At 37.6% G+C, this 188,066-nt stretch carries 198 protein-coding genes, 1 pseudogene, 1 riboswitch and 2 other annotated features (1 of these 202 running past the window's edge); of the genes and pseudogenes, 49 read left to right on the top strand and 150 right to left on the bottom strand.

Features of this window, described 5'->3' with window-relative positions:
* Positions 1-686, top strand: the 3' portion of a protein-coding gene (locus tag TR08_RS28195) for an NAD(P)H-dependent flavin oxidoreductase (RefSeq protein WP_193747867.1). 295 nt of this gene lie to the left of the window's left edge; 686 of the gene's 981 nt are visible here — the last part of the coding sequence; its start codon lies off the left edge, out of view; the stop codon is at positions 684-686.
* A 47-nt stretch (positions 687-733) separates the two neighbouring features.
* On the opposite strand, the gene TR08_RS28200 is transcribed toward TR08_RS28195, so the two are convergent.
* Both TR08_RS28200 and TR08_RS28205 read right to left on the bottom strand, forming a co-directional pair.
* On the bottom strand, positions 734-1,219 hold the full coding sequence (locus tag TR08_RS28200; protein ID WP_045523916.1) for a nitroreductase family protein: 486 nt from the start codon (positions 1,217-1,219) through the stop codon (positions 734-736).
* 136 nt (positions 1,220-1,355) lie between these two features.
* Positions 1,356-2,084 (bottom strand): M50 family metallopeptidase, encoded by a 729-nt coding sequence (locus tag TR08_RS28205; protein ID WP_052427658.1) that lies wholly within the window; start codon positions 2,082-2,084, stop codon positions 1,356-1,358.
* A 199-nt stretch (positions 2,085-2,283) separates the two neighbouring features.
* Between TR08_RS28205 and TR08_RS28210 the strand changes: the two genes are divergently transcribed.
* Both TR08_RS28210 and TR08_RS28215 read left to right on the top strand, forming a co-directional pair.
* Positions 2,284-3,414 carry an ABC transporter ATP-binding protein gene (locus tag TR08_RS28210; RefSeq protein ID WP_238579265.1) on the top strand — a complete coding sequence of 377 codons (1,131 nt, stop codon included), beginning with the start codon at positions 2,284-2,286 and terminating at the stop codon, positions 3,412-3,414.
* Positions 3,414-4,970 carry an ABC transporter permease/substrate-binding protein gene (locus TR08_RS28215; RefSeq protein WP_045523924.1) on the top strand — a complete coding sequence of 519 codons (1,557 nt, stop codon included), beginning with the start codon at positions 3,414-3,416 and terminating at the stop codon, positions 4,968-4,970. Before TR08_RS28210 ends, TR08_RS28215 begins: the two co-directional genes overlap by 1 nt.
* 25 nt (positions 4,971-4,995) lie before the next feature.
* On the opposite strand, the gene TR08_RS28220 is transcribed toward TR08_RS28215, so the two are convergent.
* From TR08_RS28220 to TR08_RS28230, 3 genes are all read right to left on the bottom strand, one after another.
* The gene (locus TR08_RS28220) at positions 4,996-5,613 is read right to left on the bottom strand and encodes a TrkA C-terminal domain-containing protein (RefSeq protein ID WP_045523925.1); all 618 of its coding nucleotides are present in this window, start codon (positions 5,611-5,613) and stop codon (positions 4,996-4,998) included.
* Between the two features lie 131 nt (positions 5,614-5,744).
* Positions 5,745-6,341: a nucleotidyltransferase family protein gene (locus tag TR08_RS28225; RefSeq protein WP_045523927.1), complete on the bottom strand. Its 597-nt coding sequence runs from the start codon at positions 6,339-6,341 to the stop codon at positions 5,745-5,747.
* Positions 6,334-7,386, bottom strand: coding sequence for an XdhC family protein (locus TR08_RS28230; protein ID WP_045523928.1), 1,053 nt, complete (start codon positions 7,384-7,386; stop codon positions 6,334-6,336). Before TR08_RS28230 ends, TR08_RS28225 begins: the two co-directional genes overlap by 8 nt.
* A gap of 214 nt (positions 7,387-7,600) precedes the next feature.
* Here TR08_RS28230 and TR08_RS28235 point away from each other — a divergent pair, with 214 nt between their 5' ends.
* Positions 7,601-8,197 carry a hypothetical protein gene (locus tag TR08_RS28235; protein ID WP_045523930.1) on the top strand — a complete coding sequence of 199 codons (597 nt, stop codon included), beginning with the start codon at positions 7,601-7,603 and terminating at the stop codon, positions 8,195-8,197.
* Positions 8,198-8,359: 162 nt separating this feature from the next.
* Here TR08_RS28235 and TR08_RS28240 read toward each other — a convergent pair whose 3' ends face one another.
* From TR08_RS28240 to TR08_RS28315, 16 genes are all read right to left on the bottom strand, one after another.
* Complete coding sequence (locus TR08_RS28240; protein ID WP_045523932.1) at positions 8,360-9,721, bottom strand: aspartate kinase; 1,362 nt, start codon at positions 9,719-9,721, stop codon at positions 8,360-8,362.
* Between the two features lie 142 nt (positions 9,722-9,863).
* A complete protein-coding gene (locus TR08_RS28245) occupies positions 9,864-10,481 on the bottom strand; it encodes an NUDIX hydrolase (RefSeq protein WP_045523934.1) in 618 nt (205 codons plus the stop codon).
* A gap of 135 nt (positions 10,482-10,616) precedes the next feature.
* On the bottom strand, positions 10,617-11,774 hold the full coding sequence (locus tag TR08_RS28250; RefSeq protein ID WP_045523936.1) for a homogentisate 1,2-dioxygenase: 1,158 nt from the start codon (positions 11,772-11,774) through the stop codon (positions 10,617-10,619).
* 14 nt (positions 11,775-11,788) lie between these two features.
* Positions 11,789-12,712 (bottom strand): fumarylacetoacetate hydrolase family protein, encoded by a 924-nt coding sequence (locus TR08_RS28255; protein WP_045523938.1) that lies wholly within the window; start codon positions 12,710-12,712, stop codon positions 11,789-11,791.
* Positions 12,713-12,727: 15 nt separating this feature from the next.
* Positions 12,728-13,336: a flavin reductase family protein gene (locus TR08_RS28260; protein ID WP_045523939.1), complete on the bottom strand. Its 609-nt coding sequence runs from the start codon at positions 13,334-13,336 to the stop codon at positions 12,728-12,730.
* Positions 13,337-13,440: 104 nt separating this feature from the next.
* The gene (hppD, locus tag TR08_RS28265) at positions 13,441-14,556 is read right to left on the bottom strand and encodes a 4-hydroxyphenylpyruvate dioxygenase (protein WP_045523940.1); all 1,116 of its coding nucleotides are present in this window, start codon (positions 14,554-14,556) and stop codon (positions 13,441-13,443) included.
* Positions 14,557-14,723: 167 nt separating this feature from the next.
* Positions 14,724-15,518: an ABC transporter ATP-binding protein gene (locus tag TR08_RS28270; RefSeq protein WP_045523941.1), complete on the bottom strand. Its 795-nt coding sequence runs from the start codon at positions 15,516-15,518 to the stop codon at positions 14,724-14,726.
* Positions 15,493-16,524, bottom strand: coding sequence for an ABC transporter permease (locus TR08_RS28275; protein ID WP_045523945.1), 1,032 nt, complete (start codon positions 16,522-16,524; stop codon positions 15,493-15,495). The genes TR08_RS28270 and TR08_RS28275 overlap by 26 nt, the downstream gene beginning before the upstream one ends.
* Positions 16,525-16,627: 103 nt before the next feature.
* Entirely contained in the window at positions 16,628-17,623 is a 996-nt protein-coding gene (locus TR08_RS28280) for an ABC transporter substrate-binding protein (protein WP_045523948.1), read from the bottom strand.
* A gap of 805 nt (positions 17,624-18,428) precedes the next feature.
* A complete protein-coding gene (gene mnhG, locus TR08_RS28285) occupies positions 18,429-18,797 on the bottom strand; it encodes a monovalent cation/H(+) antiporter subunit G (protein WP_045523949.1) in 369 nt (122 codons plus the stop codon).
* Complete coding sequence (locus TR08_RS28290; RefSeq protein WP_370576428.1) at positions 18,781-19,017, bottom strand: Na(+)/H(+) antiporter subunit F1; 237 nt, start codon at positions 19,015-19,017, stop codon at positions 18,781-18,783. The genes mnhG and TR08_RS28290 overlap by 17 nt, the downstream gene beginning before the upstream one ends.
* 47 nt (positions 19,018-19,064) lie before the next feature.
* Positions 19,065-19,541, bottom strand: coding sequence for a Na+/H+ antiporter subunit E (locus TR08_RS28295; protein ID WP_045523952.1), 477 nt, complete (start codon positions 19,539-19,541; stop codon positions 19,065-19,067).
* A gap of 7 nt (positions 19,542-19,548) precedes the next feature.
* Entirely contained in the window at positions 19,549-21,036 is a 1,488-nt protein-coding gene (locus TR08_RS28300) for a Na+/H+ antiporter subunit D (protein WP_045523954.1), read from the bottom strand.
* A complete protein-coding gene (locus tag TR08_RS28305) occupies positions 21,029-21,370 on the bottom strand; it encodes a Na(+)/H(+) antiporter subunit C (protein ID WP_045523955.1) in 342 nt (113 codons plus the stop codon). The genes TR08_RS28300 and TR08_RS28305 overlap by 8 nt, the downstream gene beginning before the upstream one ends.
* A complete protein-coding gene (locus TR08_RS28310; RefSeq protein ID WP_045523956.1) occupies positions 21,370-21,795 on the bottom strand; it encodes a Na(+)/H(+) antiporter subunit B in 426 nt (141 codons plus the stop codon). Before TR08_RS28310 ends, TR08_RS28305 begins: the two co-directional genes overlap by 1 nt.
* On the bottom strand, positions 21,792-24,197 hold the full coding sequence (locus tag TR08_RS28315) for a Na+/H+ antiporter subunit A (protein WP_045523959.1): 2,406 nt from the start codon (positions 24,195-24,197) through the stop codon (positions 21,792-21,794). The genes TR08_RS28310 and TR08_RS28315 overlap by 4 nt, the downstream gene beginning before the upstream one ends.
* Positions 24,198-24,641: 444 nt before the next feature.
* Here TR08_RS28315 and TR08_RS28320 point away from each other — a divergent pair, with 444 nt between their 5' ends.
* Positions 24,642-25,118 (top strand): hypothetical protein, encoded by a 477-nt coding sequence (locus tag TR08_RS28320; protein ID WP_045523962.1) that lies wholly within the window; start codon positions 24,642-24,644, stop codon positions 25,116-25,118.
* Between the two features lie 43 nt (positions 25,119-25,161).
* On the opposite strand, the gene TR08_RS28325 is transcribed toward TR08_RS28320, so the two are convergent.
* Both TR08_RS28325 and TR08_RS28330 read right to left on the bottom strand, forming a co-directional pair.
* Complete coding sequence (locus TR08_RS28325) at positions 25,162-25,692, bottom strand: HD domain-containing protein (protein ID WP_045523964.1); 531 nt, start codon at positions 25,690-25,692, stop codon at positions 25,162-25,164.
* Positions 25,693-25,845: 153 nt separating this feature from the next.
* Entirely contained in the window at positions 25,846-27,894 is a 2,049-nt protein-coding gene (locus TR08_RS28330; RefSeq protein ID WP_081954683.1) for an LTA synthase family protein, read from the bottom strand.
* Between the two features lie 459 nt (positions 27,895-28,353).
* Here TR08_RS28330 and TR08_RS28335 point away from each other — a divergent pair, with 459 nt between their 5' ends.
* Positions 28,354-28,533, top strand: a complete 180-nt coding sequence (locus TR08_RS28335; protein ID WP_045523965.1) for an H-type small acid-soluble spore protein — start codon at positions 28,354-28,356, stop codon at positions 28,531-28,533.
* Between the two features lie 61 nt (positions 28,534-28,594).
* Here TR08_RS28335 and TR08_RS32900 read toward each other — a convergent pair whose 3' ends face one another.
* Both TR08_RS32900 and TR08_RS28340 read right to left on the bottom strand, forming a co-directional pair.
* Positions 28,595-28,747 (bottom strand): hypothetical protein, encoded by a 153-nt coding sequence (locus TR08_RS32900; RefSeq protein ID WP_193747869.1) that lies wholly within the window; start codon positions 28,745-28,747, stop codon positions 28,595-28,597.
* A 57-nt stretch (positions 28,748-28,804) separates the two neighbouring features.
* On the bottom strand, positions 28,805-29,965 hold the full coding sequence (locus TR08_RS28340; RefSeq protein ID WP_045523966.1) for an acyl-CoA dehydrogenase family protein: 1,161 nt from the start codon (positions 29,963-29,965) through the stop codon (positions 28,805-28,807).
* Positions 29,966-30,261: 296 nt separating this feature from the next.
* Here TR08_RS28340 and TR08_RS28345 point away from each other — a divergent pair, with 296 nt between their 5' ends.
* Together TR08_RS28345 and TR08_RS28350 are read left to right on the top strand one after the other, a co-directional pair.
* Positions 30,262-31,764, top strand: a complete 1,503-nt coding sequence (locus TR08_RS28345) for a nitrate/nitrite transporter (protein ID WP_045523968.1) — start codon at positions 30,262-30,264, stop codon at positions 31,762-31,764.
* Between the two features lie 214 nt (positions 31,765-31,978).
* Positions 31,979-33,280: an MFS transporter gene (locus tag TR08_RS28350; RefSeq protein ID WP_045523970.1), complete on the top strand. Its 1,302-nt coding sequence runs from the start codon at positions 31,979-31,981 to the stop codon at positions 33,278-33,280.
* A gap of 119 nt (positions 33,281-33,399) precedes the next feature.
* Here the strand turns inward: TR08_RS28350 and TR08_RS28355 are convergent, their stop codons facing one another.
* The 3 genes from TR08_RS28355 to TR08_RS31605 form a co-directional block, all read right to left on the bottom strand.
* Positions 33,400-34,188, bottom strand: coding sequence for a 3D domain-containing protein (locus tag TR08_RS28355; RefSeq protein WP_045523971.1), 789 nt, complete (start codon positions 34,186-34,188; stop codon positions 33,400-33,402).
* 192 nt (positions 34,189-34,380) lie between these two features.
* The gene (gene fdhF, locus TR08_RS28360) at positions 34,381-36,462 is read right to left on the bottom strand and encodes a formate dehydrogenase subunit alpha (RefSeq protein WP_238579266.1); all 2,082 of its coding nucleotides are present in this window, start codon (positions 36,460-36,462) and stop codon (positions 34,381-34,383) included.
* Between the two features lie 122 nt (positions 36,463-36,584).
* The gene (locus TR08_RS31605; protein WP_081954685.1) at positions 36,585-39,128 is read right to left on the bottom strand and encodes a PAS domain S-box protein; all 2,544 of its coding nucleotides are present in this window, start codon (positions 39,126-39,128) and stop codon (positions 36,585-36,587) included.
* Between the two features lie 304 nt (positions 39,129-39,432).
* Between TR08_RS31605 and yhfH (TR08_RS31610) the strand changes: the two genes are divergently transcribed.
* From yhfH (TR08_RS31610) to TR08_RS28380, 4 genes are all read left to right on the top strand, one after another.
* A complete protein-coding gene (gene yhfH / locus TR08_RS31610; protein ID WP_081954686.1) occupies positions 39,433-39,567 on the top strand; it encodes a protein YhfH in 135 nt (44 codons plus the stop codon).
* Between the two features lie 80 nt (positions 39,568-39,647).
* A complete protein-coding gene (yhfH, locus tag TR08_RS31615) occupies positions 39,648-39,782 on the top strand; it encodes a protein YhfH (protein ID WP_081954687.1) in 135 nt (44 codons plus the stop codon).
* Between the two features lie 109 nt (positions 39,783-39,891).
* Positions 39,892-40,062, top strand: a complete 171-nt coding sequence (locus TR08_RS32905; protein WP_193747871.1) for a hypothetical protein — start codon at positions 39,892-39,894, stop codon at positions 40,060-40,062.
* A gap of 13 nt (positions 40,063-40,075) precedes the next feature.
* Positions 40,076-40,333, top strand: coding sequence for a transcriptional regulator SplA domain-containing protein (locus tag TR08_RS28380; protein ID WP_370576421.1), 258 nt, complete (start codon positions 40,076-40,078; stop codon positions 40,331-40,333).
* Positions 40,334-40,376: 43 nt separating this feature from the next.
* On the opposite strand, the gene TR08_RS28385 is transcribed toward TR08_RS28380, so the two are convergent.
* Entirely contained in the window at positions 40,377-40,562 is a 186-nt protein-coding gene (locus TR08_RS28385; RefSeq protein WP_045523975.1) for a cold-inducible protein YdjO-related protein, read from the bottom strand.
* Positions 40,563-40,661: 99 nt separating this feature from the next.
* Between TR08_RS28385 and TR08_RS32910 the strand changes: the two genes are divergently transcribed.
* Positions 40,662-40,808, top strand: coding sequence for a hypothetical protein (locus TR08_RS32910; RefSeq protein WP_045523977.1), 147 nt, complete (start codon positions 40,662-40,664; stop codon positions 40,806-40,808).
* A 13-nt stretch (positions 40,809-40,821) separates the two neighbouring features.
* Here the strand turns inward: TR08_RS32910 and TR08_RS28395 are convergent, their stop codons facing one another.
* The gene (locus TR08_RS28395; protein ID WP_045523978.1) at positions 40,822-42,750 is read right to left on the bottom strand and encodes an endonuclease MutS2; all 1,929 of its coding nucleotides are present in this window, start codon (positions 42,748-42,750) and stop codon (positions 40,822-40,824) included.
* A 509-nt stretch (positions 42,751-43,259) separates the two neighbouring features.
* Here TR08_RS28395 and TR08_RS28400 point away from each other — a divergent pair.
* Together TR08_RS28400 and TR08_RS28405 are read left to right on the top strand one after the other, a co-directional pair.
* Positions 43,260-43,964 (top strand): Crp/Fnr family transcriptional regulator, encoded by a 705-nt coding sequence (locus tag TR08_RS28400; protein ID WP_045523979.1) that lies wholly within the window; start codon positions 43,260-43,262, stop codon positions 43,962-43,964.
* A gap of 94 nt (positions 43,965-44,058) precedes the next feature.
* Complete coding sequence (locus TR08_RS28405; RefSeq protein ID WP_045523981.1) at positions 44,059-44,658, top strand: SCO family protein; 600 nt, start codon at positions 44,059-44,061, stop codon at positions 44,656-44,658.
* Positions 44,659-44,900: 242 nt separating this feature from the next.
* Here TR08_RS28405 and TR08_RS33750 read toward each other — a convergent pair whose 3' ends face one another.
* The gene (locus TR08_RS33750; RefSeq protein WP_274521062.1) at positions 44,901-45,035 is read right to left on the bottom strand and encodes a hypothetical protein; all 135 of its coding nucleotides are present in this window, start codon (positions 45,033-45,035) and stop codon (positions 44,901-44,903) included.
* A 213-nt stretch (positions 45,036-45,248) separates the two neighbouring features.
* On the opposite strand from TR08_RS33750, the gene TR08_RS28410 reads away from it, so the two are divergent.
* A complete protein-coding gene (locus tag TR08_RS28410; protein ID WP_045523982.1) occupies positions 45,249-46,871 on the top strand; it encodes an ABC-F family ATP-binding cassette domain-containing protein in 1,623 nt (540 codons plus the stop codon).
* Positions 46,872-46,911: 40 nt separating this feature from the next.
* On the opposite strand, the gene TR08_RS31620 is transcribed toward TR08_RS28410, so the two are convergent.
* On the bottom strand, positions 46,912-47,043 hold the full coding sequence (locus TR08_RS31620; RefSeq protein WP_081954688.1) for a YuzL family protein: 132 nt from the start codon (positions 47,041-47,043) through the stop codon (positions 46,912-46,914).
* Positions 47,044-47,142: 99 nt separating this feature from the next.
* On the opposite strand from TR08_RS31620, the gene TR08_RS28415 reads away from it, so the two are divergent.
* Positions 47,143-47,385 (top strand): YkuS family protein, encoded by a 243-nt coding sequence (locus TR08_RS28415; RefSeq protein WP_045523984.1) that lies wholly within the window; start codon positions 47,143-47,145, stop codon positions 47,383-47,385.
* Positions 47,386-47,495: 110 nt separating this feature from the next.
* Here the strand turns inward: TR08_RS28415 and TR08_RS28420 are convergent, their stop codons facing one another.
* Together TR08_RS28420 and mprF are read right to left on the bottom strand one after the other, a co-directional pair.
* The gene (locus TR08_RS28420; protein WP_238579268.1) at positions 47,496-48,635 is read right to left on the bottom strand and encodes a D-alanyl-D-alanine carboxypeptidase family protein; all 1,140 of its coding nucleotides are present in this window, start codon (positions 48,633-48,635) and stop codon (positions 47,496-47,498) included.
* Between the two features lie 155 nt (positions 48,636-48,790).
* Positions 48,791-51,319 (bottom strand): bifunctional lysylphosphatidylglycerol flippase/synthetase MprF, encoded by a 2,529-nt coding sequence (mprF, locus tag TR08_RS28425; RefSeq protein ID WP_045523986.1) that lies wholly within the window; start codon positions 51,317-51,319, stop codon positions 48,791-48,793.
* Between the two features lie 186 nt (positions 51,320-51,505).
* On the opposite strand from mprF, the gene TR08_RS28430 reads away from it, so the two are divergent.
* From TR08_RS28430 to yidC, 4 genes are all read left to right on the top strand, one after another.
* The gene (locus TR08_RS28430; RefSeq protein ID WP_045523988.1) at positions 51,506-51,958 is read left to right on the top strand and encodes a cupredoxin domain-containing protein; all 453 of its coding nucleotides are present in this window, start codon (positions 51,506-51,508) and stop codon (positions 51,956-51,958) included.
* 327 nt (positions 51,959-52,285) lie between these two features.
* Positions 52,286-54,511, top strand: a complete 2,226-nt coding sequence (pflB, locus tag TR08_RS28435; protein ID WP_045523990.1) for a formate C-acetyltransferase — start codon at positions 52,286-52,288, stop codon at positions 54,509-54,511.
* 61 nt (positions 54,512-54,572) lie between these two features.
* A complete protein-coding gene (pflA, locus tag TR08_RS28440) occupies positions 54,573-55,313 on the top strand; it encodes a pyruvate formate-lyase-activating protein (protein ID WP_045523992.1) in 741 nt (246 codons plus the stop codon).
* Between the two features lie 445 nt (positions 55,314-55,758).
* Positions 55,759-56,541: a membrane protein insertase YidC gene (gene yidC, locus TR08_RS28450; RefSeq protein ID WP_045523997.1), complete on the top strand. Its 783-nt coding sequence runs from the start codon at positions 55,759-55,761 to the stop codon at positions 56,539-56,541.
* 150 nt (positions 56,542-56,691) lie between these two features.
* Here yidC and TR08_RS28455 read toward each other — a convergent pair whose 3' ends face one another.
* Positions 56,692-57,276: a GNAT family N-acetyltransferase gene (locus TR08_RS28455; RefSeq protein WP_045523998.1), complete on the bottom strand. Its 585-nt coding sequence runs from the start codon at positions 57,274-57,276 to the stop codon at positions 56,692-56,694.
* A gap of 59 nt (positions 57,277-57,335) precedes the next feature.
* On the bottom strand, positions 57,336-57,542 hold the full coding sequence (locus TR08_RS28460) for a DUF6501 family protein (RefSeq protein ID WP_045523999.1): 207 nt from the start codon (positions 57,540-57,542) through the stop codon (positions 57,336-57,338).
* 197 nt (positions 57,543-57,739) lie between these two features.
* Here TR08_RS28460 and sda point away from each other — a divergent pair, with 197 nt between their 5' ends.
* On the top strand, positions 57,740-57,865 hold the full coding sequence (gene sda, locus TR08_RS28465; protein ID WP_370576429.1) for a sporulation histidine kinase inhibitor Sda: 126 nt from the start codon (positions 57,740-57,742) through the stop codon (positions 57,863-57,865).
* Positions 57,866-57,955: 90 nt separating this feature from the next.
* On the opposite strand, the gene TR08_RS28470 is transcribed toward sda, so the two are convergent.
* The 10 genes from TR08_RS28470 to trpE all read right to left on the bottom strand — a co-directional run bounded on the left by TR08_RS28470 (position 57,956) and on the right by trpE (position 66,544).
* Positions 57,956-58,195, bottom strand: a complete 240-nt coding sequence (locus TR08_RS28470) for a hypothetical protein (RefSeq protein WP_045524009.1) — start codon at positions 58,193-58,195, stop codon at positions 57,956-57,958.
* Positions 58,196-58,330: 135 nt separating this feature from the next.
* On the bottom strand, positions 58,331-59,410 hold the full coding sequence (mnmH, locus tag TR08_RS28475) for a tRNA 2-selenouridine(34) synthase MnmH (RefSeq protein ID WP_045524013.1): 1,080 nt from the start codon (positions 59,408-59,410) through the stop codon (positions 58,331-58,333).
* A gap of 214 nt (positions 59,411-59,624) precedes the next feature.
* Positions 59,625-60,017: a hypothetical protein gene (locus tag TR08_RS28480; protein ID WP_052427659.1), complete on the bottom strand. Its 393-nt coding sequence runs from the start codon at positions 60,015-60,017 to the stop codon at positions 59,625-59,627.
* A gap of 145 nt (positions 60,018-60,162) precedes the next feature.
* The gene (gene trpA / locus TR08_RS28485) at positions 60,163-60,948 is read right to left on the bottom strand and encodes a tryptophan synthase subunit alpha (RefSeq protein WP_045524015.1); all 786 of its coding nucleotides are present in this window, start codon (positions 60,946-60,948) and stop codon (positions 60,163-60,165) included.
* Complete coding sequence (gene trpB / locus TR08_RS28490) at positions 60,941-62,149, bottom strand: tryptophan synthase subunit beta (protein WP_045524017.1); 1,209 nt, start codon at positions 62,147-62,149, stop codon at positions 60,941-60,943. Before trpB ends, trpA begins: the two co-directional genes overlap by 8 nt.
* Positions 62,124-62,771, bottom strand: coding sequence for a phosphoribosylanthranilate isomerase (locus TR08_RS28495; RefSeq protein ID WP_045524018.1), 648 nt, complete (start codon positions 62,769-62,771; stop codon positions 62,124-62,126). Before TR08_RS28495 ends, trpB begins: the two co-directional genes overlap by 26 nt.
* Positions 62,768-63,556 carry an indole-3-glycerol phosphate synthase TrpC gene (trpC, locus tag TR08_RS28500; RefSeq protein WP_045524020.1) on the bottom strand — a complete coding sequence of 263 codons (789 nt, stop codon included), beginning with the start codon at positions 63,554-63,556 and terminating at the stop codon, positions 62,768-62,770. Before trpC ends, TR08_RS28495 begins: the two co-directional genes overlap by 4 nt.
* Positions 63,557-64,582 (bottom strand): anthranilate phosphoribosyltransferase, encoded by a 1,026-nt coding sequence (trpD, locus tag TR08_RS28505; RefSeq protein WP_045524022.1) that lies wholly within the window; start codon positions 64,580-64,582, stop codon positions 63,557-63,559.
* Positions 64,554-65,165: an anthranilate synthase component II gene (locus tag TR08_RS28510; RefSeq protein WP_045524024.1), complete on the bottom strand. Its 612-nt coding sequence runs from the start codon at positions 65,163-65,165 to the stop codon at positions 64,554-64,556. Before TR08_RS28510 ends, trpD begins: the two co-directional genes overlap by 29 nt.
* On the bottom strand, positions 65,162-66,544 hold the full coding sequence (gene trpE, locus TR08_RS28515; protein ID WP_045524026.1) for an anthranilate synthase component I: 1,383 nt from the start codon (positions 66,542-66,544) through the stop codon (positions 65,162-65,164). The genes TR08_RS28510 and trpE overlap by 4 nt, the downstream gene beginning before the upstream one ends.
* A gap of 70 nt (positions 66,545-66,614) precedes the next feature.
* Positions 66,615-66,867, bottom strand: a binding site (T-box leader).
* Between the two features lie 186 nt (positions 66,868-67,053).
* Positions 67,054-67,306: a binding site (T-box leader), on the bottom strand.
* 170 nt (positions 67,307-67,476) lie between these two features.
* Between trpE and TR08_RS28520 the strand changes: the two genes are divergently transcribed.
* Positions 67,477-68,760 (top strand): MFS transporter, encoded by a 1,284-nt coding sequence (locus TR08_RS28520; protein WP_045524028.1) that lies wholly within the window; start codon positions 67,477-67,479, stop codon positions 68,758-68,760.
* A 51-nt stretch (positions 68,761-68,811) separates the two neighbouring features.
* Here TR08_RS28520 and TR08_RS28525 read toward each other — a convergent pair whose 3' ends face one another.
* Genes TR08_RS28525 through TR08_RS28535 form a run of 3 tightly spaced genes read right to left on the bottom strand, consistent with a single transcriptional unit; the run spans position 68,812 to position 72,729 of the window.
* Positions 68,812-69,711: a 4Fe-4S binding protein gene (locus TR08_RS28525; RefSeq protein ID WP_081954690.1), complete on the bottom strand. Its 900-nt coding sequence runs from the start codon at positions 69,709-69,711 to the stop codon at positions 68,812-68,814.
* A 30-nt stretch (positions 69,712-69,741) separates the two neighbouring features.
* The gene (locus TR08_RS32275) at positions 69,742-70,323 is read right to left on the bottom strand and encodes a 4Fe-4S dicluster domain-containing protein (protein ID WP_045524036.1); all 582 of its coding nucleotides are present in this window, start codon (positions 70,321-70,323) and stop codon (positions 69,742-69,744) included.
* A gap of 12 nt (positions 70,324-70,335) precedes the next feature.
* Positions 70,336-72,729 carry a DMSO/selenate family reductase complex A subunit gene (locus TR08_RS28535; protein ID WP_052427660.1) on the bottom strand — a complete coding sequence of 798 codons (2,394 nt, stop codon included), beginning with the start codon at positions 72,727-72,729 and terminating at the stop codon, positions 70,336-70,338.
* Positions 72,730-72,983: 254 nt separating this feature from the next.
* On the opposite strand from TR08_RS28535, the gene TR08_RS28540 reads away from it, so the two are divergent.
* A complete protein-coding gene (locus TR08_RS28540) occupies positions 72,984-73,277 on the top strand; it encodes a DUF6509 family protein (RefSeq protein ID WP_081954701.1) in 294 nt (97 codons plus the stop codon).
* 41 nt (positions 73,278-73,318) lie between these two features.
* On the opposite strand, the gene TR08_RS28545 is transcribed toward TR08_RS28540, so the two are convergent.
* The 4 genes from TR08_RS28545 to ku form a co-directional block, all read right to left on the bottom strand.
* Entirely contained in the window at positions 73,319-73,522 is a 204-nt protein-coding gene (locus TR08_RS28545; protein ID WP_193747872.1) for a cold-inducible protein YdjO-related protein, read from the bottom strand.
* A gap of 99 nt (positions 73,523-73,621) precedes the next feature.
* Positions 73,622-73,822 carry a cold-shock protein CspD gene (cspD, locus tag TR08_RS28550; RefSeq protein WP_045524040.1) on the bottom strand — a complete coding sequence of 67 codons (201 nt, stop codon included), beginning with the start codon at positions 73,820-73,822 and terminating at the stop codon, positions 73,622-73,624.
* Positions 73,823-74,144: 322 nt separating this feature from the next.
* Positions 74,145-74,426 (bottom strand): hypothetical protein, encoded by a 282-nt coding sequence (locus TR08_RS28555; protein ID WP_045524042.1) that lies wholly within the window; start codon positions 74,424-74,426, stop codon positions 74,145-74,147.
* A 132-nt stretch (positions 74,427-74,558) separates the two neighbouring features.
* Complete coding sequence (gene ku, locus TR08_RS28560) at positions 74,559-75,461, bottom strand: non-homologous end joining protein Ku (protein WP_045524044.1); 903 nt, start codon at positions 75,459-75,461, stop codon at positions 74,559-74,561.
* A 128-nt stretch (positions 75,462-75,589) separates the two neighbouring features.
* On the opposite strand from ku, the gene TR08_RS28565 reads away from it, so the two are divergent.
* Entirely contained in the window at positions 75,590-77,422 is a 1,833-nt protein-coding gene (locus TR08_RS28565) for a DNA ligase D (protein ID WP_045524046.1), read from the top strand.
* A 235-nt stretch (positions 77,423-77,657) separates the two neighbouring features.
* Here the strand turns inward: TR08_RS28565 and dapF are convergent, their stop codons facing one another.
* From dapF to TR08_RS28595, 6 genes are all read right to left on the bottom strand, one after another.
* A complete protein-coding gene (dapF, locus tag TR08_RS28570) occupies positions 77,658-78,638 on the bottom strand; it encodes a diaminopimelate epimerase (RefSeq protein ID WP_045524048.1) in 981 nt (326 codons plus the stop codon).
* 64 nt (positions 78,639-78,702) lie between these two features.
* Complete coding sequence (locus TR08_RS28575; protein WP_045524049.1) at positions 78,703-79,488, bottom strand: hypothetical protein; 786 nt, start codon at positions 79,486-79,488, stop codon at positions 78,703-78,705.
* A gap of 154 nt (positions 79,489-79,642) precedes the next feature.
* Positions 79,643-80,422 (bottom strand): ABC transporter permease, encoded by a 780-nt coding sequence (locus tag TR08_RS28580; protein ID WP_045524051.1) that lies wholly within the window; start codon positions 80,420-80,422, stop codon positions 79,643-79,645.
* Positions 80,419-81,327 carry an ABC transporter ATP-binding protein gene (locus TR08_RS28585; RefSeq protein WP_045524053.1) on the bottom strand — a complete coding sequence of 303 codons (909 nt, stop codon included), beginning with the start codon at positions 81,325-81,327 and terminating at the stop codon, positions 80,419-80,421. Before TR08_RS28585 ends, TR08_RS28580 begins: the two co-directional genes overlap by 4 nt.
* Complete coding sequence (locus TR08_RS28590; RefSeq protein WP_045524055.1) at positions 81,327-81,527, bottom strand: PLDc N-terminal domain-containing protein; 201 nt, start codon at positions 81,525-81,527, stop codon at positions 81,327-81,329. Before TR08_RS28590 ends, TR08_RS28585 begins: the two co-directional genes overlap by 1 nt.
* Before the next feature lie 103 nt (positions 81,528-81,630).
* Positions 81,631-81,954 carry a DUF4870 domain-containing protein gene (locus tag TR08_RS28595; protein WP_045524057.1) on the bottom strand — a complete coding sequence of 108 codons (324 nt, stop codon included), beginning with the start codon at positions 81,952-81,954 and terminating at the stop codon, positions 81,631-81,633.
* 169 nt (positions 81,955-82,123) lie between these two features.
* Between TR08_RS28595 and TR08_RS28600 the strand changes: the two genes are divergently transcribed.
* Both TR08_RS28600 and TR08_RS28605 read left to right on the top strand, forming a co-directional pair.
* Positions 82,124-83,251, top strand: a complete 1,128-nt coding sequence (locus TR08_RS28600; protein ID WP_045524059.1) for an amidohydrolase — start codon at positions 82,124-82,126, stop codon at positions 83,249-83,251.
* Between the two features lie 309 nt (positions 83,252-83,560).
* Complete coding sequence (locus TR08_RS28605; protein WP_045524061.1) at positions 83,561-84,124, top strand: GNAT family N-acetyltransferase; 564 nt, start codon at positions 83,561-83,563, stop codon at positions 84,122-84,124.
* Positions 84,125-84,177: 53 nt separating this feature from the next.
* On the opposite strand, the gene TR08_RS32915 is transcribed toward TR08_RS28605, so the two are convergent.
* Both TR08_RS32915 and TR08_RS28610 read right to left on the bottom strand, forming a co-directional pair.
* Positions 84,178-84,336, bottom strand: coding sequence for a hypothetical protein (locus TR08_RS32915; protein WP_193747873.1), 159 nt, complete (start codon positions 84,334-84,336; stop codon positions 84,178-84,180).
* Between the two features lie 138 nt (positions 84,337-84,474).
* Positions 84,475-85,239, bottom strand: a complete 765-nt coding sequence (locus TR08_RS28610) for an SDR family oxidoreductase (protein WP_045524310.1) — start codon at positions 85,237-85,239, stop codon at positions 84,475-84,477.
* Positions 85,240-85,402: 163 nt separating this feature from the next.
* Here TR08_RS28610 and TR08_RS28615 point away from each other — a divergent pair, with 163 nt between their 5' ends.
* A complete protein-coding gene (locus TR08_RS28615) occupies positions 85,403-85,870 on the top strand; it encodes an Hsp20/alpha crystallin family protein (protein ID WP_045524063.1) in 468 nt (155 codons plus the stop codon).
* Positions 85,871-85,988: 118 nt separating this feature from the next.
* On the opposite strand, the gene TR08_RS28620 is transcribed toward TR08_RS28615, so the two are convergent.
* Both TR08_RS28620 and TR08_RS28625 read right to left on the bottom strand, forming a co-directional pair.
* Positions 85,989-86,447 carry a FixH family protein gene (locus TR08_RS28620; protein WP_045524064.1) on the bottom strand — a complete coding sequence of 153 codons (459 nt, stop codon included), beginning with the start codon at positions 86,445-86,447 and terminating at the stop codon, positions 85,989-85,991.
* A gap of 2 nt (positions 86,448-86,449) precedes the next feature.
* Positions 86,450-86,737 (bottom strand): hypothetical protein, encoded by a 288-nt coding sequence (locus TR08_RS28625; RefSeq protein WP_238579269.1) that lies wholly within the window; start codon positions 86,735-86,737, stop codon positions 86,450-86,452.
* Between the two features lie 95 nt (positions 86,738-86,832).
* On the opposite strand from TR08_RS28625, the gene TR08_RS28630 reads away from it, so the two are divergent.
* The gene (locus TR08_RS28630) at positions 86,833-87,075 is read left to right on the top strand and encodes a hypothetical protein (RefSeq protein WP_045524068.1); all 243 of its coding nucleotides are present in this window, start codon (positions 86,833-86,835) and stop codon (positions 87,073-87,075) included.
* 43 nt (positions 87,076-87,118) lie between these two features.
* Here TR08_RS28630 and TR08_RS28635 read toward each other — a convergent pair whose 3' ends face one another.
* Together TR08_RS28635 and TR08_RS28640 are read right to left on the bottom strand one after the other, a co-directional pair.
* Positions 87,119-87,940 carry a hypothetical protein gene (locus TR08_RS28635; protein WP_045524069.1) on the bottom strand — a complete coding sequence of 274 codons (822 nt, stop codon included), beginning with the start codon at positions 87,938-87,940 and terminating at the stop codon, positions 87,119-87,121.
* 58 nt (positions 87,941-87,998) lie between these two features.
* Positions 87,999-88,943, bottom strand: a complete 945-nt coding sequence (locus tag TR08_RS28640) for a CobW family GTP-binding protein (protein WP_045524311.1) — start codon at positions 88,941-88,943, stop codon at positions 87,999-88,001.
* 117 nt (positions 88,944-89,060) lie between these two features.
* Here TR08_RS28640 and TR08_RS28645 point away from each other — a divergent pair, with 117 nt between their 5' ends.
* Entirely contained in the window at positions 89,061-89,771 is a 711-nt protein-coding gene (locus TR08_RS28645) for an AlbA family DNA-binding domain-containing protein (RefSeq protein WP_045524071.1), read from the top strand.
* A 52-nt stretch (positions 89,772-89,823) separates the two neighbouring features.
* Here the strand turns inward: TR08_RS28645 and TR08_RS28650 are convergent, their stop codons facing one another.
* The 3 genes from TR08_RS28650 to deoD form a co-directional block, all read right to left on the bottom strand.
* Positions 89,824-91,320 carry a S41 family peptidase gene (locus TR08_RS28650; RefSeq protein WP_045524072.1) on the bottom strand — a complete coding sequence of 499 codons (1,497 nt, stop codon included), beginning with the start codon at positions 91,318-91,320 and terminating at the stop codon, positions 89,824-89,826.
* Between the two features lie 132 nt (positions 91,321-91,452).
* Positions 91,453-92,256, bottom strand: a complete 804-nt coding sequence (locus tag TR08_RS28655) for a D-Ala-D-Ala carboxypeptidase VanY (RefSeq protein ID WP_045524074.1) — start codon at positions 92,254-92,256, stop codon at positions 91,453-91,455.
* A 103-nt stretch (positions 92,257-92,359) separates the two neighbouring features.
* On the bottom strand, positions 92,360-93,064 hold the full coding sequence (gene deoD / locus TR08_RS28660) for a purine-nucleoside phosphorylase (RefSeq protein ID WP_045524076.1): 705 nt from the start codon (positions 93,062-93,064) through the stop codon (positions 92,360-92,362).
* 158 nt (positions 93,065-93,222) lie between these two features.
* Between deoD and TR08_RS32920 the strand changes: the two genes are divergently transcribed.
* The gene (locus TR08_RS32920; RefSeq protein ID WP_193747874.1) at positions 93,223-93,360 is read left to right on the top strand and encodes a hypothetical protein; all 138 of its coding nucleotides are present in this window, start codon (positions 93,223-93,225) and stop codon (positions 93,358-93,360) included.
* Positions 93,361-93,404: 44 nt separating this feature from the next.
* Here TR08_RS32920 and TR08_RS28665 read toward each other — a convergent pair whose 3' ends face one another.
* From TR08_RS28665 to TR08_RS31625, 5 genes are all read right to left on the bottom strand, one after another.
* Positions 93,405-93,713, bottom strand: coding sequence for a YodL domain-containing protein (locus TR08_RS28665; RefSeq protein WP_045524078.1), 309 nt, complete (start codon positions 93,711-93,713; stop codon positions 93,405-93,407).
* A 99-nt stretch (positions 93,714-93,812) separates the two neighbouring features.
* Positions 93,813-94,583: a sporulation protein gene (locus tag TR08_RS28670; protein ID WP_045524080.1), complete on the bottom strand. Its 771-nt coding sequence runs from the start codon at positions 94,581-94,583 to the stop codon at positions 93,813-93,815.
* 20 nt (positions 94,584-94,603) lie between these two features.
* Positions 94,604-95,395 carry a serine/threonine protein kinase gene (locus tag TR08_RS28675; protein ID WP_045524081.1) on the bottom strand — a complete coding sequence of 264 codons (792 nt, stop codon included), beginning with the start codon at positions 95,393-95,395 and terminating at the stop codon, positions 94,604-94,606.
* Between the two features lie 8 nt (positions 95,396-95,403).
* Entirely contained in the window at positions 95,404-95,580 is a 177-nt protein-coding gene (locus tag TR08_RS32925) for a hypothetical protein (RefSeq protein WP_193747875.1), read from the bottom strand.
* 169 nt (positions 95,581-95,749) lie between these two features.
* Complete coding sequence (locus tag TR08_RS31625) at positions 95,750-95,923, bottom strand: YozD family protein (RefSeq protein WP_081954691.1); 174 nt, start codon at positions 95,921-95,923, stop codon at positions 95,750-95,752.
* A 180-nt stretch (positions 95,924-96,103) separates the two neighbouring features.
* On the opposite strand from TR08_RS31625, the gene TR08_RS32930 reads away from it, so the two are divergent.
* Positions 96,104-96,271: a hypothetical protein gene (locus tag TR08_RS32930; protein WP_193747876.1), complete on the top strand. Its 168-nt coding sequence runs from the start codon at positions 96,104-96,106 to the stop codon at positions 96,269-96,271.
* A 3-nt stretch (positions 96,272-96,274) separates the two neighbouring features.
* On the opposite strand, the gene TR08_RS28680 is transcribed toward TR08_RS32930, so the two are convergent.
* Together TR08_RS28680 and TR08_RS28685 are read right to left on the bottom strand one after the other, a co-directional pair.
* Complete coding sequence (locus TR08_RS28680) at positions 96,275-96,985, bottom strand: hypothetical protein (RefSeq protein ID WP_152597548.1); 711 nt, start codon at positions 96,983-96,985, stop codon at positions 96,275-96,277.
* Positions 96,986-97,114: 129 nt separating this feature from the next.
* Positions 97,115-97,333 carry a YozE family protein gene (locus TR08_RS28685; RefSeq protein ID WP_238579273.1) on the bottom strand — a complete coding sequence of 73 codons (219 nt, stop codon included), beginning with the start codon at positions 97,331-97,333 and terminating at the stop codon, positions 97,115-97,117.
* Positions 97,334-97,506: 173 nt separating this feature from the next.
* Between TR08_RS28685 and TR08_RS28690 the strand changes: the two genes are divergently transcribed.
* Positions 97,507-98,610, top strand: a complete 1,104-nt coding sequence (locus TR08_RS28690; RefSeq protein ID WP_045524087.1) for an AI-2E family transporter — start codon at positions 97,507-97,509, stop codon at positions 98,608-98,610.
* Positions 98,611-98,643: 33 nt separating this feature from the next.
* Here the strand turns inward: TR08_RS28690 and TR08_RS28695 are convergent, their stop codons facing one another.
* The 10 genes from TR08_RS28695 to TR08_RS28740 all read right to left on the bottom strand — a co-directional run bounded on the left by TR08_RS28695 (position 98,644) and on the right by TR08_RS28740 (position 112,540).
* The gene (locus TR08_RS28695; RefSeq protein WP_045524089.1) at positions 98,644-98,922 is read right to left on the bottom strand and encodes a YokU family protein; all 279 of its coding nucleotides are present in this window, start codon (positions 98,920-98,922) and stop codon (positions 98,644-98,646) included.
* A gap of 10 nt (positions 98,923-98,932) precedes the next feature.
* Entirely contained in the window at positions 98,933-100,366 is a 1,434-nt protein-coding gene (gene ablA, locus TR08_RS28700) for a lysine 2,3-aminomutase (protein WP_045524091.1), read from the bottom strand.
* A 132-nt stretch (positions 100,367-100,498) separates the two neighbouring features.
* Positions 100,499-101,884: a sigma-54 interaction domain-containing protein gene (locus TR08_RS28705; protein ID WP_045524093.1), complete on the bottom strand. Its 1,386-nt coding sequence runs from the start codon at positions 101,882-101,884 to the stop codon at positions 100,499-100,501.
* 54 nt (positions 101,885-101,938) lie between these two features.
* Complete coding sequence (gene ablB / locus TR08_RS28710; protein WP_045524313.1) at positions 101,939-102,790, bottom strand: putative beta-lysine N-acetyltransferase; 852 nt, start codon at positions 102,788-102,790, stop codon at positions 101,939-101,941.
* Between the two features lie 68 nt (positions 102,791-102,858).
* On the bottom strand, positions 102,859-104,280 hold the full coding sequence (locus tag TR08_RS28715; protein WP_045524095.1) for an aldehyde dehydrogenase family protein: 1,422 nt from the start codon (positions 104,278-104,280) through the stop codon (positions 102,859-102,861).
* Between the two features lie 53 nt (positions 104,281-104,333).
* Complete coding sequence (locus tag TR08_RS28720) at positions 104,334-105,623, bottom strand: peptidase (protein WP_045524097.1); 1,290 nt, start codon at positions 105,621-105,623, stop codon at positions 104,334-104,336.
* Positions 105,624-105,657: 34 nt separating this feature from the next.
* The gene (locus tag TR08_RS28725; protein ID WP_045524099.1) at positions 105,658-106,323 is read right to left on the bottom strand and encodes a 3-oxoacid CoA-transferase subunit B; all 666 of its coding nucleotides are present in this window, start codon (positions 106,321-106,323) and stop codon (positions 105,658-105,660) included.
* Positions 106,308-107,000: a CoA transferase subunit A gene (locus TR08_RS32280; protein ID WP_045524101.1), complete on the bottom strand. Its 693-nt coding sequence runs from the start codon at positions 106,998-107,000 to the stop codon at positions 106,308-106,310. The genes TR08_RS28725 and TR08_RS32280 overlap by 16 nt, the downstream gene beginning before the upstream one ends.
* Complete coding sequence (locus TR08_RS32285) at positions 107,001-108,347, bottom strand: aspartate aminotransferase family protein (RefSeq protein WP_045524103.1); 1,347 nt, start codon at positions 108,345-108,347, stop codon at positions 107,001-107,003. It lies immediately after the preceding gene.
* A 230-nt stretch (positions 108,348-108,577) separates the two neighbouring features.
* Complete coding sequence (locus TR08_RS28740; RefSeq protein ID WP_045524105.1) at positions 108,578-112,540, bottom strand: C39 family peptidase; 3,963 nt, start codon at positions 112,538-112,540, stop codon at positions 108,578-108,580.
* A 139-nt stretch (positions 112,541-112,679) separates the two neighbouring features.
* On the opposite strand from TR08_RS28740, the gene TR08_RS28745 reads away from it, so the two are divergent.
* Entirely contained in the window at positions 112,680-114,044 is a 1,365-nt protein-coding gene (locus TR08_RS28745) for a TrkH family potassium uptake protein (RefSeq protein WP_045524107.1), read from the top strand.
* A gap of 29 nt (positions 114,045-114,073) precedes the next feature.
* Here TR08_RS28745 and TR08_RS28750 read toward each other — a convergent pair whose 3' ends face one another.
* The gene (locus tag TR08_RS28750) at positions 114,074-115,048 is read right to left on the bottom strand and encodes a S66 family peptidase (RefSeq protein WP_045524109.1); all 975 of its coding nucleotides are present in this window, start codon (positions 115,046-115,048) and stop codon (positions 114,074-114,076) included.
* A 302-nt stretch (positions 115,049-115,350) separates the two neighbouring features.
* Here TR08_RS28750 and TR08_RS28755 point away from each other — a divergent pair, with 302 nt between their 5' ends.
* Positions 115,351-116,322: a nuclease-related domain-containing protein gene (locus tag TR08_RS28755; protein WP_045524111.1), complete on the top strand. Its 972-nt coding sequence runs from the start codon at positions 115,351-115,353 to the stop codon at positions 116,320-116,322.
* Positions 116,323-116,420: 98 nt separating this feature from the next.
* Here the strand turns inward: TR08_RS28755 and TR08_RS28760 are convergent, their stop codons facing one another.
* Positions 116,421-117,887, bottom strand: a complete 1,467-nt coding sequence (locus tag TR08_RS28760) for an NAD(P)/FAD-dependent oxidoreductase (protein ID WP_045524113.1) — start codon at positions 117,885-117,887, stop codon at positions 116,421-116,423.
* A 181-nt stretch (positions 117,888-118,068) separates the two neighbouring features.
* Entirely contained in the window at positions 118,069-118,230 is a 162-nt protein-coding gene (locus tag TR08_RS33755; RefSeq protein ID WP_081954694.1) for a YjcZ family sporulation protein, read from the bottom strand.
* A gap of 119 nt (positions 118,231-118,349) precedes the next feature.
* On the opposite strand from TR08_RS33755, the gene TR08_RS28765 reads away from it, so the two are divergent.
* Entirely contained in the window at positions 118,350-118,940 is a 591-nt protein-coding gene (locus TR08_RS28765; protein WP_045524115.1) for a DUF502 domain-containing protein, read from the top strand.
* A 25-nt stretch (positions 118,941-118,965) separates the two neighbouring features.
* Here TR08_RS28765 and msrB read toward each other — a convergent pair whose 3' ends face one another.
* From msrB to rsgA, 3 genes are all read right to left on the bottom strand, one after another.
* Entirely contained in the window at positions 118,966-119,400 is a 435-nt protein-coding gene (gene msrB, locus TR08_RS28770) for a peptide-methionine (R)-S-oxide reductase MsrB (protein ID WP_045524117.1), read from the bottom strand.
* Positions 119,397-119,933: a peptide-methionine (S)-S-oxide reductase MsrA gene (gene msrA, locus TR08_RS28775; protein WP_045524119.1), complete on the bottom strand. Its 537-nt coding sequence runs from the start codon at positions 119,931-119,933 to the stop codon at positions 119,397-119,399. Before msrA ends, msrB begins: the two co-directional genes overlap by 4 nt.
* A gap of 203 nt (positions 119,934-120,136) precedes the next feature.
* The gene (gene rsgA, locus TR08_RS28780) at positions 120,137-121,207 is read right to left on the bottom strand and encodes a ribosome small subunit-dependent GTPase A (RefSeq protein WP_045524121.1); all 1,071 of its coding nucleotides are present in this window, start codon (positions 121,205-121,207) and stop codon (positions 120,137-120,139) included.
* 306 nt (positions 121,208-121,513) lie between these two features.
* Between rsgA and TR08_RS28785 the strand changes: the two genes are divergently transcribed.
* Positions 121,514-122,260 (top strand): DUF4397 domain-containing protein, encoded by a 747-nt coding sequence (locus TR08_RS28785; RefSeq protein WP_045524123.1) that lies wholly within the window; start codon positions 121,514-121,516, stop codon positions 122,258-122,260.
* Positions 122,261-122,297: 37 nt separating this feature from the next.
* Here the strand turns inward: TR08_RS28785 and TR08_RS28790 are convergent, their stop codons facing one another.
* From TR08_RS28790 to TR08_RS28810, 5 genes are all read right to left on the bottom strand, one after another.
* Positions 122,298-122,876, bottom strand: a complete 579-nt coding sequence (locus TR08_RS28790) for a YpmS family protein (protein WP_045524125.1) — start codon at positions 122,874-122,876, stop codon at positions 122,298-122,300.
* A 6-nt stretch (positions 122,877-122,882) separates the two neighbouring features.
* Positions 122,883-123,707, bottom strand: coding sequence for an SGNH/GDSL hydrolase family protein (locus TR08_RS28795; RefSeq protein ID WP_045524127.1), 825 nt, complete (start codon positions 123,705-123,707; stop codon positions 122,883-122,885).
* Between the two features lie 108 nt (positions 123,708-123,815).
* Complete coding sequence (gene lptM / locus TR08_RS28800) at positions 123,816-124,394, bottom strand: LPS translocon maturation chaperone LptM (RefSeq protein WP_045524128.1); 579 nt, start codon at positions 124,392-124,394, stop codon at positions 123,816-123,818.
* A 75-nt stretch (positions 124,395-124,469) separates the two neighbouring features.
* Positions 124,470-124,763, bottom strand: a complete 294-nt coding sequence (locus tag TR08_RS28805; protein WP_238579275.1) for a Ger(x)C family spore germination C-terminal domain-containing protein — start codon at positions 124,761-124,763, stop codon at positions 124,470-124,472.
* Entirely contained in the window at positions 124,708-126,333 is a 1,626-nt protein-coding gene (locus tag TR08_RS28810; protein WP_045524132.1) for an ATP-binding protein, read from the bottom strand. The genes TR08_RS28805 and TR08_RS28810 overlap by 56 nt, the downstream gene beginning before the upstream one ends.
* 222 nt (positions 126,334-126,555) lie before the next feature.
* Between TR08_RS28810 and TR08_RS28815 the strand changes: the two genes are divergently transcribed.
* On the top strand, positions 126,556-127,443 hold the full coding sequence (locus TR08_RS28815; protein ID WP_045524315.1) for an MBL fold metallo-hydrolase: 888 nt from the start codon (positions 126,556-126,558) through the stop codon (positions 127,441-127,443).
* A gap of 29 nt (positions 127,444-127,472) precedes the next feature.
* On the opposite strand, the gene TR08_RS28820 is transcribed toward TR08_RS28815, so the two are convergent.
* From TR08_RS28820 to TR08_RS28835, 5 genes and pseudogenes are all read right to left on the bottom strand, one after another.
* A complete protein-coding gene (locus TR08_RS28820; protein ID WP_045524133.1) occupies positions 127,473-128,315 on the bottom strand; it encodes a DegV family protein in 843 nt (280 codons plus the stop codon).
* 461 nt (positions 128,316-128,776) lie between these two features.
* On the bottom strand, positions 128,777-129,028 hold the full coding sequence (locus TR08_RS28825; RefSeq protein WP_045524135.1) for a DUF2535 family protein: 252 nt from the start codon (positions 129,026-129,028) through the stop codon (positions 128,777-128,779).
* 205 nt (positions 129,029-129,233) lie between these two features.
* A pseudogene (locus tag TR08_RS31640) lies at positions 129,234-129,446 on the bottom strand (hydrogenase formation protein HypD); the annotation flags it as partial.
* A gap of 95 nt (positions 129,447-129,541) precedes the next feature.
* On the bottom strand, positions 129,542-130,285 hold the full coding sequence (tatC, locus tag TR08_RS28830) for a twin-arginine translocase subunit TatC (RefSeq protein WP_045524137.1): 744 nt from the start codon (positions 130,283-130,285) through the stop codon (positions 129,542-129,544).
* A gap of 120 nt (positions 130,286-130,405) precedes the next feature.
* Positions 130,406-130,600 (bottom strand): twin-arginine translocase TatA/TatE family subunit, encoded by a 195-nt coding sequence (locus TR08_RS28835; protein ID WP_045524138.1) that lies wholly within the window; start codon positions 130,598-130,600, stop codon positions 130,406-130,408.
* Positions 130,601-130,909: 309 nt separating this feature from the next.
* Between TR08_RS28835 and TR08_RS28840 the strand changes: the two genes are divergently transcribed.
* A complete protein-coding gene (locus tag TR08_RS28840; RefSeq protein ID WP_045524140.1) occupies positions 130,910-131,149 on the top strand; it encodes a hypothetical protein in 240 nt (79 codons plus the stop codon).
* Positions 131,150-131,187: 38 nt separating this feature from the next.
* Here TR08_RS28840 and TR08_RS28845 read toward each other — a convergent pair whose 3' ends face one another.
* The 31 genes from TR08_RS28845 to TR08_RS29005 all read right to left on the bottom strand — a co-directional run bounded on the left by TR08_RS28845 (position 131,188) and on the right by TR08_RS29005 (position 161,949).
* Complete coding sequence (locus tag TR08_RS28845; RefSeq protein ID WP_045524142.1) at positions 131,188-131,913, bottom strand: lysophospholipid acyltransferase family protein; 726 nt, start codon at positions 131,911-131,913, stop codon at positions 131,188-131,190.
* Between the two features lie 100 nt (positions 131,914-132,013).
* Positions 132,014-132,514: a dihydrofolate reductase gene (locus TR08_RS28850; RefSeq protein WP_045524143.1), complete on the bottom strand. Its 501-nt coding sequence runs from the start codon at positions 132,512-132,514 to the stop codon at positions 132,014-132,016.
* Positions 132,511-133,305 (bottom strand): thymidylate synthase, encoded by a 795-nt coding sequence (locus TR08_RS28855; protein ID WP_045524145.1) that lies wholly within the window; start codon positions 133,303-133,305, stop codon positions 132,511-132,513. The genes TR08_RS28850 and TR08_RS28855 overlap by 4 nt, the downstream gene beginning before the upstream one ends.
* Positions 133,306-133,344: 39 nt before the next feature.
* Positions 133,345-134,049 (bottom strand): anthrax toxin lethal factor-related metalloendopeptidase, encoded by a 705-nt coding sequence (locus tag TR08_RS28860; RefSeq protein ID WP_045524150.1) that lies wholly within the window; start codon positions 134,047-134,049, stop codon positions 133,345-133,347.
* Between the two features lie 272 nt (positions 134,050-134,321).
* Positions 134,322-134,900 (bottom strand): TerD family protein, encoded by a 579-nt coding sequence (locus TR08_RS28865; RefSeq protein WP_045524152.1) that lies wholly within the window; start codon positions 134,898-134,900, stop codon positions 134,322-134,324.
* Between the two features lie 65 nt (positions 134,901-134,965).
* Positions 134,966-135,592 (bottom strand): TerD family protein, encoded by a 627-nt coding sequence (locus TR08_RS28870; RefSeq protein ID WP_045524154.1) that lies wholly within the window; start codon positions 135,590-135,592, stop codon positions 134,966-134,968.
* A gap of 44 nt (positions 135,593-135,636) precedes the next feature.
* Positions 135,637-136,701 (bottom strand): toxic anion resistance protein, encoded by a 1,065-nt coding sequence (locus TR08_RS28875; protein WP_238579276.1) that lies wholly within the window; start codon positions 136,699-136,701, stop codon positions 135,637-135,639.
* A gap of 36 nt (positions 136,702-136,737) precedes the next feature.
* Positions 136,738-138,375: a YceG family protein gene (locus TR08_RS28880; RefSeq protein ID WP_052427661.1), complete on the bottom strand. Its 1,638-nt coding sequence runs from the start codon at positions 138,373-138,375 to the stop codon at positions 136,738-136,740.
* Between the two features lie 461 nt (positions 138,376-138,836).
* Positions 138,837-139,637, bottom strand: a complete 801-nt coding sequence (locus TR08_RS28890; protein WP_045524159.1) for an HAD family hydrolase — start codon at positions 139,635-139,637, stop codon at positions 138,837-138,839.
* On the bottom strand, positions 139,634-140,755 hold the full coding sequence (locus TR08_RS28895) for a cysteine protease StiP family protein (RefSeq protein WP_045524161.1): 1,122 nt from the start codon (positions 140,753-140,755) through the stop codon (positions 139,634-139,636). The genes TR08_RS28890 and TR08_RS28895 overlap by 4 nt, the downstream gene beginning before the upstream one ends.
* A gap of 10 nt (positions 140,756-140,765) precedes the next feature.
* A complete protein-coding gene (locus tag TR08_RS28900) occupies positions 140,766-142,106 on the bottom strand; it encodes a phosphoribosyltransferase family protein (protein WP_045524163.1) in 1,341 nt (446 codons plus the stop codon).
* Positions 142,048-143,244 (bottom strand): HpcH/HpaI aldolase/citrate lyase family protein, encoded by a 1,197-nt coding sequence (locus tag TR08_RS28905; protein WP_045524165.1) that lies wholly within the window; start codon positions 143,242-143,244, stop codon positions 142,048-142,050. The genes TR08_RS28900 and TR08_RS28905 overlap by 59 nt, the downstream gene beginning before the upstream one ends.
* Positions 143,245-143,320: 76 nt before the next feature.
* Positions 143,321-144,085 carry a TerC family protein gene (locus TR08_RS28910; protein ID WP_045524172.1) on the bottom strand — a complete coding sequence of 255 codons (765 nt, stop codon included), beginning with the start codon at positions 144,083-144,085 and terminating at the stop codon, positions 143,321-143,323.
* 74 nt (positions 144,086-144,159) lie between these two features.
* A complete protein-coding gene (locus TR08_RS28915) occupies positions 144,160-144,741 on the bottom strand; it encodes a TerD family protein (RefSeq protein ID WP_045524174.1) in 582 nt (193 codons plus the stop codon).
* 100 nt (positions 144,742-144,841) lie between these two features.
* On the bottom strand, positions 144,842-145,420 hold the full coding sequence (locus tag TR08_RS28920; protein WP_045524175.1) for a YpjP family protein: 579 nt from the start codon (positions 145,418-145,420) through the stop codon (positions 144,842-144,844).
* A 207-nt stretch (positions 145,421-145,627) separates the two neighbouring features.
* A complete protein-coding gene (locus TR08_RS28925; protein WP_045524177.1) occupies positions 145,628-146,062 on the bottom strand; it encodes a BrxA/BrxB family bacilliredoxin in 435 nt (144 codons plus the stop codon).
* Positions 146,063-146,125: 63 nt separating this feature from the next.
* Complete coding sequence (locus TR08_RS28930) at positions 146,126-147,262, bottom strand: conserved virulence factor C family protein (RefSeq protein WP_045524179.1); 1,137 nt, start codon at positions 147,260-147,262, stop codon at positions 146,126-146,128.
* A gap of 79 nt (positions 147,263-147,341) precedes the next feature.
* Positions 147,342-147,935: a CDP-alcohol phosphatidyltransferase family protein gene (locus TR08_RS28935; RefSeq protein ID WP_045524181.1), complete on the bottom strand. Its 594-nt coding sequence runs from the start codon at positions 147,933-147,935 to the stop codon at positions 147,342-147,344.
* A 35-nt stretch (positions 147,936-147,970) separates the two neighbouring features.
* Complete coding sequence (locus tag TR08_RS28940) at positions 147,971-148,981, bottom strand: ABC transporter ATP-binding protein (RefSeq protein WP_045524183.1); 1,011 nt, start codon at positions 148,979-148,981, stop codon at positions 147,971-147,973.
* Between the two features lie 5 nt (positions 148,982-148,986).
* A complete protein-coding gene (locus TR08_RS28945) occupies positions 148,987-149,790 on the bottom strand; it encodes an ABC transporter permease (protein ID WP_045524185.1) in 804 nt (267 codons plus the stop codon).
* Positions 149,784-150,686: an ABC transporter permease gene (locus TR08_RS28950; protein ID WP_045524186.1), complete on the bottom strand. Its 903-nt coding sequence runs from the start codon at positions 150,684-150,686 to the stop codon at positions 149,784-149,786. Before TR08_RS28950 ends, TR08_RS28945 begins: the two co-directional genes overlap by 7 nt.
* Complete coding sequence (locus tag TR08_RS28955; RefSeq protein WP_045524188.1) at positions 150,670-151,917, bottom strand: ABC transporter substrate-binding protein; 1,248 nt, start codon at positions 151,915-151,917, stop codon at positions 150,670-150,672. Before TR08_RS28955 ends, TR08_RS28950 begins: the two co-directional genes overlap by 17 nt.
* Positions 151,918-152,129: 212 nt before the next feature.
* Positions 152,130-152,885 carry a glycine/sarcosine/betaine reductase selenoprotein B family protein gene (locus tag TR08_RS33760; protein WP_274521063.1) on the bottom strand — a complete coding sequence of 252 codons (756 nt, stop codon included), beginning with the start codon at positions 152,883-152,885 and terminating at the stop codon, positions 152,130-152,132.
* Positions 152,882-153,856 (bottom strand): lysylphosphatidylglycerol synthase transmembrane domain-containing protein, encoded by a 975-nt coding sequence (locus TR08_RS28970; protein ID WP_045524191.1) that lies wholly within the window; start codon positions 153,854-153,856, stop codon positions 152,882-152,884. Before TR08_RS28970 ends, TR08_RS33760 begins: the two co-directional genes overlap by 4 nt.
* Positions 153,837-155,027: a TVP38/TMEM64 family protein gene (locus tag TR08_RS31645; protein ID WP_081954695.1), complete on the bottom strand. Its 1,191-nt coding sequence runs from the start codon at positions 155,025-155,027 to the stop codon at positions 153,837-153,839. The genes TR08_RS28970 and TR08_RS31645 overlap by 20 nt, the downstream gene beginning before the upstream one ends.
* Positions 155,028-155,040: 13 nt before the next feature.
* Entirely contained in the window at positions 155,041-155,472 is a 432-nt protein-coding gene (locus TR08_RS28980) for a YdjY domain-containing protein (RefSeq protein WP_238579270.1), read from the bottom strand.
* A 392-nt stretch (positions 155,473-155,864) separates the two neighbouring features.
* A complete protein-coding gene (locus TR08_RS28985; protein WP_045524192.1) occupies positions 155,865-157,754 on the bottom strand; it encodes an ABC-F family ATP-binding cassette domain-containing protein in 1,890 nt (629 codons plus the stop codon).
* Positions 157,751-158,401, bottom strand: a complete 651-nt coding sequence (locus TR08_RS28990) for an HD domain-containing protein (protein WP_045524193.1) — start codon at positions 158,399-158,401, stop codon at positions 157,751-157,753. Before TR08_RS28990 ends, TR08_RS28985 begins: the two co-directional genes overlap by 4 nt.
* A 333-nt stretch (positions 158,402-158,734) precedes the next feature.
* Positions 158,735-159,583, bottom strand: a complete 849-nt coding sequence (locus TR08_RS28995; RefSeq protein ID WP_045524194.1) for a DegV family protein — start codon at positions 159,581-159,583, stop codon at positions 158,735-158,737.
* Between the two features lie 132 nt (positions 159,584-159,715).
* A complete protein-coding gene (locus tag TR08_RS29000) occupies positions 159,716-160,252 on the bottom strand; it encodes a hypothetical protein (RefSeq protein ID WP_045524195.1) in 537 nt (178 codons plus the stop codon).
* 14 nt (positions 160,253-160,266) lie between these two features.
* Positions 160,267-161,949 carry a formate--tetrahydrofolate ligase gene (locus tag TR08_RS29005; RefSeq protein ID WP_370576430.1) on the bottom strand — a complete coding sequence of 561 codons (1,683 nt, stop codon included), beginning with the start codon at positions 161,947-161,949 and terminating at the stop codon, positions 160,267-160,269.
* 198 nt (positions 161,950-162,147) lie between these two features.
* On the opposite strand from TR08_RS29005, the gene metA reads away from it, so the two are divergent.
* Positions 162,148-163,056, top strand: coding sequence for a homoserine O-acetyltransferase MetA (gene metA, locus TR08_RS29010; RefSeq protein WP_045524198.1), 909 nt, complete (start codon positions 162,148-162,150; stop codon positions 163,054-163,056).
* A gap of 33 nt (positions 163,057-163,089) precedes the next feature.
* Here metA and TR08_RS29015 read toward each other — a convergent pair whose 3' ends face one another.
* On the bottom strand, positions 163,090-163,773 hold the full coding sequence (locus tag TR08_RS29015; protein WP_045524200.1) for a class I SAM-dependent methyltransferase: 684 nt from the start codon (positions 163,771-163,773) through the stop codon (positions 163,090-163,092).
* 110 nt (positions 163,774-163,883) lie between these two features.
* Between TR08_RS29015 and TR08_RS29020 the strand changes: the two genes are divergently transcribed.
* A complete protein-coding gene (locus TR08_RS29020) occupies positions 163,884-164,096 on the top strand; it encodes a hypothetical protein (protein WP_045524202.1) in 213 nt (70 codons plus the stop codon).
* A gap of 32 nt (positions 164,097-164,128) precedes the next feature.
* On the opposite strand, the gene mntR is transcribed toward TR08_RS29020, so the two are convergent.
* The 3 genes from mntR to TR08_RS29035 all read right to left on the bottom strand — a co-directional run bounded on the left by mntR (position 164,129) and on the right by TR08_RS29035 (position 167,519).
* Positions 164,129-164,551 carry a transcriptional regulator MntR gene (gene mntR, locus TR08_RS29025; protein ID WP_045524204.1) on the bottom strand — a complete coding sequence of 141 codons (423 nt, stop codon included), beginning with the start codon at positions 164,549-164,551 and terminating at the stop codon, positions 164,129-164,131.
* Positions 164,552-164,620: 69 nt separating this feature from the next.
* Complete coding sequence (locus tag TR08_RS29030) at positions 164,621-166,801, bottom strand: DNA topoisomerase III (RefSeq protein ID WP_045524206.1); 2,181 nt, start codon at positions 166,799-166,801, stop codon at positions 164,621-164,623.
* A 436-nt stretch (positions 166,802-167,237) separates the two neighbouring features.
* Positions 167,238-167,519 carry a hypothetical protein gene (locus tag TR08_RS29035; protein WP_045524208.1) on the bottom strand — a complete coding sequence of 94 codons (282 nt, stop codon included), beginning with the start codon at positions 167,517-167,519 and terminating at the stop codon, positions 167,238-167,240.
* Between the two features lie 273 nt (positions 167,520-167,792).
* Between TR08_RS29035 and cspD (TR08_RS29040) the strand changes: the two genes are divergently transcribed.
* Positions 167,793-167,993, top strand: a complete 201-nt coding sequence (gene cspD / locus TR08_RS29040) for a cold-shock protein CspD (RefSeq protein ID WP_045524210.1) — start codon at positions 167,793-167,795, stop codon at positions 167,991-167,993.
* Positions 167,994-168,108: 115 nt separating this feature from the next.
* Here the strand turns inward: cspD (TR08_RS29040) and TR08_RS31650 are convergent, their stop codons facing one another.
* A complete protein-coding gene (locus tag TR08_RS31650) occupies positions 168,109-168,294 on the bottom strand; it encodes a zinc-finger domain-containing protein (protein ID WP_081954696.1) in 186 nt (61 codons plus the stop codon).
* Between the two features lie 21 nt (positions 168,295-168,315).
* Positions 168,316-168,972 carry a reverse transcriptase-like protein gene (locus TR08_RS29045; protein WP_045524212.1) on the bottom strand — a complete coding sequence of 219 codons (657 nt, stop codon included), beginning with the start codon at positions 168,970-168,972 and terminating at the stop codon, positions 168,316-168,318.
* Between the two features lie 196 nt (positions 168,973-169,168).
* Here TR08_RS29045 and TR08_RS29050 point away from each other — a divergent pair, with 196 nt between their 5' ends.
* Together TR08_RS29050 and TR08_RS29055 are read left to right on the top strand one after the other, a co-directional pair.
* Positions 169,169-169,576 carry a reverse transcriptase-like protein gene (locus TR08_RS29050; protein WP_045524214.1) on the top strand — a complete coding sequence of 136 codons (408 nt, stop codon included), beginning with the start codon at positions 169,169-169,171 and terminating at the stop codon, positions 169,574-169,576.
* Positions 169,577-169,582: 6 nt separating this feature from the next.
* A complete protein-coding gene (locus tag TR08_RS29055) occupies positions 169,583-170,503 on the top strand; it encodes a DMT family transporter (protein ID WP_045524216.1) in 921 nt (306 codons plus the stop codon).
* A gap of 33 nt (positions 170,504-170,536) precedes the next feature.
* On the opposite strand, the gene TR08_RS29060 is transcribed toward TR08_RS29055, so the two are convergent.
* Positions 170,537-170,818 carry a DUF6123 family protein gene (locus tag TR08_RS29060; protein ID WP_218895556.1) on the bottom strand — a complete coding sequence of 94 codons (282 nt, stop codon included), beginning with the start codon at positions 170,816-170,818 and terminating at the stop codon, positions 170,537-170,539.
* A 15-nt stretch (positions 170,819-170,833) separates the two neighbouring features.
* On the bottom strand, positions 170,834-171,340 hold the full coding sequence (locus tag TR08_RS29065; protein ID WP_045524218.1) for a divergent PAP2 family protein: 507 nt from the start codon (positions 171,338-171,340) through the stop codon (positions 170,834-170,836).
* An 86-nt stretch (positions 171,341-171,426) separates the two neighbouring features.
* Here TR08_RS29065 and sspL point away from each other — a divergent pair, with 86 nt between their 5' ends.
* Positions 171,427-171,564 (top strand): small, acid-soluble spore protein L, encoded by a 138-nt coding sequence (gene sspL, locus TR08_RS29070; RefSeq protein WP_045524219.1) that lies wholly within the window; start codon positions 171,427-171,429, stop codon positions 171,562-171,564.
* A gap of 69 nt (positions 171,565-171,633) precedes the next feature.
* On the opposite strand, the gene TR08_RS29075 is transcribed toward sspL, so the two are convergent.
* The 8 genes from TR08_RS29075 to TR08_RS29110 form a co-directional block, all read right to left on the bottom strand.
* Positions 171,634-172,410, bottom strand: a complete 777-nt coding sequence (locus TR08_RS29075; RefSeq protein ID WP_045524222.1) for a TatD family hydrolase — start codon at positions 172,408-172,410, stop codon at positions 171,634-171,636.
* Positions 172,367-173,155, bottom strand: a complete 789-nt coding sequence (locus TR08_RS29080; RefSeq protein WP_045524223.1) for an ABC transporter ATP-binding protein — start codon at positions 173,153-173,155, stop codon at positions 172,367-172,369. Before TR08_RS29080 ends, TR08_RS29075 begins: the two co-directional genes overlap by 44 nt.
* Positions 173,152-173,919, bottom strand: a complete 768-nt coding sequence (locus tag TR08_RS29085; RefSeq protein WP_045524225.1) for an ABC transporter permease — start codon at positions 173,917-173,919, stop codon at positions 173,152-173,154. Before TR08_RS29085 ends, TR08_RS29080 begins: the two co-directional genes overlap by 4 nt.
* A complete protein-coding gene (locus TR08_RS29090; RefSeq protein ID WP_045524227.1) occupies positions 173,916-174,206 on the bottom strand; it encodes a thiamine-binding protein in 291 nt (96 codons plus the stop codon). The genes TR08_RS29085 and TR08_RS29090 overlap by 4 nt, the downstream gene beginning before the upstream one ends.
* 11 nt (positions 174,207-174,217) lie before the next feature.
* Complete coding sequence (locus TR08_RS29095) at positions 174,218-175,219, bottom strand: ABC transporter substrate-binding protein (protein WP_045524326.1); 1,002 nt, start codon at positions 175,217-175,219, stop codon at positions 174,218-174,220.
* A 135-nt stretch (positions 175,220-175,354) separates the two neighbouring features.
* A riboswitch (TPP riboswitch) is annotated at positions 175,355-175,466 on the bottom strand.
* Positions 175,467-175,708: 242 nt separating this feature from the next.
* Positions 175,709-176,602 carry a 5'-3' exonuclease gene (locus TR08_RS29100; protein ID WP_152597550.1) on the bottom strand — a complete coding sequence of 298 codons (894 nt, stop codon included), beginning with the start codon at positions 176,600-176,602 and terminating at the stop codon, positions 175,709-175,711.
* A 330-nt stretch (positions 176,603-176,932) separates the two neighbouring features.
* On the bottom strand, positions 176,933-177,760 hold the full coding sequence (locus TR08_RS29105; protein ID WP_045524229.1) for a sulfurtransferase: 828 nt from the start codon (positions 177,758-177,760) through the stop codon (positions 176,933-176,935).
* A gap of 17 nt (positions 177,761-177,777) precedes the next feature.
* Positions 177,778-181,446, bottom strand: coding sequence for a dynamin family protein (locus TR08_RS29110; protein WP_045524232.1), 3,669 nt, complete (start codon positions 181,444-181,446; stop codon positions 177,778-177,780).
* Between the two features lie 157 nt (positions 181,447-181,603).
* On the opposite strand from TR08_RS29110, the gene TR08_RS29115 reads away from it, so the two are divergent.
* A complete protein-coding gene (locus tag TR08_RS29115; RefSeq protein ID WP_045524234.1) occupies positions 181,604-182,521 on the top strand; it encodes a nuclease-related domain-containing protein in 918 nt (305 codons plus the stop codon).
* Positions 182,522-183,181: 660 nt separating this feature from the next.
* Here TR08_RS29115 and TR08_RS29120 read toward each other — a convergent pair.
* Positions 183,182-183,751 (bottom strand): isoprenylcysteine carboxyl methyltransferase family protein, encoded by a 570-nt coding sequence (locus TR08_RS29120; protein WP_045524330.1) that lies wholly within the window; start codon positions 183,749-183,751, stop codon positions 183,182-183,184.
* A gap of 2 nt (positions 183,752-183,753) precedes the next feature.
* Positions 183,754-184,845, bottom strand: a complete 1,092-nt coding sequence (locus TR08_RS29125) for a type III polyketide synthase (RefSeq protein ID WP_045524236.1) — start codon at positions 184,843-184,845, stop codon at positions 183,754-183,756.
* A gap of 672 nt (positions 184,846-185,517) precedes the next feature.
* On the opposite strand from TR08_RS29125, the gene TR08_RS29130 reads away from it, so the two are divergent.
* From TR08_RS29130 to TR08_RS29140, 3 genes are read left to right on the top strand one after another with little or no spacing between them, the layout of a single operon-like run.
* Positions 185,518-185,667: a cytochrome c oxidase subunit 2A gene (locus TR08_RS29130; protein WP_045524238.1), complete on the top strand. Its 150-nt coding sequence runs from the start codon at positions 185,518-185,520 to the stop codon at positions 185,665-185,667.
* A 21-nt stretch (positions 185,668-185,688) separates the two neighbouring features.
* Positions 185,689-186,165 (top strand): cytochrome c oxidase subunit II, encoded by a 477-nt coding sequence (locus TR08_RS29135; protein ID WP_045524240.1) that lies wholly within the window; start codon positions 185,689-185,691, stop codon positions 186,163-186,165.
* Positions 186,165-187,829 (top strand): b(o/a)3-type cytochrome-c oxidase subunit 1, encoded by a 1,665-nt coding sequence (locus TR08_RS29140; protein ID WP_045524241.1) that lies wholly within the window; start codon positions 186,165-186,167, stop codon positions 187,827-187,829. The genes TR08_RS29135 and TR08_RS29140 overlap by 1 nt, the downstream gene beginning before the upstream one ends.
* Positions 187,830-188,066: the final 237 nt, after the last annotated feature.

Below are 188,066 nucleotides of genomic sequence, written 5' to 3' on the forward strand. Positions count from 1 at the left end.
AAGTTGATTTTATTATTTCGGGGGCAGGAATCTCAAGGGATATGTATGCTTGGGGAAGACAGGCAGGCATACCCGTCATTTCCATTGTTTCTTCAGCCAAATTGGCCAGAATTTCAGAAAGGCTTGGTGCTGCAGCTGTTGTGGTTGAGGGCTTTGAAGCTGGTGGACATCTTGGCACGGACAGACCCATGTTTGATATTCTTCCGGAAGTTGTGGAAGCTGTATCGATTCCGGTTATTGCAGCAGGTGGAATCATGACTGGCAAGGATATTGCAAAAGCCATTGCAATGGGAGCTTCTGGGGTTCAGATGGGCACACGGTTTGTAGCGAGCGAGGAATGTGATGCACCACTTGCATTAAAACAGAAATATGTTGATGCACGTAAAGAAGATACGATCTTAGTAAAAACAACTGTGGGCTTACACGGAAGAGTAATTTCAAATAACTTTTCAAAATTAATTAGCGGGCCTGACAAATTGAAAATTGCAAAATGTCATGATTGTTTAAAAAATTGTTCTTATCGCTTCTGTACACTTGATTCCCTGCTTACAACAGTTGGAGGAGATGTCGAAAATGGACTTGTCTTTGCTGGTGCACGAGTAGATGAAATCAAAGATATTCTCCCAGTTCAACAAATCATAGATAATCTCACATTAGAGTATCAACATGCTGTGAACACTCAATAAGCTTGAAATAACAAAGAGACAACCACTTTTCGCGGTTGTCTTCTTTGTTAAGGCAAATTTTTAATTTTATTCATGATGGACGTTCTTGGTTTTGGGTCTGGTATAATCTCGGGATAACCAATTCCTAACACGCCAATAAGATCATAGTTAGATGGAACACCTAGAATTTCTCGATTTTTTGCCGTTATCCCGATAGACGACCAAAATGTTCCTACCCCTTCTGCCCATGCTGCTAAATTAAAGTTTTGTATAAAACATGCTGTCGCCATTGCATTTTCCTCTTTTTCAATCGCTGTTGCACCATGTTTAGATAATACAGCAATCAGTACTGGTGCATTTCCAAAATTCGTTTTATGATTCAGTTTTGCCCTTGTATCAGGCCCAACAAAATAAACTTCCCAAGGTTCTGTCATTCGGTGATTTGGAGCCATTTTTGCTGCTTCCAGCCAAGAATAAATTAAGTCAAGTTGAACAGCATCGGATTTGAACTTTTTAATATTCCTCCGGCTTTTAATGACATCAAGGATATCCATTTTATCCTCTCCTTTATCTGTTGAAAATCCAAGTGATTTTTTTCACATTAATCTATCTTATGTTCCGTTTTCTAAAATGTTTGCTGCCCAAAGATTCTCAATTTAAAGTAAGCTCGCCAATACACGAGCTTTTAAATTAGTATTCTTTTGTTCCTTCTAACTGATATTTTGGCTGTAATCCGCCCCCGCCTATGCTGAATAAACCCTTTTTGAAACCAAGCACAATGAAAAAAAGCGCTTGAACAAAGAAGAAAATTCCCCACGCTTGAGCTGGAATAAAAGCCGTTAATTGAGATAAGTTGGTTGCGTCCCCTGCAGCGTGTGGCTGAATCAAACTGATGATAAAAATATCATATGCTGTGCTAACCGATTCCACTAATAATACCGAAGCAATTAACAACACTAGGTTATGGATTACCTTTTGACTTCCTATAATAAGCAAAGCTAGAAATAAAACCCCGAAGGAAGCGAGCCAAAATAAACCATAGGGATTACGGACCCATAATATAATATTGATTACGATTAATCCTAATAGCATATCGATGAAAAGGGTATGCTTTTTCTTTTTAATTAACCAAAACGATACGTACGCCATGAAAGAAGAAATCATATAACCTGCTGCACAAGTAATAAAATCAATAATCCAAATCGATTGTGTTCCGTGTGTAACTCCGTCTGCATTCATGTACAATGAAATCGATTCAACATTGCCTCCAAATAAAGCCATAAATGCATGACTAGATTCATGGATCATGGTATTAATGATTCTAAAATAATCACCTATTATTGGAATTTGTATTAAAACGAATGCCAACCCAATGAAGAGGAAAAATTTAATACTAAACTTTTCTTTTAAATAATCCAAATTACATTCCCCTCTTTTCATTAAATTTGCCTATTTTATTTCCATCTTAACATTTTTCTTTATATTCTGAAAACTTTCATGTTCGATTATCTTTACTAAAAGTGATCTTCAAAAAAAGAAAGATATTCGACAAACTAACAACTTTTATGTTATTATCAAGTTGTTGCTAATTAATTAAAATGATTTTTCATAAGGAGGAATGACTTTGATAGAGTTTAAAAATATAGTAAAAAAATACCGAAATAAAACGATCATTAAGCCCTTCTCGATTGATATCGAAGCTGGCCAATTAGTTGTTTTTATTGGACCCAGCGGCTGTGGAAAAACTACATTACTAAAAATGATCAATAAATTAATTCAGCCATCTGCAGGAAAGATTTTTGTGAATGGTAAAGATATTTCAAATATGGATGCTATCGAACTAAGAAGAAATATTGGCTATGTCATTCAAAATACAGGTCTTTTCCCTCATATGTCGATTAGAGAGAATTTGGAATTAATCCCAAAACTTAAAGGCGAAGACCCAAATAAAATTTCTAAGAAAACAGAGGAACTTCTCCATGTAGTTGGATTAAATCCTACGGAATACTTAGACCGTTTTCCAAAGGAATTAAGTGGTGGTCAACAACAAAGGGTTGGAGTAGCAAGAGCCTTTTCAACAGATTCAGATATTATTTTAATGGATGAGCCCTTCAGTGCCTTAGATCCTGTAACAAGAAACTCCCTTCAGGATGAACTCGTTCAAATGCAAAAGGAGCTCAACAAAACCATCATTTTTGTCACCCATGATATGGATGAAGCGATAAAAATAGCCGATAAGATTTGTATATTAAAAGACGGCGATATTCTCCAGTTTGATACCCCTGAAAATATTCTAAAAAACCCAGCCAATGAATTTGTCGAAGGATTCATAGGGAAGAGAAGAGTTTGGAATAACCCTGAATTATTAATGGCTGAGGATATTATGATACCTAACCCTGTAAAGATTACTGCTAAGCGCACTGTATTACAGGCCATCGAGATAATGAAATTTAATAAGGTCGACAGCTTAATGGTAACCGACAGAAATAATATTTTAATAGGATTAGTGACTTTAAAAGGTATTCAATTACTAAACCGAAATTCCGAAATTGAAAGTGTAATGGAAAAAAATGTACTAGCTGTTACCGAGGATAGTAATTTAATTTCTATTTTAGCGACGATGAATGAACATAAAATTGGCTACGTCCCTGTTATCAATCATACGAAGCAATTAACTGGACTTATAACGAGAAGCAGTATTTTATCGGCTTTAAGCAGCCAACTTATTGATTTGGAGGTGACCTTTTAATGGCTGATTTTTTTAAATATTTAAGCTCTAACTATGAACAAATTCTAAATTTACTAGGTCAACACATTTATTTAAGTGTTATTTCTGTATTAATCGCAGTTATTATTGGGATTCCACTTGGCATTTTAATTTCAAGAGAACCAAAGTTATCAAAGCCAATAATCGGAACAACAAATGTCATTCAAGCTGTACCAAGTTTGGCACTACTTGGGTTTCTCATTCCATTCATTGGAATTGGCAGTGCTCCTGCCATCGTCATGGTTGTCTTGTATTCCCTTCTTCCAATCGTAAAGAACACGTATACAGGATTAACGAATATCGATTCTGATATTCTGGAAGCCGCCAAAGGTATCGGCCTGACCAAGAGTCAAACTATGAAAAAGGTTCAGCTGCCACTTGCTTTTCCGATGATTATGGCGGGGATCAGAATTTCTGCAGTAACGGCTGTCGGATTGATGACCATCGCAGCATTCGTGGGTGCAGGCGGCCTTGGTTATCTCGTTTTCTCTGGGGTTCAAACCGTTGATAACTACATGATTCTAGCCGGAGCAATCCCTGCATGTATACTTGCACTTCTTATTGACTTTATCGTTGGTAAACTCGAAACTTCATTTTCCTATACAAATAAGCAAAAATCAGCTTCAAAATCTAATAAAAAGGTAAAACGACTTGTCATTGGACTTGTTAGTGTTATAGTAGTGGCTGCAGGTGCTTTTACCTTTTATTCTAAGGCAATAGCAGAAGACAAAATTGTCATAGGATCAAAAAATTTCAGCGAACAGCTAATATTAGGGCATATGCTTGCTGATTTAGTAGAAAGTAAGACTGATATTGAAGTAGATAGAAAAATGAATCTCGGCGGCTCACAGGTAGCCTTTAGTGCCATAAAAAATGGGGATATTGATGTTTATGTAGAATACACAGGTACAGGACTTGTAAATATTCTCAATCAGAGCCCACAAAGTGACTCTGACAAGGTTTATGACCACGTAAAAAAAGAATTCCATGAGAAATTTGGTATCGAAATGTTAAAACCGCTTGGATTCAATAACACCTATGCTTTAGCCGTACGTCAAGATACGGCACAACAATATAATTTAGACACTATTTCTGACCTTGCTAAAGTAAGCGATGGAATGATTATGGGTCCAACCATTGAATTTCCCAATCGAGAAGATGGATTAATTGGACTATCAAAAACCTACAATTTAAACTTTAAAGAGGTAAAAGCAGTAGACGGAGGTTTGCGCTATACAGCCCTTGATAATCATAAAAGTGATGTGATAGATGCATTTTCTACTGATGGATTAATCGAGGAATTTGGTTTAAAGGTATTAGAAGACGATAAAAACTTCTTCCCTCCCTATTATGCTGTGCCAATTGTCAAAGAAGAAACATTAAAGGAACATCCTGAACTTGAAGAAGCACTTAATGCACTTGCAGGCAAACTAACAGACGATAAAATGCGTAAGCTCAATTACAAAGTTGACAGTCTGAAGGAATCACCAGCAAAAGTGGCAAAAGAGTTTTTACAAGAAGAAGGTTTAATAAAATAATGAAAGCCGGCGATGCCGGCTTTTTTTAATCTTCCAAAAAATGAACGACCCTTTCATAGGTTTCGTCATCACCTATAATAAGAAGTACATCCCCTTCAAGAATCAATGCATAAGGTCCTGGAGAGATAATCAATTCTCCCTTTCTCTTCATGCCTATCACTGTTCCCCCAGTATTTTGCCAAAATTTCACTTCAGAAATCGTCTTACCGATATGTACACACCCAGGAAAAACCTCTACCTCTATGGGTGCTAATGGGTTGGTATGTCGAAGCTTTGTAGAATAATCCATAATTTTTCTGACAGTATCAAAAAGCTGCTCATCTAACTTGTCTCTCTCGGTAATAAGTGTATTAATTTCTTTTTCTAGGTCCTTTATACTCGCCAAATTCGAAAAGCGATGAATATATTTATAGGCATTCTCTCGCGAAGAAATAACTATCCCACTACCCTTTGTTGATTTAACAATCTCCACGTCTTCTAATATCTTTATCGCTCTTCTAACTGTCTCTGGTGAAACTTTATACTCACTTGCCAATGTGGATCTCCCGTGAATCTTTTCACCTACTTTGAATTTACCATCGTAAATTCGATTCGCTAAATCAATTGCAATCCGTTCATAAGTTGGTATTTGTGCCCTTTGCATATATTCCTCCACTGAAACTAATTCCATTTAACTATTTACTTTTACTATATACTAAATTTATTAGGGATGCGATATTGAGGTAAACAAAGAAAAAGTCTCCAGTTTCCTGAGACTTTTCCTTTAAAGATAATCTACAAATAGTTGTACTGTTTAATTATTTGATAATCTTCCGGTGTATCAATATCCATCCCCCAAATGGATTCAGCAAATGAAAGAATCGTTGTTTCACTTTTATATTTCTTTATGATTTCTTTACCACCTTGATCACCCTCTATTGTTAAAAATTCATTATATAAACTTTTATCAATTAATATGGGGTGTCCAAATTCCCCTTGATACTGAGGTCTTACTATTCGAGCACCTTTATGAAACTGTTCTATCATTGATTGAATGACCATATCAGGGACGAATGGCTGGTCTGCTAAAAAAATAAAGGTCGCATCACTACGCTCTTTCACCTTTTCTATCCCTAATTTTAATGACCAAGACATGCCCTGTTCATAATTCGGGTTATCAATAAAATCTACATTTAGTAAATCAGCCGCTTCCATTTTGAATGCCTGCATATGCTGGCCGCCTATTAAACAAATCGGATTCAGGTGGTTTCTAATAGCTTGCTCAAGAGGGTAACGAAAAAGAGATTTTCCTTTTAATGACAATAAAAGTTTTGGCTGTCCCATTCGTTTGGACATTCCAGCTGCAAGGATAATGGCCCCTATCCTAGACATGAATCTTCACTTTTCCTTTAAGTGATTTCCCTTCACGATTGGATCGTACCGCCATTAATTCAGACACAATACTTATTGCCACTTCTTCCATCGTTTCTGCCCCTATATCCAGTCCAACAGGTGTATATATATCATTACCAATTGTTAAATCCTCACCAATATTTAAGATCATTTCTTGTGTGCGTGAAACAGGTCCTAATACACCAATGTATTTTGGATTACTTTTTAATGCAAGATACAGAGCCTCTTCATCACGGCTTTGCAAATGATTCATAATGACCCACCACGCACCATTTACATGATCAGGATTAATATTTTCCGAAACCTCCACAAGATGTTTTGCCTTAGGGAAGTAGCTTTCGGTATTAAATTCACTGCGAGGGTCCAAAACAGTTACGGAAAAACCAGCTTTAGCAGCAAGTTCAACCACTGGAATGGCATCCTTACCAGCACCTGCTACAATTAATTTTTGGCTAGGACGGATGACATCGACCACAAATCTACGACCTTCCCATTTCAATACTTCGGCACGTTTTTGTGATTTAAATCCTTTAAGTGCACTTTCGTAAACGATGGAAGGGAGGTATTCACTGTCACCAATAATTTCTCCATATTTTGTTACCAATGCTTTAACACCTGTAGGCACTTCTAAAATAAAGGAAAATTCTTCTTCTTGGTTTAACAGCTTATCAGTAGACTCCCAAAAGGAATCATCCTTTTTCGCTGGCAGGATAAGAATTTCTAGTGATCCTTTACAGCCAATTCCTAAGCTCCAGATTTCGTTTTCACTTAGGTCATAGTTTTTTATCATCGGTATTCCTTCTTGAATGGCCTTTTCGGCATAACCATAAATATCTCCTTCCAAGCACCCTCCACTGATACTTCCCTTCATTTCAGCGCCTTCTGCCATCATCATCTTTGTACCAGGTAATCTGTATGCAGACCCATTAACACCGATTAACATAACAATCGCTGCTTTTTTATCCTTTTCCCAAGCTGATTTTATCGAGTTCATAATCGTACGAAATTCTTTTAATTGTGACATAAAGCTGTTCTCCCCTTTTTGGTCGGTATCATATGACTTATATATGTTGTTAATTCTATGTAGGCGTTATTTTACTATTATAATATATAAATTAAAGAATATTATCAATAATCTGTCAATTTTTAACCTATTCTTTTCTTTTTGGATTCCTGCGTGAGAAAGTAAGGAAGTGGATATAATCATAATAATGCGCTTTCTACCTGAGGTGAAAACAATGAATCGAAAGCTAGTCCTTTTGCTCAGTTTTCTTTATGTAGCATTTATGGGAATACTATTTTTTCTTTATCGTTCGGAAGGGGAATCTTTTAAATCAACCGTTGCCATCGGAGGGATGGTATGTGGGGCAGTACCACTTCTTTTAGCCTTATTTACAAAGCTCCAGTTCAACCTGCCGATTGTTATTTCCTATTTACTTTTCTTGGTTGGTTCACAATATTTCGGCTCGATACTCGGCTGGTATGGTCTTGGCTGGTGGGATACCTTTATGCATTTCCTTAGTGGTGCCATCCTAGCGTTTGCTGGAATCGCTTTATATGAAAGATTGGTTCATCGGGATGCAGAAGTGGAAATATCTCCTTGGATTATTTTTCTATTCACCTTATCTTTCGCCGCATTTGGCGGTGTTCTATGGGAAATCTATGAATTTAGCTCTGATCAATTTTTTAATATGACGTTACAGGGCGGGGGTAATGACGATACAATGATTGATTTAATCTCAGATACAGGCGGCGGACTAATCATTGCACTCTGGGCTGGGGTTAGGACAAAGATTAAATTAAAGAAAAATCATCAGTACCCACAGATATCATAATCAGAATGAAGTTTCGCGGATTTATTTAGATTATCGCTGATATATTTGGATTAACCCGGATAAATTCGTTTTAACGCTGATATATCCGAAAAATCGTATACATATTAACCTCCAAAATAAAAAAGCAGTCTAAAAATATATTTTAGAACTGCTTTTTCCTTTTTATACAGGTACTACTGCGAAAAACTCATCGTAGAGAGCTTGAACGGCTCTCTTTTCATCGACTGCTTTTACACCAAACATCATACTAACCTCGGAAGAGCCTTGGTTAATCATTTCAATATTGACTTCTGCCTTCGCTAAAGCCTTAGAGGCACGTGCCATTGTTCCTACATTTCGGCGCATTCCCTCACCTACAACCATAATCAGTGAAAGACTGTGTTCAATTTTTACTACATCCGCATGTAACTCAGACTCGATTCTCCAGGCAATTTCATTTTCCATATCAGGATCGAGCTGGGCTTCTCTTAAAATAACTGATACATCATCGATCCCAGAAGGAGTGTGTTCATAGGACAATCCATATTCTTCTAAAATACTCAAAAGCCTTCGTCCAAATCCAATTTCTCTATTCATTAAGTATTTGCTGACGTAAATGCTGCAGAATCCTTTATCACTAGCAATTCCAACAACTGGTCCATTCGTATTATCTCGCGCATATACAATTCGCGTGCCAGGTGCACTAGGATTGTTTGTGTTCTTAATTTGAACTGGAATACCAGCACGGAAAGCTGGTACAAGTGCTTCGTCATGCAATACCGTAAATCCGGCATAAGATAATTCTCGCATTTCTCGGTATGTTAACTCTTTTATTTCCTTTGGATTATGGACAAGGTGTGGATTAACAGAAAATACAGCATCCACATCCGTAAAATTCTCATATAGATTTGCTTTTATACCGTTAGCTAAAATTGAGCCAGTTATATCGGAGCCACTTCGTGAAAACGTGAATACTTCACCTTGTTTACTATAGCCAAAGAATCCTGGAAAAATAATGATTCCTGAAACCTCACGTAATGAATATAACTTTTCATACGATTCTGCTAGAACCTGCGCATTACCTGGTTCATCACTGACAAACAGTCCGGCTTCCCTTGGATTTACATACGTTGCCTCTACGCCCTGCTCCCTAAAGTAAGCCGCGACTAATTTAGCGTTATTATCCTCACCACTTGCTTTAATGAGATCCATAAACCGGTCAGGCTTACTTCGATCTCCATTTAATCTCTCTGATAAATCGTGATGTATTTCACTAATTATCTCATTAGGGAGAGCTAACTCTGCGGCAATGGAGGAATATCTTGACATAACGGCGTTAAACTTTTCCTTTGGATTATTATCTTGTAGGCATTGTTCAGCGCATTCTATCAACAAGTCCGTTACCTTCTCATCCTCAGCGAACCTCTTTCCAGGTGCAGACACAACCACTACTTTCCGCTCAGGATCAGATATCACAATCTGAAAAACCTTTTCGATTTGTTTTCCTGACGATAAAGAGGATCCTCCAAACTTTACAACCTTCATCACAACATCACCTATCCCAAAAAGTATAAATTTAATTTTATCGCTATTCAGAAAATAATCAAGTGTTTTTTCTCCTGTAAAAAGACATTTGTTTTTCTCAGAAGGACAAAAATAAAAAACAGTGAAATTATCCAGGATAATTTCACTGTTTCATTAATTCAATAAAATGTGAAAGGATTTTAGCTGTAAGTCCCCAAATAACCTTCTCCTCATAAAGGTAAAAGTATTCATCTAACGCCCTTGTCCGCCAATTATAATTTTCACCGCCAACAATTAAATCAAATGGAAAGTTATCCTCAGGCTCTACCTTAAAATGAATATGGTAAATATCCGGGGCTTTTCCAATAAAATACGTTAACGGTACCGTGAAAATCTCTCCCACTTCTCCGGGATTTGGTTGAATTTTTTCTGGGCTCTTTATAATCGCTACGAAGGGATAAATCATCATTCCAAAAGGGGAAATCATGAAATCAAGTGGATATACATCCGATAAGTTCGCTCTGCATATTCCTAATTCTTCCATTGTTTCCCTAATCGCTGCACTTTTTTCATCTATATCCTGCGGATCAATTCTTCCCCCTGGGAAACAAATTTCCCCAGGCTGCCTTCGCAGGTGGAGTGAACGCACCTCAAACAAGACGTGAATGCCATCCTCTTTTTGTATAAGCGGCACCATAACAGCATATCTTGAAAATTTATCACTTCCCAAAATGCTGGGTGCATGGCTTATTAATTTCGATTGAATAGATTCAAAGTTCATGATTCTCACCTCCAATGTAATAAGTCTATATATACAATACTATCACTTACTATTTAATTAATGCTTCTCTTATGATTTTTACAAGAAAAAACAACCCAATATTATATGATTGGATTGTTCAAAATAAATTATCCCTTATTTTTCCACCCACGAAAACATATAATCTGGGTCCTCCATTTCATTCACGGACTTAACCACTTTAAGCGGATGAAAGGTATCAATCATAACGGCTAGTTCAAGTGTTTCTTTTTTTCCAATGCTTGCTTCGGTCTTTCCAGGGTGTGGACCATGCGGAATACCACTTGGATGTAGCGTAATGGATTCAAATTGGACCCCTTTGCGACTCATGAAATTACCTTTGACATAATAAAGTAATTCGTCGCTATTTACATTACTATGATAGTAAGGAGCAGGTATGGCTTCTGGATGATAGTCAAACATTCTTGGCACAAATGAACATACCACAAAGTTATTCCCCTCAAAGGTTTGATGGACAGGCGGAGGCTGATGAATTCTACCAGTTATGGGTTCAAAATCCTCGACATTAAAAGCCCAAGGGTAGAGGTATCCATCCCAACCTACGACATCAAGCGGATGATGACCCACTAGATGAGAATGGAGCGATCCCCGCGATTTTGTTACGATCTCAAACTCTCCTTTTTGGTCATAGGTCTCTAGTGTTTCTGGACCACGAAAATCACGCTCACAAAAAGGACTGTGCTCGAGCATTTGTCCATATTCATTTCGATATCTTCTTGGCGTTGTAATCTGGCTAAACGATTCAATAAACAACAGTTTTGTTTTTTCCTTCTCATTTGGAATCACCCGATAAATGGTCCCAATTGGTATTAAAAGATAATCACCCGGTCGATAGGATACCGTTCCAAACATCGTTTCAAGCTTCCCTGACCCGTAGTGAACAAACAGCATTTCATCTCCATCACCATTGCGGTAATAGCTCTTCATTGGCTCATTAACTGAAGCCGTACCAATTAATAAATCTTGATTCCCTAAGATATATTCCCGCGCTGAAAGTGCGTCTCCTTTTTTTACAGTCTTGTTTGTCAAAAAAAGGCGGTGCTTTAACGATTTTTGTTCCTCATATTCTGGTAAATAGCTGCCAATCAACTCCGCTTTTAACACTTCTGTTGGCATGTAATGGTGATAAAGAATCGATTGTGTTCCGGAGAAACCGCGTGTACCCATTACTTGCTCACGATAGAGACTTCCATCGTCTTTTTTAAACATAGTATGGCGTTTATAGGGAATCCTTCCCATTTGTCGATAATACATGTTTTCACCTCGCTTCAATTATTTACAATCGAATTCTTTAACACACCAAGTTTATCAATCTCCAATTCAACCACATCACCCGATTGTAACCAGCGATGTACGTCCGTACCGAGTTCAAGGATACATCCTGTCCCAACTGTACCAGAACCGATAATCTCCCCTGGATAGAGCGTAACCCCCGCAGAAGCCCTCTCAAGCATTTCTCCGAACGAATAGTAGATATCCTTCATATTTCCTTCAGAAAGAAGGCCACCATTAACCCTTGCTTTCATGGTAATGTCAAAGCCTTTACCAGATCTCAAATTCTCCAACTCATCCTTGGTGAGTATATATGGTCCAATCGAAGTTGCAAAGTCCTTTCCTTTAGCAGGACCTAATCCTACCTTCATTTCCTGTCTCTGAAGATCCCTGGCGCTCCAATCATTTAAAATACAATAACCAAAGATATAGTCCTCTGCTTCTTCAGCTGAGATATTCCTGCATTGCTTTCCGATAACACAGGCAACCTCCAGCTCATAATCCAGCCAATTACAATTGATAGGCATAGAAATTTTGTCTTCAGGTCCTTTAATCGCCAGGTGATTGGAAAAATAAAATACGGGTATTTGGTACCACTCCGGAATCATATCCAAACCTCTGTTCTCCCTTGCAGATTTCACATGTTGCTCAAAAGCATAGAAATCCCGGAAGCTTTTTGGGGTTGGCAGCGGTGCTTTTAGCCTAACCTCATTTAATTGATAAACACCTTTTTCACCGGCTGAAGACTGTAAAAGACCCTTGGCGATTTTCATATTACTTTCACTCTGCTCAAGAAAGTCTATCATTTTCACCGGCAGATTACCGTTCGTAGCTTCGTTCATATCTACAACAAGGTCAGTCTCCAACAACAACCCTGACCTTACATTCCCATTATTTTTTTCAAAGGTTACGAATCTCATATAATCACCTAGTTTCTATTTCCTAATAATATCAAACGTTTTCCCTAATGGATTGGTAAAGGTATTACCTGCCATTCTGCCAATTGGCTGAAGCTTCGCTGTATCAATTCGCCCTTTCTGAAATAATTCATCCTCTACATGAATATTCAAAACCTTACCTATTACTAGACTCCCTGCACCAACCTTGTCACCAAAATCCAACACCTGATAGAGCTCGCACTCTAGATGAACCAGTGATTCCTTTATGCGCGGTACCTTTACCATACGACTAGGCTCTTTTGTTAACCCTGCTTCCTCCAGCTCATCGACCTCAGGAGCAAATTCAACCGCACAATCATTCATTTGCTTCGCCATGTTTTCGCTGACAATATTTATCACAAATTGCTTGGTTTTTTCAATATTTACGAGTGTATCTTTCTTTGACCCATCACTTCCCCTTCTCATCGGTGAAAAACAGATGAGCATGGGGTCAGCGCATATCGCGGTAAAGAAACTAAAGGGAGCAGCATTGGCGATTCCATTTTCATCTATGGTTGATACAAAGGCAATCGGCCGAGGAAGAATGGAGCCAATTAGTATCTTATAAGCATCACGCCATTCGAGTGTGTCTGGTGACACTTCCATACCTTTCACACCTCTTTCCTTATACTCTCTTTGAAAAAGGGAGAAACCTCTCCCTTTTTTCTTCCGGACGTGGACTTTTCCCCTTTAAAAATATCTCTAATCTATTATAGGTTTCCTCTTCGAGCCTGTTCTCTTTCGATAGATTCAAATAATGCCTTAAAGTTTCCTTCCCCAAAACCTCGTGCACCCTTACGCTGAATGATCTCCACGAATAATGTAGGTCTATCGACAATCGGCTTGGTGAAAATTTGCAGCAAGTAGCCCTCATCATCACGGTCGACTAAAATATTTAATTCACGAAGCTTTTCTATTTCTTCGTCAATTTTGCCGATTCGCTGTCCCAAATCCTCATAATACGTACTTGGTGTATTTAAGAACTCCACCCCATTTTTTTTCAAGGTGGCAACAGTTGAGACAATATCCTCCGTTAAAATAGCCAAGTGCTGTACACCAGGACCATTATAGAATTCTAAATATTCCTGAATTTGAGATTTGCGTTTCCCTTCTGCTGGCTCATTAATTGGGAACTTAATTCTGCCGCCATTATGCATGACCTTGGACATTAGCGCAGAATACTCAGTAGTAATATCTTTATCTGTGAAATGCTTCATTTCTACAAATCCCATTACCTTAGAATAATATTCAACCCATTCTTCCATACGCTCAACGTTTCCGACCACATGATCAATTCCAATCAAGCCAGCATCTTCAATTGGCAGATAGACGGAATATGGATCAAAATCTGGCATGAATACACCCTGATAATTCTTGCGTTCTACTAACGTATGGATGGTGTCTCCATATGTACCGAGAACGGCCTTTTTAATAGTCCCCTTTTCATCCTTTAGCTCAAATGGAGGTACAAGGGCAATAGCACCACGCTCTACAGCAGCGTTATATGCCTTATCGACATCATCTACTAAGAGGGCAACATCCTTTACACCGTCACCATGTTTTTTTACAAACTGAGCAACTCGAGTATCTTCTTTGTAGGAACCAGTGAGGACAAGACGAATATTTCTTTGTTGGAGAACAAAGGAAACGGTTTCACGATTTCCCGTTTCAAGGCCGGAGTAAGCGACCGGTTTAAATCCAAATGCGGTACAAAAAAAGTGGCAGGCTTGCTTTGCATTCCCCGTGTATATTTCGATATAGTCGACATCCTTAACAGGAAAAAAATCATTAACTAGTTCATCAGCTTTTAATCGTTTTTCTTTCATTTATATTCCTCCTATTATCTTTTAATTAATAATATTCAGAATATATATTAAGTGATACTAGCATGTCCAATCAAGAGCAGGCAGTAAAGCAATAACGCTTTTTAGTAGTAAAGATTCGTACAAATAAAAAAAGAAACAACCTATAAACAGGCTGTTTCTTAATAGATTTAGGATAAAACGGCACGGTCGCTGGCCATTTGTACGCCGCGAATTCTTTTAAACTCTTCTAATAATCCTTCAATCGTTAAGTTTTTCTTATTTACCGCATCCACTTCTAATATGATTTGACCTTTATCCATCATAATTAGACGGTTACCAAGATCAATGGCTTGCTGCATATTGTGAGTGACCATTAAGGTTGTTAGCTGATATTTCCCAACAATTTCTCGTGTAAGATTGGTTATTAATTCGGCTCTCGATGGGTCAAGGGCAGCAGTATGTTCATCTAGAAGTAAAATGGCGGGTTCTGTGAATGTTGCCATTAACAGCGATAATGCCTGCCGTTCTCCTCCTGACAACAATCCTACCTTTGCACTTAAACGGTTCTCTAAGCCAAGGTGCAGGGATTCAAGCACCTCCCGAAAGTAATCGCGCCTTTTTTTAGTGACTCCCCTTCTGAAGGTCCTCGTTTTATTTCGAGAGTAAGCCATTGCCAGGTTTTCTTCAATCGTCATACTAGGAGCCGTCCCTGCCATCGGGTCTTGGAAAACACGTCCGATCATTTTCGACCGTTTATATTCTGACATCGTGGTTACATTTTTGCCATCAATATGGATATCACCAACGTCAGGTACTAAAACCCCAGATATAATATTCATTAATGTCGATTTTCCGGCACCATTGCTGCCAATCACGGTCACGAAATCTCCGGGATTTAGAGTTAGATTCACGTGGTCAATCGCTATTTTTTCATCAGGTGTTCCTTCATTAAAAATCTTATGAATCTGATTTAAATGCAGCATGGTTCTCACCCTTTCGCTCAGCCGATGCTTTTATCATGTTCAGCCTTTCTTGTCTTCTCCGGGCTTTACGCTTTTTCTCTTTAGATTGTTCAATTATTTTTGGTGCAGTTAAGGCAATAATAACAATTAATGCTGTTATTACCTTCATATCACCAGGGTCTAGGAATTCTACCCTTAATGCTAGTGTAACAACAATACGGTAGATGATCGATCCTCCGATAACCGCAAGTGTTGCCCTTGCAATTGATTTAGTCCCAAACAAGGCTTCACCGATTATAACAGATGCTAAACCAATAACAATCATCCCAATTCCCATACCAACATCCGCAAAACCACCTTGCTGCGCGATTAAGGCACCTGAAAAGGCAACCAGTGCATTGGATAACCCAAGACCCAAGATGGTGAGAAGATTTGTATTGGCAGAGAAACTGCGAATCATCTGTTTATTGTTTCCAGTCGCTCTTACAGCAAGACCAATTTCCGTCTGTAAAAATAAATCCGTAAGCCATTTGATAACAAGGGTAACAATAATCATAAAAATTAAAATTCCCCATGTACCAGGAAGGCTGTCTCCAAGACCAACAGCCGTTAGTAAGCCATTGAAAAAAGAATCCACTCCTATATTTTCGAAAAATCCACCGATTTTCGTAAATGAAGTTTCCATATTTAATAAGGGGATATTTGATCTTCCCATTATTCTTAGATTAATAGAATAAAGGGCAATCATCATTAAAATACCTGACAGCAAGTTATTAATTTTCCCAAAGGTGTGAAGCAGCCCTGTCATACAACCTGCTGCAAATCCTGCAAATAGTGCCAATATGGTGGCCAAAAACGGGTTTACCCCACCAGCAATTAAGACTGCTGAAAGTGCTGCACCTGTTACAAAACTCCCATCTACCGTTAAATCCGGAAAATCCAGAATACGAAAGGAAAGATATACGCCCAGTGCCATAATCGCGTAGATGATACCTGCTTCAAATGATCCAAATATGGCTGTAAACATTGAGATCATCCTTTCTGTTAGTCTTTGTTCTTCATTCATTGAATCCTATACAGTTATGAAGGAGTCAACCATTTTAGCGGCTGACTCCTAGCAATACCTATTGTTATTCGCCTTCGTAAAATTCTCCAAGGTCTTTCCATTCATCTTTAACCTCAAGCCCCTGTGCTTCTGCAGCTTGTTTGTTAATGACAAGTGTTAAACTCTTTGGTAATTCTACTGGAATTTCTGAAGCCTTTTTATTTCCACTTAGGATTTCAGCAGCCATTAAACCAGATTGATAGCCAAGATCAAAATAATCGAAACCGCTCGCTGCCACTGCACCTTTTTTCATCGAATCTAGCTCGCCTACGAACAACGGAATTTTTTTGCTGTTTGCAACCGAAATAACAGACTCAAGAGCAGAGACTACCGTATTATCTGTAGGAATATAGATAGCATCAACACGACCTACTAAGGATTCAGCAGCCTGTTTCACTTCAGCAGATGTAGAAACAGATACTTCTACAAGCTTAGTACCCTTGCCTTCTGCTAATTCCTTCACCTCTTCCACTTGAACAACAGAGTTTTGTTCGCCAGAATTATAGATAACACCAATTTCCTTTGCTTTTACCTCTTCTGTTATAAAGTTAATTGTTTTCGCAGTACCATCCGGATGATTATCCGTTGTACCGGTAATATTTTCACCAGGCTGGTCAAGTGCCTTTACTAATCCAGAACCCACTGGATCTGTAACCGAAGTAAAGATGATTGGAATTTCCTTCGTTGCATTCAGTGCACTGGTTGCACTTGGCGTAGCATTTGCAAAAATAAGATCCACCTTATCCCCAACAAAATTATCAGCGATTGTTTTTACATTGTTCAGGTCCGCTTGTGCATTTTGTTCGTCATATTCAACTTTAATGCCTTTTTCCTCTAACGCCTTTTTAAATCCTTCTGTTGCTGCATCCAATGAAGGGTGGGCTGCAAACTGGGTGATACCAACTTTAAATACCTTATCCCCCTCTTTTTCCGTTCCTCCCGCTGATTCCTTACTGCCGCAGCCTGCAAGCATCATCATCCCTGCTAAAGCAAAGGACAATACTTTTACGCGCTTTTTCATTGTTACATCCCCCTGTTACCCATTTTTTAATTTTCCAAAAATTTATTATATTATAAAAGTTATTCTAGTATTTTTACGTACTAAAAGTCAATAGAATTACTTAAAATTATTTTTCCGCTTTAAAGCGACAAATTTCTCCACCACCTATCAGCAAGTCTTTTCTCGTCAAAAAACAGAAAAAGCCCTCGATTTCCACGAGAGCTTTTCTGTATCTACATTTATCTACGAATCTTGCGTTTGATCTAATAGTTTATCAATTTCTATTTTTTTTAGTTTCTTTGTGGTTTTCTCAGATGTTAGATTTGCCGTTGATTCTAGTAGTTTATCGATATCAATTATTATAGTTCCCATATCTAACCTCCATAGTTTTTTATTTACCAAATGATTCGTACGAAAAGGGACAATTGTGGGGGTTTTAAAAAAGATAACCAAAAAGAACTAGCCCAATTCTATTTGTTAGTATAGGTATGATAATATTCACTATTTATTCGTATTTTAAAATGTTATGTGAAATTAATCGTGAGATTGGGGGACGCTTGTTTAATTAATTTTGCAAGGGGATGTATATGTACCAATCGATTGCATGGCACACTAGGTATATGCTTCTTAAAACGAACCATCCTGTCGTCCAGATGAACAACTAGATGGTTGTTTTTTCAATTTTCGTACAAACTAATCCTAAATGGGAGGTGTATGTACAAAATAAAAATAAAAATCGTGGTAAGTTCTTCTATAACAAGAAAACACATTAACTCTTATTTAAAAAATGTTCCAAGCACAAAGTGGAACACTCTTTATTCTCATATTAATCTACAGATGATTTCTCCATTATTTTTTTATTATATTCTTTTAAGTCGTCTCTTACACTTTTATCCCAAAGTTTGACTCCTGAATTATAGGCTGCCCTGTTAATTAAATGACCAGAAATTGGGGAAGTCATAAAAAGGAAGATAATGCCTAAGATAAGCCTGGAATTAAAATGACCTTCAAGTGCATAAAAGTATAGAAAAGTTCCCAATAGAATAGACATTACCCCTAATGTAGCAGCTTTTGAGGCGGCGTGGTTTCTTGTATAAACATCTGGGAGCCTAATCACTCCAATAGTGGCAATAAGGCAAAGCAGGGATCCAACTAAGATAAAAAATCCAATGAGAAAATCAAAGATTACGTTCACGTTCGATAATAGCCCCCTTTTCCAAATACTTAGCAAACGCCACTGTACCGATAAAGGCAAGAATACCAAGCAAAAGAATGATTTCGAGAAAAGCATAGGATTGTAAAACGACTGAAATCAATGCTGTAATCGCAATCAGATTCACACCAATCGCATCTAATGCAATCACTCGGTCAGGTACACTAGGACCCTTTATGACCCGATAAATTAATCCAAGCATTGAAATGGAGCAGACTAACAACGCTAATCGAATAATGATTTCAAGCATTACCTGCTCACCTCCAAAATCGCTTTTTCAAAGGAATTCTTAATACTGTTAATTTCAGCCTCAACTTCCCCAATATTCATCGCATGAATAAAAAGCGTCTTATTATCCTCTGATACATCAATCACCAATGTACCTGGAGTTAAGGTAATTAAACTTGAGAGAAGAGTGATTTGCCAATCCTTCGTTAGTTCCGTGTCCATTGCAAAAATAGCTGGCCTCATATCTAATGTAGGTTTTAAAACAATTTTTACAATTGCTACATTTGACAAAATTAGTTCCTTAATAAAAATAAAGATCAGCTTTATAAAGGACCATAATCTAAATAAATAAAAACGGCTATGGAAGTAACGTCTAAGCACAAATATAACAAGGAGTCCAAAAATATAGCCTTTTACAAAACTAATGGGATCGTAGGAAACCTTAATAAACATCCATAAAAAGGCTAACACCACATTCAATAAAATTTGAAATGCCAAAACTTTTTCACTCCTTTAAGACTGCATTAATATAGATATTGGGATCTAATAAGGTCTCGGCTGCCTGAGAAATATACGGCAATATGGATTCAGAACCAATTCCGTAAAGCGCTGAAATCACTACCAACATAACAGGAGCAATAAGCAATCGTTTTACAGGTGCTTTTTCCTCTACACCGTAAGTGCGGTCCTTTCCCCAAAAACCGTTAATAAAGATTTTCATAACAGAAAAAAGAACGAGTAAACTGGACATCAAGATAATGAAAGCTCCTATAAAGCTCTCTCCCTCAAATCCGCCTTGCACAATTAGGAGCTTTCCAACAAATCCACTCAACGGCGGAATTCCTGCAAGAGCTAATGCAGCAATAAAGAATGTCCAGCCAAGACCTGGATAACGGTTAATAAGCCCGCTGATCTTTCTTAAATTACTTGTCCCAGTAATCGAAATGACCACCCCTATTAGCAGAAATAAAGCTGCTTTAATAATCATATCGTGAACCAAATAGTAAACAGCGCCTGAAATGGAAGCTGTGTTCATGACAGACACCCCATACAAGATAACTCCTACAGCTACGATGATATTATAAATAATGATGTTCTTCATATCCCAGTAAGCAATCGCACCAATAACACCGAAAACAATCGACAGAATCGCTAAAATGGAAAGTAGACCAAACGTATCCATATCATGATAAAAGAAAAGTGTATAGGTTCTTGTAATCGAATAAACTCCTACTTTAGTCAATAAAGCTCCGAAAAGAGCTAAAACAGGGGCAGGTGGTGCGTAATAGGATCCCGGCATCCAAAAGTAGAGTGGGAAAATCGCTCCTTTTAAACCAAAAACAATTAAGAACATGACAGCAATAACCGTTAAAATCCCTGGCATCCCATTTACGCTAATTTCATTAATTCGAGATGAAATATGAGCCATATTTAACGTACCAACGACAGAATATAAATAAGCAACTGCAATAACAAATAAGGCAGATGAAATGACATTCACAAGCAGATACTTAATCGATTCTCTTAGTTGTATCTTTGTTCCTCCAAGTACTAGCAAAACATAGGAAGACATAAGCATAACTTCAAAAAACACAAATAAGTTAAAGATATCTCCTGTTGTAAAAGCTCCATTTACTCCTACTATTAAAAAGTTAAAAACAGCATAGTAGTAATATTTTTCACGTTCATGTCCGATCGATTTAAAGGAGTATATTAAACAAAAAAACGCAACAATACTTGTCGTTAGCACTAATAGTGCAGAAAACATGTCAGATACTAACGTAATCCCAAATGGAGCATCCCAGCTACTAACATTTAGGGATTGGACCCCTTCCGTCCGTACCTTTTGGATAATGAACCAAGCAGCAATAATTGTACAGATTGAAGAAATCGTTGAAACAACCCGCTGAGCCGTGATTCTTTGATTTAGAAAAATTAAAATTGCCCCAGTAATTAAGGGGATTAATATAGGTAAAATGATTAAGTTAGTCATCTTTCTCTGTTCCCCTCATTTCTTCTATATTATCTGTCCCCAGCTCTTGATAAGCTCGATAAGCCAAGACTAAGAAAAAGGCTGTCACACCAAAGCTGATTACAATGGCGGTTAAAATTAATGCCTGTGGCAGTGGATCTGTATAGCTTTCTGCATTACCCCCTAAAATAGGAGCAGCTCCTCGTTTCAAACCACCCATCGTAAGAATAAGGAGATGAGCACCATGGCTTAATAGTCCAGTACCGACGATAATACGTAATAGACTTTTTGAAAGCATTAAATAGGTGGCGGTCATAAATAAAATTCCAATTACAAATGCCATTAAGATTTCCATTATTCATCCTCCCCTATCGTTTGAATAATGGTCATAGTCACTCCAACAACAACAAGGTAAACTCCTAAATCAAAAAGCGTTGCTGTATGAAGAGATACTTCACCAAGAATCGGTAATTGAACATCGCCAAATGCATGCGTTAAAAACGGAACATCAAAGAAGAGTGAACCCGCACTTGTTCCAATTGCAAATAGCAGCCCAATCCCCGTAAGAATTCGGTAGTTTACTGGCAAAATTTTCTCAACTGTTTTGATATCATAAGTAATTAATAGCAGAACAATTGCCCCGGCTGTCATTAGCCCTCCTATAAACCCTCCACCGGGATAATAATGGCCAGCTGTAAAAATATAGACTGAATACAGGACAATAAAGAAAAGAAGAACTTTTATGGCTGTTTCAAGTATGATATTGTTTGTTTTTCTCATCCTTCTTTCCTCCTGTTCAATCTTAATTTGATCATGCCAAAGATTCCTAAAGAAGCAATGGCCAATACTGTAATTTCAAAGAGCGTATCAAAGCCGCGAAAATCCACTAGAATAACGTTAACCATGTTTTTGCCCGCAGCCTCTTTATACGTATTCTCCACATAATACTGCGATATAGAATCAAATAGCTTACTGCTATGAGCTGAAAGTGCGATTAAGGTTACAACTGCACCTACTCCAATAGAGATGAGAGCATTCGTAAGTTTAAAGCTCATTCTGGTCTCAAACTTCCTTAATTTAGGTAAATGATAGAAGCACACCAAGAATAACGCGACAGAAATGGTTTCAATAACAAGCTGAGTTAAAGCTAAATCAGGTGCTCTAAATAGTACATAAAATAAAGAAACCGTATACCCAACAGCACCAAGTAGGATGATCGAAGTCATTCTTGATTTAGCAAAAAGAATGCAAATGGATCCCAAAACGACAAAAATGGCTAAGATGACTTCATACACTCCTATCGAGGATACATTGCTTGTATCGAACGTAATGGCATTCTTTCCAATTAGAGTGGTTGCAAGAATAAAAATAAAGAAGGCAAATACATAAACTAGATACGATCGAATGGATCCATTCATATAGGATTTTGTAAACGTATAGGAGCCTGATTGTACCCCTTCTATTAAGAAGTCATAAAATCGATTTAGAGCAAGCTTCTCTGGAATACTCTTATAGATTGGTTTCCATCTAGAAAGTGTTTGATAAAGAAATACTCCTAAAATAATTACCCCAAGTGTCATAAATAGTTCAATGTTAATTCCATGCCAGAAGGAAATGTGAACCTTAAATTCTTCCCCCGCACCTAGTAGACTTGGAAGAATCGAAGCCATAGCTGGCGAGATAAGACTGTCCGATAAAAGGTTTGGGAAAAAACCGAAAATGATCACAAGTGAAACTAATATAGCCGGTGAAATCAGTAATCCAATTGAAGCTTCATGTGGTATTTTTTCAAGTTTTTCTGGCTGATATTTACCGGTGAATGTTTTAAAAACAAGAATCATGCTATATACAAATGTAAAGATACTGGCAATCCAAGCAAACACTGGAAATAAAATCCCCCAGGTTTCCAGATTAAATATATCCATTTCGGTTACATGAACCATCGCTGTAAAGAACATCTCTTTACTTAAGAAGCCATTAAATGGAGGAAGTCCTGCCATTGAGAATGCACCAATAATTGATATAGTAAACGTGATCGGCATAAAATGGATTAATCCACCCAATTTACGAATATCCCTTGTTCCTGTTTCATGGTCGACGATTCCAGCTACCATGAACAAGCTTCCTTTAAAGGTTGCATGGTTGATTAAATGGAAAATAGCCGCTGTTACTGCAACCGTAAAGATGTTTTCATCCAAAAATTTATAATGATGTGCCGCCGCTCCGGCACCAAGCAATGACATGATAAGTCCTAATTGACTGACAGTAGAAAAGGCTAAAATCGCCTTTAAATCAGTTTGTTTCACCGCGAATACTGAACCCCATATCATGGTCAGTATTCCGACACCAGTTACTAGCCAGAACCAAAGATAATGTTCTCCGAACACCGGAGTAAAACGTGCCACCAAATAGATTCCTGCCTTCACCATCGTTGCCGAGTGTAAGTAAGCACTCACTGGCGTAGGAGCTTCCATGGCATCCGGAAGCCAAATATAAAATGGAAATTGGGCAGATTTTGTAAATGCACCAAGTAAAATACAAAGTAATGCAGGCACAAATAATGCGTGGTTAAAAATATCATTGGCTTGAGACATCAATTCTGTGAAACTAAAGGTTCCAGTCATAATATATAGAAGGATGAATCCTCCTAGCATGGCGAGTCCGCCAAATACCGTGATGAGCATTGATTTTTGTGCACCATAACGTGACTTATCTCGCTCGTACCAGTAACCAATCAATAGAAAGGATGAAAAGCTCGTTAGCTCCCAAAATGCATACATCACAATTAAGTTATCCGATAAGACAACTCCAAGCATGGCACCCATGAAGAGCAGTAAATATACATAAAAGTGATTGAGCTTTTCTTTATTCTTTGCTAAATAATAGATGGAATAAAGAACAACTAATGCCCCAATCCCGGTTATTAATAGGGAAAATAAAAGGCCAAGTCCATCAACTTTTACGGTAAAATTTATTCCTAAAGACGGGATCCAGTTAATAATTTTAATTAATGATTTCCCACTCATTGTTATCGGCAAGATAGAGAGAAAATAAACGAACAATAAAATAGGTAAAGGCAGCACAAACCACCCTGTATGAATTCGACGAAATATTTTGTAAAATAGCGGAATAAAAATAGAAACGATCAATGGTGCTAATATCGCCAAGTGTAGAGAAGACAAAACAAAACCTCCTTATTTCTGAGCTACCAACCCTTTTGGTTATCAGCTAATTTATAGTTTTTAAATTTAATTCTTACTATTATTCCACCTCTAGATTCATTTCATTTGTTTGCATTTTCGAAAATACAAAAAGAGCCTGTTACCAAAGGGCATAGTAATCCCTTGGTGACAGACTCCTCCAAAAAACAATTTAATTCAATTATCATCATTGTAATATATTTTAAACTATTATTCAAATCTTCATTAATCTCACTTTATTATTTTATTAAACACTTTCTATATAAAAATTGTATTATTGAAATTTGTGAACTTCGTCCAAGCTTCGGTTATTAATTCAGAATGGTGCTTTAGGCAATTAGCTAAAGCAATTTTTAAATAAAAAGTTGTATATTCAGTTAAACTATCTGTATGATAGTTACATTACGAAAAATTTTGGAGGCACATATGCTTACTTTTAATGAAAAATTAGCCATTATTGAATCATTTCCTGAACTAGAGCGAAAAGACGTCTCACTTAAACGTGTTAATTTCCAGCTGCCAAACAGCGCATCTGACAAAAAAAATGTGGTCTATCATCTTCATCCAAATGGAAACGGATTTGTTTATGCAGGGAACTTACATTCCTATCAAACAGATGACAAAGGAATGGTTAATATCCGTGACTTTTCTGCGGATGAATTAAAGAAATTGATTAAGGAGTCGATTGAATCTTTATTACCTGTAGAAAAGTCAATTGCAGAAGAAGCCATTATTGGTAATCAGGTTGAAGAACGCTGGGTCGACGAGGAAAAAAATCATCTTATCTTAATCAATGAAAATGATACGTGGAATATTTACTTTGGGTTAAACCTTGAAGAAAGCTTCGATACTTACGGTGAAGCCGAAGAGTTTTTAAGTGAGGAAGGATTTCACAGAGTTTAGTACATAAATTATTCAAGCTGTGCATAAAGCACAGCTTTTTTATTTAATCAAGCTCAGCCACTTTAGCTAGTTCTGTATCAATCCAGTCATCTAAACGGATAATGCTCTGTTTTGCCCGATCATATTCGATTGTTCGATAATGGTGCATTCCACCCTTTTCCTCGTCTTTCTCATCCGCCCATTTAACAATTTGCTGTAGAGGTGTGCGAACAATATCGTTTGATGGTAAAAAGGAATCCGTATGAAACAAAATCGCTAACGCAATCGTCTTTGCCTTTATAGGATTTTCACCAAGACGGATTAATAACTTGTGTGCTCTCTCCGCCCCCTTGATCGGGTGAATGTCATTTTGTTTATACAATTCATAATCCCATTTCCCATTTTTGTACCAGGTGTAATGCCCCATATCATGTAAAAGCCCCGCCTTTGCCGCAGTATCGGTATCCAGTTGATGTTCTTTGGCTAAATGAAAGGCATGATAGGCAACAGCAATTGCATGGGCTATTCCAGATCGATTCAAGTATTTTTGTGCAATATGATGTTCAAATATGTTAATTAACCTTACATCCCTCATATCAATCTCCTCCACACCATGCAACATGCATTTTTTTTACTATTCATTATATTATAAACATAATTCTAAAGCTACATGTTTATTCACTTAAACGAATAAAAAAAGAAGCTTTCATTAGCAATGAAAGCCCCTCTTTACTTTTATATTCACTAATTATTCATTTGCAGTTTCAGTATTATTTATACTCTCAGTTTCTGTCCCGGTTTCACTTGTACCTTCTGTACTATTTGTATTTTCAGTACCAGTTGTACCTTCGGTGTCTTTAACCTCTTTTTTACCTTTTGGAGCTAAGTATTCGAAGTCATTAGGATTAATAGGAGTATAACCCTCAGGTTGGTAGAATCGTAAAAGGTCTTTATAAACAATTTCATCTGACATTTGAAGCTCTGCAGCTGCTTTATCTGAAATTTCCTTACATGCGTCAGTACCTTCGAGTAATTCTCCTGTTTCGTTACTGTAGCATTTACCTTTTACCTGAACAATTTCAGGTGAGACGAAATCACCATTTCTAAATAAAGCCCAATTCCGGTGGTCCGGTGATAATAAATCAGAACCAAGCTCCATATAGTCTTTCGTATCAATTCCTAATAAGTGAAGGATTGTTGATCGAACGTCTGCCTGACCACCATATTTCTGCTGAATTCCACCCTTTACTCCTGGTACATGAATAAATAAAGGAACACGTTGCAAGCCAGCGTTCAAAGTCGGAGTGATTTCCTCAACACCGAGTACTTTCGCCATTGCCTCGTTGTGATTTTCAGAAATACCGTAATGATCCCCGTACATCACAATCACTGTATTATCGTATAATCCTGAGGACTTTAGATCATTAAAGAACTGTTCAATGGCTTCATCCATATAGTGCGCTGCTTGAAAATACTGGTCGACCACTTTATCCCCAGTATCGCCAGCAGGAAACTCTGTATCCTCTGGGTCCATTTCAAACGGAAAATGGTTAGAAAGGGTTAAAAACTTCGTATAGAACGGCTGTGGTAAGCTCTCAAGCAATGGCATTGATTCAGTAAAGAATGGCTTATCCTTTAAACCGTAATTCTTTGTATTTTCATCTGTCATATTGTAATATTCCGCGTCAAAAAACTGATCATATCCTAACGCTTTGTACATAACGTTGCGGTTCCAGAACGTTTTATAGTTTCCATGGAACGAAGCGGAATAATAACCATTACCTTTTAGAATGGCTGGCATTGCATGGTAGGTATTTTGCGCTTTATTGACGAAAACAGCTCCTTGAGCCATTGGGTATAATCCATTTTCCATCAAGAATTCTGCGTCAGAGGTCTTACCTTGACCGGTTTGATGAAAGAAGTTTTCAAAGTAAAAAGCTTCATTCCCATGTACTAAGGAATTTAAGAATGGAGTTACTTCCTGTCCGTCCGGCATCTTATAATCGATTGCAAAGCTTTGAAGTGATTCCATCGCAACATAGATTACGTTCATTCCTTTTGCTTTACCAAAATACTCAGGATTAGGTGCTGCGAAATTCGCTTTACGGTAGTTCTCAACATCCGTAATATCACTGCTATCCGCAAGTGCTCGTTGACCTGATGATTTAATATTTTGAATAACGTCATAAATGGTAAAGTTATAGGCACCTAAATATTTGACTAAGTAATTTCTGTCAAATGAACGGCTTAAAAGCTGTGGACGATCCTTTTCTGCTAATCCAAGATTAAATAAGAATACAGTGACAGCAAACAACATGACCACTTTAAATGACTTTTTATTCTCCACTGTCGTCTTCTTAAATACGGTAAGGGACAGGGCAATTAAAATAAAGAAATCCAAGAAATATAAGAAATCAAATGGAGACATTAATGAAAGAGCACTATCTCCAAGCTGTCCCGCATTTGTTTTCGTCGACATTAATACCGGAACCGTAATAAAATCGCTAAAGAATCTGTAATATGCAATATTGGCGTACAATAAGAACGACAAAATAAAATTCGTGATAATAATTACTAATTTCATACGCTTTTTAAATAGTAATGCTAAACCAAAAAAGAAAAGCGCTGAACTTAATGGATTAATAAACAAAAGGAATTTTTGTAGGTTATTATCAATTCCTAGTGTAAATTCTATTTGATAAGCAGCATATGTTTTTAGCCAGAATAAAACAACGGCAATAGCAAAGAAAGCAATCGATCCATTATTTTTTATTTTAGGTAGTCTAATCTTTTTCATTTCTAATTCTCCTCTCACTTACCAATAAACTTCGGTAAACGAACCTCAATTACTATATCACATTTCTAAAAAAATAAAAACAAAACCTTTTCCATTAATAACCAATTTTTTGTCAATTTTCACTATATTTAGCTGGTAAACTAACATTCTCGTAAGCTTGGTCAATTTCATCGGAAAGCTCAAAATTAATTTCTCAATGCTCTCGGATGATTAGAACTTCTTTATATAAGACGATGGGAAGCTCATTAAGTTTCATTTTTTTTTATGAGGAATCTTTTTCTAAGTAATCATAAACCTGAAATATAGGGTGTGCAATATGATTTTAGTCTTATCTTTTACAGAATATAAAACAAGCTCCCCTTTTAGAACTATTTATAGAAGAGAGTAGTTTCAAAACTAATGAATGAAAACCCACTTGATGGAAAAAATAAAATGACAATTTTATGAGGAGTGAAAAAAATGAATGTGAATCGTGTAAAGCAAATTCTATCGACTACTGCAGATATTGAAGTCAAATATAATGGAGCTTCCGTATGGATTGATCAATTAAATGAAGATGGAAGAACTGCAACTGTTCATTTGAGAGGCCCTCTTGAAGAACGAACGATCGTTGAAATTGGGGAACTTATTGAAGAGTAAAAATACCTCCACCTTTTCTCATAAAGGTGGAGGTATTTTTATGGGGCAGGGAAATTTCCGCCTAAATCATGTCTTCGTTTTCCTTATCTATGTCACTTGGCTGAGGTTCAATCTGTTGATCCAAACCTTTACTTAGGACCTCTCTTGTATTCGTTCCTACGTCTACTGTGGTATTAGACTTAGGAAGCTGGCTTAATTCCTTTCCTCTTGGCATTGTCTTCACCCCTTATAGTTAAAGTGTTCAAGGTGAAGTAAATTTAATCAAAAAATATTACTTTGTTTTACGTAAACCTTTAATGGCGTTGTTTGCTAGGAGTTGGATGGTCATATCGTCCATTGGCGGGTTGTGAAGGCCTGCTCTTACATCTCGATAGTATCGCTGCAAAGGATTTTTCAATGATAAACTTCTTGCCCCTACTAATCTCATTGCCAAATCCACTACTGTGATTGCATTATTTGTAACTGTTAATTTGGCAGCTCCAAGGATTGGTCCCATTACTCCTCTGCCCTGATCATCAGAATCATCCCATTGTTTTGCAACAGAATGTAAAAAATACTCTGACTCCATCAGCTTCAATTCCATTTCTCCAATTTTTTGTCGAACGTTTGGTAAATCAATGATCGTACCTTCGACACTATTTGGAGAATATTCTAAAGCAAATTCAATCGCATATTTCTTTGCAGCTTTTGCAATTCCAAGATAACAAGCTGGTATATGAAGAAGCCAGCCACTCGCTTTTTTCCCCTCAATCCCAATTTGTTCAACAAAGTATTCTTTAGGTACGGATACATTTTGCATGATTAAATCATGACTTCCTGTCCCTCTTAAGGCAATACTATCCCACGTTTCTTCTATAGCCAAACCTTTTGAGTTTCTAGGGATTAGGAAGTTCCCTACTTGATTACTTTCAGTTAGTGATGCACTAACAATAAAATAATCTAAAACGGGAGCCATGGTGGTAAATGTTTTTCTACCATTTATAATCCAATTATCTCCTTCTTTATATGCGGTTGTTTCAGGTCTTCCACCGCGGGTTGGGCTTCCTGTTCGTGGCTCTGTTGCTGCACTATTAATTAATGAACCATTTTTAACGTCTTCACAGATTTTTTTAAAAATAGTATCATTCCATGAATTTTTTTCTGAGAGGTTTTTGATAATTCCCATATGCCAGCCAATGGATAGCGCAGTTGCACCATCCCCCTCAGCAATTATTTCTTGTAAACGAAGTAAGTCATATAAAGCAATTTCTTTTCCCCCATACTTCTTGGGAACAGTTAACGAGGTATAACCGGTATCTTTTAAATTTTGAATATTTTCAAATGGAAAACTTCCCTCAATATCAACCTGATGTGCTCTTGATAAAAATTTTTGTGAAAGCTTGTTCATTAAATCAAACTGTTCTTCCAATGAGTCTTTTTCTAGAAAATTCATAAGTATTCCTCCTATCCTATTGATAGTTTAGGACCAAATATAATTATTTAGATTTCTTATTTAATTAATGATTGAATTTAATATGATAATACACGAATAAGGAGCTATTTTCCATTTTAACAAGAAATATTACTATATTAGTAGTTTTGTGTCATAACTCACTGTTAATTATAGAAAATTGTTCTATAATACACTAAGAAAAATTTACCGATATGTTGCATTTGCACCAAAAAATTTTCGATTGTATAGCTGTTTTATGGCAATACTACTCTTAGTGGAAATGAAGGGGGATCGGAATGTCTCAAGCTGCAAAACAATTATATCTTCAAACAACAAGCCTTGTTGCTGGTTTTATGGTCTGGGTGCTTATTTCATCACTCATGCCTTACATTCAAGCAGATATAAAGCTATCATCAACTCAAATTTCTTGGGCTACGGCTGTACCTGTCATCCTTGGATCTTTATTAAGAGTTCCAATTGGTTATTGGACAAATCGGTTTGGTGCTAGAACATTATTTTCGATTAGCTTTATTATTTTATTGTTACCAATAGGAATATTAAGTATCGCTAACTCCTTACTTATGTTAATCTTGGCCGGATTATTGCTCGGTATTGGGGGAGCAGTTTTTTCTATTGGTGTAACCTCGCTGCCTAAATATTACCCAAAAGAAAAACATGGATTTATTAATGGAATTTATGGTGCCGGTAATATTGGTACTGCCATTACTTCTTTCGCTGCCCCAGTCTTAGCAAATACATTTGGATGGCGAACGACCGTTCAAATATTCCTTATTGTGGTCTTAGTATTTGCCATCTTAAATTTCTTCATCGGTGACAAAAAGGAAAGAAAAATTAATAATTCATTATCTAATCAGATTAATGAAGTTTATAAAAATCAAAAGTTATGGTTTTTAAGTTTATTTTATTTCATCACCTTTGGTTCGTTTGTTGCCTTCACCATTTATTTACCTTCTTTCCTCGTTAACCATTTTGATTTAGAGAAGGTGGATGCGGGTTTTCGGACTGCAGGATTTATTGCATTAGCGACAGTATTTCGGCCAATTGGAGGATGGCTAGGAGATAAGTTTAATCCCTTTCTTATACTAGTAGGTGTATTTTCTGGACTTACCTTCGCAGGGTTTCTTTTGTCTTTTACACCGTCTCTTCCTATTTATTCTTTTGGCTGTTTATTTGTAGCCATATGTGCTGGGACGGGTAACGGGACGATTTTTAAATTGGTTCCATTATATTTTACGAAGCAGGCTGGGATAGTAAATGGAATTGTCTCTGCCATGGGAGGACTTGGAGGCTTTTTCCCGCCAATCATTTTGACCATCCTCTTTAATTGGACTGGGCATTATGCCATAGGCTTCATGGCGTTATCGGAGTTTTCACTAGCAAGTACCATATTAGTCGTCTGGCTCTATTATCAGGAAAAGCTGGAAATTTCCGCAAAAATTGTCCAACATGCTACTGATGGAATAACCGTTACCGATAAAAATGGCATCATTCAAAGTGTGAATCCTGCTTTTACAAAAATTACTGGATACACAATGGATGAAGTGATCGGAAAAACACCAAGTGTACTTCAATCTGGGGAACACGATAATGCATTTTATAAGAAGATGTGGGATAGTTTGTTAACAGCGGGCTACTGGGAAGGATTTATTTGGAACAAACGAAAAAACCAAGAAACCTATCGGGAATGGTTAACGATTACAGCCATTCGCGATGACAGTGGGGATATAAAAAATTATGTTGCCCTGTTTCATGAAGTCGATGAGGAAAAGAAATCTTAACTTTAAGACCTTCTTCGGAGGGTCTATTTTTTTCCAAAGAAGTGCATATTTAGCGTAAGTTATTACAACTTTTTGTCTTTTACCCCAAGTTCACAGTTCCTTCACTATTTTTGTGACGTACGTCACAAATATCATGTTACTATCTGTTTTATAGTGAAAACATAAAGAACATCCACTGAAAAAAAATGAAAGTGGATTTAGGGGAGAGATAAAAATGGCACGAATTAATTATTGGAATCCTGAGGATGAAAAGTTTTGGAATGCAGAAGGGAAAAAACACGCTAAGCGTAATCTATGGATTTCGGTTCCATCCTTAATGCTAGCATTTATTGTTTGGCAGATTTGGTCTGTGGTTGCAGTAAGACTCAATGATATTGGCTTTACGTTTACAGATGAACAATTATTTACTTTAGCAGCGATCCCAGGTCTTGTCGGTGCAACCCTTCGATTTGTTTATACCTTTGCTGTCGGTTCATTAGGAGGGAAAAACTGGACAGTCATTTCAACAGCTGTTTTAGCGATTCCTGCAATTGGAATTGGGATTGCTGTTCAAAACCCTGACACACCATTTTCGATTATGTTATTGTTAGCAGCACTTTGCGGTCTTGGTGGAGGTAACTTTTCTTCCTCATCAGCAAATATTAGCTTCTTCTTTCCGAAAAAAGAAAAAGGAACAGCTTTAGGTATTAACGGCGGTTTAGGTAACATGGGAGTCTCGGTCGTACAATTTGTTACACCATTAATCGTTACAACTGGGGCTTTTGCTTTTGCAGGTAAGGGTCAAGTATTAGCAAATGGGCAACAAGTATGGTTACAAAATGCAGCATTCATCTGGGTAATCCCGATCGTGATTATGACATTACTTGCCTACTTCAAAATGGATAACGTACCAGGTGCTAAACAATCTGTAGCAGATCAATTTGTTATCGTTAAACGTAAACACACATGGATTATGACAGCACTTTATGTGGCAACATTCGGTTCATTCATTGGCTATTCAGCGGCATTCCCACTTTTATTAAAATCACAGTTTCCTGAATACATCTCACTTGCCTTCCTTGGTGCTCTAGTAGCAGCAGCTGCAAGACCGGTTGGCGGCTGGTTGGGAGACAAATTTGGCGGTGCGAGAGTTACGGCATATGTAATTGTCGCAATGACGATTGGAGCTTTAGGCGTTATTTACTTCTTAAATCTTAAACAGTTTGCTGGTTTCTTAGCTTCATTCTTAGTTCTTTTCCTAGCGTCAGGTATTGGTTCAGGGTCAACCTTCCAAATGATTCCAACCATTTTTATTCCAAAAGAAGCTGCACCAGTTATTGGTTTCTCAGCAGCATTTGCAGCCTATGGTTCCTTCCTGATTCCTAAGCTTTTTGGATGGTCTGTTGAAACATCTGGTTCATACGTAACAGCATTCTATATCTTTATTGGCTTCTACGTCATTGCCTTTGCACTTAACTATTTCTACTACCAAAGAAAAACAACGGAGGATAAACAAATGGTAAAACAAGCCGGATAATACCCGGCTTGTTTTTTATATAACTTTTGGCTGAGTTATATACAAATCAATTTGCTTAAGCAATCCTATAATTTTTTTTATACCTAAATAAACAGAAAACCCGCCTTAGAAAAGGCAGGTTAGTTTAATATTTTTACTTCTACTTGTTGTTTTCCCCAGTTAATGGCGTCCTGTTTTTCAGGAATAAATACATCAATTCGATTTCCTTTAATCGCACCGCCTGTATCTGCAGCAACCGCATAGCCATAACCTTCGACATAAACTTCTGTTCCTAGAGGAATCACAGATGGGTCAACTGAAATCACTTTTTTATCAGGGTTATCTTTTAAATTAACTCCTGTTGCCGTAATCCCTGAACATCCTTCACAAGAAGCTGTGTATGCAGTCGCAGTAACGGTAATTTCCTTTGTTGCTTCTACACTAGCTGCTGTGGCGTTTTCCACTACAGGTTCTTCAATAGCTGGTTCAGCAGCTTCAACAGCTTGACCTTCATTTGACAGTTCAGGTTTTTCGGCTAAAATCATTTCATTATCTGCAAGTATTTCAGATTCTACTTCTTTACTTTCGCTGTCGTTGACAATGATTAATTCTTCACCTGGATGAATGATATTAGTGTTTAAGTCGTTCCACTCTTTTATATCTTCAATTGATACATCATTAGTAATCGCGATATCCGATAATGTATCATTTGGTTTTACCGTGTAGTTTTCTTCCTTTGGAACAACTTGTTCCACTTTAGGTTGCTCCATTGTTATATCTAATGGTTTTATAACTTTCTCTTTTTCAGTCGAAATGTTATTCTTCTTTTTTGGATCCTCATTTTTATCAACAATCTCCGCTGCCAATACATTAGCACCTACAGTTACAGAAAGAGCAGCAACTGCAATGAATGTTTTAAATTTATTCATTATGTGTGTACCTCCTGTTTTCTCTCGAAGCTAACTAGTGTCCATCTTATCATGGAAAGTTCGAAAACAAAGAACAGGGAGATGTTATTTGGTTTACACCTTTATTAAGTATATTACGATAGTATTTCTAATTAATTTACTATTCTGAAACCATATCAAAAATGCACGGAATAATCATTCCGCGCCATTTTTTTATATCCGAGAAATAGAAACCGCACAAGCTTTATATTCTGCTGTCCCAGAAATCGGATCATATTCATTTAGTGTTAAAACATTCGTTGGTGTTTCACTCCAATGGAAACTCATGAACACAAGTCCAGGTACGACTTGATCCGTAATTTTTGCTTTTACTTTTAACTCGCCTCTACGAGATCGAACTTGAACCACTTCACCGTCGCTAATTCCTAAGACAAGCGCATCGTCTGGATGAATATCAACTGTTTCCTCTGTCTGCTTGACTTTGACGCCTGCTGCATAGTAGCGTGTTTGTGAATGTGTGTTATAGGACTCATAACGTCTTCCAGTAGTTAACGTAAATGGATATTCCTGATCAGGAAGCTCTAATGGCGGTGTGAAATCAACTGGTACAAATGGTGACTTTTTAACGTCAGACTCTTGATTGTGAAATCTCTCATGCATAATAAATGTTCCTGGATGGTCCTCATCTGGACATGGATAATGAATACTGTATTCTTTCTCAAGTCTTTCATAAGAAATACCACCATACATCTCCCATGCAAGTTTTCTAACTTCATTCCAAATTTCCTCACTGCTGGAATAGTTCATTGGATATCCCATTATAGTTGAAAGCTCGCATAAAATGACCCAATCTTCTTTTACATTCAGACCAGGGTCAACTGCTTTGCGGACTCTTTGGATTCTTCTATCTGTATTGGTATAGGTTCCATCAACCTCTCCCCAAGAACATGCCGGAAGAACAACATCTGCCATTTTTGCCGTTTCTGTTAAGAAAATATCCTGCACGATTAACAAATCAAGCTTTTTCATTAGCTCTTTCGTATGGTTCATATGAACATCCGCGAGCAATGGATTTTCCCCTATGATATACAGCGCTTTCAACTCACCATTTTCGAGTCGGTCAAAGGTTCTCGTTTGTGTATCACCAACTTGAGGATTTAGCGTAACATTCCATTCTTTCTCATAACGTGCACGGTACTGATCATTGACTAAACTCATCGCTCCTGCCAATTGGTTTGGCAGACATCCCATATCTCCTGCACCCTGGACATTGTTTTGCCCACGTAATGGCATAATTCCTGTACCCTGCTTGCCGATATTACCTGTCAATAAAGCAAGATTGGCAATATCAAAGACATTATTAACACCACAATGGTGTTCTGTAATCCCAAGTGTATAGGCAATCATTGAACCACTTGAACTCGCATATTCTCTTGCTGTAGTTACAATATCCTCTGCATTCAAACCAGTAATGGAAGAAGCATATTCAGGTGTGTACATCTCTACGTGCTTTTTTAACAACTCAAAATCTATTGTAAATTGTTTTATAAACTCTTCATTATATAGGTTTTCTTCAATAATAACCCGAAGAAAGGCATTAATCAGCGCGATATCTGTACCGACGTTGATTTGCAAATGCCGGTGAGCAAATTTAACCATATCGATCTTTCTTGGATCAATGACGATTACCTTAAGACCATTTTTAATCGCTTTTTTAATACGGTTTGCAATAATAGGATGTGCCTCTGTTGTGTTCGACCCCATAAGCAGCAAGACTTCTGCTCTGTCAAAATCCTCTAATGTGTTTGTTGGGAAACCGCTTCCAAATACAGTTGCCAGACCGGCAACGCTTGGTGCGTGTCACGTACGGTTACATCCGTCTATGTTATTACTGCCAATAACGGTCCTCATAAATTTTTGAGTGACGTAATTGGATTCGTTTGTTGTTCTAGCACATGCAAACATCGAAATTGAATTTGGTCCCCAAGTATCTCTAATTCCAGCTAATTTTTCTGAAATATATTGATAGGCTTCCTCCCACGATGTTTCCACTAACTTTCCTGCTTTTCGAATGAGCGGATTCATTAGTCTATTGTTCGAATGAACATATTCATAGGCAAACGCGCCTTTCACACAGGTTTGCCCCTTGTTAACAGGTGCATCCTTGTCACCACGAATTTTCATAATTCGATTATCTTTGACTTCAAGCACTAAGCCGCAGCCTGTACCGCAATAACCACAAATTGTTTTAACAAAATTTGCTTCTCCCACAATTTCCCCTCCCAATTCAAACATTTATTACTTATATAAACATATTAATCTATTTAACGTAAAAGTAGCTTTGTTTTTTTTAAAATAATTGTCTATTTTTTGAAAATTACAATAAAAAAAACGGAAGAGAGTATCTTCCGTTTTTATCATGCCGGTTTTGCAGGTAATAGGATATTAAAGGTAGTTCCTTTATTTGGCTCACTTTCAACAAATACTTTTCCATGATGATTTTCAATAATTTTAAAGCTGACCATTAATCCTAATCCGTTCCCATTTTTCTTCGTTGTATAGAATGGTTCACCGAGCTGTTTTAACTTTTCTTTTGGAATTCCAACACCTGTATCCTGGATGGATATCTGGACATTATTATCATGAATCATCGTCTTAACATATAATTCCCCGCCATTTGGCATTGCTTCAATTCCATTTTTAATAAAATTTAAAAATACTTGTTTTAAGCGGTTTTCGTCACACTCAATTTGGATAATTTCATTAGGACAATCTAATGAAAGTTTCACATGCTTCTTTCTCGCTTCAAATTCAAGGAGTGATACCACGTTTTTTATTACTGGAACCACATTCTTTTCTTCTAATTCCACCATTTTAGGTTTTGCCAATACCATGAAATCCTCAACAATCGTATTGACTCGTTCAATTTCATCGAGAATAATATTGATAAATTCTAAGCGCTCAGGGTCCTGCTCATCTAATGTAAGGAACTCTGCATATCCTTTCATGGATGTTAGCGGATTTCTAATTTCGTGTGCCACTCCAGCAGCCAATTGACCAACTGCGGCAAGCTTATCCTGGCGATGGAGTACGTCTTCAGTTTTCTTACGCTCTGTAATATCATTGCGAATCGCTACATATTGATATGGCTTCCCATTTTCATTCAGGAATGGCACAATGGTCGTATCCACCCAATAGTAGGTTCCATCCTTCGCCTTATTTCTAATTTCACCTTTCCAAACCTTTCCTTCTCCAATCGTTTTCCATAGATCTTTGAAGAACAGCTTGGAGTGATGACCCGAATTTAAAATGCTATGATCTTTTCCAATAATCTCTTCACGACTGTATTTTGAAATCTCACATAATTTATCATTTACACTTGTAATAATCCCTCTCGCGTCTGTAAAGGCAACAATCGCGGATTGGTCAAGTGCAAAGCGAATATCTGTATTGTCTTTTATTGATTCTTTTAAATGTTCTTCTGCTCTTTTTCGGTCTGAAATATCTGTACGAATGGCAACATATTGATATGGCTTTCCTTTTTCATTTAAAAAAGGAACGATGGTGGTATCTACCCAATAACGTGATCCATCTTTTGCACGGTTACAAATTTCCCCCTTCCAAACTCCTCCCTGACCAATCGTCTGCCAGAGATCCTTGAAAAATCCTTTTGAATGGTAGCCAGAATTTAATATCCGGTGATCCTCACCAAGTAATTCCTCACGACTGTATTTCGAAATTTCACAGAACTTTTCGTTTACACTCGTAATCTTCCCCTTTTCATCGGTAATCGCAATGATGGAGGATTGGTCGAGCGCAAATGTAATATCCCGTGTTTCTTTTATCGATTCTAAAAGAGCCTTCTCAGCATTCTTTCGATTGGTTATATCAGAACGAATGGCAATATATTGGATAGGCTTCCCTTTTTTGTCTAAGAAAGGGACAATCGTTGTATCCACCCAATAATTCGAGCCATCTTTTGCTTTATTTCTAATTTCTCCCCGCCATTTTTTCCCGGATTGAATGGTTGACCACAATTCCTGAAAAAACTCTTTTGAATGATATCCTGAATTTAACAGGCGATGGTTCTTTCCGATAATTTCTTCCTTACTATACTTAGAGATTTCTTCAAACTTTTCATTTACAAAAACAATCGTCCCTGCTGGGTCGGTGATGGCTACAATGGTTGATGCGTCTAAAGCAGCTTTAATGTCCTTTAAGTTCGTATCTGATTCAGCAAGCTGCTTGCTGATTAAGGTACTTGAGGCGATTAACCCGCTGATTATTAAAACTGTCACAAATAATACTAAATATATTAAAAATGTATCTTCATTAATTAATCCATTTACTGTATTATTGCTAGAAATAATCGTTGAAGCTCTTTTTAAAAGAAAATGCCCTTCTGCAATGGCAACTGATATAATCAAGGCGCTAATTGGTTTTAACCAAGTCTGACTACCTTTTGAGTAGGTTTTTGAAGAAAAAAGTATCCATAAAGAAAATAAAAAAGACCCGAATATTAGTAGTCCCGAAAACACATAAAGCGGAACATTAAATTCGATCGTTAGGTTCATTGCATAAATACTTATTATATGAATAGCAAAAACAGCAGTTGTTAAGAATAAACTCCCAATAAACAAATGAAAAGAACGAATTTCTTTCCCAAATAAAGGAATGAAGGCCATCCCTGAAAAGGCAATCCCTATAAAGATAGACAAAATCGTCAGGGGTATTTGGTAACTAGAAAAACGGTTAATATCAGCTGCAATTAACCCAACAAAATTCATTACCCATATCCCAACTCCCATTGATAAAGAGCCGCCAAGATATAATAGTCTTTTATTCTTCTTTGAATTTTTTATTAACGTAAACATATCTAAACCTGTATATGAAGCCATGATGGTTAGTCCTATGGCAATAACTATTAAAAATGGATGAAAATCGCCAGATACTGTATCCATTTACACTCCCCCTTTTGACCTAATCTCTCTTTCTACTCTGATTGTAATGTAAACAATTGCAGTAGGGAAGTGTTTTTGTTCACAATTTTGTCGAAATTATATTATTTTAACCAAATAATTCTATTACATCATACATAATATGGACCCTTACTGCACAAAATTTAAATACAGGATAAATGTATCAATTTTTTAAAAAATTAAATTATTTATCAAAAAGGACTACACAAATTTGTTTTTTTTGATTATACTGTACTACAACAGGTTGATAATAAATAAACTGTATTAAAAAAGGAGGAGATTTTTAATGTTAATGAATCCAGTTGAATTTTTCCGCACTTTGCCAAAAAAGGAATGTCCAGAATGTGGGCAACATGTGGAAGAACAAGCAGAAAGCTACTTAATGGAATGTGACCGCTGTTTAGCAAAAAGAGAAGAATAGAAAACACATTTTTTTAATTAAACTGTACTACAACAAATTGATAGTTAATAAACTGTATTGAAAAAGAGGGGGTTTTTTTAATGTTAATTAGTCCAGTTGAATTTTTCCGTACTTTACAAAAAAAGGAATGTCCAGAATGTGGGCAGCACATGGAAGAACAAGCAGAAAGCTACTTAATGGAATGCGATCGCTGTTTAGCTAATAAAGACGAATAGAACATAACTTACCATGCTCCCCAGACTGGGGAGTTTTTTTGTATGAGAAAATTAAGGAAGGAATAAACCCAATTCAGTAAGCAAAAGCTTAGAAAAGGAGGTGTTTGTGATGGCAGAGAAAACTACTTCATCTAATAAGAAGCAAACATCCATTCAAGGAGGAATATATCCTTCACAAAAGTATGTTCCAGGTGATTCAGTTGACGAACATAAGGATTTTGAGGATGCAACCATTATGTTAGCTGGTGATGAAATTCGCCAACAAAATGAAAATCTATAAAAGAGGATGGTAAATGGATATGGATATGGTCGATATTGCGAGTGCTAAGCCAGGAGACGAAGTGTTTGTGATCTATCGTAATCCACATGTACCAACTGTTGCCAATATAAGAGCTGCAGAAATTGTCACCCATCCAAAGGATCCAAATGCTATAGCATTATTTTTAAATGAAACCTTTCATGTCATTGAAGACGATGACGCTTTCTTTCCTACTTCTGAATCTGCACAAAGAGCATTCGAGGGTCATTTCTTTGATTTTGGAGAAGAATAAAGACTGTCATTCATTTTGACAGTCTTTTTAAATACTTTCATTATTATATTTTTGGAAGCTCTCTTATTTCTGTAGCCATTTCATTTCCACACATTGGGCAAAGCAAATCGTCTGTTACAAAATCCTTTCTCATCCAGCCAATACATGCATTGTCCATACAAGAATAGATTTCAGTTTCAAGCATAATGACTTCAATTTCTTCATCCTTAGCCCTTTTACCATAAAAAATGGGAACCGCCTCCTTTTTTTATAGTATGTACCAAAAATGTCCTTTTCATTGCTAAAAAACAATCTTTCCCAAAAACATAATAAGGAAGGAATAATCTAAATGAAAACTGAAGGAAAAAAATTAACTGTAGTCGGAACGGATATCGAAGAAGTAAAGAGATTAAATAGCAAGTCTGGCTTAAGTTATAACCAAGTAAAACAGCTGCTTGCTGAAAAATACACTAATAAAAGACAGCCTTCCGAATAGGAAGGCTTTTTCATTATATATCGGTATGATCTATGATTATTTCACCATCATGCCTTTTGAAAAGTATTTTACTTTTCTTCCGGTTTTCTTTGGTTTGAAAAATGATATTAAAATCATAATCATCAGGATAAAGTTCTTTAGCTGCGATATAGAGCTTTATTCTTTTGTGATTAACGGATATTTTTTCATCTTTGATTTGCACAATATAGTTTCCTTGCTGATCAGGACCGCTATAAACAATTCCGAACTCATTCGTTGGTGAAATCTTCACATTGTCCCCTTGACTAAATGGAGTTATTTTCAAATCAGGGATAACAGATTTTTTTCTATTTTTATATTTATTTACAATCACTTGTTTTTCTAATTCCTTCTGTTTCCAGATATCTGTTTCCTTATTCTCATAGTTTTGGATTTCTTTATACGTTACTTGATGTGCTCTCTCAATAATCTTCGGATGAATTCCTAGTTTTAAAGCAATCGCAAAGGCCTGACTCTCTCCTCCTCTACCTATATGAAGGCGATAGGTCGGGCTGAGTGTTTCAATATCAAATTCCATTGAACCATTAATAAATCCCGGATGTTCTTCTGCAAACTCTTTTATTTCACTATAGTGGGTCGTGGCTAAAAGCATCGCTCCTTTGTTAAACAGCTGCTCTAATATCGCAGTTGCAAGACCCATTCCTTCTCCCGGATCTGTTCCTGAACCAAGCTCATCGAGAAGAACTAAAGTCTGGTCATTGGTATCCTTAAGGATTTCAATGATATTCACAATCCGCGAGCTAAACGTACTTAAATTCTCAGTAATACTTTGACCATCACCAATATCTACTAGGATACGTTGAAATATACCAAGATTACTTTCTTTAGAAGCCGGGATATGGAGACCGCACTGTACCATGAGTGTCAACAAGCCTACTGTTTTAATACTTACTGTTTTTCCACCTGTATTTGGACCAGTTATCACAAGTGCATTTTGCCCCTCCTTCATCTCTACTGATAACGGAACGGCCTTATCACCTAGGAGCGGGTGCTTTGCTTGTATTAACTTAATTTCCTGCTCGTCATTAACCCTAACTTTTACACCATTAATAGACCTGCTATATTTCGCCTTTGCAAACAAAAAGTCATAATGGACCATAGTTTCGATCGCTAACACAATTTGCTGCTCTTTCTCCTCTACTAATCCTGTTAAGTAAGACAAGACCTTTTGGACTTCGACATCTTCATCTGCTTGCAGCCACGATAATTGTTCTTGATAAAGTGCAATTTCTTCTGGTTCAATAAATAATGTTGAACCTGAAGCTGAGGTATCTAAAACAGCCCCTTTAATTTTATTTCGATATTCCTTCTTAATAGGAATAACATATCTGCCATCTCTCTGGCTGACAACGTTCTCTTGTAAATACGTTTTATATTTGTTAGAACGAATAAGCTGTATGGTTTTTTCTTTTAGCCGCTCCTCATGAATGGCGATCTGTTTTCTAATTTTTAGTAACTCTTTTGTAGCATAATCATCTACCCTTCCATTCCGAATACAACGAATAATTTCACTAGCAAGCTCGGGCAATTCCTCGATTACTTCCACATATGAGCTTACTCTTGGTGCATAGTATTCTTTATCCTTCATGAACCGGCGCATCTTCCCACAACAATCTAAGAATTCATGTAGCTTGGATAATTGATCAGGACGTAGTGCGGTCCCCTTATTTAATTTTGATAAGATTTGCTCCATTCCTCCTAGGCCATGGACTGGTACACTTGAGCTCTTCTTGAGTATTTCAACTGCTTCAGAAACTTCATCAAGCCATGCTTCAATTTGTTTCAAATGTGTAGATGGAACTTGATTATAGATTTTTTCTTTACCTTCACTTGTTAAAGCAAATTCTGCTATTTTCTCTTTAATTTTATCTACTTCCAAAACCTTAAATGTATGTGTATTCAATGTTTTTCCCTCCAAAATAAAATAAAAATAGCCGCAATGAACAATGTCATTGCGGCTACACTAAATAAAACGAGTATTTACCCGTTTTTATATACAAAATTTTAATCCATAAAAAAACTGTCTACTCAGAATGTACACAGCATCATAGAGAAAAAATGTATGCTTGGTATGCCCATTGTTCTTAACTTCATTCCAACAACGCACTCAAATAGACCTTCGTTCAAGCTAAAATTGAACAAGGCATAATGGAATGAAAATATCCAATTGATTGGATTAGTTAAGAACGACACCTAACATACAACATACTCCCTTATTTAGAAAATATTGATTCTTTTAAAGAATACAACAATCAGAATCAATTGTCAAAATGATTCATCTCTTTCACAACTATTTTTATTGTATGCAAAAAGTCAAAAATGTTTAACAATATCGACCTTAATTTGACTATTTCTTTACTTGTTTAGCACTTATTATTAGAGTAGGTCAAATAATTAGAACAGGTGGGAGATATGACTATTGACACTCAAACAGAGAACCTTCTTACCAATGAATTGATAGAACTTTTACAGTCTGCCGGAAGAATTATAGAAATAAACAAAGGATCGTTTCTGTTTCAAGAAGGTCAGCCTGCCTCTGAAATGTTCCTTATACTTTCCGGAAGAATACAAATATCAAAAATGAACGCAGAAGGTCAAGAGTTATATTTACGGCTATGCTCTGAACATGACATCGTTGGAGAGTTAACCCTATTTACCGAAGATCCACGATATATTTTCAATGCCAGAGTAATGGAAGACGGTCATGTAGCAGGTATTCAATTAGACTTCCTAGAAAAAGCATTATTTCAAAACAGTAATCTAGGATATCAGTTTATAAAATGGATGAATGATCATATTAGAAGGACGATGACTAAATTCAGAGATTTAGTGCTATATGGAAAAAAAGGTGCTCTCTATTCTACATTAATTCGACTTTCAAACAGCTATGGTTTGCATAAAGAGGACGGAATTCATCTCACAGTACCTATCACTACACAGGATTTAGCACATTTCTGCGGAACAGCCAGGGAAATCGTCAGTCGAATGCTAACTGAGTTGAAAAAGAAGCAGATTATTTCTATGGACCATAAAAAAATCATCATTCATAATCTCGATTATCTTAAGAGTGAAAATGATTGCGAAAACTGTTCAATTTCCCATTGTACGATTGACTAAATGGTTCATTGCAAGTATGAAGCTATTTTGTTCACGAAATATCCACATCTTTTTACAAAAAACTCCTTTATCTTTATGGTAGGAGGGAGAAAAAATGAAAAAAATTTATCTAATATGTAGTTTGGCAGTGTTCCTATTGATTACAGCTGGAATCTCTTATTTTCTTATTCGAGATGTAAGTGCAAAAGTACCAGCAAATATCACCTTAATGAACCAAAACGGTGAAACATACAATTTTGGGGAAGATAAAAAACTGAAACTTGTCGAATTTATTTATACTAATTGTCCAGATATTTGTCCTACCACTACTCAAAAGATGGTGCAATTACAGGGTGATTTAGAAAAAAATAATGTTTTCGGTAAAGAAATTGAGTTCGTTACGATTACCATTGACCCTTATCGAGACACACCTGAAGTGATACAAAAATATATGAACGCTTTCGAAATTCCTAATTCCGACAATTGGATTTTCCTAACTGGTGATCAGGAAAATATCAAAACAGACCAGAAAAAGATTAGGGAAGTTGCAGATTCACTACAGTTTCAATATAAAGACCCAGGTAATGGTCAATTTGTTCATTCTTCCTTCACCTATTTAATCGATGAAAATAATAAATACATTTCCAAGTTCCCAATGGGAGAGGATTTTGATAAGCAAGAGGTCTATGAAGAGATTATGGATGAAATTGAATAGAATAAAGGCTGTGTTAAAGTGCATTATTAATTTTTCTCACCCCTGTTGATTGGAGTGGAAGGCACGAGACTTCAGCGGGATCAAAAGGTCTTCGGGAGACCACACAGGCGCAAAGCGCCGAGGAGGCTTCCCGATCGCCCGCGGAAAGCGAAGTGCCTGGAACGGAAATAAACAGGCAAGATAACGCAACTAACATAAAAAAAGCGGTTAGTCCTTGGGATTAATCGCTTTTTAATACCTATTTAATTCACGGATGAAGGATACTTGTTTATTTGCTGTAGAGATAATAGGTAGTTGGACTTAGGTTTTGTTAAACTAGCTTTTATTCCTGCCTGTTTTAACTTATTAACGAGTTCAGTAAGCTGCTTTTTCGACATACTTCTCACCTACTTTATTCCTTCAATACTTGTTTACCCAATTCTACAACAAAAATATGAATAAAGTGTGAAAACTACGAAAAAAAATTAGAAAAATTTTCTGCAATATTTTTTATTTTTTCCTATTAAAATGTCTCATTCAACAAAGAATTCGCTCTTCATCCTTTTTAATGGTATAATTAGTAGATATTTTGCTGTTGGAGGATATTATAGATGATAACTGTAAGTAACGTAAGTTTAAGATATGGTGACCGGAAGTTATTCGAAGATGTAAACATTAAATTTACACCCGGAAATTGCTATGGTCTAATCGGTGCAAACGGCGCTGGAAAATCAACATTTTTAAAAATACTATCCGGAGAAATTGAATCTCAAACCGGGACTGTTCAACTTGGTCCAAATGAACGGATGGCTGTATTAAAACAGAACCACTTTGAATACGAGGAACAGGAAGTATTAAAGACTGTAATTATGGGTCACGCTAGACTTTATCAAGTTATGCAAGAAAAAGACGCCATTTATATGAAGGAAAACTTCACGGATGAAGATGGAATGAAAGCTGCTGAGCTTGAAGGTGAATTTGCTGAATTAAATGGATGGGAAGCAGAACCAGAAGCTGCTATTCTTTTAAAGGGTCTTGGAATCGGCGAAGACTTACATGATAAGAAAATGGCTGAACTAACAGGTTCAGAAAAAGTAAAGGTTCTTCTTGCGCAGGCACTTTTTGGCAGACCAGACGTATTACTTCTGGATGAGCCGACGAACCACTTAGATATTAAGGCCATTCAATGGTTAGAAGAGTTCTTAATAAACTTTGAAAATACAGTCATTGTCGTATCCCATGACCGTCATTTCTTAAATAAAGTTTGTACCCATATTGCTGATTTAGATTTTGGAAAAATTCAAGTTTATGTGGGTAACTATGATTTCTGGTATGAATCAAGTCAATTAGCTTCAAGACTGACTTCAGATGCAAACAAAAAGAAAGAAGAGAAAATAAAAGAGCTTCAAGCCTTTATTGCTCGTTTTAGTGCAAATGCCTCAAAGTCAAAACAGGCAACCTCTCGTAAAAAGTTATTAGATAAAATTACTCTTGATGACATTCGACCATCCTCCCGCCGCTATCCATTCGTTGGTTTTACACCGGAGCGTGAAATTGGTAATGATTTATTAATGGTTGAAGGTTTAACAAAAACGATTGATGGCGTAAAAGTTCTAAATAATGTAAGCTTTTTTATGAACAAAAGTGATAAAATTGCTCTTGTTGGACCGAATGAGGTTGCGAAAACAACCCTTTTCAAAATACTAATGGGTGAAATGGAAGCTGACAGTGGGACCTTCAAATGGGGTATTACCACTTCTCAAGCCTATTTCCCTAAGGATAACTCCGAGTATTTTGAAAACAGTGAGTTAACGCTCGTTGATTGGCTTCGTCAGTTTTCACCTAAAGATGAAAGCGAAAGCTTTTTGCGAGGATTTTTAGGCAGAATGCTGTTTTCTGGTGAAGAAGTGCTTAAGAAAGCCAGTGTCCTTTCCGGAGGAGAAAAAGTTCGTTGTATGCTTTCGAAAATGATGCTAAACGGAGCTAACGTTTTACTTCTTGATGAGCCTACAAACCATCTCGATTTGGAATCCATTACAGCATTAAACAATGGTTTGATAAACTTTAAAGGGTCTCTTATCTTTTCCTCACATGACCATCAATTTATCCAAACCATTGCTAACCGGATTTTCGAATTAACTCCAAATGGTTTAGTTGATAAGCAAATGACCTACGATGAATATCTTGAAAACAGTGAAATTCAAAAGCAAGTTGCAGAGATGTATAATAATTAAAAGTAAAGCGGGCACATCACAGGTGCCCGCTTTTTCTTTATTAGTCTTTCTTTTGCTTCCTGCGTGAAGAAGAAGCTTCTCTAGTACCTGTTTCTTTTGTTGTGGTACCTTGGCCTTCTACTTGTGGTGAAGCCAGGCCAATGGTGGATGGATCCTTTTTACGCTTTCCCATGGTTACACCTCCTCTTTTAGTTTTTGAAGATTATCGTGACTTATACAGAATAATTAACTGAAACTTTGGCATGATATTCTACAGGAGGAGGTGTTTTGTATGGCGAAAATTGGAGTAGAAGAATCCCTAACAGATATTCAACAGGCATTAAGGGAAAAAGGGCATGATGTGGTTCAACTAAGGCAGGAATCTGACGCACAGAATTGCGATTGCTGTGTTGTTACTGGTTTAGATTCTAATGTAATGGGAATGCAGGATACCTTTACAAAAGGCTCGGTTATTGAAGCACATGGGATGAGCGCAGATGAAGTGTGCCAACAGATTGAAAGCAGACTCCAGTAAGCTGGACATTCGTTCTATCAATGGTGTTCATCTCCTTCCTCATGCTCTTACTTTCGAATATCATACAAAAAAAGCCATGAAGAGGATTTCTCTCCATGGCTTTTTGCAGCTTATCTTTTCACCAATCTTTTTCTTACCCCAAGAAAAAGTCCAGCAAATGCAAATACGATAATTCCATACAAGATATTTATACTGCTCCGTTCACTAGATAGTAGCTTTTCCTCTTTTACCTTTATGGGTTTTGGTTCTTTTACCTCAAGTTGAATGGATTGTGAGACTTGACCGTCGGTTACTACTTCAAGAATTCCTTGATCAGTAATGCTTTCTTTAGAACCATTAACGTGTTCTGTGATGACAATATCATTTTTAGGGTAATATTCTTTCTGATTAATCGTAAATAGCTCGTTCTGTTTAATCACACTATGTTTAAAGCTAGTAAACCCATATTCAATCAGCTTTTCAGTGTCCTTATACGAATCCTTGCTACTATCTGCTTTTAGAACAATCGCAGTCAACTTTATTTTTTCATTTTCTGCCGTTGTTGCTAATGTATGTTTTGATTCATTTACAAAACCTGTTTTTCCGCCTGTAATGCCTTCAACAGGAATTTCACCTTTTAAAAGGCGATGATGTGTGAGTAGAATCGTTTCCCACGATTCACCACTCCATCCAAGTTCTTTTGTTCCAAAAATCTCTGTGAAAACGGGATTCTTTTTTGCATAATTCGTTATTAACGCTAAATCTATAGCGGTTGTATAATGATTTTCATTAAATAATCCATTGGGATTGGTAAAATGTGTATCCCTCACACCAATCTTCTCAGCTAAATACTTATTTATATTCTCAGCAAACTGTTCAACCGATCCATCTAAATGTTCAGCAATTGCTACTGCAGCGTCATTACCTGAGTTAATTAGCATTCCTTGGATCAACTTTATTAAAGGTACCTTTTCCCCCGCTACTAAATAAACTCTAGTCCCCTCTTCCTTTTCGGCCCTAGCACTTACTGTGACAACATCCTCTACATTCCCATTTTCAATGGCATAAATGGCTGTGGCAATTTTCGTCAAACTAGCTGGGTATAATCTTTCATCACCATTTTTATTAAATAAAATGGCACCAGTTTCTGAATCTACTAGTACTGCAGCTTCACTTTTTATCTCTAATGGCTGGTTCTCTGCTGCGTATGTGTTTACTTGGCTTGATAAGATGAGCATCAAGATAATAAAAAATGAAACAATCTTTGACAATTTACAACATCCTTACTTATTGTTTATCATCTGATTTTATCAAATTATTATTGTATGTAAATATTTATAGAAAAATTGTTATTCAAAGGAAAAGATTTTGCGTAATTTTGAAATAATCGCAATAAAACGGCTTTAATTGTTATCAAGCCGTTTTATTACATTCTTCGTTTAGAAATCAATAACATTATTTGTGCCATGGTTAAGGGTAATGAAAACTTTGATTTTCTTCTGTAGCCTAAATACTTCGACTCCCATTTGTTTGTATATTTCTCTTTGAATCTTCTTAACCCCTGGAATTGATATAGCTGGTTTCCATGAAGAAAAATTTGTGCTGCTATTTTTTCGCTTAAGAAGGAAAATTTCGATAGACCTACATTCGCTAATGGTGCCATCCCCATATTAAATCTACTATAGCCCGCTACCTTTGCCCAGTCCACTAACTGTAAAAGCAAATAATCCATTGTCCCTTTAGGTGAATTCTTCCTAAATCTCATCAAATCAACAGAAATCGTCGTGTGATCATCGTACACAGGCATGATACTCGTGAATCCAAGAATTTGACCCTCACTATTTTTCACTACAGCAATAGGAGCTTTATTCAAATAATCTGTATCAAAATAACCAAGTGAAAAGCCTTGCTCTCTCCGGCCGAGCAGCCATTCGTCCGAAATTACCCTTAATTCATCGAATAGTGTCGTTGAAAAAGGGGGCTCTATCACTTCAAATTGATAGTTTTCTTTTGAAAATTTGTTTTGTAAGGCACGCAGCTCCTTCATCCTAGTACTTGTAAGAGAGAACTCCTCTAACTCCACAAAGGCTTCCTCGCCTAATTTAAAAAAGGTATACCCATTTCCATGGAGATATGGAAGCAAATCATCACTTACTTGATAAAAAACAGGTGTATATCCATATCTATCAGATACATCTTGAAACTCCTCGATGGCATTTGATAATTGGCTTCTATCCCCAATTGGATCCCCAAGAATCACTAGTTTATCTGCATACTGTTGAAAGGAAATTAAGACGTTTTTCTTACTATTCCAGTAAATATATTTATCATGGAGCAGAATTAAATGGGACAAAACCTTCCCATGATAGGTGTTTAAATGTTCTAGTATCTCCCTTTCATGCTCAATAGAAGTTTCAAACTTCCATTTCTTAGGCTTACTTATTACGTATCCGACATATAAAATGAGTAATGCAATGACCAGCCCAATCATTGCACTGCTAAACAAATCCTGTGAATCTTCAATAACATATGGCAATAATTGCGATGGGATGGTTATTTTTGCGGTAGGTAAATTAGAGTAGCCAATCACTAGATACATTGAAATGATGACCGTAGTAATCACGATATCTAAAGTGGTTTTTCCCCAAGTTAGAACATAGCTTTCCCGATAAAATTGTCCCTTTGCCATTCTAAGTAATAATGCGACCGTAATAAGAAAAATAGCTTCTTCATAATCTATTCCTTTAAAAATCGAAAACAATGCCGCAAGAATTAGTACAAGCATGGTTAGCTCATAGGTTCTTTTCACGCTGTATTCAATCCCTCGTGATAGTCCTAGTAAAAGAAAGCCTGCAGCGACAGAGAGCTGATGGGAAATGTTAATGATCGGGAAAGACAGAATTTCCTGAGCGATTCTAAGTCTATCCATTATTCCAGGGACACTTGCGGATAAAAGTAATATTAAACCAGAGAGAAAGACGAGAATGGTTACGGTGACATGACTAACATTTTGGATGATGGCAGTGGGAATATTGCTCCATGATTGGTTCCATTTTTCCCAATAAAGCTTAAAAAACAGAATCGTACTAAGTATAAATGGGAGCAAATAATAGCCTATCCGATAGAACAGCAGGACAACAAGAACCTTTTCCTCCGGAACGTGTAAGTACTGCATTCCCCAAATAAAAACCAAATCGAATGATCCAAGACCACCAGGGATCATACTAATAATACCGGCACATGTAGCCACTACATAAACAGGAAAAAGCTGTTCAAAGGTAACAGGTATATTCATAATCCATGATAAAAACCAAATACCACAAAAGACAGCGGTCCACTCTAATACCGAAATGAAGAAAAGTTTTATTCCTCCTTCATAGGTTATTAACGACTGCTTGTCCCTTCTATTTTTAAATATATATATTCCGATAAATAAGGGTAAATATAAAGACACACCTAAAACGGCAAAATAAAGCCATTTCGTTTGTACAAAAATGGGATGATTCGTGAATCCAACAGCTACTATTAATGCAAGTAAAGACATTCCTGTCAAATAAAAAAAAGAAACAGCCGCAATTCCACCTACTAGCCTGCGTTTATCATCTTCCAATTTATGATAGAAGTAGGTTCTTAACATGCCCCCTATTAAACCACCAAAACCAAATAAGTTAGAGTAGGTATTCACGATCAATGCTTGTTCTAATACTTCTTTTATCCTTGCCTTTAAACCAAGAATCTTCATTAACATTACATCATAAAGAAGCATTGGTAGAACCGCAGCAAGCAAGACCATAAACATAAGGAGTAAAGTACCTAATCGTAGTTGAGCAATTTCAGTTTGAAGTAACCCAAGGTCTAAATGCCTGATAAACTTTTTTAATTCAAGTACGGCAAAAATTAATAATAGTAAGGGTAAGAGAAATTTTACTACCGTAAATAATTTTCCTTTTTTCATACCTATAGATTACCACCTATACTTTTAATACTGTTTTTACTATAAACGTTTTAACTGGAAAAACAAAGAAATTACCACGTCTCTAAAGTATATGTACGAATTTTTAAAAAAAATTATAAAAAAGAGACAAGTTTCCCTCCCTTATCTGCATAAACATGAAATAGGACAAATTATAGGGGGGTTATTATGAAGTTTTTAGTTTTAAAGAAAGATACACTTGTTTTTATTTTAGTGAGTGCATTCTTACTGGTTATCATTTCTGCTTGGTTTTTGCTAAAAGCCGGGGACACTGCTGTATTCAATCAAACAGCGACCGAAGATGTAAGAGAAATTCATATGGTCACAGTAGAGTACAAAACCACAATGAAAGATGGAAAAAAGATTGAAGTATACCGTTGGGATCCAGGTACAATTAATGTTGACGCTGGTGAAAAGGTAAACCTATACATTAATGGTATTAATGGGGAAGAACACCCATTCTATATTGAAGGGACAGACATCAAAGGCACTGTTAAAAAAGGGGAAGAAACAATGGTTCCACTACAAATTGATAAAGAGGGTACTTATCGTTTAATTTGTGAAGTGCATGGAGACAGAGATCATAATGGTCCAATGATTGCCGATATTATCGTCGATTAAAAGCAGGAGATTATTCTCCTGTTTTTTTCATTTTAAATAGATATCTGTTTCATAGGTTTTCACTATTGATATGTTGATATCATTGTTTTTTTCTTATATAACAGTTTATCAATTTACCCAAATAATTATAGTACAGATTTAACTTATTTTAAATTTCGTTCATAAAAAGTTCAAAATACACTCCAAAAAACCCCTTAAAAACAAGACTTCACAATATCTTAACAATATTTGTGACTTCATTCACAAAAAACCTGTTACACTTTAGTTAAGCATTAACAGAACAACTGTTATATTAAATTTTCAAATAAACTTAAGAGGTGAATAATAATGGAACAATGGAAAGATTTTAATAAAGGTACTTGGGCAAAAGAAGTGAACGTACGCGACTTTATCTTAAAAAACTATAATCATTATGAAGGTGACGACAGCTTCTTAGCAGGTGCAACTGACGCAACAAACAAGCTTTGGGAACAAGTAATGGAATTAACAAAACAGGAACGTGAAAAAGGCGGTGTCCTTGATATGGATACTGAAACCATATCTACCATCACTTCACACACTCCTGGTTACTTAAATGAAGAACTCGAAAAAGTGGTTGGCGTTCAAACTGACAAGCCTTTTAATCGTTCTATGCAGCCTTTCGGAGGAATTCGGATGGCAAAAGCAGCATTAGAATCTTATGGTTACGAATTAAATCCAGAAATTGAAAGATTCTTTACAGAGTTCCGTAAAACTCACAACCAGGGGGTTTTCGATGCTTATACTGACGAAATGACACTTGCCCGTAAAGTAGCTATTATTACAGGACTTCCCGATGCCTACGGACGTGGCCGCATTATTGGTGATTATCGCCGTGTAGCACTATATGGTGTAGATTTCTTAATCAAAGATAAACAAAAAGATCAAAAGAATACAAGTAAAGTAATGACAGAAGACAATATGCGTCTTCGTGAAGAGATTGCAGAACAAATACGTGCTTTGAAAGAGTTAAAAGAAATGGCCAGCAGTCACGGCTTTGATATTTCCGGGCCGGCAACAAATGCTGTAGAAGCATTCCAATGGTTATATTTTGGTTACTTAGCGGCTATTAAAGAGCAAAACGGAGCTGCAATGAGTCTTGGACGTGTATCTACTTTCTTAGATATTTATGTAGAAAGAGACCTATTAAACGGCACTTTAACCGAAGTAGAAGCACAGGAATTAGTGGATCATTTTGTTATGAAGCTACGTTTAGTGAAATTTGCCCGTACACCTGATTATAATGACTTATTTAGCGGTGACCCAACTTGGGTAACAGAGTCTATTGGCGGTATGGCGTCAGATGGCCGTTCACTAGTAACAAAGAACTCATTCCGTTTCCTTCACACTTTAGATAACTTAGGACCAGCTCCAGAACCAAACTTAACTGTACTATGGTCACCACAGCTGCCTGAGAACTTTAAAAAATATTGTGCAAAAATGTCAATTAAAACTAGCTCTATCCAATATGAAAACGACGATCTCATGCGTCCTGAGTATGGCGATGATTACGGAATTGCTTGCTGTGTTTCCGCAATGGAAATTGGCAAACAAATGCAGTTCTTCGGTGCTCGTGCAAACCTAGCAAAAGCTCTCCTCTACTCAATTAATGGCGGTGTAGACGAAAAATTAAAAATTCAAGTTGGTCCACAATATCAGCCAATTACTTCTGAAGTATTAAATTATGAAGAAGTTATGCAAAAGTTTGATCAAATGATGGAATGGCTAGCAGGTCTATATATCAACACCTTGAATGTTATTCACTATATGCATGATAAGTACAGCTATGAAAGAATAGAAATGGCATTACATGACTCTCAAATCTTACGTACCATGGCAACAGGTATTGCTGGATTAAGCGTCGTAGCTGACTCATTAAGTGCCATTAAATATGGTGAAGTGAAAGTAATTCGTGATGAAAACGGTCTTGCCGTTGATTTCGAAATAACCGGCGACTTCCCTAAATACGGAAATAACGATGATCGTGTTGATAGCATTGCAGTTGAAATCGTTGAAACATTTATGAAAAAGCTACGCAAACACCAAACCTACCGTAGCTCCGTTCATACCATGTCAATCTTGACGATTACTTCAAACGTCGTTTATGGTAAGAAGACTGGTAATACGCCTGATGGCCGTCGTGCCGGCGAACCTTTCGCACCAGGTGCAAACCCAATGCACGGTCGGGATACAAAAGGTACACTAGCTTCTCTATCTTCCGTTGCTAAACTGCCATACAGCTCAGCAATGGATGGAATTTCAAATACTTTCTCTATCGTTCCTAAAGCATTAGGAAAAGAGGAAGAAAGTCAAGTTCGTAACTTAGTTTCAATCTTAGACGGTTATGCAATAAAATCTGGTCACCATCTGAATGTTAACGTATTTAATAAAGAAACATTAATTGATGCGATGGAACACCCAGAATTATATCCACAATTAACCATTCGTGTTTCTGGGTATGCGGTTAACTTCATCAAATTAACAAAAGAACAGCAGTTAGACGTTATTAACCGTACTTTCCACGAATCATTGTAAAATAGTCTACTGGGGCTCCTTATTAGGAGCTCCTGCTTTTAAAAAAAGGGGGATCATCAACATGAACGGAAATATTCATTCTATTGAAACATTAGGAACAGTCGACGGACCTGGTATACGCTATGTTGTATTTACTCAAGGCTGCCTATTGCGCTGCCAGTTTTGCCATAACGCTGATACATGGGAAATCGGCAGCGGCAAACAAATGACTGTTTCCGAAATCATGGATGATCTCATGTCCTACCTTCCCTTCATACAATCATCTGGTGGTGGTATCACTGTCAGCGGCGGTGAACCTCTCCTACAAGTACCGTTTCTTACTGAATTGTTTAAGGAATGTAAAAAGAAAGGGATTCATACGACAATTGATTCATCTGGTGGCTGTTTCTCACACTCTAAACTGTTTATTGATCAGCTTGAAGAGTTATTACAATATACAGACCTGATTTTACTGGATTTAAAGCATATTAACCGCAAGAAACATATTCAATTAACCGGTATGGCAAATGACCATATTCTTGAATTTGCTAAGTTTTTATCTGACCGTAAAGTACCGGTTTGGGTGCGCCATGTTCTCGTTCCTACTGTTTCAGATGACCCTGAGGATCTTCAAAAGCTTGGGGAATTTATTGGTACTCTAGAAAATGTGCAAAAAATTGAAATACTTCCGTATCATAAGCTTGGTGTTTATAAATGGGAAGCTCTTGGATTAGAATATCCATTACAGCATGTTGAACCACCGACTGAAGAAAAAGCACAATCCGCTTTTGAAATGATTACAGCACACTGGGAAAAACGGTAACTGAAAGTAGAATGCTGCTCTAACGTTGAGCAGCATTTTTTGATTATTTGATTAAATTGATTCTTAACCCATTCTCCTTTATACTCAATTCAGGTATCAGTTAAAAGCGAGGTGATTATTTTTGTACGAATTGCTCATTGATTTTACAGAGTCAAATGCGTTAGAAACACTATATTTAAGTCTATACTTCGGTGTCATTATCAAATTACTTTGGGCATGGAATGTGGAATATTGCTTTATGGGCTCCATAAGCGAACCTGCACATACAAAAATCAATCACCCATTGTTTTTTTATAAGAAGAAATGCTCTCTAAACAGAAATATTATTCTAATCCGAATTATTAAATATTTTCGTAGGAAAGAATCTTCACAGGATGATACAGACGAACCTATTTCCTCCTCCCTATTTCAACTAAAAACAACTTAAACAATTTTAGGAGGAAATATGAAAAACAAAACTTCATTACCGATCGTACTACTTTTAGCATTAACCACTATCTTACTCTCAGCATGTTCAGCAGCAGATGGAAAAGGAGATGGATTTTTCCATACGTATTTTGTTGAACCATTTATTGTATCGATACACTTTTTAGCTGAGTTATTTAATGGAAACTATGGATTATCTATTATTCTTATTACCTTTATCATTAGACTGTTATTAATGCCTTTAATGCTTAAGCAATATAAAAATCAAATGGCCATGAAAGAGAAAATGGATGTCATGAAGCCAGAAATGGAAGATATCCAAAAGAGATTAAAGGAAGAAAAGGATCCAAAAAAGAAACAAGAGCTTCAGCAGGAAATGATGGGCCTTTATAAGAAGCATGGGGTAAATCCATTAAATATGGGATGTTTACCTATACTGATACAAATGCCGATACTAACAGGCTTTTATTATGCTATTCGTGGTTCAGAAGAGATTGCCACTCACCGTTTCTTATGGTTTAGTCTAGGTCACCCTGATATCATCATTACAATCATTGCGGGTGTGATTTATTATTTCCAATTTAAAGTTTCACAATCTAGTATGCCAGTTCAGCAGCAACAGCAAATGAAATTCATGGGACTCTTGTCCCCAATTATGATTGTCATGTTTTCCATTAGTGCACCTGCTGCACTGCCGCTATATTGGGCAGTCGGCGGTACGTTTTTAATTTTGCAAACATGGTTAAGCAGAAAGCTCTATCGTCGTACTAAAAAGACAGAAGTCAAAGTAAGTACGAATTAATAGGTAATGAAAGAAGCATTGGTGCACAATGCTTCTTTTTTATGGCATAGACTTTTAAAAAAATGGAATCCTAACGATGAATACCACTGAAAAAGGAGATTTCCAAAAAACAGAAAAAACGGTATATTTCGGCATAAAGCCTGGCTTTGTTTACTTTACGCTCAGTTTTCCTTCTAATTCCTTCTTCACAGTCTCCCATTCATCATGAAGGATACTATAGTAGACCGTATTACGAACATATTCACCCGCTATTTTACGGTCCTTCCGTAACGTCCCTTCTTTTACCGCACCTATTCTTTCAATCGCTTTTTGAGAACGGAGGTTTCTTGAATCTGTTTTAAGTTGAACACGCATTAACTCCCAGCTCTCAAATGCATGTTGCAGGAGCAGGTATTTACATTCTGTGTTGACTCTTGTTCTCCAAAAATCAGGATTATACCAGGTAGAACCAATTTCGAGACTATTATGTTCAGGTGAAATATCGAGATACCGTGTGCTTCCAATAATTCTATTCTCTCGATTCATAACTGTAAATGTGTAATCCTTCCCTATATCTCTCTTCTTAATAGCCGAAGCAATCATCTGCTCCATTTCTTCTTGACTTCTTACAGTAGTAGCCATATAAGTCCAAATTTCATCGGGTCTAGCTGCTTCCCACAATCCATCTAGATGATCAAAACTGATTGGAAGTAATTTGACCATTTCCCCTTTTAACTCAAAAAGCTTATTCCACATCTTCATTACTCCTATTCCCCCGTTACTTCATTAAAAAAAGAGACTGCAGGCAGGGCCCATCAGTCTACATTTTGGAAATATTCTTTGTAAAATCCGCCGACTTTCCCGGTATTGTCGATAATGTAATAAAACTCTTCCGTTTCATTTTTAACATCATAAATTTTTCCGGCAGTTAATGCGTTATTTACAATATATTTTTTTGCATCCGTATGAACACATTTTACTTTTTTAACTGTTTCGCGCTCACGCCATGTTAAGTGAATCATTCTTGCACCGTTCCTTTCCGTTATTAGCTATTCCTTAGTATAATCAAACGGAACACAGTAGTGCAACTAAATATTATTTGTGTTTTTAATATGACAAATTTGTGAATATGGTTCTCAAATGGTTAGAAAACGATTACAATGTTAAAAACTGAATATTCTATCCATTATTCCGAGGGAGGCTTGCAAAGTTGAAAATAATGAGTAACGAGCTGTTGGTTGTGACGTATCGGGATGCTTTGAAATCTGGAAAGGAAAAAGAATGGATCAAGATTTTAAAAGATGAAATAAAACGTCGTGGATTGAGGCCATTTAAGAATCGCTAACCTATTGCCATTTGATTAAGAACCGCCGAACTCTTGGCGGTTTTTATTGCAAAAAAATTAAGGCCGGTTATCCGGCCTTACGTTTTACAGTTATAAAAAATCCTTTGTTAAATCAAACAGTTTTGTTGGAAATAAAGGGTTCTTTCTTTTTTCGCTAATGGACGAGTCGATAATTTCTTTTACCTCGCTAGGCAATTCACTGTGACCACAATTTAGGCAAGTTAGGATGGCAGGACTTCGACTGAACACATTGATACCATCTTCCGTTGTATAGGCGACATGTTCTTGACAATCAACTAAGCGGTGGTGGTGAATTTTTGACTCTTTCATTCCTAAGCTTCCTTTCTATTATTGATTATATTTCTATTATAATCTGTAATAGGAGGAAATAGTTGTGGAACAATTTAGAATTTTCGTTCATTCGTTATAATTCGATGTTACTACCAAAATTTTCCCAATAATGACTTAAATCTGACCCTCAAGAACCTCTTTCTTTTTTACCAATAGCTTATCTACTTCCTCCATCACTTTTATACTAGCATCGTTAAAATCTTCAGCATAAACATCGATGAATTTCCCTTCATATTCAAGAGTTGCATGATCGTAGCGTGGATCATAATAATGTTCGAGTAAAATACCGATCATCTCTTGATAATCCTTATTTTCTATACATTGAACCAATACTTTTTTCATTTCATTATCTTTAATCCTTCTTAGAATTTTTTCAATTCCAATCGAAATCTGATCGTGGTACCAAGGTTCATATTGATAGGGCAAAACATATTCATTTACTAGATGCTTAACCCTTTCCTCTATACGGGTGTGAATATAAATATTGATTCCCTTCATTTTTTTCTCCATAAGCTCTTCTGGCTGAACTGCTTTCCCAATCCGCTTGCTCTCAGCTTCCATAACAAAATGAGTAGTACCCTGTATTTCTTTAAGTCCTTTGTATAAAAGAGAATCAAAAATCTTCTGATTATTGCCCTCTCCAAGCCCTATCGTTCCAAAAATGGAACCTCGATGGGCCGCCATTTCCTCAAGATCCAGTGTTGCGTATCCAAATGACTTTAATTTCTTCAAAACTTCTGTCTTTCCTACTCCAGTTAGACCATGCAATACAATTGCTTTTTCTGGAAACATCGTTGGGATTTGTTGAAGAATATATTGTCGGTATGCTTTATAGCCGCCTGTTAGACGCATCGCATAGATCCCTGCGAACTCTAAAAAGGTTACGACCGCCTTGCTTCGCATTCCCCCGCGCCAACAGTGGATTACTAACTCTTCCCCATTCGACATTGCTGCTTTTATTTGTTGAAGAAGACTAGGGATTTTAGGTGAGACAAACTCCATTGCTCTCCATTTTGCTGCAGCTTGTCCTTCATGTTTATAGATGGTTCCGATTACCTCTCGCTCTTTATCCGTAAATAATGGAATGTTAATTGCTCCCGGAATTGCACCATCCTTAAACTCAATAGGTGCACGGATATCAATGATGATCGGATTTTTTATCGTTTGTAATTCCTCAACAGTGATTTCCTTCATTTATCTTAGCACCTCTTTTTCTATCTAATGTGTTGAAATATGTGCTATAACGAGCAAAACTTCCAAGAATGGAAGTTTAAAATCTAAAAAGAATAGGAAATACCCTACTATATGGTTATATTTCAAAGAAGTTCAGTAAAAGTATAGACTAATTATATAGGAGATATACAAGGGTATCAAGAAGACATACTACCAATTTGATAGGGTAAGACTGTTATCGAAATGGAGTTCCAGTTAATTTTTCAACAGCCTGACAAAATCGTTCCCAAGCAGGCGGAAAACATTCGATTCCTTTACTTTCGTAAACTTTTCCTATTGTATTCAGCTTAATCGACCAATATTTTCCATCGAGAATGATTCCTTCTGCCTTTAAATAGGATGGTTTCCATTCCCAAATTTTCATAGAATAGATTTCTCTTTTGAAATCTTCCATACTTCCAATTGATTTTTGTTCAAGATTGGTAAGAGGTTGTAAATTGTCTTTATTTCTCCATTCAAAGACTGTAAATCGATTGCGAAAAAAATCAACATGAACCTTATAGGAGATTCCTGAAAAGCCATCAATCAGGAAAATTAATGATTTGATTGTTTCCTTAACCTTCATCATACATCCCTCATCCTTAACAACCAATCTTTAATGATCTACTTAGAAAAATTATAATAAATTTTCTACATACCAGCTGTAACAAATAGCACTAGCTGCTAAAATAAAAAATCCACTCGCAAATGAAATTGGAGTAGATTTTCTATTTTTACCTAAGGTTTTTTTCGGGTTTAAGGACTGACATAAAGCTTTCTAACCCATTCAGATCATTTTTGTGTAATAAGTCGACAATTTTACTTCCGACGATCACACCATCACAATGGGGGACTAATTCATTAATTTGCTTTTCGTTTGAAATTCCAAACCCGGCGACAACTGGTATGGGACTAACTTCCTTCACTTTCTTAAAAAATTCGACCACTTCTTGATCAAATTCATTTCTCGTACCGGTTATTCCTTTTACTGTAACCGTATATAAGAAGCCTCTACCTCTACTCGATATTTCTTTAATTCGCTCTTTTGGAGATGTCAGCGTAACAAGTCGGATTAATTCAATTCCCATATCCTGAAGCTCCTTGGCTAGTAGGTCTTCTTCTTCAATCGGCAAGTCTGGAATGATACAGCCATCTACTCCGGCATTCGCAATATCTTGAACGAATGTAGAAATCCCATATGAATAGACAGGATTTAGGTAAGTCATAAGTACGATAGGGATAGAAACCACTTCACTCGCTTTTGTAAGTTCAGCAATAATTTTCCTTAGTGTCGTTCCATTTTGAAGTGCCCTAATACCTGCTTGTTGAATGGTCGGACCATCTGCTACGGGGTCGGAAAAAGGAACCCCTACTTCAATAAGAGTTGCACCGAATTTTTCCAACGTGATCAGACGCTCAGCTAGAACATTCAGTCCTCCATCCCCAGCCATAATATAGGGTATAAAAGCCTTTCGATCCTGGTCTTTTAATGCTCTAAATGATTGTTCAATTCTATTCATTATGACTCTCCCTTTCTAACCTTTCTTTTACAGCGGTTACGTCCTTATCACCACGACCTGACAAGCAAACCACAATATGCTCTGTTTCCTTCATTTTAGCTGCAAGTTTAACAGCAAAGCTTATGGCATGTGCACTTTCGAGAGCAGGAATGATCCCTTCTAGTTTTGATAAAAGCTGAAAGGCGTCAAGTGCTTCTTTATCTGTAATGGAGTGATATTGCGCTCTGCCACTGTCTTTTAAATAACAATGTTCTGGTCCTACCCCAGGATAATCCAGTCCAGCTGAAACAGAGTGTGCTTCTATTATTTGTCCATCCTCATCTTGTAATAGGTACATTAGTGCACCATGCAGAACGCCTGGCTTTCCCTTCGTAAGTGAAGCAGCATGGAAATCGGTTTCCGTCCCCTGCCCGGCAGCTTCTACACCATATAGATTGACCTTTTTATCCTCTATAAACGAATGGAACATTCCTATTGCATTGCTGCCACCACCAATACAGGCAACAACAGCTTCTGGAAGCTTTCCTTCCTGTGCAAAAAACTGTTTTTTCGTTTCCTTGCCAATCACACTTTGGAAATCTCTGACCATTACTGGAAATGGATGTGGTCCCATTACAGAACCTAAAAGATAGTGTGTATCCTCCACATGTTCAACCCAATATCGTAATGCTTCATTTACGGCGTCCTTTAAGGTTGAGCTGCCAGAGGTGACACTAACAACCTTAGCTCCGAGAAGCTCCATACGAAAAACATTCAGTGCCTGTCGTTTGATATCTTCTTCCCCCATAAAAATAATGCATTCAAGATTTAATAAGGCACAAACTGTCGCTGTTGCAACACCGTGCTGTCCTGCACCGGTTTCCGCAACGATTTTTCTTTTTCCCATTCTTACAGCTAATAGAGCCTGACCAATTGCATTATTAATTTTGTGGGCACCGGTATGATTTAGGTCCTCTCTCTTAAGATAAATTTGAGCCCCACCTGCGTATTTTGTTAGATTCTTTGCATAATAAAGCGGCGTTTCTCTTCCTACATATTCTGTTAAGTATCCATCAATTTCAGCTTGGAAACTTGGGTCCTCTTTTGCGATTTGGTAGGCTTCATCCAGCTCAAGAACAGCTTTCATAAGTGTTTCAGGTACAAATCTTCCCCCATAAATCCCAAATTGCCCTTTTTCATTCGGCAGTATATATGATTTCATTTCTTGCTCCTCCTGTATGGCTCCCTTTAGCCTTATTAATGAAAGATTGGATCTTGTTTAGATCCTTTTTACCTTCTGTTTCCACTCCACTGCTAACATCAACCATGAATGGATTAATCAACTTGATCGCATCTTCAACATTTTCTTCATGCAATCCCCCGGCAAGGATGACTTTTTTATCCCTAAGATCATTTGAAGAAAAGCTGTTCCAATCAAATGATAACCCGTTTCCCCCTCTGTATTTCCCCTTTGGTCCATCAAGCAAAACGTATTCGCAAGAATAACTTTCAATTGCCTTCAAACTCTGATCGTCGTGAATACTCACTGATTTAATTACCGGGAAGGAAAGGGATTCACTAAAGACTGGAGTTTCATCACCATGTAATTGAACATGAGTAAGACCAACACTTGCGGCAATTTCCTCTATCTTCTCTTTTGTCTCATTTACAAACACACCAATCTTTAATACCTCTTCAGGTAAATGGGCAACGATGTCTTTTGCCTTTGTTACTGAAATCTTGCGCTTGCTTTCTGCAAAAACAAATCCAATTGCATCAGCACCATAATCTACAGCTGCTATAGCAGTCGTAAGGTCTGTTATTCCACAAATTTTCACCTTCACTTTTTTAAACCTCCTGAAAGGGGCAGGCAGAAATCTTGGAAGGATTGTGCTAGGTCAGGGCTCTTCATGAATGCTTCCCCAACTAAAATTCCATTCGCACCTGCATTTCGTACACGCTCCACATCTTCCTTGTAGTGTATTCCACTTTCACTGATTAGAAAGGCACCCGCATTCTTAATGGATTTCGCCAAACTTTCTGTCACCCCAAGTGAGACATTAAAGGTCTTCAAATCACGATTATTTACACCGATTAATTGGGCACCCAATTTAAGCGCCTTATCTAATTCAGCTTGATTATGAACCTCCACTAACACCTCTAAATCCAAGCTCCTAGCATATTGATACAGATTGTTGAGCGTGTCTTCATCCAAGGCTGCAACAATTAAAAGAATAAGATCTGCTCCATTTTTTGCTGCCTGATCAATTTGACTTGAGTCAATAATAAAATCCTTACAAAGGATTGGGAGGTCTACAGCCTCTCTAACTGCTCTTAAATCTGCAAATGAACCTTTGAAGAAGGTTGAATCTGTTAGTACTGAAATAGCAGACGCTCCTGCCTGCTCATATCTAGCAGCTTGCTCAGCCGGTTCAACTCCATTATTAATGATTCCTTTCGATGGAGAGGCACGTTTAAATTCAGAGATAATTGCAATTTCTTCCGCTTTCTGCAGCTTTTGAATGAAAGATCTTTTCGGCTTCGCTTCCATTGTAATTAAATTTCCTTCACGAAGTTTTTTGACTTCTTTTCGTTTTTCTAGAATGATACGATCTAATATGGTTTCCATTTATATCGCCTCTCTTTGACCTTTTCGTGTCATTTCAATTAATCCCTGTAACTTTTCATAGGCAGCTCCTGAATCAATGACATCCCTAGCAATGTTAATACCATCTACTATGTTGGCTGCCCTGCCGCTCGTGTAAATTCCTATTCCGGCGTTTAATAAAACTGTATCTCGACAAGCTCCCTTTTCACCTGAAAGGACCTTCTTAAGAATGAACGCATTTTCTTTCGAATCACCGCCTCTAATTGTGCTGTTCTCATATTCTGGAAGTCCCACTTCTCCCGGGACAAAGCTTTGGCTGGAAATAACTCCATCCTCTAGTAAGGTAAGATGGTTCTCACCTTGGAGTGAGGCCTCATCCATAAAGCCTGCTCCGTTAATAACAACCGCACGTTTACGACCGAGATTTTGCAGTACTTCTGCAAATACAGGGAGTAAATCCCTTCTATAGACACCAAGTAATTGATAATCCAAATCAATAGGATTGGTTAATGGACCGATAAAATTGAAGATCGTCGGGATTTTCAATTGTCTTCTGACTGTCATTACCTTCTTCAGTTTTGGATGAACATGAGGTGCAAATAGAAAAGCAATACCAAGTTCATGAAGAATTTCTTCGGTTCGTTCAACAGGTAGGTTTAGATTAATTCCTAAATACTCAAGTACATCTGCACTGCCGGTTTTGCTGGATATGCTCCGATTTCCATTCTTGGCAACCGGGATACCAGCACCTGAAATCACAAATGCAGAAGTGGTACTGATATTAAAACTTGACGAGCCATCCCCGCCAGTTCCGCAATTATCTAGGACATTTGGAAACTTCTTACGAAATGGAAGGGTGTTCTCTTTAAGTCCTTTAACAATGCCAGTAATTTCTTCCACTGTTTCCCCTTTTGACTTTAAACCCATTAAAAAGGCAGCAATTTCACTTTCAGAAACCTCTTCACCTAATATTAAGTCCATTGCCTCCTTCATTTGAGGCTCTGAAAAAGATTCACCTTCAGCTAACTGGAGTAAAAAATTCTTCATTCTTCTTCTTCCCTTCTATTTCATTTAAAAAGTTTTGGAGCATTTGCTTTCCAGTTGGTGTGCCAATCGATTCAGGATGAAACTGTAAACCGAATACTGGATAATGGCAGTGCTTGAGTGCCATTACTTCCTGGTCATCCAGTGAAAAGGCGACACATTCCAAATCGGGTGAAAGCTGCTCCTTATCCACAACCAAAGAATGATAACGCATCACTTCTAATGGAGAAGTCAAATAAGTAAAAATTCCACTGCCATTATGTGTGATCTGTGATGTTTTTCCATGTTTAATGAAATTTGCTCTCCTGATTTCACTTCCAAAAGAAGCCCCGATAGCTTGATGCCCTAAACAAATACCCAATATTGGGATTTCTTGATATAAATTTTGAATGACCTCAATACAAATTCCCGCGTCCTCTGGTTTCCCAGGACCAGGGGAAAGGATGATTGCCTTTGGATTCATTTCTCTTATCTGCTCAATGGTAAGCTGATTATTTCTAATAACTGTAATGCTCTCTCCTAATTCCCCTAAGTATTGATAAAGGTTAAAGGTAAAGGAGTCGAAATTATCAATTAGTAAAATCATTGTTCACCCTCCAAAAAGGCTTTTAATTTATTGATGGTTTCTTCATACTCTGACTCAGGATTAGAGTCATGGACAATTCCTGCACCAGCCTGAATGTAAGCAGTCCCTTCTTTCAAAATCATCGTTCGAATGGCTAAGGCAAAATCTATATTTCCGTTGGCGGATAAATAACCAATCGCACCGGAATAAAGTCCCCGTTTTGATTTCTCCAATTTATTGATAATTTCCATCGCCCTAATTTTCGGTGCCCCAGAGACAGTACCTGCGGGAAGACAGGCTGCCAATGCATCAAGATTGCTATGGTCTTTTGTTAACGTACCACTTACTTCTGAAACGAGATGGATGACATGGCGAAACTTTTCAACCTCCATATACCTATCAATCGTGACAGAGCCAAATTCACAAACTCTTCCTAAGTCATTTCGACCAAGATCAACGAGCATTTTATGCTCTGCCAATTCTTTTTCATCACTTTTCAATTCTTTTTCAATCAAATGGTCTTCCTCAGTTGTTTTTCCTCTCCTTTTTGTACCTGCGATTGGATTTGAGAAAACCTTTGACCCCCTAGTCTTTATCAGACTTTCGGGAGAAGAACCAATTACGGTATATTCATTGAAATCAATATAAAACATATATGGTGTTGGGTTATGGGCACGATGCTTGCGATAAAGTGATAAGGGTGATCCTTGGAAAGATGATTTCATTCTTCTTGAGAGAACCACCTGAAAAATATCACCTGCTTTTATGTGCTCCTTTGCAATTTCTACATTTTCAATAAATTCTTCTTTTGCAGTTTCCGACTGAAAGCCTGAAAATTGAAAAGGAGTGTCATCTTGATAAATAGCAGGCTGCTTGAGCTCTACAATTCTTTGCTCCAGCCTTTTTTCGAGTAAATCTTGATCACTTTCCTCTATAAGCGGGAGTCCGCAAATCGTTATTTTTTCTTCAAGATGGTCAAAAACAATTACTTCCTCATAAAACATTAAATGGACATCAGGCATGTACAGACCATTTGAAAACTCTTCTCCAATTACTTCAAATTGACGGATGATATCATAACCTACATACCCAATTGCTCCACCGATAAACGGAAAAGGTGCTTCATCTATCTGCGGGAGCAAAGGTTTAATCATTTCTAATGGATTGCCTTGTAATACTTTCTTACCGCCATTTCGATACAGTATCTCATTGGTGTCTCCACGGGATATGAGTTCAAATGCTGGGTCAGATCCAATAAAGGAATAACGTCCAGAGTCATGGTACTTATGTGAACTTTCTAATAAGAATTTTTTGTTTCCGCTAATTTTCTGCAAAATGGAGATGGGTGTAAATGTATCCCCTTTTAATTCTTTTATGAAAAAACCATTTTTTGTTTTCATGTCCAATGCATCCCTTCGTAAATAAATAAAAAAAATCGTCCTCTATATGCATAAATAAGTCATTATGCATATAGAGGACGATTCTTAAGACCGTGGTGCCACCTCCATTTGAAGCTGCTTTTGCAGCTTCCTCTTTCAGATACAGGACATTAATAAAGTCCGATATCCTATCCTTTTAACGGCGGAACTCCGTGCGACCCTACTTAATGTTCAGGCAGCCTCTCACAAGTCCATTCCACAAATCCATTCTTACCGGGCTCTCACCTTCCCCGACTCTCTGAAAAGAATTAAATATGTGTACTCCTCTTGTTCAACGATTTAATTATTAAAGCGGAAGCGCCTTGGTCAGCCACGACTATCATAAGACGAGCGCTGGCAGAAGGCGTGCTTTTTGCCTTCAGAAGCGATTGGTTTATGACTCGAGGGGCTAGGCGCTGCAGCTAGGTTGTAATCAAATTTTGGAAACAATACTTATATTTTCAATTAAAAACAAACAGGGCCCTCCATCCAAAAAGGACGGAAGACCCGTGGTGCCACCTTAATTAGCCAAAAATCAGCTCACTTTACCGATATCGAAGCCATTACATGCTTGAATATCTGCCTCTTTTAACGATGAGGATTTCGCCAAAGCCTACTGACCCTATAGGAGGTTCGGTTTGGAGGCTCCGAAGTCCATTCACTAATACGTTTACACTGATTTGCACCGACCATCAGCTCTCTAAAGTATCCGTAAAAGTTACTACTCTTCATCAATGCCATTCATTTATTGATTTTTATATTAATACATTTTAAAGCATATTGTCAACATTAATTTTTAGAAAATTCAATTTTAGCGGTATTCCATTTAAAGGATTCCTATTCGATAGTTATTTTGAAATAAAGATGTCAATATTAACGTTAGCACATCATTATGAAGGCGGGATAGAAGAAAAATGGATCATATTGACCGATTATGCCCGAGTTCAGAGGCTGTGAAAAATAAATCTTCCTCAGCTGGAAAGCAGAAGAAATCAGATGAAGTATCCAAACAAAAGTGGGCAATACTCTCGCTTTCATCCATTCCGTTAGTGATGACTTTAGGTAATTCCATGTTAATACCAGTGCTTCCCTCCATGGAAAAAAAATTATCGATATCCTCGTTTCAAACGAGTATGGTCATTACCGTATATTCAATTGTTGCAATCTTCTTAATCCCGGTTGCAGGTTATCTTTCTGATCATATAGGCAGAAAAAAAGTAATCATTCCAAGTCTTATTATAGCTGGAATTGGCGGCTTAATTTCGGGTTGGGCCGCTTGGAAGATGGATAATGCCTATTGGTTAATATTAGTTGGGCGTGCCCTGCAGGGGGTAGGAGCAGCTGGTGCTGCGCCGATTGTACTTCCTTTGGTGGGAGATATGTTTAAAAATGATGATGATGTCAGCAGCTGTCTAGGATTAATAGAGACCTCCAATACGTTTGGAAAAGTCCTTAGCCCGATTTTAGGTGCTTTACTAGCAGGATTTATCTGGTTTTTACCTTTCTTTTCATTTCCAGTATTTTGCACCATTTCGGTTATTATGGTAATGCTATTAGTTAAGTGTCCAGAGCCGTCAAAACCAATACCCTTTAAACAATTTTTTTCAAACGTAAAGAAAACTTTTACAGAAAAAGGGAAATGGTTATGCGCTATCTTTTTTATTGGCGGAATTCTGATGTTAGTACTTTTTGGTATATTATTTTACCTCTCTGAAATTTTCGAAACGAAATATGGAATCAGGGATTTGAAAAAAGGTCTGCTTTTAGCCTTACCACTCGGGGCGCTTTGTTTATCCTCCTTTATTGCAGGAAAGGTCATTAAAAAGAATAAAGTCCTTATGAAATGGCTCACCTTCGGCGGTATTATTGCGGCAGCTCTGGCCATTGCTGCTCTATGGTTTTCAATCAAGCTCTGGTTTATGATTATCATGTTTTTAATAGCTGGTATTGGAATAGGAATTGGTCTTCCGTGTTTAGACGCCTTGATTACAGAAGGAATTGAGAAGGAAGAGCGTGGAACCATCTCCTCTATTTATAGTTCGATGAGATTTATCGGAGTAGCAGCTGGCCCTCCGATTATTGCTTTGTTAATGAATAAGGCAACTCACTGGATTTTTATTACACTAAGCGGACTCAGTATTATGGCAGCATTTGTTGCATTAATCGCTATAAAACCGGGAGAAAAAAGTCAAAACTAACAATAGCGCTGGGGGCATTCCCAGCGCTATCATTTATTATTTCATAGTATTCTAATATGGACTTAACCAATCAGGATCTCTATTTACACATACATGACATTTCTCTGTTTCCACATCAAAGGTGTAAAAGGTATGATCACAGTCATTACAAGTCTTCAAATGGACGTGTTCAAACTGTTCTATTTTTCTTTTGATATCTGATAAAACCTCAATTGCCTTTTCAGAACAAACATCCCTACAAGAGGTGCAATTTACACACTTTTGATTTTCAATCACAAGTTTATTATCATCTACTTGAAATACATCTTCCGGACAAAGTGAAAAGCAAGCCTGGCAGAAGGTGCATTGTTCCTTATTGATGTCAACTGAGTAAAATTGATAGTCTGGATAATATTTTGTTACATTCCAGTCATCCTTCTCCGTCTTCCAGGCGGCAGGTGCCATCCGTTTAGCAAGTTGTTTTCCTTCTGTTTGACAAGAGCTAAAGAAAGCTCTTCTTGAAAGTACTTCATCCATGACCTTCTTTACCACGCCAATTGGACTTTCATCAAGCAATTGTAATTGTTCATTTGTATAATTTAATACAGTTTCCCAATCTTGGTTTAATTGATTACCAACTTGAATCGATTTCATTCCTCTTTTTTTATAAATTAGCAATTCTTTTAATGAAGGTGTAAAGCTTTCATCAAAGATCAGGCTTCCATTGTTGAAAACCCGGTCACTCAAAACGCCCTTGATCGCAGATAATGGACAAGCAATCATGCACTCCCCACACAACGTACACTTCTTTGTATCAATGAGGATTAAATCACCCGATATTTCGATTGCCTGGTGCTCACAGTTTTCTATGCAGTAACTGCAAGTTGACTTCCGGTTCCGCAACCTTGAACATTTATCGGCAACATTCATTTCTTCATGGAGGCTCTCAAGCCAATTTACAAGGATTGACATCTTATCACCAACTCATTTTTTTTGAAGTCTTTATACTAGCTTAGCGTCACGATGAGGCGTAATGACAATGTTTGGTTTCGTTATAGTGGGACTTGGCATTCCCTTAATTTGTCTAATATCTCCGTATTTTTTCCGGAGTTTTTCTATCGAACCAAATTCAATAGCTCCTAATGGACATGTTGCGACACAGACGGGGTCTTCTCCTTTTTCCTGAAGGTCCATACAAAAATTACATTTATTCGATTTAAACGTTTCTTTGTTATACTGTGGTCCACCATAAGGACAAGCTTTGATACATAATTGTGCTCCAGCACAAATCTCCTGATCAATTGTAACGACTCCATTTTCATCACTCTTGGTAATAGCACCTGTTGGACAGCTTAAAAGACATGCTGGCTGTTCACAATGATTACATGCAATAGAGAAATAATACGATTTCACATTATGGACAATCCCGCCATTTGGCTGATGCATAAAGGACCCTTCTTCTTTCGTGTAAACCCTTCGAAAGTTTATCCCTACTTCTGTATTATTTTTATCTTTACAAGCCACACTACAAGCCTTACAGCCTTGGCAGATACTTTGATTGATATAAAATCCTATTTGGCCCAAGTTAGTCACTCCTTACGCTTTTTTCACTTCAACAAGGTTGGTTAATTGTGGATTTGATTTTGCAAGCGGAGTTGGCCGCTGTGACGTTAACACGTTTACTGAACCTCTTTGGTCTATACCTGCTTCGTCAGGTGTATACCAGGCACCTTGAGGAATACCAGCCACTCCAGGAGTGATTCGTGGCGTAACCTTCACATCAATATACAAACTTCCTCGTTCGTTAAATACTTGAACTCTATCTCCATCCTTGATTCCGCGCTTCTCGGCATCTTTAGGATTCAACCACATTTCTTGCTTTGCTGCTTCCTCAAGCCAAGGCATATTATCATAGGTGGAATGACATCTCCGCTTATAATGCCAACTGATAAGCTGTAGAGGAAACTTCTCAATTAATGGGTCTTCCGGACCTTCCCATGAAGAAATATATTTTGCTATAGCTGGTATCTCCTCATGCTGGTTCATATCCCAAAGTGTTTTAGAGAATAATTCTATTTTGCCTGAAGGTGTTTCAAAAGGATTGTTTTCAAGATCATCAATTTGTGCTTTAAAACCAACAAGGGGTTCATCAAATTTAAAATGATGTACACCTTTTTCTCGGAATTCCTCATATGTTGGAAAGGTTGGATCAAGCTCCTTGCGAGTTCTTTCTACGCTTTCTTTTACCAAATCAAGGATGGTTCTACCTTCTGTAAACTGTTCCTTAACTCCTAATTTATCTGCAATCTCAGCAAACACATCATACTCATTTCGACATTCAAAAAGTGGATCAATTGTTTTATCACCAAAAATAACGTAATCACCAAAACACCATGGTACCCCAATATCATATCGCTCAAAAAAGGTTGTTCCAGGTAGTAAGATATCAGCATATTTAGCACTTGGAGTCATAAATAAATCACTTACAACAATAAACTCTACTTTACGTTCATCTTCCAATAGCTGTTTTGTTTTATTAATATCAGCATGTTGATTAATGAGCATATTTCCAGCCATATTAAAAATCAGTTTTATATTTGTAGATAATTTATCCGTTCCTTGCAAACCATCTGCTGCTGTCATTTCTGTCCCTTGTTCAACCGCTTTCGTCCAAAGGAAACAAGGTATGGAAGCCTTAACCGGATTTTCGTAAGATATTGGATAAACAATATTTGAACGGCTCCAATACCCTGTTCCTGCTGCCCAGCCACCAAGTTTACCTACATTCCCTGTTAGGCATGCCAGCTGAGCTCCTCCACGCATGAATTGCTCACCATAGGCCTGGCGTTGCGCTGCCCATCCTTGAATGAGAGCTGCTGGCTTAATGGTTGCGTAATTTCTAGCAATTTCACGAATCTTTTCTGCTGGTACACCGCAGATTTTCTCGGCCCATTCAGGAGTTTTGGCCACCCCATCTTGTTCTCCTAATAAATAACTTTTCAAAGACTCTTCCTTCACAACACCTTTAGGCATATGGCTACCATCAAATCCAATGCAGTACTTGTCAAGGAATGCCTGATCATGCAATTTTTCTGTAATAATGATATAGCCCATCGCATCCATCATGGCATTATCTGTAGTTGGTAAGATTGGAATCCATTCATCAGCATAAGTTATGGCCGTATCTGTATATCTTGGATCAATAACAATTATTTTGGCGCCATTTCTTTTCGCTTGCATTAAATATTCACGATAGGGGGTAGAGAATATCATCTCAGATGGATTTTGTCCCCATAAAATAATGTATTTTGAGTGAAGTAAGGAATCGAAACTACTTCCTGAATTATTGGTTCCATATGTATATGGAGTTGCAACATTTCCTGCCCCTGAGCTATAGTCATTTCGAAAATTTAGGAATCCTCCTGTGATGGATAATAATTTCCTTACTGCTGTACTACCACCATGTAATCCCCAGCTTTGACCAGACGCATAATTATCATATCTTGATTCAGGTCCATATTTATCACCAATCCGTTTCACCTCAGAAGCGATTGTTTCCACTGCCTCTTCCCACGAAATTCTTTCAAACTTTCCATCACCACGTTTGCCAACACGTTTCATTGGATACTTAAGTCGATCTGGATGATAGAGAACATTTCGATAGTTACGACCACGGACACACGCTCTAAGAGGAGGAATACTTGGATCACCGCTTTCCTGAGTGTCCGTTTCAACTCTTATTACCACACCATCTTTCACATACGCTTTAACAACGCATCGACCTCCACAGTTATTGATACTACAAGTCGAAACAACATTATCCCATTCACTAGCACTGGCGACTTTTTCTTCCTTTTGCTTGTCAATCAATAATTTCGTACCTACACCACCAGCAATAACAGGAACACCAATTGCCCCCGACCACTTCAAAAAGGTCCTGCGCTGCATTTTATTAGCCAATAAATTCTTCATATGACTGTCTTTAGTCATTGATAATTGCCTCCTTTTTCTTCCATTGTGAAAATATTCACAAATATAAATGCAGGTTACACCTACAATTCTCGTACTCCTTATAAATCAATTTTACTTTATAGTTATTAAAAAAATATTAAATTTCACATCGTTCACACTTATTTCATAAAAATCATCCATATTTTGATAACAATTTAAAGTCGAATGGTGTCAATTGTTTCTAGTTGAACCCGAAATATGTATATAATATAAAAGAAACTATTTTGCAAAGGATGATCTCATTGAATATAACTGGTCATACAGTTGAAAAACTTGTAGATCCATTTGGATTATTAAGCGGCGACCGCTTTGAATTTTTTCTTGAATTAGATGTAGAGGAAGACGATGAACTATATTCTGATAAAGGTGTTGGAATTAAGGTACTTTTTGTAGTAGATGAAACGGGACCTAGAATTTCCCATTATCATCTTTATGAAAGAGGCACTGAAAAGATTTTAGATTTTGCTCTTGAAGAAGATGAGGAATTATTAGTGTTTAATTATTGTAAGGAAAACATCGATTCATAAGAAAAAGCAGAGGAATTAACCCCTGCTTTTTCTTATGAATATTACATAAAGTTCTTACTATGATTATGAATTACCTGTAGTTCTTTAGTGGTAAGGCTCATTTCACATTTGCATATTGGACAGAGGGGCACTTCTGTGCTCTTAAAATTGTCACGAATCCAGCATTTACATTTGTCTGAATTACATTCCCAAATTTTAGTTTCTTCAAGCTTTACTTCTTCATCATTTCTTCTACCAAACGCCAAAATGATCACCCCTTGTACTATTTGCATACCAAAAACATTGTTATAAAGATAAAAAGGTGATGCCCTTAATATTGCATCACCTTTTTATTTTTCAATTAATTAAACAGCTTTTACGTTAGAAGCTTGTGGTCCACGAGCGCCTTCGACGATTTCGAAAGAAACTGATTGACCTTCTTCTAAAGTTTTGAAGCCTTCTGATTGGATAGCAGAGAAGTGTACGAATACATCTTGACCGCCTTCAGCTTCGATGAATCCAAAACCTTTTTCTGCATTAAACCATTTTACTTTACCGTTATTCATGAATAGTACCCCCAAAGATTTGTTCACTTTAAGTACAGAACCATTTAATAAATCAAAAAGCCGTAATGCACTACTGGGTAATAGACTTCACCCACACATGGTGCAGTTACGACTACTTAAACCAATAAATATTTACACGAACTTAAAAGCGTACCTTTATCATAACCTTTATTTTTCTAAAAGTCAATTAAATTTACAGTATAGCATACTATCAAGCCACTAACTATACAAAATAATTATTTTTTTTCAAAATCACCTTGTAAAAAGACTTCCATAAAGTTACTGACAAACTTCAGGATATCAGCTTCCATACCGATATAATCTAACGTTTCCGGGGTGTTACATCCTTTAAAACATCGTTACCATATAAAATGAACATTAGAGCTAACTCTGTTAATCTTCCAACATTGACGATAATAAGGTTGTCTTTATATTCATTAATGATTTCTAGGATTTTGTTAATGTCATGAACCTCTACATCTTGCAGGGTATCTGGCGGCTTGATTGGACCAAGTCCCTCAGGTCCATGAATTTCAGGATAATACATTATCGCAAAAGAATCATCAATCCCAGGATCTGCAAACAAAAGCACATCATAAGCCATTGCCTCTCCCCCTCACATCTTCAAATTTTAATTCTTCCATAATAATATGCCAAGAACTGAATTCAAAGTACTATCGGCAATAAGGCAAAAGTCTCAAAAAACCGACTCGAGTTCTTCGAATCGGATTTTTACTTATGCTTCTTTTTTTACTTTTGGTGCTGCTTTTTTCCTTGGTGCTGCAGGCTTCTTGGCAATTGTATCCTTCTTCGCTCCTGTTTCCTTTTTTAATGCAGGTTCTTTTCTTCCAGCAGTATCACTTTTTGGCTTCGTCCTATCAATTGACGCCTGTAGAGCAGCCATTAGATCGGTAACATTTGTAGGTGTTTCTTTTGCAGTTGGCGTCACCGTTTCTTGTCCACTACGTTTTGATTCAATTAACTCTAATAAAGCTGTACGGTATTCATCTTTATATTTTTCAGGCTCAAATTCAGTTGTTAATTGATCAATCAACATAATCGCCGTATCTAATTCTTTATCTGTTACCTTTTCGTCTGCTGGAACATTGGGTACATCTGCTGCACGGCGAACCTCGTCAGGAAAATGAATGGTTTCCATTACTAGTGTATTTTCATATACTCGAATTACAGCCATTTGCTCTTTTGATCGAATGATGATTTTTGCCAATCCCACTTTTTGTGATTCCTGAAGTGCTTTTCGTAGTAAGGAATAAGCTTTACCCCCGCCTTCATTTGGGGACATATAGTAACTTCGCTCAAAATAGATGGGGTCAATTTCGTCCATTTTGACAAAATCAATGATTTCTACAGCCTTCTCTTCGTTTTCCTTCCGAAGCTTTTCGAGATCCTCATGATCAAGCACGACAAATTTCCCTTTTGTATATTCGTATGCCTTGACGATGTCGTCTGGCTTAACTTCCTCTTCACATACACTGCATATCTTTTCATATTTTATCGGCGCATGGCATTTATTATGCAAGGTCCGAAGTTTAATGTCTTTATCCTCAGTGGCTGTATGAAGCTTGATAGGGATATTTACTAGCCCAAAACTAATACTGCCTTTCCACATCGTATGCATAGCGTAATTCTCCAATCTTTTTTTATTATTTTTGCTTTTCATTACTCAGTACATTCCTAAAAACATTTGGTAAAGGATGAATCATCGTGGTTTGAAACAAAATAAAGAAAAAGAGAGGAATTAAATCAATGAAACCGATGCTGCCAACTCTAACCTTTGATCTAACAGTTCAACCTGATTGGCTGTACGAGGTTAAATATGATGGATTTCGGGCGATTTTGAATTGGGATGACCGCGGGATTACGGTAACCAGTAGAAATGATAAGCCCTTGCTACCACAATTCCCAGAAATAAAGGAATTTTTAGAGCCCCTAGAGGAATTATTTCAACCCTTTCTTCCCCTTCGACTTGATGGAGAGCTTGTTTTACTTGAGAATCCATATAAGGGCAACTTTTCTGCGATTCAGGTCCGTGGGAGATTAAAGGCTTCTAAAAAAATTGCTGAACAAGCAGCAAAAGCACCGTGTCGCCTTATGGTCTTTGATATTCTTGTGTTGACAGGAAAACCCTTACATTCTAAAACGTTTGAAAAACGTAAAGATGAGCTAATTAAGTTATTTAAACTACTCAGTCTTCCAATAGAAGCAGATCCCTATAGTCAAAATCTACTACAGCTCGTAAAGGCTTATCAGGATTTTAGTGAGTTATGGGAAAACGTGGTGCTACATGATGGGGAAGGGATTATCGCAAAACACAAGAATAGTCTTTGGGAGGAAGGAAAGAGGTCCTTACAATGGTTAAAATACAAAAACTGGAAATATGTCTCCTGCTTTATTACTTCATTTGAAAAGGCGAATGGATACTTTTATGTTGGAGTGTATAAAAAAGGAAATATTCATGGGATTGGTCAAGTACTATTTGGCTTCAAACCGGATGAAAAGCAAGCACTTCAAAGTACCATTAAACAAAATATGGTTAGCGAAGACAGTCAATTTATTTTTGTGGAGCCCGCTCTTTGTTTGGAGGTAAAGTATTTAGAGCTTTACGATAATCAGCTGCGCGAGCCTCATTTTCATCGCTTCCGCTTTGATTTAAAGCCTGATGAATGTATATACGAACAATTGATCTATAAGCAAAAAAACTTACCGGAGGATTTGGATATCACCCACCCCGATAAGCCTCTTTGGAAAAACCATGATATTCAAAAGGCAGATTTCATTTTATATTTAAGGGAAATATCTCCCTATATGCTGCCTTTTTTAGAAAACCGGATCTTATCAGTTATTCGTTACCCGCATGGAATGTTCGGTGAGCCCTTTTATCAAAAGAATTGTCCTGATTATGCTCCAGATTTTGTGCAGACACATCAAGATGATGGAATTGACTATATCGTTTGCAACAATCTCAAAACACTCATTTGGCTCGGGAATCAGTTGGCAATTGAATACCATATACCATTTCAAACCATACACAGTAAAGGAGCAAGTGAAATCGTCATTGATTTAGACCCTCCCTCAAAGGATGAATTTCACTTGGCGGTTAAAGCTGCTTTGTTAATAAAGGAGGTACTCGATCAACTAAATTTAATTGGATTTGTAAAAACTTCAGGAAATAAAGGATTACAAATATATTTACCTTTGCCTGAGGACGAATTTTCCTTTGAAGATACACGTCTATTTACAAGCTTTATTGCCGACTATTTGATTTCAAGGGACCCTGATTCTTTTACAACTGAACGAATGAAAAAAAATCGCGGAAACAGGCTTTACGTTGATTATGTCCAGCATAGTGAAGGGAAAACGATTGTAGCGCCATATTCCATGAGAGGGAATGAACATGCAGGTGTTGCTACACCACTTTATTGGGAAGAAGTTACGGATAAACTGAATCCGGTTCACTTTAACATGGAGAATGCCTTAAATCGAATAGGTAAACAAAGTGACCCGTTTAAAAATTATTTTCAAACAAAATCCATCCAGGCCTTCAAACCGGTTCTAGAAGTGTTAAAAGCGAAAAAATAAATTAGCTTACTTGGTCATATTGAACGTACTTAGGTTTTAAATAAGAGATCGGTCACTATGAACCCGTTATAGTTACCGACCCCTGTTTCTATACAGATTTCGGTCACTCCGGGCTACCTGCATTGACCCAAATACTTTTTCCACATGCCTTTCGGTCACTCCCGATTTTACCGTTCAGCAAAGTGAAGGTCACATAGATTCTCTCTATGTGACCTTTATGCATTCATTAGACTCTTTACAAACCAGCTTTCTGAAGATACCCTTGAGCATCTGCCTGGAGTTTTTCGTAGGTTGACTGCTCGGGAAATTCTTCTTTCGAGTTCACTGAAAAGGTATCGCGTTCCAGGTCGACATCAACCTGTGCTTGGTACAAGTACGTTGCATTACCAATTAAATCAATGCTGTAGTTTTCATCGTTTTCATGTACTACACATTGCACTCTTCCACCATTATTATAAACATTAATAACTTCTTCCACGCTATTCAGCCCTTGCAGGCATGTTACCAATGTAGAAGCTGACATTGCTGTTCCACATGCATTTGTGAAGCCAACCCCGCGTTCAAACGTATTTACATAAATACTTCCCGCATCCAAAGATTTAACAAAGCTGACGTTCACTCCGTCAGGGAATAACTCATTTGGATTATTCACTTTTTCACTAATCTGCCTTTGAATGACTGATTTCATTTGCTCTAAATCCACAATTGAGATTAAATGCGGATTTGGTACCGCAAGTGCAGAAAAAGTTAAATCCTGTGAAAGCTCTGGGATTTTTTCATTAAGTAAATTGGGTTCATCTATATTCAATGGTAAGTCCGACAAAAGGAATGATACCGGTGAAATTTCTACTTGGTAGGTTGTCACCTTTGGATAGATATCCTGTTGTTTACTCACCTTTAAATCAGCTTTCATGGTTTCTATAATCGCTTCAGTAAGTCCCTGCATTTCGCAAGCATATCTAGCAACTAACCGTAGACCGTTTCCACACATAGATGCTTCTGACCCGTCCGCATTAAATACCCTCATTCTTCCATCAGCATGATCGCTTTTCATAATAAATAGGATACCATCTGCACCTAAATCTGAATTTCGGTCACATAACAACGTGGCAAGCGCTGCCCTTTCACCTTCTGAAAAGGAATAAGCATTCGTTATTTCATCAATTAAGAGAAAATCATTTCCTGAACCATGACCTTTAATTAAATCAATCTGCACTACAATAACCTCCGCCCTTTTTTTAACTTATTCTATCAAATATTCAGCGAGAATGACACTTTCCTTATCTCTCAATAAAATATTCATTAATCAAAAATGACATCCTTAACAGCTTGTCCTTTTCTGTTAAGTTTTCTGAAAGCGAAAGTACTGGTGTATTGGGTTCCGGAAATCGACTACTCCATTCAACAGGCATCCATCCCCGTCTCAGCCGTCCATCCTGCTGCCTCGACTGATTAAGGATACGTTCATCCATAAAATAGCCCGAGCCTTCAACAGAGCCAATGAAATTCCCAAATTCATCAATAATTTCTTTCTTTTTTTTCAACCAGGATATTCTATCTTTTTCATAGCAACCTAAATATCTCTTGTTTTGATCATAGACTTCAATGATTAATGGTGTGGATTTTTTTATTTTATAAAATCCAACAGCCTGATCTTGCCTATTATAGAGTGCATAAATTCTTGGTTTCCTAAACAGATTAAACCCCTTTTGACGATATTTCTTAATGATTCCTGCTTGGTGTCCATCAGGAAAGAATAAGTGTACACTAGACTCTTGCTGGTTCATGTAAACAACCACAAGGTGTCTCGCTTCAAATAAGCTTTGATAATAGCTTTGCGATAGAGATATATTTCTCCCTGCCGAAATAGACTGTTTCATTCTAAAAAGATAGATTTGAAAACTTATGAGGCTGTAAACAACAAAAGGTATCGTTAGTAACATAATTTGATTGTTTTGAAAATAATAAAGATTCCCAACACCGATGATGATCGCGGGAACGAGCGCTGCTATGCTTCCATTTAAGGTAATATTGGCACTGCCTCGGTAAAATTCATGTATTTTCATCCTGAAAACTCCTTATCTGCCCCTCTTATATTTATTCTATTAAACGTGGACAAAAATAATGATAGGAGTTTTTCTCTATATCTAATCGAAAAAATTAATAGAAAAAAAGAAGCCAGATAACTGACCTCTCCATTACAACAAGTGAACAAATTATTTAAGAGGCAAGCTCTTTTTTCTTAAAGAGGAATACACTTAACCATAAAAGAATGACAATGAGTAAGATGGCTACTAAACTTGCAGGGAGTGTATCATCAGGAAGTTCCCCCACTGTTAGCAATGCGCTCGCGTAGCCTGCTAATTGCGAAGGGCTCCACTCTAGTAAATGAGAAAGCGCCCCGCTAATGATACTAAGTACCAGTGCAATCGCCAATGATATGAAGCCTGCCATTCCTGGAGTCAAGAGAGCGGCACTAAAGAATATAGTAACCGTTAATACCACAGTCAACCATAATCCAAATAAAACAAATGATTGAAAAAATTCTCCAATAGGGATCCAATCAAATAACTGACCCGTATAATACCAGGTTGATAAATATCCAATAAATAAAGAAAACCAAACTAACAAAAGACTGCCTGCCCATTTTGAAGAGATATAAGACAGATAAGAAACCGGTTTAACTAGAATCATGGCCGCCACTCCACTTTTTCTTTCACCAGCAATAACACCCATTGTTCCTAAAACAATGATTAACACCCCGAGAGTGGAGTATTGGCTTAGACCGGAGGCTAAGACAGCTCCAGCGGTTGGAGGTGGTATATCTATAATTGACCCTTCCGGCAGACCGCCAAATGATTTGATGATTTGCGGCAAATAATAACTCGTTAACGGTTCTGATACACCTAATAAGATAAAGGTGATTGGAACCCATATCCATTTAAAATTTCTCCACATTTCGAGAATTTCTTTTTGAAAAAGCGTCATCCATTGGCTCATTTCCCCACCACCTTCATAAATACATCTTCAAGAGTCATACTACTCATTTCAAATTTATCCAATTGCCAGTCTTTTTCGGAAATTAGTTTTAAAAATTCCTTCCTGGCCAGCTCTATATTCGTAACAAACACACTAATCCGATTTCCCTCTATTAAAATGGATTTTGTTAAGGCATGATTTTTAAGTGTATTTCCCATTTCCACTGTTTTCTTACGGAAAATCAAATCTATCTTTGCTTGTTGGTGCCGTTCACGCAAGTCCTCCATTGTTCCAGATTCCACAATTTCTCCATTATGTAAAAATAGGATTTCATCACAAACTTCCTCGGCATCATTCAATATATGTGTAGAGAAAAGAATGGTAGTCTCCTTTTTCAAACCTTCGAGAAGCTCTAGTACTTCTCTTCTGCCAAATGGATCTAAAGCAGACACTGGTTCATCCAACATCACAAGCTGAGGACGGTGAATGATTGCCTGTGCAATTCCTAGCCTTTGTTTCATCCCGCCAGAGTATTTCCCTACTCTTCTATTTTTTGCATCACTTATTCCAACTAGTTCTAGGAGCTCTAATGAACGTTCCTTTGCTTCTTTGCCTGTTAGTCCACCAAGCTTTCCCACATATTGAAGAAATTCGAAACCAGACATCCAGTCATAAAAAACAGGAAACTGTGGCAGGTAGCCAATTAAGTGGCGAATATCCCCATCCTTTTTAGCACCACTAAATGAAATAATCCCCGCAGTTGGTTTCATTAATCCTGAAAGCATTCGAAGCGTCGTTGTTTTACCTGCTCCATTGGGACCTAATAGGGCAATACACTTGCCCTTTTCAAGTTTAAAGTCTAGGCCCTTTATCACTTCATTACCTTGAAAATTCTTTTTTAACCCTTTAATTTGAATGAGAGACATTAATTATTTCTCCTTCCAATCACAAAATATAGAATGGGTCCAATAATATTTACAATCACAATAATAAACACCCAAAGCAGCTTCGGACCATTTGTCTTTTCGATTCGGGATAAGTCCACAAGTGATACAATCACTAAGATAAGTTGTATAAAAAATATCGGCGCAATCAATCCCCAGCTAATTCCTTCTAATAATTCCATGCTAATTCCCCCTTGATTTGCTTTATACATTGATATGACGTTTGAACTATAAAAACGTTCAAAACCCAGCAAAGTTTTTTTGCTGGGCTAGTTGGTCAATTTTTCATTTAATGACTCTAAAGATTAAAGGGAATCGATATTCATTTCCTTCATATGCCTTGACAGCTGCGATGATGGTAAATACTAGGGCCATAATCCCCAATATCCATAATAAGAAAATGCCTACAATAAGGAAGATTAAAATCCCGCTTATCACCGAATAAATCGTGTATGAAATGAAAAAGTTAAAATATTCTCTTCCATGATAATTAATAAATGATGACTCATCCTTCTTAATTAACCAAATAACCAGCGGACCTATAATCGGGAAAAAAAGACTAACAACATAGAGAATTGCCGCAAGCATTCTTTCTTCACTTTTTACCATTTTATGATTCCCCCAACGGAAATTTTTTTCTATCTTTCCCTAATAATTACGCCGTTATCAGTAAAAAGTTTCATAATTTTTTAAAAAATCATTTATTTCCACTATCACTTCAACAGTCCAGTTGATAAAATAGTAAAAATAATATTATAAGTGTGTAGAAAGGTTTAATATCATGAAAATACTTCTAAAAAACGCAAAGGTTTATCCTATCACATCAAAACCAATTCAAAATGGCGATGTCTTAATTGATTATGGAAAAATAATAAAGGTGGGAAAAAATCTTCATACCGATTCAAATGTCAAGATTATTGACTGTGGTAACCTATATCTCTTACCTGGATTTATTGATGTTCATACACATTTAGGTCTATATGATGAAGGAACTGGCTGGGCTGGTAATGACGCAAACGAGACAGCAGAAGCGATGACTCCTCATATTAGAGCCATTGATGGCGTCTACCCATTAGATCCTGCTTTTTTCGATGCGATTAAAAGTGGAATCACAACCGCACATGTCATGCCTGGAAGTGCGAATGTGATTGGAGGCACGACATCAGTTATCAAAACTACCGGAAAAAATGTAAAAAAAATGATCGTCCAGGAAATTTCAGGTCTTAAGCTCGCATTAGGAGAAAATCCGAAGAGAATTCATAGTCAAGGGAATAATGACTCGATAACACGAATGGGCATTATGGGAATGCTTAGGGAAGCGTTCTATAAAGCAATCAATACGGATAACCCAGATGATCTACGACTAGCTCCACTGGTAATGGCATTAAAGAGAGAAATTCCTGTAAGAATTCACGCTCATCGTGCTGACGATATTATTACTGCATTACGTCTCGCTGAGGAATTCAATTTAGATTTAAGAATTGAGCATTGTACCGAAGGACATTTAATTGCCAGTGAATTGTCCGGGATGAATTTAAAAGTTTCAGTTGGTCCGACCTTAACAAGGAGATCAAAAATTGAACTAAAAAATAAAACCTGGAAAACCTATCAAGAGCTTACAAACAAAGGTGTCGAAGTTTCGATTACCACAGACCACCCTTATACCCCAATTCAATATTTAAATATATGTGCGGGCATAGCGGTGCGCGAAGGTCTCTCTGAGCAAAAAGCTCTAGAAGGGATTACCATTTTACCAGCAAGAAACCTAAAGCTAGACCATCAAATAGGCAGTATAGAATCAGGAAAAGAGGCTGATTTAGTACTTTGGAGTCACCACCCTTTTCATTATTTAGCAAAACCAAAATGGACGATGATTGGCGGTGAAATCGTTTTCTCAGAACAGTAGAAATATGTTGAAATTTGCCAAAAAATAATCTCAAAAAACGGCAAAAAACCTATTTATTTTTTTTATTTTTTCTTGTATGATACTCTAAGTGACACCGAAATAGGCCTAAAAATCTGGGGGGTAAATCACATTATTTTTCATCAACAAAAAAAATGATATAGGGAAGGCAAATGGTGCGCCACCAGTAATACCTGGTTCTAGTGGGTTCGATTCCCACCCCGAAATTTTTTAGTTTATCTGAATAAAAAATTTCGAGGGTGGGCCGCTTCTTTAGACATGGGATCGGATTGCCCGATGGAGGGAAATTCAATGCTTAAGAAACGAGATCTTCATGACAGCCATGTATTATTTGAATTAATGTCGCATCCAGATGTCTTCCCTTTTGTGCGTCAAAAATGCGCTTCTTATGAAGAATTTATTTTCATGACCAAACAAACCATTGAAGCGGAAGATCGCGGTGAAATCATTTCACGGACGATTCTTGATGAATGGGGTGCCCCAATCGGAACCATTAATCTTTTTGATATCGAAGATAATGCAGGATTTTTAGGCACATGGCTCGGAAAGCCATACCATGGAAAGGGCTACAACAGCCCTGCAAAGGATGCCTTTTTCCAAGAAGTTTTTTACACTATGGGAATAGAAACCATCTTTATGAGGATTCGTAAAGTAAATATCAGGTCTATTAAGGCTGCCGAAAAACTCCCTTATGCAGTAAAGGCAAATGAAACCAGAAAATCACTTTACGAGCAGTTGAATGCTGATGGTGATGTGTATGATTTATATGAAATACCTAAAGACCAATACTCCTTCTACCTCATGCGAAATAATGGTGCAGTACAAGAAGAACCTTCACATTTGTTAGAGGCATAGCAAAAAAAGCAATTGGCTTTGACCAATTGCTTTTTTCGTTTAAAAATATGTTATTAATCCGTTATATCTTGTTCTATTCCTGAAATAACCTCACTAATACCCATATGGAGCAAAAATTCTTCTAGTTCCTCATTCGTTAATGTTTCAAAACGACCATCATGAAAAAAAACCTGAGTTTGATTTGGATTAATTCGGTTCATATTAAAACTCATTTTATTTTGCTCCTTTCATAGATGTGTTACATCTATTATCCACAAAAAGAACATAAATCATTCCAAAAAATAGAATAGTTCAAAAAATTGTAAATGTAGGAATCATTTCGTCCCCCTTAATTATTTTGGCAGACTTGCTTAAGAAAATGCCTTTCCGAGAACGTCCATTCCACCAGTTACTGGAATGATACTACCAGTTATAAAGTCGGACTTTTCGTCAATAAGAAAAGAAATGACACGCGAAATATCCTCCCCCGTTCCATTTCTTCCTACTGGCACGCTTTCACTAGAGGTAGCTTCCTCGATACCTTTCTCTTTCCAGTGAGAAATGATATCCCCAGGGCAAACCATATTAGCCGTAATTCCATTTGCTGCTTCTTCTATTGCAATGGTCCTGGTCAGTGATGCCAGCCCTGTTTTAGCCGCAGCAAAGGCCGAACGGTAAACCCAGCCAGGTGTGGTTTCAACTCTCTCGAATCCCATCGTAATGATTCTCCCCCATTGCTGCTCGCGCATAATAGGAATAATTGCTTTCGATATATAAAAAACAGCATTTAAATTCCCATTGATTAAATAATTCCATTCATCGAATGAATACTCCGTTAATTTTTTTCTTTCACGTACATAAGGGCCCGCATTATGAATGACAACATCGATTGAAGTGAATTCTGAAATAACCGTTTCAACAATATGTGAACAATCTACCTGATTTGCCACATCTCCTTGAATACAAATCATTTTATTCCCGAATTTTTCTTCCAGATCTTTTGATAAAAGAATTGCTTCTTGATTACTGTTTCGATAATTAATAGCTAGCTGATAACCTTGTTCTGCAAGCTGGCAAGCAGCTTTTTTCCCTAAACCAGTAGCCCCTCCAGTAATTAATGCCGTTTTTTTCTTCACAAGCGCCATTACCTCACAATTATGTTTTCTAAACTATATGCTTGGAAGGCTAGTTATATATGCACAATTTGTTTTTTCTGGATATTTTTAACGCCTGTAACCTATTTTGCATAGGATATGGTATCAATGCCCAGAGAGTATTTGCGAAAAAGGTGGGGAAGTTATGTTTCCGTGGAATTTATTCCCTTTTAATAAAGACATGAAGAATAAGCTGCAGGGTATAAAACCCGATGAAATTGACCAATTTATTAAAGGCATAATGGGCAATGTAATGTCTTCTCAAACAGGAGAAGGTACCATAAACCCTCAAGACATCGTCAATCATTATCGCCATCAACCCACTCAGCAGGCACATACATTGAACTCTACAGCCTTTGAAACGCATGATTCTGTATTTGTTAGAATACCAATTAAGGATGAATCACTCCTTAAAGAAATGCGGATTTATCATACTGCAAATCAGCTGATGGTGGAAAATATACCTGAGAAGGATCATAAACATTCCATTACACTTCCGGCAATGGTAAAAAAGAAGGGATCCTCTGCTAAATATAAAGATGGAATCCTCGAAATAAAGCTAATAAAATCATATGACATTCAATATTCTCAAATCGATGTTACAGAAAATTAAAAAGGAAAAGACAGCATTTATTCGCTGTCTTTTCCTTTTAGCTAAAAACTTGTCTGTTGATTTCCGCTCCAATCAACAGAGTTAGAAAATAAAAATTTGCTATAATATAGCCTATTTTTTAATGCCCTTCCATATCCATTCCTTCCATTGAATGGTTCGATTCACTTGGATCTTCTGGTTCACTAGGTGTTCCAACGACGAATACTTTTTTAGGCATATTATGCATGTCTCTAGCAGTAACGTGTGAAATGATGTAATAGGTTCCGTCTTGTTCAAAAGACTTTTCAAAACGATAGATTCCATCCTCAGCATGTTCAACTACAATTTTTTCATGTTTTTCATCCTTGGCACGCCAAATTTCAAATTTCACCTCATCTGCGTCTTCAACATTCTCGTCTCCTTGGGTAACCTTTGCTTCAAAAACAATCGGTTCATTAACATTTCCTTTTTCTGGGTTAACCGTCAACTCCACCTCAACAAACTCAGGTAAATCATCTGATTTTTGTTCTTTATTATTGCATGCACTGATGAACAATACAGATACAATGATAAGAAATAGAAATAAGAATTTTTTCATGTTTACCTCTCCTTTATTAATTGCTCCATAACACCATTGTGCAGGTTTATGAGTGATACCTTTGCTTCATTTGAGATTGTGGACTGTGTGATCCTGTTAATAGCATAATAATATTTTTCAAACTTATTTTTACGAATTCTCGGATGGGAATTTTCATCAAGCAGTTCTCTTTTCACTGCTTCCTTTAGTGTTTCTTCACTGCTGCTATCACTTACAGCAAGCAAACGATTATTCCAAATCATTCGATATTCAGCTAGTAATTCATCAAAATTTATTTCTGCAATAGTCAATATACCCACCTCCATATATCCTCAATTGCATTGTTACATACTTTCCAACATTATTGCAAAAAATAAATACAATAATTCCGTGAAAGGAGATAACTATGTCAACACCTTATAAATGTCCTAATTGTAAAACCAATCGAAGCCGTTTCAATATTATTCAACAAGTTACCCAATCTGTAAAACTTGACCCCCAATCTGGTGAGGTATTACGAGAATACAGCGAAAATGATTTAGAACCCTTCCATCTGCCTTACAAGGGACCAGATTATCGAATTCAATGTGCATCCTGCGGGCTAATTGAGGACGAGAGAACGTTCATTAAATTTGGTGAACAGGCCTAACACAAAAACACCTTTATTTCTGTAATAAAGGTGTTTTTTCATGTTATTTTAGGTCATTTTCTTTTAAAAACAAATCAGAGTCTATTTTCCAGGCTTCCATCGTTGAAAAACGAATTAAATGGATTTCACCCCTATAGTGCTGGGGTCCTCTATTTTTAATAAACAAGTCGATTTCAATTGGCACTTCCATGCTTATTTCCTGTTTTAAATCCTCGGCAGGTAATATCGGCATCCTTGTTATTCTAACATTTTCAATTTTGCCTAATACGGGCTTCCAGTTAAGTTCCTGCATGGAGATTAACTTGGAAATATAGGCATCCTGCTGCTTTAAACCGGCGATATAGGCTTCAACTGTCTCATATGGTGATGCCTTACTTAAATACTCCTCAAGCTTCCCAGAGGCCTTAAAAATCATCAACATATGGGAAAGGTCCATCGAATTTGTTCGATGGGTCGTACTTCCGTAAAAGTGGATACAAAAATGCCCTGGAAAATTATTTTTTAATGCCCCTGCTCCATGTGGCATACCGTGCATCGAACCAGCAATCCATTGGTCCTGACTAATCACGATGACCGCCCGCCGTTTCCAGCTCCATTTTCCTCCGTAGATTTTTTTCATAATTTTGGTATCTTTTGGAGTCAATGGCTGTACATCGGCATGATGACTGCCCGCACGCCTTTGAACTTTAAACTTCTTCCCTGTTTCCAGATCTAGGACCGTAAACTTTGAATACTTCGGTAAAACATTATTGACTTCTTCCCATGGTAGCATTTCAATTTTGTAACTAATACTTGTTGCAGCATGAATCCCTTGACCATATAGGAGGAAAAGTATAACCATGATCGTAATTGTTTTCTTCTTCATCTAATCCTCCTTTACATGAAAATATCCACATTAAAAGAGTTACCTGAAGAAGAAATGTTCATTCATTTTCTTTTTGGCTTTTGAAGTCATTTTCAAGTTTTTCGAGTTTTTCTTCTATATCTGACCACTGTATATTTTCACCAATAAACACTAGATTTAAGGGTAAATTCATCTCTTCCTTCATGTAAAAAGGCATTCCATAGGAGTATTGGAAGAGATATGGTTTTGATGAGGGATCAAATTTCAAATAGCCTTTAATACGGTAGATTTTCTCTGGTAAATCCTTCAAGAAATCCTCGAACCCAGAATGACTTATAGGCCCTTTAAATTGATATACAAAGGTAGTTAAATTAAGAGCTGTTTTAGAAAAGGTTGAACTCGTCTGTTTATCAAATGATAGTGATAGTTTTCTCAATTCATCAATAGAAACCTGAGAATAATTGGTTAACAAACAGCGGGCAACCGAATTGATTCCTTGAATCTCAAAAATAATTTTGGACTGCTCAGATTCTGACAGCTCATCCATTTTATTAATGAGAATGAAATCAGCGTGCCTGACCTGCTCGAGAAGTAATTGCTGAAGCTGTGGGCTTAACACCTTTCTATCTCTCCATCTCAATCCATCTACTGTCGTAACAATGCCTTTGATCGTGAATTGATCCGCAAATAACGGTGAAAGGATGGCGTCTAGAACTTCAACTGGGTGAGCAGCACCAGTGGTTTCAATATAAACCACTTCTGGTTTTTCATTTACTAATAACCCTTGCAGCTGCGCCTCAAGCTTGTCCTGAATCGAACAGCAGATACAGCCTCCTAATAATTCCTTCAAAGCTACATCCTCTTCACGAGCGACCTCAGAATCAATTGAAACCTTACCTAGCTCATTCATCATTACAGCTGTTTTTCGGCCTCTTGACCGCTCATTTTCGAGCAATTGCTTCAAGAGTGTTGTTTTTCCACTTCCTAAAAATCCTGATAATATATAAATTTCTGTGTTGTTCATCCCACTAACCTCTTTTTCTTCTGATATTCCTTTTATTATAGCTGAAATTGGGCTATCAACTAGATAGAAGTGGATTATAATATTAATAAAAAGACTTTTCAGAAAGGATTTTCCCTCATGATATATGAGTATGTCTACCCAAAAAGTCTCCTGCATTTCATTAAAAACCCTTCACATGAAACCTTAAAAGATCTTCTCCTACACAATACAGGTGAAACAGATTTTCTAGATTTTAAAACAAAATGGACTGAATTTTCGAAGATGGCTAAACATGTTCTTGCCATCGCAAATTCGGGCGGAGGCTGTATTATTGTAGGTGTCAGTCAAAATGATGAGGGAGCAATTTCCTTAACAGGACTTAACGAAGATGACTTTTTAGATAAAGCAGATATAGACAATAAACTAGCAAATTTATTGCCAAAATACTTAAAATACCGTACGGAAGATTTTCATTATAGTGATGATCAGCAAATCTTGAGAAATAAACGATTTCAAGTGCTCATAATTGAATATGATCCAAAATATGTACCTTATACTTCTGTTGTTCAACGGAACGAGCTTCGGTATGGTGCCATATATGTACGACAAGGAACGAAATCACTGGAGGCAACGAATGACAAGCTCGTTGAAATCATCCTGCGTAAGGTTCAATCTGGAGGTTCTGGCGTGAATGAATATACCCTAAAAGAGCACCTGGATCAGCTAAAGGAATTATATGAGGAACTTTCCTCACAAAAAAATAATGAATACAGTAATTTTATTGCAGATTTGATAGAACGTAAACAAGAAAGAATTCGGCAATTATTAGATATTAACCCTGAAAACTGATGAAATCATGTAAAAAGCCTGAACCGTTATTAAAACGGTTCAGGCCTCTCCATTACTTCATTTCCTCTTTTAGTACTTCGATTGCTTTTTGAAGTTGAGTATCATTCGTTTCAATCATTTCTCTGAGTTTTTCCATCAATTTAAAAGTAGATTCCCCTTTTAATACGCCATCAGCAGGGAGATTATTGGCTGTTTGAAAGCTAATAACAGCTGCTTGAGTTTTCTCATCAAAGAATCCATCTTCACGCCCTGGGTCATAGCCAATTGCTTTTAACATTTTCTGTGCAGATTCGACCTCAGTTGAAGAGCTAGATAGTTTCAACTCTTTATCAGGGTTTATGATTGGTAATGATGCATATTCCGGAAGAGGTACTTCAAAATCGGGCTTAATCCCCTTTTTATGGATCCAATTACCATTTGGAGTCAGCCATTTAGCTGTAGTAAATTTAATATTTGAGTTGTCAGGGAAATCCTTAGCCGTTTGTACGGTTCCTTTACCAAAGGTGGTTTCTCCTACAAGTTTTACTCCAGCAGATTCACTTACTGCTCCAGCAAGAATTTCTGAAGCGCTGGCACTGCCTTTATCAATTAATACAACTAATGGGAAGTCGGGATCTCCATCATTTTGCGAAGGATACTCTTCCGTCTTTCCATTACGGTCTTCTACTTTTAATATTAGTTTCCCTTTTGGAACAAACATACTTGAAATACTAATAGCTTCATCTAATAATCCACCCGGGTTTTGGCGTAGATCCAAGACTAACCCTTTCATTCCTTCTTTCTGAAGTTCATTTAACTTTGCTGCAAGATCCTTTGAAGTGTTTGTAGAGAAACTTGTTATTTGAACCTTTGCAATACCTTCGCCCACCATTTCACCATAAACGGTTTCAATTGGAATATCATCACGAATAATTGCAACCTTTACCGGCGCGTCTGTTCCTGGTCGATGGATAGTCAACTCAACCTTTGTTCCTTTTTTTCCACGTATGATGGTTACTGCTTCTGTCGAAGTCATGCCCTGCAAGCTTTTTCCATCTACAGCTGTGATCATATCATTCGGTTTTAATCCAGCTTTTTCAGCAGGTGATCCTTTTATAGGTGAAACAATCATAATATGTCCGTCTTTCTCTTGGATTTCAGCACCAATTCCTTGGAAAGAAGAATTAATAGAGCTATGAAATTTTTCCGCTTCCTCTACACTCATATAGTCTGTATAAGGATCGTCTAAGGCCTTAACCATGCCATCAATAGCCCCATTGATTAGTTTTTTCTGATCGAGCTCCTCAAAATATCCACTCTTGAGTGTATCATAGGCAGTGTAAAGTTTATCAAATTCAGACCTTTCAGTCCCCACTGTAATAACTTTTTCATCTCCGAATGATAGCGCAAATGTTGTTATTCCGGTTGATAGTAATACGAGGAAAAACAAAATCAATATAAAGTGAAATTTCTTAATGTTTACATAACCAGATTTTTTATCTGTTACTTGTTCTTGTTCATGATTTTCTTGTTCAACATTTTGTTCATCCAAAGCCTTCACCACTTTCATTGTCCAAAAAATAATATGTAAAACTAGCCCTTAAAGATTAGAATAACATCTTTTATTAAAAATTAACAAAGAAAAGTTATCCCTATAAAAAAAGCCGGAACATCCTGCCGAAGGCGTGCCGTGCTTTATTCTTTACATTTTCTTTACTTCATTAAAATACTCCTCTAATGTCCAATTATGTTCGTACATAATCGTTGCAGCCTTAACTCCAACATAGCGAAAATGCCAAGGCTCATACATATAATTGGTAATGTCGATTTTCTCTTTCGGATATCTTAGTATAAACCCAAAGCGATGAGCATTATCTTTAAGCCATTTTCCTTCTGTTGTATTAGCAAAGGCTTCATTTAAGTAAAATTTATTGGACCTGCTTGAAATATCCATTGCTAGTCCTGATTGGTGTTCGCTCGCACCTGGAATAGCTACTGCCTGAGCAGCTTTCTCTATCCCAACTCTATCTATTTCAGCATCAAACAATGATTGCTGGCGGCTATAAGAGCGGTAGCCCGAAACGGCATAAAGTTCAATTCCATTTTCTGCAGCAGCAGCGAACATTTTCTCTAGAGCTTTAGCCGCTTCATTTCTCATTAAACTTTTTTCTATTTCTTCTTCACCAAATGAAAACTCAACATCTGGTCTGACAAGATCTTCAGGAATATAATCTTCTGGCAGGTAAAATTCTTTGTTAACCAATGCCATGACATTGGTAGAGTTTTGAATCACATTTTTGCCGTCCACTTCTTTAATATCATTGAAAAAGATTGATTCTAAACTGAGCTGATCATTTACTTGAGATTCATCTTGTTGCGACTGTTGATTCTTAATACTAGAGTCATTTGCAGTGAACGGAAGCTTATTAATTAATGAATTAATTTGACTGCAACCGCTAATTAGAATGATTATGGATCCAATCCATAATAAAGTTTTCCAACCCATATTCTCACCTATCTATCTTTCTTTATTCTTTATGCACTATATCTATTTTTACCAAAAAGGTCAATGAAGAACCTCTTTCTAGTAGTGAAAGAGGTCGTTTTTCCTATTCTTTCGTCGCAGCTTCTAATGCAACTACAATCATATCGTTAAATGTTAATTGTCTCTCTTCAGCGGTTGTTTCCTCACCAGTTAAAATATGATCACTTACAGTCAGAACTGACAATGCTCTGCGGTTAAATTTAGCTGCCAACGTATATAAGGCTGTTGTCTCCATTTCAATAGCAAGAATCTGATACTTAGCCCATTTTTCTAGTTCAGCATTATCATTATAGAAGGAGTCCGCTGTGAAAATGTTACCTACTTTTAGATTAAGACCTTTTTCCACTCCAGCGTCATAGGCCTTTTTTAGTAAATCAAAGTTAGCACAGGGAGCAAAATCAACGCCACCAAAGGTCAAACGATTCATGTTGGAGTCGGTTGAACTTGTCATCGCTAAAATAACATCGCGCACTTTAACATCCTTTTGAATCGCACCACACGTACCGACACGAATTAGATTTTGGACATTATAGCTATTCATTAATTCATTCACATAAATCGAGATAGAAGGAACTCCCATTCCAGTTCCTTGAACAGAAATTCTTTTCCCTTTATACGTACCAGTATAACCAAACATATTTCTTACTTCGTTATAGCATTTCGCATCTTCTAAGAAAGTTTCTGCAATATATTTAGCCCTTAGTGGGTCTCCAGGCAGTAATACCGTTTCTGCAATTTCATTTTCCTTCGCACCAATATGTACACTCATACTAAAAATCCTCCAATCATTTAAATGAAGTCATTTACTTCACACTTGTCAATATATCATATCCATTTTCGATTGAAAAACCTTTGATTGAAATCGTCATGTTTTTTTTTATTTGTGGGAAGCTATTTTTAGATTATCCAAAGGAGGTAATTTACATTATGGGAAAAAAGCATAGAGCACAAACGAATCGACCAAAGAAAAATAATCACATTCCACCTGAAGCCATTGAAGCAGAGCATAATGCCCATGCAAAAGAACATGACGGATCAGGCGGTCGAAAAAGTAATGGTAAATAAATGCTAAAGACAAAAAACCTAAGGATTTGCTCCTTAGGTTTTTTTTATCTTATATGGATTCGATTAATAGGCTGCCAACCGCCGGGCTTTAATTGATAATAATGCTGTCCGCCACGGCCCTCATCAATTAATATGATATCTCCGGTGGAAAGGAATCTCCCCTTATAATTCGATGGTATTCGATCGGTAACATTAAAGAGGCTAAACGTTTTCTCCAAACAATTTTCATGGTTACCTGCATGAATGAAGGTACGATAAATTTGTTTGTACCCTTTGTATTCTCTGTACTTTGGAGTTTGAAAGATTGTCACATCATATTGAATGCTAGCCCTTCTAGTTATCGCCTTGATCATCCTATCCCCTCCAATCATTAAAATAATTGTCATTACTTTAATAATTAGAGATGAACATAGTAGAATCCTTCATAGAAAATCGTCTTTTTTTGTCGACGATTAGGAAAATCTCTGAATAACGCTTTGGATTTGCTGTTGAAGGTTTGGAATATCTGCTGAGGTTACCGTTAATCTTACATTGGTTTCATCCAAACCAGCTGCTTCTGCAAATAATCCGCCTAATCCGCGTGCACGACGATCAACCTGTAAAAATAATTCAATTACACCATTTCCAGATGGGCGCAATACTACTTCTAACTCGTCTAATTTTCCACGAAACGGTCCAGATGTCGGTACATATTCAAACTCTTGCACAAATGGCAAGCGACCGCGAACTTTATATGATGCTTCTTCGCAATCAGCTTCACGTAAACGGAAACCAAGACTGTCAACTGCGTTAAAGACTGCATTCATTAATTGACCAGGGACAACTTGAATATAGTCTTTATCACCAGGATCCACTGCATTTTTAATATCTAAGCCAGTCGTAACCCAGATTTTCGACCTGCCGATAGACAGAGGTGTATCTAGTGGAAGCTGGAAGGAAAAAGGAATTTCTTTTCTTTCATTTTTCCCAATTGTAAATGGACTGGTAATTCGGAAACGATCGATTGTAGCTGTTACATTATACTTTTTATCATCTGATTCTTTTAAATAGGTAGTATTTAATGATAAAAATATATCATCTACCTGCTGGTCTACCTTTCCACCTCTGATTTCTACTACACCGTTAAGAGTTTCTCCTGGGGTATACGTATCCCTCTCAAGCTTTGTGTCAACCGTAGCTGAACCAATTCCTACACTAGCAAATACCTTGTCAAAAAAAGACATTCTTATTTCCTCCCTGTACCTCAAATAATTTTTTGGATATCTGACTTTACTTGTGCGCAGCTCTCATAACAGTCTTCTATTTGTAAAAGTCTGCTGATGATGTGCTTTGCATGATATGATATCTCCAATTCCTCTTCCCAGCTGCTTTCCTTTTTCTTTTTTGGAAAATAAAAATTGGAGTAAAGTAAAAACAACAAGAAATGACCGAGTCCATAAAAGTCTGCTTGGGGATTTACCTCTTTCCGTAAATTCCGTTTTGGCATTTTATGTCCACCAATACCTTGATTACATTTCCGCGCAAGCCCTAAATCAATAAGCACAATCTCTGAGCCAGTCGAGATCACATTTGGGATGCGAATATCCCTGTGAATTAGTTGATGTTCATGTAAATAGTTAATGAGCTCTAGTAATTCATTGGCGATTTTAAAAGCTTCAATTTCTGAATATTTTTGACCATCGTGAAAGATTAACTGCTCAAAATTCTTTCCCTCAATATATTCCATCGTATAAAATGGGATATTTTTATATGTGCCATCCTCGAAATACTCTGGAAACCCAGGATGCTTTATTGATTTAAGCAGGTTTTTTTCAAGCTCAAAGCTGCTTTTTCCAGATTTCGTGATTCTTTTATGGATTCGTAAGGCTTTTAATACTTTCTTTTGTTTTGATACTTGGTCAAATACTAAGTAACTATTTCCGTAGCTGCCAACGCCTATATGGTTTATTATCTGGTAGCGTCCTGTAATGATTTCATTTTGCTGAAATCGGTTTTCTATTATGTTAGCGGCAAATAAAGTCATTCTTTTTAACATAAAAGTGTTTAACTGCTGAAGAAGCTCGATAAGAAACTACCACTATTATGCTTCTTTTTATAATGGTGGTGTCCTAAGTGCTTTTGTTTGTGGTGGTTCATTTTTTTCCAGGCATTACTTGAATGTGAATATTTTTGATGATGAAGTTTACTTCCTAGAATTGATTTTATAATCTTTTTTAGCATCATCATTCCTCCTCATCTTGCTATACTTTATACGGGAAAGAAATAGTAAAGTTTCACCAATAAATGAAAATAGCAAAAAAAATTTCACAAACAAAAAGCGAGCAGGTTCATATGCTCGTCTTTCGTTACTTCTTATTAAAAAGATGAATAAAGTATCCTGATATTTTACCTATTCATCTTCTACTTCTTCGTCGATAATACTTTTCTCGATGAGATACTCGAAGGTGATATCAGCGATTTCTTCCAATTCTTCTTCCGTAGGAACGTATCCTCTTTTTACCAGCTCATGAAAGAAAAATTCAGCAATCTCCTCCGTATCAATAAATACTTCAATTTCTCTCATAGCATCGCCCCCTTTTTACAGAATGTATGATGAATTCTGCTCATTCATGCTATTTACTTCTAGAAGAATCGGTAAATATTCTGCAGCTTAAACATAGAGAGCAAAATAAAAGATTAAATATGTCTTTTTTTCTTTGGACAAGCATAGGATCAATAAAAAGAACTAATATGAGGTGATAGTATGTCAAATCTACAAGGAAAATTTGAAGTTATTATTGATGACTTGAATCAGGAGGATGGATTGATCATCTCTACCTTTGAGAAGATTTTAGACAGCCTATTTTTTCTAATAAAATGGGGTGGAATTCCTTTGGTCATTTACTTATTAGTGGCACTATCCAGGTGGTAGAAGCTAGACATGGCTTTTACCATCGTCATTTATGACACTTTTTAATTTTCTTAGAATGACACGCATAACTTGATAGTACTCTTGGTCGTGGAACAATGTATATAAAATTTTGTAATCATTATAAATATCTAATAAATTATCTATTAACAGTTTTTTTTCCTTTTTCTTTTCGATTTCTTCGAGTTCTGCTTTTCTCACAATGTTTTTCTGTGTTTTTGAAATTGCGACCTGTTGCTTCTCTTCGTTATTAACCATGTAAAGGAGTCCTAACTTTTGAATAAACGTGTCCGCACTCTCAGCGTCTGCGACGAGTGTCATTTCCTCTTCCCCCGCTTCGAGCCATTCCCCATCACTAATTCTTGAAAGTTCGTAAATAACATCTTCCCATGCATCTTCTTTGTACCGCCATATCTCGGTTCGAAACCCGACAATTTTAAACAAATCAGAGCCATAACCGGCGACCTGAACTAAATCTCCGAAAAAGAATTTATATTCGATATCTATTTGTTCTTGTTCCACCAAAGTTCCTTCATATTCGGATAAGAGCTGAAGTCCTGATTCAACAAAAAGACCATCACTTTTATTCACTTCGTACACATAATTACCGTCAAGCCACTTAACATCTGTAATTTTGCCAACTGTACCATACATCGTTATCACGACCGTATCACCGACCTTATACTTCGGTATATTCCTTCTATTCATATCCTCCATCCTCTCAATGATGAGTCGTGAATTTTGATTACAATAGTATATGCACCAATTGATGTATCGCGCACAATGGAGAAAAAGAAAAATCGCCTCTTTTTGCAGAGACGATTTAAAGGGACTTACATAAAACAATTAACTTTCCGAAAGCACATAAAGCTCCCAGGCTTCATCAAAAATAGTCATTGACTCTAAGTAATGACCGTTCATTTCAAGATAGGAACTGAGCTCATGGTAGTCTTCTGATGTTTTTGGAAAGCTATGATCCAAAAAAGCCTCATTCGCAAACATACTGATAGCATCCCTTGGTTCAGGGTGCCGGTATTTCATTAAAAAATGATAAAAGGATTTAATCATAAATAGCGCCTTTCTTTCCATCGTTCAGACAAGAATTGATTTAACTTAATGATACTATAACGGATGCCTGAATCTCCGTCCAGCACTTATTAGAACAAAGAAATATTGGTATTCATTCCATATTATTGATATAATTTTACCAAAAATATAAAGAAACTGAGGTAGGATCATTGGCAAAGAGAAAATTTCAATACTGGTTATTACAGGTCTTGTTAATTTTAACGATTATATGGGTTTCAACCAAGATTTCCTTCTTATTCGCGCCTATCGGAGTCTTTTTTTCAACCATCTTTTTCCCTATTCTGATTACAGGCTTCCTTTATTTTTTACTTAACCCAGTTGTTAATTTTCTGCAGCGTCATAAGGTACCTAGACTATTAGCCATCATTATTATTTATGTTGTGTTTATTCTCCTTTGTGTGCTTGCGATTGGAAATTTAATTCCTGCCATTACAAATCAATTTACCGCTCTTGCTAACGAACTTCCAGTATATGCAGACAAAACCATGCAGTTTTTTAACAAGGTCGTGCAATCATCTGAATTTAAATGGGTAATGGTCGAGCAAAAAGATATTCTTGAGAATGTACAGGAAAGGCTTATAGAATTTGCAAATACCCTGCCAAACACGATTACCGGCAGCATAACTAATATTCTTGGTGTGATAACGAATATTGCTATCATTCTCGTAACGGTTCCTTTTTTATTATTCTACATGTTTAAAGATGGTCACAGGTTTCCTTCTGCGATCTCAAAGTTCCTCCCTGCCCCATATAGAGAGGAAGGATTATCCATTCTAAAAGAGACAGGTGAAACTCTATCGACCTACATTCAGGGACAAGTTACCGTGGCCTTGGCAGTCGGAACATTAGCGTTTATCGGTTACCTTATCATCGATTTACCATTTGCACTTGTCATGGCGTTAATAGTAGCATTTACCAACATTATTCCTTATATCGGTCCCATTCTCGGAGGCGCACCAGCAGTAATCGTTGCTTTATTTGATTCTCCTTCTAAGGCATTATTGGTTATTGTTGTTATTCTCATTGCTCAACAGATTGAAGGAAATGTATTGTCACCGCTTATTCTTGGAAAAAGCCTAGACACCCATCCCGCAACGATTATCATTATCTTACTGGCTGCTGGAAATCTGGCTGGAGTTCTTGGGATGATACTGGCAATCCCATTTTACGCAGTCATGAAAACCATTGTATTAAACTTAGTTAAATTTCTCCGAGCCAGGAATAACGCAGCCAAACCGATACAAACTGAATAATAAATAACCCCTATCGGCAGATAGGGGTTTTGATTAGGAAAAGTCAAAATAATTCCTCTTCAACAGTCTCGGTAGAGCCATTAACTCTTTATAGCTGATGCTTTTTCCAATTTTCTTTGTATCAATTAGAAATAATTGGTCTTCAATTTCTTTTGTTACCTCATCTGTTTGATAGATCATCTTACAATCTTCGCATTCCACTGCAGGGGTTTCTGTAATCTGAATGGCTCTTGTGCCGTCTGGAAGCTCCCAAAAGACGGTATTTTCTCCCTTTTGGGCCTCTTTTCCACACCACTCACATAATAATCCCATATTCATCCCTCTATTCATTTGATGCTGAGTTCCCATCCGAATCTTTTTTTTCAGAAGATGTAGGTTTATTCTGTAGTGCTTGAAATTTCTTTTCCTTCAGCTCATCCCGCTTACTTCTTTTATCCTTCAGTGAGGAATGGTTAGGGTCTTGATTGTATCCTTTCCGGCGATTTAATCTAGTTAAGCCCTCTGGAACAAGATTGAAATGCTGGTCATTCATGATTCCTGCAATCCCAATATTGGACCGTTTTTCCTCCATATCTGGGTATACCTCTTTAAAATAACCCTCAGCAGTTCCAGGCTTATAATTTTCTGGTTCTGGATAAGATGTAATGACTCCTTCAAAGTTCCTGAGCACAACCTTTTCTGCACTTTGTGAAATTAAATAATTCGGCTGAAGTGAAATTTTCCCTCCACCTCCAGGACCATCAAGCACAAATGTTGGCACTGCATATCCACTCGTATGTCCACGTAATCCTTCGATAATTTCAAGCCCTTTGGAAACAGGTGCCCGGAAATGTCCAATTCCTTCGGAAAGATCACATTGATAAATATAATATGGTCGAACACGGATTTTGACGAGGTCATGCATCAGCTTTTTCATAATCGGAACACTGTCGTTGATTCCGGCAAGGATGACCGATTGGTTCCCGACTGGAACACCTGAATTTGCAAGCATTTCACAAGCATTCTTAGATTCCTCGGTTATTTCAATGGATGTATTAAAATGAGTATTCAACCAAATTGGATGGTATTTTTTAAAGATATTACAGAGGTTTTCAGTAATCCTTTGCGGGAATACCACTGGTGCCCTTGTTCCAATTCGAATAATTTCCACATGATCTATTTCACGGAGGTTTTTCAAAATATATTCAAGGATATTATCATTAATGAGCAGACCATCACCACCAGATAATAATACATCCCGAACTTGTGGGGTTTGACGGATATAGTTAATAGCAGCATCTAGCTGTTTCTTTGGAACTCCCATGCCAATTTGTCCTGAGAAACGTCTTCTTGTGCAATAACGGCAATACATCGAACATTGATTGGTGACGAGAAACAGAACGCGGTCTGGATAACGGTGCGTTAAGCCTGGAACTGGTGAATCTTCATCCTCATATAAAGGGTCTTCAAGGTCATATTTCGTTTTATGGATTTCTTTAGAAATCGGAACAGACTGCATCCGAATCGGGCAGCGTGGGTCATCAGGGTTCATAAGCGAAGCATAATAAGGTGTTATATTTAGTGGAATCGTTTTGGTTGAGATTCTAACTCCCTCTTCTTCATCTGGAGTTAAATTTATGACCTTTTTTAAATCCTCCAATGTGCGAATGGTATTTGTTAGCTGCCACAACCAATCATTCCATTGCTCTTCTGTAACTGCTTTCCATAGCTCTATGTCTTTCCAATGCCTATTTGGCTTGTATAATGTCTGTTTCATGTTAATTTCCTCCTTACCCTGCTTTACTAAAATATTATGCAAGAATTATGCCAATGCACTTAGTCCGGGTAAGGTTTCTGAATATTAGTTTTTAAATGATGATTACAAAAAAAAACGCCGATTTTTCGGCGGTTATTCTCTTAACTTTTTGATTTTATATTGCAAGGTTTGTCTCGGAATCTCCAACAGCTTGGCCGCTTGATTGATATTTCCAGCTGACAGATCAAGTGCCTTGTCGATCAGATGTTTTTCCAGCTCTTCGACATTTTGTCTTAAGGAAAGATTCTTCTCAACTTTTTCATTCATAACTGCCTGCTGTTTCATCATAATTGGCAGGTCTTTCATTTGAAGGACTTCCTCATCACAAACGTTCATCATGTACTCAATCGTATGCTTCAGCTCCCTAACGTTTCCAGACCAAGGATGATTCATAAAGAAACTTTCCAATTCTCGCTCAATACCTTTAATTGCTTTATTTAATTTCTTATTAAAAAACAGAATAAAATAATTCGTCAATAACTGGATATCCTCTTTCCGTTCCCTAAGTGGCAGCAGCGAAAAAGTAAACACATTTAAGCGGTAGTAAAGGTCAGAGCGAAGCTTTTGGTTTTGAAGCGCGGTATTTGGATTAACATTCATCGCTGCAATTACACGTACATCAACTGATATGTTTTGTGAACTTCCGATTCTTCGTACCATCCCATCCTCTAAAACCCGCAAGAGCTTTGCCTGAAGCTCAATCGGCATCGTATGAAGCTCATCAAGAAACAGTGTTCCTCCATCTGCCAGCTCAAATAGCCCTTTTCTCTCGACCGCGCCTGTATAACTGCCTTTGGCTGTACCAAAAAGAATACTTTCCAGCAGCGTTTCTGGGATGGCCGCACAGTTTTGAGCAATAAAAGGACCATCACCACGATAGGAGGCATGATGGATCCCTTGGACAAACAGCTCCTTTCCAGTCCCGCTCTCGCCATACACAAGAATTGGAGAATCAGATTTTGCCAATCTTCCTGCTTCATCCTTCATGCTCATGAACGCTGGATTTACACTTTTTAAATCATGTAATGTATAGTTAACGTTCTTTAACGTTTTTTTCTTATTGGTTTTATTCACATTCTTTTGTAAATCTAATAGGCTTTCCGCTAATTGCTTCATTCGCGAATAATCTTTGGCAATTTCAACTGCGCCAATTATCTCTTTATCTAAAAAAATAGGAAGCGTCGTATTAATCGTATCAATTTGTTTTCCATGCATATTGACATAAACCTGTGTCTGATTATAGATAGGTTTACCGGTTTTGATCACCCGGAGCAGGGTGCTTGAATTCTCAGTTAAGGAGGGAAAGGCGTTTAACACATGTTTACCCTGTACTTCCTTCACATCCATGCCATCATGTCTTGCTGCAACTTCATTATAAAAAATCGTTTTCCCTTCAGTATTGACCACATGGATTCCTTCATCGATGGTTTTAAGAATGGCTGAAAGAACCTCCTGCGTAAGTGCATTTAATTGAACCATATGCTTCACCTCCCCATAAAAAGTGCCGAAAATTCGTCACCTAAAGCCGAAATATTAGCAGTTTGCCAGATTCTTTACCCACATATTCATATTTTCAAGCTTGTCATAGATATAGCAGTTATTCATTAGTCGACCCCGATACTTATAACCAAGCTGAAATAAAACAGCATTCATTCCAAAGGATAAGCTCCTTGCTATCGAATAGGCACAGAATATTCCCTGCCTTTTAAGTTCACCCTCTAACTCGCTGAGGATGATTTTCATTAACCCATATTTTCGATGTTCCTTTAAGGTCGCACAATCAGTTAATTCTGCATTTTTGTAAAAAGAATTTACTTCTGCAGAAGCAGCACTGACAATTTTCCCCTGTTGAAAGAAAACGTAATAAATGGTTCCTTCCTTCATGGTCTTTCTCACATATTCAGGGTCATGTAATGGTGTAGGGTAAATTTGAAACACTTTACTGTACAACTCTGAAAGCTCCTCTGAACATGATTCATTTGCTTTTTTTAATTCAAACTCTTTTGGCGGAAAGGGCTTATCGGCTGTGTCTAATTGATAAATGCTGTGAATCATTCCGTCCTCTGTAATCCAATGGTCACTTTTCTTTCGTTCTACTGTATAAAATTTCGAAAAAAAATGGGCATCAGAACCGAGAAAATAGCGATCCACAACAGCTTCCGGTTGTAAGCCTTTTTCATATAGATGTATAAAATCCTCTGAACGCGCTTTCATAATTAATTTTTCCACTTGGTGCTTGCGTGCTAACTCCTCCCCTCTCTCCAACAGTAAATTTGTATTGCCGCGATAATCATCAATTCGGATTCTGTTATTAAAAGGATCAAGATAAACTTCTAGAAAATAATTACTTTCTTCGATAAGGATAGTGGAGGCACTTTTAGTCATCATATAACTCCTCTCCTATAAGCAGGTGAAAAAAATGTCTGACTGGAAAATCAGCCAGACATTTTTTTCTACAATGTTTTAAAGCTGATTAGCTTTAGTTCTGTCATTTCTTCAACCGCATATTTAATACCTTCTCGACCCATTCCGCTCATTTTTACTCCTCCATATGGCATTTGGTCTACACGGAAGGTAGGGATTTCATTGATCATAACACCGCCAACCTCAAGTTTTTTGGCTGCTTGAAGTGCTTTATGGATATCATTCGTAAAGATACCTGCTTGAAGACCATATTTAGAATCATTCACCAGCTTGATGGCTTCATCAAATTCAGTGAAAGTATTGATATGAACAACAGGTGCGAATACCTCTTCACAGCTCACCTTTTCAGTAGACGGAACATTCACAAGAACAGTTGGCTGGAAAATCCCATCTTCAGAGATGCCGCCTAACCTTAATTCAGCGCCATTGTTGACAGCTTCGTCAACCCAAGTCTGTGTTCGCTGTACATCACCACGAGTAATCATCGCTGATATATCAGTATCTTCCTCAAGGGGATTACCTGCTTTTAACTTTTGCGTTTCACTGACGAATTGTTCCACAAAAGCTTCAAAAATGTTTTCATGAACAAAAACCCTTTGAATGGAAATACAAACCTGCCCCTGAAAGGAAAAGGCTCCGTTTACAATCCTAGGAATTACCTCACCTAGCCGAACACTGTCGTCGACAATTAATGCCGAATTAGACCCTAATTCTAGTGTTACTCGCTTTAATCCAGAGTTTTCGCGGATATAACGCCCCACCTCTGGACTACCTGTAAAGGTAATCATTTTAATACGGTCGTCTTTCATTAATACATCGCCGATTTTGCTGCCACTTCCGGTGATGACATTTAATGCGCCTGCCGGTAAGCCTGCACGGTGAAAGTAATCAGCTATCTTATAAGCAGATAACGGAGTTTGACTTGCTGGTTTAAGCACAACACTATTTCCTGCCGCGATGGCTGGACCTACTTTATGTGCAACAAGATTCATAGGGAAATTGAAAGGGGTAATCGCAGCAATGACACCTAATGGTTCTCGAACCGTAAAGGCGAGTCTGTCCTGACCTCCAGGGGCAGCATCCATAGGAACTGTTTCACCATGAATTCTTCTCGCTTCATGAGCAGCGAAGGTGTAGGTCAAAATCGTCCGGTCGACTTCTGTTCTTGCTGCCTTTAGTGGCTTTGCAGCCTCCATGCCTATTAATCTCGCACATTCCTCACGATCATCCTTAAGAAATTGTGCTACTTTTTCAAGAATTTCTGCTCGTTCAAAGGCAGGCATTTCTGCCATTCTACCTTGAGCTTGTTGTGCCGCTTTTATTGCTGACAGCACATCTTCTTGATTAGCAATACCAATCTCCGCAAGATTCTCCAAGTTAAATGGATTTTTCAGCTCCATATAGGAAGAAGCACTTCGATATTCGCCGCCTATCCATAAATCCTTCTTCATCCCTGTCCCTCCAGATGTAAAAAACTCATTATTTACTATTGTACCAAATTTTACTAAGTCGAAGGGATTTCAAATAATTCACTGACTTCACACCACTTCAATAGAGTGAGAGCAATAATCTTGCTAGCTGCAAACATATCCTCCAAAAGAATGTGCTCATTGGCGTCATGTGCCGTAGCAGTTATTCCTGGACCAAAAACTACGACAGGTGTATTTCCCACATTTGATAGAATTCCACCATCCGTCCCCCATGGGCTTGCTTCAATGACCGGCTTCGCTCCGTTAATTTCTACAAAACTCTCAGAAAGTGTATTCATTAATGGATGATCGACTTCAAGATTACCAGGAAGCCATCTTCCCCCAAACCATTCAACCTCAAGTGGATTCTCTTGGAACCATTCATCTTGTTCATTGAGTTCATTCATAACGGCAGCCATTTCTCCTTGAGCAGCTGAAATTGTCTCTTCAGGGGATACACCCATTCTTCCTTCAATCACAGCCAAATCCGGAACAGATGATGGCCATTCCCCACTATTTATTTTTCCAATATTAATCGGGATTGGAATGGGAATTTTGTTAAATAGAGGATCAGTGATTTTTATATTCCGATTTTTCTCTAATTGCTGTAGCTTTTGTATCACCATTACCGCTTTTTCAATGGCACTTATGCCTTCATATCTCGTTCCGCCGTGTGCTGCCCTGCCCTTCACGGTAATTCTAAACCACATCGAACCCTGTTGCTTCGGAAAAATTTTCATCCCCGTTGGTTCCGGGATAATCGCCCCGTCAGCATGGTAGCCTCTTAGAACTGCAGCAAGTGTACCGGCACCGCCGCTTTCTTCTTCAATCACACTTTGAAAAATAACATCCCCTTTAAGCTTAATTCCCGTTGCGATTATTGCCTCAATCGCCATGACTAAAGCAGCTGTTCCACCCTTCATATCTGTACTCCCGCGTCCGTACAGCCTTCCACACTCAATATGACCGCTAAATGGATCATGTGTCCAGTTCTTCTCATCACCGACTGGCACCACATCAATATGTCCATTTAGGATGATCGACTTTCCACCTCCCGTCCCTTTTAAAACAGCAACGACATTCGGATTTCCTTCAAAGCTCTGCCGGTCGCAGCAGAATGCCTCATGCTGCTTTAACTCATCTCGGTCAATTTCCCAAATATCAAGATTCAACCCCAGCTGCCGGCATTTTTCGATAATGACAGCCTGTGCACTGCTTTCGTTCCCTCTTATACTATTCTCTTGAACAAGTATTTGTAAAAACCGGGTTCCTCTAGCGCGATTGTCCTTCAGCCATTGTTTGATTGATTCCTCATGATTATTCAACACTTTCACTCCTTCTTTTGAAGAATGGGTGAGATTAATAGTTTATTTTTCGGACATCATCACTTATCGTAAACTCACATTCTGTCTTGTTGATTACCTCTTGCAAATTGTAAGGTGAGAACAACTCTGTTAACAGTAATCCTTCAGATGTCACCATGAATACTGCCAATTCTGTTATGATCATATCAACACAGGCGGCAGAGGTTAGCGGTAACGTGCAGGACGTGACAATTTTCGGATTACCTGCCTTATCACAATGATTCATTAACACAATCACTTTTCTCGCCTTCTGGGCAAGTTCCATCGCACCACCCATTCCAGGAACTTTTTTTCCTGGAACAATCCAGTTGGCCAAATCGCCATGCCCACTAACTTGGAGGGAACCTAAAATCGTGATATCGACCCGGCCTCGGCGAATCATCCCAAAGGCAATCGCGCTATCACAGTAAGAACCTCCTTGGTTCAAGGTAACCGGAAAACCCCCTGCATTACATAAATTCTCATCTTCCTTCCCTTTCTCTGGGCTTGGTCCCATTCCTGTAATCCCATTTTCAGCATGGAACATCACCATCATGCTATTCGGTAAATGATTAGGAACTAAGGATGGAATACCTATACCAAGGTTTACAACCATTCCATTGCCGATTTCTTCTGCTGCTCTTCTTGCGATTGTATTGCGATAGTCTACTCCCAGGCCCATTTCCAATTCACTCCCTTCGAAGGGATAATATGATCCACGAACACTCCAGGAGTAATAATTTCATCAGGTTGAAGGCTCCCGAGGGGTACAATTTCCTCCACCTCAGCAATGGTGATATCTCCTGCCATGGCGACAAGTGGATTCGTATTCCTTGCACTTTTGTCATAAATTAAATTTCCATATGGGTCTGCTTTTTTGGCATAGACGATTGATACTTCTGCGGTTAAAGCTTTTTCAATTAAGTAGTCCTTCCCGTTGAGGAGAAAATGGGGCTTGTTTTTCGATACTAGTTCATTATCCATTCCGATATCTGTTAGAATCGCAGGAAGACCGACTCCTCCAGCACGAATCCTTTCAGCTAAAATCCCTTGCGGGGAAAACTCTACCTCAAGCTTTCCTTCATGCATGAGTTTTCCGGCAATTGGATTAGAACCAATATGCGATGCAATTACTTTTATGGCTCTTTCCTGACTAACTAGTTTTCCAATGCCGATATGTGGAAATCCAGTATCATTTCCAATTAACGTAATCTCTCGTATCCCTTTTTCGAGGATTCCATCAATCAGGGTTGGCGGGGATCCGACACCGCCAAATCCCCCGAACATTACCGTCATTCCGTTATAGAAGAGTTCCAAAACCTTTTCTAAGGTTGTAATTTTTCCAAATGGATTATCCATCTAAACACCACCCGACTTCATTTGCTTTGAAAATGCTTCAAACGTTTCTGCTAACAGGGTAACCAATTCTTCTATTTCACCTTTGGTAATCGTTAATGGCGGCGAGATGATAATCGAGTCTCCATTAACGCCATCAATACCGGCTCCTGCTGGATAAACGAGCAGTCCTTTTTCTTTTGCGAGAGCAATCATGGTTTGGGTAACCAGTGCGTTTCTAGGAAAGGGAGATTTATTGGCAGCATCCTCAACAAATTCAATTCCTAGCAATAAGCCTTTCCCACGAATATCACCGATAAAGGAATACTGATTTTTTAATTGAAGCAGGTGATTCATTAGGTAGTCTCCCTTGGATTCTACTTCACTGACAATCTTATTTTTTTCTAAATATTCTAGTACGGCTAGAGAAACGGCACAGGATTGTGGATTTGCACTTAAAGTATGTCCGCTCATAACCACTTTTGTCCCAGCTAAAATGGGTTCAATTACCTTTTCGCTTGCAAGTGCAGCTGCTATCGGAGCATATCCTGCACCCATCCCTTTTCCTAAAGCGACAATATCAGGAATAACTTCATATTGTTCCATCGCGAGCGTCGATCCTGTTCGCCCAAAACCAGTCATCACCTCATCCGCAATAAAAAGGATGTCGTGGTCATCACAGATTTTTTTGATTATCCTAAAATAATCCTTCGGAGCCGCAATTGCTCCGCCGGCAGCCCCAATCACTGGTTCTGCAATAAAGGCGGCAATATGATTTGCACCAATGCGTTTGATTGCAAGCTCAAGCTCCTGTGCACAAAGAAAGCCGCAAGATGGGGTCTCAAGACCATAGGGGCAGCGGTAGCAGTACGGGGGATTGATTACCGGAAAATCCTCAAGCAACGGAACAAATCGAGCTCTTCTACCAGTGTGCCCGGACAAAGAAAGTGCTCCTAAAGTGATTCCATGATAGCTGACCCACCTTGATAACACCTTCGTTTTTGTTTGTATGCCTTTTTCCTGCCAGTATTGAATCGCCATTTTCATTGCGGTTTCTACCGCTTCAGAACCACTATTAACAAAGAAGCACCAATTTAGGTCTCCTGGTGTTAGTGCCGCGATTTTCTCAGCCAGCTTTTCGGCAGCATCACTCGTAAATTGTGAGCGGTACACAAACGAAACTTTTTTCGCCTGTTCCTGCATCGCTTCGATAATTTCAGGTACTCCGTGACCAATATTTGCGGTGACAGCACCTGAGGCTCCATCAAGATATTTCTTTCCTTCACGATCAAACAAATAAACCCCTTTGCCATAATCAATCATCGGCAAGGATTCATCGAGTAATGGTTTTATTAGATACGAACGTTCCAACCTGGCACCACTTCCCCTTTTAGTTCATTGTATGAGTGAGGTTTTTAATACTTTCATCTTATTTAAACTAAAAGGCGGAAGCACCTTGTTCAGCCCCGACAAGCGCTGGAGGGCCTGTGGATGAAGTCATGCTTTTCGACTTCATCTGCAGGACCGAAGCGACCTCGAGGGGCTAGGTGCTGGAGCTGGATTATAAGTAGAAAAAAACAGACACGCATTGCGCATCTGTTTTAGTTACTTAGGACCATTGATTTTCCTAAATGACTATAGGTCAGTTCAAGCTCATCCAAGATGTCAGTGTCAAATGGATGATATTCCTTCCCTTTTTCAAGGACATCCTTTGCCCCTAAATATCTGCCCTGTTCATTAAACAGTCGGCCTAACCGTAAATGGACGTTATGTTCAAAAGGATTTTCCTCGATAATCTTCATCATCATTACTTCGGCTAAGCGCGTTTCACCTATTTCACAATGAATGAGTGCAACGAGATAGCGGAGATGAGTATCCTCTGGATCACCATTTAATTGTCGTTCAAACAGTGGAAGTGCTGATAGGTAATCTTCTTCATTCAAGTAATTCATTCCTAACTGATAGGCAAGTCGATCATCCCATTGTTCTTTTAACGCTTTTTGTAAAATTTTTATTGCATCCTCAACTAGTTCAAAATTCTCATATAATTGAGCAAAATGACTCACAGCAGAAAGATTTTTTTTATCTAATTTTATCGCCATTTCGTACAGCTCGATGATGGATCCAAAAAGGTTAATCTGTTTGGTACGGTTTTTTAATTTACGAACAAAACGACCAAACACATTTCCTTCCTCTTCATCCCCCCAGTTCATTTCCAAAATGAACTGTTTACCCGCTTCTGCAGCTAATAAAAACCTCGTACTCCTATCCTTATTTTCCCCATCTAGATTCGTAAGGAAAAGGGGGAGTTTTGACCATTTATTTCCGGCAGCCGTATAGTTGATTAGTGTTCTATATATCTCCTCATTCTCAGGCTCTTTATTTAAAAGCAATGTAAGGATAGAACGAACCCTCTCCCATTTTCTTGTTTTAATAAAAATTTTTGCTTGATGGTGAAGGAGTTCTGAAAAGTCTGGATCCACTTTAAGAGCAGCACTTACTTTTTCTTGTTCTAGGTCTAATTCACCTAGACCGCCATACGCATAGGCTTCACTATCGAGCCTCCAAATTTCATTTATCACTTTTGGCATTGATTGAATCCTAGCCAATAATTGTCTCTGTCTGTCTTCGTCTAAAATTGAAACCAAATACTCGATATTTACACTTACTGGAGCAACATCCAGCAGATTAAGGAGATATTCAGCTTCTTCCGCGTCATTTTCCGTGTATGATGCCATTTCTGCAAGCCGCAAATAAGCAGGTTCAATTTTAGGGTCAATAAGCAAACAATTTTTATAGTTTTCGGTCGAGAGCTCATACATTCCGATTTTAAAATAAACTTCACCCAATCGATAAAAGGGGAAGGAATCTCTCTTTACCTGAATAGCAGTGTTATAGCAATCTAATGCCCTTGAATATTGTTGTTTTTCCTCGTACAACGTTCCCTGATAGCATTTGAATTCAATCAGTCTAGAATTTTTTGTAAACTTCTGTTCGAGATATTTAATAGCACGATTAACAAATGGTGTCTCCTGGACTATTTTTACATAAAGCTCTAATGCTTCATTGTAATTGGAGTGGATATTGTTGATTCCATTCTCAATCAGCTCTATAGATTCTTCCAATAACTGGTTCTTATCTTCTTCCAATGCCCATTCAGCCATCATTCGTCCACCATTAATCAAGAACTCACTATCCTCGTTAAATCTGACTGCATGAGTTTTAAGAAATTCAACTGCCTTAGCCTTATTTTCCTGACTAGCTAGGATTTCTGCCAAACCAATATAGGCAAATGCATCATCTGGAAATAATTCGATGCATTCTTGATAGCAATTCATACACTTTTCGATTTCCTCTTGTTCATGATAGAAATCTCCAAGACGCACCAAAAGCTGAGCAGAATTAGCGAAATTTAAGCCTGATTGTAAAATTTCTTCTGCTTTGGCAGGCTCCTTCAGCTCTTGATCATATATGTCGGCAGCAGCAAGTACGGCAAAGGGGATATTTTCTTCTAAATTTATCGCTATTAAATATCCACGCAGCGCCTTTCTTATTTTCCCTAGCTTCTGGTCAAGACGCGCTCGTTCATACCACGCATGTCCATCCGTCGGTATATCTCGAATCAGTTGATCATAAATCCTCCGAGCTTCCTCGTGCTCTTGCTTTTCAATTAACACAGCTGCATGATTAATACGAACAAATCGTTCTTTCGGTGCCAGTTCCATACTAATAGAAGAGTAATACTCTGCGCTTATAACATCTTCAGAGTAAAGATATGCGAGTGCTAGATAGCTCCAAGTATAGTATTGATCCGGATCGAGCTGCAGGGAGTTCCGAAAATACTCAATTGCTTCTCTCATTTCGTCAAAGTAAAGTGCAATTCTTCCACTGAGAAAATGATAGAGGGGGCTGAATGTTTTCCGTGCTGTATGATTGAGCTGCTCTCTTGCCTGTTCCATTTTATGGAGTCGCATGTAAGCTTGAGCCACATGTAAATTCATAAAGTCATTGTTTGGGTAGGCCTCCAACAGCTTTTCAGCACATTTAACGATGAAATCACTATACTCTTCAAAGGAAAAATGCTTAACAACATATATCGGAGAGTACGGAACATCGATTGTAGCTTTTAAAAACTCAAAAAATATCTTTTTGTACTTTTCTTCGTCCTCTTCTATTTTTTCGCCTAAATCATGGAGCCTTCGGAAATACTCATCCTCTTCCATTGATAAGAAGGTTAGTTCTTGGACCCTGTCCTTCGGAACACATACAATGGACATATAACTTGTAGAAACATTTGCCTTTTCCAAATCACTAGCAGCCATATACATCGTGTCCAAGAGGTTAGGTTCTTGAATATGATATAAATCAAACCGACTGTCATACCCTGTCATCACTTGAACATGAGAAGAATGCTCAAAATCAACACTTAACAGAATCGGAATATTCTTTTTCAAAAGTGCTCGATAATGCTCTTTCTTGCCTATAAAATAACGACATTCATAACCGTTTTCCTCAAGGTAATCAACGGTAGTCGATAGTTTTGAACCGGTAAAATCAAAAATATGGCGGGCAATTTCATCTTGTGTGATGTCCATTCCAAAATAGGTCAGGATCATCTCTAAGCTTGCTGGGACGCAATAATTGCTTTTTTGAATAATGGGCTTGATATTAAGCTTAATCAATTCACCTTGTTCATTTTTAATGGTGAAAAGGGATTTCTTCCCCTTATCTTCATTGCTAAGGAGATCAAACTCTCCCAATTGGTAGTTAGCGTTTTTTGTTAACTGATGAAAATATTTTTGATAGGCATGCTCCGCTATTCTTTCATTCAATACCTCAATCACTACAAGCATATCTGTCATTTTACCGAGGTCACGATAGCGTCTTACTTTTTCTAAGAGGAAGGACGGTGTTTCAGGGTAGAGTTGTTCCCCTTTTTCGATCAGCTTAAATGCCTCATCAATTTGTCCATTGGATGCCTTTAAATCCGCAAGCAGCAAATAACAAATTCGTCCTTTTTCGGGATGCACTAAGCCTTGTTGAAAGTATTCCTCCGCCTTTTCCCTGTCCCCGATTTGCATGTACACATAACCAAGCTTGTCATAAAGAGGACGGGAAGATTTCTTCACCTTTTCAAGCAGCCTTTCCGCTTCATTAAATAGTTTCATTTCTAGTAAACAACGAATCTTGCAAAAATATAGCCGTTCCACTTTTTCACAATCCCGAATCTCTTCTTGATTATCGGTAATTGCAGCCGAAATAAGCTCATCTGCCTCTAACAGCCTTCCATTATCAAGAAGCTCCTCACAATACCAAGAAATCGTTAAAAAGCAAGGGAATCGGCGATAAGCATAACGAGCAATAAATGAGCTGTAATGATACATCAAAAAATGGTCTGTCAAACGAATCAACACTTGAAATTCTTCGGCAGACTTTATCTTTTTAAGCTCCTGTTTCAATTCAGTAAAGCGCAGCGATTGTAAGCGTTGTATCTCTTGATTAATGATATCTAAAGCTTGATAAAATTCATTCTGGTCATATAAGGATTTCAGTTTTGTAATCATATCTAGTCCTCCAGGCATCCTTTGTCCTAATAACTCTAGCATATATAAAAATGTCAGAAAATTCTAGTGGAAAACTATCTTTTACTTTTCAACCTAGTTAATATAGAATTACTCTTAGATTTACATAAGGATGGATTAAATGAATATATCGAAAAAGCCATTTTCCAAAAAGAAAGAGTTATCAACGATTCAACTAATCGTTATTTTTTACTTATCTGCTTTAATCATTTCAACATTACTTTTGTTAATACCATTGGCACATAGTGAAAATGCATCCATTAGTTTTATTGATGCCCTATTTACATCAGCTAGTGCTGTAAGTGTAACAGGTCTTAGTGTAATTTCCTTAAAAGATACCTTTAATAATTTTGGTATATTTCTCTTGTGTCTTATTCTCCAATTAGGCGGATTAGGGGTAATGTCACTTAGTACCTTCCTATGGATTATGATTGGGAAAAAAGTTGGGTTAAAGGAACGCCAACTGATCATGGTGGACCAAAATCAATCTAATTTATCTGGTTTAGTGCAACTGGCAAAACGGGTTTTTATTACCATCATTTCAGTTGAAATTATTGGCGGAATTATTTTAGGATTACGGTTCTTAAAATACTTTGACAGCCCCTTATCTGCTTTTAAACATGGATTTTTCGGTTCGATTAGTGCCACAACAAATGCAGGATTTGATATTACGGGAAGTTCATTAATACCTTTTAGTAATGACTACTTTGCACAAACGGTTATTATTTTTTTGATGATTATCGGAGCGATTGGATTCCCGGTTATTGTGGAAGTATATGAATACTTTTTAAGTTTGAAGAGTAAAAAAAGATACCATTTTACTCTATTTACAAAATTAACTACAGCTACTTTTGTTATACTAACAATTGTCGGAGGTCTGATGATTTATTTACTCGACAGTTATCATTTTTTTGCTGATAAATCTTGGCATGAAACGTTTTTTTATTCACTATTTAATTCCGCCACAACCAAAAGTGCAGGGTTAGCTACAATGGATATAAATGAATTTACTCCCAGCAATCAGCTCTTTATGTCTGTTTTAATGTTTATTGGCGGTTCACCCAGCAGCGCCAGTGGCGGGATACGGACCACCACGTTTGCAATTGTTTTACTAGCCATTTTCTTTTATGCACGAGGAAAAGGTTCAATTAAAGTATTTAGAAGAGAACTGCATACTGAGGATGTGCTAAAATCTTTTATCGTGATTTCCACTGCTGCCACACTCTGTTTAGTCTCGATCTTAATCTTATCTATTACGGAAAATGGAACCTTGATTCAAGTAATTTTTGAAGTAACGTCTGCATTTGGAACGAATGGATTGTCGATGGGCCTAACACCGATATTAACGACATTTGGGAAAATCCTCATCATCTTTTTGATGCTTATCGGAAGATTGGGGATTGTGACGTGTTTACTTATTTTAAGAGGCAAGGATAACAGCCAGGAGAAAATTCATTATCCTAAAGAAAAAGTTACAATCGGGTAAAGAACAGGGGGATTTGTGTCCCCCTTTTGCTATGCATTGATAGTGATGGTAGTGGTTGAGCCTGAAGCTGAAATCGCTGCGTTTGCACCCATTGGGATAGTGGCAATAGGCTGAACATGTCCGAAATTAACGTTTGCAATGACCGGAATGTGGGTTAGTTCTTTCTTCGATGCAATGACTAGCTTTATTGCAGCTTCTGTTACGTTTGAAGCTTTTTGGAATCTGCCAATAAGAATTCCTCTAATACTGGTTGCTTCAGGCAGGTGAAGCAATGATTGAAGCAGGCGGTCAAAGGAATGAATGTGTGCTTCATCATCCTCCTCGATAAAAAGAATACTATCCTTTAGTGAAGGCATATATTCCGTCCCCTGTAAAAGGTGCAACGTACTTAAATTCCCGCCCACCAGTTTTCCTTCTGCTTCCCCTTCATGGATGACCATATAGTGTTCCTGTTCAACAAAGGTTCGTTCTTCCTGATCCAGATACCACTTATCATCACTCCAGGTAGGTGAAGGATTCACCTCATATGGCGCATCATTCGTTACTGCTTCTAGGAAAGATTGAAGCGTGTAATCGATGCCATATTTAACACCAAACGTTGAAAAAAACGGTCCAGAATACGTGATTAAGCCGGTTTTTTGATAGATCGCCGCATTTAACGCAGTTATGTCACTATAGCCGCAAAACACTTTTGGATTCGCCTTAATCAAATCATAATCTATGTAGTTTAATAATTGATTGGCATGATAGCCGCCGAGTGCCGTAAGAATCCCTTTCACATTTGGATCTCTAAAGGCATCGTGCAGGTTTTCAATCCTTTGTTCAATCGAAGTCGTAAAAAATTCATCATGGTCATCGACATGTTTTCCGAACGTGACGGTAAAGCCTAGCTGATTTAATCGCTGTGTCGCAACTTCCACTTGCTTCCCCTTGATAACCGCCATACTCGTAGATGGCGCAATCACCCTAATTTCATCCCCAGGAGATAATCGATTTGGCAGCATAATATATGTAACCTCCTTTTTTAGATAGTTTACCAGAAGTAGGATAGCTTTTTGAAGGAATAGAGGTTTTTTGAAAAAGTTTTCTTGGAGATTCGGGGCATCGCAGATATACTTCATTTAACGCAGATATATTTGTTTTATCGCAGATATATTGAAATTAACGCAGATAAATTCTTTTTACAAAGTCGTTAATTAAAGATTAGACATAAAATAGACAATATTTGAGATATTTTTACAAATTTCTGCAGGGAATATAAATTTTATTAACGAAATAACATATAAAACAGAAAGGAATGATGAGTTTGATAGGAAAATTACGGTCCATTCCGTTAAAAATATTAATATTGAGAGCCTTATTACGGCGACTCCCCAAAAACCATCCAAAAAGACTTCAAATTAACGAAGAACGTTCAAGAAGAGAAGCAGGTTACCAAAGTGAAGAATACCTCGATTCCCTTATCGAACAACTCCTTGGAAGTAAGTTCATCATTTTCCACGATTTAAATTTCTCAGACGGCAAATCCACCTACCAAATCGATAATCTTCTCATTTCTCCAAAATTAGCTCTAATCATTGAAGTGAAGAACATGACTGGTGAATTAACATTTGATTCCATTAATGATCAGTTTTATCAAAGGGTTGGTGATAAAATAAAAGGTTATCCTGATCCGGTTACTCAGGTTCAAAGACATCAATCCTACATAAACAAGCTGTTAGCTGAAAATAATTTTCCTCCTGTCCTAGTTGATTATTTTATTGTAATCAATAATTCAAATGCTGTTCTTGTATTTAAAGGAACGAGCCCTGAAGTAAGAAAGCGCATTTGTAAATCCCACAGTTTCCACAAAAAAGTTCCTCTAATTGAAAATGCCCATATAGAAAACATCCTAACTAACAAAGATCTCCGAAAACTTAGCAAGCTACTTTTGAAAAAGAACATTCCACCAACAAACTATATTTTGGAAAAATATGAAATTAAGGTATATGATCTATTAACAGGAGTTCATTGTCCTTTCTGTTGGTACCTCCCTATTATTCGTAGTAAAAAGCAATGGTTCTGCCCCTCATGCAAGGAGTATTCATACGACGCTCATATTCTAGCATTAATGGATTATTTTTTACTCTTTAATATGAAAATAACAAACCAACAATTTCGGATATTTGCCCATATTTCCTCACCAGATACCTCTGGTAGAATTTTGCGTTCTACGAATCTAAAAAGTACTGGAACAAACAAAGGTCGTTTTTATTATCCTGAGATAATCCCATGGTGAAACCAGTTACGCAGATATATTTGAATTATCGCAGATATATCCGATTTATCGCAGATATCTACTATTATCCAAAAACAAACCCGCTAAATTTAGCGGGTTTAGGCCATTACTACTTCTTTTTTTCGTTCGGTTGTTACTTTTTTGATGATATCTCTCGCAATCCAGACACCGCAAGCACTTGCTTGAGCAAGACCGCGGGTAATTCCTGCGCCATCACCGCCGACATACAAACCGCTGATTTCTGATTCAAAACGGTCATTGAGTTTCGGTCTAGCAGAATAGAATTTTGCTTCCACTCCGTAGAACAATGTGTGTTCTGAAGCTAATCCTGGCGTAATTTGATTCAATGCTTCGGTCATTTCAATTAAACTCTTAAGAGTATTATATGGAAGAACAAGGCCAAGGTCTCCTGGAACCGCCTCTTTAAGCGTTGGCTCGATGAATCCCTCTTTAATTCTACGTTCTGTTGAACGACGTCCTTTTAAAATATCTCCATACTTTTGCACGATTAAGCCCCCATTTGAAAGAGAGTTTGCAAGACGTGATACTTCGTGCGCATATTCGTTCGGCTTATCAAATGGCTCTGAAAATGTATGAGATACAAGCAAGGCGAAGTTTGTATTCGGGCTGCCAAGCTTCGGATCCTTGTAGGCATGCCCATTGGCAAGCATGATACCTGAGTGGTTTTCAACGACAACATGTCCTGAAGGATTGCTGCAAAACGTACGCACTCGTGTTCCAACTGATGTATTGAAGACAAATTTTCCTTCATACAAATTCTCATTGATTTCCTGCATAACAATGTCGGATGTCTCTACACGAACACCGATATCTACTTGATTACTAGTCATCTTCAGGCGACGTGACTTTAAGATGTCAGTTAGCCATTTCGATCCATCTCTACCTGGGGTAATGACAACCTTTTCAGCAAAAATATCCTTATCACCTTTTAGCTTGATACCCTTAACGACATAACCATCAGGTGTCTTTTCAGTAATTAAATCCTGGACTTCAGTTTTAAAAGCCAATTCAACTTTATCATTTAAGTATTCAAAGATACTTTTCATTATTTCTAAGTTTTGCTCTGTTCCAAGGTGACGAACCTGAGCACGTAACAATTTTAAGCCAGCTGCAAAGCCGCGGCGCTCGATATCCTTAACTTTATCTGTTAGCGGATCGGTAATACTATCTGTTGCACCATGCTTTAAATTAATTTCATCTACATATTTAATCAAATCGACAACTTGGGAATCTGAAAGATAATCCGTCATCCAACCGCCAAATTCACTCGTGATATTAAACTTTCCATCAGAATATGCCCCTGCACCGCCAAAGCCGCTAGTAATAGAACAAGCTGGCAAACATCCTGCATATTCTTTCTTCCCTGCTGCTGGAGGACATTTCTCAATTTTATTTTCTAAAATTGGACAATTTCTCCGATAAATATCATGCCCCTTATCCACTAACAGCACCTTTGCGTTCGGCATTTTTAGTGTAAGTTCATAACAGGTAAAAATCCCCGCTGGGCCTGCACCCACTACTATAACATCATATCTATTTTCCATTGTCCAAAACCTCCAAGACGTATGTATTTACTTAACCCTTGGTAAATATATCAGAGATTAATCTGTCCGTCAACAATAAAAACGAACTATCGATAAAACAAATACAACATCGTTCGTGTTTTGCTCGTTTTTTGAAAATAACAAAAAAGACTCAGTGCTTTTTCGCCTGAGTCTTTTGGGTTTAGCACCAGCTAGCACCGATGATGATTAATAAAATAAACAACACCACGATTAATACAAAAGTTCCACAACCATAACCGATGCCACCTACTCCTGGATAGCCGATACCACCTACTCCTGGATAGCCGTAACCACAGCATTCTTGCCCATAACCATAATGCATACCAATTCACTCCTTAAGGTTTTGTCTGTTAACACTCTTACTTTATGTAATAGGTACTTGACCTGTCTGTGCATTCGCCTATATTATGAGAATCAACGATAAAATTGTAGGTGATAAAATTGAAAACTCTCTTGAAGAGCTTTGTTAACGGTATTTTGACTATTGTTCCCATTATTCTCGTAATCTTTGTTATTTACAAAACGTTTCTGTTTCTCGACGGACTGCTCGGAAATACATTAAGACCTTATCTACAAGAAGATTACATTCCTGGCATCGGATTGCTCACAACAATTGTATTAATTACTCTGTTAGGCTGGTTATCTACAAAATTTGTTACTGGCAGCATTATCAGACTGATTGATAAGTGGCTGGAAAAAATTCCTGTTGTAAAAACGATTTACTCCGTCATTAAAGATACTGTTCAATCCTTTTTGGGTGAGAAAAAGTCTTTTTCGAAAGTGGCGCTTGTTGTCATTCCCGGAACAGAAATGAGGAGTATGGGATTTATTACATCTGAACAGCTGGAGGATTTTTATAGTCCTCTTAAAGACCATGTTGCTGTTTATGTGCCTCAAACCTTTCAGGTAGCCGGATTTACCTTTTTAATTCCAAAGGAGCAAGTAGAGATTATTGATGTTAAGCCTGAGGAAGCAATGAAATTTATTCTCTCCGGTGGTATGACCACAACATCAAAAGCAATTGAAAAATAATAAAAAGCCGCGAATTCGCGGCTTTTTAATTCTCGTCAAATAGTTTCTTATAAGCTCCGTATCCTTGCTCCTCCAATTCCTCTTTCGGAATAAATCGTAAGGCTGCAGAATTAATACAGTAGCGCAGGCCCGTCGGATCTGGACCATCATTGAAGACATGACCCAAATGGGAATCTCCAGTTTTACTTCTTACTTCTGTCCGAACCATAAAATGACTGTAATCTTCTTTTTCGATTACTTCTTCCTCAACAATGGGCTTGGTGAAACTCGGCCAGCCACAGCCCGCGTCAAACTTATCAAGAGAGCTGAACAACGCCTTACCAGAGACGATATCCACATAAATTCCGTCCCTTGTTTCATTCCAATATTCGTTGCGGAAAGGAGGCTCTGTTCCGTTATTTTGTGTTACTTCATATTGCATCGGTGATAATTCTTTCTTTAATTGATCTTTATTTTTCATTTTTCTCCCCCCCAATGTGCATTAATAAATCCGGCTCTCCCTGAACCAACATGATATCGTTCATAGTGTGCTTTATTTTTCTTATAGTAATGCTGATGGTATTCTTCGGCTGGATAGAACGTTTTTGCTGGTAAAATTGGCGTTACAACCGGTTTGGTGAAGCGTCCGCTATCTTGGAGCGCCTGTTTTGATTGTTCAGCAAGCTCTTTCTGTGTTTCATTATGGTAAAAAATCGCTGTTTGATAGGATTGACCGCGATCGTAAAATTGACCACCGGGATCGGTTGGATCGATTTGTTGCCAAAATAGTTCGAGCAGTCTTTCATATGGAAAAATTTCTGGGTTAAAGGTAATTTGAACTGCCTCATAATGACCGGTTGATTCCGAACAAACCTGCTGGTATGTAGGATTCTCGACGTGACCACCAGAATATCCAGAAATGACACTAATAATGCCCGGCTGCTCATCAAATGGCTTTACCATGCACCAAAAACAGCCACCCGCAAACGTAGCTAATTGTTTACTTTCTTCCATGATACCCACCCCTTTGGAATATATTTGCTTTGACTATGAGTATACCGAATCTTAATTAAGAAATACAATTTGCTGACCAAAACAGTGAAAATACATATATCAGCGTTCAATTCTTTTTTATCAGCGTTAATTCGAATATATCCGCGTTGCGACTCCAACCCACAATAAAGCCGAACCTCGTCTCCGGGTTCGGCTGCAAATTTCTACTTAATTTTCTTTTTTTGTCGTGTTTGTTTGGTGATGTTTTTCCATTTTTTCTGTTCTTCGGTTTGGGCGCGTTTGTCAGCTTTTCTTTCGATATAAGCTAGTTCTTTTTGCAGCTTGTTGTAGCTGGTTAGGCGTCCTGCATCCAATGTACCTTTTTCAATAGCCTCCAAAACGGCACAACCTGGTTCATCCTTATGCTTACAGTCTCGGAATCTGCACATCTCTCCCAATTCATCGATATCAGAGAACGTTTCGGTTAAACCATCTGCACTTTCCCAAAGCTGTATTTCCCGCATTCCTGGGGTGTCTATCAACACACTGCCATTTGGAAGCTGAATCATTTCACGATGTGTAGTGGTATGGCGTCCTTTGTCATCACCTTCGCGAATCTCCTTAACCACTTGTTTTTCCACACCCAATAACAAATTCGTTAATGTGGACTTCCCTACTCCCGATGAACCCAATAAGACGATGGTTTTTCCAGGCTGTAAGTAAGGGGCAAGCTTTTCAATCCCACTCTTCATTTCTGCACTAATCGCTATCACCGGTACTCCACCAAAAGCGATGGCTTCAACTTCAGCCAGCTTCTCATCAATATTTTCACATAGGTCTGCTTTACTTAAAACAATAACAGGATTGGCACCACTTTCCCACGTCAGCAGCAAATAGCGTTCAATTCTTCTTAAATTTAGCTCATCATTCAATGAGTTTACAAGAAAAACAGTATCAACGTTCGCGGCAACAATTTGCTCCTCAGCCGTCCTGCCTGCTGATTTTCTTGAGAATTTGCTGAACCGAGGCATGATAGAGTAAATGGTCCCTTTTCCTTCATCCACCCGCGGCGTCAGCATGACCCAATCCCCAACCGCAGGATAATCCTCACGACTTAACGCTTCAAAGTTAAACTTACCTGATACCTCGCAAAGTAAATCTCCATGCTCCGTCCATACACGATACATATGCTTATGTTCCAAAGCCACCCGGCCAATAATCATCTCATCATTATGTTTTAAAGCTTGAAAATTGTTATTTATCTTTGCAGTTAATCCAATTGTTTTTAAATTCATCCATATTCCTCCAAAAATTGTAAAATAAAAAACCACAGGCATACACAGCCCATGGTTTTATTCACAAAGGAATAATGGGTAAAGATTCCCCTAAAAGGTGAATCCACGGGCTGTGCAAAGGATAATAAAATTAACGGCAATTAACGTATTTTCATTTAACATTACACTTCACCCGCCTTCCGACTTATTTGTATTAAGTATATGTTAATATCATCCATTTGTAAACAAAAAATCCAAATATAGACACCCACCTAAACATGCTTGAATAAATTAATTAGTAAAGAACTAGAGAAAGGAGCGAATGGTATGTCTGGTAATAGAAATCATTCTGATTATCTTCAAAGAGCCGCAATGTATGATTTATTGGCCCACAATTTTAAATACTCTAATCCAAACCTACACATGCATTACTATCTGAAACATTTAAAATATATGAATAAAGCGATGGTTTTGCGTAACACCCAACAAAGTCAGGCCGATGGAAGGGTCCGGTTCCTTCATGCCTCACCTGATGCCCCCGACGTTGACATTTATATAAACGGCGAGATGAAAGTGAAACGCCTCCCATTCAGAGTGGCAAGCAATTATTTAGCGTTAAAGCCAGGAAAGTATCATATTGATATTTACCCAACAGGTAATTCGGTGGATAGTTTACTCAATAAAAGGATTACCGTTGAACCCGGAAAAGCATATACACTAGCGATAATCGACTCTGTAAAAAAAATGCGCCTGATTCCTTACCTCAATCAACCGGAAGTACCACCAAATGAATCTAAAATACGTTTTCTGCATCTATCACCGGATACAGGAGCCTTGGATATTGCAGTTAAAAACCGAGATGTTGTCTTTCCGAATATTTCCTACAAGCAGGCAACCGACTATTTAGGAATCATGCCGATGACAGTGGATTTAGAGGTCAGAGAGGCTGGAACGAAAAATGTCGTCCTATCAATGCCAAAAGCACAATTTCGTCCAAATGAAGCCTATACCATAGTATTGATAGGTCTTTCGAAAGAAGAGCCTGCATTACAAGCAATGATTATGAAGGATTAGGCAAAAAAATAAGGTGGCTCACATTTTGTGAGTCACCTTATTCAACGGATACGAGTATCGTAAATGCAATATCATCCTTTATTAAATCAAACCTATTCACTTTTATTTTAACATCACTTTTTAGCTTTAATTGCTGCATGTTTACGTGAACAATTTTATCATTGGGTTGAATCTCTACCCCTTTTGGCAGCTTATAATTTTCTTTGATGAATTTAAGGACATAAGAAACGGGCAGAGGCAGGCTTCCAACCGAGATTGACTTTTGCTTTAGAACCAAATCACCATTATCTAATGCCTTTGGTACGAAGGTAAGCTTTAAATCTACTTCTTGACTAAAAAATGGCAAGGTCCCATACAATTCCACTTCATCCTGCAGCTGTACACTATATTCTATCGGTGAATCTGCCGCTTCCTTTTTTATATACTGGTTTATTAAAACATTGAGATCAGCCTTATTTGAGATAACTTCAAAAGAAACATTCTTGTTGTTTGGTACAGTTTGTTGAATCTTTCCTTCTTCATCAGCAGGTATCATAATTAAAGATAAAAGAATGATAACAATGATTACAATTAACCCTAATAAAAGAAAGAATCCCGTTTTCCATTTATTTTTCATAGAAAGCTAATTCTCCTCTTTGCTGACCATATACGCCTTTTTAACGAGATCAGGTAATGTACGTTGTTCTAAAGTTTCATTTAAACGCTCTGCAATCAACTCATAACCCTTATCATTTGGATGAAAGTTATCGGTATGCAAGAGACTTTCTGTTGGATTCTTAAACAAATCTTCGATTCCTACAAAATAAGCATTCGAATAATTAGCTACAACATTTTGGCTGGCAACGTTCCAATCCGCAACGATCTGGTCAAGTTCCTTAATATCAGTAAACCATTGTGAAAAAGGATTGTATACTCCAACCAAAACAATATAGGCATCAGGATTTACTCGAATAATTGTATTCATGATTTGGTATAAATTATTAATATATACTTCTCTTTCCTTATCAAAAACGGATAGCTGTAGATTTGAGATATTATCCTTTACTACCTTCATAATGTCATTGCCGCCAATAGTCAAAATCACCAAATCAGATGTAGAAAGTGTATCTTGTATCTCATCTGTTTGAAGCCTTTTTAATAATTGCGGGGTGCGATTACCTTTTACACCGAAGTTATAGAAATCAACTTCCTTAATACCCTTTTCTTCCTCGAGCAAAGTTCTTAAGTAAGGCAGGTATCCTCCAGTTTTTGTCCTATCTCCTACACCTTCTGTTAAAGAATCACCAGCGGAAATAATTCTTATCTCCTTTGGGACAAAATCGGCAGGAATCTCTTCATAAACAACAGCCGAAGCGGTCCGTTCTTTATGCAATTCCAAGCGATCGGATGGACTGCAAGAACTTAAGAAAAATGTCGAAAGAATAAGAAAGGTGAAAACTTTTTTCATTTGATTCACCACCCTCTTACTAATGATATTATAACAGAACAAAAATAATTCAAAACAAGCTAGTACTATATCCTATTCATTACCAAAAAAATAGACCTGGGAAAAGGTCTATTGCAATGCTTTTATATCATTGAGCATTTCATCATATGGCACTTCTTGATACCCATCGTAAATTTTTTTAACCTTGCTATCTGGTCCAACTAAGAAAAAGTATGTCTGATGAATAACTTGATCACCCTCTTGCGGCTTTTTCACCAAAGTCTTAAATGTTTCTCTTGCATAGGTTTCAATAAACTCTTGTGAATAGCCTGTTAAAAATGTCCAGTTATCTAAATTCAGCCCATAGTTTTTTGAATAAGCTGTTAGTATTTCGGGTGTGTCAACAGTTGGATCGACACTAAACGAAACAAACTCAACATTTTTCAACTCTTCCTCATCCACCATTTTTTGCAGCTTGGTCATGTTAGCCGTCATCGGCGGACAAACATCTGCGCAATTAGTGAAAATAAAGTCTGCCAGCCAAATCTTCCCATCTAAATTCTTCTTTTCAAAAGGTTTATTCTCTTCTGTCACAGCAGAAAAATCATTTACTGGATAATCCAGCGGATTCTCAATCCCCTTTTGTCCACAAGCAGATAGTAGCAATGCCACAATAACAAATAATAGTAAGTATAAACGTTTCTTCATTTAAATCCCCCGTAACCTTTTTCTTTTCGTGATTAGTTTAACAAAGATTTGCAAAAGAGAAAAGGAAACAGTTTGTTAATCAATTACCCCGGTTTTTACTATTATATTATTTACATGTACTTCAAATTTTGCCTCCTTATACAACTCTCTCCCTTCCTTTTTAGATAGTGGTTTTTTGCGAATTCCCACAGGGTCAACCTGTTTTTTTTTGGAAAATTCAAGCATCTGTTTTATTTGCTTTTCCATTTCTTTGTTTATTTCTTTTTCAATAAACTTGATGTTCTTCGTTGTGGTTAAATCACCATCCTGTTTCTTACTCGTCCCATAAAGGGATAAAAACCCTAAAAGTTGTTCCCTTGTCCTTTTCACTGATAACGTCAATTTGACCCTTCATTTTATCAACAATTTGGTAGCAAACCATTAGACCCATTCCCGTCCCTTTTTCCTTCAAGGAATAAAAAGCCGTCCCTAATCGTGATAATTCCTCTGGGGACATACCGATACCAGTATCCGTCACTTCAAAAACACCATAGCCATCCTGTTTATAGATTTTAAGACTAAGGGTTCCTCCATTTCTCATAGCTTCAATGCCATTCTTGACAATATTAATTAACACCTGCTTCATTTCGTTGTTATTCCCTTTTAATACGATCCCACTTTCTAAATCACTCTTAAGGGTAATATTTTGCTTCATCAGAGCAAAGGTGTTCATTAAGTCCATGACTTTGTTAGCTAATTCAGCACCATCCACCTTTTCTAGGTGGTCAAGGTCCGGTTTTGCTAGGGAGAGATAATCATTTATGATCAATTCTGCACGGTTTAACTCATCAATCATTAATCGGAGGTACATGATTTCCTCTGAACTTAAGTGATCTTTTGATAGGAAAATCTGCAAAAAACCTCTTACCACTGTCATTGGATTACGGATTTCATGGGCAACTGATGCTGCGAGCTGACCAATCGCATTCATCTTTTCCGCACGTTGCAGTTCTTTCTGGATTTTGGTTTTGGCTATGATATTATCCATCTCTCCAATTGCCTCTTCTATTCTATGCAAACTGCTGGGGCTTGTTGGAACAGAGCCAAACTGCTTACTCGTGTCTGATAGCCGCTTAAACAGAATCGATAATTTTTCAGTCATATGATTAAATTTATCGCTTAATTCCTCCATATCAGGCTGATCCGTAATCTGTAACTTCACATTAAAATTACCCGCGCTGACGGCATTAATCCCTGAAATAATTTCTTGCACAGGCTCCAAGGATTTCTTAAGACCCCATCTTAAAGTAAAATAAACAATAATGCTTACGATAATAAAGGAGAAAATTAAATAAAAGGCAATTTCTTCTTGATAGGAATCAATAATTGTCGCATCGACATCGACAGCAAACAATGCAATGACTTCGCCTTTATTATTGATAATCGGTTGAAAAGCGGTAATCCACTCCCCTACCTCGTCCTGATAGACTTTCGTGCTAGTCAATTTATTCTCTTTTACAGAGGTATTAAAGGCCGTTAGAAACTCATTTCCAGGATTGTATTTGTAAAAATTCTCAACCCCAAAGGCTTTATAATTTTTTGAAATGGCTGTAAAGGTTAATTGATTACCATCACTCTTATTCCTATCTATAATGTAACCACCTAAATACTTCGAATTTTTGTCATTTAACATCGACACCTGATTACTGAGCTTTCTTACATATTGATTTTCCTTACCCCGTGAATCAATCGCTAATTGCACATCAAAAGAATTAATTGTTGTACTCCAAAGTGAAGCTAGCCCTTTGGCACGATCCGTTATCTGACTTTCCAACTGCTTGGTTTGATAAATAAACGTGAAACCTGCTGTTGAAATAACAATCATTAACGTGATAAAAAAGGAAAATAATAATAGCTTTCGGTAAAGTGGCAAATCCTTAACTTGCTTTTCTTTTGACATATGGATAGTCCCTTCAAGTTGCTTCATACATAAGAAAATTCTACAAAATAAGAGTAATTCCTTTAAAAAATGAAATAATTCACATTATATCTAAAATTAAAGTCGAATTTTTGTTTAAAGGCAAGAAGTTTTATTGAAAAGAGAAGATATGGTATCATGAATGAGTATTCATTCAGTAAAACAGAAAATTATGAAAAAATGTATAACGTAGAGGTGGGGAATATGAGACGAATTGGTCCGATTATGATCATTGAAGGAGCTAACAATAGTAAAGTTCCCTTTTCAAGAAGCTTGTATATTATTAGTAAAGATAAGGTACTCATCGATACGGGAGCGGATCCAGCTGAACTGCGGGAATTAGATGATCAATATGGAGTTGAATTAGTAGTCAATACCCATTACCATCCCGATCATACCTTACATAACCATTTGTTTCGCAATGCAGAAAAATGGATAAATCCACTTGAATTTGAAACCATCCAGTCCATTGAAGGAATGGCGAAAGAAAACGGAGTATATCAGGAATGGGGACCCGAAGGTGTAGAAGCATTACGAAAGCACTTCCCAAAGAAATGGGTGCAAAACCTCGGAGAAATTTCCGGAACATATCAATATGAAGAAGAATACAACTTTAGCGGTGTAAAGGTGAACTTTCTACATACACCCGGTCACACAAAAGGATATACCAGTCCCTACTTTCCGGAATTAGGCGTCGTCTATGTTGGTGATTTTGATATGACCTCTTTTGGACCATGGTACTTTGGCACCGATGGGGATATTGACGAGTTTATCGAATCGAGTAAATTTCTGCTAGAGGTGGAAGCTTCAACTTATATCACCGGTCATCAAAAAGGAGTTTTCAAGAAACTGGAATTTATAGAAGCTATGGGCAAATTTTTAGCAATCATCGAACAACGAGACCAAACAATCGATAAGTATGTTCGTCAGGGGATGAACTTCGAAGAACTCACAAATATCGGGATCTTCTACCCGAAAAAAATGCTCGACGTACTAATTCTCAAAACGTGGGAACGAAGTGGGATTCGCAAGCACTTACAGCGTCTAGGATATAGTGTTCAGGCATCTGAAATTCAGTTGGTCAATAAATAAGGATGGTGCCTGTGCACCATCCCATTCTCTTAATCAGTATAGTACATTAACGCAATAGCACCTGGTCCGGTATGTGTGCTAATGGTCGGACCTGTATAGTCAACAGAGGTATCCTGATATCCGGTTAATTCAATGATGGATTCTTTAACTTTTGACGCTAATCCGTGGGCCTCAGCATGAGCAATGCCAACCCCTTTAACCGTTTTCCCTTTAATATCTTCTGCAAATTGTTTAGCCATCCATTTAACTACTTGTGAATGACTGCGCACCTTTGCTACTGGATTGTATTCGGCACCTTCTAATGAGGCAATTGGCTTGATATTAAGTAAGGAACCAATGAACGCCTTCCCTTTCCCAATCCTTCCGCCTTTCACCATATTCTCTAATGTATCTATCATAATATATAGCTTCGAGTTTTGACGGACAGAATCGAGGCGGTTGAGGATTTCCTCTAGACTTTTACCCTGCTTCGCCATTTCAGCAGCTTCTCGAACCTGGAACTGGAGAGCAATCGATATAAACTCGGAGTCGATCACCGTTACCTTCGTCTTCGTCATTTGTGCTGCACTTTCAGCAGAGCGAACCGTTCCGCTCATTTTACCTGTCATATGTATAGAAATAACTTCATAGCCTTCTTCCCCAAGTCGATCATACACTTCAAGGAAGGTTCCAGCGGAAGGCTGCGAACTTTTCGGTAAATCCTCTAAGCTCTTCATCGTTTCCATAAATTCAGCAGGTTGAATTTCCACCCGATCTAAATAGGTTTCACCATTTATCGTAACAGACAATGGCACGACCACAACACCTAGCTTTTCAGCCTGTTCTATTGTCATATCCATGGTGGAATCCGTTACAATCTTAATCTTGCTCATTTACTCACATCCCTAGGATTTCTCCATTGTATTATACCTGTTCCCTTTTATATAAGATATAAATTCCCCTATTTTCATAAAATAAATGTGAAAATAAACAAAAAGCGGAAGCGCCTTGATCAGGGAAAAATACAGTTCAATTTTTCCTAGGGGCGACAGGCATAAGACGAGACGGCGAGAAGGTTGTTTCTTTAACCTTCTTGATGGATTGTCAGAAATGTGGAGGCGACTGCCCTGGTACGAAGGCATAAGACGAACCCTGCAAGAAGGCACTCTTTGCCCTCTTCAGGGGGTGGCTTATGACTCGAGTCCCAAGGAGCCGCAACTAGACAAGCTTATGACCCCGAGCCCCTAGGCGCTGCAGCTGGATTCAGAAAACTTTTCTAAGTAATTTTTAAATATTTATGATTAAATCTCTTCAAAAAATAAAAGAACACCGGGTATCCGATGTTCGAAAGGTATTAAGCGTTATTCTTTAATTCTTCTACTTTAAACAGTGCTTCATAATCAGGCCATTTCATAACCTTTTTCAAATACTCTTTAAACGAATAGCATTTTTTCGGTATCTTTTCCTGATAAATCGACGTAATAAACGCCTGTAAACGGACTTGGATCATAAATTTATAAGTGCTACCTTCCTCCAATACAGGAATATCCATGACTTTAACCTTCTGTCCAACAACATTTTTGAACTCTAGGCTTTTGAATAACAAAATATCAATCCTCTTTTTCACCCGTTTGATTATATTATACACCTAAGAGCACTCGAAATGTGTCTAAATCTGCTTGGTTTAAAAAATATTTATGAACATTTTTTTGAAAATTATTATTTCGGGGAACAAAAAACAGGCAAATCGCGGATTAAGCGGTGGCACAATTCACCACCATCACCATGTGCTAAACTGATAAATTTCTCCATCAGAAACTCTCCCTCATGTATTGATAGTAGGCTGCACAGCTTCCTTCTGCAGAAACCATACATGGTCCGATTTGATTCATTGGATGGCAGGCTTTACCGAACAGTGGACATTCAGTTGACGGTATTAACCCGCGGATGACCTCGCCACAGCGGCATTTTGTTTTTCTCGGCTCACCGACCTCAACATTGAATCGTTTCTTCGCATTGTATTTTTATGATTTTTTCATTGTTTAACTTGAAAATAGTGTTAAATAGGCATAAAAAAGCCTCCAGAGAATTTTCTCTGAAGGCCTTTTATCAATCATTATTATGCTTCTGCAAACTCATCTTCCTCTTCCTGTATCTTTTTCATTCGTTTCTTATAAACAAACTTCGATAAGTTTATAGAGATTTCATATAGCAGTAGCAATGGTAAAGTCACTACAAAATCCGACATAAAATCTGGAGGAGTAATTACGATTGCAATCAAGATTAACACGAAGTATGCATACTTACGGATTTTCGCTAACACGAATGGATTAATAATTCCTAATGAAGTTAAGAACATAACGACCGCTGGCAGCTCGAATAATACTCCAAACGGAAGGGTCATATTCAAAATAAAGCGGAAATATCGATCAGCTGTAAAATTCGTTGCAAACATCTCGGCACCCATTTTGACTAAAAACTCTAGTACCATAGGGAAAATGATAAAGTAACCAAAAGCAAGTCCAACAATAAATAAAATAAACAATGCTGGAATATACGATAAAGTAATTTTTCTCTCGAGAGGTTTAAGAGCCGGCTTCACAAACATCCATAATTGGCTTGCCAACACCGGGATGGTGCCTGTAATCGCGATAACTGTCGCAATCATGAAATAAACCCAAATAATATCACTAGGTCCAAGTACAATCAATTTAACATCGAGATCTCGAACTAACCAACTGTAGATATCGGTCACATAAATGAATCCGACAATAAAAAAAACAACAAACGCAACTGCGGCAATAATAATCCGTTTCCGCAATTCATCTAAATGATCAACTAATTGTAATTCTTTATCTTCCATGTATTTCCCCTGCCAATTTCAATGGTTGAAAATGTTTTTTAACAGAAAACATGTTTACCAACAATTTTATAGTTTAAAAGACGAATGAAGAAAAAAAGGTGCAAGAAAGAATCTTACACCTTATTTAGTCAATTTTTGCTTTTCTTCATCGATGTCCTTCATCACGTCATCCGTTAATTCACGAGTTGACTTCTTGAATTCCTTCAATGTTTGTCCGAAGGCGCGTCCAATTTCAGGCAGCTTCTTAGGTCCAAAGATGATGAGGGCTAGAGTTAAAATAAGGATTAATCCTGGAATTCCAATATTTGAGAACATTGATTTACATCCCCTTTAGTTAATTATCTTACTACTACGATTATAGTATTGATATACCGTTTTGAGTAAAATATGCGAAAAAATTCATATTAATTTCACATTATCAAAGAAATATTACCTAGATGTGATTTTTTGCATTTATTTCTCCACTATTTACTCTTAACAATTTACCAAGAACAACCCCTGAAGTCAATGTAAATTCCAACTTTAAATTGTATAAATATTTTGACAATTAGTCGAATAACATTTATAATTTCATCAACAGAAACATATACTATTGGAAACTTATATGGAATGGATGTGATGAAGATGGAATTTTCACTCAGTAGTTTTGATGGAGCCCTGCCAGTAGAAGTAACCATCGATGAAGAGAACGGTAGGTATATGATTCGCAAAAGTGACAGAAGTGGGGAATACTTTAATAGCCCTAACGAGTTAATTCAATGGGTGAAAGCACATTTCCATGAGGAAGACTTCTGCCATCCAGATGAATTCAGAGGAATGCTTGATAAATTAGCAGATTATGAATTAAATGGTTCCTATTTTTAAAAAGAAAGAAGCATCGTGAGTCGATGCTTCTTTCTTTATTATGCAATATTCCAGGATTCCCGGATAGCAATTATCAATTGACGAACATCTTCCGCTATCTCTTTATATTCTTTAAGGCAATAAACTTTAGGATCGATATGGTGACCAATAGTTACCTTGATATGTGCTGGTTTTATTAAACGTCTATTTTTTTCAAAAACATCAGCGGTACCTTTAATGGCGATGGGAACAATTGGCACCCCAGCATCCTTTGCGAGACGAATGCCTCCAACTTTAAAAGGTTGGACAGGTCCTCCTTTGCTTCTCGTTCCCTCTGGAAAGATAACAAGTGAATGACCTTCTTTCAGTAATTTTACAGCTTCTTGCATACTGTTGAGTGCTTGCTGACGGTTTTTACGATCAATAAGTACACAATTAATGGCGTCCAGCCATGAAGAAATGATGGGCACTTTTTTTACTTCTATTTTTGATACAAAGCCGAATGGTTTATCAATTATCCCTAAAAGCACAGGTATATCAAAATCACTTTCATGATTCGCAATGAAAACAATGGGTCCATCTGGGATCAAATCCAATCCCTCAACACTTACCTTAGAACCTGTCAACTTCATAAACATCTTCGAAAATCGTTTTGGGTATTCATGAGCTATTTTATCTCGTTCCTTGACTGGTAAATGTCTCAACTTCTTTATTCTTGCTAGCTGCGGCATGCTGTAAATTAAAAAACCGCTCATGTACAAAAAGCATGTGATCAGCCTAAACATAAATGCCCCCTTTTTTCGTTCTAAAATAGTATAAAGCAGAAAAGGAAAATTGGTTTAGGTTAATTGTGATTATTTTTAAAACATACAAAAGACAGCCAATTTAATGGCTGCCTTTTGTCATACGATCATAAATTCTAAATTCATACTTATAAGGGTTTTTCTCATCCTTTATCCCTTTTTCACTGGAGACAAGCTCCCATTCACTTTCATTGAACTCCGGAAAATAGGTATCTCCCTCAAACTCTTTGTGAATATGTGTTATGTAGAGACGGTCTGCGTAAGCAAATGTTTCTTTGAAAATTTCAGCACCGCCAATGACGAAGATTTCATCATCTTGGTTTTTGCAATAATCTACAAATTCCTCCATTGAGTAGAAAATTGTCACATCATTGCTCCTATAATCTATTTGACGAGTGATTACGATATTTTCTCTTCCTGGAAGAACCCGTCCGATCGATTCGTGTGTTTTCCTGCCCATCGCAATCGGGTGGCCCATTGTCACTCGTTTGAAAAACTTTAAATCCTCCGGTAAGTGCCAAGGCAATTGATTGTCTTTGCCAATGACTCTGTTTTCATCCATAGCCACTATAAAGGAAATCATACAGAGACAGCTCCTTTAATATGTGGGTGTGGATCATAACCTTCTAAAGCGAAATCTTCGAAAGCAAAAGAAAAAATATCCTTAACGCTTGGATTAATCCTCATTTTTGGTAATGAGCGAAGATCTCGATCCATTTGCATTTTTACTTGTTCTATATGGTTTTGATAAATATGAACATCACCAAACGAGTGAATAAATTCGCCAGGCTCCAGGTCACATACCTGCGCAATCATCATTGTCAATAATGCGTATGAGGCGATATTGAATGGTACGCCAAGAAATACATCTGCTGAACGTTGATACAACTGACAGGATAATTTCCCATCGACTACGTAAAATTGGAACAAGCAATGACACGGTGCCAACGCCATTTTATCAATCTCCGCCACATTCCAGGCATTTACTATCAGTCTTCTTGAGTTAGGACTGGTCTTGATTTGATGAATTAACTCACTGATTTGGTCTACCGTCGTTCCATCTGCACCCGTCCATGAACGCCATTGATGTCCATATACTGGTCCTAGTTCGCCGTTTTCATCGGCCCATTCATTCCAAATTCGCACACCGTTTTCCTGTAAATAACGGACATTGGTATCACCATTTAAAAACCATAGTAATTCATAAATAATCGATTTTAAATGTAGTTTTTTAGTCGTTAGTAATGGAAAGCCTTCTTCCAAATTAAATCTCATTTGATAGCCAAAAGTACTGATCGTCCCTGTTCCGGTACGGTCTCCTTTTTCATGACCATTTTTCAAAACATGCTCGCATAGCTCTAAATATTGCTTCAAAAACCGACACTCCCTTGTCTTAACTCATATCTATTAAGTTTAGTGAAGTTGGGTGAAAAATTCAAAGGTTTTTGGTACCTTTTTTCTTAAAATTTCTTTTGTCTCATTATTTAAGTAATACATTGCAAAGGTTTCAGCAAAATATTCCTCTGCGTGCAGGATAAAGTAGGAATTTCCAGGAAACAAAATTCCTCTCTCTTCTTCCCAGATTAGTTGAAATTCTTTATTGTTGCTTACGTTCTGAAAAACTAGTTTATCGACCGAATGTGCCATTTCGTGTAGTTCTAAGTTTACAGATCCATGACCTTTTCCTTTTTCACTGTGCCCTATTTTCACCAAAACCACCTTTGAGCCGCCTATCCCAGGGACATCATCCCATGTTGTTTGTGAATGGTACCCACGCGGTATTTGCCCGGCTAAGTAACGAGCTGTTTGGTTATCGGTTAATTTTCCAGTAAACAGTTTAAGGGATATATCCCTTTTGTTTATTTTATCTAAAAGAGGGTCAGGTAACTTTGCCATTCTATTAATAATCGCGGCTGCTTCTTTCTCATCAAAAAGGCTTTTTGGTAATATAATCATTTGGTTTAGTTGCTTGAGGGAGGGTTCGTTGATTATAAATTGATAGAGTTCAGAGTTTCTTGGATAATCACCAAGTGTAATGCTGTCAAATGAGGCTTTAGAGGTGGTGATCATCGACAAAAATAATCCAGCCACGATGGAGGAAACAACCCATTTACGCATATTATGATCCTCCTAGTAAAAAAAGTTCTTTACTAGAATTATAACATGGTAGATTATGCAGAAGGATTGGTAAGTAATAGGTATAAGTGGGGTTATTCTCCAATTGTCTTGATGCTTCAATGATACTAACACAGGCATAGCTGAAATATTCAGTTTAACGCTGATATATTTTATTGAAGAACGAAAGATACCTATTTTAATCGAAAAAACTCTACAAAACATCCAATAGATGCAAAGAAAAGCTGCCAATACCGGCAGCTTTTCGTAAAAATCTATACTTCTAATCCATAATTACGGCAAAGTGCGGCTAATCCGCCTGAAAATCCGCTTCCTATGGCGTTGAATTTCCATTCGCCGTTGTGACGATACAGTTCACAGATAACGACGGCAGTTTCTACCGAAAAGTCCTCTCCAAGGTCAAATCGAAGGATTTCTCGGTTAGTTTCTTCATCAAACAACCTTGCAAAGGCATTCGATACCTGTCCAAAGTTTTGGTTCCGAGCGTCTGCATCGTGAATTGTGACAGCAATCGCAATCCGATGGACGTGCGGAGGAACCAGGCTGAAATCAATCCTTATTTGTTCGTCATCTCCGTCACCTTCACCCGTACGGTTATCTCCAGTATGTTCTACTCCACCAGAGGCGTGAACTAAATTATTATAAAAAATAAAGTCTAAGTCCTGGGTAACCCGTCCATTTGCGTCTGTTAAAAACGCGGATGCGTCAAGATCGAAGTCATGTCCACCAGAATAGCGGTTTGTGTCCCAGCCAAGACCAATAACACCCCTAATTAGTCCTGGATTCGTTTTCGTTAAATCAATCCTTTGTCCCTTAGATAAATTGATGCCCAACTATCTCACCTCTTTAGAACTTGATATAGGAATGAACAAGCAGGACTTGTTCCTAAGATGTTAGATTAAGAATAAGAACGTACTACTTCACTTAAGCTTGCAGCGTTTGTACCAGTACCTACAGCTGCGAACTTCCATTCTGTGTTGTTACGATAAATTTCCCCAACCACTAACGATGTTTTGCCACTATAATCATCAGATAAGTTATAACGAATCATCTCTTGACCATTAGATGGGTTTACTACACGAATAAATGCATTACGGATCATGCCAAAATGCTGCTTTCTTTTTACACAATCATAAATATTAACAACAAATACAAGCTTTTGAACGCTTGCTGGAACACGGCTTAGTTCTACCATTACTTGTTCGTCGTCACCGTCTCCATCACCTGTTAAATTGTCTCCGGAGTGTTGAACACTGCCATCTTTACTCTTCAAGTTACCAAAGTAAATAACGTCATTGTTGTTCTGAATTTTATCGTTAGCACCAAGTAAAATAACAGATGCATCACAGTCAACATTTGCACCGCCGCCTGCTCCTCCGCCGCCAAACAATCCGCCGAAGAGACCTCCGCCTCCGCTTTTACCGCTTTGAACTGGGTCCCAGCCCAAACCTACCATGATTTTAGATAATCCTGGATTACCTTTTGTTAAATCTACTCTTTGACCTTTTTGTAAACTAATAGCCAAATCATTCACCTCATTAATAAAATTTTGTTTTATATAACAATAAATTAGTATTGTTGTTTCAATTTTTTAAAGTTATCTTGCAGCTGTTCTAGACGTTTTGTTCCTTCAACACGCAAGCGTTTATTTTCTTCTTCAATGGCTCTTGTTTCTTGCATACCTTTAATGATAATGTTCCATGATTCTTCAATGGTCTCAATTTTAATGCTTGGACCGCCTGCAAGCCTTGCAATATCTGTGCTTTGCTTAGAAATGTTTTGCGCATTCTTCAGGAGCATTTCATTGGTCCGGCGGTCAAGCTCACTCATCGAATCAGCAACTAGCTTCTGTCTTTTTGCAGCAACCGCTTGAATTAGACCATTCTTAAAGATTGGAATAGTGGTTACGAAAGCGGAATTAATTTTTCCAATCAGCTTCGTATTTCCTCGCTGCAGCAAGCGGATTTGCGGTGCCGTCTGCAAGGATACCATTTTCGCCATTTCAAGGTCGTAAATTCGCTGCTCTAAAGCCTCAATCGCATTTTTTAGTGTATCTAAATGCATAGAAGCAATCTGATCACCTGCGGCAACACGGGCTTCTAGTTGTGGCAATTGATTGTTTTTAAGCTCTTCTACCTTAAGTTCACCGGCAACGACATATTTTTCAAGTGTCATATAGTACTGGTAGTTTTGCTCATACATTTGCTCCAGCATTTTGGTTGAATCAACCATTTCATGCTGATACTTGGAAATCTCTACGTATACCTTATCAATTTCAGAGCCCATTGATTGGTATTTGCCGAAGACCTTTTCAATCATCTTTTCGCCCTTTTTAAAGAGCTTTCCGAAAAATCCAGTTGAGGTTTTTTGGAAGTCCTTTGGATCGAACTTATCCATAATTTTGGTAAGCTGCTTTAGAAGCTCGCCGGAATCTTCGACTTTCGTGGTGCGCATATTACCTAAGATTTGATCAGAGAAACGAGATATTTGAACCGCCGGTTCTTTCCCAAACTCTAAGATTTTAATTTGGTCCCTTTCATCAATGGACCTTGCCAGATTTTGAACTTCTGTTTCCTTTCGAAGGGCAAGTTTAATGTCTGAAATCTTTGCTTCATTAAGTGTATCTTCAGTTATTAAGTTAGCAGTTTGATTTTGTGGTAGATTCACTCTTTAATCTCCCCTTAAATTTTTAATGATTCCTTGGAAGAATTTTTTCTTCAACTTAAAAGGTTCTTTATACTCTAATTCAAAAACAACATCCTCAAGCCAATGAGTATCATATAAACTATCATGTACGAAATTTTCAATATCATTATGGCCTGGCGGATTATATACGATAATATCAATTCCAAATTGGTTTAAAAGCAGGATAAGGGCAGCATCCGATCTTGATAGCAAACCGCGGCACTCATTGTTATAAATGATTAACTTCGGCACATGCTGAGAGTAATCAAATTTCTCCATTAATTGGATGATTTCTTTTGGTGTAAACATTGCCTGACTAAATAAGTAGATGCTTACCTCTTCCATGGTTTCCCCTGGTAATGACTTTAAACCCGGCTTTTCACAAATTCTTCGAATCGCATAGGCTATTCCCTTTTGTAATCCAGTTGGTAAAAATGAATACGGCCAATAATGAGACTGCATCATCACTTCAGGATTCAATAATCCGTCTCTTCCAAGTGCATTTCGGTAATGAAAGCGAAAATCGTTAGAGCTTGACCATGTAAACGGTAGTTGGCGAATCAACAATCTATGTTCAAATTCTGCAAGGTTTTGGATTCGATCCCAATACTCTTTTCGATTTTTACTAACCCCCTGTATTTTCGCAAACAGGGAAGGAATTTTCACCTGTCCGTTCTCAACCTCAAAGCCTGGTCGAACCATTGCAATCTCTTTTCCAAGAATAAACAATTCATCGTAGGTTGTTTTTAAGGTAATCGAAGACGGCGTATAATCCCTTAACTGCCATGGTTTATACAAACCAGAACCTTCCTGGTTAAGAATCGTTTCAATTTGCCTTGACGCGCGGTAGGCAACAGTGGTTTGGCGATTCCTTCTCTCTTTCGGAAATGGTTCAGCCTGCTGTTTGTTTGGAAATTGGTGTGTAAAGATTTCCTCGTCTGAAAATCCTGCTAACACATCCTTGCCCTCAGGATGAAAAATAACTAAATCACAGCCAAGCTTCATTAAATAATATACAAAATAAGACTGACTACTTTTCATATCTCCATACCATAAGAATTTTGGCAATTCCTTTTGCAGGTCAACACTCTCTAATAAAGGATTTAAATGGTTCATCGACCACTTAATCACGTCGACTAGAACCCTTCTTAGTTCATGATTTTTTAATCCGTCCTTTTCACGCTGGGTAAAAAGTTCGAGCGTACTGATCATGGCTTCCCTTATTTTTCGATGAATGGCTGGAATTTTTGATTTATACAGTAGCTGCTCACCATCAAGAAAAGCGGTGAACCGATTGATCGAAAGCTTTTGTTCTTGACTGATATTTAACACCTTTTGAATCGATTGGAAGTGCTGATTATTAATATTTTTATTTAGTGACTCCTCACTTAATAAATGTAAGCAAGGTTCAGGTGATGAGACATAATCAAAGAGTTGATTGTAATACTCATCACTGTCAATCGGTATGCCAAGGAATTTCCCCAGTACTTGCCCAATCTGAATACTTCCCTTGTCTATAGAAAATTCTGGCCGTTCTGACAGGGGCGTTTTCAGCATATCAAGCCAATTTTCACATGAAAGGGATACAGGTCGGACATTCATTTGGTTGTATGGTAAATTCATTCATAATCCCTTCCCTCAAAAAAGCGAAAGATTTTTGGTTCGTTTTAGTCAAATTATGTAAGGGTATTCTTTACCATCATATCACAGTTAAATAATTGGTTCATTGTTTATACGAAAGTAATCGTAAAATGTTTCATCCTGAAGGCAATTTCCTCATTTTTCACCTTTTTCCCTGTCCTTACATATTATTGGAGTACTCACATATAAGTAGGTGACTTCATGAGGTTTTTATACAAGCGGCCAAGAATGGAAGATGTTAGCGAGGAATTAAGTATCATTATGGATTTAATGGTCTCGAAAACCTTCGTTATGATCGATTTGTTCTGGTTATGCTTACTTTTTACACTATTTCTTTCTCCCGTTCTTGCCACGGTTAGTATGTTTGTCTTATTTTTTTGTGGTTCTTTTGCTTTGTTCGCTTCGATTTATTTTTATTTCTTTTATCCCTATATTAAAAATAGTTAAATTTTGAGTGATAATGCCTTAAGGAAATGCTGGAGTATTTCTTCACCAGCAGCAACGCCGAGCTGGTTTGTCAGCGTGATATCAGCTGGTCCCTTCACTTTAAGGAGCTCTCCATGGCTTGGGACGAATCGATAGCGGCAGTTCTTTAGAAAATCCCAATCTAGAACAGAATCACCCGCGCCCGCCATTGCTTCCATTCCTTCTCGGTTACAAATAAATTCAAGTGCCTTCCCCTTACTAATCGCAGATGGTATAAAGTAGAGTTTTCTTCCTTGAAGACTCATTTTCCATCCGTATTTGACTGTAAGTTCACGAATTTCTGCTAGTTCAGATGGGGTCGGAAGACAATTTAATATATAGTAGAAAAATAGATTTTCAGCCTGCTTTCTTTCCCCATCCAATGTAATTCCAGCACTTTTTAAGGCAAAGTCTAATTCTTCCTCTGGTGCACATCCATTGTTTAATTGAAGTTCTAAATGTTCAGCCCATTCTTTTAAAGGTTCCCCATTATACAAGATATGAGCTCCATTTGACGTAATCGCATATGACAACGGTATTTCTTCTTCAAAAATCACAAACCTTTTAAATTGTTCTGTCGTCCTAGTTGTAACCGGGATAAACAAACTGTGCTTGCTGACTTCTTTTAACATTGAAAAAGCAGCTTCTGTCATATAACCTGTCCAGTTTCCTTTATTCCTTTCAACCGGCTTCAACACTTTATTCTCCGGAAAACCGAATTCTTCGATTGCCCGATTGGAATACATGATTGTTCGATCAAGATCCGATGCTAATATCATTTACTTGTCCCCTTAACCGATTTAATTAAACCCATACACAAATAATTCATTTCCGGATATGCAGCCACCTCTACGCCTTTTTCTTCCGCTAGCATTAGGATATGTTTCACATAAGGGCTAGAAGGATCGCGCATTAGGATTTTCCACGGGACTCTTCGGAGAAGTACACGTGTGGTTTCCCCGACTCCTGGCTTAATATAATTCGTACTATCAATCTCAAATTCGGCTTGGATGTTTTTAACATCCTGCATACCCAAAAATTCAGTTTTAATATCCTCTTCTTCTCTTTGTAAAGCAATTCCTTCAGCTTCTTGAAAGATAGCAGGAAATTCAGCTTCAATCATTTCGATATATTCATTGGAAACATCACTAGATAGAAGCTCCCGGTAATACTTAGCCCCGTGAAAATCGTGTTTACCGATATACTGGTTGTTTAATACAGTCCGGCTTACAAGGCCTGAGACGGTCGAATTTAAACAAGCACTTGGGATCAGGAAGTCCTCTCTCGTACCAAAAAGCGTGGTGCAATAGCCTGGGTCGGCAATGACAGCAATTGTATCATCAAGGATGATTTTGTGATTACTTCCAAACTCCTGACATGCCTTTGTTAATTCAATCGAAATTGCTCCCTTTCCTGTCCAGCCATCCACGAACTGTATATTTCCGTCTGGATGTTTCGAGAGGATATAGTGAAGCGCATTTTCATCAATGCCTCTATCACGGATAATGGAAACACTATAGTGTGGTAAAGAAAGTCTAAAGCGTGATTTAATATATCTTTTAATCAGAATTCCAACAGGTGTTCCTGCTCTGGCTAGTGATACGAGGATTGCTTCCTTCCCCTTAAGTCGATAGATTTGCTCCGCCACAATTCCAACGCAAAGTGCAACTTTACGCTTATATTCTGAGATGGTACTCCAAAACAAATCTACATATTCCTTTGGCGGCTGGTATTCAATCGGAAGTGATTCACTGTAATGCTGGCCAGATTGAATTCTCATTTCCCGATTTACGGTAGAATCTTCGAGTTTAATATCACTTAAATCCTTTAATAGAAAAAGAACATCATCCTCAGAATAACTTCCCATTTTAGCAGGCTGATTGGTTATGATAGACATTCTTTCACCCCTATGAATGCGAGAAAAAGACGATTTTAATCGACTTTAACTGTAATTTTTCTACTTGTTTTAATAACGGCTGAAGGCTTTCAGCAGGTACTTCCCTCTCAAAAAAAACAAAGAGTTCATCATATTCCCCAGGAGGAATATTGTAAACAAAATGAGCAACATCCTGGTCCTCTGGATTAGGGAAACTGATTCCATGTCTTGCACCATAGCCTTGGATATTTTGAATAAAGATCGGACTTCTTGTCGTTGAATGATAAAAGACATTTCTACCCATTTCCGCAGCTAATTTCATTGGGATATACATAAATTCCCCGGTTCCTAAACAAAGCGTTTTTGAACCCGTCCTATGTTCCCTTATCACATCAGCGGCATCATTTAATTTCTGATGAAGAGCAAGACTTGTATTGCTATTTATCCCAAAGCGGCCTGTTTCCATGATAAGTGGATTCTTATTTTTGGTGGAGACAGTTGCACTTTCAAAAAAGGATGATAATGATAGGAATTCTATTAATGGTTCATTTTCATAGTTTCCAACTAGTTGATCCTTTTGTTCTGGAAGCTTACTAATCTCGTTTACTTGAACCTTTCCACTGATCAAACTTACGATGTTTACTTTTATCCCGAGTGTTCTTTCTAGGTCTGTAAATTGTTGTTGGTTTTCCTCTGAACGCCAATCTAAAATAGATACAACGGTATATTCTCTCCTTGGAAACTGTGTCTGGATGGATTGGATAATATTGATTGCCGTTTTTCCAGTAGTCATTTCATCATCTACTAAAATGATTTCGCGTTCATTATCAATCATGTCTATCGGAATATAGCAGCGATGCGAGGTAGCATGGGAATGCTCTTCTTCAAAGGTTATACAAGGTGTTAGACTAGTAATCTCTTCCCTCGTCGTATGGAAATACTCCGCTTCTTCAAAGCAATCAAAAAATGCGTGACCAAGTGAAGTCGCAGTCTCAGCAAATCCAATTACAACCGGGTTAACAGACTTAGGGATAAAAGAAACGCTTTGAAAATCAGTTTCTTTTTGCTCAAAAGACCTGACCAGCCTCTCTGTTACCTGACCATTCAGACCTTTAATACTTTCTGCATATCTTGCGGCAAGTAATGCTGCCGTTATAAGTCCTTTTTGTGGATTAATGGGTAAATGCTTCCCAAGAACTTTACTAACAAATAAAAACGAACGTTTTTTATTGATTCTTGCTGCCATTGTAAACAGTTCTTCAAGAGGTAACTGATATGGGTTAGCAGTTACATTGATGTCTACGGTTATCGAATCAAGAATTGTATACGTATACGTCTTTTTTGATAAGGTCGATATTTGTGTAACCTTCATGTAGCACCCCGTAAAGCTGAGATTTTAATAAAATTTTTTTTGCCCAAAATAAATGTGGCTTAATTTCATTCATCTTATTTGAAAAATTACTTTTCTTGACTCCATTTGTACCGTTTTCTGCTTCTACAATTGAACACGCGTCGATATATTCCTCGTATGTAACAACATTAAGAGCCTGGACTGCTTTAATATGGGTAGGATGGATGATTGTTTTTCCTGTTAGTCCATTGGCAATGTCCATTAAAACCTCTCTAATTAGACCATCCATATTTTGATCAATTAATTCAGCCCGCAATTTTAAGCCTTCATCACCATAACGTTCACGGAAAGGAGTTTGCCTAAGCTGCGGCTTTAGCATTCTTGGCTTTGAGTAGAAATACTCCCACACAGGTCCTGAAATTACATAAGGACTTTCAGACCGTTGAAAAACATTAATAATATCAGCAATACAATCTCGTAATACAGCAATATCGTAAACAGTGGTATCTACACTTCTGCGAATTCCATACAATCCGCAAAAATCAGTTGCTCCAATTCGTACATTCAATATATTATCCTTATTCCGATCAAGCAGATGTTTTATCGCCATTAATTCTGTCATTCTTGTTTCTTTTTGTATGATTTTATCACTTTCAAGAATAGGCATGGCATAAAAAGGTTTGTGCTCTGTGTGAATATTGACAACCTCAGCTAATAAGTCTTCACCAGACTCTGCGTTAAATTTCGGTAAAACCACTCCAGTTAACAATACAATCGCATTCCCTAATTGTTCCTTGATCGCTTTTAGTTGATCTATATTCCGAATCCGGATAAACATAAGTGGTAAATCGTCAATCGTTAAATAATTCTTGTTGATTTCACCATACAATTTTAGCAGTTCCTCAACTAACAGTTCTTCTGCTTTTTTAACTTCGATATCACCAACAGCATCCTCCAGGTCTATTACCAGTGATGTTAATCCTTCATGCTTTTTTGAAAGGAGATCTTGATGAATATTCGGACGAGTTGCCGGCATGTATAGAGTTGCACCAAGACCATAAGATAAAAGCTCCCGATCACTATATTTGTTAAATTCCTTCGGCTTTTGAAAGAATAATGCCTCAAGCTCATTTTCATAAAAATAGGTAAAATACTTCATTCTCAAATACTCCTTTAATAAAAAAGAATGGGGACGGACTTTCGTCTGCTCCCCATTTTATGTCGTACGTCCATAATTATGATTCTTTGCCCACTTCTTTCTTTTTGTTCATGAAATGAACAATGAAAGTCGCTCCAAATACAAGTAGTAAAATAACAAAGAATGTGATATGACTAACATGAATACCGAAGACACCGGCAAACATTTTTGCAGATATTAATAGAATCAAAATATAAGCTGATGTCTCAAGCTCTGGAATACGATCAATTAATGCCAAGAAAACTCCGGCAACACCACGCATCATAAGAACCCCAAGCATACCACCAAGCAACAGCACCCAAACCTCATTGCTAATTCCGAATGCAGCTAGAACACTGTCAACGGAAAACGCAATATCCATTAATTCTACTGCAGCAACTGTTCCCCAAAAGGTTCCAAATAGTCGAATGAGCAAGCCCTTTTGGTTAATCCCGTGCTCTTCCCCTTCTTCTACCTGACTTGCTTTCCGTTTATCAATAAAATACTTAATTGCTAACCAAGCAAGATAAGCAGCTCCTAAAACTTTAACCACTGTAAATTTAATTAAATAAACCCCAATTCCAATTGCGATAAAACGGAATATATAAGCACCAAGTAAACCATAAAAAAGTGCTCTTTTACGTTGTTCCGGCGGTAAGTGTTTTACCATTACAGCTAGAACAAGAGCATTATCGGCTGACAATAACCCTTCGAGAATAACTAGGGTAGCGATTAATCCCCAGTTAACCGGATTTGAAAGAACCTCAACCCAATGTTGCCAGTCAAAAAATAGTGAATAAGTTTCAATTATTCCTTCCCACATTAAAAAAATTCCTCCCGGATGTATATGTTTTCTTTCAAAGACCCAGCAAGCGCTGGGTCTTTATTTTCTAGCTGTTATCCTACCTGCAATCCGAAGTCTGTTGCTAATGCTGCAAGGCCGCCTTGATAGCCGCTGCCAATTGCGCTAAATTTCCATTCACCGTTATGACGATATAGTTCGCCAACAACTACCGCTGTTTCGATAGAGAAATCTTCTCCTAAATCATAACGGATCAATTCCTCACCAGTTGCTTCATTAAAAATACGGGCATATGCATTAGATACTTGACCAAAGTTTTGGTTTCTTGCTGCTGCATCATGAATCGTAATTGTAAAGGTAACACGTTGAATTGTAGCAGGAATTGCTGTTAGATTGATGTTTACTTGCTCATCATCACCATCACCTGCACCAGTACGGTTATCTCCATTATGTACAACTGCACCATTCGCACCTTGTGGATTATTGTAGAACACAAAGTCAGTTTCATTTGTAACCTTACCATTTTCTCCTAATAAGAATACGGATGAATCTAAGTCGAAATCATTACCGCCATCATATTTATTCGTATCCCAGCCTAATCCAACTACTACATTTGTTAATCCAGGATTTGTTTTTGTTAAATCAACTTTTTGACCTTTTGATAAACTAATTGCCATTTTTTCATTCCTCCATTTTAGGTAATAGTCTATATACGAGTTTCTCTAAGAAAGGTTTCAATAATTATAATAAAACTTTTTTCTCTTCTTTAGCAAATCGTTAACTCATCCACTTTGGCGGGGTATTTTTATCCCAATAGATCGATCCTAGCTCATGATGACTTTGGAACCCGTCATGATAGGTATGGTAATGAAAATTAAACCAGTATCCAGCTTGTGGTGGATTATCCCTTCTAACATGAAAACGAAGAACATCCGAATTTGTATCACTATTTTTAATGTTAAAAATCTTCTCTGATTGACCTTTTCCCGGTGTCTCAGTGATAGCCAAGTTTAGCAAATCCTCTGTTGGGAACTGAGCGGCTGTTTCCTGTAATGCTTTTTCAATATTTGGCATGATAATTTCCCTAAATTCATTTTCAATGACAGGTTTAATCCTTGTGCCAAATTTTTGATAGGATTGCTGCTCTGCTTGTTTAAGTAACTCCTCAAGAATCTGTTCTTTATTAACCTGAGATTCTTCAAAGTAGCTAGTTTGTAGGGATGGAACTGATTCAACTGTGTCTCTCTCATTAGGTTTCTCAGCATTTACGTTATTTATTAATTGAGTCGGTGTAATAAGACCAAATGTTAAAAGTGAAACTAGTACGACAACTGATTTACGAATCCACTTATTCATCTATATTCCCCTTTGTACCTGGAAGAATTCAAGTAATTTTTCCGATATTTTTTTGACTTCTACCAATTATTATACTTCTTTTGTTGGCAAAATGGAAAAATCATTTCTTACAGATTAGTAGAAATTCTTATTTTTCAAGATTCCCTGCTGTGGTAACAAACATTTCCTTAAAAAACTCCAAAAAAAAGGACGTCGTATGACATCCTTTTAGCAATTGGTTTCAAATGCAGCCTTTAAATTATCCATAATGGATTCCATTGGCATGCCTTCAATATCATGACGTGGAATAAAGTGTACCACTTTATTTCCTTTCAATAATGCCATTGATGGAGATGAAGGCTCAATCCCCTCAAAATACTCGCGCATTTTTGCTGTTGCTTCTTTATCCTGTCCAGCAAAGACTGTTACAAGGTGATCTGGTTTTTTATCACTTGTTAGAACGGCTTGAGTTGCAGCAGGTCTTGCAAGTCCAGCCGCACATCCGCAAACCGAATTCACAACGACAAGTGTTGTTCCACTCGCATTTTCCATATAGTTTTCCACTTCATCGTCAGTTGTAAGTTCTTGAAATCCTGTTCTTGTTAATTCCTCACGCATTGGTAACACCATTTGTCTCATGTATTCTTCATATGCCATTGACATTATAAAAACCTCACTTTCTATATTTGCAGTTTACTATATCTAATTTGATAAGTGCAATTACTATCAACTTTCTGATTTTCTAGCTTCAGTCATTTGCTTCCATACAGAACCTTTAGCAGCTTCGCCGCCTTCAATCCTTTCAATGGCCATTTTGATTTGCATGCTGACCTCAAATTCAGAATCATTTTCGGCTGCCTTTAAGGCTGGCAATGACTTTTCATCTCCCACTTCATACAAAAACATCGCAGCCCTCCAACGAACCAATTTACTTGAGTCTTGAAGTGCTTGGACCATCTCTTCACTTGCTTCAGGGAAACCAAGATCGGATAAGCAATCACCAGCAGTCCTGCGAACTGTGACCGTCTTATCCTTTAAAGCCTTATATAATAAAGGTAATACTGCTAGGTTCCTTACCATACCCAGGTAAACCGTGGCAAGTCGGCGATTTGATGGCTTTTCATCTGCTAACGCCTTTTCTAACACTGGTAAATCCTCAATCTCAGGTTGAGCCATTTGTTCAAGCAGCTGATAACGAATTTGCCAATCGGGATTGTCTAATGATTCAAGTGTTACCTTTTTGCGTTCTAGTATCGGCTTCTGTTTGGCAGCAGATTCCTTTGTTTGTGCTTTGGATACCAGATCCTCAAGCCGCTCAGCAGGATAAGCAGCAATTAGTTCTTCCACAACTTCCTGACCAATTTGATCAAATTCACCATAGCGAACACCTTTTTGATCCCATCTACGGAGCAGGATATAATTTTCGTCTGGAAGCTGTGTTCGTTCTCTTGCTTTTAAAAAGTATTCAGGCATCCCAAATCTTTTTTCTGTAGAACCATCAGTTAGCTTTACCTGAAGAGGGATATCCTTAAACATTTGGACCTCCACTTTGATTTCTCCAAAGTGTTCGTCTAATTTGTTCTGGGACCCAGTTGATTGCTCTGCTGTTTCACCAAACGCATGACGGACTTGTGGTAATAAATCCTTCCAGTCGAATTTCGCATTTCGTTCAACAGCAAGGAAATCAGCCACATGATATACACCTTTAATCCCTTCAATCTGAAGGATGTTTTGAATAATACCGGGTGCGGTAGCTGCTATTTCTTTTTTATAATTATGGCTTTTTCCCATTGGTAGTTCTTGATCTAAGATAATTTTCATTGTATTTGGGCTTGGAGTTGGTTCAATACCCTTAATTTTCAACAAGATCACCTATTCTTTTATTTATCATAGATAAGTTTACCACATGAAAATAGTACATTCACGATAGATGCTCTTGGATTTACCCTTTTAGTATCCTCCGTGCTTCAAGTAATCGCTGTAACCCAGTAATAATTTCAACCGCAATAAAAACGATCGTCCAAAAAGCTAAATTCCCTTGAAAGAGGACCATTAAGGAAAATAATATAAACCCTTCCGTTCTTTCTGCCAAACCTGGCTGATAATAAAAAGATTTATAACTTTCTTTTTCCGCAAGAGCTCCTACAGTTAAAAAAACCGTCATCGTAAAAATAATCGATACAGCCAGTAGAAGTAATAAGAATAATATAGTTGGTTCCGGGTGAACCATTGCCAATGCTACAAGTATTCCCACTTCTACCACACGATCAAACGTAACATCCAATATCGTTCCCCATGACGAGGATGATTTGCTTTGTCTTGCCATACTGCCATCAACCGCATCTAGAAATCCTGAGATCCAAAGTAATACAACAGCAACTATAGGTTGTCCTAAAAATACATAGATACTTGCTGTAATACCTATAAAAAAGGCCATATATGTAACATGATTCGCCGTTAATCCACTCTTTAATAAGTAATGTGCTGATTTAGAAATCATTGGTTGTACTGCTGCACGTCCATGTGTATCAAGCACACTGATCACTCCCTTCGAGGGTAAACTCTTCCTAATTACTCAGAATACCAATAAATATGCTCGAACATTATCTTAATTTTTATACTTTCCTGCAAGGCTGGTACCTTGCTCCATCCAATGGTTGATACTTCGAGTGTCTCTGAGTTCGATTGAATGGTCAACGTATATCCTTCTCTATTTGGCTTTACCTTCATTATAAACCCTGAAATGATACTATATAACCCTTCCTTAATACCGTTACTTGGGAGTTGCGATTCTTCATCAATAATTTGTAAATGATTGGAGTCGATCCAACCTCTATTCAATGTTTGCGGTAATGGTAAATCTCTTTGAAACCAATTTTGCCATTGTTGCTTTGAGAATCGATTAGGTAAAGATAAGAAATGGGCTATTTTTTCTGAATCTGGTTGTTGAAAGATCTCAGAGGGATTGCCAATTTGCTGTAACTTTCCTTCAAAAATAATACCGATACGGTCTGCAATCGATAAAGCTTCATCAATATAATGTGTAACCCATAAGATTGAAAACCCTAGTCTCCTTTGCAGCTGATATAACCACGAAATTAAATCCTCCCTAAGGGATGTATCCAATGATGCAAAAGGTTCGTCTAATAGCAGCAAATCCGGGTTGAGAATCAGTGCTCGTCCTAATGAAACGCGTTGCTGCTGCCCCCCAGATAACTGGTGAGGGTAGCGATTGCCCAAATTTTCAAGCTGCAAACTTTTTAAAAAGTTACCGGCTTGTAGCCTTCGTTCTTTCGTTGCTACTCCCTGCACTCGTAACCCAAAAGCAATGTTTTCTAAAACTGTCAGGTGTGGGAAAAGTCTTGGTTCTTGAAACACCAACCCCGTTGTTCCTATACCATTCTCCCATGAGATTCTCCCTGATGTTAACGATAATAATCCAGCGATCCCCTTTAAAAGTGTTGTTTTCCCACTTCCAGACGGACCCATTAACACAAATATTTCGCCCGGATGGATCGATAAAGATAAAGAGTTAATAATGCTGTCCTGATGAATTTTAATGGTTACTTGATCCAAGTGCATGTTCCTCACCTACTCTCGTTAGTATTCTTTCTGTTATTGATTCGTAACAGAAGAAAATAAATGATTAATAGTAGTAATATTGGTGCAAAAAACAAAAGACTATATGCCGATACAATCGAAGAATTCCCGCTATTTGCATAAGGAAAGATTACTAGAGGAAGTGTGAGCAACGTTCCTCCACTCATAATCCACGTAGGTAAATATTGGCTATATGAAACCACAAGGACCAAAAAACTTCCTAATAAAAACGATGGAACAAGTAATGGAAACTCAATCCACAAGAATATTTTCCATTCGTTTGCCCCTAAAATGGAAGCAGCTTCATTTAGTTTCTTTCCCATTAACCGATATTGAAACCAAATCGTTGCAACAAAATAGGGGAGCGTTACTAGGATATGAGCAATGGCAGTACTAACATAATCGTTTAAAAAATCTAATCTTAATGCAAAATCATGCATTCCGATAATTGAAATTGTGTAGGGAATAAATAGCGGAGCAAGAAGTATGGAAAACACAATGTTCTTTCCAATAAATTCATTTTGCGCCAACGCCCTGGCAGCAGGAATTCCTAGTACAATGTTACCTAGCAAAGCTATGGCAGCCACAATGAAACTATTAAGAATTCCCTCGAATGCTCTACCAGAAATAGAAAAAAGGTACGTCCATGACTCGATGGTCCAGTTTTCTGGCATTAGTAATGGCCATGGCCAATGTTTGGTAAAACTCCAAATCACTAGTGGAATAAAGGGAAGCAAGATGAACAAAGTAAGAATTCCTATTAAAGTAATTTCTAAAGGTTTTTTTACCATACTCTTCTCCCTCGCTTATACCAATCCATTTGCATGTAAATTAATAAGCTGCCTACTAACAGTGAAATTACTGCTAAAACCACATTCATCGCAATGGCAATCGGCTGTCGTTCTAATCCAAACTGACTATACTCATGGAAAGCTTCAACTGGGATAGACCTAAAGGATGTGCTTGCAATGAGCGCAGGAATCTCATAAGCTCCTAAAGTGAATGCAAAAACTACCCACATCCCGCCAACCCACATGGGTAATAAGATCGGGATAATAACCCATCTTACTGTTTGAGAAAAGGTTGAGCCCAATGCTCTTGCCTGATCTCTCCAATCAGAAATTAATTTTAAAATAAATGGATAAATGAGCAAAACAATGAAAGGAACTTCCTTCCACATATAGGCTAATAGGACGCCTATACCCCATTCATCATGAACGAGGACCGGGAATTCCTCTAGCTTGTCAATCCAGCCAAAATAATAGGCAATTCGTGAATACCAGCCACTTTGCATAAAAACTTGAATGAGGAGGTATGCAGCCAATAAATGAGGTATTCCGATTGGAAGCTGAAAAATGATATGCAGCCATTTCCATCTAGCACTTTTTGTTGCTAAAAAAATGGCTGTAAGTAATCCAATGATCCCGGATAAAACTGCTACTGCGGCTGCAATTCCAACGGATACAGCTACTGATTGAAAAAAAGATGGATTCATAAGCTCCTTGTATGCCCAAAGAAGATCCTCTTCACCTAACAAAGAAATTTGATGAGAACTTCCAATACTTAGACACAGAGCATGGAAGCTTCCGCCAATAAAAAAGAATAGCATAAACAAAAGGGCTGGTAGAATACCCAACAGCCCTTTATAACTATTTAATTGTACACGCAATCTATTTTTTTCCCACATTTTCAATCCATCCTCGTTCAAGCCATTGGACATATTCTGCTCCAATCTCAGGGATTCGATGATTGGACAATTCGTCCTGTGATAAAGTTGCCTTCCCACGGTCAATGGATTCCATTACTTTTTTATCTTCATCAGATAATTTATCCACTGAAAGTGACATGGTTTCACCCCAATACTCAAGGTCCATTTTCTTTAATTGAGCCTCTGGGGAAAGTAGATAATCAATAAGTACTAAAGCACCATTTGCATTCGGTGCATTATATGGGATTGCGAGAAAATGAGAATTAGCAAGAGTCCCTTTATCGAATACAAACGTTCTCGTAGTATCCGGGAATTCGCCACTTTTAATTAAATTTGAAGCGTTGGCTTCATCATAGCCCATCGTCATCCATACTTCACCATTCTTATATAATTGTTTAAGCTGTGCGATGGACTGAGGATACGATTTTCCTTCACGCCATAAATAGGGCTTCATCTCATTAAGTACTTTCCAAACTTTATCATCTTCATTATCTATTAATGCTTCATCATAGTCGTTTAAAAATGCTTTGTAATTTTCAGTTTGATAATGAAGGACATGACGGACAAATGCACTTCCTGTAAAATCTGGCGGCGCTGGGTAAGTGAATTTCCCTGGGTTTTTCTTAACCCAATCCTTTAATTCACTGATAGACTTAGGTGGGTTGGTCATTTTGCTAGAATCATAAGCAAATACAAATTGCACCTTTCCCCAAGGGGCTTCATAGCCTTCAATCGGAAATCCAAAATCATATTTTATATCATCACTTTCAGTATCGACATAGTTCTGAAAATTTGGTAGTTTCTCAGTAAAAGGTCCTAAAAGCAGCCCCTCCTGCTTAGCAATTTTAAAGTTTTCACCGTTAATCCACAAAACATCCATTTCACCTGATGTTTTATTTGCTTTTTTCTCAGTCATTAACTTATTGATAAATTCTGTTGCATCCATTGGATAACGTTTTAATTCAACATTATATTTTTCTTTTAACCTAGGTGCAACCCACTCATCAATGTACTTGTTAATCCCTTCATCCCCGCCCCACATAAAGAAATTCACTTTAGTGCCACGGGCATTGTCTTTAATGCCTTTCCAATCACTTGTTAAAATATTTTTATCTATAGGTTTCGTTTCATTTTTATTATCTGATGTGCAGGCAGATAAAAACAATATCAACATAATCAGAATACTGTTAATACAACGTGATTTTTTCATAAACATCCCTTCCTATAACCTGCAGCTAGATTTACAATTAAAATAATTTTCCCATAGTCCTAAAAATTTAAATAAAGCTAAGCTAAAACCATGGACTGCCAGAAATGATGATAAGTTAAATGAGACAATTAAGCAATAAACATTAAAAAACATAATCCCAACTAACAATAGCCATCGACTGTGCCAAATGATTTTTTGCATTTTTTTAGCATTCATTTCTTATTCTTTCCTTTCCACTTATATGGAAGTTTGATCATCGTTTCTGGGGAATTTATCTCCCTTAAATAATGCATAGCGTCAAGAAGGATTTGTCTTTGCATATCTAATTCTCCTGCTCTTCCAAAGCTTCTCCCTAATGGAAAGCGAATGTGTAACGATCTTGGAACCCGTACTTTTTGAGTTAAATCCACTAAATGTGAAATAGAGATCGTCGGTATCCCAGCCTTTTCAATTGCATATTGAATCAATCCCACGGATTGATGGCATATATATCAGCCAGGATTAAGGATGACAGCATCGACCTTTTCCTCTTTCAACTGTTTAAGGATTAATGGAATCGTTTCTTCAATTAAAGGTTCAGTATTTGGGATATACCCCATTACACCATAATGTGTCTGAGCTGTTCCCCCGATGATTCCTTCTTCAGCAAGTTCTTTAAGACGAAATAGCGGAAATACACAGTTAATATCTCTATCTGCATCTGATCGATCAAAGTGAGTATGACTTATCATTAATTCCTGTTCTTGTGCTACTGCTGGAATAAACCGAACAGTATGATCCCCAGCTTCCACATCAAACACAGGCTGCGACTTTAAATGAACACCAGCTGTTGTGACTAAAGCAAAGACTGCTTCATTCGTTGGTTTGGTGAAATTTGTTATTGGAATTTCTCCTGGAATGGGGTCAACCATGTGCTTCGCCCGTTGACTGACAATCGATTCAATTAAACGATTCCCAGATAATTTCACACCTTCCTCCCCCTTTCAACCATCCAAAAAAATCCCCCTGCTAAACTAGATAACGAAACAAGCAAGAAAAACATTAGCGATACGGTTACAGATATTTCATCTGGAACCCCGAGTTCATGAAAAAAGAAAATATAACAGCCTTCACGAACCCCAATACCATTTACGCTTATTGGCAGCATGGTAAGCACGGAAATAAGTGTGATAATCATTAGCAATTCCACCCACGGCACAGAAATGTCGAAGGATAATAACAATAAATGATTGATTAGCGCCATTCCAACTTGGAATAGAATCGAGAGAATCGCAATCCATAGCCACCACTTTATTCCTTCTTTGCGATAATCTGAGGCTGCTTCTCCTATTTTGACAAGCGAGCCCTTCAATTTTTGCAGTCCTATGGCATCTTTTGTGTGAGGGATTTCCTTCTTCACTCGAGACTCCTGTTTGATCCATCTACCTGCTAACAGAAACACTAGTAGGATTATCCCTGTTCCGAGAAAGATAGGGAAAAGAAATTCTCTAGCTGATTCCATAGAAAAGGAGGCAAAAATGGCAATGACTATTAATGCGGCACCACTCGTAATCCGTTCAAATCCAACAGAGGCGGTCGCAATAGGAATTCCCGTTATTCTACCTAAATAGTAAACTCGAGCCACATCCCCGCCGACACTACCTGGCAGAAAATTATTAAAAAATAGACCGATATAATAGAGACGCCCCAATTTATTAAATGAGGCGCCTTTCTTATCGACTTGATTGAATGAAGAGTCGACGAGCATTTTCCATTTCAAAATACTAGGTGTCACTGTTAATTGGATTGCTATGGCTGCTGCAATAATATAAAAGAGGGAGCCTTGTTTGGCTATCTCAAGAATTTTATTCCACTCAAACTTATTTACTAGCCATAAGAATAGTAGAGTACTCCCTACTATTCTTATAACTAAACCTTTTTTATCCAACTTTGTTTCCATCTACCTTTACCCCTTGCTTCACCTTACTCCATCCTTGGAATTTCGGACGAAGAATCATACCAATCACAGCTAGCGCGATGACAATTGTAAATAGGAAGAACAAAATCTGTACGGTGCTCGTTGCATTTTCACCGAGATAGGAATATAGAATCGTTGCAGGTAATTGCCCAAGGCCAGTAGCCCAGAAGAACTGCCAGAAAGAAATGGACGTAACACCAGTTGCATAACTAACTAAATCAAAAGAAACAATTGGAACAAGTCGTGCAATAAAAACGGCATGTTTTCCGTACTTAGCAAAAAATTGATCCCACCAAGTTAATGCTTTCTTGGTAACAATTTTTTCAACAACTGGTCTTCCTAAAAATTTTGCAAGGTAGAAACAAAGGATGGCTCCTGCCATGGCACTGCTCCATGAGAGAATAGCGCCTAAACCCCAGCCAAATAAAAGCCCGTTTGCAAAGGTAATGACGAATGCTGGCAGTGGTGCAATGATGGATTGAAAGACCATCATTAGCCCGGAAATGACTGCAGCAAGAGGACCAAATGATAATAGATAATCTCTGAATCCTTCAACATCCGCGTCTTTTAAATAGACCATTGATTTATTGATTGTACTCTGAATCTCACCTTGTCCGAGGTATATTAAAATAAAGAAAGCAATTATGCCAAATAATGACATCATCCCAAACTTCTTCAGTTTTGATAATTGATTCCATCCACTAGTAGTTTCGTCCTCAATACGATCATTTTTCATTAGATTTAAGACTAGAAGGGCAATACCCAATGGAATGATAATCATTAATAGATTATTCATTCCTCCTAGGGTTGTCAGATGATCCATGAATAGTGCTTTTCTTACAACATTAGCAGGGAGAATGGCTAGGCTACCTTGCGAAATTGTAATAAAAGCAATAACACCCAAACTTGCAATTGCGCTTATCGTGGTCGCTAATGAAGATTCCCAGATAGCAAGTTTCTTAGCATTCATAAACGTTTTTAAAAAGTAAAACCATAGTCCAGTAAGAAGCGAAACAGTTACAAAATATTCACTTTCAAAACACATATCAATAAATGAATTTTGAATCATCAGTAAGGCTAGAGCCAATCCAATAAGGAGGAATAGCACTATTGAAGAAACCAAGGATCCGAGTCCACGGAATATGTTTTTCATTTTCATCACCTTATTAATTTACAATCGAATACGTTAAAACTACAGGTGTTCCGTCCTCCGGAAGGATGTCTGGGTTACCAAAGAATTCAGCATGACCACCTTCAAAAGCACCTACAGGTTGAGAAGAGTTACTTGTAATCCCGGCTGGACAGCTATCAAAGCACATAAAGCAGCCAGTGTTTTTTGCTTCTTGAACATCATAGTTTCCACCAAATCGATAAACTAGTTTTTTTCCTGTTGTATCAATAAATACATCATTAATGTCATATTCTTTTTCTGCCTCTTCCCATGTAATGGTTACATTCACTTCATCACCTAAGATAAACTTTCCATCAGCTTTTTCTTCAAACTCTTTACTTGTGTCGCCGCCTTTATCAACTGCAGGTACACCACCAAGTTCAACTAAAGCTTCATTTTGGTTTCGCTCCCAAGGATATTTAGTCACAAACACTATCTGCCAGTTTTGTGAGTTATTAACTTTTTAGGTTAATATAAGAATATCATAAAAAATTAATAGTTTACGTTTGCCTATCGTTCAAAAAATCGACAAAAAGTTGTGTTTTTTTTGTTAACTGAGCTGCTTTTTGAAAAATAAAAAATGAATCCCCTTGAAAAAAAACCTTATTTTATAAGGTTTATAACCATTACATACCTGATTGGCATACACATTATAATTAAATATGATTGTAAGATAAATTCAATATATCTATTTGTCCGGTTGATACTCATCGACTTTTTATATAGACAAATATTGGTTAAAAAGAGTTGAAACTATATCGCTGATACAATTTCTCAAGACCAATAAAATGCAAAAAAAGTACGTCAACGACGCACTTTTTACTCGCTTTCCGCTATTTCAGCTAGATATTCCCATCTTTCGATTAAATACTCGAGCTTTTCGTTTAATTCTGCTTCTAATTTCATTAATTCTTGCGCTTTTGTGAAATCGCTGCCTGTGTTTCCCATTTCTTCCGCAACCTCTTCTAATCGAGCTTCCGTTTTAGAGATTACTTCGTCAATTTCTTCCCACTCTTTTTTCTCCTTAAAGGTCATTCTTTTCTTTTTTTCCTTTTCTGGAGCTTTAGTTGGTGCAGCCGTACTAGTTACATCCTTTTTCGCTTCTACAGCAGATTCTTTTTCTAGATATTCGCTGTAATTTCCATAAAAAGAATCAATTTGCCCTTCACCACGCAAGACAAGCAGCTGGTCTACCACTTTATCAAGGAAATATCGGTCATGGGATACTGTGATTACCACGCCAGGAAATTCTTCGAGATAATCTTCAAGAACCGTCAATGTCTGAGTATCGAGATCATTTGTCGGCTCGTCCAGTAAAAGGACATTAGGAGCGGTCATTAATAGCTTCAACAAGTATAAACGACGCTTTTCTCCACCGGATAATTTACGAATTGGCGTTCCATGCGAAAATGGCGGGAAAAGAAAACGTTCGAGCATGAGTGCTGCAGATAATGTTTTACCATCTGACGTCTCAACCACTTCAGCGGTTTCTTTAATGTATTCAATCATCCGCTTGTTTTCATCCATGTCCTCATTTTCCTGTGTATAATAAGCAATTTTCACCGTTTGTCCCATGATGAATTCACCTTCATCAAGCGGCAGCTTTTTAGCCAAGACATTTAAAAGGGTCGACTTTCCAGTTCCATTTCTACCTATTATCCCAAGTCTGTCACCTGGTTTTACTAGTAAATCAAAGTGATTTAATATTGTTTTTTCCCCGTAGCGCTTAGAGGCGTCCTTTAGTTCAAATACCTGTTTCCCAAGTCTGCTTCCATTAAGAGAGATATCTACTTTTTCTCCTGTTGGCTTCCCGCCTGAAAGCTTATCTTCCAGGTCATCGAAACGCTGAATCCGCGCTTTTTGTTTCGTTGTTCGTGCCTTAGCACCGCGTCTCATCCACTCAAGCTCTCGTCTAAAGAGATTTTGTCTCTTTTCAAAGGTGGCAGCCTCATTTTCCTCACGAATCGCTTTTGCTTCCAAAAATGCAGCATAGTTCCCTTTATAGCTGTAGAGGTTCCCGCCATCAAGTTCAAACATTCTGTTCGCAACACGATCTAAAAAGTAACGATCATGTGTGACAAGAAGGATCGAGCCACTATATCGGCTTAAGTAATCCTCCAGCCACTTTACAGAGTCAAAGTCTAAGTGGTTTGTAGGCTCGTCAAGGATAAGTAAATCTGGTTCAGCAATTAGCACTTGAGCTAATGCTACACGTTTCTTCTGCCCCCCGGATAGCTCACCAATCTTCTTTGTAAAATCCTCAATACCGAGTTTCATTAAAATCGACTTGGCGTTTGTACTTGCGTCCCACGCATTTAAAGCGTCCATTTGCTTTTGCAATTGGAAAAGATCCTCTTGAACCTTTGTATCATTCGGTGTGATATTCAAGAGCAATAGTGTTTTTTCATATTCCCTCATCAGCTTTAGAATAGGTGCTTCACCGTGAAAGACCTGTTCTAAAACGGTTTTGGCTGGATCTAAATCTGGCTGCTGGTCTAAAAACGCAATCGAGTAATCCTTACCAGTGATAATTTTTCCGTCATCCGGCTGATCTAAGCCTGCAATAATTTTTAATAGTGAAGATTTACCCGTCCCATTAATTCCAATTAAGCCCACTCGCTCTTTTTCACCAATCGTAATGGAAATTTGGTTAAAAAGCTGTTTTTCTCCATACGTTTTTGTAACATTTTCTACTGTGAGCATCTTCATCGGTCTTGACCATCCCATTCTAGATAAAATTGTTCTAAAAAGTACTCCATCATTTGATGACGTTTTTCTGCCATTACCTTTGCTGTTTCTGTATTCAGTAGGTCCTTTAATTTTAATAATTTTTCATAGAAATGATGAATTGTCGTTGATTTCCCTTTTCGGTATTCTTCTAGACTCATTTCTTCTCGTACATTTAGATTTGGATTGTATATGGGTTGTCCTTTTTTACCACCATATGCAAATGTTCTAGCAATACCAATCGCGCCAATAGCATCTAATCGATCAGCATCCTGTACAATTTTTGCCTCAATGGTTTTTAGCTCTGTACTTCTTCCGCCTTTATATGAAATCGAATCGATAATTTGAACAATTGCGTTTTGTGTCTCTTCAGACAATGAAATACTTTGTAAAAATAAATCCAGCTTATTTTTCCCTGCTTCAGCACTGTCATTTAGCTTTTCGTCAGGGATATCATGCAAAAGTGCTGCCATTTCAATAATAAATGGGTCACCCGCTTTTTCTTGCATGCAAATATGTAATGCTGTCTGTCTGACGCGGTCAACATGGAACCAATCATGACCCGTTACGTCTTCACCTAATTCACTACGGACAAACGTTGTCGTTTGTTCTATAATTTGATCTTTCATTAACGAAACACCTTCCTTCACCCTTGCTATTTTAACATGAAAAACACACAAAAAATAACCCCGAGCCAATTAAGGAACTCAATATTGAGGTGGTTGGGTGATTTTAATAGAATATCTACACATTATTTGTCGTTATCTACACACTTCCGTATTATATCTACACATTTTTGCCCGATATCTACACAAAATCAAAATATATCTACACACATTTTGAAGATATCTACAAATAACAATAAAAAGGCACCCTATCCCTCTAACGGTAGGAAGCCTTTTTGGTAAATACCTCATCATATTAAATGAACTACCCTTTGGCATGCTCACTTGGGGATAAGTTCATTTCAATCCATTATGCCAGCTGATACCAAGTGTGTTTTCACCTGCGTGTACACCAATTACAGCACCCAACGGGCAGCTAATCACTTTTAGCTCAGGATATAATTGTTCCAATTCCACTTTCCATTCATTTGCATGTTCCTGGTGTAGGCCATATAAAATATAAACTTCTTTAAATTTATTTTTTTCGTAAGATGATTTTAAGTAATCGAGAATTTTTTCCTTCGCCTTCTTATCACTTCTCACTTTTTCTTTTGTATTAAGGGCGCCATCTTCAATTGAAATAATTGGTTTGACGTTCAGCATACTTCCTAGGAAAAACTGCAATCCAGTCATCCTACCACTGCGATGGAGCTGCTCTAAGCTCCCAATAAGAACATATGTCTCGTTTGTGGTTTTCAATGCTTCTAATTGATCCATTACTGCTTCAAGACTATTGCCTGCCTCCAGTAAATCCATACCTTTTTTTAATAATGCGGACATCGGAGCTGTAAGAATATTGGAATCAAACGTTTTAACCGGAATTTCTACAAGCTTTGCTGCCTGTTCGCTCGAAGAAACGGTACCACTAAGTTTTCCTGATAAAAGAACCGCTACCACTTGGTCATAATCCTTTGAAAGTTTTTCGTATAATTCTTGGAAAATCCCTACAGCTGGCTGTGAGGTTTTAGGAGGAGACTTAAGCTCCTTTAATCTCGCAAAAAGCTGCCCTGCGGTTAAATCAATTCCGTCAGCAAATTCTTCACCGTCTAGTAAGATTGTTAGTGGTATTGTATACAAATCAGGATGATTTATTAATTCTTCATCTAAAAAAGCGGTACTGTCAGTTACCCATGCCGTTTTAACCAATGTAATCTCCCCTTATTATTGGTATAAGGTCTTAATATCTAGTCAAAATAATCGTACCTTGAAATCGAAATATTGTAAATAATTATGACAATAAAAAACCAGCTAAAATTTAATTAGCTGGTTTTTGGAAAATTATTTACTGACTTCTATAAGGTATGCTTGCAAGTGTTGAATGGTTGTGATCATAAAATTAATCAACTCAACCAAATCGTTCATTTGGTCTTCACCAATGAGTCTGTCAAATTCAATTGAAATACAATTAGAAATTAGTGATTTCGAGGGAGTAATCGTAACAGATTGACAAATTTTTCTTGTATCTCCCCAAATTTCAGTTAGAATCCAATTAATTTCTTTTAATTGTTTTTCATCGGTTATGTCCTTATGAAAAAATTGCAGCCTTAATTTGCACCCTGATTGTCTCTGTGAAAGCAAATGAGGTACAAGCTCGGCAGCGAGGTTAATCATATCTGACTTGATTTCCATTTTAGCTGAAATAATATTTCCTTTTGCCACAGGTAATTGAAACTGAACATCAAAACCCCGGGACATTTTCGCCATATTCACGATGTCATTCCGGTCCGTGATGACAATTTCTCCTGCTAAATCTAAATCATATAACGCCCCTTCAATGACTACCTTCATATTGTCGAAAGCCGTTGGATCAAACATTCAACTCACCTCTGTTAGAACAACCCTAGAGCCTTGCCCGTTTCGTCTACATCCATATTTAAAGCTGCAGGTTTTTTCGGTAATCCTGGCATGGTCATAACATCTCCCGTTAAAGCAACAATAAAACCGGCACCAATCGATGGTTTAAACTCTCTTACATTCACGATAAAGTCAGTTGGTCTTCCTAGTTTAGTCGGGTCATCGGACAATGAATATTGTGATTTAGCCATACAAATCGCTAAATTGGACCAGCCGAATTTTTCAAAATCGGCCAGTTGTTTTTTCGCTTTTGGCGAGAATTCTACATCTTTACCGCCATATACCTTTTGGACAATCGTTCTTACCTTTGTTTCAAGTGAATCAGATAAGTCGTAAAGAGGGTGAAACTTATTTTCTTCTTTTTCGATTACCGATAAAAGTGTTTCTGCGAGCTCCATTCCACCTGCTCCACCTTTTTCCCAAACCTCTGTCAAGGCAACAGGAACAGCCTCCCGTTTACACCATTCAAACAGTGTTTTCACTTCAAGTTCTGTATCCGTAATGAATTTATTAATTGCTACGACCACGGGTAAACCAAAGCTTTTGATGGTCTCGATATGCTTTTGCAGATTAGCAAAGCCCAACTTTAACGATGCAATGTTTTCCTTTGCCAAATCGGATTTTGCTACTCCGCCATGCATTTTTAATGCCCGGATGGTCGCGACAATCACAACTGCTTCTGGTTTAATTCCAGCACTTCTTGCTTTTATATGTAAAAACTTTTCCGCCCCTAAATCGGCACCAAAGCCGCCTTCTGTAATTACATAATCAGCAAGCTTTGCAGCGGCATGAGTGGCAATTACACTGTTACAGCCATGGGCAATATTCGCGAATGGTCCACCATGCACGAGTGCAGGAGTATGTTCGATGGTTTGCACGAGATTTGGTTTAACTGCGTCCTTTAGTAATAGAGTCAGCGCACCTTCAACCCCAAGGTCACCAACAGTGACGGGTTCCTTTTTGTCATTATAAGCAACTACCATCCGCGCTAATCTTAATTTTAAATCCTTCAAATCTGACGCTAAACATAGAACGGCCATGATTTCTGAAGCAACAGTAATATCAAATCCATCTTCACGAGGAACTCCTTGAAGAGGTCCACCAAGACCGATAATGACTTTTCTTAGCGCACGATCATTTAAGTCAACTGCACGTTTCCAAACAATCCGCCGTTGGTCAATTTTAAGCTCATTTCCTTGCTGAATATGATTATCCAGTAATGCAGCTAGGGCATTATTTGCTGTAGTAATTGCATGCAAATCACCTGTAAAATGCAAATTTATGTCTTCCATCGGCAAAACCTGTGAATAGCCGCCACCAGTTGCCCCGCCTTTTATACCCATTGTCGGACCTAATGAAGGCTCCCTTATTGCAATGATTGCTTTCTTTCCAATCTTTTGAAAGGCATCACCCAAACCAACTGTTACAGTTGATTTCCCTTCACCAGCAGGCGTAGGATTGATAGAAGTAACGAGAATAATTTTTCCACTTTCGTTTGTTTCAATTTTCGTTAAAGCTTCATAAGAGATTTTCGCTTTGTATTTTCCAAAAAGTTCGAGATCATCCTCCGTTAGACCAATTGTTTCGGCAATCTCAAGAATTGGCTTCATGGTTGATTCTTGTGCGATTTCAATGTCGGACTTAACTGCTGTTTTCATTTGCAAAAATGATCCCCCGCATTCACATAGAATTTAAAACCTCTTCTATTGTATCAAATCACCGATTTATTTCGTGTAATATTTCTCACAAAAAAATTATTCTTTTCTGAAATAAAGATAATGTTTATAATGTTAATGACCGAATTTTAAAAAAACACTATATACTTAACATGATTAGAAAATAAGGGGGAGTGCATCTTGCCTATTAACATTCCAAAGCTGCTGCCAGCAAGAGAAATTCTTGAACATGAGAACATCTTTGTCATGGACGACGAACGAGCAATCCGTCAGGATATTCGGCCATTAAAACTTCTTATATTAAATTTAATGCCAGAAAAAGAAAAGGCAGAAACGCAGCTTTTAAGGCTATTGGGAAACAGCCCGCTGCAAGTAAATGTCAAATTTTTAAAAACCAATTCCTATGAATCTACACACACAAGCAAGCAGCATCTTGAACAATTCTATACCACCTTTTCAGAGGTCAAAAATCAAAAATATGATGGTATGATTATTACTGGTGCGCCTGTTGAGCTAATGGGGTTTGAGCAAGTAAAGTATTGGGAAGAACTAACTGAAATTATGGACTGGACGAGAACCAATGTTACCTCTACCCTACATATTTGTTGGGGAGCACAGGCTGCACTATTTTATCATTATGGGATTGATAAATTTGAACTGTCTCGTAAATGTTCAGGAATCTATGAGCACCAAATCTTCGAGCAAAATGATCTGCTGCTGCGCGGTTTTGATGATCATTTTTATGCTCCCCATTCTCGATATACAGATGTATCGATTGGTGAAATTCATGAAAAGCCTGAACTTACGCTATTAGCCGCTTCAGAGGAAGCTGGTGCCCTGCTTATTGCCTCCAGAGACCGAAAACATGTGATGATAACTGGACATTTGGAATACGAGTCTGATTCCTTAGCTCAGGAATACAATCGAGATATTAGTAGAGGTTTGCAAATTCATATTCCGGAAAATTATTTTCCAAACAATGACCCAACTCAGCCGCCAATTAATCGCTGGCGTTCCCATGGACACTTGTTCTTTTCAAACTGGCTCAACTATTACGTATACCAAGAAACACCTTTTAATTGGGATTAAGAAAGAAAAGCGGAAGCGCCCCTTGGGCACTTCCTATTTTTTATTTTGAAACATGAAAACCCACATAAAGGTCAAAGCTTGTTTCAAATCTAATGAAAGTTTTTCTAGAGGCAGTTTATCTGCACCACGCTTGTAAACTCCGATTTCATCCACTTTGACTAAGCCATTTTCTTCTGCAAGCTTCCCTAGCTCCCACGGCATCATGGTATTGCAGATTACTTTTTCCCCATAAAGCCTTCGATAGCTGTTAATTCGGGGCATGGCGGTTGGTCCTAAAATTGCAATGCAAATCAATCCATCTTTTTTAACTAGTCGTTTCATCTCAAGCAAAACACTCAACGGATTCTCCGTCCATTCCAGTGAATTAATCGCCATGATGGCTTCAAAGGTATCTGAATCCACCGGTACGCTTGAAATATCGACTTTTAAAAATTGTGCTGAGGTAGCATTTGCTCGTTCCCTAGCCTTTTCAAGCATTTGCTCCGAAAGGTCGACACCAGTAACCTGAAAACCTTTAGTGGCTAATTTATAGGAGGCATATCCGTCACCACAGCCAAGATCACAAATTGACGCCCCCGCAGCTAGGTGCTTTGTAAGAAAAGGAATAATGTCTTTGCGACTACCAGTCTCCCACATTTCTTTGCTGTTAGAATGCCATGTTTCAGCTCGCTCATCCCATTGTTTTTCAGCTTCATCAACCCATTTGAAATTATTCACATTAAACCTCCAATTCTTTTTATATTTATATTCGCCGTTAATTTTATATTCCCTTTTCGTTTATTTTTCGTAAATTATAGAAAGAATATCGAGCAAAGGGGGAAAACGTTGTGGAAACAGTAGTAGGACTGCATCGAAATCATTTTGGTGAGATTATCAGCTTTGTCACTTCAGGAGGTCGAATCATCTCCTATCAAAAAGCATTATTGGAAACTGCAAACGGCGACATCAAAGGTGTTCAAGCAACCGAGGATCACGATGGCAAACTTATTCTAAGCCCTGAACTGGAACATACCTTTGATCAGTATCCAAATTTATTCTAAAAAAGCACCTGGGAATCCCAGGTGCTTTAGATTTATTCGGCTTCATTTTGTTTTTGAATTTCTTTTAATGCCTCTATTCTAGATTCATCTTCTTGAAAAAACTGAACGAGGTCAACGATTCTTTCAATCGAATCCCAGCTTAAGTGGTGCTCGATTCCTTCAACATCATTATATATATTTTCATCTTTTACTCCGATGATTTTTAGAAATTGTTCAAGTAAATCATGTCTAAATACGAGGCGCTTTCCAATCTTATTCCCTTTTGTGGTTAAGCTGAAGCCTCTGTATTTTTCATAAACAAGGTATTCATCTTTGTCTAACTTTTGTACCATTTTTGTTACTGAGGAGGGATGAACAGATAGTGCCTCTGCAATATCTGAAACTCTGGCGTATCCTTTTTCTTCAATTAACATATATATTTGCTCTATATAATCTTCCATACTCGGTGTTGGCATCCCGTACCTCCAAAAAAATTACTCTCCTAAAAGTTTACTATAGAAAAAAAATAGTGACAAGTTGAATTATCACTTTGTCACTATTTTGGAACTTTGTTCGTCAAATAAAAACTTGACCCTTTTCTCCTGTTCATCTAGAAAAAGCTTAGCATTAAAGGTTTTGTCTTTATTCGAAAAACCTTCAATCAACTCCGTTTTCCCTTCGGATAAAAGGAGTTTAATATTCTTTTGGGTTATGTTTTTCCCAAGAATCTTTTTTGATATCGTGAAATTACACTGATTTTTTTGATAGTTGGAACATCCGTAAAAGCTGCCTTTATCAACAATGGAGCCATCACATTTTTTGCAGTTGCCCAGTTTCGTACTGCCTTTACCCTTTGTCATCTTCTTACTAGGAGTGAAATTTTCACGAACATCTTCAGAAAATACCCAATTAGCAGAATGTCCTACTCCTGAAGAAATTAGATGGTAGACCATTTTATTGGTTTGTTCCATGAAATTCTTTGGAGAAGCAGAGCCCTCTGATATTTCTTTTAATTTCTGCTCCCATTTTGCTGTCATTTCTGGGGAAGCCAGGATTTCCCGTCCAATGGCCTCAATTAATATTCTAGCTTTCGATGTCGCATAAACTAGGTTCTTTGTTACATCAATATATTTCCGGTCTTTCAGCATCGTTATGATTCCGGCTCTTGTCGCCTCAGTACCCAAGCCTTCGGTTTTGGACAATATTTTCTCTAATTCCTTATCATCAATATGCTTACCGGCCGTCTTCATTAACGTAATTAACTGGCCTTCGGTATATCGTTTTGGCGGCTGTGTCTGGCTCTCTTTTACCTCTATCTTCGTCGTACGACCTTGTTCCCCTTTTGCTAGTTGTGGGAGAGCGGGTTCATCCTCTTTTTCCTTTTGGTTGATTACCTTCCGCCAGCCTTCTTCGATTTGAACCTTTCCCTTTGATTGAAAAACGGCCCGTCCATCTACTAAAGTTGTCACCGTTGTATATTCGGCAATTGCTTTTTGATAATGTGCAGCTATTAAACTCTTGACAATTAGGTCGTAGAGTTTCTTTTCATCTGGATCTAGTTTATCTACATTGGGAATCTGTTCAGTAGGAATAATGGCATAATGGTCCGTTACCTTCTTTTCGTTTACGTACCGCTTGTTATCGACAAGTGATTCAATTGGCAGTGGGAAAAATTTATCATAACCATTTATATGACTTAATTTAGTAAGAATTTCTGGAAAAGTATTCGCTTCTTCTTTCGTCACATACCGTGAGTCCGAACGGGGATATGAAACATTCCCTTTTTGGTAGAGTTTTTGCAGTACATCTAGCGTCTTCTTAGGTGAAAATTTATATCGTTTATTCGCTTCAGCCTGGAGTGCAGAGAGATTATAGAGTAACGGTGGGAAAAACTCTTTTCTTTCCGATTGTACATCCGAAACTTCTGCCGGCTTTTCACAGCAAAACGCTGCAACCTTCTCTGCCATTTCTTTTGTTTTTACCCGCGTTTCCCCATCATTCTGCCACTTGCCGCTATATTTCTTGCCATCGATATTAAACTGGGCAATCACTTCCCAGAAGGGTTCGGACTTAAAATTCTCAATCTCTAATTCTCTTTTTACAATAAGAGCTAATGTGGGTGTCTGTACCCTGCCTACTGAAAACACATCAGAAAATCCTTGTTTCTGCAACAGTAAGCTATATAGCCGTGAGGCATTCATTCCAACTACCCAATCCGCACATGCGCGGGTGTACGCTTCAAAATATAAATTTCTTGTATAATCTTCATCTAATAATTTATTAAAACCTTCGCGAATCGAATTAGGTGTTAAAGAAGATATCCAAAGTCGTTTCATTGGCTTTTTACAACCTGTTATCCGAAGAATATTACGGATAATTAATTCACCTTCACGCCCAGCATCGCCGGCATGAATAATTTCTGTTACCGCAGGATTATTTAAAAGCTTTTGGATAACTGAAAATTGTTTTACTTTATCCTTCGTCACTTCATATTGGAACTGAGTAGGGATCATGGGCAGATTATCCAGCGACCATTTCTTCCATCCTGGCTCATACGTTTCTGGATTCACAAGCTGGCATAAATGCCCAATTGCCCAAGTGACGTATGCACCATTTCTAAAAGTCTCATTAGGAAAAATTTCAATAAAACCACTTTGTTTTTTATGTTTAAATATAGAAGCCAACGTTGATCCTTGATCTGGCTTTTCAGCAATAATTAATTTCATTTTTTGATTGCTCCTTATTAGAAAAGCGGAAGCGCCTTGCTAAGGTGCGACATGCATAAGACAAGCGCTGACAGAAGGCGTGCTTTTTGCCTTCCGAAGTGATTGGCTTATGTCTCGAGCACCTAGGCGCTGGAGCTAGACAGTTTTCTATGTTAAAGAATAGTTCTAATCCTTTAAAGCATCCAGGATTCATTTTCCCACTTCAATTGTTATTTTGTAAAGGATTAAAAAATAACAATTAAGCTATTGGTTTGGTATTATAATGGATTGTTAAAGTTTGAAAAGGATGCGTACATGTAACAAAGGGGAAATTAAGGGGGATATCTTTCAAGCATATCTTAGCAGACATTTTCATTAATTGTTAAAATTTGTTTGTCAAAATTTTAACAAGTGACATAAAAAGGAGCGATCATTTCTGACCACCCATTTACAGTAATTATTGTATTAGTTTTAAAGTTGAATCCTGCATATACCAATTTTCTTCTGGAATTATATTAGATACGGTCAAAATAAATGATGGAATCCTTTCAACATCAAAAACGATCGCACCTATCTTCTTTGTAAACATTAGAAAGGCGTCACCATGTGAATAAGTTGATAAATCATTTCCGATTTGAAGCAATGACATCAAGACAACTTGTTTTTCTTCGGCTTCAATGAAGACTTGCGGCGAGAATCTTAAAATCCATTCATCTCCCTCAATCGAAAATCGGTACATTACTCCTCACCCTTTATCAACCATTTTTATAAGAATATGAGGCTGATAAAATTTTATGTTCGATAGATTGATTAATTTAGAATATTTAAATGAGAATAGGTTTTATTGGATAAAAATACGCTTACATTCCTTGACCGCCCAAAAATATTCATGTATATTTAAAGCGTCATGTATCATTAATTGAATAGTGAATATATTAGCTTTGTGTACATGATAATATTTATCTTTGGCACTTAATAAAGTGTTCTGAAAGGCTTAGGAGGAAATAGTAAAATGCAAAACGGTAAAGTAAAATGGTTCAACAATGAAAAAGGTTTCGGTTTTATCGAAGTTGAAGGCGGAGACGATGTATTCGTACACTTCAGCGCTATTACTGGAGAAGGCTTCAAATCTTTAGAAGAAGGCCAAGAAGTTTCTTTCGAAATCGTTGAAGGAACCCGTGGACCACAAGCTGCTAACGTAGTAAAATTATAATCTATAATGACAACCAAAGGCTGGCGTGTATCGTCAGCCTTTTTCTATTTGCCCCAGGTGCCTGCTTGGGTAATATATTCTTTATGAACAAATTCCTTAGTCGAGAAACTGCTAATCATGTTAGCTTTTTCCCATATTCCTGCAGCTTTTCCCCTACTGTGCATTGTGAAATACAAAAGCGATGTGCAAACCTCTTGCCGCCTTCCTGTTTAAACTGTTTATGGACAAAACAGCCATTACAGTATTGAGCCATTAGGGATTCAACATGATTAAACAGTTCTTTTCTGCTTGAATTTTTCACGAGTTTACGGCACCCCGTTTCTTAAATTATTTGTGTCTTAGCGAATATTTCTTTCCCCTCTAACGCCTGAGTAGCTAATTTATCTGCTTCTTTATTGTCATTCCTTGGAATAGGAGTGTACTTTGGTGTGAGAGATAGTGCTTTGATTTTTTCCTCAATCCTGTCTAGCCAGGCATTGAGTACGTCCTCATAGCACGGCCATTCTCCCTCCAACTGCTTTAACACGACCTGTGAGTCTCCTTTGAATTCACAAGGCAAATGGTGAACGCCTAATTCCTCTAAAATCGTTAGCGCATAATAAAAGGCTGCATATTCTGCTTCATTATTTGTTTCCATCTCATTGAACATTTCGTTCGCCCGAATTCGATATTTCTTTTTTCCTTGTTTAAAAAAGATAACTACACCAAGTCCTGCAGTGTTGGTTTCTTTTTGAAATCCACCATCAAAATAAACGGTAATTTCATGAGGATCATCTTCAATTTCAGTGACAAGCTTTTTCAGTTCTTTTAAAATCCACGATGTACCTACTTCATCATAAAAATATATGTCACTAGCTTTTCCTAGCTTTTCAAGTTCTTCACCAGCTTGTATTGCCAATTCAGTTGATATCCAATCAGAAGTAAATTGTATTTTTTCATTTCTGCCTGTTTTATAATTCCACTCAAGTCTGTATTTCATAATTTTCAACCTTTCTTTATAAAAAATTTCTGAGTTGAAAAGAAAGAATTTATTATTGGCATTTTCTTACAATATGTTTAACCTTCTAATCTTAGCATACCCATATCAACAAAGTAGAAATAGGAAAAATTTATTTCCTGCGTTTTGTGTTAGATTATGATAAACTTTCAATTAATATGAAACTGGAGGGTCTGCATTGATTGAAGTTTATATCGATGGTGCCAGTGCTGGCAACCCGGGGCCAAGCGGTGCTGGAATATTTATTAAAGGGCATGGGACAGCGGAAAAATATTCAATCCCACTCGGCATGATGTCTAATCATGAGGCAGAATATCACGCCTTTATTAAAGCGTTAGAGATCTGCTTAGAAAAAGGCTATTCTCATTCAGTTGTATCCTTTCGAACTGATTCAGAATTAGTTAATAAGGCTGTTGAGAAGGAATTTGTAAAAAACAAATTGTATGCTCCGCTGCTGGAAAAAGCATTACAGTTATCCAAACAATTTGATTTATTTTTTATGAAGTGGATTCCAAGCATTGAAAATAAAGCAGCTGATGAATTGGCTCGGCTAGCAATCCGAAAAAACACATTGGAGGCTGAGTAAAGCAACATGAAGAAGCCTATTTTTGCTGATATCAGCTTACTTTTCGTTACCTTTATTTGGGGTACAACGTTTGTTCTTGTTCAAAATGCCATTAGCATGCTCGAACCATTTTCCTTTAACGGAATCCGCTTTTTATCAGCGGCAATCATGCTTTTATTTTGGCTATTTCTCTTTGAAAGAAAGCAGCTTGTTTTTTTCAATTTAAAAATGCTTGCCTCCGGAGTTTTTATTGGTTTCTGGCTATTCCTTGGCTACGCAACCCAAACGATTGGACTTTTATACACGACCACTTCTAAAGCAGGCTTTATTACTGGACTAAGTGTAGTTTTTGTTCCATTGTTTTCGATGTTTTTGTTAAAACAGTTTCCAAGTAGAAATGCAGTCATCGGTGTTTCGATAGCCACCATTGGTTTGTTTCTTCTAACGATGACAGACGTAACCTCATTAAATATCGGAGATGGCTTTGTGTTTATTTGTGCGATTAGCTTTGCCCTGCATATTATTTTTACAGGCAAATTCTCGAGCAAATATCCAACCTTACTGTTAACGGTTATTCAAATCTCCACGGTAGCAATATTATCAATCTTTTCCTCCTTTATCTTTGAAGATTGGAGAAAATCATTTAATTCAGAAATATTGCTCTCACAAGATGTGCTGATCGCTTTAATTATCACGAGCATGTTTGCTACCGCATTAGCATTTTTAATTCAAACAAATTTTCAAAAATATACTACGGCAACAAGGGTGGCGTTAATTTTCGCAATGGAGCCCGTATTTGCAGCCATTGCCGGTTATTATTTGGCAGCTGAACGCTTATCGTACAGTGCGTTATTTGGATGCCTGCTTATTTTTGCAGGGATGATTTTCGCAGAGCTTCCAGCCAATAAATTTCCTCTTCTTAAGAAAAACAAGAGCTTTCAAGGGTAAAACAAAATCCTCCTTTTTATGGAGGATTTTCGTTTATATCGCCACTAGTTCTCGTTCTTTAACGAACTTCAGGGCCGCATTTCTTGTTTGTATTTTGCTCGAAACAAGGGTTTCTAATAATGACACATAAAAGCTGCCATCGAAAGTTTTCTGGGCTTTTAATGTGATCTCTATTGCGGAATTAATCAATTCATCGGAAGCATTCGTATAGTGTTTTCCAAAATATATAAAACCGATTGCATCCTCTTGAAATTGAAAACCTTTTCCTTCCAAGTAATGCAAGTACTCATCAACTGTCCGCACTGGCTTCTCCATCCCTCTCCAAGCAATCTAAAACCATCTATTATCAAATTTTACCTTAAAATTCGACAATTTTCTACTCTTTTTTGTGCAAACATGCCCAGCTATTCCGACTAAAGCCCCAAGGATTGCACCGCCAATTACTTCTTCAGGCTGATGTCCTAACATTTCCTTTAACTTTTTCGGAGATTCTTGTTCAAATTCTACGGTTTCTTCTTTATCCACTTTCTCAATTAAATCATGCATCGAATTAACTTTAAGGGTAAGTTCACCTGTTTGGCGTCGAATCCCCTGTGCGTCATACATAACAATCAACCCATAAACAAGCGATAGAGCAAAATCAAATGTTGGCAGACCGCGTTGCAAAGCAATATAGGTAGTTAGTGTAGAGACTCCTGCTGAATGGGAGCTCGGCATGCCACCAGTTTGGAAAAAGAGGTCTGGGCGCCATTCTTCCTTTTTATAATAATGAATTGGGATTTTCAAGCCCTGTGCTAAGCCAATACTAAATAGGGCTAAATAAACACCTTTGTTCATTTTTATCACCTCTTATCTTTATTGTTTAGAAAGTTGAGTTTTATTATTCTGAGTGGAAATACTAAAAAAATGGGAGGTGAATGAAAGTGAGCAAAAACGATAATGCCAATCGCGGTGTAAAGGCTCCAAGGGTTAATCCACAAGGATATGGTCAAGACGCAGAGTTCGCTGAGGAACCAAAAAGCAAATTAGAAAATGCTGCTAAGAAAAAAAATACAAAATAATTGTATGGAAAGAGGCTGCCCTATTATGGGACAGCCTCAGGTTTTACATCATAAGTGAGAGCCAGTTAATTATATATTAAAAAAGATTTTAGTATTGTTTCGAATTTGCGTGTTTATATCCTGAAAATTCATACCTTTGATTTCCGCTATTTTTTTAAGCGACTCCTTCATCATAAGGGGGTGTGTTCTTTTTCCAGAAAATGGACCTTCAAAGGGCCATGGGCCATCTGTTTCAACCATAATTTGATTAATCGAATAATGTCGAACTAAAGTGACGTTTTCAGGTTCTTCCATGGCAACCTCCGGTGTAACTGAAACAAAGTATCCGTTTGCCATCATTCTCTCGGTTGTCAGCTGATCCCCTTTAAACCAGTGAAAATGAGCTTTAGAAACAGAATGCTTTTCGAGAAGATCACAAACAACTGGCGCATCAGAATAGACCGCATGAAGAGAGATTGGCTTTTCCCATTTTTTCGCTAGATTCACAAATATTTCAAGTAATTCAATATAGCGGCCATAGTCATTTTTTGTGACTTTATTTTCTGCCTTCATAAAAAATGGCAGCCCTACTTCTCCTACAGCAATCATTTTGTCTTTGTTAACACTCATCCAGTTTATTAGTTCATCAAGTTCTTTTTCTGTAGGTAGAAGCTGCTCTGGATGAAAACCAAATGCTGGTTTTACGATAGGAAATTGTTCCGATAAAACTAGATTCCTTTTACAGGAATCCACATTCATCGAAACTGAAACGAGTGCTTCAATGGTTTCGTTCTTCTCAGCTACCGCGGCAATTTCAATGTCATCATATTGATCTAAATGGATATGTGCGTCTATTAGCATCCCCATCCTTTTCACTTCCTACGTTTTTTAATGAATAAGTAACAGTCCGCTTCCATTTTAGAAATTTATCATCTAAAAACAAGCTTTCATCCCGCGGGCGTTTGAACGGGACCTTGAATTCCGCTGCCACTCTTGTTGGCTTTGCGGATATCACAATAATCCTATCTGATAGAAACAATGCTTCTTCTATCGAATGAGTAACAAACAGCACGGTCCGACGATAGTCCTCCCAAATCGAAAGAAGCCATTTTTGCATCTCTAATCTTGTTAATTCATCTAGCGCCGAAAAAGGCTCATCAAGACAAATGAGAGATTGGGGACTTAGCAGGGCTCGTATAAACGCGACGCGCTGCTTCATTCCGCCTGAAAGCTCTTCCGGACGAGCATGTACATAATCAGTAAGACCAGCTTTATGAAGCATTTCGATCGCTTTATCACGATCCTTTTTTCCCTGCAGTTCAGCTCCGAGCAATACATTTTGTAAAACTGTCCGCCAAGGCAGGAGTGAAGGCGTTTGCGGCATAAAACTAATCGAGCCGCGTTTTCCAATAATATTATTCCCTTCAAGCTGAATGACACCTTTCTCAGGAGTCATTATCCCGCCAATTAAGTTAAAAATTGTACTTTTTCCACTTCCAGATGGCCCGATAATGGTAACAAACTCTTCTTTTTCAATCGAAAAAGATAAATCTGATAGAACCTCATTTGGTCCAAAATTTTTTACAATGTGATCAACCAGTAAATGACTCACTCCATGGTACCTCCCTTGCTTTGCCAACGAATGAAATACTTTTCGGCTGCAACAATAACTGCAAAAAATAAGAGACTTAGTACCATGATCGATAAAATGGCAACGAATACCTTGTCTGTTCTAAATGAAGACGATGCTAAGGTCATATAAACGCCAATTCCTTTTTCCGCTCCGAGCCATTCAGAAATTACAGCCCCCATAACACTATAAGTTGCTGAAATTTTTAAGCCCGAAAAAACGGATGGAAGTGCATATGGCCATTCAAGCTTCCAAAACATTTGAGACTTGCCAGCCCCAGCCATCAACATATAATGTTTATGGGCATACGGAACTTGTTTAAAACCATCTAAAGCTGCTACAGTTATAGGAAAAAAACAGGTAAGGGTAATTACAATAATTTTAGGTAATAATCCAAATCCAAACCATATGACGAGCAGGGGAGCGAGGACAATAATCGGAACATTTTGTGATAAAATAAGCAAAGGGTACACTGAGTCACGGATCCATGGGACCAAATGCAGCGAGACAGCAACAACCAATCCAACTGTTGTCCCTACCAAAAACCCCTCGACCGCAATTTTCGCTGTTGAGACTAAATCTGGATAAAACGACGTCCAACCTGAAATAATCTCATTTATTATCATTGTAGGTGCCGGTAAGAGCCAATCAGGTACTTTCGTTATCTTTACAATGATTTCCCATAAAATGAACAAAAGAAGGAGAACCGCTATCGGTCTCCATCCTTTTCTAATTAAATAGTTCATCGATATTTTTCCGTTAGGGTTTCCAACGTAATACCTGATGGCTGGTAAAGTACTTTAATTTGAGAAATCACATTTTTACTGCCCATTTCCATCATCCGTTCGTTCATTTTTTCAATGATTGAAAACAAATGGGATAACTCCCCTTCCATTGTCGTCTCTAACGGATGTACCTCATATTTGACCCCGGATTCATCGATCACTCGAATTGCTTCGTCCACATATGGAATCACATCCCCACCATCAGACGGCTTCGGGATGATTTGTATACTGACTAGTGCATTTGCCATAATAACCCCTCCTATTCAGGTAAGAACTCATTCGTAAAAGCTTTTTTAGCTTCTAATTCTTCTTCTAGCAATCCATTTTCATACATCCAGGAAGCATAGTTCTCCCAAACCTCAAGCTTTTGTTCACCCCAGCGAGGTGCATCATCCTGATATTTAGGCGCTAACCATTCTTGACTCTTTTTCACAAGCTCTGGATCTAAATCTGGCGCTGCTTTTAATAAAATATCTGCTGCATCACCTGGGTTTTCGATAGCAAATTCATACCCTTTAGCAGCTGCTTTTACAAATGCTTTTACCGTGTCAGGATTTTCTGCAATCATTTTTTCATTTGTTGTTAATACAGGCGTGTAATAATCTAGTTTTTCTGAGTAGTCGGTTAAATATACCATGTTTATTTTCTCACCGCGCAGCTCTGCCTCAACTCCGGTCCACCCATAATAAATCCAGGCGAAATCAATATCTTTTTTAACCGCGGTAAAGAAATCCGTGTCTCCAATATTGATAATTTTCACCTTCTCAACATCGGCATTTTCTGTTTTCATTAATGAATCAATTACAGATTTTTCTGCAGGAGATCCCCATCCGCCATATGTTTTACCCGCAAAATCCTTTGGCGTAATTATGTTTTTACCTGCAGGAGAGGCGAATCCAGATGTATTATGCTGAATTACAGCCGCAATTGATACAAGAGGGACACCTTGAATCCGAGCCTGTGTTACACCTTCTTGATAGCCAACCCCAAATTGTGATTTTCCGGATGCAACTAATTGGTCAGCACCTGCTTCACCCGGCATAATAATATTGACATCTAGGCCTTCTTCTTTAAAATAACCTTTTTCCTTCGCAACATATAACCCTGTATGGTTCGTGTTTGGTGTCCAATCTAATACAACCGTAACTTTTTCAAGGCTTTTTTTATCTTCTTGCTCACTTCCCTGTGAATTTTCCTTATTATTTGTACCACAGCCTGCAATTAACAAGACAGCTAGTAACAAACTAATCCATGTCTTCACTTTCACTTTTATCATCCTCTATTAAGTAATTTGCAGAAATAGGCTTGGATAACATTTTCACGTTTTTTACTTAAAAGGACGTTTTTTAATATGAAAAAGCGCCCTAGTTTTAAGCATGGGCGCACACTAACAAAAATCGTTTTGTTAAATATGTTCCCTCCGCTGGTGTTAACCAGATCAGGTTCAAAGGGTCATTATCTCATGGATAACCTCTCAACCGGCAACACCGGCTCCCCTATTTTTTAGTCTATTTCCTATCATCATTCATATTATAATTGCATTTTAGCGATAATCCTATTAAAAAGTATTATCCATGGTTATTTTTTCTCCACAGTCACCGATATATTCTATCCAACCAAATGAAAGCCTATTTTTCTAATTTACCTTAGCTGCTGAACCAATTTCTCGTAATTTTATTAGAAAAGCCCCGCCATTCAATAGGCAAATTATTTGGAGGGAGGCCGCCCCTTGTTGAGACAGCCTCGGATTTTAGGAAACAAACGATGATTCAAGCGGCAGAAGACGCTGTAAGCCACGAAGTTCTAGTTCCATTAATTTATTTAATGCTTTTTCCTTTTCAATCTTAAGTCCAGCCTCTTCAAGATCACATGTTACAGGAACGTCACATTTAATTTCCGCAAGCATTCGTGATAAATGGAGCATTTCTAAATCCTGTTCAATTTTTGTTTTATGTGACTTTGAAAGACGATCGAGATTTGAAATAATCCCCTCAACATGCTCAAATTCCTTTAAAAGCTTAAGAGCAGTTTTCTCACCAATTCCCTTAACTCCAGGATAATTGTCACTTGGGTCACCCATTAATGCTTTTAAATCTATCATTTGCCGCGGTTTAATCCCTTTTTCTTCAAAGAAAGTATCAGGGGTATGAACAAGGTAGTTCCCATAGCCTTTTTTCAATAAGATTACCGAGATACTTTCATCCAGAAGCTGAAGGATATCTTGGTCACCCGTTAGTATCGAAACATGTGCATGCTCTCTAGCTTGATACGCAATGGTTCCAATACAGTCATCTGCTTCATAGCCCGCTAAACCAATGTTAGGGATGTCAAAAGCGGCAACTACTTCTTTTACTAAATCAAATTGAGGGATTAATTCGACTGGTGCTTCACCGCGATTCCCTTTATATGCATCAAATAACTCTGATCTGAACGTTTTACTGCCCATATCCCAGCAAACCGCTACATGCGATGGCTTAAAGGAAGATACTGCAGTAAATAAATGTTTAATGAATCCGTGAATTCCATTCGTCGGAATTCCTTTTGAATTTATCATAAACTGACCTGTTACAGCCGTTGCATAAAAAGCACGAAATAACAGCGCCATTCCATCAACTAGCATAAGTGAAGGTTTTTGATTTTCCAAAGTATAGACCTCCTAAATTAAAAGCGGAAGCGCCTTGAACAGGGAAAAAAGCAGTTCATTTTTTCCTCGGGGCGACAGGCATAAGACGAGCGGCGAGAAGGTTGCTCTTTAACCTTCTTGGCGGATTGTCTGAAATGTGAAGGCGACTGTCCTGGGACGAAGGCATAAGACGAACCCTGCAAGAAGGCGCTTTTTGCCTTCTTCAGGGGGTGGCTTATGACTCGAGTCCCAAGGAGCCGCAACTAGACAAGCTTATGACCCCGAGCCCCTAGGCGCTGGAGCTAGGTATATCAATTAAAAACAACAAGGATTCTATTATAGCATAAAAAATTACTCTATCTCGTTTTCTTGATAGGAAATCCAATCGCTAAAACTTCCCAAGTAAAGTTTTACCTTTTCAAACCCAGCTGCCTTTAATGCCAGAAAATTCGGTGCAGCTGTAACACCTGAACCACAATAAACAATGATTTCGTTTTCAGGATTGAAGTCTGAAAAACGTTGTTTTTGCATTTCTGCATGCTTATAATAGCCACTATCTAGCCCTTCAAACCATGGCTTATTAATCGCACCAGGGATTCGTCCAGCTTTTTTATCAATCGGTTCCTCTAATCCTAAATATCTTCTTTCTTCCCGTGAATCAATTAAGATTGTATCGGAATCCTGTTCACCCGCTACTGCTCGTACATCTTCCATACTTGCGAGCAGGTCATGATTCATGTTGGGCTTAAAGGTGGTTTTCTTAAAAGTAGGCACCTCTGATGTTACAGGGGAGTTTCCTTCACGCCAGCTTTTAAACCCTCCATCCAAAACATACACTTTTTCATGGCCAAGATATTGGAGCAGCCACCAAAACCTTGCAGCAAATGCACCTTCGCCTTGATCGTAGGCAATTACAGTTGTAATTTCATCAATCCCTGCTGTTTCAAGTTTATAAATAAACTCTTCGATGTTTGGCAATGGGTGTCGACCGCCATGTTCACCAACTTCGCCAGATAAATCTTTTTCAAGATCAAAATATATGGCTCCAGGAATATGATTTTGATCATATCCCTGTCTGCCTTTTTTAGGTTCTGCTAACGAAAAAGAGCAATCCACAATACGGACATTCTGTTCATGTAATTTTTTTAACAGCCATTCTTTGTCGATAATATAATTCATAGAAATCCCCCAGTGAATTAATACTTAGACTCTTCCAACTTTTGATAAACTTCTTGTAATTTCTCGATCGATATTCCCCCATCTAATGCGGTAAGAAGGCTCAAATAAAAATCTTCTGCCTGCTCTTCTAGTTGGGATATTAATTTCTCAAATTGGTCACCCAAAATACCGGAGTAAAATGCAGCTAAGTTTTCACCTTCAGATTTCAGATAATCATCTGCAGGTCCATTTAAAACATTATATAGCTCATCACTCATTAGCTTCTTTTCATTTTTTTCAAAAAAGGACTTTGGATTTTTAAAATAAGACAGTGCTTTTGTAAACAGCTGTTTATTTAGATGGCTGAAAGCTAAAGGAAACTCTATCTCGCCTTCATGTTTTATCTCAAAAGTTGAAAATGACAAGTCCTTATTTATTTCCTTCATACTGCGTGTAAGGGCTGTATGATTGTCGGCTAACACTTTTCCTGCAAAAGAATCCAGTCTGACTGTTGTTGCTCGCAGCTCCTGAGCGAAATCGAAGCCTAGACTTTCTAAAAGTTCATCCAATGATGATTGCAACGCCTTCTTTAAATTTCTTCCGTCATCTCTTAAGGTTGCAGGATTAAAGGCTTCTTTAAAAAAGTCGCCAAATCGGAGGAATACTCTTTGTTTAATATAGTAAAGAAGTTCTTCTCCCTCTTGGGTCATTCGTTTTTGTAATCCATCTGGTGTTTGCTTTTCCAGTAAAGCTTTAATCATGGCTTTTTGTTCTTCTATTTCAGTGCGTTTTTTGTCCTTTACGGATTGGTCTTCTTTAGAATTTTGAATTAGTTTAGCGACTAACTCCTGGACACGATTTAATTCATTACCCGCAGATGTGAGCGCCATTTCCGTTAAATCATTTGAAATAAAATGATAGAAATCCCCTTCAAAATTCCCCATTCCCGACTTTGTATCTGTTTTTGGCTCTAATTTTTCCTTTAGGACTAACAAACTAGATAATGGATAGAGGTGTGGTTTCCGGATCCCATATTTTATTAATTGCTCAGTTACATAGTCCGTAACGGTATCCTTTTCTTCCTCATTCTCTGCTAAGTCAATCGCGTTAATAATAAAGAACATTTTATCAAGCTGGAATGATTCCTTTACCCGACCAAGCTGGATTAAAAACTCCCGATCCGCTTTAGAAAAAGCATGATTATAATACGTAACAAACAAAATGGCATCCGAATTCTTAATATAATCGAAAGCTACTCCTGTATGACGGGCATTAATCGAATCCGCCCCTGGTGTATCAACGAGCGTAATCCCTTTACGAGTCAGTTCACAATCATAGTAAAGCTCAATCCATTCCACAAAACACGACTTTTCTTCCAGCGCCACGAAATCAGCAAATTCATTTAAGTCTGTCTCCAAGATTGTTCCGAGCTGTTTTCCGTGCAGGAGGAAGCCCTTTTTAAATGCTTGTAAAAATGCATAGTGTGTCTTTTCAGCTACACCTTCCTGACCCATTTCGAGCATTACCTTATCAATTTCTTTCGATGCAGCTTCTAAAGTAGGACTTTGCAGGTCAAATAACTTCAATGATCGGTTTACATCCTCGAGCATGGCGTTTTCTTCCTTAAATTTCACTAGCACCGTCCCATGCTGATATTGATCCGTTACAGGTTTGATTTTATTAATGGCCGCAGTTGTTGGATTAGGAGATACAGGCAGGACCTTTTCCCCCATGAGTGCATTGGCAAACGAAGATTTACCCGCACTGAATGCACCAAATAATGCAACCGTAAATCCTTTGTGAGCCAATCGGTCTGCTTTGTCTTCTAATTCCATTGCTAGCTTTTGAAAACCTGGCAGGTTGTTAATAAGCTTTGCAGATTGACCTAAGCGAGCAACCATACCTTGTAAATGACTTCTTGCTTTTTCCGTTTCGTTTTTCTTGGTAACACTTGTTTCTACCTTGGTTACTGCTGAGAGAGGCTTATTCTTCTGAACGACTTCTGTCTCCGGAAGAGCATGACCATATATAACTTCAGCTTCTTCCTCCTCTTGCTGAAATAGCGAGTAATCGTCGTTTTGGGTTTCAACTGATTCATTTAACAACGTACCTACGGTTGCTTCTTTTATTGCTGTTTCTTTTTCAAAATTTGTTTTTTCAGATAGTGCATTAACATATTGTTCAATATTTTGGAACTCTTCTTGATACATGTCTGTTAATTTTTTTGTTTTTGCTTCTAATACTGGCAGCAGAGCATTTTTAAAATCTAAAATACCCTCCCTTGCTATTTTTTTGATTCCATTCGCCAAGTCCTCTGTGTAATGAAGCACATATTCACCAGATAACCTTGCCCCTTGTTTAACCGTTTGAACAATCAAATCTATCGGAACTTCGATAGAAAATGATTGTGCTTTTATTAGCAGATCCTGGTCATCAAGACTATTGTTCTTTAGGATTGCAATTAGATATTCACGCAAATGCCATTCAAGCTGTGACTTCGTTTTTTCAAGTAGGTCCTGGTAAAGTCTATCAAGGCGTGCATTCTTTTCTTCTTGAGTTTTTTGTTTTGAAAAAAGAAAACCTACCTTAAACTCCGGCTGTGCTGCCTCAAGAAAAGCCTCCGCTAATTCTCTTGTTTGAAATGGCATCAAATAAGCATTGTTCAATATCTTTGCTATTTCTTTATCTATTTCCTTTTCAGTTTCCTCAACCCCTTTTTCAAGAGTCTGAAGGTTTGCGCTGAGGGTTTGATAAGTTTTTGTTAACTGCTGTTTTTCTTCCTCAGGCAGCTCATTTAGCACCTCAAAAATAGGCTGAAGTTCATCTTCTCTTTTATTGCGTTCTTGGTCTAGATGGTCTTGGGCTATCTTTTTCAGTGAATGAAAAATCGATTGCTGTAGAAGTTGATCCTTATTCTGCAATTTCTCTGCAATGAATGTTTTTAATTCATTAAATTCATTTAGTTTATGATCTTGGAACTTTAATGAAGTATAAAAAATTCGTGCTGGCTTAACACCCCACGCAGCAAAGGAATCTTTGACACTTTCTTGAAATTGGCGGAACGACAGCTCCTCTTCTTTATGCTTATCCACCTGGTTTATAACGAGATAAACTTCTTTTCCTGCTTCCGTTAACTCTTTTGTGAATAAAAAATTCAGCTCTGCTTGGACGTGGTTATAATCCATCACATATAAAACTAGGTCTGCAAGGTGAATCGCCGATTCCGTTGCAACCTTGTGTGCATCATCAGCAGAATCGATACCAGGTGTATCCATAATAACGGTATTAGCAGGCAACTGGGAGTCTGCATGGCTGATTTCGATTTCCTCGATTTGGTCGCCATCCTTGCAGTAATTTTTCACTAATTCATAATCATATGGTGCTAAATACACCCGAGGCTTTTCATTTTTGAAAAAAACCTTCGCATATTCCTCACCTGATTTAACCTTAACGAGGTTTGCACTGGTGGGAATCGGGCTCGATGGCAGCAAATTCTCGCCGACCACTTTGTTAATCATCGTTGATTTCCCTGCTGAAAAGTGACCGCAAAAAGCAATCATAAACTCTCTATTCTGCAGTTTTTTTGCTAGTTGCTTTGTTTTTTCTGCATTTTCTGTATCACCCTGTTTAATAAGATATTCATAAAAAGAAAGGATCTTATATTTAAGTGATATAATGGTTTCTTGTTTATTAGCCGTTTGCACCATGATTTCTTCCCCTTGTTCACAACTTTGTAATATTTTATATTTTATACGATAATTCAAACTTTTCCTATCGTGAAAACTAAAATTGTTAACATAATGTTCATACAGTTACTTTCGGGCTAAGGTACTATTGAAGTAATACATGAAAAGGATGTGGAAAATGGCATTTAAGGAGCGTACCGAGTCAGATGAATTGAAGCTATTTAGATCCTTGAACAATCGAATGGTTTTACCCAGCAAAGAGAAAAAAATCTATTTGTACCTTGAAAAAGGTTACAAAGGTGAGGTGATATTTGATCAATTAACTGAGAGACTTGATGCTAACAAGTTTCTGATATTGAATGATTTGCGGATGGAGACGAACTCTACAAATTTTCAAATAGATACTTCTATCATTAGCCAAGAGATTTTCTTCCCATGTGAAGTGAAAAATTACGAGGGGGATTATTATTATAAGTCCGATCAGTTCTATGCAATGAATGATACTGAAATTCAGAATCCGCTAGATCAAATAAAAAGGAGTGACACATTACTCCGTCAAAAGCTCCATAAGAAAAGATATCCGCTCCCCATAAAATCAAATGTCTTCTTTGTCAATCCAGCGTTCACCCTCTATCAAGCACCATTGGAAAAGCCTATTATATATCCCACACAGCTAACACGTTTTTTTGAGGAATTAAATTCGAAACCTTCTATACTAAATTACAACCATTATAAACTAGCAGAGTATTTAACGAAGGAGCATAAAACATTTTCCCCCTATACTCGATTACCACCTTATAACTATGAGCATTTGAAAAAAGGACCAAGCTGTGTATCGTGTTTTTCTTTGTCGGTTATTGCTGCGGAGACTAAGTTAATCTGTCGTGCATGTGGTTGTGTGGAAAAGGTAGAGGATGGGATATTGCGGTGTGTGAGGGAACTTCAGCTTCTCTTTCCAAATAAAAAAATCACCACCAATTTGGTGTTTGAGTGGTGCAAGGTAATTGAATCTAGGAAACAGCTTAGGAGAATACTAAAAAAACACTATAAGACAATAGGGACTAGGCATTTTACGTACTATATTATAAAAGAATAGATTTATAGATCTGCTGGAGTGACCCATATGCCTTTTTTACATGCTTTTCGGTCACTCCAGACTATCTGCATTGACCCAATTGCCTTTTCTACATGCTTTTCGGTCACTCCAGACTACCTGCATTGACCCAATTGCCTTTTCTACATGCTTTTCGGTCACTCCAGACTATCTGCAGTGACCCATATGCCTTTTTTACATGCTTTTCGGTCACTCCAGACTTCCTGCATTGACCCATATGCCTTTTTTGCATGCTTTTCGGTCACTCCAGACTTCCTGCATTGACCCATATGCCTTTTTTACATGCTTTTCGGTCACTCCAGACTTCCTGCATTGACACATATGCCTTTTTTGCATGCTTTTCGGTCACTCCAGACTTCCTGCATTGACCCATATGCCTTACAAAAATGCTCTTCGGTCACTCAAATTCCACACAAAAAGAAAAAGCCAAGGAATTCTCCTTGGCTTAATGTAATATTCACTTACCGTGTTACATTTTTTAAGACGTGCTTCATGACAAATGCGTATATGATTACCGTTCCACCTACAAATGCAAAAGCCATAAGTTACACCTTCCTATCCGCTCAAATGAAATGAGAATGAATATCATTCTACTTTAAAAATAGGATATCACAGCTGATAATCATTTTCAATATCCATAAGTTATTTGTCATATTTATTTAACAATTTTGGCACAAACCGATTACAACCTCCAAAGCTTCCTTCATATTCAGTGAGCTCCCGCAACGCTTTTTCCTCTGCGGGGATGCGGATTGACAGCATAAGTACATTTAATAACGTAAACAAGCATGCGGTGATGTATGCACCAAAAAACAACGGAACAACAAGAAGTTCAATGGAAACAACTAAATAGTTGGGATGTTTGATAATACGGTATGGTCCTTTTCTGACGACTTCAACATTTGGTAAAACAATGATTTTTGTATTCCAATAACGACCAAGCGAAGAAATCGCCCAAACTCTAATCAGCTGAGCACTAACAAACACAGCTGCTAACAATGGCCAGAAAGATGATAACTCACGAGAAAAGATAATTTTCTCAAAAAATAAAACAATAAAAAACAAAGAATGCATCAACACGATAAATTGATAATGCTTCATACCAAATTCTATCGCGCCCTGTTTTTTCATCCACTTTTCATTTCTTCGAGCAATCACTAACTCAAGTAAACGTTGAATAATCAAAACTGAAATAAATATAAAAAAAGGAATCATCATTTACCCCATTTCAGTAAAAGCAATTCTGAACTAAATCCAGGACCTAGCGCGGTGCAAAGTCCATAAGACCCCGCTTCCCCACCTAATTCCATAAATCGTCTAAGGACATATAGGATTGTTGCCGACGACATGTTTCCATACTGCTTTAACACATCAAGTGAAATATCAGTCATCGCTGGTGGTATTCCTAATGATCTGATGTAAGCTTCAATTACCTTTTTCCCGCCAGGATGCGCAATGAAATGGTCAATCTCAGCCAGCTCAAGTCCATTTTGTGTTAAAAATTTACTTACATTAGGTTTTAGCCACTCCTCAATAATATTGGGGATATCTCTGGAGAATACCACGAATAGCCCTTGATCCCTTATATCCCAGCCCATTACATCTAAGGAATCCGGCATTAACGTCGATTGAGTATTAATAATGGCTGGAGCAGTCTTTTTAGCACTTAATTCCTCAATGTTTATTTCATTTCCACAAATCAATGCACAGGCAACGCCATCAGCAAAAAGTGAGGTCCCAATTAAGTTGCTTTTTGAAAAGTCATTCCTTTGAAAGGTTAAACTGCAGAGTTCTACTGAAAGCACTAATACCTTGGCATCTGGACAGGCAGTGCAATATTCAAATGCCCTCGATAATCCAGCAGCACCTCCTGCACAGCCAAGACCCCAAATGGGAATTCTTTTGGTGTGCTCCCGGAATGGCAATAGGTTCATGATTCTTGCCTCGATACTGGGAGTTGCCATACCCGTGGTTGAGATATAGAAAATGGCATCGATTTCTTCACAATGAATTTCTCTTTTCAAAAATGCTTCATTATTAAGGCAGTTCTCAATCGCCTGCTTACCTAGTGTCACTGCAGATTCAATATAGGCATTGTTTTTATCTGCAAATGAACGGTCCTCTTTATACCAACCAATATCTTTTACGATGTGTCTTTTTTCAATTTGCCCGTTTTGAAAGGCTTTAAGCAGCCTTTCAATATCCTTAAACCGTTCTGAAAAAAGTTCTCTCGCAAAGTCGATGGCTTGCTCTTGTTTTATTTCAAAGTCCGGTACAGCTTCTGCTACTGAAAGAATCGTTGGCATTTGTTCATTCTCCTTCAATGTAGATAATGGTATTTTTACCAAAAATAGGAGATGTATGTATAAAAAAAGCTTCCCTGCAAGAGGGAAGCCAACGTTTTGAAGGTTGTTGTTGTGCTCTTTGATTATAACGTGGATTTTGAAACTAATCATTACGAAAACATTTCCAATTTCAACTTAATCTTTCTCCTAATAAACACCCTTCACTGTTTTTCTGATTGGGCTTGAACCTCAATCTTTATCTTTTTATCAGCCAAGGACCCACAGATTTTACAATATTCGATTTGGTCATAGAGGAGACGGCATGGTTCACAATAATATTTTTCCATCAATAACACGCTCGCTTCTGGAAATTCTGACACATTTAATTCATTCTATTAAAAAATCCCAAAATTGTGACAAATGTTGTAAAAACAAGCTTTTCACTTCATAACAGACTTATTCAATTACTTTTATCACAGGTATTAAGTGATAGTTCACATTTTAGTCACAACTCGGCCGCTATTATTGTGATATAAATCACTGTTATATCAGTTTTTTAACATTAACATAGTAGTTACCTAAGGAATGAACAATTTGTGAACTCTCAAATTTGTTATTTTTTCTTCAAAATTGTTTTGTATTATGAAAGAGAACTTATTATTTAATTAAATTTTCTGAAGGGAGTCTTGGGGGATGGCGAAAGCGGAACTGAAAACAAACAAAAAAACAGAAATTGAAGACAGCTCTTCTCTTAAAGGGACTTTAGCGTCCGTTTTCTTTTTGGGGATCTTTTTAGTTGTCACATGGGCAAGTGTCTACTTCTTATTTTTAGACCGTTTTTAAAGAGGGAAAGGGGAAAAAACCATGCATATGCATAAGTTTGAAAAAATTTGGCTTATTTTCGGTATAGGCGCACTAGTGGTTTTCTTATCAGTTGTGGGTGTAAGCGCTTTTTACTTAGGTAACAAGCCGCCTAGCTGCTTAACTACTATTGATCCTAAAAAGGTTGATACTCAGGCTCCATTTGATAAGCCTGGTTTAAACAAGGTTGAAGGAAAAGAATGGGACTATGAATTAGTGTATGTGGCTTCTGCCTTCTTTTACAATCCTGGCGAAGTGGAAGTTCCACTTGGGGCGAAAGTAAAAGTTATTGCTACAACAAAAGACGTTATCCATGGTTTTCAAGTAGCTGGTACGAATATCAATATGATGCTTGAACCGGGTTATGTAAACGAGATTGTCACAACGTTCGATAAAGAAGGCGAATATTTAGTGGTTTGTAACGAGTACTGTGGTACTGGTCACCACTTAATGAGTTCTAAGATAAAGGTGGTTAAATAATGATTAGCCAAACAACAAAATTAAAAGTTGATCCACGTGATGGAAAGCTTGCGATGGCACACTTTTATGTTGCCTTTATTGCTCTAGCTTTAGGCGGTCTGATGGGATTACTACAAACCCTTGTCCGCTCTGGTAAATTCGAGCTTCCATGGGGTATTGATTACTATCAAATATTAACCGTACATGGTGTTTTAATGGGTCTTGTTTTAACAACATTCTTTATTATGGGATTCCAGTATGCTGCTGTCAGTCGTACAGCAGGTACCCATTCTCCAGCAGCACGCCGGATTGCCTGGATTGGCTTTTGGGTCATGACTGTTGGAACCATCATGGCTGCAACCATGGTTTTACTTAAAGAAGCATCTGTTCTTTATACGTTCTATGCACCATTAAAAGCTCATTGGATTTTTTACTTAGGTATGACATTTGTTGTGGTTGGCAGCTGGCTTGACGGAGCAGCCCAAATTATGACCTATGCAAAATGGCGTAAGGAAAACCCAGGTAAACCTAGCCCACTTTTAAGCTTCATGGCTGTCATTAATACAGTACTTTGGATTGTAGCAACATTAGGTGTAGCGTCGACCGTTTTATTCCAGTTACTGCCTTGGTCACTTGGCATAGTAGATACTGTTGATGTATTAGTCAGCCGTACATTGTTCTGGTATTTCGGACATCCGCTCGTGTATTTCTGGTTACTTCCAGCCTATATGTGCTGGTATGCTATCGTTCCAAAAATTATTGGCGGAAAAATTTTCTCAGATTCTTTAGCACGTTTATCGTTTATTCTGTTTTTGCTATTTTCCATCCCAGTTGGTTTCCACCATCAATTAACCGAGCCTGGTATTGATCCAGCGTGGAAGTTTTTACAGGTAGTTCTAACGTTTATGGTTATCATTCCATCATTGATGACGGCGTTTTCTTTGTTCGCAACCTTTGAGAGATATGGCCGCTCTAAAGGAGCAACTGGACTTTTTGGCTGGTTCAAGGTTTTACCTTGGAATGATGCTCGTTTTACCGTTCCATTTATTGGAATGGCAAGTTTTATCCCTGCTGGAGCAGGCGGTATCATCAACGCTTCAAACCAGATGAACCAAGTAGTTCATAATACGATTTGGGTAACAGGACACTTCCATTTAACTGCTGCAACCTCTGTTGTCCTTACTTTCTTTGGAATCTCTTACTGGTTGGTTCCACATTTAACTGGACGTAAATTAACAAAGGCAATGAACAAATTAGGTATTATTCAAGCTTGGGTTTGGTTTATAGGAATGGCCTTTATGTCAGGTGCTATGCACTTTCAAGGACTACTTGGCGGTCCAAGACGTTCTGCCTTCTCAACTTATGGAGATTCAGCACAAGCTGCTGAATGGATTCCTTACCAAATTGCACAAGCAGTTGGCGGATCCATTCTATTCCTTGGAATCATTCTAATTATCATCATCTTTGTTAACCTTGCATTCTTTGCACCTAAAGGAGAAGAAGAATTCCCTGTAGGTGAAGCAGAGAATTTGGAAGAAAAGGCACCAATGATATTTGAAAACTGGAAATTATGGCTTGGTATCACTGCAGCCCTAATTCTATTCGCTTACACCATTCCGTTTATCGATATGATTCAAAATGCACCTCCAGGTTCACCAGGATATAAAACTTGGGGTTCTTGGTAAAACAAAAAGCGCAAGCGCCCTGTTTAGCGACGTATGGACTGGAGCCCTCTGACTGAGATAAAGGAAACACGAAGAGCGACAGCGTTTCGATGTTGACTTATCGTAGGGAAGAGAGCGAAGTACTAGTCGCTGGGTGCTGGAGCTGGATTCAGGCAAATAGAGTAGGCGCATGAAAAATTCATGCGCCTCTCACAGTTCCGTACGTGCGGGTCATCGCATACGGCTCCTCCACGTTTA

The organism is Neobacillus niacini (assembly GCF_000759675.1).
GTDB classification, from domain to species: Bacteria; Bacillota; Bacilli; order Bacillales; family Cytobacillaceae; genus Neobacillus; species Neobacillus niacini_A.

What these genes read in the sequence shown, in the direction of transcription:
- TR08_RS28200 (WP_045523916.1), bottom strand. Translation starts at nt 1,219, where the DNA reads ATGGATATCCTTGATGTCATTAAAAGCCGGAGGAATATTAAAAAGTTC.
- TR08_RS28210 (WP_238579265.1), top strand. Translation starts at nt 2,284, where the DNA reads ATGACTTTGATAGAGTTTAAAAATATAGTAAAAAAATACCGAAATAAA.
- TR08_RS28215 (WP_045523924.1), top strand. Translation starts at nt 3,414, where the DNA reads ATGGCTGATTTTTTTAAATATTTAAGCTCTAACTATGAACAAATTCTA.
- TR08_RS28220 (WP_045523925.1), bottom strand. Translation starts at nt 5,613, where the DNA reads ATGCAAAGGGCACAAATACCAACTTATGAACGGATTGCAATTGATTTA.
- TR08_RS28225 (WP_045523927.1), bottom strand. Translation starts at nt 6,341, where the DNA reads ATGTCTAGGATAGGGGCCATTATCCTTGCAGCTGGAATGTCCAAACGA.
- TR08_RS28230 (WP_045523928.1), bottom strand. Translation starts at nt 7,386, where the DNA reads ATGTCACAATTAAAAGAATTTCGTACGATTATGAACTCGATAAAATCA.
- TR08_RS28235 (WP_045523930.1), top strand. Translation starts at nt 7,601, where the DNA reads ATGAATCGAAAGCTAGTCCTTTTGCTCAGTTTTCTTTATGTAGCATTT.
- TR08_RS28240 (WP_045523932.1), bottom strand. Translation starts at nt 9,721, where the DNA reads ATGAAGGTTGTAAAGTTTGGAGGATCCTCTTTATCGTCAGGAAAACAA.
- TR08_RS28245 (WP_045523934.1), bottom strand. Translation starts at nt 10,481, where the DNA reads ATGAACTTTGAATCTATTCAATCGAAATTAATAAGCCATGCACCCAGC.
- TR08_RS28250 (WP_045523936.1), bottom strand. Translation starts at nt 11,774, where the DNA reads ATGTATTATCGACAAATGGGAAGGATTCCCTATAAACGCCATACTATG.
- TR08_RS28255 (WP_045523938.1), bottom strand. Translation starts at nt 12,712, where the DNA reads ATGAGATTCGTAACCTTTGAAAAAAATAATGGGAATGTAAGGTCAGGG.
- TR08_RS28260 (WP_045523939.1), bottom strand. Translation starts at nt 13,336, where the DNA reads ATGGAAGTGTCACCAGACACACTCGAATGGCGTGATGCTTATAAGATA.
- hppD (WP_045523940.1), bottom strand. Translation starts at nt 14,556, where the DNA reads ATGAAAGAAAAACGATTAAAAGCTGATGAACTAGTTAATGATTTTTTT.
- TR08_RS28270 (WP_045523941.1), bottom strand. Translation starts at nt 15,518, where the DNA reads ATGCTGCATTTAAATCAGATTCATAAGATTTTTAATGAAGGAACACCT.
- TR08_RS28275 (WP_045523945.1), bottom strand. Translation starts at nt 16,524, where the DNA reads ATGTTTACAGCCATATTTGGATCATTTGAAGCAGGTATCATCTACGCG.
- TR08_RS28280 (WP_045523948.1), bottom strand. Translation starts at nt 17,623, where the DNA reads ATGAAAAAGCGCGTAAAAGTATTGTCCTTTGCTTTAGCAGGGATGATG.
- TR08_RS28290 (WP_370576428.1), bottom strand. Translation starts at nt 19,017, where the DNA reads ATGCTTGGATTAATTTATCGGGTCATAAAGGGTCCTAGTGTACCTGAC.
- TR08_RS28300 (WP_045523954.1), bottom strand. Translation starts at nt 21,036, where the DNA reads ATGACTAACTTAATCATTTTACCTATATTAATCCCCTTAATTACTGGG.
- TR08_RS28305 (WP_045523955.1), bottom strand. Translation starts at nt 21,370, where the DNA reads ATGGAAATCTTAATGGCATTTGTAATTGGAATTTTATTTATGACCGCC.
- TR08_RS28310 (WP_045523956.1), bottom strand. Translation starts at nt 21,795, where the DNA reads ATGAGAAAAACAAACAATATCATACTTGAAACAGCCATAAAAGTTCTT.
- TR08_RS28320 (WP_045523962.1), top strand. Translation starts at nt 24,642, where the DNA reads ATGCTTACTTTTAATGAAAAATTAGCCATTATTGAATCATTTCCTGAA.
- TR08_RS28325 (WP_045523964.1), bottom strand. Translation starts at nt 25,692, where the DNA reads ATGAGGGATGTAAGGTTAATTAACATATTTGAACATCATATTGCACAA.
- TR08_RS28330 (WP_081954683.1), bottom strand. Translation starts at nt 27,894, where the DNA reads ATGAAAAAGATTAGACTACCTAAAATAAAAAATAATGGATCGATTGCT.
- TR08_RS28335 (WP_045523965.1), top strand. Translation starts at nt 28,354, where the DNA reads ATGAATGTGAATCGTGTAAAGCAAATTCTATCGACTACTGCAGATATT.
- TR08_RS32900 (WP_193747869.1), bottom strand. Translation starts at nt 28,747, where the DNA reads ATGCCAAGAGGAAAGGAATTAAGCCAGCTTCCTAAGTCTAATACCACA.
- TR08_RS28340 (WP_045523966.1), bottom strand. Translation starts at nt 29,965, where the DNA reads ATGAATTTTCTAGAAAAAGACTCATTGGAAGAACAGTTTGATTTAATG.
- TR08_RS28345 (WP_045523968.1), top strand. Translation starts at nt 30,262, where the DNA reads ATGTCTCAAGCTGCAAAACAATTATATCTTCAAACAACAAGCCTTGTT.
- TR08_RS28350 (WP_045523970.1), top strand. Translation starts at nt 31,979, where the DNA reads ATGGCACGAATTAATTATTGGAATCCTGAGGATGAAAAGTTTTGGAAT.
- TR08_RS28355 (WP_045523971.1), bottom strand. Translation starts at nt 34,188, where the DNA reads ATGAATAAATTTAAAACATTCATTGCAGTTGCTGCTCTTTCTGTAACT.
- TR08_RS31605 (WP_081954685.1), bottom strand. Translation starts at nt 39,128, where the DNA reads ATGGATACAGTATCTGGCGATTTTCATCCATTTTTAATAGTTATTGCC.
- yhfH (WP_081954686.1), top strand. Translation starts at nt 39,433, where the DNA reads ATGTTAATGAATCCAGTTGAATTTTTCCGCACTTTGCCAAAAAAGGAA.
- yhfH (WP_081954687.1), top strand. Translation starts at nt 39,648, where the DNA reads ATGTTAATTAGTCCAGTTGAATTTTTCCGTACTTTACAAAAAAAGGAA.
- TR08_RS32905 (WP_193747871.1), top strand. Translation starts at nt 39,892, where the DNA reads ATGGCAGAGAAAACTACTTCATCTAATAAGAAGCAAACATCCATTCAA.
- TR08_RS28380 (WP_370576421.1), top strand. Translation starts at nt 40,076, where the DNA reads ATGGATATGGATATGGTCGATATTGCGAGTGCTAAGCCAGGAGACGAA.
- TR08_RS32910 (WP_045523977.1), top strand. Translation starts at nt 40,662, where the DNA reads ATGAAAACTGAAGGAAAAAAATTAACTGTAGTCGGAACGGATATCGAA.
- TR08_RS28400 (WP_045523979.1), top strand. Translation starts at nt 43,260, where the DNA reads ATGACTATTGACACTCAAACAGAGAACCTTCTTACCAATGAATTGATA.
- TR08_RS28405 (WP_045523981.1), top strand. Translation starts at nt 44,059, where the DNA reads ATGAAAAAAATTTATCTAATATGTAGTTTGGCAGTGTTCCTATTGATT.
- TR08_RS33750 (WP_274521062.1), bottom strand. Translation starts at nt 45,035, where the DNA reads ATGTCGAAAAAGCAGCTTACTGAACTCGTTAATAAGTTAAAACAGGCA.
- TR08_RS28410 (WP_045523982.1), top strand. Translation starts at nt 45,249, where the DNA reads ATGATAACTGTAAGTAACGTAAGTTTAAGATATGGTGACCGGAAGTTA.
- TR08_RS31620 (WP_081954688.1), bottom strand. Translation starts at nt 47,043, where the DNA reads ATGGGAAAGCGTAAAAAGGATCCATCCACCATTGGCCTGGCTTCACCA.
- TR08_RS28415 (WP_045523984.1), top strand. Translation starts at nt 47,143, where the DNA reads ATGGCGAAAATTGGAGTAGAAGAATCCCTAACAGATATTCAACAGGCA.
- mprF (WP_045523986.1), bottom strand. Translation starts at nt 51,319, where the DNA reads ATGAAAAAAGGAAAATTATTTACGGTAGTAAAATTTCTCTTACCCTTA.
- TR08_RS28430 (WP_045523988.1), top strand. Translation starts at nt 51,506, where the DNA reads ATGAAGTTTTTAGTTTTAAAGAAAGATACACTTGTTTTTATTTTAGTG.
- pflB (WP_045523990.1), top strand. Translation starts at nt 52,286, where the DNA reads ATGGAACAATGGAAAGATTTTAATAAAGGTACTTGGGCAAAAGAAGTG.
- pflA (WP_045523992.1), top strand. Translation starts at nt 54,573, where the DNA reads ATGAACGGAAATATTCATTCTATTGAAACATTAGGAACAGTCGACGGA.
- yidC (WP_045523997.1), top strand. Translation starts at nt 55,759, where the DNA reads ATGAAAAACAAAACTTCATTACCGATCGTACTACTTTTAGCATTAACC.
- TR08_RS28455 (WP_045523998.1), bottom strand. Translation starts at nt 57,276, where the DNA reads ATGTGGAATAAGCTTTTTGAGTTAAAAGGGGAAATGGTCAAATTACTT.
- TR08_RS28460 (WP_045523999.1), bottom strand. Translation starts at nt 57,542, where the DNA reads ATGATTCACTTAACATGGCGTGAGCGCGAAACAGTTAAAAAAGTAAAA.
- sda (WP_370576429.1), top strand. Translation starts at nt 57,740, where the DNA reads ATGAGTAACGAGCTGTTGGTTGTGACGTATCGGGATGCTTTGAAATCT.
- TR08_RS28470 (WP_045524009.1), bottom strand. Translation starts at nt 58,195, where the DNA reads ATGAAAGAGTCAAAAATTCACCACCACCGCTTAGTTGATTGTCAAGAA.
- mnmH (WP_045524013.1), bottom strand. Translation starts at nt 59,410, where the DNA reads ATGAAGGAAATCACTGTTGAGGAATTACAAACGATAAAAAATCCGATC.
- TR08_RS28480 (WP_052427659.1), bottom strand. Translation starts at nt 60,017, where the DNA reads ATGATGAAGGTTAAGGAAACAATCAAATCATTAATTTTCCTGATTGAT.
- trpA (WP_045524015.1), bottom strand. Translation starts at nt 60,948, where the DNA reads ATGAATAGAATTGAACAATCATTTAGAGCATTAAAAGACCAGGATCGA.
- trpB (WP_045524017.1), bottom strand. Translation starts at nt 62,149, where the DNA reads ATGAAATCATATATACTGCCGAATGAAAAAGGGCAATTTGGGATTTAT.
- trpC (WP_045524020.1), bottom strand. Translation starts at nt 63,556, where the DNA reads ATGGAAACCATATTAGATCGTATCATTCTAGAAAAACGAAAAGAAGTC.
- trpD (WP_045524022.1), bottom strand. Translation starts at nt 64,582, where the DNA reads ATGAAGAATTTTTTACTCCAGTTAGCTGAAGGTGAATCTTTTTCAGAG.
- TR08_RS28510 (WP_045524024.1), bottom strand. Translation starts at nt 65,165, where the DNA reads ATGATTTTACTAATTGATAATTTCGACTCCTTTACCTTTAACCTTTAT.
- trpE (WP_045524026.1), bottom strand. Translation starts at nt 66,544, where the DNA reads ATGAAAACAAAAAATGGTTTTTTCATAAAAGAATTAAAAGGGGATACA.
- TR08_RS28520 (WP_045524028.1), top strand. Translation starts at nt 67,477, where the DNA reads ATGGATCATATTGACCGATTATGCCCGAGTTCAGAGGCTGTGAAAAAT.
- TR08_RS28525 (WP_081954690.1), bottom strand. Translation starts at nt 69,711, where the DNA reads ATGTCAATCCTTGTAAATTGGCTTGAGAGCCTCCATGAAGAAATGAAT.
- TR08_RS28535 (WP_052427660.1), bottom strand. Translation starts at nt 72,729, where the DNA reads ATGACTAAAGACAGTCATATGAAGAATTTATTGGCTAATAAAATGCAG.
- TR08_RS28540 (WP_081954701.1), top strand. Translation starts at nt 72,984, where the DNA reads ATGATCTCATTGAATATAACTGGTCATACAGTTGAAAAACTTGTAGAT.
- cspD (WP_045524040.1), bottom strand. Translation starts at nt 73,822, where the DNA reads ATGAATAACGGTAAAGTAAAATGGTTTAATGCAGAAAAAGGTTTTGGA.
- TR08_RS28555 (WP_045524042.1), bottom strand. Translation starts at nt 74,426, where the DNA reads ATGGCTTATGATGTGCTTTTGTTTGCAGATCCTGGGATTGATGATTCT.
- ku (WP_045524044.1), bottom strand. Translation starts at nt 75,461, where the DNA reads ATGCATACGATGTGGAAAGGCAGTATTAGTTTTGGGCTAGTAAATATC.
- TR08_RS28565 (WP_045524046.1), top strand. Translation starts at nt 75,590, where the DNA reads ATGAAACCGATGCTGCCAACTCTAACCTTTGATCTAACAGTTCAACCT.
- TR08_RS28575 (WP_045524049.1), bottom strand. Translation starts at nt 79,488, where the DNA reads ATGAAAATACATGAATTTTACCGAGGCAGTGCCAATATTACCTTAAAT.
- TR08_RS28580 (WP_045524051.1), bottom strand. Translation starts at nt 80,422, where the DNA reads ATGAGCCAATGGATGACGCTTTTTCAAAAAGAAATTCTCGAAATGTGG.
- TR08_RS28585 (WP_045524053.1), bottom strand. Translation starts at nt 81,327, where the DNA reads ATGTCTCTCATTCAAATTAAAGGGTTAAAAAAGAATTTTCAAGGTAAT.
- TR08_RS28590 (WP_045524055.1), bottom strand. Translation starts at nt 81,527, where the DNA reads ATGGAATTATTAGAAGGAATTAGCTGGGGATTGATTGCGCCGATATTT.
- TR08_RS28595 (WP_045524057.1), bottom strand. Translation starts at nt 81,954, where the DNA reads ATGGTAAAAAGTGAAGAAAGAATGCTTGCGGCAATTCTCTATGTTGTT.
- TR08_RS28605 (WP_045524061.1), top strand. Translation starts at nt 83,561, where the DNA reads ATGCTTAAGAAACGAGATCTTCATGACAGCCATGTATTATTTGAATTA.
- TR08_RS32915 (WP_193747873.1), bottom strand. Translation starts at nt 84,336, where the DNA reads ATGAGTTTTAATATGAACCGAATTAATCCAAATCAAACTCAGGTTTTT.
- TR08_RS28615 (WP_045524063.1), top strand. Translation starts at nt 85,403, where the DNA reads ATGTTTCCGTGGAATTTATTCCCTTTTAATAAAGACATGAAGAATAAG.
- TR08_RS28620 (WP_045524064.1), bottom strand. Translation starts at nt 86,447, where the DNA reads ATGAAAAAATTCTTATTTCTATTTCTTATCATTGTATCTGTATTGTTC.
- TR08_RS28630 (WP_045524068.1), top strand. Translation starts at nt 86,833, where the DNA reads ATGTCAACACCTTATAAATGTCCTAATTGTAAAACCAATCGAAGCCGT.
- TR08_RS28635 (WP_045524069.1), bottom strand. Translation starts at nt 87,940, where the DNA reads ATGAAGAAGAAAACAATTACGATCATGGTTATACTTTTCCTCCTATAT.
- TR08_RS28640 (WP_045524311.1), bottom strand. Translation starts at nt 88,943, where the DNA reads ATGAACAACACAGAAATTTATATATTATCAGGATTTTTAGGAAGTGGA.
- TR08_RS28645 (WP_045524071.1), top strand. Translation starts at nt 89,061, where the DNA reads ATGATATATGAGTATGTCTACCCAAAAAGTCTCCTGCATTTCATTAAA.
- TR08_RS28650 (WP_045524072.1), bottom strand. Translation starts at nt 91,320, where the DNA reads ATGAAAGTGGTGAAGGCTTTGGATGAACAAAATGTTGAACAAGAAAAT.
- TR08_RS28655 (WP_045524074.1), bottom strand. Translation starts at nt 92,256, where the DNA reads ATGGGTTGGAAAACTTTATTATGGATTGGATCCATAATCATTCTAATT.
- deoD (WP_045524076.1), bottom strand. Translation starts at nt 93,064, where the DNA reads ATGAGTGTACATATTGGTGCGAAGGAAAATGAAATTGCAGAAACGGTA.
- TR08_RS32920 (WP_193747874.1), top strand. Translation starts at nt 93,223, where the DNA reads ATGGGAAAAAAGCATAGAGCACAAACGAATCGACCAAAGAAAAATAAT.
- TR08_RS28665 (WP_045524078.1), bottom strand. Translation starts at nt 93,713, where the DNA reads ATGATCAAGGCGATAACTAGAAGGGCTAGCATTCAATATGATGTGACA.
- TR08_RS28670 (WP_045524080.1), bottom strand. Translation starts at nt 94,583, where the DNA reads ATGTCTTTTTTTGACAAGGTATTTGCTAGTGTAGGAATTGGTTCAGCT.
- TR08_RS28675 (WP_045524081.1), bottom strand. Translation starts at nt 95,395, where the DNA reads ATGTTAAAAAGAATGACTTTATTTGCCGCTAACATAATAGAAAACCGA.
- TR08_RS32925 (WP_193747875.1), bottom strand. Translation starts at nt 95,580, where the DNA reads ATGCTAAAAAAGATTATAAAATCAATTCTAGGAAGTAAACTTCATCAT.
- TR08_RS31625 (WP_081954691.1), bottom strand. Translation starts at nt 95,923, where the DNA reads ATGAGAGAAATTGAAGTATTTATTGATACGGAGGAGATTGCTGAATTT.
- TR08_RS32930 (WP_193747876.1), top strand. Translation starts at nt 96,104, where the DNA reads ATGTCAAATCTACAAGGAAAATTTGAAGTTATTATTGATGACTTGAAT.
- TR08_RS28680 (WP_152597548.1), bottom strand. Translation starts at nt 96,985, where the DNA reads ATGGAGGATATGAATAGAAGGAATATACCGAAGTATAAGGTCGGTGAT.
- TR08_RS28695 (WP_045524089.1), bottom strand. Translation starts at nt 98,922, where the DNA reads ATGGGATTATTATGTGAGTGGTGTGGAAAAGAGGCCCAAAAGGGAGAA.
- ablA (WP_045524091.1), bottom strand. Translation starts at nt 100,366, where the DNA reads ATGAAACAGACATTATACAAGCCAAATAGGCATTGGAAAGACATAGAG.
- TR08_RS28705 (WP_045524093.1), bottom strand. Translation starts at nt 101,884, where the DNA reads ATGGTTCAATTAAATGCACTTACGCAGGAGGTTCTTTCAGCCATTCTT.
- ablB (WP_045524313.1), bottom strand. Translation starts at nt 102,790, where the DNA reads ATGACTAAAAGTGCCTCCACTATCCTTATCGAAGAAAGTAATTATTTT.
- TR08_RS28715 (WP_045524095.1), bottom strand. Translation starts at nt 104,280, where the DNA reads ATGAAGAAGGATTTATGGATAGGCGGCGAATATCGAAGTGCTTCTTCC.
- TR08_RS28725 (WP_045524099.1), bottom strand. Translation starts at nt 106,323, where the DNA reads ATGGGCCTGGGAGTAGACTATCGCAATACAATCGCAAGAAGAGCAGCA.
- TR08_RS32280 (WP_045524101.1), bottom strand. Translation starts at nt 107,000, where the DNA reads ATGGATAATCCATTTGGAAAAATTACAACCTTAGAAAAGGTTTTGGAA.
- TR08_RS28740 (WP_045524105.1), bottom strand. Translation starts at nt 112,540, where the DNA reads ATGATTACAAAACTGAAATCCTTATATGACCAGAATGAATTTTATCAA.
- TR08_RS28745 (WP_045524107.1), top strand. Translation starts at nt 112,680, where the DNA reads ATGAATATATCGAAAAAGCCATTTTCCAAAAAGAAAGAGTTATCAACG.
- TR08_RS28750 (WP_045524109.1), bottom strand. Translation starts at nt 115,048, where the DNA reads ATGCTGCCAAATCGATTATCTCCTGGGGATGAAATTAGGGTGATTGCG.
- TR08_RS28760 (WP_045524113.1), bottom strand. Translation starts at nt 117,887, where the DNA reads ATGGAAAATAGATATGATGTTATAGTAGTGGGTGCAGGCCCAGCGGGG.
- TR08_RS33755 (WP_081954694.1), bottom strand. Translation starts at nt 118,230, where the DNA reads ATGCATTATGGTTATGGGCAAGAATGCTGTGGTTACGGCTATCCAGGA.
- msrB (WP_045524117.1), bottom strand. Translation starts at nt 119,400, where the DNA reads ATGAAAAATAAAGATCAATTAAAGAAAGAATTATCACCGATGCAATAT.
- msrA (WP_045524119.1), bottom strand. Translation starts at nt 119,933, where the DNA reads ATGGAAGAAAGTAAACAATTAGCTACGTTTGCGGGTGGCTGTTTTTGG.
- rsgA (WP_045524121.1), bottom strand. Translation starts at nt 121,207, where the DNA reads ATGAATTTAAAAACAATTGGATTAACTGCAAAGATAAATAACAATTTT.
- TR08_RS28785 (WP_045524123.1), top strand. Translation starts at nt 121,514, where the DNA reads ATGTCTGGTAATAGAAATCATTCTGATTATCTTCAAAGAGCCGCAATG.
- TR08_RS28790 (WP_045524125.1), bottom strand. Translation starts at nt 122,876, where the DNA reads ATGAAAAATAAATGGAAAACGGGATTCTTTCTTTTATTAGGGTTAATT.
- TR08_RS28795 (WP_045524127.1), bottom strand. Translation starts at nt 123,707, where the DNA reads ATGAAAAAAGTTTTCACCTTTCTTATTCTTTCGACATTTTTCTTAAGT.
- lptM (WP_045524128.1), bottom strand. Translation starts at nt 124,394, where the DNA reads ATGAAGAAACGTTTATACTTACTATTATTTGTTATTGTGGCATTGCTA.
- TR08_RS28810 (WP_045524132.1), bottom strand. Translation starts at nt 126,333, where the DNA reads ATGTCAAAAGAAAAGCAAGTTAAGGATTTGCCACTTTACCGAAAGCTA.
- TR08_RS28815 (WP_045524315.1), top strand. Translation starts at nt 126,556, where the DNA reads ATGAGACGAATTGGTCCGATTATGATCATTGAAGGAGCTAACAATAGT.
- TR08_RS28820 (WP_045524133.1), bottom strand. Translation starts at nt 128,315, where the DNA reads ATGAGCAAGATTAAGATTGTAACGGATTCCACCATGGATATGACAATA.
- tatC (WP_045524137.1), bottom strand. Translation starts at nt 130,285, where the DNA reads ATGGAAGATAAAGAATTACAATTAGTTGATCATTTAGATGAATTGCGG.
- TR08_RS28835 (WP_045524138.1), bottom strand. Translation starts at nt 130,600, where the DNA reads ATGTTCTCAAATATTGGAATTCCAGGATTAATCCTTATTTTAACTCTA.
- TR08_RS28840 (WP_045524140.1), top strand. Translation starts at nt 130,910, where the DNA reads ATGGAATTTTCACTCAGTAGTTTTGATGGAGCCCTGCCAGTAGAAGTA.
- TR08_RS28845 (WP_045524142.1), bottom strand. Translation starts at nt 131,913, where the DNA reads ATGTTTAGGCTGATCACATGCTTTTTGTACATGAGCGGTTTTTTAATT.
- TR08_RS28850 (WP_045524143.1), bottom strand. Translation starts at nt 132,514, where the DNA reads ATGATTTCCTTTATAGTGGCTATGGATGAAAACAGAGTCATTGGCAAA.
- TR08_RS28860 (WP_045524150.1), bottom strand. Translation starts at nt 134,049, where the DNA reads ATGCGTAAATGGGTTGTTTCCTCCATCGTGGCTGGATTATTTTTGTCG.
- TR08_RS28880 (WP_052427661.1), bottom strand. Translation starts at nt 138,375, where the DNA reads ATGAATTTACCATACAACCAAATGAATGTCCGACCTGTATCCCTTTCA.
- TR08_RS28890 (WP_045524159.1), bottom strand. Translation starts at nt 139,637, where the DNA reads ATGATATTAGCATCGGATCTTGATCGAACAATCATGTATTCCAATCGG.
- TR08_RS28895 (WP_045524161.1), bottom strand. Translation starts at nt 140,755, where the DNA reads ATGTCTATCATAACCAATCAGCCTGCTAAAATGGGAAGTTATTCTGAG.
- TR08_RS28900 (WP_045524163.1), bottom strand. Translation starts at nt 142,106, where the DNA reads ATGAAGGTTACACAAATATCGACCTTATCAAAAAAGACGTATACGTAT.
- TR08_RS28905 (WP_045524165.1), bottom strand. Translation starts at nt 143,244, where the DNA reads ATGAAGTATTTTACCTATTTTTATGAAAATGAGCTTGAGGCATTATTC.
- TR08_RS28910 (WP_045524172.1), bottom strand. Translation starts at nt 144,085, where the DNA reads ATGTGGGAAGGAATAATTGAAACTTATTCACTATTTTTTGACTGGCAA.
- TR08_RS28915 (WP_045524174.1), bottom strand. Translation starts at nt 144,741, where the DNA reads ATGGCAATTAGTTTATCAAAAGGTCAAAAAGTTGATTTAACAAAAACA.
- TR08_RS28920 (WP_045524175.1), bottom strand. Translation starts at nt 145,420, where the DNA reads ATGAATAAGTGGATTCGTAAATCAGTTGTCGTACTAGTTTCACTTTTA.
- TR08_RS28925 (WP_045524177.1), bottom strand. Translation starts at nt 146,062, where the DNA reads ATGTCAATGGCATATGAAGAATACATGAGACAAATGGTGTTACCAATG.
- TR08_RS28940 (WP_045524183.1), bottom strand. Translation starts at nt 148,981, where the DNA reads ATGCACTTGGATCAAGTAACCATTAAAATTCATCAGGACAGCATTATT.
- TR08_RS28945 (WP_045524185.1), bottom strand. Translation starts at nt 149,790, where the DNA reads ATGGTAAAAAAACCTTTAGAAATTACTTTAATAGGAATTCTTACTTTG.
- TR08_RS28950 (WP_045524186.1), bottom strand. Translation starts at nt 150,686, where the DNA reads ATGTGGGAAAAAAATAGATTGCGTGTACAATTAAATAGTTATAAAGGG.
- TR08_RS28955 (WP_045524188.1), bottom strand. Translation starts at nt 151,917, where the DNA reads ATGAAAAAATCACGTTGTATTAACAGTATTCTGATTATGTTGATATTG.
- TR08_RS28970 (WP_045524191.1), bottom strand. Translation starts at nt 153,856, where the DNA reads ATGGAAACAAAGTTGGATAAAAAAGGTTTAGTTATAAGAATAGTAGGG.
- TR08_RS31645 (WP_081954695.1), bottom strand. Translation starts at nt 155,027, where the DNA reads ATGAAAAACATATTCCGTGGACTCGGATCCTTGGTTTCTTCAATAGTG.
- TR08_RS28985 (WP_045524192.1), bottom strand. Translation starts at nt 157,754, where the DNA reads ATGAAGATGCTCACAGTAGAAAATGTTACAAAAACGTATGGAGAAAAA.
- TR08_RS28990 (WP_045524193.1), bottom strand. Translation starts at nt 158,401, where the DNA reads ATGAAAGATCAAATTATAGAACAAACGACAACGTTTGTCCGTAGTGAA.
- TR08_RS29000 (WP_045524195.1), bottom strand. Translation starts at nt 160,252, where the DNA reads ATGTTTGATCCAACGGCTTTCGACAATATGAAGGTAGTCATTGAAGGG.
- TR08_RS29005 (WP_370576430.1), bottom strand. Translation starts at nt 161,949, where the DNA reads ATGAAAACAGCAGTTAAGTCCGACATTGAAATCGCACAAGAATCAACC.
- mntR (WP_045524204.1), bottom strand. Translation starts at nt 164,551, where the DNA reads ATGCCAACACCGAGTATGGAAGATTATATAGAGCAAATATATATGTTA.
- TR08_RS29030 (WP_045524206.1), bottom strand. Translation starts at nt 166,801, where the DNA reads ATGAAATTAATTATTGCTGAAAAGCCAGATCAAGGATCAACGTTGGCT.
- TR08_RS29035 (WP_045524208.1), bottom strand. Translation starts at nt 167,519, where the DNA reads ATGTACCGATTTTCGATTGAGGGAGATGAATGGATTTTAAGATTCTCG.
- cspD (WP_045524210.1), top strand. Translation starts at nt 167,793, where the DNA reads ATGCAAAACGGTAAAGTAAAATGGTTCAACAATGAAAAAGGTTTCGGT.
- TR08_RS29045 (WP_045524212.1), bottom strand. Translation starts at nt 168,972, where the DNA reads ATGAAATACAGACTTGAGTGGAATTATAAAACAGGCAGAAATGAAAAA.
- TR08_RS29055 (WP_045524216.1), top strand. Translation starts at nt 169,583, where the DNA reads ATGAAGAAGCCTATTTTTGCTGATATCAGCTTACTTTTCGTTACCTTT.
- TR08_RS29060 (WP_218895556.1), bottom strand. Translation starts at nt 170,818, where the DNA reads ATGGAGAAGCCAGTGCGGACAGTTGATGAGTACTTGCATTACTTGGAA.
- TR08_RS29065 (WP_045524218.1), bottom strand. Translation starts at nt 171,340, where the DNA reads ATGAACAAAGGTGTTTATTTAGCCCTATTTAGTATTGGCTTAGCACAG.
- TR08_RS29075 (WP_045524222.1), bottom strand. Translation starts at nt 172,410, where the DNA reads ATGGGGATGCTAATAGACGCACATATCCATTTAGATCAATATGATGAC.
- TR08_RS29085 (WP_045524225.1), bottom strand. Translation starts at nt 173,919, where the DNA reads ATGAACTATTTAATTAGAAAAGGATGGAGACCGATAGCGGTTCTCCTT.
- TR08_RS29090 (WP_045524227.1), bottom strand. Translation starts at nt 174,206, where the DNA reads ATGGCAAATGCACTAGTCAGTATACAAATCATCCCGAAGCCGTCTGAT.
- TR08_RS29105 (WP_045524229.1), bottom strand. Translation starts at nt 177,760, where the DNA reads ATGAATTATATTATCGACAAAGAATGGCTGTTAAAAAAATTACATGAA.
- TR08_RS29110 (WP_045524232.1), bottom strand. Translation starts at nt 181,446, where the DNA reads ATGGTGCAAACGGCTAATAAACAAGAAACCATTATATCACTTAAATAT.
- TR08_RS29115 (WP_045524234.1), top strand. Translation starts at nt 181,604, where the DNA reads ATGGCATTTAAGGAGCGTACCGAGTCAGATGAATTGAAGCTATTTAGA.
- TR08_RS29125 (WP_045524236.1), bottom strand. Translation starts at nt 184,845, where the DNA reads ATGCCAACGATTCTTTCAGTAGCAGAAGCTGTACCGGACTTTGAAATA.
- TR08_RS29130 (WP_045524238.1), top strand. Translation starts at nt 185,518, where the DNA reads ATGGCGAAAGCGGAACTGAAAACAAACAAAAAAACAGAAATTGAAGAC.
- TR08_RS29135 (WP_045524240.1), top strand. Translation starts at nt 185,689, where the DNA reads ATGCATATGCATAAGTTTGAAAAAATTTGGCTTATTTTCGGTATAGGC.
- TR08_RS29140 (WP_045524241.1), top strand. Translation starts at nt 186,165, where the DNA reads ATGATTAGCCAAACAACAAAATTAAAAGTTGATCCACGTGATGGAAAG.